The sequence below is a fragment of the Variovorax sp. GW821-FHT10B04 genome (assembly GCF_059415645.1).
Genome location: NZ_JBWKNQ010000016.1, coordinates 1 through 169,863 on the forward strand (window position 1 = coordinate 1; position 169,863 = coordinate 169,863).

The window sequence follows — 169,863 nt, forward strand, 5'->3', positions numbered from 1 at the left end:
GCGCTCCAAGTCGAATCCAGCCTGGGCTAGACGTTTCTCAAGATCTGCTTTCGCGTCTGCAGGTGTCATGATGGAAAAGCTTAGGAGATGCGTAGAAGGCGAAATTCTGAGCCGGCCTTGACCGTCCGATTCTGGCCGGTTGCCGTCATCGTAGCGCAGACCTCAGCTGCTCCAGACTACCTGCTGGCATACTGCGAGCTATCGCAGTGACCGGTCTTCACGGCCGCCCCGCTGGAGCCGCAATGCCCGAAGACCTAGTTACCACCCAAGCGATCTTGCTGCTGATAGACGGTGGCGACACGCTGCCTGGCACAGAGTTCGATTGGGCATTTGACCGAGGTTTCGCCATTTCGGTGCATCACCTCACCGGCGATGCTGTCGAGCGGACGCACCCGCAAGCAAAAGGCGTCCTGACAGATTCCGGTCGCCAAGTACTCTGGCCAACTCGCAGCCATTAGCGACCACCTCACGATCGTCAGTCGTCGAGTTGCGGGAGTTTTATCGGCCAATCGCCTGCGGCCAGGATCGAGCGTCGAGTGTCGGCACCCCACGCCGGCTCAATCACACGACGCGCCTCCTTGCTAAGCACGGCATGCTGGTCGAACAGGCTGTGGCACCCCATCACGCCCGGCCGGTCGCAGCAGAGTGGGAAGCACAGCCGATCGTCGGTCTTCGTCCCCTGCCCCTTCCCAGTGTTCGGATGCGCAGCCTGGCTGTAGCCGGCGATGCCACATAGCTTGCAAGGGCGAGCAGCCACCAAGCGGCGATAGGCCTCGGACACAACCGGTACCACCTTCGGGACTGCGGCAACCGTCGCGGACGACGCATAGGTGCCTCGTCTCAGCGGCTTCAGGGTCGTGGTCGCAGGTTCACCGGATCCAGTTGTCAACGAATTCTTGACAACTGGATCCGCAGGGAAGTCGCCCTCGTCCAGCACGGGCGCAGCGGCGCGCTGTTTGAAGCCTTTCCCACGCGACATCGGCGTGCGGCGCATCATCGAGCGGGCTCCGATGGCGCGGCCGCGCGACGCGTCTCCATGTGCGCCTTCAGCCACTGCCATGCGTCCGCCGGCGGGCCGAGCTCACCGGTGACGCGGCGCCGCGTGTTCATCGCACCAGCCTGCCGATAGGTGATCTCTACGGCGCCAGCCTTGATCGCCTCGGCGCGCTTGATCAGCGCGATGTCGTAGTGGCTGCCACTGGTGCGCGCGGGGCTCTGCCACCACTTCCGGGCCACGCCGATGCGCCTGGCCATCGCGTGCAGCTCCTCATCGGAGTCGGCCAGCATGTGGCACATCACCATCCGCCCGTACTTGGCGCGCATGTCATCCACGTAGACTGTCATTCGAAGGCCTCGGTTGCCCATCCGCCGCCGGCCTTCTTCGGGACCGCCTTGACCGCGATGAAGCGGAACGGATACATGTCCGCAGCCACCTTGATCTTGACCCGCGCGTCATCGGCCCAGAAGCCCTTGACCTCGTGGCATTCGATCTGGCCGGTGGAGCGCATGACGGCGAAGTCCGGCGTGTAGAAGGTGTTGTCGGCCAGGCGAAGCTTCAGCCCTTCGAAGCGATACCAGAGCACGTCGCCGGCAGCCTTGCGCAGCTCGAGTTCGTTGCCATACGCGGTTTCGGTCTTGTTCTTCGCGCCAACCTTCAGGCGACCGAGGGCGAGTATTTCCGGGTTCATCACATCAACCCCGTGAACATGCCCGCGCCGGCGAATACCTTCACCTGACCGCGACGTGCTCGGCTGACCAGGGTCTCCTGCATGTTCAGTCGCTTCGCGATAGCGCGGCCGGTCTCAGTGCTGGTCTGGATCTCGGTGATGAGCTCAGGCGTCAGCTTCGAGCGCGCCCGGCTTGACGCACGGTTTGCGAGGATGCGTTTCGTCTTGCCCTTGAACAGACCGGTGCGCGCTACCCACTTCCCATAGTCGACCTCCGACGTGCAGGTCATGTGCGCCGGGTTGCAGCAGGCCCGCTCTTCGCAGGTGCCGTACACGCGCCAGCCTTTGGGGATAGGCCTGCCCGTGCTTGAGTGCCAGACAGCGCGCGGCCCGGACTGAGTCGTCATGCCGCCACGCGTGTGGTCCGGCCCCCAGATGTTCGCGCGGCCATCAGCACGGAGCGATCCGCCCCAGAGCCAGTGCCCGTCGTCGGTGATGACGCAGCGGCCACGGATTTCCTCGAGGTCCTTCATGCGTGCACCCCGTTGCCGCGCAGGGTCGCCAGCTTCTCGCGGATGTTCTTGGGCGGAGGAGCGCAGAGCAGCCGATCGGCGGCGAGCTTCTGCAGCGTGGGGTCGGGACCACGCAACGGCTGCACGTCCGGCGGCGGCGCAGCACCGTTCGGCGCCCGGCCGCGCAGCTTCGCCCAATCCTCCCGCACCGCCTCCATGAACGCGTCGTCCCAGTCGACGTAGGTGTAGCCGTTCATGTTGACCTTGCGGCGGAAGGCCTCCATGTGGTCGGGCAGGCGGTCGAAGCCCTTCTTCACGGCCCAGGCGGTAACGCGCGGCGACACGTCGAAGCCTTCTGGCATCGGGACCTTCTTCCCCCGACTGACTGGCGCGGGCTTCGGGGCCGGTGGCGGCGGCTTCGGTGCAGGCGTCGGTGCCGCAGGCGGAGGTAGTGGTGCTGGCGGAGGTGCGGGTGGCGGAGCGACAGCGCCGCGGCTCTCCTCTCCCTTTGTCTCTGCCTCTGCCTCTCCCTCTGTCTCTGGTACAGCAACCTGCGAGCGAGTTGCAGGCACGCTGCTAGCAGGTTGCGCCGGCGCGAAGAATCCCGCTAGCAGAAGCGGCTCCAAACCCGAAGTGACATCGGCTTCGCTGACCCGCAGGCGGAACGCGAGTTCGGCCACGTCGCCATCGAACGACCCATCCTTGGACTCGCTCGCGAGAAGCCAGAGCATTGGTGCAAGCGCCTTGCTAGCAAGTGGCAAGCGCTGATAGGTGCGGTCGTCGAGCAAGCCCTTGTGAAGCTTGATCCACGGCGGCGCGCGGTCCTTGTAGTGCTGGAATGACGCCCAGTTGCGGGGGACGAGCATCATGATCAGGCGGCCATAGCTCCCGCGAACGTGGCAACCCACACGACGGCTTCGTCGCCGCCCTGCGTTGTGCGCATGCGGCCGCTGTCGCCAACCTCCTTCGACTGCACGAGCTCGACGCGGAGCGGGCGCTGGGTGTTGGCGCCCATCGGAATGCGGGCCTGGATCTCTTCGTCCGTGGCGCCGCGCTCGCCGCGAGCGCGCAGGAACGCCAGCACCTGGCCGCGCTTCGACGGCGTCTTCGGCGCGACCGACATCGCGGCCATGATGCTGGTCGGTGAGTGGCGCCGGGCCGGGAGCGGCTTTTTCATGCTGCCTCCTTCTGGGGTTCGTTCTGAGCTCGGATGAAGGCCTCTTCGAAGACCTCGGCGTGCGGGGTGCCGGCCGGGTACGGCTGGCTCTCTTCGAGGCTGACGCCAGCCTCCGCCATTGCGCGCGCGTGGCGCTCGATCGATGACTTGGAAACGATCGTCATAGCTACCGCCCTCCCCGCCGCGTGCGATCACGCTTCAGCGCATCGGCCTGGCCCTGCAGGCTGTTCGACAGCGTGATGGCGCCAGCACGAGGTTTCAGCATCTCCTCCGCCCGGCGGGCCGCGCTGTACGACACCGAACGCTTCGAGAGGCCCACGATGGTCGAGCGGTCGGTGCCATCCGCGACGCGCTGAGCACGCGTCCGGCTGCTGGTCGAGCGTGCGCGAGCGTGGCGCTCCAGCTCGGCGACGTAGTTGTGCGGCGTGCTGCCGAAGCCCAGCGTGAACGCGTTGTCCGGGCTCACGCGGATGCCGTTATCCCAAAGCTTGATGCCGGCCGCGGATGTCGTGATGACTTCTCTCATTGGTGCACCTTCTGGCCGTGCTGGATCAGCATGCTCATCGGGAGGTCCACTTCTTTCGTGGTCAGCGCGCCGGTCTCGTCGACATAGCGGGCGATCACGCGCGGACGTTCACTGCCCACCACGCGGCGGACTTCAGCGACGCGGAGGCTCGGCAAGCGCCAGTGCTCGCCAATGTGCGGACGCGTCGGGAGGCGCCACAGGGGAAGGGGCGCCGGCGCCGGCGTCGGGGAAAGGTTCAGCATGTTGTTTCCGGGTTGCAGGACAAGGGAGTGCGATCGGCTCTTCGGCCTATGCGCAGGAAAGGGTTTGGGGGGCGGGCTCGGGGTCCGCGTAGATCTGGTCGAGCGTCACGACGTGGCCAAGCGAGGCGGCGTACGTGATCAGGCGTTTGGCGCGCGGCACAGTGAGGCCCTGCGCGCCGCGTTCGACGTGCACGAGATTCGAGTGGGTGCAGCCGACTGCGGCGGCCAGCGCCTTCTGAGTCACACCCAGACGGTGGCGGATCTGCCGCACGGGATGGGCGGCGCTAGACATGTCGCCCTCCTTCCAGCGGGGGCACGACGGAACTGGCCTCGCGCTCCCGACGTACGATTGGCACTTCCGAATGACCATCGCCGGAAAGGGCGAACATGAGCGACGCCACATTGGAGCTGCTGCTTGCATCGAACATCCTGAATCTCGCAGCCAGCCTCCGGCAGGACTCGTGGAACAAGTTCGCGGCGGAACGCAGCCACGACTTGATCACCGACAGCGAGGCGATGCGCGAGTGGAGACAGGCGCACCCGGTCGCCCAGTTCGTCCCGGAAGCCTTGGCAGCGCTGGAGATGGTCGCGAAGCAGGTACGGGACATCAGAGGCGCCAATCCCTGATTTGCGCCGGTGCGGCGATTGGGTTTTGCCCCAGCGGTGCACGTGAAGAGCTCACGCATGCGATGACGATGGGAAGTGCGAGCACCTGCCGGCGAAGCGCCTCGACTTCACGCAAGCGCTGAAGGCCCCGGGTGCGCGGGCCGCGCTTGATGCCGCTCTTCATGCCGCACCTCCACCGGCCCCGGAACGCCCGCCGTTCGGGAACATTCCGACCACCTGCCGCATGCGCTCCCGCTCGACACTCTCTACATGGTCCAAGCCGTACAAGCTCACGTCGATGATCCGGCACACGTAGTCGCTCTCGGTCACGCCAAGCTCGTGGCAGCGCTGCTGCAGCTTCATCTTGGATTCGTCGGTGATGCGGGCCTTGACCTCGCTGTTCTTCTTTCCGCCCAGAAGGGAGCGGGCGAACATGGGGAGGTCGTCTTCGGGCGCCGGGGCGGCTTTGGTTTTGGACATGGAGCGTTTTGGGAGAGTGAGACTGGTCAGCCGGGTGCGGCGGCCGCGTGCTGCACAACGACCCGCATGGGCTCACGCGGAGCGCCAGGCGTACCAATGAGTTCGGGCCAGTTCCGGTGCCAATCGGCAGGTCGGAGATCCCACCGACGCACCAATCCGCCGGTAGCGGCCTCAATGGCAACGCAATCAGCTGCATCGATCGTCGAGCGGCGCTTCTTCCAGTTGCTCACGACCGACTGGCCGACGCCGATGGCTTCGGCCAGCTTCGTCACCCCTCCGCAATATTCGACGGCTCTATCAAGTGCATCCATCACCCAATTATCACCATAGTGATATCAAAGTCAACACCGCAGTGATTCACAGAAGTGATGGAATCAAACGAATGGAAACCGAGACGATTGCCGCCCGCTTGTTGCGCCTGCGAAAGGCTGCGGGGCTCACCCAAGCGCAGCTCGCCACGCAGGCCGGAGTGAGCCAAGGGACGATCGGCAATCTCGAGTCCGGCGTGCGCGGCTACGGCGAAAGCATCGTGGACATCGCTACGGCGCTCGGCGTAAGTCCTGACTACCTACGCATGGAAACTGACCAGTGGCTTCCACAGTCGGTCAGTCAGCGCCCGTCGGCAGAAATCGATCTGAATAACAACCCCGACTATCCAGCGATTCGCTACGTGAGCTTCAAACTTTCAGCTGGAGCGAGTGGCTTCGGCATTGACTATGTTGACGAGAGAAAGCGGCCCTTGGTATTCGGTCGCGAATGGTATGCAGACCATGGTTATCAGCCAACGAAGCTGTTCGCAATTCGGGTGGCCAACGGCAGCATGGAGCCGGGCTTGCATCACGGCGACACCGTAGTCGTGAACACCGGCGACACGAACTTGAAGGACGGCGAGGTTTTCGCGATGAATTTCGAAGGCGAACTCGTTGTGAAGCGGATGGTCAGGGACGGTGGGCAATGGTGGCTCTCATCCGACAATCCCGATCAGCGCCGCTACCCGCGCAAAATCTGCGACGAGCATGTTTTCTGCCTCGGACGCGTTGTCCACAAGCAGAGCGAGCGAATCTGAGGACCATTGGGACTGTAGGCCACCATCATGAGCGAAGCGACTCTGCAAGAGTGCCCCCTGTGCGCCGGCGCCGCAACCTTCAAGCTTGTTGATTACGGTGCAGCAAAGCATTTCACCTGCGGCAGCTGTACTGAATTTCGGATTTACTTGACGGCGGAGAGCATCCTCAAGAAGTCGTCAGGGCAATGGCAAAAAGCAGCGGCGGAAGGCGCGCCAATCAAACGCCGAAAAGTTACTCGTGATCTCAAGACCGACCGGTCCAATCCTCCACGCACCCACAACTACACAGCTGGTAGCGGAATTTGTGCCCCGCGCGGCCCCGTCGAGATAGCAACCAAACGAGTACCAGCGTCACTCGTGAAGGTGTTGATCCCTGAGCGCGCCGCGCGGCCGTCCAAAAGCATCACTGCATAGTCCTGCAGCACCTTCGCAACATCGGTGGCGAAGAGACTGCACTCAAGGTGCCGATTCTCCAGCTGAAGCACCAACATCTGAGCTTCGGGGCGGTCGGGGTCGCCTCTGAAGAAAAGCAGCCTTTGACCGTGCTCCACGAAGTACTCAGGACCGGCGTGAGCCTTGCAGCTCCCGCCCTCTATCTCACCGTTCATTCCGTCTCCATGTGATCTCTTCAGTCCACCCGAACTGAAGCTGCGCAAACACCGTCAACTTGGACGGGTGATTATTTAATCACTTTAGTGTTGACATCGCAAATCACTTAAGTGATTATTCGTCTCAGGCCGAGCACCCGTTCGGTACTTTCTGGAGAGACGATGAAGATCGAGAAGGATGTCCTCGCGGTGCTGAGCGCGGCACCCGTGAATGGCAACGCTGCCGTTGCGGTTGTCGTCCTGGGAGCCGCACTGTGATCGCCGCGGCTATTTGGGGCGCCCTCGCCCTTTCCCTCACCGGCGTGCTCGGGTGGTGTCTCGCGCGCATGGCAACGCTGGCGGAAGAGGGAGAAGAATCGTGAGCGCCGCGCAGCACACGCCCGGCGGCCAGTGCGACGAGTGCGAGGGCTTTTGCCTGCAGTCTGCCGAACGTGTAATTGACGCCAGCGCCGTGATGTCCCTTCACATCGGCCAGCAAGTCCGCCATCGCGACTACAAGGGAACGCGGGTGACCGGAGTGGTCTATGGTTTGCATCTCGATGACCAGGGCCAGCTGACCGCAGACGTGGTGCTCGACGCCCCGATCGTCATCCCGGCCCGCGGAGAGTTCAGCGAGACCCACATCCACCGCCAGCGCCTACCAGCCCATGAGCTGGCGCCGTTTGACGTTCGCGACGAGTTCATCTCAGAGATGTTGGCGGCACTGGTCGGCGTGGTGCGCGTTGCCGATCGAGCGACTGCGGAATTCGATGCCGCGCGTGCCGCCATTGCCAAGGCTACGGGGCGCACGTCGTGATCGTGCTCTCCCGCAAGGCCATGGTCTGGCTTGCCGCATTCGCCATCGCGCTTGGGCTCGGCTCGAGCTACCTGCTTGACGCCGGCGACGACGGCGCCGAAGCCACCGCTCAGCACGTCGACGACGCCGAGCGCGACGACGCCCGCTTCGCCCGGGCGCAGCGCCGCGTCGCGATCGAGCGCCAGCAGAAGCACGCCGCACTGTGAGCAAGCCCATGGACGCCGATTTCCTCGACATAGCAGCGCCAGCGCGGCCGGCAGTACCAATGCTGCAGCTCGGACAGCTGAGCACCACGCTCGCGCCGGTGCGCGTGAATGAAGCCGGCCTGGCCTCGCTCGGCATCCACCCGGCCGGCCGCGACAGCAGCGCCCGCCTCTACCGCGAATGCGATGTCCCGGACATCTGCGCCGCCCTCGCGCTGCACCTCATGCAGGTCCGCGCCCAACTCCTCACCCCCCGCTCACCAGAGGCCGAATCACGGCCCGCCGGCGGCTGAGTTTCCGAAGCCCTTTTGCTGTCACGCATCCCATCCCCTCAACCAACCAAGGACCCTATGAAAGCTTTCGCTCTTCAACTGCAGGAGCTCAACGACGGTACCAGCCACGCGGCGGCCACCGCTGCCTTCGCCGAGCTGCTGCGCTCCGTGCAGCACAGCGGCAAGGCCGGCGACCTGACCCTCAAGATCAAGGTGGCACCCGCCACCAAGAGCGGGTCAGGCTACGTCGACAAGGTGACCATCACCGTCGAGCAGAAGCTCAACCTGCCCAAGGCCGAGCAGCCCACCGACTTCTACTGGCTCACCGACGAAGGTGAGACCTCCCGCAACCACCCGCGCCAGCAAAGCCTCGAGCTGCGCGACGTGGCATCGCAACCCCCTGTTTCCTTCAAAACCGTCGCAGCATCATGACCGAAGCCATCAACGCTGAATCCGCCAAGTTCGTCGCAGCCCTCTCCACCGCCGGCCTCGAGCCGAAGGTGCTGGGCGACAGCACGCACATCCTCGTGCCGCCAAACTACACCCACAAGGACCTCACCGACCTAATCGAGAAGGCTCAGGCCGGCCCCAGCCGCAAGAAGGGCACGTTCCGCGTGTTCGACGTGGCGAGCCTGCTGGCGTATTGCGCCGACCAGGCCGCAGCCGATTACGCCTATGTCTATGCGGACCCCGACGCCCGGACCATCAGTGCCGTGTTCAACGACATGAAGCACCCTGCCGCATCTGGATGGCGGGACCACCGCGCGGTGTTCGCCGCGGTCTACACGCCCGAGTTCGAGAAGTGGCTGCGCAACGACAAGGAAGCGATGACGCAGACCGATTTCGCCGAGTTCATCGAAGACAACATCGGTGACCTGCAGGGCGAGGAAGCAACCAATCTGCTGACGGTCGCCACCACCATCGCAGCGACGACGGGCATCAACTTCAGCAGCGCGAAACGGCTGCAGGATGGCCAGACCCAGCTGGTCTACAACGAGACCATCAACGCGACGGCCGGCGCGAACGGTGAGCTGAAGATCCCCAAGGTCTTCAGCCTCGGCCTGCGCATCTTCAAGAACGGCGGGGGCTACATGCTGACGGCCCGGCTGAAGTATCGGATCCACAGCGGCAACGTGAAGTTCTGGTACGAGCTGGAGCGCCCTGAGCGCATCGTCGAAGACGCGTTCAAGGGCTACGTTTCCGAGGTCGCGGAGAAGAGCGGCTACACGGTCCTGCTGGGCCAAGCCTGACGCCACTGCACGCCGCCACGCGCGGCGTGCGTCTTCCACTCCATCCAGATCCGTCGATGCACAAACGCACTCGCGACATGACCACGATGGTCGAGGTCGCCGGCCTCACGCTGATCCGCACCTACCAGGCCAAGACACGGCTATGCGCCGATACGCGAGCGCCGAACGGCGTGGAAATGACGTTCTCTCTGTCGGTCGGGTCGCGATCTGATGTGCGCGGCGACCTGAATGAGCAGGCAAAGATGAAACGCTTCGCGCGCCTCAACCCCGCGGCGGCGCTGTCGCCCGAACAGATGGCACAGCGCGAAGCCGACCTCGTTGCCCTCCCCGCGCCTGCGGTCGTCCACAAGCCACGTCGGCGGTTCGCAGCTGTCACGACGCCAGTCCCCCGCGCCAGCACGTCGCCCGTGCCGCCCACCATCACGTCCCCGATCACCATGAGCAAAGCTCCAACCCCGCACGTCGTCGAAGACTTCACGCCCCGACAGTTCTATCTGCTCTGCGAGTGGCTCAAAGGCCAGAAACTGCCGCTGATCCCGTCGTTCGATGCGCTGGCCATGCTGGCATCGCAGCACTTCGGCATGCCGGCATCAGAAGCCACGATCAAGGAAGCGATCGCGCTGACAGAGCTCGTCGAGCCCGAGCACTGGGCACCGCCGACCGAGCCGCACCAGATCCTCGCGCAGGAGATGGTCACGTTCATGCGGTCGCTTGGCGCCGAGCCGTCGGCCGCGGTGATTTCGCTGTTGAAGCCAGTGGCGGTGCTCACATGACGAATGGACTACGGTCGCTCGTGCCACCGGTAACCGTCGACCATCGTGAGCCCGTAGTCGACGGCAACCTCAATCGCCAGCGCTTCGGTGCTGCAGCTTTTCAACCCGAGGCAGGCAGTGAGCCCTATCTCCGTTCGCACCAGCTCACCTCCGTCGGGGTGCAGGTCAATGCGATAACACGGCATGAAGCGGCCGTCGCTCGCGATAACCCCCAGGCCGTAGACCAAGAAATCGCCCGAGCGCGCGGGATTTTTGAAAGACGTATCGGTCATGATTGCCCAGTCCTCGAGGTCGCAGCGCATCTGAGTCTCGCGAAAGATGCGTGCGATGTCGGAGCGATGCATATCGCGATCCGTTTGTGCGCGGTCGGCCCAGGTTGGTCCGCCCTCGCTGTCACTTCCAGCCCTCGTCACACCGCCACGGTGCACATCGTTCACTCGGACACGAAGGTCAGGGATAGCTTCGATGCGCTCAAGCAAGCGCTGTTGCAGCTGCGCTGCAGTACAGGTCGGTTTTGCCATGGATCAGCGCGTATATCGGTGCCAGCTCAGAACACCACCGTAACTCTCAATGCGGGTCCATTTCGTCCCGCGCGTATTGCATATCCATGCCGTGTAACTGTTGCCGGCAGGACCAGGTATCGCTTCTCCTCCGGTAAGGGCAAAGCGCCAGTCTGCCGTCATGTGTTGATCGACCACTTGGCATCGCTCGCAGTCGTTCATGTAAATGTTTCCAATTGTTCGACAGAGATTATGAGAGGACCGCCAGTGCCCTCCATGTCAGACAAATGCTCCGGTTGGGAGAACCCCGTTGCTGGCGCGCGTGGCACGGGACAAGCGCACGAAGGAGTCGCACCGTGAACCCCGAGACCTCTGCGAACTCAGCGCTGGTTGATACCTTCAGCGGCGACAACGCGGCGCTGACCCGCTGCATAGAGGCGCTGCTGCTCCTCGACGCACAGAATGCCTTGGTGCCGCACGGCGTCGGAGGTCACGCACGCGCGCTCCTGTCGGCTGCTGCCGTTCGCCTGGCTGCACCCGCTCCGGCCCCCAGCCTCGACTTCACCATCAGCTCGGACCATCCCCGCATCCTGACGTACCACCAAGGGGGATGTCGCCCAGCGAATGTCAATGAGTGCGCCCTTTGGGATGCGCTGACCGATGCTTTCACCGCTGCGCCGCTCGCAAAGCCTCTCGAGGCGGTGCACGGCGACATCCTTCCGGCGATCGACACGCAGGTGCTGATCCATCTCGCGCGAGCTGATGCGTGGGAGGCTCACACTGTCACCGGCTACTACGTGTGGCCTGATCTCAAGGGCAATGCCTCCCTGCAGCGTGTGTTCGTTCAGGTGCGCGATGGCCTGGGGTACCCCAACGCCCGACTGCTCCGCGATGTGCGCCGCCTCGATGGCTCTGCATTCGTCGTGGACCGCGTCCCGAAGAACGCCGCTGCGAGCTGCAACAAGGCGCCCGAGGGCTGGCAGTGCACTCGCGAGGCCGAACATGACGGCCCCTGTGCTGCGCATCCGGTGGTGGACGACTCGCCGCTGGAGACCGGCGAAGGGGATGCACGATGAGCGCCCCAGCTACCTCTTGGCTGATCCTGATCGCCGGCGCCATCGGCTTCCTGGCTGTCGAGCGGCAGACTGCTCCAACGACCGACGCACGAAGCGCATGCCTCGAGTACGTCGAAGAAACCCTTGGCCGCAGCGTGCAGGCCCAACGCATGCCGACCTGGCCGGCCGCTGCCGACTCGGGCACCTGGCTCATCGAGGCCACCTACACCGATCGGGGCACCCGTGGGACGCTGTGGTGCCAGCTCCGTGAGACCTCCTCAGGCTTCAAGCGGCTCGCCATCCACAACCGCTCTATGGACGCGCATCGCGCCGCCGGGAAGGACGGCTTCTGATGGCGCGCTATTTCCGGACAAACCGTCCCCGGTTCCCCAAGCGCCCTCCCGCGCAAGACCTCATCTGTTCCGCCTGCGGCCAGGGGAAGAGCCTCCACGGCGAGATCAGCGGGCAGTGCCCGTACGGCAGCGCTCGCTCGGGCACCACCGGAGCCTCCTTCTATTGCCCGCCACTCGGCACGCCGCTGATGACGATTCAGCAGAAGACGCTCGCGCGCGCTTTGGTGGCCGTCGACATGCCGCCGGGCAACGCGACGAAGCGCTTCGCCATGTCGATGCAGCTGCGCGCCTTTCGCCTCAACCCACCACCGCTGACAGAGCGGCAGGCGGAATACCTCCGGACCGCCGTGATCCGGTACCGCCGGCAGATCCCTGCCGACGTGGTCGCGCTTGCCGAGTCGATGGCCCCAACTTCCACCATTCAGAAAGGCAGCGACGCATGATGGCCCTGTCTCCACCACTCGCACGGGCCTATCTCTCCGGCTGCCTGAACGGCGACGCCTGGCACCACGTTCCGGCAAACCCTCGCCACGCTAACTACATCGGCTTGCGGTGCGCGGACAAAGACTTCGCGGAATTCTTCGCCACAGCCATCACTGCAGCCTACGGCGTACCTGCGAAGGTCACCATCGATGAACGCGGCTATTTTCTTGTTCGCAAGACCAACGGGGCGGGGCGCTTCAACGGGCTACGTACCGCCGTCGTGAAAACAGAGGACGAGATGGGCATGTGGCTGCGCGGCTTGTTCGACAGCGAGGGTAACGTGGTCTGCGTCCCAAAGCCGCGTTGCGGCCCGAATTCCTGGGATCGGCGCGTCGCGATGTTCGTAACCGATCGCGCCATTCTTGAGCGCGCTAATGATATGTTGTCGGCGCTCGGAATCTCTGCGCGGATCACTGGTTGGGCGAACAGCAAGAGTCATATCGGCACAAAGCCGATGTTCGCGCTGGTTCTCAACTCATCGAAAGCAGGCTTTGAGCGCTTCGCTCAGCTTGTTGGCTCATCAATCGAACGCAAACAGCAAGCACTCCAAAAGCTTCCGACCACCTACCACCCTAACTTGCGCCTCGCACAGCAACAGGCTCAACTCAAAGGTGCCGCTGTTCGCGCGGCGCGCCGTCTCGCTGCAAAGAATGCGCAATCGGAGCCGATGTCTGCTCCCATCCCGTTCAGGGGTGCGCTAGGCTTCTTCGAAACCGGATTGGGAGAGCCCTCATGACCCTTGCAGTCGGAGTTGTCCTCGTCGCGCTGTCGCTGCTTGTCGATATGGCGCTGCGGCCGGCTCAGCCGCCGGTATGGTCGATGCTCATGGGGCTCGTCGGCTTGGTCGTGGTCCTCGTCGGTCTCGGCATCGTCGGATGGAGGCTGCTGTCGTCATGACGCTACAGCCCACCATCCCGGTCATGCCGCCGCGTCTCGCGGGCCATGCCAGCCCTCGTCCCTACTTCTTGCAGCAGGCCCGCGCGAACGGCCAAGTGAAGGCGTCGTTTGTCGCTCCCCGTCTCGGCCGAACCACTGGCGACGGTGCATCGACCACCGGAACGATGACGTGCCGCGGCGCCGTATCCACTCCGCCGAAGGTCGAGCTTTTCTGCCACCGGCCGCGCCGCGGAGGCTCTGGCTCTGGGGTTCGCCTCTTCCCGAGCGATCGGAAGGTTGCGTCGATCAATTCGTCGAGTGTGTGGTCGGCTGGCAGTTGTTCCATCTGTGCCCACGCCTGCCTCTGTGTGCAGCCGCACCGCCACTGCAGCCATTCGGCGAGCAACCGGAAGGCGAAGCCCTCTCTGCGTTGGTCCGCCAACCAACCCTCGAACCGTTGGTTACCCAGTTTGTTTGTCATCGTGCTCTGTGTGCTACGCACGCCTCTTGTCGAAGCGCCCGCGGAGGTTGCAGGGTCGCGAATGATTCGCAATTTCCGGATGATAACCAGACGGTTGAATGACATGCAACCGTCGGCAGTGGTGCGAATTGATGTGCTCGAACCACCGGCTCGTGCTCGCGCAGTAGGCATTGCAGACCAAGTGCCGATGCGGTACATTGCACTCGCCCTGGCATCGTCCGGGGTCGGATGTGGAAGTCCGGTTGAGCACTGCGACGAAAGCCGCAGCACCGCAAGGTATTGCGGCTTTTTTGTTCGCGCCCCAGTTTTGGCGGCTCGGATGGGGGGGCGCGAGCCCCGCCGGTTCACTCCAGTGCTCACCGGTCTTCCACACCCATTCGGGCTGCCGCCTTATGTGGAAGTTTGTGCGGCAGTTGTATTGACAGAGCAACTGGAGGCCATCATGGCTCAATCCGCACTCGTGGGCGCGTACGTGCCCACCCTGGCCGTCATCGACGGCATCCCCACGACCACAAGCATCGACGTGGCTCGAGCGTTCGGCAAGCCCCATGCAGACGTGCTGCGGACTGTCCGCAACCTGCTACCGCAGTTGAGCTCCGAACATGCCCGCAATTTTGCGGAGATGTTCGTCGAGACTGATATCGGTCAAGGTGGAGTGCGTAAAGACCCGGCCTACCGCCTGACCCGCGACGGCTTCACCCTCCTCGCCATGGGTTTCACCGGAAAGAAGGCGCTGCAGTTCAAGCTGGCCTACATCGATGCGTTCAACCGCATGGAGGCGCAACTTTCGACCGGCGCGGACCCGGAGCGCGTCAAGCGCGCCTATGCCCTCGCGTCGGAAGTTGCCAGCCAGGCAGCGCGCACCGTGTTTCAGGCCGTGATGGCCGGAGACGACGGGTGGAAGAACGAGCGATGGATGTTTGCGTTGAACTACGGCCGTGACAGCGTGGCGCCGTGGGCCGGCGTCATCGACCGCGATGCCATGGTGGCTTCGCTGAAACAGCTGGCAGCCCAGATCGTGGAGCCGAACGAAATGCTCCCGAGCAACACCGACCTCGCCAACCTGGCTGCAGCTTGCAACCAACGTCTAGCGCAGCGCATGGAATACGCAGCGAATCAACAGAACGGACGCCGGGAGGCATTTCCCAAATGAGCAATGCACTACTCGAGCGGAAGGTCGAGTTTCAGTCGGTCCCCGCCGTCGAACTCACGGACCAACAGCACCGGGCGCTGGAATTTCTTCGCAGCTACGTCGCCATGAACGACAACATGCCGACCGCAAAGACAGTCAGCGAGCATTTCGGCTGGACCAGCGCCAATGCGGGTTACGACGTTCTGGTGCGCCTCGCGAAGAAGGGGTACATCGAGCGCTTGGCCGGACAGGTGGGATGGCGATTCGTGCGAACGACGATCAGAGCAGCGCAGCAGGGAGGAACAGCATGCCAATGATGTCTGTGCAACAAGTCGCTGAGTACCTCGACTGCGAACCGAAGACTGTCGAAGAGGCTCTGCGCATCAAGCGGCTACCTGGGGTGAAGTACGGCCGCTCATGGCGCATTCCGGTGAGCGCGCTCGACGAAGCGCTGCACGCCGAGGCGATGGCAGCGCGGCGCAACGCGCCTGCAGCTGTCGCATCGATCGGTGCGGCAGGCACCAAACGCTCCAAGCGAAGCGTGCTGCCAACGCTACCATCCCTGTGCCGGTAGTAAAAGGTCCTTCCGCGGGGGAGCCTAGGCCGTCATTAAAGCGAGCGCCGGGCAGATCGACCGTAAAGACGCGCCCACTCCCAGCACGCCACACACGGACAAGGGCCTAAACCGGCCCCAAACAATTTGACCCGCAATCGACAACCCAGCTCATATCCCGAACACTCGGCTACTGTTGACTCAAACGTGATGAACACCTTCGCTGGCCACCCGGCGGCACGCAGCGGGCAAATCGGTCGCGCGGAAGGGCCGCCGTGGCAGGCTTTCAGCCGTTGCCTTCATTTGACTCTCAACATTGCGCCGATGGCAACACAAGGAACGTTACATTGTCTCTGTGTGCAAACGGGCGACCAACCAAAGCCGAGGTGCAATTTGAAAGACAAACTCGTCGTTTTTCCAGACACTAACTTATTTGAGCAGTGCAAGCCCCTAGAACAGCTTATTTGGAAAGATCTTGGCAATTACAAGAATATCGACATATTGGTCTGTCGACCTGTGCAACAAGAAATCGACCGGCACAAAAATAAAGGATCGGGTCGACAGTCTACACGCGCGCGCACTGCGAGTTCTACTTTTAAAAAAATCATAGAGAGCCCCAATAATTCTATTTCTCTTTGCGAAGACGGGACCCTAGTCACGCTTCGACTCGCTATAGAGTTAAAAGCAGACTTAAACCTTTGCGAGGAGTTAGATCTCAATCACCCCGACGATCAACTGGTAGGGATATCATTAAGTTTCGCAAAGTCGAATCCAAGCGTCGATGTAATCCTACTTACGCATGACACCGGCCCGATGTTCAGTGCAAAAAGACTTGGGCTTGCCTATAAAGACATTCCTGAATCGTGGCAGTTAAAGCCAGAAACCGATGAAATCGAAAAAGCTGCAGCAGCAGCAAAAAGGGAAATAGAGCGATACAAGAATCAAGAGCCAGTTTTTTCAATTCAAATAGATGAGTCGAAAGATCTTAAAATCTTTTCAAATCAAAATAACGTCTTTTCCCCTTTAACTGAAGATGAGCTTACGCTGCTTATCGGACGACTCACCGCTCTACACCCGAGGAGCGAAGACTTTGGACCACGAACTGCTCCTCCGAAAAAGAGTCTCGATACTCTGGGCTTGTATCAACGATATCGCCCAGCATCAGAGAATGAGATTTCGCTATATGTAGAAGCTTATGACGTTTGGATTCAAACCTGCCGCGCAAAGTTTCAACAACTAGCGGCAGCTCTCACATCGCAGCATCGGCCGACCATCCAAATAAGAATGAAAAATAGCGGCTCGCGGCCCGCGAACAATGTGCTACTGACCTTTAAGGCAAAAGGTTCATTTCTTTTAGGAATGCCCGCGCAGAAAACAGATGATAGTGTTGCTGACCTTCGCTTGTGTGCCCCACCAAGTCCGCCCAAAGGGAAGTGGCGCGATGCAATAACTGAGTTGGCTATAGCTGGAGGGTGGAGCAACAATGACCACTTCGCTCCAGGTCGCCTACTGAGCGCTCTCAATCAGCGAAGCATAACCGTAACAGATCCAGATGCGTTTTATTGGAAATCAGATCCAAAAACACCTACGGCAATAGTTACAATTGAGCGCGAACGCTGGCGGCACGAAATTGATGAAGTTAATCTCCCAATCGTCCTACATACGATGGAAGATATACGACTTTGCGAAGGCGCGATTGAGATTTCAGCGCACGCCTCGAATTTGACCAACCCGCTTTATCTAGTTGTACCGATCAAAATACCCTTAATTGTTTGTAGCACCTACCCATACGCGCTCGAGCTAATCGAAAACATAGAATGTCTTTAATATGAGCGAAAATTAGTCTCGCTTGCTCTTACTTACCCGCGCGTGAAATCTCGCATGACTTCTAAGGCGTCACCCCAAACCTTTATCTGTAAATGCGCTTCATGACGCGATGGATTCAATGAAATTCCGTTAACCCTCGATGGTCGACTGCCTGGAAAATCTCCTGCCGCCCAGCGTATGCGCAGCCGGTCAAATTCCATCTGCAGCAAAATACCCGAACTTAATATAAAAATGTGAGCACACAGCCTACTCTTTTATTTGCATCAACTTATAAAGAGTAGCGCCGATTTCTGGGTGTGAAAGCATTTCAGCAAGCGTACTCCGGAGCGCCTCTGCATCCAAGCAGTCAACGACCAAATCTTTATAGTCCAAACGACAAGGATATCCTTTTTCGCCCATTTCAGTAATTACAAGCAAGGTTGGCCTTGCCACATCAGCTGAATAGCTACTTTTTACGGCGATGCAGTCCCTATTCAGCTCAGACTCCGAGTACTTAAAAATAGCAAGGGCATGCACGAGGTCGCGAAACTTATAAACCCCAAGAAGCAAGACTCCGCCGGACGCTTCCTGAATCTCTTGAATAAAAGAAGAAAAAATCCCATTTATTTCTTCTTTTTGCTCTTGAGCAAAACGCGCCAATGAAATAGCATGATTGAAAGCGGATTTATAATCCATTCAGCGCTCCTATATCAATATTCACAAAAATTGGCAGATGATCGAATATTTCATTACCACCCGTCACTGCCAAAAGCAGATCATTCTGGCTAATGATCTCGATTGTTGCCTCATCTAGCATCAATGGTCCCATCTGCAGGAATCGAGGAGAGAACAACATCTGATCGAATACCCTCCACCGACTCTCGTTGTCTGAAAAGCGAAAATATGTCCCACAGTGGGCAAACTCTGCAGAACCGTTTTTGAGCGGTCTTCGCTCTCCGAGAAGACGCCAAAAGGGGTTATATAAGTGGGCTTTTGTCTTAAGAGCTAGGCCTCGATCTTGAGTCGCGAGAAGTTGGCCACTCAGCCCTTTCGAGAAAGGCTCGTCATTAAAATCTCCTATGCCAATCACATAGCCTTCCCCCCGCGCCAACCAGTCCGCAATTTTATCTTTCAATTGAAAGCCAAGCACATCGCGCAACGTCGAGTACTCAGGAACTCGCAGCCTACTGTTCCAATGGCAGATGACCAAATCCAGAGATACGCTAGAAGATGCCACGTCCAACTTAACATACTCACCCATCTTCAGATTGACTGAGCCGTGCTTAGCTATCAACGTCTGGTGATCACTAATAAAAAATCGCCCGCGCCTGTAAATCAATGCCGTATCGAATTTCAATTGGCCGACTGATTCTCGTCCTATATGAAAAGCAAAATCGGTCGAAGATAATTTTCGAACAATTTCATGCACATCATCTTCGGAAACTTCTCCAAGAGCAAGTATATCAAGAGATCGCTCACGATTTAGACGATCAATAACTTCCAAAGCAAAATTCTTTTCCTTGCCCGTTGCTCTAGGTTTCGCAAGCGGGGACAGGCTAGTGTTCCACCAGCATATTGAGATTATTTTCGTATCAAACATTTACCTCAATGCGCTCCGCTCAGGGTGTTGACCATTTATCAATTCATTGATTCTGAAAACCTATTTGCAAGATCCTCACCTCGCAAGGACAAGTAACGAAGCATCATAGCCATGCTGGACCATCCCATAATTTTGGCAATTTCGGTCTCGGTGAACGCCCAGTGGCCGTCTTTGGACCTCAGTGATACCCAACGACAGGTTGCCTCGTGGCGAAGGTCGTGCTCGTGGAAGTCGGGCACGTCGGCGTACTCGAACATCGTGGCGAAGCGCTTCGACAGGTAGCTCGAGGTCTTCTTCACCGTCGGCCACTTTTCCTGACCGAGCCACGGGAAAAGCTGCCCGCCCTTCACTTCTGCCACTCGTTCCCGCAGCCGGACGACCAGCGCCGGCCGTAGAGGCACAGTCCGGTGTTTGATCTTTCCGCGGGCGCCCTTGCTGCCTTCGATTCGCGCATAGCCCTTGTCGAGTTCGAGCTGGTCGACCCTGAGCATGAAGGCCTCCTGCAGCCGCAAACCGGTGTCGAGGATCACGTGGAAGAGCAGCTCGAATTCCGGCTCGCGTTTCAGACCCTTCCGCTTGCCTGGCATCTTCCCGCCGGCAAGAACAAACCGGACGCGCTCCTCCTCCGCGCCGAGCAGACGCCGATCGCGCTCCACATCGGTCTTGACCTGCTGGTCCTTGTTTAGGCGGGCGGCCTCCTCCACGCTGTATGCGCTGTACCCCGTCGGCAGACCGCGGAGCGGGTTCGCGGGCCTTGGCTGGCCATCAGGGGTTGATCGGCGCAGGTGCCAGTCCAGAACGCGCGCGAGCACGCCGATGCGCTTCCGGATCGTGCCAGGCGCCAGGTTGTGCTCGAGCTTCAGCCGCGCCACGTAACCCTCGACCCATGACACAGAAAGGGTAGCAAGCCGCAACCCTGCTACCTCTGTCACCACCACATCCAGCAGGTCGTCGTCGCTGCGGGTGATCGGTGCGGCCTTCGTGTACGCCCGGATGATCTCGATCAGCAGCGGGTTGTTGGTCTTGGCGTCGGCGGCGCTCTTCGAGGCCTGCGTCACCTCAAGCATCTCGCGCGGCACGATGCCGTTCTTCAGCAGTGTTGCGACCTGCTCTCCGTACCGCTCCGCCTCCTCGTACGAGTCGAAGGTGTGGAAGTACGGCTTGGGCAGCAGCTTGCTCTTGACCCTGAGTTGGAACGTGTTCCCGCGTTGCTGGATGGTCGGCATGATGCCGACCACTGTACCCCGAGGGGCCCGGGTAGCAGGGTAGCGCTGCTACCTTTTTAGGGTAGCAGCCGGCCGATTTGAGCCGATTTTCACTGTATGCATGATCAGGTTAGCTATGCTTTTCGTAGCAAGAAACCTATAACTGGTGGTGCCCGGAACGGGGGTCGAACCCGTATGCCATTTTATAGGCGGCGGATTTTAAGTCCGATGTGTCTACCAATTTCACCATCCGGGCTGAAAGCCGCGACAAGCGCGCAACAGGGACAAGCGACCGGCAAATGGGCGATCGCAAAGGCATCGCATCCGGGGGAAATGCGGCTGTGTTCAGCAATGAGAACGGAGGCGCCATAAGGATGCGAAGCGTTTGACCAAGCGCCATCTGCGTGAATGGAAGCTCATCTGGATTGCTGCAGCTCGTTAGCGGTTGAGGATACCACCGTGCGCAACGCGGTCAGGCTTCTTCGCGCTCCAAAGCGTGGCAGTTGGACAAGATTGAAGCGGACGACTTGTGCCGCAGTGGCTCGCCTGTATCGCCACGACATCCCGAACACAACGATACAAGACGACACAGAATGTATTTGACCAAGAAAAAATATCGATTTTTTGTGAAGGTGACATGTAGCACTATCGCCTGACACTCTCTCAAAATGGGAGAAATCTGGGAGTTCAGGTCAAGACCTTCCAACGCGCTTTTGTCGTAAGAATGAAAAAAACTATCGAATAAAGGCTCAAAAGAGGGTAGCAGCAGGCCAGACCGGTGTTCATCCATCGAATCTGTCGGCACTTTATTCCTCTCATTTTGAAACAAAATGTATTTTTGATTAGCGTTTCAAGGTAGTTGTGAAAAATGTCACGCTAGAGCCTGCTCCCACAGGTGCCATGCAACGACGCTGAGCCCCGTCTCACAGACCAAGTCACTATGTTTTCTCGCGCCTGCGGTTGTGGACTGGAACATTTAGTGCGCATCCCTCGCCGCCCGTGGATGCGTGTACTCCCTCGTCTGGCCTTCTACAGATGCAGTGTCTGCGGCAAAGAACAGCTGGCCTCCGAGAAGGAGGTCGACGCAGCCGTTCTTCCACACGTGCGCGAGAAGTTTCAACAAGCCTGGATTCATTCCGAGAAGGCGCCGATCAGCGACGAATGAGTCGCGCGGCACCCGATCATTCCCCGCACCGAACGATCGGAGACCGTGATGTCACTGCCGGAAAACGTCTGCTCGTGTGCTCAATGTGACATGGAACGAGTCCCGCGAACCGGATGGGTGCGCCTGGTGCCGCTCATGGGCATGTATGAGTGCGGAGAGTGCGGCATCCGTGAACTGGCACTGCGAGCCAGGATAAACCGCAATCGTCGGCATGCCGAGGATGCGCCATTGCACGAGTCGTCGGCAGCCGCTCCCTTGGGCAGGGCAGCGACGACTACCGCAAATGCGGTAATTGAAACAAGAATACAACTTAAGTAACATGACGTGTCCTTTCGAGGAGACATCATGAACACCAACGACATCACTCCCAAGGTCAAATTCACCGCGTTGCTGAGCGGTGCACTTGTCCTTCTGTTCCTGCTTCTAAGGTTCGTACCCACCGAAGAGGAACTGGCACTGACGTTGGGATTCTCTTTCCTGGGCCTGCTCTTCCTGACCTTTGCGGTGATCTGCTCGCTGCTTTTCGACTCTTTCGCCGAAGTCGACGGCTGATCGCATTCTTCTCCCGCGAGCAGTGGCGACTCGATTCTTGAGTCAGCGCCACAAGGAGAGACAACACCGATCGCGCCCTGCGGGCACGACCGATATTCGTGCCTGCAACTCGGGAAGATTCAAATCCGAGTGAATACCGGATGCAGAACGCTTGCTGGCCATGTTTATCTGGCAGCGATCACAAACGCAAACCCAACAGTTGGCTTCAGGGCACAGATAGCAGGGCAAGATTTGCCGTGCCTCGCCGAGATCCGATCCGACGATAGTCCCAGTCCATGGGGAGCAGCTCAGCCCGAGAAGCCGACCACCACTCTGCGGTAGTCAGTTCTTAAATTGAACGGGGGGAAAAGATAGATTGCTATCTTCTTGATAGCAGCACCGCGAGCGTATATGCGGTGTTTAGGTGGAGGCGCGACCCGGAGTCGAACCGGGCTAGACGGATTTGCAATCCGTTGCATAACCGCTTTGCTATCGCGCCACGCTTTTGACTGACTTCTTCGCCGGCGAAGGCCTGCGAAAAAAAGGGAAGCCACAGCTTCCCTTTTTCAAAACTGGAGCGGGAAAAGAGTCTCGAACTCTCGACCTCAACCTTGGCAAGGTTGCGCTCTACCAACTGAGCTATTCCCGCGTTTCGAGCCTCAAATTATAGAACAATTTTCGAGGGCTTCGCAAGCTTCGCGCATCAACGAATCAATGTTTGATCGATCCTTCGGATGACGGGGCTGCCCGCTGCTTCGACAGCTCGGCAACTGCGGCGGCGGAAGCGGCAACCTCTTCGTCCGACAGCGGCGTAGGCATCTTCTCGAGCGCGATCTCCAGAACCTTGTCGATCCACTTGACCGGCACGATCTCCAGGCCGTTCTTCACGTTCTCGGGGATGTCCTGAAGATCCTTGGCATTCTCTTCGGGAATCAGCACCGTCTTGATGCCGCCCCGCAATGCCGCGAGCAGCTTTTCCTTCAGGCCGCCGATCGCCGTGACTTCGCCACGGAGCGTGATCTCGCCCGTCATGGCCACATCCGCGCGCACCGGAATACCCGTCAGGGCCGAAACGAACGCCGTCGTCATCGCGGCGCCCGCGCTTGGACCGTCTTTCGGCGTGGCGCCGTCCGGCACGTGAATGTGAATGTCGCGCTTCTCGAAGGTCTCGTCCTTGATGCCGAGACGGCGTGCGCGGCTGCGCACCACCGTACGTGCGGCCTCGACCGATTCCTTCATCACATCGCCGAGCGAACCCGTGCGGCTGATCACGCCCTTGCCAGGCATCGTGACCGCCTCGATCGTCAGCAGGTCGCCGCCGACTTCGGTCCAGGCCAGACCAACCACCTGGCCGACCTGGTTCTGCTTCTCGGCCAAGCCGAAGGTGTACTTGCGCACACCCAGGAAGTCGTTGAGATTCGCGCCGTCCACCGTGACCTTGGGCGTCAGCTTCTTCAGCAACAAGCCCTTGACCACCTTGCGGCAGATCTTCGACAGCTCGCGCTCGAGCGAGCGCACGCCGGCTTCCCGGGTGTAGTAGCGCACGATGTCGCGCACGGCTTCTTCCGTGACGAGCAATTCGTCATCCTTCACGCCGTTGTTCTTCATCTGCTTGGGCAGCAGGTACTTCAGCGCGATGTTCGTCTTCTCGTCTTCGGTGTAGCCCGACAGGCGGATGACTTCCATCCGGTCCAGCAACGCTGGCGGGATGTTCATCGAGTTCGACGTAGCGACAAACATCACGTCGCTCAAGTCGAAATCGACCTCCACGTAGTGGTCACCGAAGGTGTGGTTCTGCTCAGGATCGAGCACCTCGAGCAATGCGCTCGACGGATCACCACGGAAATCGGTGCCCAGCTTGTCGATCTCGTCGAGCAGGAACAGCGGATTGCGCGTCCCGATCTTCGTCAAACCCTGCAGCACCTTGCCCGGCAGCGCGCCGATATAGGTGCGACGGTGGCCGCGGATCTCAGCTTCGTCGCGCATGCCACCCAGCGCCATGCGGGTGTACTTGCGGCCGGTCGCCTTGGCGATCGACTGCCCGAGCGAGGTCTTGCCAACACCCGGCGGGCCGACGAGACACAGGATCGGCGCCTTGACCTTGTCGACGCGCTGCTGCACCGCGAGATATTCCAGGATGCGGTCCTTGACCTTGTCGAGGCCGTAATGGTCTTCGTTGAGCACCGCCTCGGCGTTCGCAAGATCGTGCTTGATCTTGGTCTTCTTGCTCCAGGGCAAGCCGATGAGCACGTCGATGTAGTTGCGCACGACCGTCGCTTCTGCCGACATCGGCGACATCAGCTTGAGCTTCTTCAGTTCGCCTTCGGCCTTCTTCAGCGCGTCCTTCGGCATCTTGGCGAGCTTGATCTTCTTTTCGATCTCCTCGATGTCGGCACCGTCCTCACCCTCGCCCAGCTCCTTCTGGATCGCCTTGACCTGCTCGTTCAGATAGAAATCGCGCTGGTTCTTCTCCATCTGCCGCTTCACGCGGCCGCGGATCTTCTTGTCGACATTCAGGATGTCGACTTCGCGCTCGAGCTGCCCATAGAGGTTTTCCAGGCGCAACTTGACGTCGTCCAGGTCGAGCACGGCCTGCTTGTTGTCGAGTTTCAGCGGCAGGTGCGCTGCAATGGTGTCGGCCAGCCGGCCGGCGTCATCGATGCTTGAAATCGACGTCAGGATCTCGGGTGGGATCTTCTTGTTCAGCTTGACGTACTGGTCGAACTGCTGCATCACCGCGCGGCGCAGCGCCTCGATCTCGGTGCCCTTCGGCACGGTACCTTCTGCCACTTCGACCGGCGTCACATTCGCTGTGAAATGGCTCTCGCCATCTTCGATGCTGTTGACGCGTGCACGCTGCTGGCCTTCGACCAGAACCTTCACGGTGCCGTCAGGCAGCTTGAGCATCTGGAGGATGGTCGAGACGCAGCCGACCTCGAACATGTCCTCGACCGAGGGTTCGTCCTTGGCCGCCGCTTTCTGGGCGACCAACATGATGCGACGCTCCGCTTCCATGGCGAGCTCGAGCGCCTTGATGCTCTTCGGGCGACCCACGAACAACGGGATCACCATATGAGGAAACACCACCACGTCACGCAGCGGCAGCAGCGGCAGATCGATTGCGGTGGGAGGCAGGGGAATATGACCGGACATGGAAATCCTTTGTGTGATCACGGAAAGATGGTCGGCGTCGCGCAATTTTCAAGGTTGCGCGTTGCGCTTTCAGACGGACGCATAAGAAGCGCACCGCCAGAAAGGTCAAAAAGAATAGCGACAGCCCGTGGGGCCATTGGCGCCTTACGCCTTCTTGGCCGCCTCGCGATAGACCAGCAGCGGCGGCTTGTTCTCGTCGATGGTCGACTCTTCCACCACGACCTTGTCGACGTTTGCCGCATTCGGCAGCTCGAACATCGTGTCGATCAGCGATTGCTCCAGGATCGACCGCAAGCCGCGCGCACCCGTCTTGCGAGCCAGCGCCTTGCGCGCGATGGCCTTGAGCGCCGCCGGGCGGATTTCGAGATCGACGCCTTCCATCTGCAGCAGCTTGGTGAACTGCTTCACGACCGCGTTCTTCGGCTCGGTCAGGATGCGCACCAGCGCGTCTTCGCTGAGCTCGGCCAGCGAGGCGACCACCGGCATGCGGCCAACCAGTTCAGGGATCAGGCCGAACTTGATCAGGTCTTCGGGCTCCACGTCGCGGAACACCTCGGTGATGCTGCGCTGCTGCTTGCTCTTGACCGATGCGCCGAAACCGATGCCGGAGGCTTCGGTGCGGTTCTCGATGACCTTCTCGAGCCCCGCGAATGCGCCACCGCAGATGAACAGGATATTGGTCGTGTCGATCTGCAGGAAGTCCTGGTTCGGGTGCTTGCGGCCGCCCTGCGGCGGTACGCTGGCCATCGTGCCTTCGATCAGCTTCAGCAATGCCTGCTGCACGCCCTCGCCGGACACGTCGCGCGTGATCGACGGGTTGTCGGACTTGCGCGAGATCTTGTCGATCTCGTCGATGTAGACGATGCCGCGCTGAGCGCGCTCCACCTCGTAGTTGCAGCTCTGCAGCAGCTTCTGGATGATGTTCTCGACGTCTTCACCGACATAGCCGGCCTCGGTCAACGTCGTCGCATCGGCCATCACGAAAGGAACGTCCAGCATGCGCGCGAGCGTCTGGGCCAGCAGCGTCTTGCCCGAGCCGGTCGGGCCGATCAACAGGATGTTGCTCTTGCTGAGCTCGACATCGTCGCCCTTGGCCTTTTCCTTGTGGCGGAGGCGCTTGTAATGGTTGTAGACCGCGACCGACAGCATGCGCTTCGCCGGCTCCTGGCCGATCACGTAGTTGTCGAGGTTGGTCTTGATTTCAAGCGGCGTCGGCAGGTCGCTGCGGGCCTCGCGCACCTCGTCGCCCACGGGCAGTTCGTCACGGATGATTTCGTTGCAGAGGTCGATGCACTCGTCGCAGATGAACACCGACGGGCCGGCGATCAGCTTCTTGACCTCATGCTGGCTCTTCCCGCAGAACGAGCAGTAAAGCGTTTTTTCGCTGGAAGAGCCTTTTTTCTCGGCCATGGGCAGGTGCCTTGTAACTGGGATTCAACAATGATAGCGAAACAAAAACGGCGTTCTCCGTGTGGAAAACGCCGCTCTTTTTTGACACACCCGGCGCCGAGCGCCAGGAAGCCATCAACCGCGCTTAGAAATGACCTGATCGATCAGACCGTAGTCCTTGGCTTCATCGGCCGTCAGGAAGTAATCGCGCTCGGTGTCGCGCTGAACCTTTTCCAGCGGCTGCCCCGTGCGCTCGGCCAGGATGCGGTTCATCTGGTCCTTCGTGCGCAGGATGTCGCGCGCATGGATTTCGATATCCGTCGCCTGGCCACGTGCGCCACCGAGCACTTGATGGATCATGACCTTCGAGTTCGGCAGAGAGAAGCGCTTGCCCTTCTCACCGGCCGCCAGCAGGAATGCGCCCATGCTGGCGGCGAAGCCGATGCACAGCGTCGACACGGCCGGCTTGATGAACTGCATCGTGTCGTAGATCGCCATGCCGGCGCTCACGCTGCCGCCTGGGGAATTGATATAGAACGAGATGTCCTTGTCCGGGTTCTCGCTCTCGAGGAACAACAGCTGTGCCACCACCAGGTTGGCTGTTTGATCGTTGACCTCGCCCACCAGAAAAATCACGCGCTCCTTGAGCAGACGCGAATAGATGTCATACGACCGCTCGCCGCGGCCGGATTGCTCGATCACCATCGGCACCATGCCGAGACCCTGGATGTCCTGTGCGCTCATGAATAGCTCCGTTCAGTGCTTGACCTTCGCCGGGACGTCCCGACGAAGAATCAGATGGGGATGGTGCCAGTGGCTGCAAGCCCCACCGGCGCGACGGGCCATCAGTTCTGCTGAGCCATCAACTCGTCGAAGGTCACCGACTTGTCATTGACCTTGGCCTTCGCCAGCACGAAGTCGGTCACGTTGTTCTCGATGACGACGGCTTCGACTTCGGCCAGGCGGTTGTTGTCGCTGAAGTACCAACGAACCACGTCAGCCGGCTTTTCGTAGCTGGCGGCAAGTTCGTCCACGTGGGCCTTGATCTGTTCCGGCTTGGCTTGCAGGTCGTTGGCGCGGACCAGTTCGGCCACGACGAGACCCAGGCGCACGCGGCGCTCGGCTTGCGGACGGAACACTTCCTCGGGGATCGGTGCCTTGTCGGCGTCCTTGATGCCGCGCTGCTTGAGCTCGGCGCGCGCGCCTTCGACCATGCGGGCGACTTCGGATTGCACGCTGGCGTTCGGCAGATCGAGTTCGGCGTTGGCGATCAGGGCATCCATCACGGCGTTCTTGTTGCGCGCCAGCAGGCGGAACTTGACTTCGCGCTCGAGGTTGCGCTTGATGTCGGCACGCAGGCCTTCAACCGTGCCTTCGGCGATGCCGAGCGACTTGGCCAGTTGCTCGTTGACTTCAGGCAGATTGGACGACTCGATCTTCTTCACGGTGACCATGAAGTCGGCCTGCTTGCCGGCCACGTCCTTGCCGTGGTAGTCCTCGGGGAACGACAACGGGAAGGTGCGGCTGTCGCCGGACTTCAGGCCGCGCACGGCGTCTTCGAATTCCTTGAGCATCTGGCCTTCGCCGACGATGAACTGGAAGTCCTCGGCCTTGCCGCCCTGGAAGGTTTCGCCATCGATCTTGCCTTCGAAGTCGACCGTCACGCGGTCATCGTCGGCCACTTGCGATTCCAGCGAGCGTTGTGCAAAGGTGCGGCGTTGCTTGCGCAGGATGTCGAGCGTCTTCTCGATCGCGTCATCGCCGACTTCGGCGCTGAGCTTGTCGACTTCCGCGGCGGACAGGTCGTTGATCTTGACTTCGGGGAACACTTCGAAGACCGCGTCGAAAGCGAGCGTGCCTTCGGCAGACTCTTCCTTCTCGGTGATGCGGGGCTGGCCGGCCACACGCAGCTTGGCTTCATTGGCGGCTTGCGAGAAGGCTTCGCCGACCTTGTCGTTCATGACTTCGAACTGGACCGAGTAGCCATAGCGCTGGGCCACCACGTTCATCGGCACCTTGCCAGGACGGAAACCGTCCATCTTCACGGTACGCGCCAGTTTCTTGAGGCGCGACTCCACTTCGGACTGGATGGTGCCGACCGGAAGGGTCAGCGTGATCTTGCGTTCGAGCTTCTCGAGAGTTTCAACGTTCACGGTCATATCTGTCTTCCTAGAGGGATTCTGGTGCGCGGGGCCGGACTCGAACCGGCACGTTCTTGCGAACGTCAGGACCTAAACCTGGTGCGTCTACCAATTTCGCCACCCGCGCTTCAGGTGAATAAGATGCAAAAACGGGCGGCCCCTGAATGCAGACCACCCGCTTGAAATCGGCAACCGGGCATTTTAGCTCAGTCTAGGCCGCCTTCTCGTCGCGCCGAACCCTGAAAGCTGCGGCATACATCGCCGGCAGCGCCAGCAAGGTCAGCACCGTGGCCACGATCAGGCCACCCATGATGGCGACCGCCATCGGCCCCCAGAAGACGCTGCGCGACAGCGGAATCATCGCGAGCACCGCGGCAGCCGCCGTCAGCACGATCGGCCGCAGCCGGCGCACGGCCGACTCGACGATCGCGTCCCAGGCCGGCACGCCAGCCGCGCGGTCTGTCTCGATCTGGTCGATCAGGATCACGGAGTTGCGCTGGATCATCCCCATCAAGGCGATCACGCCGAGCAGCGCGACGAAGCCGAAGGGCCGGTCGAGGACCAGCAATGCCGCGGCGACGCCCGCAATCCCCAACGGACCGGTGATGAACACCAGCAGCGCACGGCTGAAGCTGTGCAGTTGCAGCATGAGCAGCGTGAACACCACGAACAGCATGATCGGCACGCCGGCCACGATCGAATCCGATCCCTTGCTGCTTTCCTCGACCGCACCGGCGACCTCGATCCGATAGGCGTTCTGGCCGTCGGCATGCCACTTGGCTTCGATCGCGCGCAGCTTGGGCTCCAGCTCCTGCGTCACCGTCGCACCTTGCAGGCCTTCGACGATGTCGCCCTGCACGGTGATCGTGTATTCGCGGTTCTGCCGCCACATCACGCCTGGCTCCCAGGTGAAGACCGGCTTGGCGATTTGCGACAGCGGGATCGAACGCCCGGAGCTGGTCTGCAGATAGGCGTTGCCGAGATCGGAGATCGCCGTCCGCTCATCGGGCGACTGGCGCAGCACGATGTCGATCAGCCGATCGTTCTCGCGGTACTGGCCGACCGTCGTGCCGCTGAACATCGTCTTCGATGCCTGCGCGATCGCCTGGCTGGTCACGCCCAGCGCACGCGCCTTGGCCTGGTCGACTTCCAGGCGGATCACCTTGACCGACTCGTTCCAGTTGTCGTTCACGCCGCGCATGTTGGCGTTGTCGCGCATCACCGCCTTGATCTCGTCGGCGCGCTGGCGCAGTTGCGCCGGGTCGGTGCCGATCACGCGGAACTGCACCGGATAGGCGACCGGCGGGCCGTTCGGCAGCAGCTTCACGCGGCCACGCATTTCCGGGAACTCCTGCGCGAGGATGGCCGGAAAGCGCATCCGCAGAAGCTCGCGCTGGTGCAGATCCTTGGCAAGCACGATCATCTGCGACACGTTGCTCTGCGGAAACACCTGATCGAGCGGCAGATAGAAGCGCGGCACGCCGGAACCGATCCAGCTCGTGACCGAATCGACGCCCGACTCCTTCATGAAGCGCTGCTCGACACGCTTGCTGATCTCTTCGTTGGCCGCAAAGGACGTGCCTTCAGGCAGCCAGAGCTCGACCAGGATCTCGGGCCGGCTCGAATCGGGGAAGAACTGCTGCTGCACCTTGCCCATGCCCACGATGCCGAGCGCGAAGATCGCGATGGTGGCGCCGATGGTCAACCAGCGGAAACGCACGCACCAGTTCACCACACGGCGAAAGCCGTTGTAGAACGCCGAGTCGAAAAGCTCGTGCGGCGGCGCATCAGGGTCGTGTGCCTTCACCTTCAACAGCAGCGTGCCGAGGTAGGGCACGAAGTAGACCGAAACGATCCAGCTCAGCAGCAGCGCGATGCCCGTCACCGCGAAGATCGCGAAGGTGTACTCGCCGGTCACCGACTTCGCGATGCCGATCGGCAGGAAGCCGGCGGCCGTGATCAGCGTGCCGGTCAGCATCGGCTTGGCCGTGACGTCGTAGGCATAGGTCGCGGCGCTGACCTTGTCGTAGCCCTCCTCCATCTTCCGCACCATCATCTCGACCGCGATGATCGCGTCGTCGACCAGCAGCCCCAGCGCGATGATCAGCGAGCCGAGCGACACCTTGTGCAGCCCGATGCCGAAGTAGTTCATCGCCAGGAAGGTCACGGCCAGCACCAGCGGGATCGTGATCGCGACCACCAGCCCCGGCCGGATGTCGATGTGCCATCCCAGCCGACCGCCCTTGTGCAGCCCGAGCGCGATGAAGCTCACCGCCAGCACGATCGCCACCGCCTCGATCAGCACGTGCACGAACTCGTTCACCGACGTGGCCACGGACACCGGCTGGTCCTGCACCTGCGCCAGCTTCACGCCCGCGGGCAATTGCTTGTCGATCTCGGCGGTCGCCGCCTTGAGCGCCTTGCCGAGCGCAATGATGTCGCCGCCCTTGGCCATCGAGATGCCCAGCGCAACCACCTCGTGGCCCTGGAAGTGCACCTTGACCGACGGCGGGTCGATGTAGCCCCGGTGGATGTCCGCGATGTCGCCCAGCCGCAACTGGTTGCCCGAACTGCCGCGGATCGGCATCTCGCGCAGTTGGTCGACGTTGGTGAACTGACCCGCGACGCGCACCTGCACGACGTCGAGAGGCGACTGGATCGTGCCCGCGCTTTCGATCGCGTTCTGCGCGCCGATCTGCTGCAGCACCGCGTTGAAGTCGAGGCCGAGCTGCGCCACCCGCTTCTGCGACACCTCGATGTAGACCTTCTCGTCCTGCACGCCGAACTGCTCGACCTTGGCCACGTCCTTCACGCGCAACAGGCGCTGGCGCACGTCGTCCGCAAAAGTCTTGAGCTCGGCCTGGCTGAAGCCTTCGCTCTCGAGCGCATAGATCACGCCATAGACGTCGCCGAACTCGTCGTTGAAGAACGGTCCCTGGACGCCGGTCGGCAGCGTGTTGCGCATGTCGCCGATCTTCTTGCGCACCGTGTACCAGACGTTCGGCACTTCGGAAGCCTTCGACGAGTCCTTGATCTCGAAGATGATCTGCGACTCGCCGGGCTTCGAGTAGCTGCGGATCCGGTAAGCGTACGGCGCCTCCTGCAGCGTGCGTTCGAGCTTGTCGGTGACCTGCTCGGCCACCTGCTGCGCGGTCGCGCCGGGCCAGTAGGTGCGCACCACCATGACGCGGAAGGTGAAGGGCGGATCCTCGTCCTGGCCCAATTGGAAGTAGGCCGCGAAGCCCAGCACCATCAGGACCAGCATCAGGTAGCGCGTGAGCGCCGCGTGGTCGAGCGCCCACTTGGACAGGTTGAAGCCGGCCTTGCCGGTCGCTTCTTTCGGGGTCGTCATCGGTGCGACCTCAGCGGCTGGCAGCGGAAGCCGCGGGGGCCGCCGGCGCGGCAGCGGCAGCAGGCGCGGCAGATGCGGCCGGCGCATTGCGGTCCTGGTAGATCGTGACCTTCTGGCCCGGCGACAACACGTGCACGCCCGCCGTCACCACCAGCATGCCGGGCGAAATTCCGCCGGCAATCACCGCATCGTTGCCGTCCGCCGTCGCGACCTGTACCGGCTGCGAACGGACGGTCATCGTTGCCTTGTCGAGCACCCAGACCGCACTGCCCTGTCCTTCCTGGCGCAACGCGCTGGTCGGCAGCTTGAGCACCGGCGCGCCGCCGCGCGAGAGCGCCTGTGGCCGCGCATAGACCGTGGAGCCGAGCGACGGCGCGGTGGCCGCGTCGATGGCGACCTTGACCGTGAAGGTGCGCGTCACCGCGTCCGCGCTGGCCGCGACCTCTCGCACCTTGCCCTCGAGTTCGGCGCCGCCAGACCAACCCCGCACCGTCACCGGCGAACCCACCGTGATCAGCGCAGCGCGGTCCTCCGGCACGGCGAACACGACGTCGCGCGAGCCGTCCTGCGCGATCCGCACGACCGGCGTACCCGCCGACACGAACTGGCCGGGTTCGGCCTCGATCGCCGTGATGACGCCGGGCGCATCCGCCATCAGCGTGGTGTAGCTCGTCTGGTTGCCCTGCGACGCCAATTGCGCCTGCGCCTGTTCGAACTGCGCCTGCGCAGCCTTGAAAGTACTTTCGCGTCGCTCCAGCTCGGCGCCGCTGATGAAGTTCTGGTCGCGCAGCTCGCGATAGCGCTTCAGATCGGCCGAGGCGAGGTCGCGGTTGGTCTGCGCCGAGGCCTGTTGCGCGCGGGCAGCGTCGGCAGCCAGTCGATAGTCCTGCGGATCGATCTGCGCCAGCACCTGGCCGGCCTGCACATGCTGACCGAGTTCGGCCTGGCGGCGCGTGATCTTGCCGGCCACGCGGAAGCCGACGCGCGACTCCACGCGAGCCCGCACTTCGGCCGAAAACTCGGGCTCGGTATTGAAACTGCCGTTGCCGACCGTCACCACCTTGACCGACCGCAGCGGCTCTTCAGGCGGCGCGGGGCGCGAACAGCCTGCGAGCGCAACGGCAGCGGCCACCAGCAGAAAAGCGCTGCGATGGGATGAAAAGCGGGGAGGCGGAAGAGACACGGTCATGAATCACCTTGAACGGAACAGACGGGCCACTAATGACCGGACGGTTAGTAATCTAGGGTAAACGCCAAAAACTGTCAACGCCGCGCAGCGCGCCGACGCACGAAGGTGGTCTGCGCCGACAGACGGCGCGTCCGCCCACGTGCGGGACAATCCGCGGCGTGCCAACCCCCTCTCCCTCCTCCTCGGTTCCCACGCCCATCGCAGCGCCGTCGCCGACGCACTACGAAAACTTCCCTGTCGCGTCCTGGCTCTGCCCCCCACGCCTCCGGCCGCCGATCGCGGCGATCTACCACTTCGCCCGCACGGCCGACGACCTGGCCGACGAAGGCGACGCCACGCCCGAAGCACGGCTCGCCGATCTGCACGCCTACCGCCGTGACCTGTCGGCCGTGCTCGGCGGTCAGCAGCCTTCGCTGCGCTGGGCCGCCGTGTTTCTGCCGCTGCGCGCCGCGATCGAGCTATTCCATTTACCGGGCGGCGAGCTGTCCGCACTGCTGGACGCCTTCACGGAAGACGTTGCGCGCGACGCGGCCTTCCAGTCAGGCGACGTCGATGCCGCGACCTGGCGCGATCGCGACGCCTTGCTGAGCTACTGCCGCCGATCGGCCAACCCGGTCGGCCGGCTGCTGCTGCACCTGTACGGCGTGACCGATGCGCAGTCGCTCGCCCAGAGCGACGCGATCTGCAGCGCGCTGCAACTGATCAACTTCTGGCAGGACCCGAGCGTCGACCTGCCACGCGGGCGCTTCTACTTTGCGCTGTCGGATTGCCTTCGACATGGCTTGTCGCGGCAGGACTTCGCCACTTTCCGTCCGCTGGCATCGCCTGCGCCCGCCGCCGCTGCGACGGCGCTGATCGCCGAATCGACCGCATGGGCACGCCAGTTGATGAACGAAGGTGCACCGCTCGTGCGCCGGCTCCCCGGCCGGGCCGGCTGGGAACTGCGGCTGGTCGTCCAGGGCGGACTGCGCATCCTCGACAAGATCGAGGCGCTCGGTTTCGACACCTTCTCGCAGCGGCCGACCATCGGCAAATCCGACGTCCCCGTGCTCGCCTGGCGGGCACTGCGGATGCGGAGACAATCGCCCGCATGAAGAAGAAGCGAAACAGACTCCCGCAATGAACCCTGAGCAATACGTGCAGGAGAAGGCCGCTGCCTCGGGCAGCAGTTTCTATTACGCCTTTCTGTTTCTCCCCAAGCCGCGCCGTGCCGCGATCACCGCCTTCTACGCGTTCTGCCGCGAGATCGACGATGTGGTCGACGAGGTGCGCGATCCCGGCGTCGCAGCCACCAAGCTCGCCTGGTGGCGCACCGAGGTCGCCCAGGCTTTCGCCGGGCAACCACGCCACCCGGTCATGCAGGCGCTGATGCCCTGCGCGGCCGAATTCGGGATCGAAGCCACTCAATTGCTGCAGGTGATCGATGGCTGCCAGATGGACCTCGACCAGACGCGCTACCTCGACTTCCATGCGCTGCAGCGCTACTGCCATCTGGTGGCCGGCGTGGTCGGCGAAGTCGCCGCGCGCATCTTCGGCCAGACCGAGCCGCAGACCACGGCCTATGCGCACAAGCTCGGCCTGGCGCTGCAGCTGACCAACATCATCCGTGACGTCGGCGAAGACGCGCTGCGCGGGCGCATCTACCTGCCGGTCAACGAACTCCAGCAGTTCGACGTCAAGGCCCACGAACTGCTGAACCGTGTGAGCTCCGACCGCTTCCTCGCGCTGATGAAGTTCCAGGCGGCACGCGCCCACGCGGCCTACGACGAGGCGCTGGCGCTGCTGCCCGACGCCGACCGGCGCAGCCAGAAGCCGGGCCTGATGATGGCCAGCATCTACCGCACGCTGCTGCGCGAGATCGAGCGCGACGGCTTCCAGGTGCTGAACCAGCGCGTGAGCCTGACGCCGGTGCGCAAGTTCTGGCTCGCCTGGCGCGTTCAGGCCCTGGGCCGGCTGTGACGTCGTCGAGCGCGATGCGCCGCCGCCCGTCACGGCCACCGGCCGCCGCATCCCCGGCCGAATGAAGCTCGCGATCGTCGGCGCCGGCTGGGCCGGGCTTGCATGCGCGATCGAGGCCACGCGTGCCGGCCACGCGGTCACCTTGTTCGACGCGGCGCGCACGGCCGGCGGTCGCGCACGGCGGATCGACGCAACAGGCGGCCTCGACGGCACGCCGCTCGACAACGGGCAGCACATCCTGATCGGCGCCTACACCGCTACCCTGGGACTGATGCGCGACATCGGCGTCGATCCTGCGCAGGTGCTGCACCGCATGCCACTCTCGCTGCGCTTCGCGGATGGCGGCGGGCTGCAGGTGCCCGCGCATTGGCCGGCGCCCCTGGATCTGCTCGCAGGCATCGTGGGTGCCCACGGCTGGTCGTGGCGCGACAAGATCCGCCTGATCCTGGCGGCGCTGCGCTGGCGAAGACAAGGCTTCAGCTGCGCGCCGGCGTTGAGTGTCGAAGCGCTGTGCCGCACGCTCACACCGCGCGTGCGGCACGAGTTGATCGAACCCCTGTGCGTTTCGGCGTTGAACACGCCGGCCGAGGCGGCCAGCGCGCAAGTCTTCCTGCGCGTGCTGCACGACGCTCTTTTCGCCGGACGCGGCAGCGCGGACCTCTTGCTGCCGCGGGTCGACCTGGGCGCGTTGCTGCCCGATCCGGCGCTGCGGTGGCTGGCCGATCACGGCGCCACGGTACGGCTCGGCCACCGGGTTCAGTCGCTCGCCGCCTCGGCGGGCGGCTGGCAGCTCGACGGCATCGAGGCCGATCGCGTCGTGCTGGCCGTCGCGCCCTGGGACGCTGCGCGGCTGGTCCGCGGCGCCGGTCTCCCGCAGGCCGAAGACTGGCTGCGGACGGCCGAAGCGCTGCGGCATGAAAGCATCGCGACGGTGTATGTCTCCGCTGGCGCTCGCCGGCTTGCGGCGCCGATGCTCGCGCTGCGCAGCGATGCCACGGCACCCGCGCAGTTCGTGCTCGACCGGGGTCAGCTCGGCGCCACACGCGGCCTGCTCGCCTTCGTGGTCAGCGCGAGCACGCTGCCGCGCGAAGCACTGGAAAACGGCGTGGTACGGCAGGCGCGCATGCAGCTGGGCCTCGAACACATCGAAGTGCTGCAGACCGTCGTCGAAAAGCGCGCGACCTTTGCCTGCACGCCCGGGCTGCAACGCCCCGCCATGCAGGTCGCCGAGGGCCTGATCGCCTGCGGCGACTATGTCGACGGGCCCTACCCCGCCACGCTCGAAGGCGCGGTGCGCAGCGGACTTGCCGCTGCACGCAGCGTCCCGCCGAGCCGCCACTGACACCCCGCACGACCATGACACTGAACTACCTGGATTTCGACTACAGCGAGAACGGCGAGGACGACACGGCCTTCGGCACCTTCGATGCGCTCGCATCCGTCGGGCCGGCGCAGGTCGATGCGGTCCATGCGGAGATCTCGGACGTGCTGGGCTGGGCGCACGCCACGTTCGGCGACGCCGGGCCGGTGGCCGACGGCTTCGCCTGGGATTGCGATCTGCAATCGCTGCGCGAATACAGCGTGGCCGACGTGCTGCGCTACGACACAGGCCGGCGGTCGCTCGTCGTCGAGCCGGGCGCCGCAGGTGTGCCGCGCCACACCATCGGCCTGTCCCTCAGCGGTTCGAACGACTTCTGCGAGGCCCTGCGCCAACGCTTCGGGATCGACTGAATCAGGCGGCGCCCAGCGCCCGGCACAGCGCCTGCAGGTCAGGCACGATCAGTTGCGGCGGTCGTCCGCCGTGGGACCATGGCGTGCGCTCGTCCTCCGGCATGCGAACGACCCAGGCCGCCTGCATGCCGACGCCCAGCGCGCCCACCACGTCGAGCGCCGGGTCGTCGCCCACATGCAGTACCTGCTCCGGCGCAACGCCGATCGATGCCGCGGCGGCGTGGAAGATCGGCGCATGCGGCTTGCCGCTGCCGAAGCTGTAGGCGCTGAAGGCGGTGCGGAAGAAGCGGTCGATGCCGGTGAGCTTCAGGTCGGCATTGCCATTGGAGATCGCGATCAGCGGGTAGCGCGCACTGAGCCATTCGAGTGCCGGCAACGCATCGTCGTACAGCACCACACGCTGCCGCTCCGCGAAGAACACGTCGAAAGCCGGGTCGGCCAGCGCCGGGTCTTCGCCCGTGCGCCTCAGCGCGGCGCGGATCGACTCGCGGCGCAGTGCGCTCAGGTCGTGCGCGAGGTCGGAGCGCTCGCGTTCGGTGGCCTCGCGGAGTTCGCGCAGCACGCCGGGCGTGACGAGCAGTTCGGACGTCTTCGGCGCCTCGCGCAGCAGCCAGTCGTGCAGCACGCGCTCGGCACGCGCGATGGTCGGCCAGATCGGCCACAGGGTGTCGTCGAGGTCCAGCGAAATCGCCGCAATGCGGCCGAGGTCGAGGGGTTCGCCGTGGGCGGCGGCCGGTGTCTCCAGGGTCATGCCCGAGAATATCGCATGCCTCTGCAAGACCTTCACGCAGGCGGGTCGCCTGCGGCTCCGGCCACCAGCACCTCCCCGACCGCCAACCCGCCCCGCACCGCCGTGCTCTGGTGCAACCTGGGCTCGCCCGATGCGCCGACCGCCGATGCCGTTCGCACCTACCTGGCCGATTTCCTGGGCGACCCGCGCGTGGTCGAGATCCCGCGCGCCATCTGGCTCCTGATCCTCCACGGCATCATCCTGCGCGTGAGGCCCGCCAAGTCCGCGGCCAAGTACGCCAGCATCTGGTTGAAGGAAGGGTCACCGCTCAAGGTCTGGAGCGCACGCCAGGCGCAGTTGTTGAGCGACCGGCTGCACGCGGCGGGACACACGGTCGCGGTGCGCGACGCGATGCGCTATGCCAACCCGTCGATCGCCGCACGGCTCGATGCGCTGCAGGCCGAAGGCATCGAACGCGTGCTGGTGCTGCAGGCCTACCCGCAGTATTCGGCAACCACCACGGCCAGCGTGATCGACGAGGTGGGCACCTGGACCCGGCGCCAGCGCCGGCTGCCCGAGCTGCGCTTCGTCAACCAGCACCACGACGACGCGGCGTACATCGAGGCGCTCGCGCAAAGCGCAGAGACGTACTGGCAGCAGCACGGCAAGCCCGACCAACTGGTGATGAGCTTCCACGGCATTCCCGAACGCAACATCCGGCTCGGTGATCCGTACCAGTCGCAGTGCCTGGCCACCGCACGGCTGCTGGCCACGCGGCTCGGGCTGTCGGAGGCACAGCACCGCGTGACCTTCCAGTCGCGCTTCGGCCGCGCCAAATGGCTGGAGCCCTACACCGAACCGACGCTGCGTGCCCTGGGGGCCGCAGGCACGGGCCGGGTCGACGTGATGTGCCCGGGCTTCCCTGCCGACTGCCTCGAGACGCTGGAAGAGATCGCGATGGAAGGCCGCGAGGCCTTCCTGCACGCGGGCGGCAAGGACTTCCGCTACATCCCCTGCCTGAACGACAGCCCTGCGTGGATCGATGCATTGGCCCAACTCGCCGAGCGCCATCTCGCCGGATGGAACACGCGGCTTCTGGCCTAGAACCGGCCGAGATAGTCCAGTTTGCCGACCGGCACACCGGCGTTGCGCAGCACGTCGTAGGCGGTCGTCACATGGAAGAAGAAGTTCGGCAGCGCGAACTGCAGCAGGTAGCGCTGCGCGTCAAGGGTGAGTTCGTGGCCGCCGACCTTCAGCTGGATGCTGCGGTCCTCATGGCCGTCGATCGCGCCACGGTCGACACCGTTCAGGAACTCCACCGTCCTGGCGATGCGTGCCTGCAGTTCCTCGAAGCTCGCTTCGGTATCGGCAAAGGATGGTGCGGTAACGCCCGCGATGCGCGCCACGCCGAACTTCGACGCATCGCTCGCGCGCTGCACCTGGCCCGCGAGCGTCAACATGTCGGGCGCCAGCCGCGCCTGGACCAGGGTCGACGGTTCGGCTTCCGATGCCTTCACATGGGCCAGGCCCTTGTCGAGCACATGCGAGAGCTGGGCCAGTCCGCGGGTGAACACGGACACGGAAACGTCGTACATCGAAATCGTCATGGAAAGCCTCCTGGTGATGGGGCGGCCATTCTCACGACTTGCGCGCAATCGTGCTGGCGCAGCGCCGATGCGCGCCACCGCTCAGGGCCGCTCAGGGCCAGGCGAGCGACATCACCAGCGCAGCAGCCGCGGCCCGAGGCAGGCACCCAGCGCCATCGTCACGGCGATGCCGCCCACGTACCAGACCGCGAGGAAGGGTGCGGCCAGCTCCATGCAATGCAGCGCGTACACCGACGCGCCCAGGCCGCCGGCGACGGCACCGGCCGCGGCACCGGCCCACGATGGCCGCGTCGGTGCCAGCCCCTTCAGTGCGCCGAACACCGCGACGAACATCGGCGCCGACAGCAGCACGATGTTGAAGATGCAGCCGCGCCAACTTTGCCCCCACAGCAGCGCCGGACGTGCCGTATCGGGTGCGCCTGCCCATGCGGACAGCGCAAGCAGCCAGACCACCAGCACCGGCACCAGCAGCCCGGCCCACGCGGCACCGGCGCGCACGCCGGGCCGCGCCAGCCGCTGCACCGCGAGGAAGCCCATCGCGGCGATGCACAGCGGAAACACCAGCTTGACCCAGAACATCGGCAATCCCGCGGCCACGGAAATGTCTCGCCGCAAGCCGTAGGCGACCAGCATCAGCACGAGCGACAACGGCAGCGCGGCCGTCGCGGCCCAACCGAGCCGGCGCGCAGCCGAAGCACGCGGCACCGGGCCGGCATCCGCCGACAACAGAGAGATCAGCTCCTCGGTCTTCATGCGGCGCCCCGCATCTTCAGCGCAAGTGCCTTCAGCCCGCGGTGGATGCCGACCTTCACGGCCGACTCCGACATGCCCGTGCGGCGCGCCGCCTCGGCCACCGACAGGCCTTCCAGCTTGACCTGCTCGATCGGCAGGCGGTGGCGGTCGGGCAATGTCTTGAGCAAGGTGCCGATGTCGCGGCGCGCATCGCTCGCTTCTTCGGCCGACTCGGCGAAGACCGCCAGTTCGTCATCCAGCGGCACATGCAGCGCCTCGCGTCCCTGCTTGGCGCGCAGCAGATCGATCATCTTGTAGCGCGCAATCGCATGCACCCAGGCCGTCAGCGGCTGGTCGCTTTGATAGGTATGGCGCTGGTTGTGCATGGCGAGCAGGCATTCCTGGACGAGGTCTTCCACTTCATCGGGCCAGCCGTAGAGACGGCGACCCAGAAAGGCCCGAAGGTGCACGCTGAGCTTCTGCAGGAACGTGCGGTACGCCACGGCGTCGCCGTCCAGGCCACGCAGCAGCAGGCTGCGCAGCGCCGTTTCGGCGTCGTTCGCGGGCGTCGGGCTTACCTTGTCTATTCGTGGCATGGCCCGCGAAGGTTACAGCCCGGCGAAAAACATCGGCGGCGCAAGGTGGCCGGGCTGACCGACGGCGCCGTTCGCGTCAGAGGCGGACCGTCCAGCCCACCAGCCGGACGACGACCGGGCGAACCGCCAGCACGCAGATGAACGCGATCGGCATCGCCAGCGCATAGGCATGCAAGACGCGCCCGATGAAGCCGGGGCCGAAGTCGCCGCTCGACGCGACGATCACCGCGCTCATCAGCAGCGCCATGATGCCGGCCATGTAGAACGCAAAGGCGATCGGTGCGAAGCGTGTCGGAAGGCGCCGGTCGCGGGTGCGGGACGTGTCGTTGACGGACGAAGGTGGCGACGGAGGCTGGGACAAGAGAAGGATCCGCAAAGAAAAAGCACAGAAGACAAACGTCGGAAGGCATGCAAGACGCATGCGCGACAGGTCGCCGCATGTGATGCAAGGAGCGCGCCAATGCGGTCAAAACGGTACGGCACAAGGCGTACATCGCGGCTTGCCAGCCCCGGCGACCATCGCTACATTGCTGTTTTTGAGGGCTCGCAATGTCTGTAGACACCGCATCGATTTCGCCGACTCCTTCGACTCCGTCCGCCCCCGTCATCCCATCGCTCCCGGGCATCACCGGCACGACCGCAACGCCGGCCGCCACCAGTTCCGGCGCAGCACCCTCTCCTCGCCACATCCGGCTGACCTCGCATGCCAGCGGCTTCGGTGCCCTGCCGATCCATTGGGGCGCGGCCACGGCACAGGAACGCGGGCCGGTGGTCGGCACCACGACCAGCCGCGCGCACCGCAACGTGATCGGCACCCACAGCGGCTCGTACAGCGTCTACCGTGCGCTGGCCGTCGCGGCCGGCGCACTCAAGCGCGAGCACAAGGCCGACCTCACCAACACCACGCCGACGGACGTCATCGGCCCCTATCCGCAATGGAGCGAACCCGGGCGCATCGTGTCGCTCGACCCCTGGGGCGCGATGATCGCGAGCGAGTTCGCCACCGAGCTGGCAGCCGGCTACGACATCCGCCCGACCATCGCCGTCACGCAGGCCCACGTGATCCTCCCCGAGGTGATCGACGCGCTGCAGCGCGGCCGCCTCAAGGCCGACGGCAGGTTCCTCACCGCCGGCGGCGCCGCGATGGTGACCAAGGCCGCGATCGAACCGGTCTGGTACCTGCCCGAGGTGGCTCGCCGCTTCGGCTGCAGCGAGAGCGACCTGCGGCGCGTGCTCTTCGAAGAAACCGGCGGCATGTACCCCGAGCTCGTCACGCGCTCCGACCTCGAGGTGTTCCTGCCGCCGATCGGCGGACAGACGCTCTACATCTTCGGCAACCCGCGCGACCTGGCCAATCCCGAGGTCGAGCTCACCGCCCGCATCCACGACGAATGCAACGGCTCCGATGTGTTCGGCTCCGACATCTGCACCTGCCGCCCCTACCTCACGCATGCGATCGAGGAATGCATCCAGGGCGCGCAGCGCGGCGGTGTCGGCCTGATCGCCTATTCGCGCAAGGAAGGCCGCGCACTCGGCGAGGTGACGAAATTCCTGGTCTACAACGCGCGCAAGCGGCAGGTCGGCGGCGACACGGCCGACCAGTACTTCGCGCGCACCGAATGCGTGGCCGGCGTGCAGGACATGCGCTTCCAGGAGCTCATGCCCGACGTGTTCCACTGGCTCGGCATCCGCAAGATCCACCGGCTCGTGTCGATGAGCAACCTGAAGTTCGACGCCATCACCGGCTCGGGCATCGAGATCGGCGAACGGGTGAACATCCCCGACGAGCTGATCCCGGCCGACGCCCGCGTCGAGATGGACGCGAAGATGGCGGCCGGCTACTTCACGCCCGGCCCGGTGCCGGACGCCGACGAACTCAAGAAGGCCAAGGGCCGAGGACTGAACGAATGAGCAAGGACAACTACGGCATCGACCCCGAGCGCCCCACCGCCAACACCGCGGTGCGCCACGCCGGCGCCGACGGCCATGTCGACCCCGCACTCGAACTCACCGGCGACCTGAACCAGCCGGCCGCCGCAGCCGCCTTCCTGCGCAACACGGCCGCGATCCGCGAGCGCGCCGCCGCGCTGCTGGCCCGTGCGCGGCGCGGCGAGTCGCGCTGGTTCACCATCGGCGGCGACAGCGCGTTCGACGACACGGCGCGCACCGTGGCCGAGATCACGCGGGAGCGCTACGCCTCGGGGCACATCCCCTTCCACAGCCGCTGGCGCCATTTCGAGGCCGGCCATGTCGACCGCCTGGCGCAGCTGGACGAACTGCTCGGCGACAAGGTGACGCACCGCGAACGCGCCCGCGTGCAGATCGACCTGGCGCTGGTGAGCGTGCTGCTCGATGCCGGCGCCGGCCCCGACTGGCGCTATGTCGAGCCGGCCACCGGCCAGACCTTCACCCGCTCCGAAGGCCTGGGCATTGCCAGCTTCCATGCCTTCACGGCCGGCCTGTTCTCGTCCGACCCGGACCATCCGCTGCGCGCCGATGCCGCAGGCCTGCGTGCCCTGGTCACCGATCGGCTGGCCGAAGCCTTCCAGGTCAGCGAGGTGAATCCGCTGGTCGGCCTGACCGGCCGCGCCACGCTGCTGCGCCGGCTCGGCGAGGCGCTGCACGAGCAGCCTGAGATCTTTGCACTCAACGGTGGCGAGCCGCGCCCGGGCAGCCTGTTCGACGCGCTGGTCGGCCCTTACGGACCGGCCATTCCGCCCACCGCCGAGATCACGGCGCACGACCTGTTGTCGCTGGTGCTGACCTCGCTGTCGCGCATCTGGCCCGCGGCCAACGCGATCGACAGCATCGCGGCCGACGGCAGCGACCGGCCCGGCGGCATCGGCAGCGGCGACCCGGCGTTCGCGCTCGGCGACTGCTGGCGCCACAGCGCCGTGCATGGCCCGGGCCTGACCAATGGCTGGATGCCCTTCCACAAGCTGTCGCAGTGGCTGACCTATTCGCTGCTCGAACCCTTCGAGTGGGCCGGTGTCAAGGTGCGCGGGCTCGATGCACTCACGGGCCTGCCCGAGTACCGCAACGGCGGCCTGTTCATCGACACCGGGATGATCGTGTTGCGCGACCGCAGCTGCGCCGAGCGCAAGTGGAAGGCCGGCGACGAGTTCATCGTCGAATGGCGTGCCCTCACGGTCGCGCTGCTCGACGAACTCGCGCCGCGCGTGCGCAAGACGCTCGGCAAGAGCGCCGACGAACTGCCGCTGGCCTGCATCCTCGAAGGCGGCACCTGGGCCGCGGGCCGGGCACTGGCACAACGCTTGCGTGACGGAAAGCCGCCGCTGCACATCGAAAGCGATGGCACTGTCTTCTAGACTCTCCCCTTTCGGACCACAACAAACAGCGCATCGCCGCCAAGCACTTCCAACATGAGCAACGTTCACGTCATCGACCATCCCCTCGTCCAGCACAAGCTCACGCTGATGCGCCGCAAGGACGCGTCCACCAACAGCTTCCGCCGCCTGCTCAACGAGCTCAGCTCCCTGATGGCCTATGAAGTGACGCGCGACATGCCGATGCAGGAGATCGAGGTCGAGACGCCGCTCGAGACCATGACATCCAAGGTCATCGACGGCAAGAAGCTGGTGCTGGTGTCGATCCTGCGCGCCGGCAACGGCATCCTCGAAGGCATGCTGTCGGTGGTGCCGGGCGCGCGCGTCGGCCACATCGGCCTGTACCGCGACCCGAAGACGCTGACCGCGGTCGAGTACTACTTCAAGATGCCCAGCGAGATGCAGGACCGCGACATCGTCGTGGTCGACCCGATGCTCGCCACCGGCAACTCCGCCATCGCGGCGGTCGAGCGGCTGAAGGAACTGAGCCCGAAGTCGATCAAGTTCGTCTGCCTGCTGGCCTGCCCGGAAGGCGTGAAGGCGCTGCAGACGGCGCATCCGGACGTGCCGATCTACACCGCGGCCATCGACCGCGAGCTGAACAGCCACGGCTACATCCTGCCGGGCCTGGGTGACGCGGGCGACCGGATCTTCGGGACGAAGTAGGGCTCGCCCCCAGGATCCGCGCACTTCGTGTCGCTCCTCCAACCCCCTACCGGGGGCAACACCGGTGGCCCGGCGAAGCCGGTTCCACGGTGTTTCTGGCAATTCGATGCGCTGGCACGGGCGTTGCTCGGGCGTAGTGATCAACAATTTTTAAACGCAGGAGAAGAACCATGACCGTACGCCGACAGTTGATCATTCGTTCCATCGCCGTGGCTGCCGCGCTGGCCGCGGGGGTGCCGGGGCTGGCGCTCGCGCAGGCCAAGCTCAAGGTGGCGGGGGTGTACACCTCGCCGTTCGAGCAGCAGTGGGTCGGCCGGTTGCACCAGGCGCTGAAGGCGGCCGAGGCGCGCGGGGACATCGAGTACAAGGCGACGGAAAACGTCAGCAATGCGGACTTCGAGCGCGTGATGCGCGAGTACGCGACGGGTGGCAACCAGCTGATCATCGGCGACGTGTTCGGCGTCGAAGCCGCGGCGCGCAAGGTGGCCAAGGACTTCCCGAAGACGGCCTTCCTGGTCGGCTCGTCGGGCAAGCCGGCGGCGCCCAACCTCAGCGTGTTCGACAACTTCATCCAGGAACCGGCCTACCTGTCGGGTATGGTCGCCGGCGGCATGACCAAGACGAACAAGATCGGCATGGTCGGCGGCTTCCCGATCCCCGAGGTCAACCGCCTGATGAACGCCTTCATGGCCGGCGCGAAGGAAGTGAACCCGAAGGTCGAGTTCAGCGTGAGCTTCATCAACAGCTGGTTCGATCCGCCGAAGGCCAAGGAAGCCGCCTTCGCGATGATCGACAAGGGCGCTGACGTGATGTATGCCGAGCGCTTCGGCGTGAGCGACGCGGCCAAGGAAAAGGGCAAGCTCGCGATCGGCAACGTGATCAACACGCAGGCGCAGTACCCGGACACCGTGGTCGCCTCCGCACTCTGGGACTTCGGCCCGACCGCCGATCGCGCGATCAAGCTCGTGAAGGAAGGCAAGTTCGCCGCCGAGGACTACGGCCAGTACTCGATGATGAAGCACAAGGGCTCGACGCTCGCGCCGCTCGGCACCTTCGAGAAGAAGGTGCCGGCCGAGGTGGTCGCCAAGGTGAAGGCCAAGGAAGCGGACATCGTGTCGGGCAAGTTCACCGTGAAGGTGGACGACGGCGCTCCCAAGCCAACGGCGAAGTGATGCGCAGCACCGGACGACTGGCCGGTGCCGCGTCGGCATGGGTGCTGGCCGCCGCGCTCGCCGGATGCGCAGGCATGCCCGATGCGCGTTCGGTGCGGCTCGACGGCACGCCGCGCATGGCGGTCGTCTCGGCGTTCGCGCCCGAGATCGTGCTGCTGAGCAAGCAGCTGCGCGATCCGAAGACCTACACGGTCAACGGCACCGACTTCACGACCGGCACGCTCGAAGGCAAGCCGGTCGTGCTGTTCATGTCGGGCATCAGCATGACCAACGCGACGATGAACACGCAGGTGGCGCTCGACCGCTTCCAGGTCAGCCACATCGTGTTCAGCGGTATCGCGGGCGGCGTGAACCCGGCCCTGCACATCGGCGACGTGACGGTGCCGGTGCAGTGGGGCCAGTACCTCGAAGTGCTGATGGCGCGCGAGACCGCACCGGGCAAGTTCACCTCGCCGCCGTGGATGAAGGACGTGACGATGCCGGCCTTCGGCATGATGCATCCGCGCCCGGTCGAAGTGCGCTCCGCGGCGCAGCCGGCCATCCAGCACAAGTTCTGGTTCGAGGTCGATCCGAAGATGCTGGCCGTGGCGCGCAGCATCGGCAACGTCGAACTGGCGAACTGCGCCGTTGCCGGCAATGGCCCGGCCCAGTGCCTCACGACCCGGCCCAAGCTGGTGGTCGGTGGCAACGGCGTGTCGGGCCAGGCCTTCATGGACAACAAGGCCTACCGCGAATACGTGTTCCAGAACTTCCAGGCCAACACGCTCGACATGGAAACGGCAGCGGTCGGCATGGTCGCGTACAGCAACGGCGTGCCCTACATCGCGTTCCGCTCGCTGAGCGACCTGGCCGGCGGCGGCGATGGCGAGAACGAGATGGGCACCTTCATGGGCGTTGCGGCCGACAACTCGGCCAAGGTGCTGCTGGCCTTTCTGGCGGCCTGGCAATGAGGGCTCCCTTGCTCCCTCCCCCGTCGGGGGAAGGAGAAACACCATGAGCGCTCAGGTGCTGCAGCTGGACGGCATCACCAAGCGCTTCGGCGCACTGGTCGCCAACGACGGCATCTCGCTGACGCTGCATGCCGGCGAAGTGCTCGCACTGCTCGGCGAGAACGGCGCCGGCAAATCCACGCTGATGTCGATCCTGTTCGGCCACTACACCGCCGACGAAGGCCGCATCGAGGTTTTCGGCAAGCCGCTGCCGCCGGGCAACCCGAAGGCCGCGCTGGCAGCCGGCGTCGGCATGGTGCACCAACACTTCACCCTGGCCGACAACCTCAGCGTGCTCGACAACGTGCTGATGGGCACCGAATCGCTCTGGCGTCCGTTCTCGCGCCGCCGCGCCGCGCGCGCTCGGCTGCTCGAGGTGTCGCAGCGCTTCGGCCTGCCGGTACGGCCCGAAGCGAAGATCGGCGACCTGTCGGTGGGCGAGCGCCAGCGCGTGGAGATCCTCAAGGCGCTGTACCGCGGCGCCCGCATCCTGATCCTCGACGAGCCGACCGCCGTGCTCACGCCGCAGGAAAGCGAAGCGCTGTTCGCCACGCTCGCTCAGATGGTGGCGCAGGGCCTGTCGGTCATCTTCATCAGCCACAAGCTGCCGGAAGTGCTGCGCGTGTCGCACCGCATCGCGGTGCTGCGCGGCGGCAAGCTGGTGGCCGAGGCGCCCGCCGCCGGCACCACGCAGGCGCAGCTCGCACTGTGGATGGTCGGCCATGCGGTCGAGACCACGCAGCGCCGGCCCGCCCGGCGCATCGGCGACGCGGTCTGCGTGCTCGACCACGTGAGCACCGCGGGCAGCGGCCACGACCGGCTCGACGACGTGTCGCTCACCTTGCGCGCGGGCGAGATCGTCGCCATCGCCGGCGTGTCGGGCAACGGCCAGGTCGCGCTGGCCGACCTGTTGAGCGGCACGCGCCGCACGGTCGCCGGCACGGTGCAGCTGATGGGCCGCGCGCTGCCGCCCTCGCCCGCGAAGCTGGTGCCGCGCGGCGTCGCGCGCATCCCCGAAGACCGGCATGCGGTCGGCGTGATCGGCGACCTGCCGGTGTGGGAGAACGCGGTGTCCGAGCGGCTGCGCAGCCGTGCGTTCTCGCGCTGGCTCTGGATCCGTCGCGGTGCGGCGCGCGCGCATGCGCAGCGCGTCGAGAAGGCCTACGACGTGCGCGGCGCCGGCCTGATGGCGCCGGCACGCGCCCTGTCGGGCGGCAACATGCAGAAGCTGATCCTCGGCCGAGCACTGCTCGCGCCCGGTGCGGCGGACGGCACGTCGAAGCCGCCGCGCCTCATCGTCGCGCACCAGCCGACCTGGGGCCTGGACATCGGCGCCGTCGCGTACGTGCAGCAGCAACTGATCGCGGCGCGCGACGCCGGTGCCGCGGTGCTGATGATTTCCGACGACCTCGACGAAGTGCTGGCGCTGGGCGACCGCGTCGCCGTGATGCACGGCGGCCACCTGGGCGAACCGCGCCCCGCCGACCACTGGACCCGCGAAGCCATCGGCTTGGCAATGGCTGGATCATGAGACTCGAACGCCGCTCCGAAACCTCGCACGCCGCGCTCGTGCTCGCACCCGTCGGCGCCGTGCTGTTCACGCTCGCGATCAGCGCGCTGCTGGTGCTGTGGGCCGGCGCACCGGTCAGCCGCACCTATGCGCTGCTGCTCGAGGGCGGCTTCGGCTCGGTGTTCGCGTGGAGCGAGACCCTCACCCGCGCGATCCCGCTGATCCTGACCGGGCTCGCGGCCACCGTGGCCTTCAAGGCACGGCTCTTCAACATCGGCGCCGAGGGCCAGCTGTATGCGGGCGCGCTCGCGGCGGTGGCGGTCGGCGGCATGCATGGCGGCACCGGCTTCGAGCTGCCGATCTGGCTGCTCTTCCCGCTGATGATGCTGGCCGCCGCGATCGCCGGCGCGCTGCTGCTGCTCGGGCCGGCGCTGATGAAGAACAAGCTCGGCGTCGACGAGGTCGTGACCACGCTGCTGATCAACTTCATCGTGCTGCTCGGCGTGTCGGCCATGCTCGACGGCCCCATGAAAGACCCGACGGCCATGGGCTGGCCGCAGAGCGTGGCGCTGCAGGGCGACCTGGAACTCGGCAAGCTGATCGCGCAGACGCGGGTGCACACCGGGCTGATCTGGGCGGTGGCGCTGGCCGCCATCGTCTGGGCGCTGTTCAAGTACACGGTGATCGGCTTCGACATCCGCGCCGTCGGCGCCAACGCGCGTGCCGCGGCTTTCGCGGGCGTGCCGGTGACGCGCACGGTGGTCACGGTGGCGCTCCTGTCGGGCGCGCTGGCCGGGCTGGCCGGCGCGATCGAGGTCGCGGGCCGCACCAGCTACGTGACGCTCGACATGTCGCCGGGCTACGGCTACACGGGCATCGTGATCGCGATGCTCGCGGGCCTGCATCCGCTGGGCGTGGTGGCGGCCGGCGTGTTCGTCGCCGGCGTGCTGGTCGGCGCCGACAGCATGAGCCGCGCGGTCGGCGTGCCGACGTACATCGCCGACGTGATCGTCGCCGCGTCGCTGATCGCGGTGCTGGTGGCCACGCTGCTGACGCAATACCGGGTGAAGCGATGAGCGACCTTCTCGACATCCTCGCCAACGCGTCGTTCTGGGTCGCCACGCTGCGCATCGCGACACCGCTGATCCTCGGCACGCTGGGCGTGCTGCTGTGCGAGCGCGCGGGCGTGCTCAACCTCGGCATCGAAGGGATCATGGTGGCCGGCGCTTTCACCGGCTGGCTCGCGGTGTACGCGGGCGCGCCACTGTGGGTCGGCGTCGGCGTGGCCGCGCTCACCGGCGCGGTGTTCGGCCTGCTGCACGCCTTCCTGACCGTCGGGCTCGCGCTGTCGCAGCACGTGTCCGGGCTCGGCATCACGCTGCTCGCCACGGCGCTCAGCTACTACGGCTACCGCGTGAGCTTTCCGAAGGTCAACACGCCGCCCACCGTCACGCCCTTCGCGCCGATGGACTGGCTTCACATTCCGGTGCTGGACGCGCAGACGCCGCTGACGCTGTTCGCGCTGCTGCTGGTGCCGCTCATCGGCTGGGTGCTGTACCGCACGCCGGTCGGGCTGGCGGTGCGCATGGTCGGCGAGAACCCGCAGGCGGCCGAAGGCCAGGGCGTGTCGGTCGCGGCCACCCGCACCGGCGCGATCGTCGCCGGCTCGGCGCTGATGGGCATTGCCGGCTCCTTCCTCACGCTGTCGGCCTTCAACGCCTTCTTCTTCAACATGATCAACGGCCGCGGCTGGATCTGCGTCGCGCTGGTGGTGTTCGCATCGTGGCGGCCCGGCAAGGCCTTGCTCGGTGCGCTGCTGTTCGCGTTCTTCGACGCCCTGCAGCTGCGGTTGCAGCAGTCGGGCGACGCCGTGCTGCCCTACCAGCTGTACCTGATGCTGCCGTACCTGTTGTCGATCCTGGCGCTGGTGCTGGTGGCCCGCAAGGCGAGCTATCCGCAGGCGCTGATGAAGCCGTACCGCAAGGGCGAGCGCTGAGCGGAGCGTGACGGCGCTCGACGCCGTATCCTCGGTGGCTCTGCGGCAGCCGCGCCGCGCCATCGTTCTCCATGCAGCAGTCCACAGATCCCTCGCGCGGTGTCCGCGCACTCACCCTCGCCTTCGTTCTCAGCCAGTTCTTCCGCACCTGCCTCGCGGTGATCGCGCCGGAGCTGCAGCACGACCTGGACCTGTCGCCGGCCGGCTTCGGCACGCTGTCGTCCTGCTTCTTCATGGCCTTCGCGGTGGCGCAGATCCCCGTCGGCATCGCCTTCGACCGCTACGGCGTCGGCGCGCCGACCCGGCTGCTGAGCGCGGTGGGTGTCGTGGCGTCGGTGCTCTTCGTCGTGGCGCCCGGCGGCGCGACCGCGATGGTGGCGCAGGCCGGCCTGGGGCTCGCCTGCGCGCCGGTCTTCATGGGGCTGATGCACTTCGCGTCGGAACAGCTGCCGGCGCAACGCTACGCCAGCGTCATCGGGCGCGCCAACGCGGTCTCGATGCTCGGCGCACTGTGTGCGACCGCGCCGCTCGGATGGGCCGCGCACCACATCGGCTGGCGGCCGGCACTCGGCGTGGCGGCGGTCTGCATGCTGCTGGCCTGCATCGCCGTGTGGCGCGACGTGCGCGACACCGGCCATGCCGACGCGCGCAGCGAGAGCCCGTCCGTGCTGCTGATGGGCAGCCTGCGCCTGCTCGCGCTACCGCCGCTGTGGACGCTGATACCGCTGTGCGTGGCGCTCGCGGCCGGCACCACCTTCCGCAACGCCTGGGGCGGGCCGTACCTGGCCGACGTGTTCGGGCTCGACGCCGGGGCACGCGGCCTGTCGCTCGCGCTGGTGAGCATGGGCGGCTTCGTCACTGCGCTGCTGCTGCCTCTGCTGGTGCGGCGCTTCTCGATCAAGGCCACGATCCTGGGCTGGTCGGTGCTCTCGATGGCCTGCGGCGCGCTGCTGTCGGCCTGGCCCGCGGCCGGCCTGCTGCCGGGCGTTCTGCTGCTCACGCTGCTCGCCACCATCGGCATGGTGCATCCGATGGTGATGGCGCACGGCCGCGGCCTGGTGCCGCAGGCGCTGCGCGGCCGTGGCCTGGGCGTGCTGAACACCTTCGTCTTCCTCGGGTCGGCCCTGACTTCGTGGACCTTCGGCCTGATCGCGGACGCGAGCCTGCGCAACGGCTGGGACACGGCACAGACCTATTCGGGGATCTTCCTGTGCGCGACGCTCGTGGTGCTGGTGGGGGTGCTCGTGTATGCGCTCAGCCCGAAGGCGGCGCCGCTCTGAGTCCGCGGATCAACCGGGCCTTCGCCCGGACATTCGGGCGACTACGTCACGGCTCATTACAATGCGAGTAATTCTCATTTGAGTCGCGACGGATCCGATGCCATGCACGGGCCGCGCATCGACTCCGATCCGCCCGGAAGCCCATCGCCGTGTCCGTCCACCTGCCTCTGCCCTCGCCCGCTCCGAACGTCGAAACGCTCTACGTCGAACACCATGGCTGGCTGCAGATGTGGCTGCGCAAGAAGCTGTCGAGCGCCGCGGACGCGGCCGACATCGCGCACGACACCTTCGTGCGGGTGCTCGCCTCGCGCACGCGTTCGCGCATCGCCGAGCCGCGGGCCTTTCTCACGACCATCGCCAAGGGCCTGGTGATCGACCAGTGGCGCCGCCAGGAACTGGAGCGCGCCTACAAGGAAGCCCTGGCGCTGCAGCCGGAGCAGCTCGCGCCCTCGCCGGAAGCGCAGTTGCTGATCATCGAGGCGCTCGCGCGCATCGACCGCCTGCTCGACGGCCTGAAGCCGCGGGTGCGCACCGCCTTCCTGCTGGCGCAGCTCGAGGACATGCCCTATGCCGACATCGCCGGTCGCATGGGCGTGACGACGCGCTCGGTCGAACGCTATGTGGCCGAGGCGCTCTACCACTGCCACCTCGCGCTGGCCGAGTCCTGAGATGCCGGCATCCTCCACCGCCGGCGACGACGCAGCCGTCCGCCAGGCCTTCGGCTGGATGACGCGGCTGCAGTCGGGCGCACCCGATGCGCGCACGCTGCGCGCCTTCGACCAGTGGCGCCGCGCACACCCGGCGCACGAGCGCGCCTGGCTGCGCGCCCAGCAGGTCGGCCAGGCGATGCGCGCGGACTTCCAGATGCTGCCGGCCACCCCCACGGGCACGGGTGCCGGCGCGGCCTTCGACGCGCTGCAGGCCGGCGCCCAGCGCCTGGGCCGCCGCCGCGCGATGGCCAAGCTGGCGATCGGTGCGGCGACCATCGCGCCCGTCGCCTGGCTGGTCGGCGAGCTCGCGCCGTGGCAACGCGTGCTGGCCGACCTGAGCACGGCCAAAGGCGAACGGCGCAGCCTCGTGCTGGACGACGGCACCGCACTGGCGCTCAACACCGACAGCGCGGTCCAGCTCCGGTTCGACGGCGTGCAGCGGCTGCTTGTGCTGACGCGTGGCGAGATCTCGCTCGTGTCCGGCGCGGACGATGCCTCGCCGCAAAGGCAGAAGCGGCCGCTGCGCGTGCAGACGCGCGACGGCCTGTTCGAGGCGATCGGCACCCGCTTCATCGTGCGGCTGCTGCCATCCGCCAGCCTGCTGTCGGTGGAAGAAGGCGCGGTGGCGATGCAGCCCGCGCAGGCTGCGTTCGGTGCCGAGCGGACCATCGCGCGGGCCGGCAGCAGCTACCTGCTCGACCCGCAGGACGCGACGCCGGCCGACAACCGCGGCCTCGACCCGACCGGCTGGACCGACGGCGCGCTGGTCACGCGCGACATGCGGCTCGGCGACTTCCTGGCCGAACTCGGCCGCTACCGCACCGGCCACGTGGGCTGCGACCCGCGCGCGGCCGACCTGCGGCTGTCGGGCGTCTACCGCCTCGACGACACGGAGCGCGTGCTGGCGGTCCTGCCCAGCGTGCTGCCCGTGCGCATCGACTACCGCACCCGCTTCTGGGTGCAGGTCTCGATGCGCTGAAAAACTTTTCTCGTTTTTCCGCGTTTTTCCTGTCGGGTTTCCCCGTCTCGTCCGGCATGGACGGGACACATCGCTTTTTTCCTTCCCATGCCACTGCACCACCTGCCCGTCCGTTTCCGGCCTTCCACGCTGGCGGCCTGCCTGCGCGGCGCGCTCTGCCTGCATGCCCTCGGCGCCACGCTGACGCTGCTGACATCGCCGGCGCATGCCCAGATCCAGGCCCAGGCCCAGCCCCGGGCCGCCACGCCGGAGGTTCGCGCCTACCGCATCGGTGCCGGCGCGCTGGACGACACGCTCAACCGCTTCGCGCGCCAGGCCGGCATCACGCTGTCGTTCACGCCGCAGCAGGTGGCCGGCCTGCGCAGCCGCGGGCTCGACGGCAGCTTCTCGGTCGAGGCCGGCCTCGCTGCGCTGCTGAGCGGCACCGGCCGCGTGGCACGCGCGCAGGCGCCGGGCCACTATGTGCTGCAGGCACCCGAGCCCGCGACGCGCGACGTGTTCGCACCGACGCAGACACCCGGCGCCGGCGGTGCCCAGGCCGAAGCGACGCTGCCGGTCACCACCGTCACCGCGGCGCACGACCGCCGCCAGGAGGTCTACGACACGCCCGGCTCGGTGGCGGTCATCACGCGCGAGGACATCGACCGGCTGCCGCCGCGCAACACCAGCGACGTGCTGGCCGACGTGCCGGGCGTCTACACCTCGCAGAGCCGCCAGAACCCGGGCGTGTCGGTCAACATGCGCGGCCTGCAGGACTTCGGCCGGGTCAACGTGATGATCGACGGCACGCGGCAGAACTACCAGCAGAGCGGCCACGGCTCCAATGGCGCGGTCTACATCGACCCCGAGCTGCTGAGCGGCGTCGACATCTCCAAGGGCCCGACGTCGACTTCGGGCGGCGCGGCCATGATCGCCGGCATGGTCAACTTCCGGACGCTGGAGACGGACGACCTGCTGAAGGAAGACCAGCGCTTCGGCGGCCGCGTCAATGCCACGCGCGGCAGCAACGCCTACGACTTCGCGGGCAGCGCCGCGCTGGGCCTGCGACCGAACGACGACCTCGACCTGGTGATGGCGCTCGGCCGCAAGAACGTCGGCGAATTCGAGAAGGGCCGGCGCGGCACGATCGCCGACGACATGGAGGTGCTCACGCACGGCACCAGCCGCCTGTCGTCGCAGGACCAGTCGTCGGCCCTGTTCAAGGCCAACTGGCGCTTCCTGCCGGACCACGAGCTGAAGCTGAGCTACATCGGCATGGACGCGCGCTTCGACGAGGGCAGCGCGACGGACGTGTCCGGCGGCGACGTGACGTCGCACAACCACATCCGCAACGACACGCTGGTCGCCAACCACCGCTGGCGGCCATCGGACATGCGCTGGGTCGACCTGCAATCGAGCCTCTACGCCACGCGCACCAGCAACAGCGTGATGCGCGAGGCCGGCACGCTCGACGCCAACGAATACCGGCTGCGCTACGAGACCCGCACCATCGGCGGCAGCGTGCAGAACACGGCGCGGCTCCCGGGCCAGACCTTCGACACGATCCTGAAGACCGGCACCGAGTTCTTCCAGGACCGGACCGACCCCGAGGCGCAGGCGCTGACGGCCGGCGCCGATGCCGGCACGACGGCGCTCTACACCGGCTCGACGCCCGCGGGCAAGCGCACGGTGATGAGCCTGTTCGGCGAGAGCACGTTCCTGTACCGGGACTGGCTGGAGCTGGCGGCCGGCCTGCGCTACGACTGGTACGGGCTGCAGGGCGACGGCCTGATGCGCGTGGGCTCGATCACCAACCCGGCGGGCGTGCGCCCGTCGACCACATCGATCTACACCGGCTATGCGGTCGACCGCCACGACGGTGCCTGGGCGCCGCGCGTCTCGGCCGCGGTCAAGCCGACCTCGTACCTGCAGCTGTTCACGAGCTACGGCCAGGGCCTGCGGCCACCGGCGCTGACCGAGTCGCTGCTGTGGGGTTCGCACACCGGCTCGCTGTTTCCGTACTACCCCAACCCCGCGCTGCGTGCCGAACGCTCGCGCAACCTCGAGCTCGGCGCCAACCTCAACTTCGACAACGTGCTGAGCGCGTCGGACAAGCTGCGCATGAAGGCCGCGCTGTTCCAGAACAAGGTCGACAACTACATCACGCTGGCCCGCGTGATGTCGCCGATCAGCACGACCGGCGGCGGCGTGGTCGGCCCTTATGCGTACATGAACATGGACGATCCATTCAAGTCCAGGGGCTTCGAGCTGCAGGCCGACTACGACGCCGGCGTGGTGTTCGGCGCGTTCAACTTCACGCGGATGATCATCGACACGGGCACCGGCGGCTACGACCCGTTTCCGCTCGGCAGCCTCACCGGCTTTCCGGCCACCACGCTCGGCCAGCCGGGCAACGCCAACATCTGGTACGTGCTGCCGCCACGCAGGAACCTGAGCCTGAGCGGCGGCGTACGCCTGTTCGACCGCAAGCTCACGCTGGGCCTGCGCATGCGCATGCAGTCACCGGCCACCAACACCAGCATCTGGTTGAGCGATCTGTACAACGGCAAGAGCTGGCGCGTCCACGACTTCTGGGCCAGCTACGACGTCAGCCCCAACGTCACCCTGCGCCTGGCCATCAACAACCTGCGCGACGTCAACTACAGCGAGATGAACGGCAACACCTACTGGGTCGCGCCGGGCCGCACCACGCTCGCCACCCTGTCGGTCAAGTTCTGAGCCGCCGGCCCATCCCTTTCGAGACCCGTTCCATGACCCAACTTCCATCGCGCACCACCGTGCCGTTCACGTCGTTCGCGCCGTTCAGCCTCTTCGCGCGCCTGCCCGCCCTCGCCCTGCTGGCCGTGCTGGTGTCGTCGCCGGCCGGTGCGCAGGCTGCGTCGTCCGGCGTCACGGTCAACCACCTGACGTCCTTCCACCAGTACTCGGAGGCCGTCAGCACGTCCACCAGCCCGGAAGGCTGGCAGGGTGCGCAGAACCCGACCGCGCCGCCGCTCTACGTCACCCATCCGACGCTGCAGCGCGGCTACCTGTACGGCGGCTTCTCGGGCAACAACGCCAACATCGCGCGTGGCATCGCCAGCCTGCGCAGCGGCGCGGGCCTCTACTGGCTGCCCACCGTTCCCGGCGTGTACGAAAGGCTCGGCGTGGAAGGCCTGACCGTGGACACCGACACCGAGCTGTATGGCCGCATCAACGGCACGCCGCTGCAGGGCACCGACGGCGGGCTCTACGGCGTGATGACCAGTGTCTACGGCGAGGCCACGGCCAACTACGGAGCCGACGGCAAGGTCCTGAGCGGCCGGCGCTATCTCTTCACGTCCACCGTGGGCGCGGGCGTGATCTTCCGCACCGACTCGGACGGAACGCACATGACCGCCGTGACCACGCCCGGCGATCTCTACAGCCCGAACGGCGCGTTGGCGAAGGACGCCGACGGCAACTTCTACGGCGCCGACAAGGGCCCGCAGGGCCAGGGCCGCATCTACAAGGTCACGCTGTCGGGCAAGCGGGGCACGGTCAGCACGGTGCATGAATTCACCGCCGGCCCCAACGGCATGCCGCAGGTGGCCAACGGCCTGATCCGGGGCAGCGACGGCTGGCTCTACGGCGTCACCGGCTACAACCGCGGCGTGCCCTTCAAGCCCGGCACGCCCAGCGACCCGGGCACGCCGGTCGGCACGCTCTACCGCATCCAGCCCGGCACGCCGTCGACCTTCGTCGTGCTGCACACCTTCACGCTGGCCGAGGGCGAGATCAACGTGCTGGACAACACCAGCCATGCCCACGGCCCCTCGCGCGGCATCTCCTGGGTGCAGGAAGGCGCGGACGGCTGGCTCTACGGCGCGACATCGGCCACCTGCCAGGGCGTGTACGACGCCAACGCCACCTGGAGCACCGCCGGCACCTACACCGCCGCCTCGCCGCAATGCGGCACGCACATGCGGGCGCGCACCTACGGCGGCAAGGCCTACCCGTACTACGACGGCCCCAAGCCGTATGGCGCGATCTACCGCATTCCCATGAACGGCAGCGGCACCTTCCAGCTGCTGCACACCTTCAGCGAAACCGATGGCAGCACGCCGCGCGGCCCGCTGGCGGTGGGCGCGGACGGCAGCATCTACGGCACCACGCTCACCGGCGGCGCCAACCGGCACTGGCCGCTGTCTTCCTCCACCTACAAGGACAGCCCGAACACCTGCGCCGACCTGGCCTTCGTGTCGTGGGTCACCGCCTGCAACGCGGCCGGCGCGGAGAACTACGACACGCTGCTGAACTACGGCCAGTCGGTCACCGACGGTGTGCTGTATCGCATCGTGCCCTCGCGCATTGCTGCGGACGGCAGCGGCGGTTTCGAGCTGCTGCACTCCTTCAAGTTCGACGTGGACGGCATGCATCCGCTGGGCGTGGCCACCGGTGCCGACGGCCGGCTGTACGGCGTGTCGGCCAACGGCGGCACGGCCTACAAGAACGCGAACGGCGTCGCGGTGTCGCAGGACGACCAGGGCGCGGTGTTCCAGGTCGACCTGGCCGGCGACACGCCATCGGCCGGCGTCACGCTGAACGTCGCCCCCGCGGAGATCAAGGTCGGCGAAACCGCCACGCTCACCTGGACCTCGTTCCAGACGGCCAACTGCCGCTCCGAATCGTCGGCGCAGGACTGGACCGGCCCGGTCGCCACCGAAGGCAGCGTGCAGCTGACCAAGGCCGGCGGCACCTACCGCTACAGCGTGATCTGCACCGACACCGTCAAGGGCGGCGAGGTGAGTTCCGCGCTGGTCACGCTGTACGTGGGCGCAGCAGCCACCACCCAGGACGGCAACCAGGTGCAGTACGGCAACGGCGGCGGCGGACCGCTCGCACCCGCCCTGCTGTTCCCGCTCGCCGCACTGGCCGGGCTCGGCGTGCTGCGCCGCCGGGCGGTCCGCTGAAGCCGCGGCCGACATCCCCTTCTTCATTTTTTCTCCAACCCCTGGACACACCATGACGCCCTTCCGCATGCCGATCCGAAACATTCCACTCGCCGTCCTGGCCGTTGCCGCGCTGGCCGCCGCATCCGGCGGTGCACTGCGCGCGCAGACCGCCGGCAGCAGCTTCGTGCCGACCGTGCTGCTGCGCTTCACCGGCGACACCGGCGCGGCCATCGGCGGCCTCGCCTATGCGCCGCCGCTGCTGTCGCGCGACGGACTGTCGCTGCGCGGGACCACGATGGCGGGCGGCCCGACCTATGGCGCACTCATCAGCTACACGCAGAGCGCCGTGTACCAGTTCACGCTCGCCGGCGGCAGTTACCGCTCATCGGTGCTCGGCATGGCGTACGGCCACCAGCTCACGAATTCCGTGCAGGACAGCAACGACATCCTGCGTGCCGGCGCCGGACAGGCTGGCAACGCCAGCTCCACAACCGGCCTGACCTTCGGCATCGCCACGGACGGCAGCACCATGCTCGACGCCCTGCCGGACAGCACGCTCGTCAGCGCCGCCAACTTCTCGCCCAAGGGCCAGATCGCGATCGACGCACAGGACAACGTCTACTTCGGCAGCGGCGCGCTCAGCGCCACCTGCCCGACCGGCAATCCGGCTTCGGTCAACAGCCTGTGGCGCCGCAACGCCGCGGGCACCGTGAGCCGGGTGGTGAACTTCTGTGACTTCCTCGTGCAGTCCGGCGTGGACACGCGCAACAACCCGCTGTACCTGCATGCCAAGGGCGGCTCGCCGGCAGCCCTGACCTGGAGCGAGGCCGACCAGGCGCTCTACGGGCTGACGCAGGTCGCATCGATCGCCGTCGACCCGTCGCTGCCGTCCACCGACAACAGCGGCCGGGCCGTCGGCACGCTGTTCAAAATCAGCAAGGCCGCGCTCGACGCCGGCGTGGACGCCACCCAGGCCGCGGCGGTCGAGGTGCTCCACACCTTTGCGCAGGCGCGCGACGGCGTGCCTGTCGTGCTGACCACCGCCGTCGCCGGCGACAGCCGCGCCAGCGGCCTGGTCGAAGACGGCGAATGGCTCTACGGCACCACCTACTACAACGGAAGCAGCGCGACCGCCGCGGGCGGCACGGTGTGGCGCGTGCACAAGACGCGCGCGGGCTCCTTCGAGGTCGTGCACTACTTCCATGGCGACACGAGCAAGGACGGCACGGCGGAAGCCGACGCGTCGAACCCCATGGGACCGCTGGTGCGTGCCGCGGACGGCAACATCTACGGCACCACCGCACGCGATGGCAGCACGATGAGCAGCACGACCGCCATCGGCGCGGGCGCGCTGTTCCGCATCGTCGTCGGCCAGGCGGCCGATCGTTCGGACGACCGCTTCGAGGTGCTGCACCGCTTCGACGCCACGACCGAAGGCATGCGCCCCGTGGGCCTGTCGCTCGGCGCCACGGCAGGCGGCGTGCAGAAGCTCTACGGCGCAACCCGCCAAGGCGGCGCGTCGGACGCGGTGCTGGGCACCGTTTCGTCGAGCACGACCGGCTACGGCGCGATGTTCTCCATCGACGTGCCGCTGCCCACCGTGAGCTTCACGGCTGTGCTGAGCGCATCCGCGAGCACCGCACGCGCAGGCGACACGCTGACCCTGAGCTGGGCCACCCAGAACGCCGCGAGCTGCACCGCGGGCGGCGACAACGGCAGCACCTGGAGCGGCGCGCAGCAGACCGCCGGCAGCCAGGTGCCGCTGTCGGGCGCGCTGAGCAAGCTGGGGACCAACACCTTCACGCTGCGCTGCGAAAGCGTCAACGGCGGACCTGCGGTGACCGAGACGGTGTCGGTCACCGTCGAGGCCGAAGCCACGGCGCCGACCACACCGACCACCCCCACCACACCGACGACGCCCGAAACGAGCACCGGCGGCGGCGGCGGCGGTGGCGGCGGCCCGCTGAGCCTGTGGCTGCTGGCACCGCTGGCCGCATTCGGCCTGATGCGCCGCACCGCGCGCCGCGATTGATTCACCTCCATCCACATCACGAGGACTTCCACGATGACCACTCCCTCCCTGTCGCAGCGCCTGCGCGACGAGACCGCCGCGCAGCACGAGCGCATGCACGCGCTCATGGCGCAGGGCGATCCGTTCGCCAGCCGCGAGCGCTACGCCAGCTTCGTCGCCGCGCAGTACGTGTTCCAGCGCGACGTCGAGCACTTCTTCGCCGACCCGCAGGTACAGGCCGCCGTGCCCGACCTCGCCGTGCGGGGCCGCGCCGCGGCATCGCTCACCGACCTGGCCGACCTCGATGCCATGGACAAGGTCGCGCCGGCCCAGGACGTCGCGACCCGCGCGGTCAAGATGCCCGAAGCGCTGGGCTGGCTCTACGTGTCCGAAGGCTCGACGCTGGGCGCGGCCTTCCTGTTCAAGGAAGCCGGCGAGAAGCTCGGGCTCGGCGCGACCTTCGGGGCACGCAATCTGGCGGCCTATCCGGAAGGCCGGGCCCGCGTGTGGAAGCGCTTCGTGGAAGCGCTGGACGCACCCGCGCTGGTGCCGGCGCAGGACCAGGTGATCGCCGGCGCGCAAGCCGCCTACGCGCGCTTCGGCCAGTTGCTGGAACAGCAGTTCGCCCTGCACACGGACGCGGCTGCGTGAGCCTGACGGCCGGCTTGCCGAGGCTGGCTGCGCTGCCGCCGACGACGCCGGCCCGCGCGCCGGCGCAGGCACGGACGCGGCGCATGTGGCCGTGGGCCGCGGCGGGCGCGCTGGCCGGCCTGCTGGCGACCCTGGTGCTGCACTGGCCGGCGCACTGGATCGCACCCGCGCTGGAGCGCGCCACCGGCGAACGCATCCAGCTGAGCGACGTGCGCGGCACGCTGTGGAACGGCTCGGCCGTGCTGAGCCTGACGGCCGGGCCGGGCAGCCGGGACATGCGCACGCTGCCCGGACGCACGCGCTGGCGCCTGCGACCGGACGTCGTTGCGGCCTCGGATGCATCGCCTGCATCGTCCTTTGTGCCCGGCCTGACGTTGCAGCTCGACCAGACCTGCTGCCTGCGCGAACCGCTGACGGTCCGGTTGGCCATCGCGCCGGACGGCGTCGGCGTTCGCGTCGGCATGCTCGACTGGCAAGGGCCGGCCGGTCTCGTGCAAGGCCTCGGCGCGCCCTGGAACACGCTGGGCTTCGAAGGCCGGTTGCGGCTGTCGACATCGGGCTTCGCGCTGCATCGAACCGGCGGACGACTGCAGATGGACGGCCGCCTGTCGCTGGCGATGGAATCGGTGTCGTCGCGCATCGCGCCGATCGATTCTCTGGGCAGCTACCGCTTCGACATCGACGGTCAGGACACCGCACGCGACGCACCGTTGCGCTTCACGCTGACGACGCTCCAGGGCCCGCTGCGCCTGACCGGGCAAGGCGTCTGGGTCGCGGGCCAACTGCGCTTCAATGCGGACGCGCAGGCCGAGAATGGGCATGAAGCCGCACTCGCCCACGTGCTGCGCCTGATCGGCAACCGCAACGGCGCGGTCACGATCAGGGCGCTGCGATGAACGAGGCCGCGCGGACGAACCACAATCGCAGCCTGATGACGCCTCCATCCGACGATCCGAACCCATCCGCCGCGCCGAACGCCACGGCAGCGACGACACCCTTGCCGCCCGCCCCGCTGCCCTGGCTGGCGCGCTGGCTGCTGCTGGCCTTCGCGGTGCTGTGCCTGGTGATGGGCGTGATCGGCGTGATCGTGCCGGGGATGCCGACCACGGTCTTCATCCTGCTGGCGGCCTGGGCAGCGGCGCGCAGCTCGCCGCGCCTGCATGGCTGGCTGATGAACCACAAGCTGTTCGGCCCGATGCTGCGCAACTGGCAGAACGGCCGCACCGTGAGCCGGCGCGCCAAGTGGAGCGCCACCATCGCGATGGCCTTCTGCGCCGTCGTCATCGCGCTGACGGCGCACCGCGCGTGGCTCGGCGCCCTGGGCATCGGCAGCATGGCCGCCGTGCTCGCCTGGCTGTGGCGGCGGCCCGAGCCCGATGCCTGAACGCACCGCTGCGTCCGCCGCACCCGCCGTGCACGACCGGGCTGTGCCATGGCGCTGCGCCGTGGTGGGCGTGCTGTTGATCCTCGCGCTGCAAGCGGGTGGCGACGCATGGCAGTCGGCACTGCGCTTCGAGCGCACACCGCTGCTGCATGGTGAGCAGCTGTGGCGCGCCGTCACCGGCCACCTGGTGCATCTGGGCTGGGCCCATGCGCTTCTGAATGCGTGCGGGCTGTTGCTGTGCTGCGCCCTGGCGCCCGCGCGCTTCACGCCGCGCCGGCTGGTGCTCGACGTGCTGTGGCTGGCCATGGCCATCTCGTTGCTGCTGCTCGCCTTGTCGCCTGAGGTGACGTACTACATGGGACTGTCGGGCGTCCTGTACGGGCTGTTCGTCTGCGGGCTGACGCCGTCGGCGCTGCGCGGCGACCGCATCTCGGGCGCCGCCCTGTTCACGGTGCTGGGCTGGATGGCGTGGCAATCGATCGCCGGCCCTTCCGCCACCGAAGAGCAGCAGATCGGCGGACGCATCGTGGCGGTCGCGCATGTCTATGGCGCGGCGGCGGCGGCACTGCTGCTGATGGCCGAAGTCGCCTGGGGTCGATGCTCGCGCGGGCGGCTCGCATGACATCGACCGCGTGCAAACGCCATGGAGCAGGTCACCGCGAGGACCGCTATGGATGGCAGCCCTCCGCCTCCCCACCCCACGCGCCGGCGACCTCGCGCAACCGCTGGTGCGCATCGCCGTCCCACGCGATCGGCTGCTGGTTCTTCGCCTGCAGATAGTGGTGGGTGAAGACCGCCAGGTAGGCGTCGAGCGTCTGCTCGGCGACGTGCTCGCCGGCCAGGCTCATGCACAGCGCGGCGACTTCGCTGGTGCACAAGTGATCGCTGCGGCCGGAGCGGCGCAGCTTGTACTGCGACATCCGGTCCGGCTGCAGGCTCAGCACCGGCAGCGCGTCCAGGTAAGGGCTTCTGCCGAACATCTTGCGTGCCTCGGACCACGTGCCGTCGAGCAGGATGAAGAGCGGGCGCTTCGCCGGCTCGCCATCCAGAGAAACGCACGGCTCGACGCTTTCCACCACCCGCTCGGGCGCCGCGTACTGCCCCGGAAACACCACGTAAGGTTGCCACTGCGGATCGCCCAGCAGCGCCAGCAGCGCGGGGTCGGTCTCGGTGCGCGCCCAGCCGAAGGCGAAGGTGTCGGGCACCACGTCGGCGATCAGCCAGCCGGTGTTGGTGGGCTTCAGCGTCTCGATGTCGGCCATCAGCAGGCACACGCCGGCGCGCGTCGCCATCGACGGTCGCAAGGCGCACATGCAGTGACTGGGAACGAGCCGGCAGCCTTCGCAACGCTCACGCTTGAAGCCGCCACGGGCCAGGAAAGGCTTTGAACTGCGGGCCAGGCGAGCGGCGCGCAGGAGAGAAACGGCGTGGGGCATGCGGGGATTCTCGGGCCTGATCCAGCACGGCCCGCGGGTGCCACGCTCACTCGCTGCCGATGCCCATCTCCAGGAAGCGCAGCGACGGTTCGAGCGACAGCGCCCGCCGCGCGGCCTGCGCATCGGCGTCGTCCAGCGGCACCAGCAACGTGATGTCGCCGGCCACGCTGGTCGCGATCGGCACACCGTCGCGGTACAGCACGCGCGCCCCGCCGACCCGCGGCACCTTCGTGCCCTGGATCAGCGTGCCCAGCAGGTTGGCCGGATCGCTGGCCGACAGCGCGATGAAGGCGCCATCGGGCGGCTCGCGACGCACCTGCCGCATCGCGGCCACGGCTTCGGGCAGCGCGAACTGCTCGCCCGACACGCCCGCGATGAAGCGCCCGCCCCGGATTTCGCCCCGCGCCTCCAGCCGGCGGCAGATGCGCACCAGTTCGCGCCACGGCGGCAGCCATGCGGCCTCGCGCTCGAGCAGGCGCCAGCAGATCACGCCATAGCGGCGCAGCAGCACCTGCACGACCTGTTCATTGGCCCACCCCCGATGCGGCTCACTGCCTGTAGCCGCCTCCCCCTCGAGGGGGCGACACCAGCGGCCCGGCGAAGCCGGTTCCGCGGTGTCTCTGGAATGGTCTTGCGCTGGCATTGCTTGACGCACCAGCGTCCAGCGCCCCGCATCCTCGATGCCGAACAGCGGCACGCGTCGGCGCCGGCGCGTGTCGGCCGACGCGCGCTTCGACGCCGGCACCAGCAGCGCGCGCAGGCCCGCGAAGCTGTCGCACCGCACGCGGCCACGCGCCACCAGCTCGGTCAGCGCCTCTTCGATCTCGACCGGCAGCAGCCGCGTGCCGGCGGCGATCTCGTCGAAGAAGCAGGCGCCGTGCTGCGCCAGGTGCGCCGCGACGCGCGACGCACGCGAACCGAGCGCATCGTCTTCCGTCGGCGGCGGGACCAGGCCGGTCCAGAGCGCGGCACTGCGACGCGGCAACAGCACCACCGGCGTGGCGCGCAGCGACTGGCCCGCGCCGTGGCTGCGGCCATCGCCGGGCGCGGGCCGCAGGCGCGTCCAGAACACGCGGCCGGCGGTGCACAGGTCGTCGAGCCACGCGCCCGCGTAGTCGGCCACGCGGGGGGGCAGCAGCTCGGCCTCCCAGAGCGGCGCGGGCGCCTCGTAGCCTTCGAGTTGCGACAGCACGCCCGACAGCGCCTCGGGCCCGCGCACGCGCGACGCCGCGCCGACGCGCTGCCAGCCGAACAGGAAGCGCACGAAGTCGCGCGGCTCGACCGGCTCGATCTCGCGCCGCAGGCGCTTGAGCGTGTAGCGATGGATGCGCGCCAGCAGATGCCGCTCGCACCACTCGACCGCCGTGGTGCCGGGCGTGAAGCGGCCCTGCAGCACGGTGCCCTCGGCCTGCAGCGCGAACAACGCGGCGTCGACATCGGCTGCATCCAGATGCAGCGGCTTCGCGAGCGCATCGACCGTGACCGGCCCGAGCCCGCCGAGCCGCGAACGCAACAGCTCGCGCACGGCCGACTCACGGTCGGCAGGGCGCTCGGCATCGGACGGGGCGTCGATCGCGGGCTGCATCGGCGCATCGGGATGCACCGCCTGCAACATCGGCAGACGCTCGGCCGCGACCCACAGGCCGGCGCCGGAACGTCCCGCACCGGAGACGCGCAGCCGCGTCGCACGGCCGGCCTTCGCCAGCGCCGTCAGCCGCTTCTTCCAGTCGACGCCCTGCGCCGCCTCGTCATCGCCGATCGCGCCGAGCGCCGTGAGCGCCTCGTGCATCTCGTCGGTGTTGCGCGGCTGCGGCCAGGCTTCTTCGCGCACGCCGGCGATCGCGTCGGCATCGAGCTGGCCCACGTCGTCGGCGCTTTCGGGGTCGGTGTAGCGCCGGTTCTGCACGGCCAGCGTGCGGCGCTCCTCCAGCGGCGCGTCGTCGAGAAAGGCGTAGGGCCGCGCGTTCAGCACCTCCATCGCGAGCGGCGACGGCGCGGGCAGGTCGCAGGCGACGACCTCGACCTCGCCGGCCTCCATGCGGCGCAGCAGCTGCAGCCAGCCGTCGGCGTCCATCGCCTCGTGCAGGCAGTCGTCCAGCGTCTGCGCGACCAGCGGATGGTCGGGCACCTCGCGCTCGCCGACCAGGTTCTCGGCACACGCGACCTGGTCCGGGAAGACCGCGGCCAGCAGGTCCTCGGACTTCATGCGCTGCAATTGCGGCGGCACCTTGCGCCCGCCGGTGAAGCGCGGCAGCGCGAGCGCGGTGGTGGCGTTCCAGCGCCAGCGCACGCCGAACAGCGGCGCGTCGAGCAGCGCCTGCACCAGCACGTGCAGCGCCGAGTTCGAATGCAGGTAGCGCGCGACCTCGGCCAGTTCGAAGCTGTGGCTGGTCGACAGCGACAGCACGATCGCGTCTTCGGTCGCCGCGGCCTGCAGCTCGAAGTTGAAGGTGCGGCAGAAACGCTTGCGCAGCGCCAGCCCCCAGGCGCGGTTGAGCCGGCTGCCGAAGGGCGAATGGATCACCAGTTGCATGCCGCCGGACGCATCGAAGAAGCGCTCCAGCACGATGCGCCGCTGCGTCGGCAGCGCGCCGAGCACCGCCACGCTGCGCGCCAGGTGCTCGACGATCTGACGCGCGGACTCGGCATCGAGCCCGACCGTGCCTGTGAGCCAGCCGATGGCCGCTTCGGCGCCGCCATCGGCCAGCGCTTGCTGAACGGCCTCGCGCAGGCGCGACACGCCGAAGGACAGCTCGTCGCTGCGGCCCGGCGCCTCGCCGAGCCAGAACGGGATGTTGGGCGGCGCGCCCTGCGCGTCTTCGACCCGCACCTTGCCGGACTCGATGCGCAGGATGCGGTAGCTGGTGTTGCCGAGCTGGAACACGTCGCCCGCCAGGCTCTCGACCGCGAAGTCCTCGTGCACCGTGCCGATCTTGTCGGCCTGCGGCTCCAGCACCACCGCGTAGTCGCCGGTCTCGGGGATCGTGCCGCCCGAGGTCAGCGCGGTCATGCGCGCACCCTTGCGCTCGCGCAGCAGGTGGTTGACGGCGTCGCGGTGCACGTAGCCGGCGCGCTGGCCCTGCCGCGTGCTGAAGCCGTCGGACACCATGCGCACGACCTCCATGAAGCGCTCGCGCGTGAGCTGCCCGTAGGGCCAGGCGCGGCGCACCAGCGCGAAGAGAGCGTCCTCGTCCCATTCCTGGCAGGCGGTCTCGGCCACGATCTGCTGTGCCAGCACGTCGAGCGGCGCCGGCAGGATGTGCAGCGCGTCGAGCTCGCCGCGCCGCACGCAGTCGAGCAGCGCCGCACACTCGACCAGTTCGTCGCGCGACTGCGGAAAGAGCCGCGCCTTCGGCACGCCGCCGACCGCGTGGCCGGCACGGCCGGCGCGCTGCAGGAAGCTCGCGATTGAGCGCGGCGATCCGAGCTGGCAGACCAGATCGACATCGCCGATGTCCAGCCCCAATTCGAGCGATGCGGTCGCGACCAGCACCTTGAGATCGCCGCGCTTCAGGCGCTGCTCGGCGTCGAGCCGCGTCTCTTTCGACAGGCTGCCGTGGTGCGCGGCCACCGCGTCCTTGCCGAGGATGTCGCCCAGGTGCCGCGCGGTGCGCTCGGCCATGCGGCGCGTGTTGACGAAGACCAGCGTCGTCGTGTGCAGCCACACCATCTCGGCCACGCGCGCGTAGACCTGCGTCCACTGGTCGTTCGACATCACCACGTCGAGCGGCGTCGGCGGCAGCTCCAGCGCCAGGTCGCGCTGCTTGGTGTAGCCGATGTCGACGATCGCGCAGTCCGCCACGCCATCGTGCGTCGCGCCCGCGCCGACCAGGAAGCGCGCGACTTCGTCGATCGGCTTCTGCGTGGCCGACAGGCCGATGCGCACCGGCCGCACGCCGCCCTCCTCGGCCAGGCACAGCGCCTGCAGCCGCTCCAGCGACAGCGCCAGGTGGCTTCCGCGCTTGCTGGTCGCCACCGCATGGATTTCGTCCACGATCACGCTGCGCACGGTCGCGAGCATCTTGCGGCCCGACGCCGAGCCGAGCAGCACGTAGAGCGATTCGGGCGTCGTCACCAGGATGTGCGGCGGGCGGCGCAGGCTCTGCTGGCGCTCCTTCTGCGGCGTGTCGCCGGTGCGGACGGCGGTGCGGATGTCGACGTCGGGCAGGCCGAGCGCCGACAGTTCGGCGCGGATCCCGGCCAGCGGCGCGTCGAGGTTCAGGCGGATGTCGTTGGACAGCGCCTTGAGCGGCGAGATGTAGAGGACCGCGGTTTCATCGGGCAGGCCGTTGGGTTCGAGGCCACGCACCACGAGATCGTCGAGCGCGGCGAGGAAGGCGGTCAGCGTCTTGCCGGAACCGGTCGGCGCGGCGACGAGGGTGTCGCGGCGCGCACGGATGGACGGCCACGCGGCGAGCTGGGCCGGGGTGGCTGAGGGGAAGGTTCGGGTGAACCAACGGGTGACGGCGGGGTGGAAGAATTCGTGGAACACGGGTTCATCAGATCAAGGCACACGATGGAATGTCAAGGCGGCATTCAGCCGGACTCCGACAACTTCAAAACAACCCGTGCCAAGCCGCCTTCCATGCAGGCTACTGAACCATAGGCCAACCCCGCAATCAGTGCCAGGCATGCAGCCATGCCTATACTTCCTTACTCGCCGTAAGGAGGAAAAATGACAGTTGCCACATTGACCAGCAAAGGGCAAATCACCATACCAGCGTCCGTACGCAAAGCCTTGGGCCTTCGCCCAGGCGCCAAGGTGGACTTCATTGTCCAGGAGGATGGCTTCAAGGTGGTCGCGCTCGACACCCATGTCTCCACGCTCAAGGGCCGCTTTGCCGGGCATGCGGCCAAGCCGGTCAGCCTCGAAGCGATGAATCAGGCCATTGCCGATGCGGCTTCGTCTGGGCATCGCAAGCCGTAGCACCGAGCGCGCTCATGATCGGTCTCGATACCAACGTGCTGGTGCGCTATCTGGCGCAGGACGACGCGAAGCAGTCCGCAATCGCCACGCGCGTCATTGAAACCCAGCTCAACGAACGCTCGCAAGGCTTCATCAGCCTGGTCGTATTGGTGGAACTTTGCTGGGTGCTGGAACGGCTCTACGGCGCGTCTACGAAAGAGATCGGCGCGCTGGTGAACGACTTGCTCAGCACGCCGAGCTTTCATCTGCAGCAACGCGGGGCGGTGCAGGAAGCGGTGCAGTTGCTGCTCACGCAAAAGCCCAAGGGAACGGGCTTTGCCGAATTGCTGATCGCGCAGACTGCGTTGAACGAAGGCTGCACATCGATCGTGAGCTTCGACCGAGGGGCCGTGCGGAGCGCCGGCATGACGCTGCTGAGCTGAGGCGCCGTTCTTCCGCGGCGTATGAGATGACGGCTGTGCCGAGTGCTCTAACCCTGAATAAGTTCTGACAGCAGACGCCAGTTGCTCTCCACGGTTTGCCGTATCAAGGCACGTCCAAGCAAGAAACGCTGCCTGACACTATTTTTTTCAACGCCGTGTCGTATTCAAAATCGAGTATTCGACCCCACGCCTCATTCGGAGAATCGCGTCCAAAGCGCCAGCTGCATTGAAGCAATGGAGTCCCATTGCATGCAAGGCTTCGATAACTGGAATTCTCTATAAAGAATGATCGATCAAGATAGGAGGAAACAAAGTCATTCACCTCCAAGACCTCGTTTTCGCAATTATTTTTGGATATCTTTCCATCGTATTTCAACAACGCACGAAAGATCTCCGCAGCGTCTCTGTTGGAAAATCGACCTTCGATTGAATTTTCACCCCATATGTAACCCGCGACCAGAGCGACAAGACAGGCCGAGAAAATGCCGGCCCAGTAAAAAATGGATCTCCGGTATTTCATTGAACTTCCCAAAACAGAATCATTTTCGACTTGCGAAGATATGAATTCCGCCATCAGTGAAATTCGCGAGTCCCTCAGCAATTTCAAACAGGTGCGGTGGACATCGCGGGCACCACACCACATCCTTCATGCGAGCAACGGCAACGCCATGCCATGTATTGGTCGGACTGCCGGACACCACAACGCCACCGTGGGAGGTCATGTCACCCAAAAGGATCTGAGATTTACCAAAAAGATTCAATCTAGCCATTACATTCCCCCTGATTTATTGAATAGCAACCAAATGGCTGCTCCGCATGCTACCGCGTCGGTAAATTTCGTTGAATCAGTACGGCGGCCATTGCCGAATTCACGTTTCGCTGCAATTGATGATTAATGATGAAAACCCAATTCCACAAATGAAAAATCCGCCCGCTGCACACGGCAACGGGCGGATGAACAGGTAGAGCGCTCGGTCAGCGCGCGCTCATCGGATCAGGTCGTTCAGGCGATATCGAACCGATCCAGCTCCATCACCTTCGTCCAGGCCGTCACGAAGTCGGCGACGAACTTGTCTGCGCCATCCGCACTGCCGTACACCTCCGCCACAGCCCGCAGCTGCGAGTTCGACCCGAAGACCAGATCCGCGCGCGTCGCCGTCCACTTCAGCTCGCCGGTCTTCCGGTCGCGCCCTTCGAACTGCTCGCCCGCGCCGGCGACCGACTTCCATTCCGTTCCCATGTCGAGCAGGTTCACGAAGAAGTCGTTGGTCAACGCGCCCGGCGTCTGCGTGAAGACGCCGTCCTGGCTGCCTCCGGCATTCGCGCCGAGCACGCGCAAGCCGCCGACCAGCACGGCCAGCTCGGGCGCGGTCAGCGTCAGCAGTTGCGCCTTGTCGACCAGCAGCACCTCGGCCGGCACGCTGAAGCGCGCCTTCGTGTAGTTGCGGAAGCCGTCCGCCGCCGGCTCCAGCGGCGCGAAGGACGGCACGTCGGTCTGCGCCTGCGACGCGTCCGTGCGGCCCGGCGTGAAGGGCACCTTCAGCTCACGACCGGCAGCGCGAGCCGCCTGTTCCACGCCGGCCCCGCCGGCCAGCACGATCAGGTCGGCCAGCGAGATCTTCTTGCCGCCGGCCTGCGTCGCGTTGAATTCGCCCTGGATGCCTTCGAGCACCTGCAGCACCTTGGCGAGCTGTTCCGGCTGGTTGACCGCCCAGTCCTTCTGCGGCGCCAGGCGGATGCGTGCGCCGTTCGCGCCGCCGCGCTTGTCGGAGCCGCGGAAGGTCGACGCCGAGGCCCAGGCCGTCGCCACGAGCTGCGACGGCGTGAGGCCCGAGGCCAGCACCTTGGCCGCCAGCGACGCGACGTCCTGCGCGTCGACCAGCGCATGGTCGACGGCGGGAATCGGGTCCTGCCAGATCAGTTCTTCCGCCGGCACCTCGGGACCGAGGTAGCGAACGCGCGGGCCCATGTCGCGGTGCGTGAGCTTGAACCAGGCGCGCGCGAACGCATCGGCGAACTGGTCGGGGTTCTCCATGAAGCGGCGCGAGATCTTTTCGTACGCCGGGTCGAAGCGCAGCGCCAGGTCGGTGGTCAGCATGGTGGGCAGCAGCTTCTTCGACGCGTCGAAGGCATGCGGGATGGTGGCGCCCGCCCCCTTGGCCACCCACTGGTGAGCGCCAGCCGGGCTCTTGGTCAGTTCCCACTCGTAGCCGAACAGGTTCCAGAAGAAGTTGGTGCTCCACTTGGTGGGCGTGCTGGTCCAGGTGACTTCGAGGCCGCTGGTGATGGTGTCGCCGCCCTTGCCGCTGCCGAAGCCGTTCTTCCAGCCGAGGCCCTGGTCCTCGATGCCGGCCGCTTCGGGTTCGTGCGCCACGTTGTCCGCAGGGCCCGCACCGTGCGTCTTGCCGAAGGTGTGACCGCCCGCGATCAGCGCGACGGTTTCTTCGTCGTCCATCGCCATGCGCGCGAAGGTGTCGCGGATGTCGCGTGCCGACGCGATCGGGTCGGGCTTGCCGTCCGGGCCTTCGGGGTTCACATAGATCAGGCCCATCTGCACGGCGGCCAGCGGGTTCTCGAGGTCGCGCGACTCGGGCACCTTGCTGTCGTCGTCCTTCACGAGCACGGCATGGTCCTTGTCGACGCCTGGCGAGCCCTGCGAATAGCGCACGTCGCCGCCGAGCCACTTGGTCTCGCGGCCCCAGTACACGTCCTGGTCCGGCTCCCACACGTCGGCACGGCCGCCGGCAAAGCCGAAGGTCTTGAAGCCCATGGTTTCGAGCGCGACGTTGCCGGTGAGGATCATCAGGTCGGCCCACGAAATCTTCTGTCCGTACTTCTGCTTGATCGGCCAGAGCAGCCGGCGCGCCTTGTCCAGGCTCACGTTGTCGGGCCAGCTGTTCAACGGCGCAAAGCGCTGCTGGCCGCGGCCCGCACCGCCACGGCCATCGCCGATGCGGTAGGTGCCTGCGCTGTGCCAGGCCATGCGGACGAAGAGCGGGCCGTAGTGGCCGAAGTCGGCCGGCCACCAGTCCTGCGAATCGGTCATGAGCGCGGCGAGGTCGGCCTTCACCGCAGCGAGATCGAGGCTCTTGAAGGCTTCGGCGTAGTCGAAGCCGGCGGCCATGGGGTCGGACTTGGACGAGTGCTGATGCAGCAGGTCGATGCGCAATTGCTTGGGCCACCAGTCGCTGTTCTTGGTGCCGGCGCCTGCGGCCTGGCTGAACGGGCACTTCGCTTCGGTCTTCTGTTTGTCCATGTGGGAGCTCCTACGTACTGCATTGAGAGGGAGCGGCAATTCTGTGGCAGACCGTGCGCCAAGGCGAATTGAAGCTTCTTATGCAGGCGATAGGAACACAGCCGTCATGCCGTCACGCAACTGAGGCAAGGATTGCGACGACTACCCGTTCGATCGCGGATGCGCCTTGCGCCCCTTGGCCTCCGCACTGCTCAGCTCCTTGGCGGTCAGCACATAGGCGGGGTTGTCGGTCAGCCGCTCCACGGCCAGGTCGATGAAGGCGCGCACCCGCGCAGGCTGCGCGGGCCGGCTGCCGTAGTACACGAAGGTGCTCGACTGGTCGGACAGGTGCTGCGTGAGCAAGGGCACCAGCCGGCCGGCACGGATGTGCCGCGCAGCGATCACGCCGCTGAGCAGCCCGATCACATGGCCGGCCATAACGGCGTCGGTCTCGATGGTCTCGTCGTTGAGGCACAGCGCCGGCACCACCGCATGCTCGACCCGGCTGTCGGCCACCGTGACATACCAGGGCAACACCTTGCCGGTGCCCGGATGGCGGAACACGCTGCAGCGGTGCGCAGTGAGCGCGCCAAGGCTGTCGGGCGCGCCGTGGCGGGCCAGGTACGCGGGCGCCGCACAGATGATGAGCTGCAGCGGAAACAGCCGGCGCGCGACGACGCCCTCGGCCGGCGACATGCCGACGCGGAAGCCGACATCGACCCGGTCTTCCACCCAGTTGCCGATGCGGTCGTCCAGTTGCACGTCGGGCTGCACCTCCGGGTAGAGGCGGCAGAACTCATCGAGCAGCGGCCACAGCACCGGCGCGAAGGTCGAGCGCGGCCCGACGATGCGCAGCGGCCCCGCGATCTCGTCCTTCGCCTGGCGCGCCATCGCCAGTGCGCGCTGCATGCCCACCAGCGCGGGCTGGGCCGCCTCCAGGAACTGCCGGCCTTCGTCGGTCAGCGAGATGCTGCGCGTGGTGCGATGGAACAGGCGCACGCCGAGGTGCTTCTCCAGTTGCGCCACAGCCTGGCTGGCGGCCTGCGGCGTCAGGCCCTGGGCGGCAGCGGCCTGTCGCAGGCTGCCGAGCTCGGCGGTCTTGGCGAAGGTGGCGATGGAACGAAGCTCGTTGATTGGCATGGACGGCCCTTTCTGCGCGGATTATCAACAGCAGCTTGTCAGTTCTTCAAGATTCCGGGGTCTATTCGTGGGGGTCATGCCGCCCTAAAGTCCGCTCCTTTGAGCCTGCACAAGGAGCGGATGCCATGAACACGCGCGATGAATTCACGATCTCCCGGCGTGGCCTGCTGAAGGCCGGGGCTGCGACGGCATCGGTGCCGGCAATGGCGGCCACGGCCACGGCAACTGCCGCGGTGCCCGAACCGAACCGCGACCCCGACGCGCTGTTGCCGGTCACCCTGACCGTCAACGGCAGGCAACAGCGCCTGATGCTCGACACCCGCACGACCCTGCTCGACGCGCTGCGCGAACACCTGCACCTGACCGGCACGAAGAAGGGCTGCGACCACGGCCAGTGCGGCGCCTGCACGGTGATGCTCGACGGCCGGCGGATCAACGCCTGCCTGACGCTGGCCGTCATGCACGAAGGCGCCCAGGTCACGACGATCGAAGGGCTCGGCGCGGTCGGCCGCCTGCACCCGATGCAGGCCGCCTTCGTCAAGCACGACGGCTACCAGTGCGGCTACTGCACGCCGGGGCAGATCTGCTCGGCCGTGGGCATGCTGCGCGAAATCGCCGAAGGCATACCCAGCCACGTCACTGCCGACCTCGGCGCCGCGCCACAGCTCGCCACCGTCGAGTTCCGCGAGCGCATGAGCGGCAACCTCTGCCGCTGCGGCGCCTACAGCAACATCGTCGAGGCGATCGCCGATGTCGCGGGGGTGCAGGCATGAAGCGCTTCACCTACGAGCGCGCCAGCTCCCCGGCGCAGGCCGTGGCGGCCGCCGCCCGCACGCCCGGCGCACGCTTCATTGCCGGCGGCACCAACCTGCTCGACCTGATGAAGCTCGAGATCGAGACACCCGCACACCTGATCGACGTCAACGGCCTCGGCTTCGACCGCATCGACGCCACCGCCGACGGTGGCCTGCGCATCGGCGCGCTGGTGCGCAACACCGATCTGGCGGCCGATGCGCACGTCCGCCGCGACCACCCGCTGCTCGCGCGCGCCCTGCTGGCCGGTGCATCCGGCCAACTGCGAAACAAGGCGACCACCGCGGGCAACCTGCTGCAACGCACCCGCTGCCCGTACTTCTACGACACCTACCAGGCCTGCAACAAGCGACAGCCGGGCAGCGGCTGTGCCGCGATCGGCGGCGTCAGCCGCCAGCATGCGGTCATCGGCAGCAGCGACGCCTGCATCGCGACGCACCCGAGCGACATGGCGGTCGCGATGCGCGCGCTCGACGCCCGCGTGGAAACGCTGCGGCCCGACGGGTCGCGGCGCACGATCCCGATCGCGGATTTCCACACCCTGCCCGGCGCAACGCCGCAGGTCGAGACGGCGCTGCAGCCGGGTGAACTGGTCACCGCCGTCACGCTGCCCGCACCGGTCGGCGGCAAGCAGGTCTACCGCAAGGTGCGCGACCGCGCGTCCTATGCGTTCGCGCTGATCTCGGTGGCCGCCATCGTCCAGCGCGACGGCTCCGGCCGCGTGGCGCTCGGCGGCGTCGCACCCAAGCCATGGCGCGTCGAGGCCGCCGAACAGGCGCTGCCACGTGGCGCCGAGGCCGTGGCAGCCGAACTGCTGGCCGGCGCCCGGCCGACCGAACACAACGCGTTCAAGGTCACGCTGGTCGAGCGCACGCTCGCGGCCGTGCTGGCCGACACCAGGAGCTGACCCATGAAGTTCGATCAACCCGCCACCACCAACCCGATCGATCAGCTCAAGGTGATCGGCCAGCCGGTCGACCGCATCGACGGACCGCTCAAGACCACGGGCACCGCACCCTATGCCTACGAGCGGCACGACGTGGCGCCGAACGCGGCCTACGGCTACATCGTCGGCGCCGCCATCGCCAAGGGCCGCATCACGTCCATCGACCCGCAGCTCGCACGGGCGGCACCCGGCGTGATCGCCGTCGTCACCGCGGAGAACGCGGGCAAGCTCGGCAAGGGGCAATGGAACACCGCCAGGCTGCTCGGCGGCCCGCTGGTCGACCACTACCACCAGGCGATCGCCCTGGTCGTCGCCGAGACCTTCGAGCAGGCGCGCGCGGCGGCCCAGTTGCTGCAGGTGCGCTATGCCCGCGAGCCCGGCGCCTTCAGCCTGGCGGCGACGAAGGCATCGACGACCCTGCGCAGCGCCGACCGCAACAGCACCGTCGGCGACTTCGCGGGCGCCTTCGCCGACGCGGAAGTCCAGCTCGACCAGACCTACACCACGCCGGACCATTCGCACGCGATGATGGAACCGCACGCCACCACCGCGGTCTGGCACGGCGACCGGCTCACGGTCTGGACGTCGAACCAGATGATCGACTGGACCACGACCGACCTCGCGGCCACGCTGGGCACGACCAAGGACAAGATCCACCTGATGTCGCCCTACGTCGGCGGCGGCTTCGGTGCCAAGCTGTTCCTGCGCGCCGACACCGTCCTCGCCGCGGTCGGCGCCCGCGTGGCGGGCCGCGCCGTGAAGGTGGCGATGCAGCGCCCGCTGGTCGCCAACAACACCACGCACCGGCCGGCGACCATCCAGCGCCTGCGCCTCGGCGCCACCCGGCAGGGGCGCATCACGGCGATCGGGCACGAGAGCTGGTCCGGCAACCTGGTCGGCGGCAAGCCTGAAAACGCCGTGCAGCAGACCCAGTTGCTCTATGCCGGTGCGAACCGGCTGACCGGCACCCGCCTGACGCTGCTCGACCTGCCCGAAGGCAACGCGATGCGTGCGCCGGGCGAAGCGCCGGGCCTGATGGCGCTGGAGATCGCGATCGACGAGATGGCGGAACGGCTCGCGATGGACCCGATCGAGTTCCGCGTGCTGAACGACACCCAGGTCGACCCAGCCAACCCGGCGCGGCGCTTCTCGGAGCGCCGGCTGATCGAATGCATGCGCACCGGCGCCGAGCGTTTCGGTTGGGCGCAGCGCAGCGTCAAACCGGCGATGCGCCATGAAGGCCGGTCCTGGATCGGTATCGGCATGGCGGCGGGCTTCCGCAACAACCAGGTCACGAAATCGGCCGCGCGCGTGCGGCTCGATGCCCGCGGCATGGTCACGGTGGAAACCGACATGACGGACATCGGCACCGGCAGCTACACCATCCTGGCGCAGACCGCGGCCGAGATGATGGGCGTGCCGATGGAGCGCGTGATCGTGCGTCTCGGCGACTCGACCTTCCCGGTGTCGGCCGGCTCGGGCGGGCAATGGGGCGCGAACTGCTCGACCGCGGGTCTCTACGCCGCCTGCATGAAGCTGCGTGCGGCCGTGCTGCAGCGCCTGGCGCTGCCGCTGGAAGGCGCTTCGTTCGCCGACGGCCTGGTGCATGCGGGCGGGCGCAGCCTGCCGCTCGCCCAGGCCGCCGGTGCGGACGGCCTGGTAGCCGAGGACGCGATCGAATTCGACGAGCTCGCCAAGCGCTATCAGCAATCCACCTTCAGCGCGCATTTCGTCGAGGTCGCGGTCGACGCGTTCACCGCCGAAGTCCGCGTGCGCCGGATGCTCGCGGTGTGTGCGGCAGGGCGCATCCTCAACCCCAAGTCGGCGCGCAGCCAGGTGATCGGCGCGATGACGATGGGCGTCGGCGCGGCGCTGATGGAGGAGCTCGCGGTCGACGAACGGCTCGGCTTCTTCGTCAACCACGACCTCGCCGGCTACGAGGTGCCGGTGCATGCGGACATCCCGCACCAGGACGTCGTGTTCCTCGACGAGGCCGACGCGATCTCGTCGCCCATGAAGGCCAAGGGCGTCGGCGAACTCGGCCTCTGCGGCGTCGGAGCCGCCGTGGCCAACGCCATCTACAACGCCACCGGCGTGCGGCTGCGCGACTACCCGATGACGCTGGACAAGCTGATCGATCGCATGCCGCCGCTCGCGGCTTGAGGCATCGAGAAATCATGACGAAGCCCAGCCGCCGCGCCATCGCAGGGACGGCTGGGCACACCCGCAACCCACACACAGGGAAACAGATCCAATGCAATACGTCACTTTGAACAATGGGCTCCAGATGCCGATCCTCGGCTTCGGCGTGTTCCAGATACCCGACCCGAAAGAGTGCCAGCGCAGCGTCGTCGACGCGATCGAATCGGGCTACCGCCTGATCGACACGGCGACCTCGTACATGAACGAGGCGGCCGTGGGCCGGGGCCTGCGCGAGAGCGGCGTGGCCCGCGAAGAACTGTTCGTCACGAGCAAGCTCTGGGTGCAGGACACCGGCTACGAACGCACCCGCGACGCGATCGACAAGTCGCTGCAGCGCCTGCAGCTGGACTACCTCAACCTCTACCTCATCCACCAGCCCTATGCCGACGTGCACGGCTCGTGGCGGGCCATGGAAGAAGCCTGCAAGGCCGGCAAATTGCGCGCGATCGGCTTGAGCAACTTCGAGCCCGATCGCCTGATGGACATCATGGCCTTCAACGAGATCAAGCCGGCGGTGAACCAGGTCGAGGTCAACCCTTTCCACCAGCAGATCGACAGCGCCAACTTCATGCGCGACAACGCCGTTCAGGCCGAGGCCTGGGCACCCTTCGCCGAAGGCCGCAACAACCTGTTCCAGAACGAAAAACTGATCGGCATCGGCGCGCGGTACGGCAAGTCGGTCGGGCAGGTCGTCTTGCGATGGCTCGTCCAGCGCGGCGTCGTGGCACTGGCCAAGTCGGTGCGCAAGGAGCGGATGCAGGAAAACCTGGACGTCTTCGATTTCACCTTGTCGGACACCGACATGGCGGAGATCGCAACGCTCGACAACGCGACCAGCAGCTTCTTCTCGCACCGCGATCCGGCCATCGTCAAGTGGATGAGCGAGCGAAAGCTCGACCTGTGACGGGTACGGAACGCGGGCTCGCAGGAACGACATGACAGCCGCCACGTCCTCTCCATCGATGGCCGCTCGTTCCGTCGCCCGGCCGGGCTCCGCGCCGCTGCTCGCCCTGGTGCTCGCGAGCTACCTGATGATCGTGCTCGACATCTCGATCGTGATCACCGGCCTGCCGAAGATCCAGGCCGGCCTGGGCTTCAGCGACGAGGGCCTGTCGTGGGTCCAGAACGCCTACACGCTGGCCTTCGGCGGGCTGCTGCTGCTCGGTGCGCGCGCGGGCGACCTGCTCGGCCGGCGGCGCATGTTCATGGCCGGGCTCGGGCTGTTCACGCTCGCGTCGCTGGCGATCGGGCTGGCACGGTCGCCGGCCTGGATGGTCTGCGCCCGGGCGGTCCAGGGCGTTGGCGCCGCAGTCCTCGCGCCGTCGACGCTGGCCTTGCTGTCGACCCACTTCCCCGAAGGGCCGGCGCGCACGCGCGCACTCGGCTACTACGGCGCCACCGCGGGCATCGGTGCCAGCGTCGGGCTGGTGCTCGGCGGTGTGCTGGCCGACCTGCTGTCGTGGCGCGTCGGCTTCTTCATCAACCTGCCGATCGGGCTCGTGCTGATGCTGGGCGCGCGGCGCTTCATCACCGAGTCCGAACGCCGCACGGGGCGGCTCGACCTGCCCGGCGCGGTCAGTTCGACGCTGGGCATGACGGCGCTGGTGTACGGCATCGTGCGCGCGTCGGCGACCGGCTGGTCCGACGCCTTCACGCTGGCCTCGCTGGTGGCGGCGGTCGTGCTGCTGGCCGCGTTCATGCGCCACGAGGCAGGCGCGGCGCAGCCGATCCTGCCGCTGCGGCTGTTCGCCGATCGCGGGCGCTCGGGTGCCTATCTGGCGCGGCTCTTCTTCCTGGGCGGAATGATCGGTTTCTGGTTCTTCACGACCCAGTTCCTGCAGGGCGTTCTCGGCTTCAGCCCGATGCAGGCCGGACTGGCCTTCCTGCCGGCCACGCTGGTCAACTTCGCCGCGGCGCTGGCCGTGCCGCGCCTGAGCCGCAAGCTCGGCGGCAACACGCAACTGCTGATCGTCGGCCTGACGGCGGCGATGCTGGGCATGGCGTGGCTCAGCCGCGCATCGGCGGATTCCGGCTACCTCGCGGGCGTCGCGCTGCCGATGATGCTGATCGGCCTGGGCCAGGGCTGCGCCCTGAGCCCGCTCACGATCGCCGGCGTGGCGGGCGTGCCGCCGGAAGACGCGGGCGCCGCGTCGGGGCTGGTCAATGTGGCGCACCAGATCGGCGGCTCGCTCGGCCTTGCATGGCTGGTGGTCGTGTCCGCCGCAGCCGGCGCCCATGCGTCCGCCGGCCCGACACCGCTGCACGCGCAGGCCTTGCTGGCGCATCGCGTATCGGCTTCCCTGACCGCCGGCACGGCCCTGCTCGGGCTCGCGTTGCTGTCGGTTCTCGTCCTCCTCCACAAAAAGAAAGCTTCTTCATGGTCATGAACGTCCGCGGCTATGCCGCCCACTCCACCGACACCCCGCTCGGCCTCCCATGAAACACATCGCATCCATGATCACCGCCGTGGCGCTGTCCACCTCCGCCGGCGCGCAGGAGCAACCCGGCGCGCGCGCCCTGCCGTCGTCGACCGAGGTGAACATCACGCACCGCGAGGAGCGCGCGTCCCTCGACGGCTCGGCCGACAACTTCACCGGCCGCGTGCACGTGGACATGCTGCTGGAAGCCCATGCGCCAGCGCGTGCGTCCGGCGGTTCGGTGCGCTTCCAGCCCGGTGCACGCACCGCCTGGCACACCCATCCGCTCGGCCAGACACTGGTCGTCACGTCGGGTGTCGGACGCGTGCAGTTCTGGGGCGGCGCCGTGCGCGACATGCGTCCGGGCGACGTCGTGTGGATTCCGCCCGGCGTGAAGCACTGGCATGGCGCCGCCCCGACGACCTCGATGACCCACATCGCGATCGCCGAGGTGCTCGATGGCAGTTCCGTGACGTGGCTGGAGAAGGTCAGCGACGCGCAGTACGGCACAGCCGCCACCGCGTCGGCGACAACGACGACGACGGCAGTGGCCGAGCCTTCGACGGCGCAGAAGCTCATGGGCGACATCGCGCCGGGGCTGGCGCAACTGACCGACGACGTGCTGTTCGGCGACGTCTGGCGGCGTCCGGGCCTGTCGCGGCGCGACCGCAGCCTGGCCACGGTGAGCGCGCTGATCGCGATGAACCGGCCCGATCAACTGCGCTCGCACCTCGCGCTGGCGAAGCAGAACGGCGTGACGCAGGAGGAACTGGTGGAAGCCATCACGCACCTCGCCTTCTACGCCGGCTGGCCCAGCGCCGTGACGGCGGCGACCGTGGCGAAGGAAGTGTTCGGCACGCCTTGAGCGGATCGCGCTGCAGGCGCCTACATCACCTTGACGGCCCGGCCGATGAACTGGATCGGGCCGGTCGGCCGGTCGATCGGCGAACCGTTGGCGGGCTCCAGCGTCAGCTCGAACAGCTGGTTGGCCTCGAGCGGCGGCAGCTTCTCGATCGGCACGCGCAGCGCCCGGCCCGGTTGCACCAGGCCCAGCGACACCGGGCCGCGCCACGCGTCGGCCTTGGTCCAGAACTGCAGCGACTTGTCGCTCGGCACGGCCACGGTGCCCAGCGGGATCAGGCTCAGCGGCTCCTGCCTGCCGCTGCCGGTCTGCACCACCCAGCCGGGCGCCTTGTCCTGCGGCGCGACCAGCACGACCATGTACTGCGGCGTGGCCGGCGCCTGGACGCGCACGACCAGCACGGCCGCCAGGATCGCAGCCGCGGCGAAGCCGGTGCCGGCCAGCCCGCGCCACAGGTTCAGGTTGTTCCACCAGGTCTGCACGCCGGTCGCAGCACGCTTCACGTTTGCGGTGGCGGCGTTGAACGGCGGCGCCACGCTCTGCTCGATGCGCGCCCACAGCGCGGGCGACGGCTCGACCGGCTCGGCCAGTGCGGTCAGCGGATGCAGCCGCGCGTCCCAGGCGTCGACGGCGTCGCGCAGCGCGGGCTCGTGCGGCATGCGCGACTCGACCTCGCGGCGCCGCGCCGCCGACAGCGTGCCCAGCACGTATTCGCCCGCGAGTGCATCGATGCCGTCGCGGCGGTCCCTGTCGTTCGGCGGGGTGGTTGGATTCGGGTTCATGTCATGCACTCGCGCAGGGCCCGCATGCCGCGCTGGATCCAGGCCTTGACGGTGCCGAGCGGCGTCTGCGTGCGCTCGGCGATCTCGCCGTGCGAGCAGCCGTCGACATAGGCCAGCACGATGCATTCGCGCCGTGCGGGTTCGAGCCGGTCGAGGCAGCCGTCGAGACGGCCGAGGTCGACGCGGGTTTCGGCGGCATCGCGTGTCGTCGCATGGTGTTGCACCGCCACTTCGTCCTCGAGCGCGGCGCCGGTTTCTTCATCGACCGGCACGTCGCGCGCGTTGTTGCGAACCCAGTTCAGCGCGGTGTTGCGCACCACGGTGTAGATCCAGCCGCGGCCGGCGCCGCGTGCGGCGTCGAAGGTCGTGGCCCGCTGCCAGATGGCAACGAAGGCGTCGTGCAGCACGTCTTCGGCGTACTGCCGCTGGCGCACGATGCGCAACGCCACGCCGAGCAGGTAACGGCTTTCGCGCGTGTAGATCTGCGCCAGCGCCTGCCGCTGGCCCTGGGCGCAGGCGGCGAGTGCGGCTTCGTAGTCGAATTCGTCTGGAGCGGCCAACGGGGGACCCGGGTGGAGCGGTGGGAGCCAGGATGTTAGTCGAGGCCTCCGCCATTTCGTCCAGGAAACCGCCAGCCCGCCGGGGCGCAGGGCGTTTGCTTTACGCGGCCTTCCAGAAGATGTAGTCGGCCTGGTACTTGACGGTCGTCTTCTGGCCCTTGGTCATCGGCGTGCAGGGCATGGCCGCGGGCGCGATGCCGCCGGTCAGTGCGACACGCTGGATGTAGGTCACGCCGGTCATGGCGCCGGTGCCCATCGCGGGATTGGCCTTGACCAATTGGTACGGCAGCGCGGTCGGGCTCGACGGCGCGACGGCGAGCTGCGTGGCGGTGAGCTTCGAACCGTCCATCGCTTCCCAGGTGGCCGGCGGGCCGTAGTACTTGCCGACCTGCTTGCCCATGCGATCGTTCAGCACCGCGTTCGGGCCGACGAAGACCCATTCGGTCTGGCCGGGTGCGTTGGCCTTGTCGCGGCATTCATAGGTGATGTCGCCCACGCCGACGGTTTCCCAGGCCACCTTGTTGCCGGCCGGCACCTGGATGGTGGGCGGCAGGCTGGCTTGCGAGAACGAGGTCATCGGCATGCTGCTGCCCGTCGTGCCGCAGGCGGCAAGGACGGCGGCCGAAGCGACGATCGCGGACACGCCCAGGGTGCGGGAAGAGACCAGTTGTTGCATGTGAAGCTCCTTCGAAGTGGTTGCTGTTGCGGTGAGCAGCGGCTTGCTGCTGGTGGTACTACCCGCGAGATCGCCATCTGGATGCAGCAGTCTGAAAAAAATTTCCCTGTACTGAAGCGCGGCCGGCCGATGCGCACGCTGAGGGCGTGGACCGGCGCCCTCAGCCTGGAAGAGCCACGACTTCGCACCATCCCCCCGCGCCGCGCTCAGTATTTCCAACCGTCATTTCGGGCCTTCGGGTGGCCTGCATAGACGGTTCGCGCTGTCACACGCATCGATGAAGCGATAGCCCTCAGATTCCGCCCCGCGCCGCCGTCCTGGCGACCGCTGCGGCCGCCCCGGCCTTCTCTTTCTTCGAGGGCCTGTCTCCACATGAATCGCAATCTGTACCGCGTGGTCTTCAACGTCGCGCGAGGTCTTCGCATGGCGGTGCAGGAGACGGCCCGCAGCGCATGCAAGGCGTGCGGCGGGGAGACTTCGGCACACGGCGCGGCGCGTTCGATTCTTGCTTTGGTTGCTTCGCTGACAGCCCTCGCTGCAGCAGCACAGATCGTTGCCGACCCCAATGCACCGGGCCGACAGCGCCCCACCGTCCTGGCAGCCCCCAACGGCGTACCCCTCATCAACATCCAGACGCCCTCCGCCGCGGGCGTCTCGCGCAACACGTACCGCCAGTTCGACGTCGGCGCCCAGGGGGCGATCCTCAACAACAGCCGCACGAACGTCCAGACCCAGCTCGGCGGCTACGTCACCGGCAACCCGTGGCTGGCCACCGGCCCGGCGCGCGTCATCCTCAACGAGGTCAACAGCAGCAGCCCCAGCTACCTGCGCGGCTTCGTCGAAGTCGCAGGTCCACGCTCCGAAGTCGTCATCGCCAACCCGTCGGGCATCTCGGTCGATGGCGGTGGGTTCATCAATGTGGGTCGGGCCACGCTGACGACCGGCACGCCGCAGTTCGGGTCATCCGGGAACCTGGAGAGCTATGTGGTGCGCGGCGGCGCTGTCGGCATCTCGGGTTCCGGACTGGATGCGAGCACCACAGACTCACTCGCGATCCTGTCGCGCGCGTTCGAACTGAGCGGCGCGCTGCATGCGAAGGACCTGAAGGTCGTTGCGGGCGCGAATCAGATTTCTGCGGATCTGTCCGCCATCACCGACATGACGGGCATCACCACCCTCCCCGGCAATGGCGGCAGTGACGGCGCGCCGGTCTACGCGATCGACATCGCGCAACTCGGCGGCATGTACAGCAACCACATTTTTCTGGTCGTGAACGAGCTGGGCGTCGGGGCGCGCAATGCAGGCGTGATCCAGACCTCATCGGGCCCGATGCTGCTCACGGGCGAGGTCGGCAAGCTGACGCTCTCGGCGGACGGCAGGCTGGAGAACTCGGGGTTGATCCAGCTGAACTCGGACGGCTCGATCAAGGCGAAGAGCCTTGCCAACAGCGGCACGGTGCGCAGCGCGGGCAACCTTCAGATCGCGACGCAAGGCGATCTGGCCAATCACATTGGGGATGCGAGCGGCACGCTGGAAGGCAAGCGCGTCGAACTGGCGAGTGCCGCGGGCGACATCGACAACCGGGGCGGGACGGTTCGCCAGACCAGTGCGGCGGGGCTGACCATCGGGGCGCCGAGGCTGAGCAACACGGGCGGTGGCGTGATCGGGGCGGAGCCTGTGCTTGCTTCGGCTGCATCAGGCGCAGGTGGAACAGGCGCAACGGGCGCTAGCGGTAACGCGGGCTCAGCCACAACGAGCGACACAGCAAGCGCAACGGACACCGCGACGAACGCTCCGGCCGGCACGACAGCTGGCGTCGGAACCTCCGCAACGACTGCCGCAGCACCAGGCTCACTCACCGCCGCAGGCAGCATCCTCAACGACGGCGGCAAGGTCTACACGGGCGGTCCGATCACGCTGCAGACGGCCGATGTGAACAACACAGGCGGCAGCCTGAGCGTGTCCGACATGGCGCTCACCGGCCCGACCTTCAGCAATGCCGGCGGCACGCTGAACGTGACCCACACGTTCTCCGCCAACGTCGGCACGCTGAACAACGCAGGCGGCACCCTGCACGCGAATCGGATCGACATCACCACCAGCGGCGATCTGAACAACCAGGGCGGCGTGCTGGCGAGCGACGGTACGGCGGACCTGGCCGTCGGCGGCGCCCTCGACAACAGCCATGGAACGGTCTCTGCCATCGGTGCGCTGCATGCCACCGTCGCCGGCGCGCTGGACAACACCTCGGGCAAGCTGCTCACCGGCGATGATCTCTCCGTTCGGGCCGACAGCCTTGCGAACAGCAGCAGCGCAACGATCCGCTCCGGGAACGACAGCACGATTGCAGTCAATGGTGCATTCGCCAATGACGGAAGCTTCACAGCGGGACGCCACATCACCGTCACCGCTGGCAGCTTCGACGGCAGTTCGACCGGCGTGCTCGGCGCTGGCATCCGCGCCGATGGCAGCCTCGGACCGGCGGGCAACCTTGACGTCACGACAACCGGTGCCCTGCGGATCGCGGGCCTGGCGCTGGCTGCTGGCGATGTCTCGTTTCGTGGCGCCAGCACGGACCTCACCGGCAGCGAGATCGGCGGCGCGAACATCGCGCTCTCGGCCACTACTGGCGATGTGACGACGAGCCAGGCCACGGTGATCACGCCAGGCACCCTGAAGGTGACGGCGAACACATCAGCCGACCAGTCGCTGGTCAACGATGCCGGCACGTTGAGCGCTGGCCGGTTGGACCTGCATGCATCCAACCTCAGCAACACGAACCAAGGCCAGATCCTGCAGGCCGGTACGGCCGCCAGCGACATCTCAGTCACCGGAGCATTGAACAACAACGGCGGCACCATCGCGAGCAATGGCGACACCACGGTCCACGCCGGCACGCTCTCCAACGATGCCGGTTCCATCACCGCAGTGGGCCACCTCGACGTGACCATCTCCGGCGCGGCGAGCAACGTGGGCGGCACCCTCGCGGCCAAGGGCAACACGAGCGTTGCCGCAGCCGCGCTCACCGGCGCGGGGGTCATCACATCCGGGCAGGACCTGTCGATCGCGCTCAGCCAGAGTGCCGTCAACGACGGCGAACTCAGCGCCAATGGCAACCTCAGCTACACCACCACCGGGACGCTGACCAATCGCGGCAAGCTGCTGGCCGGAGCTTCCGATACCGGAGGTACGGGCAATGCAGCAGGCGTGCTGACGGTCAATGCCTCGGCCATCGACAACACCGCCACCGGCGAGATGACGGGCGGCACGACCATCGTCAACGCGACCGGCAAGCTCACCAACCGCGGCCTGATCGACGGGCGCGATACCCGGATCAACGCGGCCACGGTAACCAACATCGGCACGGGGCGCATCTATGGCGACCATCTGTCGATCGCCGCGCAGACGGTGAACAACCTGGCCGAGACGCTTGCGAGCGATGGCTCCAGCGGCGGCGTGAGCCACGCAGCCACCATCGCCGCCCGTGAGCGCCTGGACATCGGCGCGGCCAGCCTCCTCAACCAGGACGGCGCGCTGATCTTCAGCCTCGGTGACCTGGCCATCGGCGGCAGCCTCGACGCGGAGCGCCATGCCACCGGACAGATCGGCGTGCTCACCAACAAGGCCGCCACCATCCAGGCCATGGGCAGCGTCGCCATCGACGCGGCCACGCTCGCCAACCTCAACGGCGGCGTGACCTGGGCGCCAGGTCCGGTCACCACCGAGCACGTGGTCCAGTACACCGTGCCCACCAGCGGCGAGGTCGTCGATGCGGCCAACGCCTTCTTCTCGGTGGGCAACGCGACCGACGGCTGGCACAGCTGGACAGCCGTCTCCGCCACCAGCCCCTACGTGCCAGGCGACAACGGCGACTACAAGCTGCTGCTGGCCTCGCCCCGGTACCCGGTGGCGCGCTTCGGGGCGTACTACCTCCACAGCCCGGCCAACAGCGTGGACACCAGCACTCTGGTCTGCGGCGGAGGCGATGCCGAGGTCTGCAACACCGTACCGATACCCGGCGCCTGGTACGGCATCGCCGACCCGATCTGGGCCACCTTCGGCGTGACGCCGCCCGCAGCCGAACTCGGTGCGTCGAACCCCGCGCGCAACAGCGGCGGCACCGGAAGCACAGGCTTCACGGCCATCACCGTCGGCCAGGTCGGCCGCACCGTCATCGTGGAACTGGAGACCGGCGGCGTCGAGATGCTCGTGCCCTTCGCCCATCCGGTCACCCAGGCCGAGTACGACGAGTGGCAGGCGTATTCGCAGGCCCACCAGAAGCTGGACCTCGCCACCTCGGCGTTCATCGGCACCATCCTGGGCAACACGGCGAACGCGCCGCGCCTGTACGCGATCTACGACGCGTTCGACTACACGGCCACCACGCCCACGGCGGTGATGACGGGCTCCGCGCCGGGGCGGATCGTCTCGGGCGCAGCCATGACCATCCATGTCGGCCAGGGCACCAACGACGCGAGCCAGATCGTCGCCGGTGGTGCGCTCACGGTGACCGGCGGCACGCTTGTCAACGCGGGCACGCAGGTCGACACGACCGTCAGCCAGTCCGGCAGCGTGGTCCACAGCTACACCAAGTCGCACACCTTCAGCAGCACCGAGCGGGTGTACGACACGGCGCCCTATGACCTGAGCGTGCCGGGGACCACGACGGTGGCGATGGGGGTGCAGAAGCAGTACCAGGCCGTTGGTGCTGGCACATCGATCGAGGGGCTCGCGAACGGCAGTGGCAGTGGCACTGGCGGTGGCAACGTGAACCCTGTCGTCGAAGTGCACGCGACTGGTGGTGTCGGCGGCGTGGCCACCGTGATCCGCACCAGCACCCCGAACGCCAGCGTCCCCACCGCCAGCCTGTTCCGCACCCTGCCTGCCAGCACCAGCCATTACCTGGTGGAGACCGATCCGCGCTTCACGAACCAGCGCAGCTGGCTCAGCAGCGACTACCTGCTGGCCAACCTCGGGCTGGACCCTGACGCGACGCTCAAACGCCTGGGCGACGGCTTCTACGAGCAACGACTGATCGACCAGCAGGTCGCACAACTCACCGGCTCGCGCTACCTCGAAGGCTTCGGCAGCGACGAGGCGCAGTACCTGTCGCTGATGAATGCGGGCGTCACCTTCGCGCAGGCGTACGGTCTGACGCCGGGCATCGCGCTCAGTGCGGCGCAGATGGCGCAACTCACGAGCGACATAGTCTGGCTGGTGCGCCAGCGCGTCACGCTGGCCGACGGCAGCACGCAGGAGGTGCTGGTGCCGCAGGTGTACGTGAGGGTGAGGACGGGCGACATCGATGGCAGCGGTGCGTTGCTCTCGGGCGGCAGCGTGAGCCTGAACCTCGATGGCGACCTGAACAACGACGCGGGCACCGTCGCTGGACGCAAGGTCGTCTCGATCACCGCGCAGAACGTCAACGACCTGGCCGGACGCATCACCGGGCAGGACGTGAGCGTGTTTGCGCGCAACGATCTGAATGTGATCGGCGGTGTCATCGATGCGCAGCGCAGCCTGAGCGCGGTGGCCGGGCATGACGTGAACATCGTGACGACCACGCGCAGTGGGCGCAGCGATTCGGGGACGCTGGCCGATCCGGATGGCACCAGTGGCGTGGGGCGTGTGCAGCGCAGTGCGACGGTGATCGACCGGGTGGCGGGGTTGTATGTGACTGGTGGAAGCGGTGGTGGCGATCCCGGCGGCACGCTCACGGTCGTGGCCGGCAATGACATCACGCTCGCGGGCGCCACCGTGTCCAGCAGCGGCAGCGCCACCCTGGCCGCCGGCGGCAACGTGAACCTCGCCAGCGCGACCACCGCAGCTCGGACGACATCCGCTGGACGAGTCGCAGTGCACGCGCCGATCTGCACACGCAGCAGAACGGCAGCACCGTCACGGGCGGTACCGACGTGACGATCCGCGCGCTCGGCGATGTCACGGGCACGGCGGCCACCGTGAATGCGGGCCGTGCACTCGACATCGACGCCAAGGGACAAGTCCTCCTGGACGCGGGCGAGAACCAGGACGCCAGCCAGACCGAGCACTCCCAGCGCAGCGGCATGGCGCGCTTCAGCCTGGACACGTCGCACAGCGACACCACGCTGGAGCGCACGACGCTTGGCGGACAGACGGTGCGCATCCACAGCGGCGGCGACATGACACTGTCGGCGGTGGATGTGAATGCGGACAGCCTGGAGATCAAAGCCGGCGGCAAGCTCATCCTGGGCACGCAGGCCACGAGCAGTGCTTCGAGCCTAGTGAAGAGCGACAGCGACGCGACCTTCGTCGGCTCGGCCAACGTCGGGCATGTGGACGAGACGGCGCAGTACACGCGTTTCAACGTGGGGAGCGCGTCTATCAAGGCCGCGGGCGGTGTCACGGTGCAGGTGGCGTCGGGTGCCGATCTGGCCGCCCTCGCGCAGCAGCCGGGGATGGCTTGGGTGAACCAGCTCCTGTTGGATCCGAAGATCGCCAACGCCACGACCTGGCAGCGGGTCAGCGAAGCCCACCAGCAATGGAGCGAGCATCAGAACGGCCTCGGACCTGTGAGCTCGGCCATCGTGATGCTGGCAGTCGGCGTCGCGACGGCCGGTGCGGGGACTGCGGCAGCGGGCACTGCGGGCACGGCAGCGACCTCGACCGCAGCCGTGACAGCGGGCACGGGTCTGGCCGGTGCGATGGGCCTGTCGGCGGCGGGAACCACCATGCTGGCCGGCGCACTGCAGGCGGGCATCGCCACCATTGCCGGGCAGGCGGCGATCTCGTTCCACGACAACGGCGGCGACCTGGGCAAGGTGTTCGATGAACTCGGCAGCAGCCAGAGCATTCGGAACATCGCGACCGCGATGGCCACTGCAGGTGCACTGGCCGGGATGGGCCTCAATCCGACCGGCCAGGCCACCGCGAACTCGGGGCAGCAGCAGTTCATCGACCAACTGACCCAGAACGTGAAGGCCGGCGCCGCAACGGCGCTGATCAAGACCGCCATCAACGGCGGCAGCCTGGCGGACAACCTGAGCGACAGCCTGAAGCTCGCGTTCCTGAATACGCTGGCCGCGCAGACGGCCGAAGCGATCGGCGACGCGGCGCTCGATGCGTTCCTCAACAAGGTGGCGCATGCCATCGCGGGCTGCGCGGTCGGGGCTGCGAATGCAGGCAATTCGGGCGGGTGCGCGGCCGGTGCCATCGGCGCCGTGATCGGGGAAATGACGGCGGAGTCGATCGGCCGGCGCGACGACACGGTGGCCGTGGCCTCGCTGATGGCGGGGGTTGCCGCAGCGCTGGCCGGTGGCGATGCGGCGCAAGTCAATCTGGCTGCGAGTGCGGGTGGGAATGCGGCAGCGAATAACTACCTGAGCCATGACGAGGCTGCCGCGCGCGAGCGTCTCAAGGACAAGCAGCGTCAAAACCTGCCGCTCACAGAGGCTGAGCAGACCACGCTCGACACCCTGGAGATCACGGACATCGCGCGCGATCTGGCCTTGCGCGACGCGTGCAAAGCGCCGGGTAACGCCTGCGACACGGCACGTCGTGGACTGAATGCAGCGCTGAACTCGTACGCGTCTGGCGCGGCTCCCATGACCGATGCACGGCTGAGCGCAGTCGGAAACGCGGCTGTTGTCGCCGAGCGTAATCAGGACATCGCGTTGGGCAATGATTCGAGCTTGGCGGCACAGAGCCTGCTCGATAGCTTCAAGGAGTTCGCGGTGCCGCAACTCACTGGCTATGTGTTGGGAGCGGCACTTGGGGCTTATGTCAATGAAGCGAGGGCGATATATGCGGCAATAAAGGCGGAGAGCACCATTGCTGCGCCCGTGACTTCGGAAGGCGCGGCTAATATAGCTAGCGGGGTGAAGTTAACAAAAACATTGTCCAGCGAAGAACAATTGAACACAGTCCTTGCCGGCAAGGGTATGCCGATTGCTGGAAATGGTTCGACGATACCATTGCGTGACTCCCCACGATTGGCCTCTGCATATGGCGGGAGCGCCTCCGATTGGAGCAAAGTTAGCAGTGGAAGCTATATCGCCGCAGACGGAACGATGACGGAAATTCATGCCTATCAGAATTCCATTATTGGAAAAATAGTAGAGCCCAAAACAATCGTGATAAGAGGTATCAAATGACCTATATCGAAAAAAAAAGAAAATCGGATTTTCAGGCGCGAATCGATTTGGTGAGATTAGCCAAAAAAATGATCAGCGGCGAACTTTCTTTTTTTGAGGGATCCTTGCTGGTCATGGATCTTCGGATTGAAATATCGGGAATCCCATTGCGCGATGAAGATTTTGATGCATTTTTTCTCATTTACTCCGAAACAGATCATCTTCCTCGTCTGGGGAGGCGCGAATTCCTATCAGGGACGGCTTTGGAAAAATTAAACGTAGAGTTGGTTGCAACTGAAAATTGGGCGCGATCTTTCGCGGAGCCTGCGTGCAATAACTTAATTACTAGATTCCAGATTGACGGCGAAAAATGATTAAACGCCAAACTATTAAAAGTCACATCGCTCGCATTGGCAACCGGAAGATACGATAAAGCGCTCCACTCCTAGCTTCTTCGCTGCGGACATGCTGATTCGCGTCTGAGCGCCGTCGGAAATCAGCTGTTGTCGCTAAGCAAATCACGACATGCGCCGGACAGTGATGCTGGCATTGCGGCGCGGACCGCCACGAGATCAGCGATCTGAAGCTCGATACGTTCATCAACAAGGTGGCGCATGCCATCGCGGGCTGCGCGGTCGGGGCTGCGAATGCGGGCAATTCGGGCGGGTGCGCGGCCGGTGCCATCGGTGCCGTGATCGGGGAGATGACGGCGGAGTCGATCGGCCGGCGCGACGACACGGTGGCCGTGGCCTCGCTGATGGCGGGGGTTGCCGCAGCGCTGGCCGGTGGGGATGCGGCGCAAGTCAATCTGGCTGCGAGTGCGGGTGGGAATGCGGCAGCGAATAACTACCTGAGCCACGATCAATGGTCGAAATTTGCCGACGACATTGCCGGCTGCAAGGCCAAACCTGCGGGTTGTTCGTCCAACGAAGAGCAGTCCATTCGTAACGCCTACCAAAGCCTGAGCAATCAGCAGAATATTGCGTTGGCTAACTGCAAGCCCACGAACAACTGCGCAGCCTTGGTGGCACAAGTCGCTCCCGGCACGCAGACCATGCTGGATCTGGTGGGCAGCGGGCAACTTCCGATAGGTGGAGCGCTGGGCAGCGACCTGGGCCAGTATGGCGGTGAGCGCCTGGCAAACGATCCAGTCTATCGGGCGCAAGTCACCCAATCGATCGCTGTGCTCAATGCCTGCAATGCCAACCCGGCTTCCTGTACCCAACAAGCTATCAAGGCTGCGGCATTGGTGGTGTTTCCGTTGATGGGCGCGGCGGGCGTGGCGATCACGGTGGAGGGGGCGGCAGTGGGCGGAACGATTGGCGCTGTCGCGAATGCAGGTGGACAGGTATACGCCAATCACGGGAACGTCAGCCAGGTCAATCCAATCGACGTGGGCATGGCAACCCTCACTGGCGTCGTGACCTACGGGGCCACGCTCTGGCCATCTTTATTTATCAATACGGGAGGTGCGGTGGTGACTTCGGCTTTCAATAACGCTAGCCCTTTGGCCGCGGCTGGAGGCATTGCAGGGGCAGCCGTTGGGACTGCGATTGGGTATCCAGTCGGGGCAGTCATTCAAAGCGGTGCAAATGGAATAATAAATCCTTGGTATCGACCTCTTTGGCAGGACATGGGGCTGACCATAACAAAGTGGATGACGCCAAGCCCAATACCTAGCGTCTTTGGCACTATTGGCAGCGGCGCTGCGCAAGAGGTTAGCAATGCAGCCGTTAACGGACAAAGTCCTGCTGCGAGCTCTATATTGCCGACGCGGGGTGGTCAGTGAAATTGCATGTTCGATATCAGTTAAGGATATTTGCAGTCATTTTTGGACTGTGTTTTATTGGGTGCGCAATAACCATAGGTTTATGTATTCTTCTTGCTGCACCACTCATTCGTTGGGCAATTCACGGAGTCCTTCATTTTCCTGTGAGCGCCTCAGAACTTTCTCTGCTCGCATGTTTCGTCCTTGGCACGACCGTAATCACGACCTTTGTAATTTGGATGGCTGGCAAGTGCAAAGGCCGCTGGTGACAAGTGTTAGTTGGCGTGCAGTGCTTGCACGTACGCAAGACTGGTGCCGTAGATGCATCACGTCAAATTTGGCCTTCAGGTTTGCAGGAGTCATGTGCGCAGCGGCATGGCGCGCTTCAGCCTGGACACGTCGCACAGCGACACCACGCTGGAGCGCACGACGCTCGGCGGGCAGACGGTGCGCATCCACAGCGGCGGCGACATGACGCTGTCGGCGGTGGACGTGAATGCCGATGCCTTGGATCTGTACGCCGGCGGCAAGCTCATCCTGGGCACGCAAAGCACGACCAGCACCTCCAGCCTGAGCAAGAGCGACAGCGACGCGACCTTCGTCGGCTCGGCCAACGTGGGGCATGTGGACGAGACGACGCAGTACACGCGCTTCAATGTCGGGAGCGCGTCGATCAAGGCCGATGGCGGCACGGTGGTGCAGGTGGCATCGGGTACCGATCTGGCAACCCTGGCGCAGCAGCCGGGAATGACATGGGTGAATCAGCTCCTGTCGGACCCGAAGCTCGCCAATGCCACAAGCTGGCAGCGGGTCAGCGAAGCCCATCAGCAGTGGAGCGAGCACCAGAACGGCCTCGGCCCGGTGAGCTCGGCCATCGTGATGCTGGCAATCGGTGTCGCGACGGCCGGTGCGGGGACTGCGGCAGCCGGCACTGCAGGCACGGCAGCGACCTCGACCGCCGCCGCGACAGCGGGGACGGGGCTGGCCGGTGCGATGGGCCTGTCGGCGGCGGGAACCACCATATTGGCCGGTGCGCTGCAGGCGGGCATCGCCACCATCGCCGGGCAGGCGGCGATCTCGTTCCATGACAACGGCGGCGACCTGGGCAAGGTGTTCGATGAGCTGGGCAGCAGCCAGAGCATTCGGAACATCGCGACCGCAATGGCGACGGCCGGCATGCTGCAGGGCCTGAGCGTCGCCGACCTGCTGCCGGCGAACCTGGCTTATGCGAATGCCAGTTCACCGCTCATCGACCAACTCCAGCGGCAATTGATCGATGGCGCCGGCAGTGCGCTCATACGCAGTGCCATCAACGGGACGAGCCTGGAGGAAGAACTCCGCTTCGGACTGACGACTGCCTTGGTGAACACGGTCGCTGCGCAGGGGGCTGACTGGATCGGCCAGAACGGCCCGCAAGGCAACCAGACGCTCAACGGCTTTGCAGCAGAACTGGCGCACGCGATGGTCGGCTGTGTTGCCGGCTCTGTGAAGGCTGGCAGCGGCGATGGCTGTGCAGCCGGCGCCGTGGGCGCAGTCGTCGGCCATCTGACCGCGCAATTCGTCAACCCGACGGGCGACGTGTCCAGAAGCACGGAGACGCTGGCTGTGGCGCAGTTGCTCGCGGGTGTCGCCACTGCGCTGGCGGGAGGCGATGCAAAAGACGTCTACACCGCCGCCAATGCGGGCGCCAACGCAGCGGAGAACAACTGGTTGAGCCAGAAGCGGCCTGCATTGATGACGCTGTCGGAGCAGGAACGCTATGACAACGCGGTGAAGGCGTGTGGCACGGGAGATCGGTCGGCCTGCACGGTTCGCAACGACCTCGCTGCGCTTTCGGCGGGTAGGGATACGGAACTGCGCACCGCCTGTGGGGGAAGCACAGCAGCGCCGAATTGCGTGGCCGCAATTGCGACGGCTCGGGCGAATGGGAATTCGGTGTATGTGGATGGCGCTGGGGGCATCACGATCAATGGGGTGCGGTTCGCTGCTGCGGGCGCTGTGAGCTCACCTTATTCGAATTCGACTGCGGGGCAATTGGCGCAAAGTACGGTTGAGGGACTTATTTTGGAAACGGGTAGTCAGGTCATCGGCTTGGGTGCGTCGTTTGTTCGATGGCAGACGGGAATTGCACCAGCTCAGACCTTGACATCAGCGCAAGTATTGGGTGGAGCAGTTGCGAGCGGCCTTGTTTCGGATGGTGTGTATTACGTTTCAAACATTAACAACGTGACGCCGGCAGGGCTTGCAACTGCATTCGCATCCGGATATGTCGGCGGCGGAATTACTAGGCGGCTATTGAATTACGGGGCAGGCGTTCCTCATACGATGATCCCTATCAGCATTGATACCGCCGCAACACAAATCGTCGGCGGAATAACCGGCTACGGCACATTCAACTGGATGAATCAGACAGGGATCACCAGGTCTGGGAATTCATGGTGGACAAGCCCCTTTCAGGCGCCCGACGACATCGGCACCAAATAATCATGCGAAACAGAAAAAGAGCGCCCGCATTGGCTCACTTGGCCGCCAGCTTTATGGGCATGGGCCTTGACCCAGAACTCGCCAAAGACTACTGGCTGGGAAAGGATGAGCCTTGGAACGCAACGCACGACGTAACCAACAGGTTTGCAAAATTGGCGTATATGTATTCAGCTTCTGCGGTGGTTCAAATAGGTGTCCCTATTTTTCTTCTAATCGCCATTTCGTCATTAATTCGCACTCCACGGGGCGCACCTTTGCAAATACCCAGCATGGCTTGGCGCATCAACGCTGTTCTTATGCTCTGCGGAATTGCGACTGGTCTTCTTATGGCCTTCTTCGCGTGGAGAAGGATCAAGAAACAACGAAGAGCGACGGAAAGCTGAGTTGAGCTCCGCCAGCTGGTCAGGCCTCAGCAAGCATCGAGCGGCCGCGCACTGTGCTCGACCACGTGGCCGGGCTCTACGTAGCGTAACGACGCTGCCTATGGACCGCTCACGATGGTGGCGAACAACGCCCCCCTTGCAGGTGCGACGGTGTTCAGAAGCGGCAGCGCCACCCCGGCCGGGCGGGCAGCGATCGCGTTCCATGACAACGGCGGCAACCTGGGCAAGGTGTTCGATGAGTTGGGCAGCAGCCAGAGCATTCGGAGCATCGCGACCGCGATGGCCACTGCAGGTGCGCTGGCCGGCATGGGCCTCAATTCGACCGGGCAGGCCACCGCGAACTCGGGACAGCAGCAGTTCATCGACCAACTCACGCAGAACGTGAAGGCCGGCGCGGCGACGGCGCTGATCAAGACCGCCATCAACGGGGGCAGCCTGGCGGACAACCTGACCGACAGCCTGAAGCTCGCGTTCCTGAACACGCTGGCCGCGCAGACCGCCGACGCGATCGGTGACGCAGCACTCGATGCGTTCATCAACAAGGTGGCGCATGCCATCGCAGGCTGCGCGGTCGGGGCTGCGAATGCGGGCAATTCGGGCGGGTGCGCGGCCGGTGCCATCGGTGCCGCGATCGGGGAGATGACGGCGGAGTCGATCGGCCGGCGCGATGACACGGTGGCCGTGGCCTCGCTGATGGCGGGGGTTGCCGCAGCGCTGGCCGGTGGCGATGCGGCGCAAGTCAATCTGGCTGCGGGTGCGGGTGGCAATGCGGCAGCGAATAACTACCTGAGCCATGACGAGGCTGCCGCGCGCGAGCGTCTCAAGGACAAGCAGCGCCAAGGCTTGACACTCACGGCGTCGGAGCAGACCACGCTCGACACCCTGGAGATCACGGACATCGCGCGCGATCTGGCCTTGCGCGACGCGTGCAAGGCGCCGGGTGACGCCTGCGACACGGCACGTCGTGGACTGAATGCAGCGCTGAACTCGTACGCGTCTGGCGCGGCTCCCATGACCGATGCACGGCTGAGTGCCATCGGAAACGCGGCTGTCGTGGCCGAGCGCAATCAGGACATTGCGTTGGGCAATGATCCGAGCTTGGCGGCACAGAGCCTGCTCGATAGCTTCAAGGAGTTCGCGGTGCCGCAACTCACTGGCTATGTGTTGGGAGCGGCACTTGGGGCTTATGTCAATGAAGCGAGGGCGATATATGCGGCAATAAAGGCGGAGAGCACCATTGCTGCGCCCGTTACTTCGGAAGGGGCGGCGAGTCCGGCGACGCTACCTAGTCTAAGAACACAACTGGATGTAGAGAACCTGGCCAATATTGCGAAGCTGGACCCAAGGCTCGCTGCCGCTATTAACGGAAGTGGGAAAAGCAATCCAAACTTCGCTATAGGTAGCGCAACCGAAACAGAAGCAGAACAATTGGGGAAAATCTGGGTGGGTGACGGAGCACGCCTCACAGCAAATCAAAATGCCTGCCCAGGATGTCTAATTAGCGCGGATGGCACAAGAATTTATCGCCCGCCGCAGGCAAAATCATTTCCTCAGGCGATCACGGGCGTGCAAGCAAATTTTGTCAAACAAACGACCACAGGAGTTCTGACCAGCAACGGTCATTTGAACATAAATAGATGAATGCAGTTCTTAAAGGATTATGGACGGACAGCCCGGATTTCACTTTGGAGAACTACCTTCCAGGCGACCCGGGCTATTTTGGATTGTGGGTCGAAATGAAGATAGGTCCAAGCGACTCGGATGCCGCAGACGGTTTTCGATTATTGGTCTGCTCAATGGAATGGCTCAAAAATAATCATGACTGGAAATCTGCTTTTTGGGGACGACATGTTCTATTTCTTTCGAGCTATGACGTTGCCAGAATGAAATCAGAAATTCACAAAATGATTGAAGCTTGCGAGGAGAGCAGTTGGAGCAAGGCCGCAAGAAAAATATCAAGATTTGCGGCTTGGGAATTTGAGGACTATCAAACGTAATCCATGGCCGTTGCCCGCATCCTGCAGCGTCTGAGTGTGGCTGCCCGACGCTGGCGATCGGGCCTATGCCAACGCCATCTCGCCGTTCGTCGAACAACTGCAGAGACAGCTGATGGACGGTGCGGGCAGTGCGCTCGTCCGCAATGCCATCAGCGGCACCAGCCTGGAGGATAAGCTCGCTTCGATAGGAGTCATCATCTTTAAAACAGGAATTAACTTAATGGGCAACGATGAAATTAATCTCATCGAAATCAACAACCCGGCTACACCGGTTTTTTTAATTGAGGAGCAGATCACCAATGGGAATGAATTTTACAATGCAATTCGCACTCGATTGCCGCTGGACCCGCCATTGATTGGCGTCACTTTAAACTGGGACGCATTAACCGACTCCTTATGGGGCGGTATTTTTAATTTAAAAGCCTCTGATGCATTGATAATCTGGAAGGGGTACATGACGACGGAGAAAAATGATCCGAGCAATTATTTAACTGCTTTAACGGTCCTCGAAACGATCGCTCACACACTAAGCAACCCCGAATATGGGGCAGGAAGAACGACGAGACTTTCGATCCTGATGAGTCGCTGATTGGCAAACGAGGCGCGAGGATGCAACTGGGGGGTAGGCGACCTCACCAACCGTGGCCCCAATGCCTCGGCCCCCATAACGCTGGCATTGAGACAGGGAATTTACAGTCGAGCCAAGGCTTAAGACTGCCTCGCGTTGCCGAATACCGCGCCTGACCGACACCAACAGTTATCAAGACTTCGAAGAAGCCATGCCCGCAAGACAACGATCAGGGTAATTTGGTGTCCGGCAAGAAAGGCTAAGCAGCAACAGTCAGCTTGGTCACTTCCCTTCGCTGGGAACTATTCATGCCCCACCCCGACCCCGCCATTAACGTCCGGTCCGTCGAAGGCCCTTTCCTGCATCTGACCTAAACCCCAAGGGCGCTATAGAAGGCGCGATGATCGCGACCGACGGCGTCCGGACGCAGTTCGTCACCGATCCGCAAGACCCGACAGGGATCGAACGCTTCGCCGGCCTCCGCCAAGGCCAGGCACTGACCATCGAGGATACGGAAGCGCCTCCCTCACCCAAGGGCGAGTCGGACCACACCGTGTACCGCTTCAAGCGGCTCTGCAACGTCCGACGGCCGCGAAACCGACCGCTGCGTGCCAACAACGGCATCCGCGGCACCACGGTGCGCTTCAATCACGCCTAGCACGGGGAGCCCAACGGCGTCGTACTGGACAACGGCGACTTCGCACCTACCCGCCCGGACGGCCTGAAACGGCTCCGTCTGCAGATCGGCGTGCGGTGCGTGCCGACGGCCCAGCGCGACCACTGGTGGACGGCGCCGGCCGGGGTGATCGATGCCGTGAGCGTCAACGGACAACCCGTCGGCCCGGCGCACTGAGACGGATCGCGCCATCGCAAGCGTCCGGCGATGGCGGGCGGTATCCTGGCCGGCCATGCATGACCCATCGCCTCTGATCCGACGCTTTCAGCCGGGCGACGAGCCCGCCCTCTTCCGCGTTTTCTTCAGCGCCATCCACCAGGTGGCATCGCGCGACTACACCCAGCAGCAGATCGATGCCTGGGCACCACCCGACATGGACACGACCCAGTGGACCGCACGCATGCGAGGCATCCAGCCTTTCGTCGCGCTGCTCGGCGACGAAATCGTGGGCTACGCGGACCTGCAGCCGAGCGGCTACATCGACCAGTTTTTCGTATCAGGCGCACATCCGCGCCAGGGCATCGGGCGGCTGCTGATGGCACGCATCCACGAAGAAGCAGCGCATCTCAGCATCGCGGTGCTGACGTCGGATGTGAGCCTCACGGCCGAACCCTTCTTCGCGCGCCACGGCTTCGAGGTGGTGCAACGCCAGCAGCCGGTGCGGCGCGGCGTGGCGCTGGCCAATGCGCGGATGCGCAAGGCGCTCGCGCCCCCGATCAGCCCTTCAGCGCCTGCACCAGCTTGATGACGCTGGAGAAATCCAGCGCGCCGTGCCCGGCCAGGCTGTGCGCGGCATACAGGTTGCGCGCCAGGCCACCGAGCGGCGTCGACGCGCGCACCGCGGCGGCGTTTTCCTGCGCGAGGCCCAGGTCCTTCAGCATCAGGTCGGTGCCGAAACCGCCCGCATAGTTCTTCGAGGCCGGCGAGGTTTCCATCACGCCCGGCAGAGGGTTGTACTTCTCGAGCGCCCAGTTGCCGCCGGAGCTGCGCCGCATGATCTCCGAGAGCACCTTCGGGTCCAGCCCATTCGCCACGCCCAGCGCGATCGCCTCGGACGTGCCGATCATCAGCACGCCGAGCAGCATGTTGTTGCAGATCTTGGCGGTCTGGCCTGCGCCCGCTTCACCGGCGTGGAAGATGTTCGTGCCCATCTTCTCGAGCACCGGCCGCGCGCGCTCCAGGTCGGCTGCGCTGCCGCCGACCATGAAGGTCAGCGTGCCCGCGATGGCGCCGCCGGTGCCGCCCGACACCGGCGCGTCGATCATCGCGACGCCGCGCCTGGCCGCTGCTTCCGCGACCTTGCGCGACGTGGCGGCGGCGATCGTGCTGCTGTCGATCACCAGCGTGCCGGGCGCGATGTTCTCGAGGATGCCGGGCTGTCCGTTGCTGCCCAGGTAGAGGCCCTCGACATGCGCGCTCGCCGGCAGCATGCTGACCACCACCTCGGCGTCGGCCAGGGTGGCGGCGGCGGACGCGGCGATCGGCAGGCCGTCGGCCGCGAACTTGTCGCAGGCGGCCTTCGACAGGTCGAAGGCGCTGAGCGTATGGCCGGCCTTCAACAGGTTCAGGGCCATCGGGCCGCCCATGTTGCCGAGGCCGATGAATGCGATCTTCATGTGTCTTGTCTCCGAGTGGTTATGGGATGAAGGTGCGGTGCCGCCGCGGCGTCAGACCAGCGACGCGAGCTCGCCCGGCATGTCGCTGCGCGCGCGCAAGTGGTCTTCGACGAACGCGGGCGTGATCTCTTCCAGCGTGGCCGGCAGCCACTTCGGGTTGCGGTCCTTGTCGACCAGCACCGCGCGGATGCCTTCCGCAAAGTCCTTGTGTGCGCAGAAGCCCAGCGACGCCCAGTATTCGAGACGGAACACCTCGGCCAGCGACATGCGCGGCACGCGCTGCCAGAGCGCCCACGACAACGCGACCGAACTCGGCGCGCCCTTGGCGAAGGTCTTCACGGCCGTCTGCAGCCACGGGTCTTCGCTCTGCAGCGAGCGCAGGCGCTGCGCGATGTCGAGCAGATCGTCGCCCGCCAGCAGGTCGTTGATCAGGTCGAAGTGCTCGCGCAACTTCGAGGCCGGCTTGACCGCGCCTTCGGCGGCGTGCGCCAGCAGCTTCGACAGCAGCGCGCGGTCGGCATCGGCCTCGCCCTTCCAGGGCGCGGTGCCGATCGCCTCGACGACCGCCGCCTTCGCCGCATGCGGCACCTGCACGTCGGCCAGGCCCGCGAAGATGGCGTCGCTGGCGTTGATCTGCGCGGCCGTGAACGCGAGGAACAGGCCGGTGCGGCCGGGCGCACGGCGCAGGAACCAGCTGCCGCCGACGTCGGGATACAGGCCGATGTTGACCTCGGGCATCGCGACGCGGCTGCCTTCGGTGACCACGCGATGCGAGCAGCCTGCCAGCAGGCCGACGCCGCCGCCCATCACGATGCCGTGGCCCCAGCACAGGAAGGGCTTCGGAAAGGTGTGGATCAGGTGGTCGAGCTCGTATTCCTCGCGGAAGAAATCTTCCGCATAGGTGTTGCGCTCGGCGCCGCAGTCGAGCAGCGTCTGGTAGAGCTGGCGCAGGTCGCCGCCGGCGCAGAAGGCCTTCTCGCCGGCCGCGTCCATCAGCACGCCGACGACGCCTGTGTCGGCGGCCCAAGCGCGCAGTTGCGGCGTCAGCAGCCGGACCATGTCGACCGACAGCGCATTGAGCGACGCCGGCGCGTTCAGCGTGGCGACGCCGAAGCGCTGGCCGTTGGCGGTGGGGATTTCCTTGAAGAGAACGACGGGTTCGGTCATCTGTGATTCTTTGAGAGTGAAAGACGAGGGCAGACCCGATTCTTACCGGATGTCAGCATCGCCTTCGAGCAGCTTGCGGGCGATGATGACCCGCATGATTTCGTTGGTGCCTTCGAGGATCTGGTGCACGCGCGTGTCGCGCACCAGCCGCTCCAGCGGGAACTCCGCGAGGTAGCCGTAGCCGCCGTGCAACTGGAGCGCGTCGTTGCACACGTTGAAGCCCGCATCGGTCGCGAAGCGCTTGGCCATCGCGCAGTAGGTGCTGGCGTCGGCATGGCCGGCATCGAGCTTGCTGGCGGCCATGCGCACCATCTGGCGCGCGGCGACCAGCTCGGTCGCCATGTCGGCCAGCTTGAACTGCAGCGCTTGGAAGCTCGCGAGCGGCTTGCCGAACTGCTGGCGGTCGTGCAGGTAGCCGCGCGCCGCATTCAGCGCGCCCTGCGCTGCGCCGACCGAGCAGGTCGCGATGTTGATGCGCCCGCCGTCCAGCCCCTTCATCGCGATGCGGAAGCCCTCGCCTTCGCCGCCCAGCAGATGGTCGGCCGGCACGCGCACGTTGTCGAAGGCGATGGTGCGGGTGGGCTGGCTGTTCCAGCCCATCTTGTGCTCCTTCTTGCCATAGCTGACGCCGGGCGCATCGGCCGGCACCGCGAAGGCCGAGATGCCGCCCGCGCCGCCACCGCCAGTGCGCGCCATCAGCACCAGCACGTCGGTCGAACCCGCGCCGCTGATGAAGGCCTTGCCGCCGTTGATGACGTACTCGCCGCCCTGCAGCTCGGCGCGCGTCTTGAGCGAGCCCGCATCGGACCCGGCGCCGGGTTCGGTCAGGCAGTACGACGCGAGCTTGCGTCCGCTCGTCAGCTCGTCGCCCCAGGTCTTGCAGACGGCCTCGGTGCCCCAGGTGCCGAGCATCCAGGTCGCCATGTTGTGGATCGTGATGAAGGCCGTGGTCGACGGATCGACCGCGGCCATCTCCTCGAACACCAGCGTGGCGTCGAGCCGCGGCAGCGCGAGGCCGCCGATGCGCTCGGGCGCATAGAGCCCGCAGAAGCCGAGCTCGCCGGCCTTGGCGATCGCGTCCTTCGGGAAGAAGGCCTCGGCGTCCCAGCGCGCGGCGTTCGGCGCGAATTCGCTGGCGGCGAACTCGCGCGCCGTATCGGCAAAGGCGCGCTGTTCTTCGGAAAGTTCGAAGTCCATGCAGCCGAACTTACTTCAGCGAAATGGTCGTGTTGACGCCCTGGCTCACCGTGCTGTCGTCGAACCAGCGCGCCGTGACGGTCTTGGTCTGCGTGTAGAACATGATGACCTGCTTGCCGTACGGGCCAAGGTCGCCGAGCTTCGACGCGCGCGAACCCGTGAACGAGAACATCGGCACCGGCACCGGGATCGGCACGTTGATGCCGATCTGGCCGACGTCGATCTCCTCCTGGAACTTGCGCGCCGCCGCGCCCGACTGCGTGAAGATCGCGGTGCCGTTGCCGTTCGGGTTGGCGTTGATGAGCTCGATCGCCTCGTCCATGGTGGCGGCATTGGCCAGGCACAGCACGGGGCCGAAGATCTCCTGGTCATAGATGGTCATGCCGGGCTTCACGTCGGCAAAGATCGTCGGGCCGACGAAGTTGCCGTTCTCGTAGCCGGGCACGGTGGGCTTGCGGCCGTCGAGCGCCAGCGTCGCGCCGTCGGCCACGCCGCGTTCGATCAGGCCATTGACGCGGTCGTGTGCAGCGCACGACACCAGCGGTCCGACGTCGACGCCCTTCTCGGTGCCCGCGCCGATCTTCAGCGTCTTCGCCTTGGCGACGAGTTCGGGCACCCACTTCTGCGCATCGCCCACCAGCACCGCGACCGACACCGCCATGCAGCGCTGGCCCGCAGCGCCGAAGCCGGCACCGGCCAGTGCATTGAGCGTCTGCTCCTTGTTGGCGTCGGGCATGACGATGGCGTGGTTCTTCGCGCCCATCATGCATTGCACGCGCTTGCCGGTCGGGATCGCGCGGTTGTAGACATGGGTGCCGACCTTGGTCGAGCCGACGAAGCTGATCGCCTTGATGTCCTTGTGGTCGCAGATCGCGTTGACGACCGATTCGCCGCCATGGATCACGTTGAGCACACCCGGCGGAATGCCGGCTTCGAGCGCGAGCTCGCACAGGCGCATGGTGACCATCGGGTCCTGCTCGGACGGCTTGAGCACGAAGGTGTTGCCGGTGGCGATGGCCATCGGGAACATCCACAGCGGAATCATCGCGGGGAAGTTGAACGGCGTGATGCCGGCGCACACGCCCAGCGGCTGCAGCAGCGTGTACGTGTCGACGCCGTTGGCCACGTTGTTGGCCAGCTCGCCGAGCTGCAGGTTGCCGATGCCCGAAGCGTGCTCGACCACCTCGAGGCCGCGGAACACGTCGCCCTCGGCGTCCGGCAGCGTCTTGCCCTGTTCGGCCGTGAGGATCGCGGCCAGCTCGGCCATGTTCTCGCGGATCAGTTGCTGGTACTTCAGGAAGATGCGCGAACGCGCGCCGATGGGCGTCTTCTTCCAGGTCTTGAACGCTTCCTTGGCGGACGCCACCGCGGCATCGACCTCGGCCTGCGTCGCGAAGGGCACGCGGGCCAGCACTTCCTGCGTGGCCGGATTGACGACGTCGCGCCATTCGGTGGTCGTCGATTCGACGAACTTGCCGCCGATCAGCAGCTTGACGGTGGCGACCTGGGTGGTCGGCTTGACTTTGGCGTCCATGGGTTTTGTCTCCTGTGTCTGGAAAGCGGTACAGCCGGTGATCCTAGCTTTGCACTTTTGCGATAGCAATAGACAAATGTGCGCGTATGGTTTGCGAAAATGCAAAGCTTGACCGAGCACACGCCACTGGAGATTGCCGATGGACTGGGACAACCTGCGCTTCTTCCTGGAGCTCGCGCGCGCCGGCACGCTGCAAGGCGCCGCGCGGCGGCTGGAAGTCGACCACACCACGGTCGCGCGCCGCATCCAGGCGCTCGAAAAACAGGTCGGCTCCGCGCTGTTCTCGCGCGAAGCCGGCGGACATCGGCTGACCGAGGCGGGACGCCGCCTGCAACCGCAGGTCGAGGCCATGGAGAGCGCCTTCCGCACGGTCGAACGCACCGCGCCCGCCGCGCAGGAAGGCCTTTCGGGCGTGGTGCGCATCGGCGTGACCGAAGGCTTCGGCACGGTGGTGCTCGCGCCGCAACTGGCGCGCTTCGCGCAGCAGCATCCCCGGCTCACGATCGACCTGCTGGCGATGCCGCGGCTCGTGCACCTGTCGCGGCGCGAGGCGGACATCGTGATCTCGCTGGCGCGGCCGGCGCGCGGGCCGGTGGTGGTGAGCAAGCTGGCCGACTACGTGCTGCGCCTGTACGCCTCGGTCGACTACCTGGACGCGCACCCACCGATCCGCACGCCGGACGACCTGCGCGGGCACAGCTTCATCAGCTACGTGGACGACCTGCTGTTCAGCAAGGAGCTGCAGTTCCTCGATGGCCTGTACAAGCCCGATGCCTTCGCGCTGCGCAGCACGAGCATCCTGGCGCAGCACCGCGCGGTGGCCGCGGGCGCGGGCATCGCGGTGCTGCCGGCCTTCATCGGCGAGGCCGATGCGCGGCTGCAGCGCGTGCTGCCCGCCCTGGCCAATTTCACCCGGACGTTCTGGATGTCGATGCCGGCCGAAACCAAGCACCTTGCACGCATGCAGACGGTCTGGAATTTCCTGAAGGAAACGGCCGAGGCGCGAAAGGCCTTGCTCGACGGCGCCACGGCCTGATCACCGCCCGATCACGGCGCGCCAGACGCCGGCCGGCGAATCAGCTGCTGCGCAAACGGCAGGCCGCACGGATGATCCGGCTCGTCGGGTTCGGCGACATGTCGCGGAACAGCATCGGCTTCGGGTCCTTCGCGTAGTCCGTCGTGAGATGCGGCGTGCCCTGCCAGAGCGGCGCCATGTAGAAGGTCGCCATCCGGTAGTCCGCGCGCCGGGCGCGGCAATCGAAGGCGACTTCGGATTCATACGACCTGTAGGGCACGCCTTCCCAGTTGGCGCGCAGCGTCGAACGGCTCACGCGCACGTTCATCGTCTTCAGCGGGCCGTCGACGCCCAGCGCGACCGGATCGACCTGCACGGTGTCCACCGAGGCATCCGCCGGATTGCCCGCGACCGTGAACCATGTGGTCTGCGCAGGGGCCTGCGCCTGCGCCAGCACACTGACCATTGCTGTTCCTACTGCGACCCAAAGCTTCACGCCCGATTCCCCCGTCTGTATGAAATTTTCATTACAGATTTTAGAAACCGTATCGGGCCCCGCACCACGACTTCCATGCCAATGGATGCGTAGGAAGCCGCCTCAGGGCCAGGACGGCGCGTGCCGGCCGGGCGGCTCCGACGGACGAGGCCAATGGGCGGGCGTGCGGCCGAGGATGGCGCTGTGCCGCACCGCGCACAGCGTGCCGAAGCCCGAAGCCGATGTCTCGACCCAGGGCGACGGGTCGGCCTTCGGCGCGTCGAAACCATGGGCCACGCGGCCGAGCGACCGCAGCCAGTGCCCCGTCTGCGCCAGCGACACCTGGACATGCCAGCTGCCGCCTTCGCGCTGTTGCCGGTGCAGCGCGGCGGCCGCACCGAAGGCGATCAGGTAGCCGGTCGCCTCGTCGAGGATCTGCATCGGCAGCGGGCGCGGCCTGGCCTCTCCGCCGGCCGCGGCGGCCTCGCCCTCCGCCTGGTTGAAACCCATCGCGGTCTGCACCAGCGAGTCGAAACCGCGGCGACCGGCCCACGGCCCTCGCGTGCCGTAGGCGGTGAGCGACACGCAGACGATGCCCGGACGCTGCTGCGCCAGCGCTTCCGGCCCGAAACCCAGCGCGGCCAGCCCGCCGGGACGGTAGCCCTGCACGAAGACATGCGCGTCACCCACGAGCGCGCGCAGCGTGGCCTTCCCCTCGGGCGAGCGAAGGTCGACGTGCGCCGACAGCTTGCCGCGGCTGGTGTCGGCGATCGCATCGATGTTCGGCAGATGGGGCGAATTGACGAGCAGCACGTCCGCACCGTAGGCGGCCAGCGCCTTGCCGCCGACCGGCCCGGCAAGGATGCGCGTCAGGTCGAGCACGCGCAGGCCACTCAACGGGCGCGCGTCGGCGGACAGCGGCGGCAGCGTCCGCGGTGGCGCGTCGCCGATGCGTTCGATCGTGAACAACGGCTGCGCGGCAATCGCCTGCCCTTGCGGCGTGGCGTCCCATTGCGAAAAGCTGCGCAGCGCCGTGACGACCAGCTTGCGCTCCGCCGCAGCGGATTCGAAATCGAGCGCGCGCCAACCAAGCAACGCCTGCTCGGCGTCGCTGCGCCGAGCGGTCGCCGGGTCGAGCCCGAGCAGCCGCAGCGCGCCTTCCCGGTGATGCCTGAAATTGGCGTGGATGCGCACGTAGCCGTCGGCGCAGCGGTAGAGGCCCGAGAACGCATCCCACAGGTCGGGCACCTCGCCATCCAGGCTGAACCATCCGGTGCATTCGACGGCCGCGTGCAGCATGTCGACGCTCACGGCCTGGCGCACGGTGCCGCGCTGGTGGCCCAGCTCGCAGGCGGCCAGCGCCGCCGCGGCAATGGTGCTCTGAGCCGCCGTGCCGACCGCGAAGGACGACGGCACGACGGGTTCGGCGCCATCGAGCCGCGCGAAGCCCAGGGCTGCTTCGGGCAAGCCCGCCTGCAGCCACAGGCTGCGCAGGACCTGCGTTGCATCGGGGAAGTTCACGGCGCTCATCGACCGGCCTTTCATTGAAACCTAGCTACTGCAGGTCGAAGCCCTGCTCGCGCACGGCCTGCGAATCCAGCCCGATCTGCACGTTGAAGCGGCCCGGCTCGGCCACTTGGCGGAGCTGCGCGTTGAAGAACTTCAGCTTGTCCTCGTCGATCGGGAAGCGCAGCACGCGCTCCTCGCCGGGCTGCAGCAGGACCTTGCGGAAATCCTTCAGTTCCTTGACCGGCCGGACCACCGAGGCGGCCACGTCCTGGATGTAGAGCTGCACCACGGTCTCGCCGGCGCGCTGGCCGACGTTCTTCACCGTCACGGCCGCCTCGACGCTGCCGCCGCGCGCCATCGTGCGGCTCGACAGCACCACGTCGGACAGTGCGAAGTCGGTGTAGCTCAGGCCATAGCCGAAGGGGTACAGCGGGCCGGTGACTTCCTCGAAATACTGCGAGGTGTAGTTGCCCGGCTTGCCTTCGGTGAAGGGCCGGCCGAGCCGCGCGTGGTTGTAGTAGGTCGGGATCTGGCCGACCGAGCGCGGGAACGAGATCGGCAGCTTGCCCGAGGGGTTGTAGTCGCCGAAGAGCACGTCGCCGATCGCGTTGCCGCCTTCGGTGCCGGTGTACCAGGTCTCGAGGATCGCGTCGGCCTCCTTCTGCTCGCGCTGCAGCGCGAGCGGCCGGCCGTTCATCAGCACCAGCACCAGCGGCTTGCCGGTGGCCTTCAGCGCGGTGATCAGGTCGCGCTGGCTCTGCGGCAGGTCGAGGCTGGTACGGCTCGACGATTCGTGCGACATGCCGCGCGCCTCGCCCACCGCGGCCACGATCACGTCGGCCCGCTCGGCGGCCTTCACGGCCTCCGCGATCATGTCGGCCGGCGTGCGCTTGTCCTGCGTGACCTCGGGCGCATCCCAGTTCAGGAAGTTCAGGTACTTGACGATGCCTTCGTCGTTGGTGATGTTGGCGCCGCGCGCGTAGATCACGCGGCCGGTCTTGCCGACCGCCGCGTCCAGGCCCGCGCGCAAGGTCACCGAACTCTTGTCGTAGCCGGCCGCCGACCAGCTGCCCAGCATGTCGATCGGCGCATCGGCCAGCGGGCCGACCAACGCGATGGTGGCCGACTTCGACAGCGGCAGCGTGCGGTTGCGGTTCTCCAGCAGCACCATCGACTTGCGTGCGACGTCGCGTGCCGCAGGGCGATCGAGGCGGCTCTGGGCGTTGAGGTCCGGCGGATCGTCCGCCGCCACGCCGATGCGCAGGTACGGGTCCTTGAACAGGCCCATGTCGTACTTGGCGCCGAGCACCTCGCGCACCGCGTTGTCGATGTCCTGCACGCCGACTTCGCCGGACTGCACCAGGCCGGGCAGTTCCTTCAGATAGACCGAGTCGGCCATGCTGAGGTCGATGCCGTTCTTGATGGCGAGCTTGGCGGCCTCGCGCTCGTCCCTGGCAACGCCATGGCGGATCAGCTCGACGATGGCGCCGTGGTCGCTCACGGCCACGCCCTTGAAGCCCCAGTCCCTGCGCAGCAGGTCCTGCATCAGCCAGGTGTTGGAGGTGGCGGGCACGCCGTTGATCGAGTTCAGCGCGACCATCACGCCGCCGGCGCCCGCGTCGAGCGCGGCCTTGTACGGCGGCAGGTAGTCCTGGTACATGCGCATCGGGCTCATGTCGACCGTGTTGTAGTCGCGGCCGCCTTCGACCGCGCCGTACAGCGCGAAGTGCTTCACGGCGGCCATGATGTGGTTGGCCGCCACCGGCACGGTGTTGCCCTGGAAGCCCTTGACGGCCGCCTTGGCGATTTCGGACACCAGGTACGGGTCTTCGCCGAAGCCTTCGGAGGTGCGGCCCCAGCGCGGGTCGCGCGAGATGTCGACCATCGGCGCGAAGGTCATGTCGACCGAGTCGGCCGCGGCCTCGCGGGCGGCGGTGCGCGCCATCACGTCGACCGTGGCCATGTCCCAGCTCGATGCGAGGCCGAGGCCGATCGGGAAGGTCGTGCGGTGGCCGTGGATCACGTCGTAGGCGAAGAACATCGGGATCTTCAGCCGGCCCTTCATGGCCGCGTCCTGCAGCCGGCGGTTGTCGGGCCGGTTCACCGAATTGAAGGTGCCGCCGACACGCCCCGCGGTGATCTCTTCGGCCAGTTGGGCGATCGGCATCTCGGGGCCGATGCTGATGAGCCGGAGCTGGCCGATCTTCTCGTCCAGCGTCATCTTGGCGAGCAGGTCGGCAACGAAAGCCGTCTTGTCGCTCGTCTTGCCGATGCTTGGGGTGGTGGGTGCAGCTGGCTGCGCCTGCACGAAGGCCAGCGGGCTGGCCAGGCCGGCCATGAGGACCAGCAGATACCGCTTTTTCATTCAGTGACTTTCATTCAAGTGGATCGCAGCGTGCGTCGATTCCCCTCGCGCACGCCCTCCGGGGATGGGCTGAATTGTGAGGCTCGGATGCTAAGCTAAGCCCATGTTTGCCCGCCGGTCCTCGTGCTTGCCTGCGACCGCCGTCTCGCCCTCCGCCGCCCCTGCATGCGAGCCTGCGGGCCATCCTCCCCATTGCGTTTCACGGAATCCATCCATGCCCCTCAGCACCGCCCACCGCAAACGAAAGACCCTCGCCCTGCTCGGCATGGCCTCCGCCGTGTCGCTGCTCTGGGCCGGCCAGGCCCAGGCGTTCTCGATCGACGACGTCACCACCCAGGCCCGCGCCCTGATGGAAAAGCCCTACGTCGCGCCGGTGAACAACCTGCCGCCGGTGTTCAGCGGCATGCAGTTCGCCGACTACCAGAAGATGCAGCCGCGCACCGACCGCTTCGAGTGGCGCGACCTGCAGACGCCGTTCCGGCTGAACTTCTATCACCAGGGCATGCAGTTCAATTCGGCGGTGCGCATCAACGAGATCACGGCCGACGGCGTGCAGGAGATCAAGTACGACACCGATCGCTTCGACTTCGGCAACCTGAACTTCGACAAGGGCGCGACCAGCACGCTCGGCTATGCGGGCTTCCGGCTGCTCTACCCCGTGAACCAGCCCGACAAGCTCGACGAGATCGTGAGCTTCCTGGGCGCCAGCTATTTCCGCGTGATCGGCAAGGGCCAGGTCTATGGGCTGTCGAGCCGCGGGCTGGCGATCGACACCGCACCGCCCGGCGGCGAGGAATTCCCGAACTTCCGCGAGTTCTGGATCCAGCAGCCCGGACCGAAGGACCAGCAGGTCGTGATCTACGCGCTGCTCGACTCGCCACGCGCCACCGGCGCCTACCAGTTCATCGTGACGCCTGGCGGCAAGGACGCGGTGGTCGACGTGCAGGCCAACATCTTCGTGCGCGGCGACATCAACACGCTCGGCGTCGCGCCGCTGACCAGCATGTTCCTGTACGGGCCGAACCAGCAGTCCGACCTGAAGCGCAACTTCCGCCCGGCCATCCACGACTCCAACGGCCTGTCGATCCACACCGGCACCGGCGAATGGCTGTGGCGCCCGCTGAACAACCCGCGCAACCTCGCGATCAGCTCTTTCGAGGTCGAGAACCCGAAGGGCTTCGGCCTGCTGCAGCGCGGCCGCGAGTTCTCGCGCTATGAAGACCTGAAGGACCGCTACGACCTGCGCCCGAGCGCATGGATCGAACCGCAGGGCAACTGGGGCAAGGGCCACGTCACGCTGATGGAGATCCCGACGCCCGACGAGACCAACGACAACATCGTCGCCTTCTGGACGCCCGAGGCGCCGACCCAGCGCGGCCAGATGCTGCAGTTCGCCTACCGCATGCACTGGACGACCGACGAGCCGGCGCTGCACGACGCCGACAACGCCTGGGTGAAGCAGACCTTCCACACCGACAGCGAGGAACTGCAGGCCAACCTGATCCGCAAGCTGGACGGCAACAGCGCCTTCCTGATCGACTTCGAAGGCCCGGCGCTGGCCAACCTGCCGACCGGCACCGCCGTCACGCCGCAGGTGAGCGTGGGCGACAACGCCGAACTGCTCGACGTCGGCATCCAGCGCAATCCGGCCATCAAGGGCTGGCGCGTGACGCTGCGGGTGAAGGTGAAGAACCCGGCGCTGCCGGTCGAGATGCGCGCCGCGCTGCTCCAGGACAACAAGCCGGTCAGTGAAACCTGGAGCTACCAGCTGCCGGCGAATCCGCAATTGCAGCCGCAGGGGCAGGCGATGCCGGGTGCGGGCGTCGCGACACCGGCCGATGCGCCGCAGGTCGCACCGGCGGCGCCGAAGACCACGCCTTGAGCGTGGCGCGCCGCGAGGCCTCGGCACCGCCGGGGCTCGCGGCGACGGCGATCAGCGGATCAGCGTGACGCCGGTCTTGGCCTGCAGCGTGTCGAAGCTCACGCCATCGGCGATCTCGACCACGCGCAGGCCTTCGGGCGTGACGTCCAGCACGGCCAGGTCGGTGATGATCCGGTCGACCACGCCGACGCCGGTCAGCGGCAGCGTGCACTTCGGCAGGATCTTCAGGTCTTCGGTGCCGTCCTTCTTCTTCGCGACGTGTTCCATCAGCACGATCACGCGCTTCACGCCGGCCACCAGGTCCATGGCGCCGCCCATGCCCTTGACCATCTTGCCGGGGATCATCCAGTTGGCGAGGTCGCCCGTTTCGCTGACCTGCATCGCGCCCAGGATCGACAGGTTGATCTTGCCGCCGCGGATCATGGCGAAGCTGTCATGGCTGCCGAAGATGGCTGAGCCGGGCAGCGTGGTGACGGTCTGCTTGCCGGCGTTGATCAGGTCGGCGTCGACCTCGTCCTCGGTCGGGAACGGGCCGATGCCGAGCATGCCGTTCTCGCTCTGCAGCCAGACTTCCTTGGTGCCGGTGTGGTTGGCCACCAGCGTCGGAATGCCGATGCCGAGGTTCACGTAGAAGCCGTCTTCGAGTTCCTGCGCCGCGCGTGCGGCCATCTGGTCTTGGGTCCAGGGCATGTCAGGCTCCCTCTTTCTTGTTGGCGGGGACGGTGGGGACTGGCACTTCGCTGCCGGCTGCAGCCTGTGCAATGGCGGCTTGCGCCTCGACCTTGGCGGCTGCGGCATCGACCGGCGCCGATGCGCTCACGGTGCGCTTCTCGATGCGCTTCTCGGGCGTCGCGTTGAGCACGATGCGGTGCACGTAGATGCCCGGCAGGTGGATGTCGTCAGGCGCGAGTTCGCCTACTTCGACGATCTTCTCGACCTCCACGATGCAGACCTTGCCGGCCATCGCCGCGGCCGGGTTGAAGTTGCGGGCCGTCAGGCGAAAGCGCAGGTTGCCGGACGTGTCGGCCACGTCGGCCTTGACCAGCGCCACGTCGGGCACCAGAGAGCGCTCCATCACGTAGGTCTCGCCATCGAAATCGCGCAGTTCCTTGCCCTCGGCCACCTGGGTGCCGACACCGGTCTTGGTGAAGAAGGCCGGAATGCCGGCGCCGCCGGCGCGCAGCTTTTCGGCCAGCGTGCCTTGCGGCGTGAATTCGAGCTCGAGTTCGCCGGCCAGGTACTGGCGCTCGAACTCCTTGTTCTCGCCGACGTAGCTGGCGATCATCTTCTTGATCTGCCGCGTCTCGAGCAGCTTGCCGAGACCGAAGCCGTCGACACCCGCGTTGTTCGACACGCAGGTCAGGTCCTTGACGCCGCTGTCCTTCAGCGCCTCGATCAGCGCCTCGGGAATGCCGCACAGGCCGAAGCCGCCGACAGCGAGCATCTGGCCATCGGCCACGACACCCTTGAGCGCCGCAGTGGCGTCGGGATAAATCTTGTTCACCATGGCTTGTGATCCTCGCTCGGTGATGGTTGATGGAAGAGAACAAAAACTGCAACGACGATACTACGTAGCCGTATACGTAGTATTTCGTAATGGCGACACCTGAGACGTCCGCATCACCGCCGCTTCGGACACCCGACGACCTCGACTACCGGCGCGCCTTCGAGCACGCGCCGGTCGGCATGGTGCTGTCGCGCAATCGGACCATGGTCGACTGCAACGCGCAACTGTGCGAGATGTTCGGCGCCACGCGGCAGGCGCTGGTCGGCCAGTCCTTTCGTGTGCTCTACCCAAGCGTCGCCGAATTCGAGCGGATCGGCAAGCGCATGGAGCCGATCCTGAACGCAAGCGGCCGCTACGCCGACAACCGCATGATGCGGCGGCTCGACGGCCCGCTGCGCGGCGAGACCTTCTGGTGCCACGTGACCGGCCATGCGCTGAACCGCGCGCAGCCGCACGAAGCCGGCATCTGGACTTTCGAGGACCTGGGCTCGCGCCGCGCAGGCAAGGCCCAGCTCACGCCGCGCGAGCGCGAGGTCGCCGCGCAGGTGATGCAGGGGCTGACGTCCAAGGAGATCGGCCGCGTGCTCGGCATCAGCCATCGCACGGTCGAACTGCACCGGGCGCGGCTGATGCGCAAGTACGGCGCCGCGACCACGGCCGAACTGGTGCAGAAGCTCATGGCGGGCTGAGGCGCGCCACGCCGCCGGGCGCGTGCGGCCTGCGCCTACACCCCGGACAGGAGCAGCTCGGCACCATCGCATGCCGATCACCACCGACGCTCACCGCGCCTCTGCATGCTCGACCGACGTTCCTTTCTCGCTGCCGGCGGCGCCTCGCTGGCACTCGCATCCCTTGGACTTTCCGCCGAAGCGCTCGCTGCCACCGGCCTCAAGCTGGGCACGCCCAGCCCCTTTTCCTTCGATCGCCTGACGGCACTCGCGAAATCGCTCGCGGCCAAGCCCTACGTCGCCGACAAGCCGCCCGCGCCCGAGGTGGTCGACCGCATCGACTACGAGGCGCACGGCAAGATCCGCTTCGACACCGAGAGCGCCCTGTTCCGCAACGGACCCGGCGCCTTCCCCGTCACCTTCTTCCATCTGGGCCGCTTCTTTCCGGCGCCGGTGCACATGCACGTGCTGGACGCGGCCGGCGAGTCGCAGGCGCGCGAGATCCTCTACGACCCGGCCTACTTCACGATGCCGCCCGACAGCCCGGCGCGGCAGTTGCCTCAGGGCGCGGGCTTTGCGGGCTTCCGCTTCCAGGAGAGCCGGCTCGGTGACCCGCAGAAGCTCGATTGGCAGAAGAACGACTGGGTCGCCTTTCTCGGCGCCTCGTACTTCCGCGCGATCGGCGGGCTCTACCAATACGGACTGTCGGCCCGCGGCATCGCGGTGAACGTGGCCGTGCCGGACGGACCGGAGGAATTCCCCGCCTTCACCCGCTTCTATTTCGAGCCGCCGGCCGATGGCGGCGACAGTGTCACGGTGCATGCCTTGCTCGAAGGGCCGAGCATCACCGGCGCCTACCGCTTCGTCATGCAGCGCACGCAGGCCGTGGTGATGGACATCGAGTGCCGGCTGTTCCTGCGGCGCGACGTGGCCCGGCTCGGCATTGCGCCGTTGACGTCGATGTTCTGGTACGGCGAGACCACCAAGCCGACCGGCATCGACTGGCGGCCGGAGGTGCACGACTCCGATGGTTTGGCGATGTGGACCGGCGGCGGCGAACGCATCTGGCGGCCATTGAACAACCCGGCCCAGCCGCGTGCGTCGGCCTTCGCCGATGCGAAGCCCCACGGCTTCGGCCTGTTGCAGCGCGACCGCAACTTCGACCACTACCAGGACGGCGTGTTCTACGACAGGCGCCCGAGCCTGTGGGTCGAGCCGGTCGGCGACTGGGGCGAAGGTTCGGTCCAGCTGATCGAGATCCAGACCGATGACGAGATCCACGACAACATCGTCGCCTTCTGGGTGCCGAAAGCGCCGGCCACGCAGGGCTCGGCCTACGCGCTGCGCTACCGCCTGCACTGGACCGACCGCGAGCCCTATGCGCCGGCACTGGCCGAATGCGTGGCGACCCGCGTCGGCCGTGGTGGACAGCCGGGCCAGCCCAGGCCAGCGGGCGTGCGCAAGTTCATGGTCGAGTTCCGTGGCGGCACGCTGGCCAACCTGCCCTTCGGAACCAGGCCCGAGCTCATGCTGACGGCATCGCGCGGCACCTTCTCGTACACCTTTTCGGAGCCGGTACCGAACGGCGTGCCCGGCCATTGGCGGGCGCAATTCGATTTCAGCGTCGACGGCACGGAACCGGTCGACCTGCGGCTCTACCTGAAGACCGGCGACCAGGCGTTGACGGAAACCTGGCTGTATCAATACCAGCCCGCTACCTGAGTTTCAAAGGCTTCGTCGACTTCCAGGTGCAGACCACTCCGCCGGGCCGCGTGAGCACGCCCGACGAAATGGCCAAGGCCGTGGTCTTCCTGGCCTCGGACGACAGCAGTGACAACGCCGCGGTGCCTCGTGGACGGCATCGAGTCGTTCGTCGATGGCGGCGTGGTGCAGATCCGATGTCCTGCGGCGCATTGTTGGCCACCAGGAAACACACTACTGGCGCCAGGTGTCTTGGTCGCCGGCGGCGGACCGACCACACTGCGAGGCCGTTCCGCTCTCCCAATTTCCGCCGATGAATCCGCCGTCTTCCTGCTCCACTTGCGATGAACTGATCGCGGCGCCCAGCCCGGTCGCTGCCAGCACGCCGCGCTCCGCCTGGCTGGCCGTCACCTCCATCGCCGTCGGCACCTTCGTGATGGTGACGACCGAGTTCCTGCCGGTCGGCCTTCTCACCGACATCGCGCAAGGACTGAACGTGTCCGCCGGCACGGCCGGGCTGATGGTAACCATGCCCGGCGTGCTGGCCGCCCTGGCGGCGCCCGCTCTCACGGTGGCGGCCGGCCGGCTCGACCGCCGGACCGTGGTGCTGTCGCTCACGGCGCTGCTGCTGGTGTCGAACCTGCTGGCCGCTTTCGCGCCCGGCTTCTCGACGATGCTGGTGGCGCGCATGCTGCTCGGGCTGTGCGTCGGCGGTTTCTGGAGCTTTGCGCCGGCGGTCGGCACGCAACTCGTGCCGGAGGCCGATCGGCCGCGGGCGATGTCGATGATCCTGGCCGGCATCTCGGTCGGCACGGTGCTCGGCGTGCCGGCCGGCGCCCTGCTCGGCAGCCTCGCCGGATGGCGTTCCGCATTCGCCGCGTCGGCGGCACTCACCGTCGTCGTGCTGCTGGTGCAACTCTGGCTGCTGCCTGCCGTTCCGGCGGCGCGCGCCATCCGGGTCACCGACCTGCTGATGCCGCTGACGCGGCGCGTCGCAGCCGTCGGCCTGGCGGCGGTGGTGCTGCTCGTGGCCGGCCACTTCGCCGCCTACACCTATCTCAAGCCGCTGCTGCAGGATGTGTTCGCGCTGTCGCCGACGATGGTCACGGCCCTGCTGCTCGTCTATGGCGCAGCCGGCTTCGCGGGCAACTTCATCGGTGGCCACCTGGTGGCACGCAGCGCGCTGTCGGCCTTGCTGGCGACCGCACTGCTGCTGGCCGCATCGCTGTTGCTGTCGACGATGGTGGGCACCGGCCTGATCGCCGGGATGGCGGTCGTGATCGCCTGGGGCATTGCCTTCGGCATGGTGCCGCCGTCCGCCACCGGCTGGATGCTCCAGGCCTTGCCCGACGCGCCCGAAGCCGGTCAGGCGATGCTGGTGATGGCGTTTCAGGTGGCGATCGCATCCGGCGCGCTGCTGGGCGGCCTGGCAGTGGACGGCAGCGGTATCGCGAGTGCGATGCTGCTCGGCAGCGCGCTGGTGCTGGGCGCGGCGACCGTGGCGATCGCCTTCGGGCGTGCGCGGCGCACGCCGGCGCTCAACGCCCCCTGACCGAGATCAGCTCGACCTCGAAGTTCAGCGTGGCGTTCGGCGGGATCACGCCGCCCGCGCCGCGCGAGCCATAGGCGATGGCCGGCGGGCAGGTCAGCTTGGCCTTGCCGCCCGGCTTCATCATCTGCACGCCTTCGGTCCAGCAGGGGATCACGCCGTTCAGCGGAAACTCGATCGGCTCGCCGCGCTTGTAGGAGCTGTCGAACTCCTTGCCGTCGAGCAGCGTGCCGCGGTAATGGACCTTGACGGTGTCGGACGCCGTCGGCGACGTGCCCGTGCCGTCCTTCAGCGACTGGTAGACCAGGCCGCTCGAGGTGGTGACTGGTGCTTTCTGGGCGAAGGCCGCCGGCACGATGCAGGCGGTGACGAGTGCGGCGCAGGCGATGGAACGAAGCGAATGAAACATGAAGCGGTTTCCTTGAAGGTGTGACAACCGGCCATTATTGCGAAGCCGAAAGACGCCCCGATGCCAGCCCCCGGGCGGACATGGCACCGCTCTTGCAGTGCCGCCAGCGTCTCTTGTCACGAAAGAAGCCGCCATGTCTTCCGGTCTGCAGAAAGTACTCGGCCCCTTCCAGCTCTGGGGCATCGCGGTCGGGCTGGTGATCTCGGGCGAATACTTCGGCTGGAGCTACGGCTGGAACACCGCCGGCACCCTGGGGTTCCTGGTCGCGACGGTGCTGGTGGCGACCATGTACACGACCTTCATCTTCAGCTTCACCGAGCTGTCGACCGCGATCCCGCATGCCGGCGGGCCCTTCGCGTATGCGCGGCGGGCCTTCGGGCCCACCGGCGGATTCATCGCGGGCTTCGCGACGCTGATCGAGTTCGTCTTCGCGCCGCCGGCCATCGCGCTCGCGATCGGCGCCTACCTCAACGTGCAGTTCCCCGGCGTCAACCCGAAATGGTTCGCGCTCGGCGCCTACGTGCTGTTCATCGCGCTCAACTGGATCGGCGTGGGCATCGCCGCCGCCTTCGAGCTGTTCGTGACGGTGCTGGCGATCTTCGAGCTGCTGGTGTTCATGGGCGTGGTGGCACCGGGCTGGTCGATGGCGAACTTCGTTGCGCACGGCTGGGCCGGCGGCGATGCCTTCGGCGGCGCGGCGCTGTCGGGCATCTTCGCGTCGATCCCGTTCGCGATCTGGTTCTTCCTCGCGATCGAGGGCGCGGCCATGGCCGCCGAGGAGGCGCGCGATCCGCATCGCACGATCCCGATCGCCTACACCACCGGCATCGTGACGCTGGTCGTGCTGGCCTTCGGCGTGATGATCTTCGCGGGCGGTGTGGGCGACTGGCGCCAGCTGGCCAACATCAATGACCCGCTGCCGCAGGCGATGAAGGCCGTGGTCGGCGGCAGCAGCGGCTGGCTGCACATGCTGGTGTGGATCGGCCTGTTCGGGCTGGTCGCGTCCTTCCACGGCATCACGATGGGCTATTCGCGCCAGATCTTCGCGCTCGCGCGCGCCGGCTACCTGCCCGGCTATTTCGCGGCGCTGAGCCCGCGCTTCAACACGCCGCATCGCGCACTGCTGGCCGGCGGCGTGGTGGGCGTGATCGCGATCTTCAGCGACGAGTGGGTGTCCTTTGGCGGGCAGACGCTCACCGCCAATATCGTGACGATGGCCGTGCTCGGCGCGATCGTGATGTACCTCGTGTCGATGGCCGCGCTGTTCCGCCTGCGCCGCACCGAGCCTTCATTGCCGCGCAGCTACCGCGCGCCGTTCTATCCGGTGTTCCCGGCCATCGCGCTGGTGCTCGGCGTGGTGTGCCTGGGTGCAATGGTCTGGTTCAACGGCCTGCTGACGCTGCTCTTCCTGCTGCTGATGGCGATGGCGTGGGCGTACTTTCTGGCCACCGGCAAACAGCGCGCGGCGGCGGCGCCCGATGCGATGCTGTCCGTGAAGGACTGAACCGCGCCGGGCGCTGCGCTCAACGCGCGGCCGTGCTCGTCTTCGGGATCGACTCGCGCACCTTCGCCACTTCCGAGGGCGTCACCGCCTCGGCCTGGTTGCCCCAGCTCGACCGCACGAAGCTCAGCAGGTCGGCCACGTTGGCGTCGGTCAGGCGCCAGCCGAAGTCGGGCATGGCGAGGGCCGACGGTGCCTTCTCGGTGTGCGGCATGGCGGAGCCGGCGAGCACGATGCGGATCAGCGAGGTCGGGTCCTTCGCATTCACCACGCTGTTGCCGGCGAGCGACGGAAAGACACCGTCGGCACCGGTACCGCTCGACCGATGGCAGGCGTTGCAGTTGTTGAGATAGACCGTGCCGCCCGCGCCTTCGACCGTGCCCGCGCGCAGCTTCAGCGTGCTGGGGTGCTGGTCGGCCGCGGCCACCACGGCCGCCTGCAAGGGCGCGGGCTTCGCAGGCGGCGTGCCGACCGACTGCAGGTAGGTCGCGATCGCCGCGAGGTCGGCCGGGCTCATGTACTGCGTGCTGTTCTCCACCACCTGGCTCATCGGGCCGAAAGCCGCCGTGTGCGCGGTGCGACCGGTCTGAAGGTAGCTGACCATGTCCTGCGTCGACCACTGGGCGGCGGTCGAGCGGTCCATGTGGCGCAGCGGCTGCGCGAGCCAGCCGTCGATCAGCGCGCCCGCGAGGTAGCTGTCGCCGCTGCGCTCGCTGGCGGCCTTGACGCCGCCCGTCAGGCTGCGGGGCGTGTGGCAGTCGCCGCAATGGCCGAGGCCCTGGACGAGATAGGCGCCCCGGTTCCATTCGGCACTGCGCGCGCTGTCGGGCTGGTACACGCCCTTGTCGAGATACAGCATGTTCCAGCCCATCATCAGGAAGCGCATGCTGAAAGGCCACGGCAACTCGGTCGGCGGCGGCTTGGCCGACGATGGCTGGACGCCCTGGCGGAAGTACGCGAACAGCGCGTGCATGTCCTCGTCGCCGATGCGTGCGAACGAGGTGTAGGGCATCGCCGGATACAGGTGCTTGCCGTCGCGCCGCACGCCCTCGCGCAGCGCACGGGCGAAGTCGGCTTCGGTGTAGTCGCCGATGCCAGCGCTCTTGTCGGGCGTGATGTTGGTCGACACGATGGTGCCGAACGGCGTCTTCATCGGCAGGCCGCCCGCGAACGGCACACCGCTCGGGCCGGTGTGGCAGCTGATGCAGTCGCCGGTGCGGGCCAGGTACAGGCCGCGTGCAACCAGCGGGTCGGTCGTGGCCGGCGTTGCAGCCGCAACGGCCTTGGCCTCGGCCGCCGGCGCGAGCGCCGCACCGGCGGTGGGCTGCGCGTCCTGCCCGAAGGCCCAGTTGGCGATCAGCGCGGCGATCACGATACCGAAGCCGGTCACGCGCAGGCGCGTCTTCATGGCGCCGTTCATGCGAGTGCTCCCGGGTTCTTCAGGTACTTCTCGCGGATCGCGTTGGCCGACCAGTAGGCCAGCGCGCCCACCACCGCGGTCGGGTTGTAGCCGAAGTTCTGCGGGAAGGCGCTGGCGCCCATCACGAACACGTTCGGCACGTCCCACACCTGCAGGTAGCGGTTGATCGCGCTCGTGTTCGGGTCGGTGCCCATGACGGCACCGCCGGTGTTGTGGGTCGACTGGTAGGGCCGCACGTCGTAGTGCTCGCCCTTCTTCTTGAAGCCCATCGCGATGTGCTTCGGGCCCATCGCCTTGGCGATCTGCTCGACCTTGGTGCCGATGAAGGCGGTCATCGCCATGTCGTTGTCCTTCCAGTCGAAGGTCATGCGCAACAGCGGCTGGCCGAACTGGTCCTTGTAGGTCGGGTCGAGGTCGAGGTAGTTGTCGCGGTAGGCCATCACCGAGCCTTGCGCGCCCACCGAGGTCTGGTAGACGTAGTTCTCCTTCGCCGCCTTCTTCCAGGCCGCGCCCCAGGTGGGCGTGCCGGCCGGCAGCGCCAGCTGCTGAATGGGCCGCCCGCCGGTGTTGATGCAGTTGATGCTGGAGCCGCCGATGAAGCCGAGCGGACCATGGTCGAAGTTGTCGCCGTCGAAGTCGTCCATCGCGTGGCCGCTCGCGCCGGCACCGACGAAGGGATTCATCGGCTGGTCCTTGTCGAAGTGCAGCGTCGCGCCGCCGTTGAGCTGGTAGGCATAGCTGCGGCCGACCACGCCCTCGCCGGTCGCCGGGTCGTATTTCTTGCCGATGTTCGACAACAGCAGCAGGCGCACGTTGTGCATCTGGTAGGCGCACAGCACGACCAGGTCGGCCGGTTGCTCGACCTCGTTGCCCTGCGCGTCGATGTAGGTCACGCCGGTGGCACGCTTGCCGTCGGCCGACATGTTGACGCGCTGCACGTGGGAGCGCGTGCGCAGCTCGAAGTTGGGCCGCTTCATCAGCGTCGGCAGCAGCGTGGTCTGCGGCGAAGCCTTCGCGTACATGTAGCAGCCGTAGCGCTCGCAGAAGCCGCAGAAGTTGCAGGGGCCGAGCTGCGCACCGTGCGGATTGGTGTAGGCCCGCGACGCATTGGCCGCGGCTTGCGGAAACGGATGGAAGCCGAGCTCGCGCGCCGCCTTCTCGAACAGCACCGCGCTGTTCGGCGATGCCAGCGGCGGCAGCGGATATTCGTTGGCGCGCCAGCCTTCGAAGGGGTTGCCGCCGGCCTGGATCTGGCCCTTGATGTTGCCGGCCTTGCCCGAGGTACCGCAGATCTTCTCGAACATGTCGAAGTGCGGTTCGAGCTCGTCGTAGGTCACGCCGAAGTCCTGCAGGTACATGCCCTCGGGGATGAACTTCTTGCCGTAGCGCGCTTCGTAGGTGCTGCGCAGCGTGAGGTCGGCCGGCAGCGCGCGCCAGTGATGGCCATTCCAGTGCACACCGGCGCCGCCGACGCCGTCGCCGAGCAGGAAGGAGCCGTGCTGCCGATACGGCACCGCGACTTCGCCCGGCGTATGGCGCACGGTGACCGTCTCTTTCGACAGGTTCTGGAACAGCTTGCCGCGGATGCCGTAGCTCAGTTCGTCGGTGATGCGCGGGTAGGCGAAGTCGGGCACAGTGTCGCGGTTCTCGCCGCGCTCCAGCGCAAGGACCTTGAGGCCCGCGGCGGTGAGTTCCATGCCCATGATCGCGCCGGTCCAGCCGAAGCCGACCAGCACCGCGTCGACGCTGGGTTTCTTGATGCTTGCCATGACGCGCCCCTCAGCCCTGCGGCCCGTTGATGCTGACGGGTGGCAGCGGATAGTGAACGCCGGGCTTGTTCACCCAGTCGAGGAAGTCGGCGCGCGCGCCGGGGAAGCCGATCATCTTCCAGGCCACCGCGTTCTTGTTGCCGCCGTGGATCGGGTCGCTGAAGTAGCCTTCCTTGGTGTTCTGCAGCAGGAAGGTGAAGAAGTCCTTGGCACCGACGTTCTCGAACGTGATGGTGCCGCCGTCGAGGCCCTTGAGCACCTCGTCCTGTTGTGCGGCGTCCAACTCGACGAAGCGTTTGCCGCCTCGCTGCGCCTTGCACCATTCGTCGGTTGCCGCGATGCCGGCACGGTAGACCTCGCGCGGCAGCATCTTGCCCTGGTAGCCGAACAGCGGCGAACTCGGTACGAACGGGCCTTGCATGTACCAGGTCGCGGCCTGACCGAACGCACCTTCCATTTGCCTGTCGATGAACTCGGGCACGCCGGCTTCGATGGCGCCGGGACCGGTGTCGTCCGACGGAATCAGCCGCGCGACCGCGGCCTGGATGAAGGCCCACTCGTCCGCGTGGAAGTAGACCGGCTTGTAAGGCGCACCGGGCGACGGCGTGGGTGGAGGGTCTGCCTGCGCGGCGACGTGGTGGCCAGCGACAAAGCCGGTGGTCGTCAGCGCAGTGGCGGCCGGGACGATGGCGATCGAACGGCGCAGGAAGCCGCGCCGGCCAGGGGAAGAGGCGTCATTCATCGGAGTCTGCGGGCAAGCCCGCTTTGTTGTTTGACCCGAGCATGTCACTCCGGTCCACGCGCCGAAGTCAGCGAACATCCCATCCGACCGGGCAAGTCGGCCAATGTCTTGCGTGAATCGGACAAGCCATCGGCCGGTGCATGATGTGCGCCGCTTCATCGACCCCAAAAAAAGGAGACAGCCCATGACCAAGGCGACGCAGGCCACCCCGACGACGCAGCCCGATGGCGGTATTGCAGCGCGCTATCCGCTGGCCGAACTGAAGGACCTGCCCGAAGACATCCGGACGGCCATCCTGGCGGTCCAGGAAAAATCGGGCTTCGTGCCCAACGTGTTCCTCGGCCTGGCACGCCGGCCGGCCGAATGGCGGGCCTTCTTCGCGTACCACGACGCGCTGATGGTGAAGGACAGCGGCTCGCTCACCAAGGGTGACCGCGAGATGATCGTGACGACCACCAGCGCAGCGAATCGATGCCTCTACTGCGTGGTCGCGCACGGCGCACTGCTGCGCATCTACGAGAAGAAGCCCCTGGTCGCGGACCAGGTGGCGGTGAACTACCGCAAGGCGGACATCACGCCGCGCCAGCGCGCGATGCTCGACTTCGCGATGAAGGTCTGCGAGCGGTCGCACGAGATCGACGACGCGGACTTCGCGCCGCTGCATGCGCACGGCTTCGACGACGAGGACATCTGGGACATCGCATCGATCACCGCCTTCTTCGGCATGTCGAATCGCATCGCGAGCTTCTCGAACATGCAGCCCAACCCCGAGTTCTACCTGCTGGGGCGCGTCCCGCGCGAAAAGCGCTAGCCGCTATCCGCCAGGCCTTCAGCCCTTGCAGTGCGCGAAGGCGTCGAGCGCGGGCTTATAGGTCGGCGTCTGGACGTCCATCACACCCAATATCGTGTGATAGAGGTTGTCGTGCGTGAGCGCCTTGTCGCGATCGCCCTGCAGGCAGGCCGTCGACAGCTTCTCCCGCGCGCTCAGGCCCGGGTCGAACCAGGCGACCATCGGCACGTGCTTCTGTACTTCGGGTGCCATGTTGTAGGGCAGGCCATGCAGGAAGAGACCGAACTCGCCGAGCGACTCGCCATGGTCGCTCATGTACAGCAGGCCGGTGTCGTAATGCGGGCTCTGCGTCTTCAGCCAGTCGATCGTCCGGCCGAGGAACTTGTCGGTCTGCGCGATCGAGTTGTCGTAGGCGTTGATCAGCTCGCCATGGCTGCAATCCGCCAGCACGTTGGTCTTGCATTCGGGCATGAAGCGCTTGGCGTCGCTGGCCGAACGCTTGTAGTACGCGGGGCCATGGCTGCCCATCTGGTGCATCACGAGCAGCACGCCCTTGCTGCGGCGCTCGGCCGGCAATGCGGCGATGCGCTGGTCGAGGTTCTTCAGCATGACGTCGTCCAGGCACTCGTCGCCATCGCAGAGTGCCGACTTCACGGCCGGATCGAGCCCGTCCGACGCGATGACGCTGGGAACGCGCAGGCAGACGCCCTTGCAGCCACCCTGGTTCTCGACCCAGAGAACCGCCAGGCCTGCGGCCTGCGCGACGTCGAGCAGGTTTTCATAGTCGTCCTTGCGGTCCTCGTAGCCTTCCTTGCCCAGGTGCGAGAACATGCAGGGAACCGACGCGAGCGTGTTGGTGCCGCACGAATGCACGTTGGTCCAGCTGAGCACCTTGCGCGCGGCCAGCTCGGGCGAGGTGTCGCGGCCATAGCCGTTGAGCGCGAAATGGTCGGACCGCGCCGTCTCGCCCACGACCATCACGAAGAGCGGCGGACGGGCCTGCGCGGCATAGCTTGCGCCCAGCGCCGCGCCGCCGGAGATCGGGATCAGCTTGCCGCTGCGCTTGAACAGCGGCTTGATGAACACCGCACCCGTCGAATAGACGATCGCCAGCGGATTCATCATGTAGCGCAGCGTGACGTTGTTGCGCATCAGCGGTGCAAGCTCCTTCGACATGGCGGCCGCGCCGCCGGCCACCACCGCCAGTGCCACGACCAGCAGCACGACGTTGCGCCACAGCTGGCTCCACAGCCGCATCGGCAGGATCCGCACGCGCAGCAGCCACCAGGTGGGCAACGCCATCACGAGCAGCACGTTGATGGCCATGCGCCAGCCGATCAGGTCACGCGTCTCGTGCATGTCGGTCTGCATGGCGTTCGCGGCCATCGTCGGGTCCATCACCACGTGGTAGGTCAGCATGAAGTGCTGCGAGACCGCCGCCGCGAGCAGCACCGCGAACCACAGCGGCTTCATCCATCGCGTCCACGCGGTGAGCGTCAGCAGCGCCAGCGTACCGAAGCCGACCAGCACCGCCATCGCGAACACCGAACGCATGTAGACGCTCGGCGCGCCACCCAGGCGGGCCAGGTTGTTCCACAGGGACCAGTTGGCGACCACCAGCAGGTAGAGGCTCAGCATGACGACGGCCATGCGGGCCGTGCGCGGACGCGCCATCCAGGCATCCAGTTCCCTCAACCAGTGAGGAGTGGAGAAACCGAAGCGTGAAGGTGGCGTTGAAAGAGAGGCGGCAGGGCGAGACGCAGGCTGGGCAATTTCTGGAGGCATCCCGGCACTGTGGAAGACGGGACTGAAACTTCCCTGAACCGGTCGCTCAGAAATCGTTCAGGTTGGTATCTCAGCGTCCGAACGAAGCGGCCACGGGCGCCACCGCGGCACGACGCTGGCGCACAGCCTGGCAGACGAGGTCGATGATCAACCCGGCGGACCAGCAGATCCACGCCGTCCAGAGCGTATGGCTCATGTAGTGGGCGCCTCGCCACTGCTGCCCGAGACCGAGCGCCAGGCCCAGAACACCGGCAACGATCAACCAGATGCGCGCCGCCCGCGGTGCGCGACGCCTGAAGACGAACCACCCGCCCAGATACGCGAATGCGGCGGAAGCATGGCCGGCCGGGAAGCAACGGCCCGGTCCGCCGTCGGCAACGCCCCAGGCCCAATGAGACACGTGACGCGCAACACCGCCGAACTCGGCCAGATCCCAGGGGCAGCTGGTGGTGCTGAAGCTTTTCACCACAGACACGGCCGTCACCGAGACCAGGACGGTCACCGCGAGCTGGACCCGCTCGCCGACGTCGAGCCGCCGCAGAACGCCGGCGGGCCACCGGATGGCGACGAACAGACCCGCCACCACGACCCAGCTGAGGAAGCGCGGCCCCTCGTGCATCAGCTGCACGAACACCTCGCGGTCGCGCCACGGAAAGCCCCGGGGCGTGCCCGCGAGTCGGGCGAAAGGCAGATCGAGACCCGAAACGTCCCAGAGCAGCACGAGACAGAGGGCAAGAAAAGTCAGCGCCAAGAGGCGAGATGTCGAAAGGCGGGTCATGCGCAATCAGGAACGGGCAACGCGAGCCGGCTGCCGGGTGAGCGGAAAGTACTCCCGCAGAGCGTAGTGACGCAGCCTTAACGCAGCCTGAAGGCTGCGACTAGACTCATTCTTTTTTCAAAGGACGGACACGTGCGGGTTTTGCTTGTCGAAGACGACGTGGCCCTGTCGGAGGCCGTCTGCAGCTACTTGCGCGCCAAGACCTTCGTGGTCGACGCGGTGCCGAGCCTCGCGCAGGCCGCGGCCGCGCTGCATTCGGCGCAGTACGCCGCCGTGCTGCTCGACCTGCACCTGGGCGACGGCGACGGACTTTCGCTGTTGCCGCAGATCCGGGCGATCAAGGAACGGCCGATCGTCATCGTGCTGACCGCGCGCGACCAGGTGACCGACCGCATCCGAGGGCTCGATGCCGGTGCTGACGACTACCTGATCAAACCCTACGACCCGGGTGAATTGCTGGCGCGGCTGCGCGCGGTCGAACGCCGACGCAGCGCGGACAGCACGCCGGTCATCGATCTCGGGCATCTGCAGATCGACCTCGCGCGCGAACTGGTGCGGCGCCAGGGCGTGCCGGTCACGCTCACCCAGAAGGAATGGGCGCTGCTGCGTGTGATGGCGACGCGGCCCGATCGCATCCACACGCGCGAGAACCTGCAGGACGCGCTCTACGGATTCGATGACGAGGCCGACAGCAACACGCTGGAAGTCTTCATCAGCCGGCTGCGCCGAAAGCTCGGCCGCGACCACATTCAGACACTGCGCGGGCTCGGCTACCGCCTGGTGCCGGCCACAACCGAGGACCACGAATGACACGCACACTGGCGGACCGCCTGACGCGCACGCTGGTCCGCTGGGTCGGCGGCGTCTGGCTGCTGTGCGTCCTGGCGGTGGTCTGGTATGTGGACGGCGAGATCAACTACAACTTCGACAACGAGCTGGTCGAGGTGTCGCACCGGATGTTCGACATCGCGCTCGACGAATTCGACCGGCGCGAGGTGACCGCGCCCGCACCGCTGATCGCGCCGACACCGACCTTCGCCGATGCGGCCGTCTTCTTCCAGGTGGTCGATACCGCCAACAAGGTCGTGATGCGTTCGGCCGAAACGCCCGGCGACACTTTCGACGTGCCGCTGGCGCCCGGCTTCGCCAACGACGCGGCATGGCGCATCTACACCGTCCGCCATCCGACACGCGGCTTCTTCCTGCAGGTCGCGGACCCGCTGTCGGAGCGGCAGAGCGCGCTCAACCGCACCTTGTTCGGTCTCATCATTCCGCTGGGTGCGGTGCTGCCGGCCCTGGCGCTGCTGTTGCGACGCATCGCGCGCAAGGAACTGGAAGTCCTGCAGGAACTGTCGTCCGAGATCGGCGAGCGCAATGGCGCCGACCTGCGGCCGATCGCCCTGCCCGGCCTGCCGCAGGAATTGCAGCTGGTCGGCGATCACGTCAACCGCCTGCTCGAGCGGCTGTCGCAGTCGCTCGACGTCGAACGTGCGCTGGCCGCCAACGCCGCGCATGAACTGCGCACGCCGCTGGCCGCCGCACGCCTGCGGCTGCAGACCGCGCTGGAACACGATCTGCGGCGCGAGGATGTCGAGGCCGCGCTGCACGCGCTGCGGACACTGAGCCATCGGACGGAAAAGCTGCTGCAGCTGTCGCGCGCGGAGTCCGGTGCGTCGCTGTCGCGCGAACCGGTCGACCTGGTGCAGCTCGCAGCCACGGTGGCGCAGGAGTTCTGGCAGGAGTCGCGCGCGCTCGACCGCCTCGACCTCAAGGTGCCCGAAAGCGAGCTGCCGCCGACCGCACCCGGTGACTTCGATGCACTGGCCATCGCGCTGCGCAACCTGATCGAGAACGCGCTGCACTACGCGGCCGGCAGCAGGGTCGAGCTCGAGGTGAGCGCGAACCGGCAGTTGATCGTGCGCGACTTCGGGCCGGGCGTGAACGATGTCGAACTGCGCACGCTGGAGTTGCGCCACGTGCGCCACAGCTCCGAGCGCGCGGGCTATGGTCTGGGGCTGTCGATCGTGTCGACCATCGTCGCCAAGCACCAGGCCCAGCTGTCGCTCTCCTCGCCGCCGGCAGGCGCCCGCACCGGCTTCGAAGCCCGCATCAGCCTGCCGCGAGTTCAGGACGTCGCTGCTGCCTGAGCCGAATGAGGCGCCTGGGGAGCCTCGGGCGACACCAGCCGGCGCAGCCAGTCGGGCAGTTCCATCGCCTTCTGCTTCGGGAAGTCGACCCAGATGGTCGTCGCGCCCCCGGCGGCGCAGATGATGTCCGGCGCATCGGCGCGTGCCATGGTGGCCCAGCTCTCGAATGTGGTGCGGCCCGGATCGCTCACGTACATCTTCAAGAGCACATCGCCTGGGTACTCGATCTGCCGGTAGAAGTTGCAGAACGCGTTGACGATCACCATGCCCTCCCCCTTCGGATCGGGCGTGAAGCCGATGGAGCGCATCCAGTCGATGCGTGCCGTCTCCATGTAGCGGAAATAGCTGCCGTTGTTGAGATGGCCCATCGCATCCATGTCGCCCCAGCGGATGGCGATGCGCATTTCATAGACCAGCGTCTTGTCTTCGGGAATGTCGATTCGCATGATCGTTCTTGTCGTTCGGAAAGATGGGCGCCGGCCGTGCGCGCAGTTGACAGGTGCCGATGGACGCGCCGCATAAAATGCCTCGTAAAACGCGGTGCCACGAGGTGCCGGGCCACTCCCATCATATCGACGAGAACCCCACATGACCCCTGACGAAATCCTTGCCCAGTTCGGTCCACGCGAAGCCATGGAGTACGACGTCGTCGTGGTCGGTGGCGGGCCCGCCGGGCTGTCGACCGCGATCCGGCTCAAGCAGCTCGCGGCAGCCAACGACAAGGAGATCTCGGTCGTCGTGCTCGAGAAGGGCTCCGAACCCGGCGCCCACATCCTGTCGGGCGCCATCATGGACCCGCGCGCACTCAACGAGCTGCTGCCCGACTGGAAGGAACTCGGTGCGCCGCTGAACCAGCCGGTGACCGACGACGCGATGGTCTTCCTCGGCGAAAAGGGCAGCCTGCGCACGCCCAACGCCTTCCTGCCGGCCTGCTTCCAGAACCACGGCAACTACATCATCAGCCTGGGCGCCTTCACCAAATGGCTCGCGCAGCAGGCCGAGAACCTCGGCGTCGAGATCTTCCCCGGCTTCCCGGCCGCCGAAGTTCTCTACAACGACGACGGCTCGGTGAAGGGCGTGGCCACCGGCAACATGGGCGTCGGCAAGGACGGCGAACCGACCGAGAACTTCCAGCTCGGCATGGAGCTGCTGGGCAAGTACACCGTGTTCGCCGAAGGTGCGCGCGGCCACCTGGGCCGCCAGCTGATCGCCAAGTACAAGCTGGCCGAAGGCAAGGACCCGCAGACCTACGGCCTCGGCGTCAAGGAAGTCTGGGAAATCGACCCCAAGCGGCACCAGCCCGGCTTCGTGCTGCACACCGCCGGCTGGCCGATGAAGAGCGACACCTATGGCGGCGCCTTCCTGTATCACATGGAGGACAACAAGGTCACGATGGGCTTCATCACCGGCCTCGACTACAGCAACCCCTACCTGAGCCCGTTCGAGGAAATGCAGCGCTGGAAGCTGCACCCGAACATCCGCTGGTACCTCGAAGGCGACGAATCGAAGGGCATCAAGCCCGCCAAGCGCATCGGCTACGGCGCGCGCGCCATCACCGCGGGCGGGCTGCTCTCGCTGCCCAAGACCGTGTTCCCGGGCGGAGCCCTGGTCGGCTGCGAGGCCGGCTACCTCAACGTGAGCCGCATCAAGGGCAGCCACGCCGCGATCAAGACCGGCATGCTGTGCGCCGAGGCCGCGTTCGATGCGGTCGTGGCCGGCCGCCAGCACGACGAACTCTCGGCCTATCCGGCCGCTTTCGAAAAGAGCTGGCTCTACACCGAACTCAACAAGGCGCGCAACTTCAAGGCCTGGTTCAAGAAGGGCCTGGGCATCGCGACCTTCATGAACGGCATCGAGCAGTGGCTGCTCAAGGGCAACATTCCCTGGACCCTGCACCGCCACAAGCCCGACCACGAATACCTGAAGCCGGCCGCGGCATGCAAGCCGATCGTCTATCCGAAGCCGGACGGCAAGCTCACCTTCGACCGCCTCTCCAGCGTGTTCATCAGCAACACGAACCACGAGGAACAGCAGCCCGCCCACCTGACGCTGAAGGACCCGACGGTTCCGGTGAACATCAATCTCGCGAAGTTCGCGGGCCCCGAGAGCCGCTACTGCCCTGCGGGCGTGTACGAGTTCGTGGGCACCGACGACGGCAAGCAACGCCTGCAGATCAACGCGCAGAACTGCGTGCACTGCAAGACCTGCGACATCAAGGACCCGACGCAGAACATCGTCTGGGTCACCCCCGAAGGCGGCGGCGGCCCGAACTACGTGGGCATGTGAGACGCTGCCTCACGCGATGAAAAGGGCGTCGGCATGGCGCCCTTTTTCATTTGCCGACGAGCTGCGTCAGCCGTTCGGCTTCGAAGCGCTCGTCGAAGGCCGCGTCGCCCGGCACGCAGTCGCCGGCGCGGCCGGCCTGCGACGACAGCGTCTCGATCGCCTGCCAGAGCAGCGCGATCTGGTGCTCCTGCCCCTTGGCGCTGTCGATCAGGCCGCGCATCGCCTGCGACAGCGGATCGTCTTCCAGCGTGATGCCATAGGCGGAGAACTTGCGCTCGGACGACGTGACGTCGGCGCTGGCACCGGTCTTCGACGGGATGATCCGTGCCGGAATGCCCACCGCCGTCGCGCCCGCAGGCACCGGCTTGATGACGACGGCATTGCTGCCGATCTTGGCGCCATCGCCGACCTCGAAACCGCCGAGCACCTTGGCGCCCGCGCTCACCACCACGTCGCGGCCGAGCGTCGGGTGGCGCTTGGCGCCCTTGTAGAGCGAGGTGCCGCCCAGCGTCACGCCCTGGTAGATGGTGCAGCCATCGCCGATCTCGGCCGTCTCGCCGACCACCACGCCCATCGCATGGTCGAAGAACACGCGCTCGCCGACCTTGGCGCCCGGATGGATCTCGATGCCCGTGACCCAGCGCGAGAACTGCGAGACGAAGCGCCCGCACCATTTGAGCCCGTGGGTCCAGCACCAGTGCGCCACCCGGTGCAGCACCACGGCATGGAAGCCGGGGTACAGCGTCATCACTTCCCAGCGCGAGCGTGCGGCCGGGTCGCGATCGAGGATGCACTGGATGTCGGAGCGCAGGCGCGAGAGCATGGATGTTGTCGTTATATGAGCAGCGGGCGCGAAGTCTAAAGGGTCGACTCTTGACCCGATGCGGCCGGGGGCTTCGGGTCGGCCATGGCCTTGGCGATGCCGCGCAGGATGTGGATTTCCTCCGGCGTCGGCTGCGCGCGGTTGAACAGCTGCTGCAGCCGTGGCATCAGTTTCTTCGGCGCCGCCGGGTCGAGAAAGCCGATCTGGACGAGCGAGCGTTCCCAGTGTTCGAGCATGCCGGCCACCGACTTCGCATCGGCCGCGACCACCGGCGCCGTCGCCTCCTGCGTGGTGAAACCGCCCAGCGCCTGCCGCCATTCGTAGGCGATCAACTGGATCGCCGCGCCGAGGTTGAGCGAGCCGAAATCCGGATTGGCGGGGATGCTGAGCGCGACATTGCAGCGGTAGACGTCCTCGTTGCGCATGCCGAAGCGCTCCGACCCGAACAGGAAGGCCACGTGCTGCGGCTCGCCCTGCGCCAGCGGCTCCAGGTGTTCGCGCGGCTGGCGCGTCGGCGGGCCGAAGTCGCGCGGGATCATCGCGGTGGCGCACAGGTGCGTGACGCCATCGAGCGCCTCGTCCAATGTCTCGACGATGCGGGCATTGGCCAGCACGTCGAGCGCACCGCTCGCGCGCTGGATGGTTTCCTCGCGCCGCAGCACGTTGGCCCAGCGCGGCGCGACGAGCACCAGGTCGCCGAAGCCCATGGTCTTCATGGCGCGGGCGGCGGCGCCCACGTTGCCTGCGTGGCTGGTCTGGATCAGGATGAAACGGGTGCGCATGGGAAGGGACGGAGGGAAGAGATGTCGCGGACGACGGCAAGCCGGTAAAATCGCCCGATTCTCGCCGCCCGCATCGCCGTGGCTGCTTTCCGGACGCTCCGGTCCCATCTGCTCTTCCACAATCCATGTCGTCGCCGAACCTCCATCCCATGCTCAACGTGGCCGTCAAGGCCGCCCGCGCCGCCGGCGCCATCATCAACCGCGCGGCACTCGACGTCGAAGCCGTCCGCATCTCGCAGAAGCAGGTGAACGACTTCGTGACGGAGGTGGACCACGCTGCCGAGAAGATCATCATCGAGACCCTTCTCACCGCGTACCCCGGCCACGGCATCCTCGCGGAGGAATCAGGCAGCGAACATGGCGCCAGGGACTCCGAATTCGTCTGGATCATCGATCCGCTCGACGGCACGACCAACTTCATCCACGGCTTCCCGTTCTACTGCGTGTCGATCGCGCTCTCGGTGCGCGGCAAGATCGAACAAGCCGTCGTCTACGACCCGAGCCGCAACGACCTGTTCACCGCCACCAAGGGTCGCGGCACCTTCCTGAACGACCGCCGACTGCGCGTGAGCAAGCGCACCCGGCTGACCGAATGCCTGGTGTCGACGGGCTTCCCGTTCCGCGCCGGCGACAACTTCAAGCAGTACCTGGCCATCATGGCCGACGTGATGCCGCGCCTGGCCGGCCTGCGCCGCCCCGGCGCCGCGGCGCTCGACCTGGCTTACGTGGCAGCTGGCTACACCGACGGCTTCTTCGAAACCGGACTGAGCCCCTGGGACGTGGCCGCGGGCTCGCTGCTGGTGACCGAGGCCGGCGGCCTGATCGGCAACTTCACGGGCGAGCCGGAGTTTCTCGACCAGCGCGAATGCCTGGCCGGACCGCCGCGCATCTACGGCCAGCTGGTGCCGCTGCTCGCCAAGTATTCGAAGTTCGCGGGCCTCGACGACAAGATGCGCGCCAGCGACCGCGCGCGCGCCGTCGCCGCCTCGAACCTGCCCGAAGCCGAAGCCTCGGCCGACATCTACGCACGCAGCACCGTGACCGGCATGGAAGCCGATGCCGACACCTCGGCAGATGAGGCGGCCGCACCCGCCGCGCCTGCGCCGCGCAAGCTCACGCGCATCCGCCGCGACGCGCCGCCGGCCGCACCGAACGGAAACGACACCCCCGCCGAGTGATGCCGGGCGAGCGCGCCGCCGACCGGCTGCGCGCGGCACTGCGTGTCGCGCTCAGCTTCTACATCGCCAACGGCCTGTCCGTGGCCGCCGGGCTGCTGCTGATCTCGGCCGGCGTGCACCTCGCACTCGGCGCGGTCGCAGGTGCCGCGGCCTCGGTCGGCGTGATCGTCGCATCGCCGCCCGACATGGCCGCGCCGCGTCGCGGCAAGTTCCTGCAGATGCTGCCCGCACCCTTGATCGGGTTGCCGCTGTTCTTTGCCGTCCAGATGCTGCATGCGGCGCCGATCCGCCTCGGCCTGCTGCTCGTGCCGGCCACCTTCTTCACCTTCATCCTCATGGCCTGGGGCAAGCGCGGCATTCCCATCGCCATTGCGGTGATGCTCGCGATGATCTTCTCGATGGCCACGCAGAAGCCCACCGGCCTGCACGAGGCGGTCGACCGCACGCTGCTGTTCGGCCTGGGCGCGGGGCTGTACGTGGTCTACGCCACGGTCGCCAACCTGCTGCTCAACGGACGCTACCGCGTGCAGGCCATGGCCGACCTGCTGCTGTCGCTCTCGGCGCTGATGCGCAGCGAGGCGCAACAGTTCACGCCGCGGGACGAGACCCAGGACATCCGCGACGTGCCGACGTCGATGCTCGGCCAGATGCTGCGCCAGCAGGCCGCGCTGGCCGACCAGTTGCAGTCCACACGCGACCTGGTGCTCGAATCGCCCCGCACCGTCAAGCGCCAGCGGCTCGCCGGCATGCTGACGATCGTGCTGGAGATCCGCGACCACCTGCTCGCCAGCGAACTCGATCTCGACGCGCTGCGGCTCGACGTCGCGCACGCGAGCGCCTTGAACGAGATGCGCGAAGTGCTCGAAGCACTGGCCGACGACGCGGCCGCGCTGGCCGATGCGCTGCTGCTGGGCAGGCAGCCGTCGCCCGCGACCGATCGTCGCCCGCGCCTCGCCGGCATCCGCATGGACGACGCCGGCGCACAGCACGTGCCGGCCGGGCCCACCGGCGCCATGCTCGCGCGCGGACTGGCCAGCCGCATCGGCCACATCAACGATGAGATGCTGCGGCTGTCGGCCATGGCGCGTGGCGAGACCGCACCCAATCTCGCGGTGGTCCGCGCCAACTGGCACATGTTCGTGAGCCCGACCGCATGGTCGATCCGCCCGCTGTTCACGCTGTGGCGCTGGGACGCACCACCGTTGCGGCATGCGATCCGCGCCGCATTGGCGATGGCCGTGGGCTACACCATCGCGGTGCTGATGCCATGGGGATCGCACGACTACTGGATCCTGCTGACCATCGTGGTGGTGCTGCGCGGCAGCCTGTCGCAGACGCTGGAACGGCGCAACGCCCGCGTCGCCGGCACGCTGCTGGGCTGCGTGTTCGCGGTCGCGCTGCTGTCGGCACACCTGTCGCCGCTCGCCTTGCTGCTGGCGATGACGCTGGCGCAGGGCGTGGCCCATGGCTTCGCCGTGAAGCGCTACCTGATCACCGCCGTTGCGGCCACGGTGCTCGGGCTGACGCAGGCCCACATGCTGAACACCGGCGTGAGCACGACCTTCGCGCTGTTCGAACGCACGGCCGACACGCTGATCGGCGCCGCCGTCGCCTGGGCCTTCTGCTACGTGCTGCCGTCATGGGAACGCGGCCAGGTGCCCGCGCTTGTCGCGCGCACGCTGAAGGCGCAGGCGCGCCATGCGCGGCTGGCGCTCGGCCTGGGCCAGTTGCGCTCGGTCGACATCAGCCCCGAGCTCGATTGGCGGCTCGCGCGCCGCGAGGCTTTCGACAGCCTGTCGGCACTGGTGCAGGCCACGCAGCGCGCGCTGTCGGAACCACGCGCGGTGCGCCCGCCGATCGAGCCGCTCGAGCACCTGCAGGCACACAGCTACCAGTTGCTCGCCCAACTGAGTGCCGTCAAGTCGATGCTCGTGCTGCGGCGCGACCGGCTCACGCCCGAAGAGATCGAAGGCCCGCTGGCACGCACGGCCGCACGCATCGAAGAAGCGATCGGCACGGCGCCCATCGCCGGCCCCGACATGCCCGCGAGCCCGCCCGCCACCACGCTGGGCGGACCGATTCCGCTGCCCGATCCGTTCGACAACGACATCAGCCCCTGGATGCTGCGGCGCCTCGACCTCGCCACGACGCTGGCAGCCCAGTTGCGCGAAGACGCCGCACGCATCCTACAAAGCATCGAGACCAACGTGCCCACAATGGGCCGATGACCAAGGAAGCCCTTTTCTCCCATCCGTGGTTCGGCCCGCTGCTGGCCGCACTGATCGTCATCCCCCTCGCCCTGCTGGTCCATCGCATCGGCGGCATCGTCCTCAGGCGCGTCACGCGCCGCACACCCGTGGTGCTGAGCGTGATCCAGGCGATCGATGCGCCGACCCGATTCCTGCTTCCGCTGATCGCCCTGCAGGTCGTCTGGCAAGGCGTACCGGACACCGTTCGCTTCATCGACAACGTTCGCCACCTGAACGGCCTGATATTGATCGTGGTGCTGACCTGGCTGGCGATCAAGGCCGTCAACGGACTGGCCGACGGCGTGCTGGCCAAGAACCCCTACGACGTCGACGACAACCTGCACGCGCGCCGCGTGCTCACCCAGACGCGCGTGCTGGCGCGCACCGCCAACTCCATGCTGCTGGTGGCCGGCGCGGCCATGCTGCTCATGACATTCCCCGGCGCGCGCCAGGTCGGCGCCAGCCTGCTGGCATCGGCCGGCGTGATCGGTATCGTGGCCGGCCTGGCGGCCAAGCCGGTGTTCAGCAACCTGATCGCCGGCCTGCAGATCGCGCTGGCGCAGCCGATCCGCATCGACGACGTGCTCGTGGTCGAAGGCGAATGGGGTCGCGTCGAAGAGATCACCGGCACCTTCGTCGTGCTGAAGATCTGGGACGACCGGCGGCTGATCCTGCCGCTGTCGTACTTCATCGAGAAGCCGTTCCAGAACTGGACGCGCAGCTCGTCGCAGTTGCTGGGCGCGGTGATGATCTATGCCGACTACGGCCTGCCGCTGGCGCCGGTGCGCGCCGAGGTCGAGCGTCTCGTCAAGGCGGCGCCGCAATGGGACGGCCGCTTCTTCAACCTGCAGGTGACGGATGCGACGGAACGCACCATGCAGTTGCGCGTGCTGTGCACCGCGGCCTCGTCTTCGCTGGCTTTCGACCTGCGCTGCGCCGTGCGAGAAGGCGTGATCGACTTCATGCAACGCGAGTACCCGCAGTTCCTGCCGAAGATGCGGATCGAGGACACGGCCGGACCGCAACGCGACCCGGCGCCGTCCGCCGCGGGGCCGGTGCCGTTCTCGGGCCAGCCGGTGCCGGCAGCGTCCGCTCAGGCGCCGCAATGACGCTGGCCTTGCAGCTGCCGGATGCCCGGCACGCGTCGTATCCGGCAAATGCGTCTGGCAGCGGCGTCCGCACGGTGGCTGGCTGGCTGCTGTGCGGGATCGTTCAGATGCTGCTGCCGGCACACGCCTCGGCGGCGCCGCTCGCGGAGGTCTTCGTCCGCGTCGACAAGCCCGAAGGCATCGATGCGCAATGGCGGACGCATCTGTGCGCCCTGCTGCCCCAGCCCTGCAAGCCCGACGCGCTGGCGCTCTACACACCGCGCGGCGCGGCAGCGGGCGACTACGTCGTCCTGGGCACCGAACCTCTTGCGATGGCGCGACTACGCCGCGCCGCCGGTGCCTGGCAGCTCGTCTCGACGCATGACTTCACGGGCTATCGGCATTCGATGGCCGATGCACCCAAGGACGCCGATGCCGACACCTTGTCGCCTGCGACCTTGAGCCTGGCGCCCGCGCTCTATCCGCTCGGACCGGGACGCTGGGCTGCAGCGATCCTCTGGACCACGACCGCTTCTTACTCCGGCGGCGGCGCCGGGTACAGCACCGCCGATTTCGTCGCGCTCGACCCGCACGCCGGCGCCGCACGCACCGTGCATGCCGGCATCCCGTTCTCGTGCTCGGTGACGATCCGCGCCTGTTTCAGCGAGAAGGAGTACGCGCAGTCGCCGCACTGCCACGACGAAACGGAGGGAAGCCTTCGCATCGGCTACCAGGAGAGCGCCCAGACCGCCGGCACTGCGGACGACTTCCGCTGGCGCTTCACCTGGGCCGAATCGAGCTGGCTCGCCCACCAACCCGAATCGAGCAAGCGGCGCACGACCCTGCGCTTCTCGGACGCTGGCTCGGACACGGTCAATTTCTGCGAAGGCCCTTGAAGAGCCCGACACACATCGCCTTGCGATGCATCCATCAAGCCGGTCTGGTTCCAGTACCGGCTTTTTTTCGTTTCATCACTTGCTTTAGATCTAATTTAGATATATCGTAATGTCACTCGATACAAACGAAAGACACCCCATGCGAAATTTCAAACACTTTCATCCCCACATGCGACAAGGCCAGGGCCCTGGCGGCGATATCGGCGGCGAACGCAGCCGCGGCGGGCGCGGCGGCAGTGGCCGCATCTTTGGCCACGGCGGCCTGCGCTTCGTGCTGCTGCAACTGATCGCCGACAAGCCGAGCCACGGCTACGAGCTCATTAAGGCGATCGAAGATCGGCTGGGCGGCGCCTACAGCCCGAGCCCCGGCACGGTCTACCCGACGCTGACGCTGCTGGAAGAACTGGGCTACCTCGCCGTCGAGGAAGCCGATGCCGGAGGCCGCAAGCGCTACCGCATCACCGACACGGGCCAGGTCTTCCTGGCCGAGAACCGGGCCACCGCCGACGCCATGCTGGCGCGGATGAACGGTGGCGTCGATGGCGCCGGCCTGCGAGCCGGGCGGCCGCCGCAGGTCATGCGCGCCATCGAGAACCTCAAGCTAGCCATGCGAATGAGGCTGTCGCGCGAAGCGCTGACGCCTGCGCAAGCCAATGCCTTCGCCGCGGTGCTCGACCACGCCGCACAACAACTGGAGCAGATCTGACCATGAACGACACCCTCACCCTCACCCTCCCCGACCGCACACCGCAACGCGTGCGCCACACGCTGCGCTTTCGCACCCTCACGGTCAAGGCCGTGCAGCGCGTGACGCCGCACCTGGTGCGCGTCACGCTCGGCGGCGACGACCTCGCAGGCTTCACCAGCCCGGGCTTCGACGATCACGTGAAGCTCTTTTTTCCCGATCCGGTCACCGGCGTGCTCCCACTGCCGACGGCCGGCCCCGAAGGCCCGATCTGGCCGGCTGGCGGTCGTCCCACGATGCGCGACTACACGCCGCGCCATCACGACGCCGCCGCCGGCACGCTGGACATCGACTTCGCGCTGCACCAGGCCGGCCCGGCGACACGCTGGGCCGAGCAGGCAGCGCCCGGCCAGCGCCTTGGCGTCGGCGGACCGCGCGGCTCCTTCATCGTGCCGACGGCGTTCGACTGGCATCTGTTGATCGGCGACGACACGGCGCTTCCGGCCATCTCGCGCCGGTTGGCCGAACTACCGGCCGGCGCCCGTGCCGTCGTGCTGGCCGAGGTCGACAGCCTGGCCGATCAGATCGCGCTGCCCAGCCAGGCCCATGTCGAGATCACCTGGGTACACCGCGAGAAGGCGACCGGCGCCACGCCACCTCTGCTCGCCGCACTGCACGCCGCCCGGCTGCCGACCGGCGCGTTCCACGCCTGGATCGGCTGCGAATCGGCCCACGCCAAGGCGCTGCGAGCCCACCTGATCGACGAATGCCGCGCCAACCCGAAGTGGATCCGCGCCTCGGGCTATTGGCGCGCAGGCAGCGCCGGGACGCACGATTCGCACGACGAGTGATCGATTCGCTGAAGGGCACCGCACCGCGCGGCGCTCTTCAGCGGGGTGAACACACGGTCAGGACCACCTTGCACGGCTGCGTCGGCAGATGCGCATCGCATTGCGCCGCGGCCTCCTTGCCGGCCGCCGCGGCCGTCGGTCCGAGGCCGGTGGCCCATTCGCCGTAGTTGCCGGTCGCATAGGCGCCGCACGCGCGGTCGAAATACGCCCGGACGGCACAGGTGGCTGCGCGCCCGGCCGCGCGATCGCACTGTGCGCGCGCCGCGATCTCCGCGAGCGCACGCGAGGGCTGATTGAACGAATAGCCGTAGGAGCCGTCCATCGATGCGATGGCGCCCCAGCTCGGCGGCTTCGTCGATGCTGCCGCAGGGGCTGCGCCCACCACGCCGGCGGCCTCCGCGGGCAGTGCACGGATCAGCAGCGGCAGAAGAAGCGGAAGCAGCGCCAGCAGGCGCCACCAGCGGCCGGCGCCGGAAGACGGGCCGATCGCGAACGGATCACGGAAGAACATGGGCTGCGCTGCGGTAGCGGGACGTTGCGTCATTCTGTGTTGATCGAGATCGGACGCCAGCGTTCCAATGGCCGCGGAGGATGCCCGTCAGGCGGCGGGCGTCTCGCCCAGCGCCCAGGCCACATGCTCGCGCACCAGCGCACTCGGGTCTTCGCGGCGCGACGCGAGCGCCGCCCGCGCATCGGTCTCGCCGGCCTGCAGCGCATTGCCCAGCGCCACCGCCACGTTGCGCAGCCAGCGTTCATGGCCGATGCGACGGATCGGGCTGCCTTCGGTGCGGCGCAGGAAATCCTCCTCGGTCCAGGCGAACAGGTCGGCCAGCGCCCGGCCGGCAAGCCCTTCGCGCGCGTCGAAGTCCGGCAGCGCGCTCTTCTTCGCGAACTTGTTCCAGGGGCAGATCAGCTGGCAGTCGTCGCAACCGTAGATGCGGTTGCCGATCAGTGGCCGCAGCGCGACGGGTATGGGCCCGGCATGCTCGATCGTCAGGTAGCTGATGCAGCGGCGCGCGTCGAGCCGCTGCGGCGCCACGATGGCCTGGGTCGGGCAGACGTCGATGCAGGCGCTGCAGCTGCCGCAATGCGGCGTGACCGGATCGCTCGGCGGCAGCGCCATGTCCACATAGATCTCGCCCAGGAAGAACATCGAGCCCGCCTCGCGATCGAGCACCAGCGTGTGCTTGCCGCGCCAGCCCTGGCCGCTGCGCGAGGCCAGTTCGGCTTCCAGCACCGGTGCCGAGTCGGTGAAGGCGCGATGCCCGAAAGGCCCGACCTCCTCCGCGATGCGCTGGGCCAGCTTCGAGAGACGACCGCGCAGCACCTTGTGATAGTCGCGGCCGCGGGCATAGATCGACACGATGCCTTCGCCGGGCCGCTGGAGCCGGTTGAATTCGACGGCCTGCCAGTCGGCCGGCGTGTCGCGCGGCAGGTAGTTCATGCGGGCCGTGATGACCGACACCGTGCCCGGCACCAGCTCGGCCGGCCTGGCCCGGCGGACGCCGTGCGCCTCCATGTAGTTCATCTCGCCATGGAACCCATGGGCCAGCCACTGCATCAGACCGGCCTCGGCGCTCGACAGATCGACGCCGGCGATCCCGATTTGGGAGAATCCGAGTTCCCGGGCCAAGGCCTGAATCCGAATGACGAGTTGATGGCTGCCGTTCACCCGCCGATTGTAGAAACGCAAAGCGCCACGCTGACCTGGCGTGACGAGACCGACACCGCCGCGTTCGCGCAGGCCCTGGCGGCGACGGCCGCCGTGCGCAACGCCTTCATCGCGCTGCACGGCGACCTGGGTGCCGGCAAGACCACCTTCGTGCGGCATCTGCTGCAGGCCCTGGGCATCCGGGGCCGCATCAAGAGCCCGACCTATGCAGTGGTGGAACCGCACGAAGCCCCGGACGGGCTCGCGATCCATCATTTCGACTTCTATCGCTTCAGCGATCCACGCGAGTGGGAAGACGCGGGCTTTCGCGACATCTTCGCGGGCCCGGGCCTCAAGCTGGCCGAATGGCCCGGCAATGCGGCCGGCCAGCTTCCGCCCGCCGACCTCGCCATCCACATCGAGACCATGACAGACGACACCCGCACCGTGACCCTCCACGCGAACACACCGCGCGGCAACGAACTGCTGGGGGCCGTCCGCGCATGAGCATGGATCGCCCACCCTCCCCAGCACTCCCGCGGCGCAGGCTGCTCCAAGCCGGCGGCCTGGTCCTGCTGCTCGGCGTGAACGAGATCGCCAGCGGCGCGACCATCATGGCCGTGCGAGTCTGGCCCGCAGCCGACTACACCCGCATCACCATCGAATCCGACGGCCGGCTGCAGACCCAGCAGCTCGTGGTCGGCAACCCGCCCCGGCTGGCGGTCGACATCGAGGGCATCGAACTCAACCCGGCCCTGCGCGAGCTGGTCGGAAAGATCAAGCCCGACGATCCGTACATCAACGGCCTTCGCGTCGGCCAGTTCGCGCCGAACGTGGTGCGCATCGTGTTCGACCTGAAGCAGGCGGCGCGTCCGCAGGTGTTCTCGCTCGCGCCGATCGCGGCCTACAAGCACCGGCTCGTGCTCGACCTGTATCCCGAGCAGGCGGTCGACCCGATGGAGGCGCTGATCGCCGAACGGCTGCGCGATGCGCCGCGCACCGATGGCAGCACGGTGCCGCTCGCGATCGCGCCGCCACCTTCTCCCGCGCCGGGCGTGCCCGGCCTGCCGCCGTCGGTGTCCGATCCGCTGGGCGATCTGATGGCCAAACAGGCGGCGCGACAGGGCCAGTCGACCCCGGTGGTTCCGCCCACCGGCCGGGCCATCGTGCCGCCGCCGGTGCTGGCACCGCCGCCGCCGCAGATGGCGGCCGTGCCGCCCCCACGCGCGCCGTCGCCCGCCAGTTCGAGCGGCGTCGCCACCGCCAGCCGGACCGACCGCATCATCATCGTGGCGCTGGACCCAGGCCATGGTGGCGAGGACCCCGGCGCGATCGGCCCGAACGGCACGCGCGAAAAGGACATCGTGCTGATGGTCGCCCACCGCCTGCGCGAACGCATCAATGCGAGCAGCGTCAACGGCAACCCGATGCGCGCCTTCCTGACGCGCGATGCAGACTTCTTCGTTCCGCTGGGCACACGCGTGCAGAAGGCGCGGCGGGTGCAGGCCGACCTGTTCGTGAGCATCCATGCCGACGCCTTCACGACACCCGCGGCGCGCGGCGCCAGCGTGTTCGCGCTCAGCCAGTCGGGCGCATCGAGCAGCGCGGCGCGCTGGATGGCCAACAAGGAGAACCAGGCCGACAAGGTCGGCGGCGTGAACGTCGGCGACCATGAAGCGCAGGTGCAGCGCGCGCTGCTCGACATGAGCACGACCGCGCAGATCAACGACAGCCTGCGGCTGGGCAGCGCGATGCTGGGCGAGATCCGCAACATCGGCGCGCGCCTGCACAAGGGCTCGGTCGAACAGGCCGGCTTCGCGGTGCTGAAGGCGCCGGACATCCCGAGCGTGCTGGTCGAGACGGCCTTCATCAGCAACCCCGAAGAAGAGACCAAGCTGCGCAGCACGGAGTACCAGGAAGACCTCGCGAATGCACTGATGCGCGGCATCCAGCGCTACTTCGCGCAGAACCCGCCGCTGGCACGCAGCCGCCAGCTGTAAACACCCTGCAGGCGCCACGAACCCCACGCCGGCGCGCCTGCACGGCCTGCAAGCGCCAGTCGCGCTCTCGTGCAGACGTGCGCGGCACGTTCCTACAGGCTGCGCGCGGTCGCTGGCCAGAATGACTTCATTCCAACCCGAAAGGTGCACATCATGAAGTTACGTCTCTGGATCTCTGCTGCTGCAGCAGCTTCCGTCATGACCCTGGTCGGCTGCGCCGGCACGGGCCCGAATCAACAACTCGGCGTGGCCGGCGGTGCCGTCGGCGGCGCGCTGATCGGCAATGCCATTGGCGGCAGCACCGCGGCAACCGTGGGTGGCGCTGCCATCGGCGGCCTGATCGGCAACGAGGTCGGCAAGAACTCCGACCGCCGCAACTACGACAACTACGACAACCGTCCGCGCTATTGATCAGACTATTGATCAGACGGGCATGCCGCAACAGCGGCAGCAAAGAAAAAGGCGTGTCGACGACACGCCTTTTTTCTTGTGCGGCATCCGGTCGGTGCGGCCAGACTCAGTTGACGCCGGAAGCCGCAGCGGCCTTCTCGGCGCGACCGGCGCGCCATGCGCCGAAGATCGCGATCAGGCCCGGTATCAGGATCAGGCCCCAGATGATCTTCTCGAGATGCTGCTTCACCAGCGGCAGGTTGCCGAAGAAATAACCGGCGGTCGCGATGCCCAGCACCCAGATCAGCGCGCCGACCACGTTGTACGCCGTGAAGCGCGTGCGGCTCATGTCCGCCACGCCGCCCACGAAGGGCGCGAAGGTGCGGATGAACGGCATGAAGCGCGCCAGGATGATCGTGACGCCGCCATAGCGCTCGTAGAACGCATGCGCCTGGTTGAAGGCCTTCTTGTTGAAGAAGCGCGAGTCCTCCCACTGGAAGACCTTCGGCCCGAGATAGCGGCCGATCGTGAAGTTGCACTGGTCGCCGAGGATGGCGGCGACGATCAGCACCGCGCAGGCAATCGGGTAGCTCATCAGCCCCGCGCCGCACAGGGCACCCACGATGAACAGCAGCGAATCGCCGGGCAGGAAAGGCATCACGACGACGCCTGTCTCCACGAAGATGATCAGGAAGAGCAGCCCGTAGACCCAAGGGCCGTAGGCGATGACGAAGGCTTCGAGATGCTTGTCGACATGCAGGATGAAGTCGATGAGAAAGCTGATGATTTCCATGCGGCGAATTATCCCTGCGGCAGATGACGAAGCCCCGTGATCACCTCAACCCGGCAGGTACTTCGCCAGCTCGCGCTCGATGCTTTTCGGGTCGCTGGCCAGGGCGCCGTTGACCCAGGCCGGCATGTCGCCGACATAGACCTCCTCGTCGCCGGCCTGGAGCCCGGCCAGCGTGGCACCGACGACCTCGGCGGGCGAGGATTTCGGCCCCTGGAAGTCGCGGCTCATGTCGGTGTCGATCGCGCCGGTCATCACCGCCAGCACCAGCGTGCCCTGCGCAACCAGCTCGGCACGCACGCCTTCGGTCATGCGCAGCGATGCCGCCTTGGATGCGCACAGCGAGCCCATGGCCGGCAGCGTGACCTTGGCCAGGATCGACAGCACGTTCACGATCGCCCCACCGGCCAGTTGCGGTGCGAAGGCGCGGCACATCGCGAGCGTGCCGAGGTAGTTGGTCGTGACCTCGGCGAGCGCGTCGTCGAGCCCCGGCGCGGCGATGAAGCCCTGGCCGCGGTTGACGCCCGCGTTGTTGATCAGCAGCGTCACGTCGGTGCAGGCGGCGACCGCCGCGGCAACCTGTGCAGGCTGCGTGATGTCGAGCGCCAGCACCACCACACGGCCCGGGTTCGCGGCGGCCAGGTCGTCCAGCGCCGCCGTGTCGCGCGCCGCGGCGTAGACCTTGGCTGCGCCGGCAGTCAGCAGCTGCTGCACGAATTCGCGCCCCAGGCCGCGGTTGGCGCCGGTGACGAGTGCGGTGACGTTGTTCAGGTCCATGGGAGTTCTCCGGAAGTGTTCGGTGTCGTTGGGAATCAGGTGGCGATGGCCGGCTCCGGCTTGCGCAGGAGCCAGTCGTCGTCGATTTCGGGCAGCGGAATGGCGTCGAGCAAGGCTTGCGTGTAGGGGTGCTGCGGCCGGGCGAACACGTCCTGCGTCGGACCCTGCTCGACCACGCGGCCGTCGCGCATCACGACCACGCGATCGCACAGCACCCGCACCACCGACAGGTCGTGCGTCACGAAGATCATGCCCATGCCGAGCCGCTCGCGCAATTCGCGCAGCAGCAGCAGGATGCGTGCCTGGGTCGACACGTCCAGCCCCGAGACGATCTCGTCGGCCACGATCAGGTCGGGTTCCAGTGCGATGGCACGCGCGATGCCCACGCGCTGGCGCTGGCCGCCGGACAGTTCGTGCGGATAGCGCAGCGCGAAATCGGCCGGCAGGCTCACCTGGTCGAGCAACGCACGCGCCCGCTCGGCCAGCGCGGCCCGGCTCGGCGACGCACCCAGGCGCCCATAGCTCAGCAGCGGCTGCACGACGATCTCGCCGACCCGGCGCCGCGGGTTCAGCGCCGACAGCGGGTCCTGGAAGATCATCTGCATGCGCGCGCGCAGCGGCAGCAGCTCCAGCTCGCTCATGTGGGTGATCTCGCGACCGGCGAACACGACGTCGCCCTGCTGCGGCTCGTACAGCCGCATCGCGGTTCGCGCCAGCGTCGTCTTGCCGGAGCCCGATTCGCCGACCAGCGCCACGCATTCGCCCGGCGCCACGCGCAGGTCGATGCCATGCAGGATCTCGCGCATCGGCGGCTTGCCGAACATCGGACGGCGCGACTGGTCGGGCAGCGACAGGCTCAGGCCGCGGATGTCGAGCAGTGCCTCAGCCATGGGCGGCCACCTTCTTCATGGACTTCGGGTCATGCGATGCCCACCAGCCATCGTCATAGGTGCGTGCCTCGGCCCACAGCGCGTCCGTCACGTCGGCCTCGATCGGCAGCAGCGCATCGGCCGGCCGGTCGTAGCGCGGCGTGGCGGCGAACAGCGCGCGCGTGTAGTCGGTACGCGGCGTCTCGATGATCTGGCGCACGTCGCCGTGCTCCACGATGCGGCCCGAATGGATCACGCTGACGCGGTCGGCCAGCTTGGCAACGATGCCCAGGTTGTGCGTGATGAAGAGCACGGCCGCGCCCTCGTCGCGCTGCAGGTCGCGCAGCAGGCGCAGCACCTCGCGCTGCACCGTCACGTCGAGCGCGGTCGTCGGTTCGTCCGCGATGATCAGCTTGGGCTTGCAGGCGAACGCCATCGCGATCAGCACGCGCTGGCGCATGCCGCCCGACAGCTCGTGCGGGTACTGGCGGATCACGGTGGCCGGCGCGCGGATCTGCACCGCTTCCAGCAGTTCGAGCGTGCGCGTGCGGGCCTGCTCGGCACCGTGGCCCAGATGCAGCCGCAGCACGTCGGCGATTTGCGCGCCGATGGTGTGGACCGGGTTCAGCGCGGTCAGCGGATCCTGCGGAATCAAGGCGATGTCGCGGCCCAGGTGCGCACGCCGATCGGCCGCACGCAGCGCCAGCCAGTCGACGCCCTGGAACGCGACGGAACCCGCGGCGATCTCGATGCCCGGCGCGGTGATGCCCAGCACGGTGCGCGCGACCATGCTCTTGCCGGCACCGGACTCGCCGACGAGCGCATGCACTTCGCCGGCATCGATGCGCAGGTCGATGCCACGCAGGATCAGCTTCGCGGGGCGCCGATGGCCGGCCCGCAAGGCCACGTGGAGATGGTCGATGGCGAGACAGGTGGCCATCGTCATTTCACCAGCAGCGGGTCGAGCGACTCGCGCAGTCCGTCGCCCAGCGCATTGCAGGCCAGCACGGTGACGGCGATGGCGGCGACCGGCAGTCCCAGCAGCCACGGCGTCTGGTTGACGTAGAGCCGCCCTTCCTGCACCAGGCCGCCCCAGGTCGGCATGTCGCTCGACACCGAGAGGCCGACGAAGGACAGGATCGCTTCGACCACCACCGCAATGCCCATCTCCAGCGTGAACAGCGTCAGCAGCAGCGGCAGCACGTTGGGCAGCACCTCGCGCCACAGCGTCGAGCTGCGCGACTGGCCGATGGTGCGCGCCGAGGTCACGTAGTCGAGCCGCGCCTGCGCCTGCGTCTCGGCGCGGACCACGCGGCAGAAGCGCGTCCAGTCGATGATCGCGATCGCCAGCACGACCGACGTGAGGCCGGTGCCGATCACCGCCACCAGCACGATCGACAGCAGCACGGCCGGGAAGGACATCCAGATGTCGACCAGCCGCGACACGCAGGTGTCGACGATGCCGCCATGGAAGCCGGCCCACAGGCCCAGCGCGGTACCGATGAGCGCCGCCAGCGTGGCGCCGGCCAGCGCGACGATCATCGCGGGCCGGGCGCCGTAGATGAGGCGCGACAGGATGTCGCGCCCGAGCGTGTCGGTGCCGAAGAGATGCGCGGCTTCGCCGTCGGCGCTCCAGGCGGGCGGCAGGCTGGCCGCCATCAGGTCCTGCTCGAGCGGATCGTGCGGCGCGATCCAGCGCGCGAACACGGCGCACGCCAGCACCAGGCCGAGCACCGCCAGGCCGAACCACACGCGTTTCTGAAGATGCGGAATCATGTGCGCAGTCTAGGATTCAGGCGGGCGTTCAGCAGGTCGACCGCGAGGTTGACGGCGATGAACAGCACGGCAAAGGTCAGGACGATGCCCTGGATCAGCGGCAGGTCGCGGTTGATCACGGCGTCGATGGCGGTCGAACCGAGGCCCGGCAGGCCGAACAGGCGCTCGATCAGCACGGTGCCACCGATCAGGAAGGTGAACTGCACGCCGGTCAGCGTAAGCGCCGGGCCGGTCGCGTTGCGCAACGCCTCGCGCCACAGCACCTGCCAGGGGCTGAAGCCCTTGACCTGCGCGATCAGGATGTAGTCCTGCGACAGCACCTCGAGCAGCGACGCCTTGAGCACGCGCGCGATCATCGCGGCCAGCGGCAAGGCGAGCGACAGCGCCGGCCACGCCAGGTGGTAGAGCGCCGAGGCGAACACGTCGAAGCGACCGCGCAGCAGGCTCTCGAACAGCACGAAGCCCGAGCTCGAATCGAAGCTCAGCTGCGAATCGAGCAGACCGAAGACGGGCACGATCGGCAGCAGCACGCCAAGGAACAGGATGCCCGCGAGCCCCCAGAGGAAGTCCGGAATCGCGGTGACGAAGCCGGCCACCAGGTCGATGCCGCGCTCGGCCGGACCACCGCGCCACGACACCGCCGCCAGCGCCGCGCCGCCGCCGAGCAGCACCGCGATCACCAGCGCCATCAGCGACAGCTCGATGGTCAGCGGCAGGTGTTCGCGCACGATGTCCAGCACGTCGCGCTTGAGCGTGATCGAGTTGCCGAAATGGCCACTCGCCGCCTGCCCGAGGTACAGCACGAACTGCTCCGGCAGACTGCGGTCGAAACCGTAGAGCGTGCGCAGGGCACGGATGTCTTCCGGCGTCGCGCCGGGCCCGATCATCATCGCGATCGGGTCGCCCGGCGTCACGCGCAGCAGCACGAACACCACGACCAGCACGCCGAACAAGGTGGGCACGGCCCACAGCAGTCGCCTCAACGCCATCGGTTCATTCCAGCCGTGCCGTTCAGGCTGCGCCCGCCGTCGGGACGGCCGCACCCATGGCCGCGGTGGCGGCCCGCCTCCCTTGCCACGCCGCTCAGGCCTTGCCAGCCTTGCCGACCGACTGCGCGAGCAGGTAGCCCGCGAGGTGCGGCTTCACGGCGACGGTCTTCTTGAACAGGATGGTCTGCACCTGCTGGTAGAGCGGCAGCACCAGCGCGTTGTCGGCGATGTACCTGTCGACCTTCTTCCAGCCGGCGATGCGCTTCGCCTCGTCCTTCTCGGCCCACAGCGGCCCGATCATGGCGTCGAGCTCCTTCGACTTCCAGCCCGAATGCGGGCTCGGGCCGAACATGGCGAAACCGGTCGAATCGTTGGGGTCGCCGATCGCGTTGCCCCAGTTGTAGAAGGCCATCGGCGCCAGCTTGTGGCCGAGGCGCAGCTCGAAGTGCTTGGCGATCTCGTAGACCTCGATCTCGGCCTCGATGCCGACCTTGCGCCACATGCCGACGATGGCCTGCACCGTCTCGTAGTCCTTCGGCAGGTAGCCGCGGGTGGTCTGGACCTTGAACTTGACCGGCTTCTCGACGCTGTAGCCCGACTTGGCCAGCAGCGACTTGGCGAGTTCGGGGTCGTACTTGACCTTGATGCTCGGGTCGTAGGCCGCGTACTGCGACACCTGCATCGTGTCGATGACGGCGCCATAGCCGCGCAGCAGCCGCTTGACGATGGCCTGCTTGTCGATCGCGTGCACGGCGGCCTTGCGGACGTTGTCGTCCAGCATCGGCGCCACGTCGGTGATGAACATCATGGCCGTATCGGTGATCGGCGAGCTCACGCCGCTCAGGCCCGGCAGCGCCTTCAGGCGATCGAATTCCTCGAACGGGACGCCGAGCGTGACGTCGGACTTGCCGCTCTCGATCTCGGCGACGCGTGCGCTCGGGTCGGTGACGAACTTGATCGTCACGTTCTTGAAGGCCGGCTTCGGGCCCCAGTACTTGTCGAAGGCCTTGAGCTTGACGTAGGAGCCCTGGACGAACTCCTCGATCAGGTACGGACCCGAGCCGATCGGCTGCTTCTCGAAGCCCGCCGCACCGACCTTTTCGTAGTGCTTCTGCGGGATCATGAAGCCGGTGAGGAAGGCCATCCACTTGAAGTAGTCGGCCACGTACGACTTGACGTCGCCGGTGATCTTGTTGCCCGACACCTGGAAATTGCCCACGCTCGACCAGATGATGCCGGCCACCGGGTTGCCCGACTTCGGGTCGCCGGCGCGCTGCAGGTTCCAGACCACGTCGGCCGGCGTGATGGGCGTGCCGTCGTGCCAGAACGCGTCCGGGCGCAGTTCGATCTCGACCTTGGTCTTGTCGGCGTTCCAGCCCCACTTGCTGATCAGGCCCGGCTTGAAGCTCAGGTCGGGCGCCTGTTCGATGTACTGGTCGAACACCGACTTCCAGATGCCCTGGATCGACGGATTGACCGCCGACGGGCCGGTGGTCGGGTCCCAGCTGGGCAGGCCGACGTTGTAGGCGATGGTCAGCGTGTCGCTCTGCTGCGCATGCGCCGAGGACATCAGCAGCGACGTGAGCGGCGCGGCGGCCAGCGCGGCACTGCTGCCGGCCTTCAGGAAATGGCGGCGGTCGAAATCGGACATGGAGACTCCTGGATTGAGTGAGGTTGGCCGGAAAAAGAAAAAGAAGGCGGAAGACGGACGTGCCGCCCTCAAAGGCTCGGCGCCTTGGGCGACCAGAGCACGGTGGCGGCACCGTTCTCGTAGGCCATGCCGCGGGGGTAGCTGATCAGTTCGAGCTGCAGGCCCCAGGGCGCGAGGAAATAGTTGATGACCTGCCCGGCGGCGGGCCCTTCGGTCACGGGCAGCGGGCCGGCGAGCACGGTGACGCCGTGCGCCTTCAGGTGCGCGACCGCCGCATCGATGTCGTCGACATAGAACGCCAGGTGATGCCCGCCGATGTCGCTGTTCTTCGGGATGGCGTGCTGCTGGTCGGGTGCGCTGTACTGGAAGAGCTCGATGTTCGACCCCATGCGGCAGCGCAGCAACGCGATCTGCTCGACCACCGCGCGCGGATGCACGTTCAGCGTATCGGCCATGAAGCTGCCGCTGTCGTCGCGAAACGGGCCGAAGGTGGTGGCGAGTTCGCAGCCGACGACATCGACGAAGAAACGGATCGCAGCCTGCAGGTCCGGCACCGTGACGCCGACGTGATCCTGCCCGCGAAGCCCCGGAATGCCGCGGGGCGCCGACGGCGTGCCGGTGCCCGACATGTCGGTAATGTCAGCCTGGGGCGCCTGCGCGCGCTGTGCTGGTCGTTTCATCTGTGTGCGTTCATCCCGTTGTTCGATAGGACAATGACAAGCATCTTTCGCGCCAGCGAGAGGGCCAAACTACTTTACGCCTAAACAATCAGAGCGTAAAGTTTCAATGGCAGCCGTGCAAACGGCATGGCTGCGCCCCACACCCACGGAAACACGGAGAAATCGGATGGCAGCTCACTACATCGACATCAAGGCCGCTGACGGCAGCGGCAGTTTCCGCGGTTACCTGGCGCTGCCGGCCGCGGGCACCGGCCCGGGGCTGGTGCTCGCGCAGGAGATCTTCGGCGTCAACAAGACGATGCGCGACGTGGCCGACTACTACGCCGAAGAAGGCTATGTGGTGCTGGTGCCCGACATCTTCTGGCGCCAGAAGCCCGACGTCGAACTGGGCTACACCGAAGCAGACTGGCAGGCCGCCTTCGGCTACTTCCAGGGTTTCGACGAAGCCAAGGGCATGGAAGACATCCAGACCGCCATCAGCACGCTGCGCGCGCGGCCCGAGGTCAACGGCAAGGTCGGCGTGCTCGGCTTCTGCCTCGGCGGCAAGCTGGCCTACCTGGCGGCCTGCCGCACCGACGCCGACGTGTCGGTCGGCTACTACGGCGTGGGCATCGACGCCGCGCTGGAAGAAGCCGACAAGATCAAGTCGCCACTGGTGCTGCACATCGCCGAGCTGGACAAGTTCTGCCCGCCCGAGGCGCGCGACAAGATCCTGCAGACGCTGAAGGGCCGCCCGAACATCACGACCTATGTCTACGGCGGGCAGGACCATGCCTTCGCCCGTGCGGGCGGCGAGCATTACCACCGCCCTTCGGCGCTGATGGCGCACGAGCGCACCATCGCCGCACTCAAGGGCGCGATCGGCCCGCACTACGACCTGTCGGCGCTGTGGGACAAGCACTGCGAGTACGAGTTCGGCACGCGCAACGTCGACGACACCATGTCGACCATGGTGGCCGAGCCCTACGTCAACCACATCCCGACCATGACCGGCGGCGTGGGCTACAAGAACCTGCACGCGTTCTATACGAACCACTTCGTCAACAGCAATCCGCCCGACACCGCGCTCACCCCGATCTCGCGCACCGTCGGCGCCACGCAGGTGGTCGACGAGATGCTGTTCAGCTTCACCCACACGACCGAGATCCCGTGGATGCTGCCCGGCGTGGCGCCCACGGGAAAACGAGTGGAAGTGCCGCTGCTTGCGGTGATCAATTTCCGCGGCGACAAGCTCTACCACGAGCACATCTACTGGGACCAGGCCAGCGTGCTGGTGCAGGTGGGCCTGCTCGACCCGAAGCTGCTGCCGGTGGCCGGCGTCGAAACCGCGCGCAAGCTGCTCGACGAGACACTGCCGTCGAACACGCTCCTGACGGGCTGATGCCGGCGTAGCAAGGCATCCGCTGCCACCGGACGAGGCCCGCCGACGCGGGCCTTTTCATGCGGCCGCATGGCGCGCCAGCAAGCGACGCGTCACCACCTGGTAGTCGCGCGGATCGATCGGCCCGAGCCATTGCTTGAAGCGCGTCAGCGTGCCCAGCTGCAGGCCCATGTCCTGCAGCAGCTCGTCGATGTGATGCACCGAGAAAGGGATGATGTTGGTGCCCTTCGAGTGCTTGCCTTCGGTGCGTTCCTCCATCCATGCCAGGCGCTGGTCGATCAGCGCGACCTGCTGCTCGCGCGCCGGCAGCGCCAGCCCGCCCTTCAGCAGATCGCCCAGCCACAGCGCACCGATCTCGCAGTTGAGCTGGCTGAAGAAGGACGAGTTGTAGCCGTTGAAAGCCAGCCGCGGCACGTCGACCGGAATCATCGAACGGTAGAGCCGGAAGTTGCCCTGGGCATCGGTCACGCGCGCCGTCAATGCGCCGTCGAGGAAGGGCACGCGCTGCTGCCAGCCGGTGCCGCACACGACGATGTCCGCGGGCACCGTGCTGCCGTCCGACAGCCGCGCCTGGCCCGGCAGCAATCGTTCGATGCGCGCCTGCTTGACCGCGAGCTGTCCGGCCGCCACCTTTTCGTAGAAGCCGTCGCTCACCAGGCTCACGGTGCTGCGCGCGATGGTCTCCAGCGGCGTGCCTGGATGCAGCCCGATCTCGCGCAGCTTGAGCTGTCGCGTCACGACCGACTGCACGCTGCCGAGCATCGAGTCGCGGATCGGCTTGCCTCGACCGTGCAGGAATTTCTCGAAGCCCTTCGGCTCGATGTACTTGAACAGGGCCTCGCCCATGCGCGTGAGCAGCAGGAACTTGTAGTTCAGCACGTTCATGAACTTCTTCGGGATCTTCCAGATCAGCGTGCGGGCCAGCACCGTGGTGCTCGCGCTGGTTGCCGCAATGGCGTTCGCCACGTCGCACGACGACTTGCCGTAACCCACCACCAGCACGTGCTTGCCTTGTGCATTGCGCGCGTCGTTGAACTGGCTGGTGTGGCAGATGCGGCCGCCGCTCGCGACGAAGGCATCGACGCCGTCGAAGGCCGGCACGGAGGGCTCGCTGAAGATGCCGTTGCAGACGATCAGGTAGTCGAAGCGGTACTGCCGCGGCTTGGGCTCGCCAGCGGTCCGGGTGCCGACGGTCCAGACGCCGGCGGCCTCGTCGAGCGTCGCGCTCAGCACTTCGGTGTTCAGCAGGATCTGCGGGCCGAGCTGGAAGTGATCGACATAGCCCTGCATGTACGCCTGCACCTGCTCGCCCGACGGCCATTCGGGGTAGCTCGACGGCATCGGGTAGTCCGACAGCGCGTAGGTGCTGCGCACGTTCTGCGTGGTGAGCCCGGGGTAGCGGCGCGAAGCGGCCCAGACGCCACCGACGTCGGGCTCCTTCTCGAACACCTGCACCTGGTAGCCCAGCGCCTTCAGTACCTTGGCGGTGCTCAGTCCGGCAAAGCCGGCACCGACGATTCCAACGGTTCGGATCATGTCGTACCCCTTCATGCCATGAGCTTGGGAATGGCCGGCTCGTGCGACTCCGGCCCCATGGCCGAGTAGCCGCCGTCGCAGGCGTAGTCGGCACCGGTCACGAAGCTGGCGAGGTCGGAGCACAGGAAGAGCACGACGTTCGCCACCTCGTCCGGGTCGCCGACGCGGCGCAGCATGTGGAAGGGCGCGGCCACGCGATCGGTCTTGGCGCGGTCGCCTTCGGTGAGCTGGTTCATGATGGCCGACCAGGTCCAGCCGGGCGACACGCTGTTGACGCGCACGCCTTCGGTGGCGAGGTCCATCGCCATGCAGCGCGTGAGCTGCACCATCGCGGCCTTGCTCACCGGGTAGAGCCAGCGGCCGGTCTGCGCCACGCCCGACGAGATGCTGGTGAAGTTCACGACCGCACCGCCGCCGGCCTTCTGGAAGTGCGGCCGCACGGCCTGCAGCATCGCCACTGCGCCGATCACGTTGACGTCGAGCGCCGCCTGCCAGTCGGCGCGCGGCGAATCGATGCCCTGGTCGAGATAGGAGCAAGCCAGGTTGACGAGGCAGTCGATGCCGCCGTGCCGCTCGGCCGCCTCGGCCACGCAAGCCGCGATCTGTGCGTCGTCGGTGATGTCGGTGGCCTTGAACAGCACGCCCTCGCCGAGGCTGTCGGCCAGCGCCTGGCCGCCCGCGGCATCGATGTCCGCCACCATCACCTTCACGCCGGCGCGGTGCAGCGCACGGACCACGCCCTGGCCGATCAGCGTCGCGCCGCCGGTGACGATGGCGCTTCGCCCCCGCATGCCTTCGAATCCATTGAACACGGTCTGCTCCTTCTGCTGGATGAATGAATCGGTGCAGGCCTGAATTGCCAGGCACCGGGGAAAAGAATAGAAGTCGCAACACCCCGACGCTGTCCGTGAAACGCAGCCGCTGTCCGCGCCGCGCATGTTTGCGTGGCCGGTCGCGCCAGGGCCCCGGCGGGCGTGCTCTTTGCTTGTCTTCCGGGCAGGTCTCCCGTGCTCTTTTCGTTTATCAGCAACAAGGTTGAACGCCATGGACATCGCTCTCAGCGCCCCGGCCCGTCTGCCTCTCGAACGCTTTCGCCTGTTCGACAGCCACGACCTGGACGAGGCGCGGGACTTCGTCGGCCGCGTGTTCTGCCCGCATGAGCTGTCGACCTCGCAGCCGCGCCGCCGGCTCGACGCGCGGCACCACAGCGCGCGGCTGAACGACGGCGCCAGCCTCAACTACGTGCAGTACGGGCCGGCAGTGGACATTCGGCCGGGCTATCTCAAGGACTTCTTCCTGCTGCAGATTCCGCTGCGTGGCGGTGCCGAGGTGCGCTGCGGCACGCAACAGATGCGCGCCGACGTGCGCACCGCGTCGCTGCCCTCGCCGACCGAGCCGCTTTCGATGCACTGGGCCGACGACAGCCCACACTTGATCCTCAAGCTCTCGCGCACCGTGATGCAGACCCAGCTGGAGCAGCTCGCGCAGCGCACCATCGGCCAGCCGCTGGTGTTCGACCTGGCGGTGCGGCTCGACACACCCGCGCTCGCGCCGCTGCTGAGCTTCATCCAGTGCCTGCGCGAGTCGATGGAACAGGGCGACGGCTTCTGCGGCAGCCTGCTGGCCGACCAGGCCGAGAGCTACCTGATGTCCAGCCTGCTGCTGTGCACGCCGCACAACCATGCAGCCGCGCTCCAGGACAACCCGCGCCGGGCGCTGCTGCCGCGTGCGGTGCGGCGTGCGCAGGAGTACATGGCGGCACGGCTCGATTCGGTCGTGACGCTGGCCGACCTCTGCAGCCACGTCGGCGTGAGCGCGCGTGCGCTGCAGGCGGCCTTCCGCGCGCACGGCGGGCAGAGTCCGATGGAGTTCCTGCGCAACGCGCGCCTCGACCGCATCCGCGCCGAACTGCGCGCAGCGTCGGAAGGCGACGCACTGCAGGTCGCCCAGGTGGCCGCGCGCTACGGCTTCCTGCATGCGGGCCGGTTCTCGACCGATTACCGGCGGCGCTTCGGCGAATCGCCTTCGCACACCCTGCGAGCGCGGTAGGGTGACAGGCCGAGCGCCTCGGCACGAGCGACATCCGCGCTCCTAAAATGGCTCGGTGAGCGCACTCCCCTCCTCCCCGTCCCTGGCGCCTGCTGCGCGCCGCCCGATCCGCGAACTCCCCGACGAACTGATCAGCCAGATCGCGGCCGGCGAAGTCGTCGAGCGGCCCGCGTCGGTGGTGCGCGAACTGCTCGACAACGCGCTCGACGCCGGCGCGCGGCAAGTCACCGTTCGGCTGTCGGCCGGCGGCGTGCGCCTGATCTCGGTGGAAGACGATGGCGCGGGCATTCCGCGCGACGAACTCACGGTGGCGCTCCGGCGCCACGCGACCAGCAAGATCGCGAGCCTGAACGAACTCGAAACCGTCGGCACCATGGGCTTCCGCGGCGAAGCGCTGGCCGCCGTCAACTCGATCGCCGAGCTGTCGCTGCAGTCGCGCGCCGGTGGCGCCGACGCCGCTTATGCGCTGGACGGCCGCACCGGCGAACTGCGGCAGATCGCGCGCGCGACCGGCACCACGGTCGAGGTGCGAGAGCTCTTCTTCGCGACGCCGGCACGCCGCAAGTTCCTGAAGACCGACGCCACCGAACTCGCGCACTGCGTCGAGGCGGTGCGCCGCCACGCGCTCGCGCGGCCCGACGTCGGCTTTGCCGTGTGGCACGACGGCCGGCTGGTCGAGCAATGGCGCGCCGCCGCCGACCGCGACCAGCGGCTGGCGGATGCGCTCAGCGACGATTTCGTGACACAGAGCGTCGCTGTCGAGCGCCTCGAAGGCCCGGTTCGGGTGGTCGGCCGCGCCGGCATCCCGGATGCGGCGCGCTCGCGGGCCGACCAGCAGTTCTTCTACGTGAATGGCCGCTTCGTGCGCGACAAGGTGCTCGCGCACGCGGTGCGCAGCGCTTACGAAGACGTGCTTCACGGCCAGCGCCAGCCGGTGTATGCGCTGTACCTGGACATCGATCCGGCACGGGTCGACGTCAACGTGCATCCGACCAAGATCGAAGTGCGCTTCCGCGATGGCCGCGAGGTCCACCAGGCCGTCCGCCACGCGGTGGAGGATGCGCTGGCCGCACCGCGCGCAGGCGATGCCGTGGCCGCGCCCGGCACGCCGTTCTTCAAGCCGATCGCGCCGCCGCCCGCCGCCATGCCGCGCTGGGCCCAGCCGTCGATGAATTTCGCGTCGGAGCGTGGACCGGGCGATCAGGCCGCGATGTGGCCGTCGGCCAGCGCCGTTCGGCCAGCTCCCGCCGAAAGCGCGTGGATTGCACCGGCGCCGGCCGACGCCAGCCGACCTGCCCCGGAAAGCGGTTCTGCATCACCCGCATCCGAGGCAGCGCAGGCGGATGCAACGGAAGCGAGCACGCCACAGGATGCGGCGATCTGGCCGCTCGGCCGCGCGCTCGCGCAACTGCAGGGCATCTACATCCTGGCCGAGAACGCCCAGGGGCTGATCGTCGTCGACATGCATGCCGCGCATGAGCGCATCGTCTACGAGCGGCTCAAGACGCAACTCGAAGGCGCCTCGATCACCAGCCAGCCCTTGCTGATTCCGGCCACGTTCGCCGCAACGCCGCAGGAAGTCGCGACGGCCGAGGCCTGCGTCGACGTGTTGCCGGCACTGGGTCTCGAAATCAGCCCCTTTTCGCCGCGCACCCTTGCGGTGCGCGCGGTGCCCGGCACGTTGGCCGATGGCGACCCGGTCGAACTCGCGCGCAGCGTGCTCGCGGAGCTGGCCCAGCACGACGCCAGCACCGTGGTGCAGCGCGCGCAGAACGAGCTGCTGTCGACCATGGCCTGCCATGGCGCCGTGCGCGCCAACCGCAAGCTCACGGTCGACGAGATGAATGCGCTGCTGCGCCAGATGGAGGCCACGGAGCGCTCCGACCAGTGCAACCACGGCCGGCCGACCTGGCGCCAGCTGTCGATCCGCGAGCTCGACGCGCTGTTCCTGCGGGGCCGCTAACCGGTTTCAGGCGCCCTCTGAATCAGGGTTTCCGATGGTCATCGGAAGAACAGGCACGCACGTTGCATGTACCTCACGATTGAACTTTCGCCTCAGGCGGCTGTCTGTCCTCCACATGAAACGCTGGTCCATCATCGCTTCTGTCGCCATGCTCGCGGCCCTGCTGGCGGGCGGTTGCTCCACCCTCGACGAGCGGCAACGCGAATGGATCTTCCAGCCCAGTGACGTGAGCTGGGGCAATTCCGCCGCCATGACCGAAGGAATGGAACACGTCTGGATCAATTTCCAGTCTTCCGTGAGCGGCCAGCCGGCGCGCCTGCATGGCCTCTGGCTGGGTGGCGCACCCGATTCGCCCGACACCCCTGTCATGCTCTTCCTGCATGGCGCCCGCTACAACGTGGCCGGTTCGGCGCCACGCATCCGGCGCATGCATGAACTTGGCTTTTCCGTGCTGGCGATCGATTACCGCGGTTTCGGCAAGAGCACCAAGGCGCTGCCGTCCGAAGACACGGCACGCGAAGATGCTCGCGCAGCCTGGAGCTGGCTCGCGGCCCACCATCCGAATCAACCTCGTTACATCTTCGGCCATTCGCTCGGCGGCGCGATCGGCATCGACCTCGCAGCGCACGTCAACGACGAGAGCGGCACGATCGTCGAAAGCACCTTCACCTCGATCGCCGACGTGGCCAACAGCTTCAAATGGGGCTGGCTGCCGTTCAACGCGCTGATCACGCAGCGCTTCGAGGCGATCCGCAAGGTCAAGGACATCGGCTCGCCGCTGCTGGTGGTGCATGGAACGGCCGACAGCCTGATCAACCCGACGCTCGGCCGCAAGCTGTACGACGCAGCCACCGTGCCGAAGATGTTCGTGCTGGTCGAAGGCGGCTCGCACCACAACACGAACTCGATCGGCGAGGCGCAGTACCGCGCGGCGCTCTCGCAGCTCTTCCGCATGCAGCCGACGCAGCCCACGAACGCGGCAGTCGCGGCACCGCAGCACGCCAGCTGACACGCCGGCGAATCCGCACGGCGGCGCTTGCCGCACACACATTTGTTAACCTCGGGCGCTTATGTCGCCCTCGTCCGCTCCGGCCGTTGTCTCCTCCGTGCCGCTGTCTTCGCGGATGTCGCCCGCCCTCGTGGTGGTCACGCTGGCGCTGCTGCTCGGCATCCAGCCCATCACCACCGATCTCTATCTCCCGGCGCTGCCTGCGCTGACAACCGGATTCGGCGCACGCGTGGCGGACGCGCAGCTCACGCTGTCCGCGCTGCTGCTCGCTTTCGGCTGCGCGCAACTGGTGCTCGGGCCGCTGTCGGACCGCTTCGGCCGTCGACCCGTATTGCTCTGGGGACTCTCGGCCTACGTCATCGCGGCCATCGGCGGTGCGACGGCGCCGTCGATGGGGCTGCTGATCGTCTGGCGCACGTTGCAGGGAGCCGCGATGGGCGCCGCAGTGATGGCCGCGCGCGCGGTCGTGCGCGACCTCTACCAGCCGGTGGAAGGTGCACGGGTCATGTCGCGGGCGCTCACCGGGCTGGGCGCCATCGCCTGCGTCTGTGCACCGCTGGGCGGGCTGGTGTCGGACCTGTTCAACTGGCGCATCGCGCTGCTGGTGCCCGCGCTCTTCGGCGCCGTCACGCTCGGGCTGATCGCGCTCCGTTTCGACGAGACACTGGCGAGCCGCAACCCGCAGGCGCTGCGCGCCGGCACGTTGTTGCGTACCTGGGCGCTGGTGCTGCGCAACCCGACCTTTCTCGCGTTCTGCGCGCTCACCACGGCGTCGTACAGCGTGCTGTTCACCTTCCTGGCGGCCTCGTCCTTCGTCTTCATCCAGGTGCTGGGCCTGAGCAAGACACAGTACGGCCTGGTGATGCTCTGGAATTCGATGGCCTATGTGGCCGGCACCATGCTCTGCCGGCGCTGGCTGCCGCGCTACGGCGTGCGGCGCAGCGTGGCACGCGCCGCCGTGCTCTCGTTGACCGGCGGCTCCGTGATGGGCGGCCTGGCGCTCGCCGGCGTGCAGTCCGTCGCGGCCATCCTCGTGCCGCTCACGCTGGTGATGCTGGCGCACGGCGTGCATCAACCGTGCGGCCAGAGCGGCGCGGTGGGCCCGTTTCCGAGAGCCGCTGGCGCCGCGTCGGCGCTCAATGGTTTCGTGATGATGCTGGCCGCCTTCGGTGTCGGTGGCTGGCTGGGTACGCACATCGACGGCACGGTGCTGCCCCTGACGATGGGCATGTGGTTCTGGTGCATCTGCATCGCGCTGATCGCCTGGACGCTGGTCTGGAAATATGGAGAACCGCGTGGCGGCTGAGCTCAGGTATGTGGCGCTGGCCGGGCCGACCGCCTCGGGCAAGACGGCCGCCGCGCTGGCATTGGCACGGCGCAGGCCGGTCGAGATCGTGAGCGTCGATTCGGCGCTCGTCTACCGCGGCATGGACATCGGCACCGCCAAGCCCACGGCGGCCGAACAGGCCGAGGTGCCGCACCACCTGATCGACATCCGCGACCCGCTCGACAACTACAGCGCCGCCGCCTTCGTGGCGGACGCGACCCGGCTGATCGGCGAGATCGCCGCGCGCGGGCGCCTGCCGCTGCTGGTCGGCGGCACGATGCTGTACTTCAAGGCGCTGTTCGATGGCATCGACGCGATGCCGCCCGCCGATCCGGCGGTGCGCGCCTTGATCGAAGCCGAAGCAGCCGCACAGGGCTGGCCGGCCATGCACGCACGGCTGGCCGAGGTCGATCCGGTGACCGCGGCCCGGCTCGCACCCAACGACAGCCAGCGCCTGCAACGCGCGCTGGAGGTCTGGCACACCAGCGGCCGGCCACTGTCGAGCTTCCATGCCGACGATGCGACACGCAGCGGACGCGGCCTGCTGCCCGCAGCCTTCGTATCGCTGGAGCCGACCGAGCGAAGCTGGCTGCATGCGCGCATCGCGCAGCGCTTCGACGACATGCTCGCCGCCGGACTGATCGCGGAAGTCGAGGCATTGCGTGCACGCGGCGACCTGGCGCCCGACCTCCCATCGATGCGCTGCGTCGGCTACCGCCAGACCTGGGAGGCACTCGACACCGGCGAGCCCTTGCCTTCGTTGCGTGAACGCGGCATCGCGGCCACGCGCCAGCTCGCCAAGCGGCAGATCACCTGGCTGCGCAGCATGCCGCAACGCCAGGTCGTCGCGGCGGAAGCGCCCGATGCCACGGCGCAGGTGGTGGAACGGCTGATGGCGGTCGCATGACGCTGGCGTTGCGCGATCTCGGCAAGCGATACGGCGACAGCACCGTGTTCTCGCAGGTCACGCTGGACGTCGCGGACGGCGAGTTCGTCGCGATCGTCGGTGAATCGGGGGTCGGCAAGTCGACGCTGCTCAACTGCATGGCCGGGCTCGACAGTTGGGACAGTGGCAGCGTGATGCATGACGGCGTCGACATCGGTGCACTGGACGCCGAGGCGCGTGCGCTGTGGCGTCGGCGGCAGGTCGGCTTCGTGTTTCAGGCCTTCCACGTGCTGCCGCATCTGGATGTGGCGCAGAACGTCGCGTTGCCGCTGATGTTGCTGGGGCAACGCGATCCTGCCCGCGTGGCGCAGATGCTGGAGGTGGTCGGCCTTTCGGGGCTCGGTGCCCGGCTGCCGCAGCAGCTGAGCGGCGGACAGTTGCAGCGCGTGGCGATCGCGCGTGCATTGGTGCATCGGCCGGCATTGCTGCTGGCCGACGAACCGACCGGCAATCTCGATCCCACGACTGCAGCGAAGGTGATGGACGTGCTGCTCGCGCAGACGCGCGAGCACGGGGCGTCGCTCGTGCTGGTCACGCACTCGGAAGCCGCAGCCGCGCGCGCGGACCGCGTGCTGCATCTCACGGTGACCGGCATTCGCCATGCGTGAGCTCGCGAACAGCGTGCTGCGAGAGATCGCCACGCTGCTCCGGCATGGCCTTCCGACCACCACGCTGCACTCGCCGCGCCAGCTCTGGAGCCGGTGGGCCATGGTGGTGCTGCTGATGATGGCGAGCGCGCTCACGGTGAATGTCGTGACCGAGCGGCTGGGCTTTGCAAGGCAGATGATCTACATGGGTGTGGCGTCGCACGGCGTGGGCTGGCGCGACTGGGTCATTGCGGGCCTGCTGTCGCCGGTGATCGAGGAGATCGTCTTCCGCAGCGGGCTGCGCCATGCGCTCATGGCGCTCCTCGTCGTGTGGGGGCTGGCACTGTGGTTGGCCTCACGCAGCGCATGGCCCTGGTCGCTTGCAGGCCTGTGGATCGTGCTGAGCGCCGTCACGCTGCTGTCGCTGCTGCAGCGCCGTCGTCGCAAGAAGCTGCTGCCTCGCGTCGGCCGCGTCCTGGTGCGGCATCGCGCACTGTGGGTGCACCTGTCCACCGTTGCATTCGCGGCCGTCCACCTGCTCAACTGGCGGGGCATGACCGGCTTGCCAGTCGGTGCCCTGGCGCTGGTACTGCCCCAACTCCTCGTGGGGTATGGGCTGGCTTATCTCTGCATCCGCATGGGCCTCAGGTGGTCGATGCTCGCGCATGCGGCATTCAACGGCCTGGCCTTGGGACTGGCCTCGCTGCTGAGCTGAAGCAGGTGCGGTCGCGCGCCGTGGTCACTCGCCGCGCAGCAGATCCGCGTAGCGCGCCAGGTCGACGTTGCCGCCGCTGACGATCACGCCGACACGTGCCCCGTGCAACCCGCCCGCAGTGGCCGCGGCACACGCGCCCGCGAAGGCCAGGCAGCCGGTCGGCTCGACCACCATCTTCATGCGTTCGGCGAAGAAGCGCATGCCATCGACCAGTTGCGCATCGGTCACCGTGACGATGTCGTCGACGTCGCGCTGGATGATGCCGAAGGTGTACTGACCCAGATGCTGCGTCTGCGCACCATCGGCGATGGTCTTGGGTGTCTCGATGTGCACGATGCGGCCCGCGCGCAGCGACTGCTGGCCGTCGTTGCCGGCCTCGGGTTCGACACCGAAGACCTTGCACTGCGGCGACAGCGCACGTGCAGCCAGCGCCGAGCCGCCGGTCAATCCACCGCCGCCGAGGCAGACGAACAACGCATCGAGTGCGCCGACCTCCTCGAAAAGCTCTTTCGCCGCGGTACCCTGCCCGGCAATCACATCCGGATGGTCGTACGGCGGTATCAGCGTCATGCCACGCTCCGTCGCGAGCCGTTGCGTGAGTGCCTCGCGGTCTTCGGTGAAGCGGTCGTACAGCACGACCTCGGCGCCGTAGCCTCGGGTCGCGGCCAGCTTGGCGGCGGGAGCGTCCTTCGGCATCACGATCACGGCGGGCATGCCCAGCAGGCGCGCGGACAGCGCCACGGCCTGCGCATGGTTGCCGGATGAAAACGCGATGGCGCCGGCGCTGCGCTGCGCCGCATCGAACTTCGACAGTGCATTGAACGCGCCGCGAAACTTGAAGGCGCCCATGCGCTGGAAGTTTTCGCATTTGAAGAAGAACTGCGCGCCCCAGCGCGTGTCGGCCGTGCTGGATCGCAGCACCGGCGTGCGGTGGGCCTGGCCCTGGAGCCGCGCGGCCGCGGCGATGACGTCGTCGTAGGTAGGAAGTGCCTGCATGCGCAAAGCTTAGCGCGAGGCACCGGCACAATCGAGACATGCGCGCCCTGCTCACCACTTTTTCCTGGCAGGAGCTGCGGCACCATCCCTGGCGCAATGCGGCCGCGGTCATCGCTGTGATGCTGGGCGTTGCGCTGGCCTTCTCGGTCCACCTGATCAACGCATCGGCACTCGACGAGTTTTCGAGCGCCGTGCGTGCCGTGAACGGGCAGCCGGATCTTGAATTGCGCGCAGCGCAAGGCGGCTTCGACGAAGCGCTGTTCGCGCGGGTCGCCCGGCACCCGCAGGCGGCGCTGGCGAGCCCGGTGGTGGAAACGCAAGCGGCAATCCTCGTCGACGGTAGCCGAGTCGCGTTGCGCGTGATCGGCGTGGACGCGCTGGTGCTGCCGACCATCGCGCCGGCGCTGATGCCGGTGCCCGAAAAGGGCGCCGCGCGCTTCGCGCTGTTCGCGCCGCGCCAACTCTTCGTCAACGCGGCAGCCCGATCGGCGATCGGCGCTTCGGCTCGGCAGGTCGAACTGCTGATCGGCACACGACGCCAGACGGTCGACATTGCAGGCAGCGTTGCCGCGAGCGGGACCGCGCTGGCCGTGATGGACATCGGCGCTGCGCAGGACCTGCTCGGGCTGCGCGGACAGCTCACGCGCATCGACCTGCGGCTGGCGCCGGGCACCGACCGCGCAGCCTTCGTGCGCTCATTGAAGACGTCCGCCGACTGGCCCGTGCACGTGCAGGTCGCCGAGCCTGGCGATGCGGCGGAACGGGTCAGCAACCTGTCGCGCGCCTACCGGGTGAACCTCACGGTGCTGGCATTGGTCGCGCTGTTCACCGGCGCCTTTCTGGTGTTCTCCGTGCTCGCGCTGAGCGTCGCCAAGCGTGCGCAGCAGTTCGCCTTGCTGGGCGTGCTGGGCCTGACGCCACGTGAGCGGCTGCGCCTCGTGCTGACCGAATCGCTGGTGCTCGGGTCGGTCGGCAGCCTGGCCGGCATCGCGCTCGGCACGGCGCTGGCAGCGATTGCGCTGCGGGTACTCGGCGGCGATCTCGGCGGCGGCTACTTCGCCGGCGTTGCGCCGCGCCTGCAATGGAACACACCCGCTGCACTGCTCTACGGTGCACTGGGCGTGGCAGCGGCGCTGGTCGGTGGCTGGTGGCCGGCACGCGCCGCGCAGGCACTGCCGGAAGCGCAGACGCTCAAAGGCCTGGGCGCGATGGCGCACACGCAAGGCGGCTACCGGCTGCCGATCGCCCTGCTGCTGGCGAGCGTCGCACTCGCCACGGCGCCGCCGGTGTTCGACATTCCCATCGCCGCCTATCTGTCCGTTGGCTGCCTGCTGGTCGGCGGCATCACGGCGTTGCCGTGGCTCATCGCGTTGCTTTACGACCGCATGGCGCCATGGTTCGCCATGCGCCTGCTGCCGCTGCTCGCCATCGAACGCGCACGCCGCATGCGGGGCACGGCCGCCGTGGCGGTCAGCGGCGTGGTGGCCAGCCTCAGTCTCGCGGTGGCACTGACGGTGATGGTGGCGAGCTTCCGCGACTCGGTCACGCACTGGCTCGACGTCGTACTGCCGGCCGACCTCTACCTGCGCGTGGCCGGCAGCGGAAGCGGTGACGACGACGCGGCCTTCACGCCGGCCTTCGTCCAGTCCGTCGCGCAGTTGACCGGCGTGGCACGCACCGGCACCCTGCGACTGCGCCTGCTGACGCTCGATCCGACGCGTCCGGCGGTCGCACTGATCGCGCGCAGCATGGACGGCGATCCGGGCCGCGCGCTGCCGCTGGTCGGCGTGCCCGTCCCGATCCCCGCAGGAAGCATCGGCATCTACGTGAGCGAAGCCATGGTCGATCTATACGGCGCGCGGCCGGGTCAAGCATTCCAGCCGCTGGCCGAAGCCTGGGCGCCCTCCAGCGCGTCGACGTCGCAGGCTGCCCCGGCGTTCTTCGTGGCCGGCGTTTGGCGCGACTACGTGCGCCAGTTCGGCGCCATCACGATGGACGTGCGCGATTTCGAAAAGCTCACGGGCGACCGCAGTGCGAGCGACGTGTCGGTCTGGCTGGCGGCCGGCGCGGATGAAGCGCAGGTGCAGCAAGCGTTGCGTGACCTGGCCGCGCGCACGCTCGGCAATGGCGCACCGATCGAGCTGTCGTCCGTTGCGCAGATTCGCGCCAACTCACTGCGCATCTTCGACCGCAGCTTCGCGGTGACTTACTGGCTGCAGGCCGTCGCCATCGCGATCGGGCTGTTCGGCATCGCCGCCAGCTTCAGCGCACAGGTGCTGGCCCGCCGCAAGGAATTCGGCCTGCTGGCCCATCTGGGCTTCACGCGCGCGCAGGTGCTGGCGGTGATCGCCGGAGAAGGCGCAGCCTGGACGGCGATTGGCGCCATCGCCGGACTGGGCCTGGGTCTCGCGGTGTCGGTGGTGCTGGTTCACGTGGTCAATCCGCAGAGCTTCCACTGGACGATGGACCTGTTGGTGCCCTGGCTGCGCCTCGCGGCACTGTGCGCTGCAGTGATCGCCGCCGGTACGCTGACGGCCTGGCTGGCCGGACGCTCGGCCGCCGGCCGCGACGCGGTGCTTGCCGTCAAGGAGGATTGGTGATGCAGGGCACGGGTCACGCGGGCGTCGTACCGCCTTCAGGCATGTCGCGACGCTTGCTGTTGATCGGCGCACTGGCCGGCTGGGGGATGTCGACGGCCCATGCCCTGCCGCTTCGCAGCCTGGTCTTCCCGCGTGATTTCGGCAGTCATCCCGATCTGCGCACGGAATGGTGGTACGTCACCGGCCACGCGGAGGCGGGCACCCGCAGCTTCGGCTTTCAGCTGACCTTCTTTCGCTCGCGTGTCGATGCGGCGCAATCGCTGGATTCCAATTTCGCGGCGCGTCAACTGATCTTCGCGCATGCGGCTGTGACCGATCTCGAAGGACGGCGGCTGTGGCACGACCAGCGCATCGCCCGAGCCGGTTTCGGTGTGGCGGAGGCAGGCCTCCAGGACACGGAATTGCGGTTGCGTGACTGGTCGCTGCAGCGCGATGGCGCCGGCAACTACACCGCACGGCTTCCCGCCGACGGCTTTCTGCTGGACCTTCGATTCCGGCCGACGCAGCCGCTGTTGCTGCAAGGCCAGGCCGGCCTGTCGCGCAAAGGGCCCGATGCGGAGCAGGCCAGCTATTACTACAGCGAGCCGCAACTGGCCGCACAGGGCGGCATCACCCTTCAGGGTCAACGCTTCGACGTTCGAGGCGCCGCATGGCTCGACCACGAATGGAGTGAAGCGCTGCTGCATCCTGAGGCCGTCGGCTGGGACTGGATCGGCATGAATCTGGACGACGGCAGCGCCTTGACGGCCTTCCGCCTGCGCCGAGCCGATGGCAGTGCACTCTGGTTCGGCGGGTCTCTGCGCAACGTGGACGGCCGACTGCGCACATTCGGTCCGAATGATCTGGATTTCAAAGCCGAAAGGCGCTGGACCAGCCCGCGCAGCAACACGACCTATCCGACCCGATGGCGCCTGCAGACGCCCGCAGGCGTCTTCACCGTGAACGCCCTTCTGGACGACCAGGAACTCGACAGCAGCAGCTCCACCGGTGCAATCTACTGGGAAGGCCTGAGCGAACTGCTGGATGCCGGTGGTCGACGGGTAGGCCGCGGCTATCTCGAGATGACGGGCTACGCGCAGCGGCTGCAGCTGTAGCGAACCGCAGCGCTGCTGCCGTCCGATGCACCGATGCGCTCAGGCGTCCATGTGGCGTGCAGCAAGCACGGTTGCGACCTTGCGCACCGGGCTCGACAGCACCAGCGAGGTCGTGACGGCGCCGTATTGCGCCAATGCGTCGACGACACGTTCCAGGTCCTGTGGCTCGGAGATCGCGCATCGCACGATGAAGCAGTCCTCGCCGGTCACTCGATCGGCCTCGAGCACCTCGGGCATTTGTTCGAAGAGCGCAATGTACTTGCTGATGCCGGCGTGCGTGGTCTCGATCCGGATGATGGCCGTCAGTCCGACGCCGATCGCTCGCAGATTCACGCGGGCGCCGTAGCCTTCGATCACGCCAGCCTCCTCGAGCTTGCGGACGCGCTCACTCATCGCCGGCTGGGACAGCCCGATGCGCTTGCCCAGCGCCGCGAGGCTCTGGCGCGCGTCGAGTTGCAGCGCTTCGAGTATCTGCCGGTCCTTCTTGTCCAATTTCACGATGGCTCCACGAAAGCAGGAAAGCGACCGATGACTCATCGGTTTGCCAGGCCGGATTCCGATGTGTACGCATGGGCCGGCGCAGCTCGATTCTCTATCGTCGATGCGCTGTACCCATGGTGGGTGCACCTCTTTTCAGGAAGCTTTCATGGAACTCATCGGCATGCTCGATTCACCTTACGTTCGGCGCGTGGCCATCACGTTGCAACTGCTCGACATACCCTTCGTGCATCGGCCTGTTTCGGTCTTCAGCACCTTCGATGCCTTCAGTCGCATCAATCCGGTGGTCAAGGCACCCACGCTCGTCTGCGCCGACGGTCAGGCGCTGATGGACTCGACGCTGATCATCGATCACCTGGAGTCCGTCGCTGGCCGCAGCCTGATGCCAGCCTGCCGCGATAACCGACTGCGCGCGCTTCGCATCATCGGACTGGCACTGGCGGCATGCGAGAAAACGGTGCAGATCGTTTACGAACATGGGCTTCGCCCGCCCGAAAAAATGCATGCACCCTGGCTGCAGCGCGTGCAGGCGCAGCTCGCAGCGGCATACCAGGCACTCGAAGAGCAAATGACGCGTTCGGCGCTGGCAACCGGGCTGTCGATCGATCAGGCCGGAATCACTGCCGCAGTCGCATGGCACTTCACCCAGAAATTGCGGCCGGGTGATATCGATCCGCAACGACATCCCAGGTTGGCTGCGCACTCTGCAGCGGCAGAGCAGTTGGAGGCATTCAGGGCCATGCCTCACGCCTGACGCTGATCTCAGCGTTGTGCCGCCTGCGGGTCCCTTGCCCGCTGTGACGCCTGCGTGGGTGTCGGACTCTGGAACGGCGGTGGTCAGCCGCCTGTTGTTGCGCCGCGCCGTTTGCTGTCTCTTGACTTGAGCTTCCCATGCAATCGGCTGATTGGGGCCGGAAGGCGAGTCGTGGCCGCCCAGTCTGTCTACGTGAGACCCAACGCTGAGGTTCTCTCACTTGACCGCCGGCGACTTCTCGCAGGTGAGCAGCCTCAAGCGGTGGCTGTTACATCTTGAGTTGAATCTCTTTTAATACTTTAGTCGTACAAATGGATTCTTCAATCTGACGACTTTAGTATGCATTTTAATGTTCAGCTGGCGGCGCTTTTCTCGCGTCGCTTCCCCGGCGCCGGTTCTATCCTTCGCGGTTCAGAACGCAACCGCTGCACGACCCAGACACCGTCCCCGAGCTTCGTCAAGGACGTGCCACTGGCATGCTCCGCCGCACGGAAAGATCTGGGACTGTTCGGTGGCGGGTTTGCGATTTCATCCAGCCAACGTCGAGCGCTGAAGCAAGACACCGTCTTGCGCGCCGCACTTACCGTTGCGGCAGCCGCGATCCTTGTCGCTTGCGGAGGAGGAGGTGGGGGTGGCAGCGACAGCAGCGTCGCCTCGGCGAGCGTCGCTCACAGCGCAGCCGCGTCCACACCGTCAGAGGTCGATGTGGCCTCCTCCTCGGAAGACGCGGAGGCAAGCGCCGCAGCACCCGCTACGACGCAGGCTGTTCCAGATGCAATGACACTGCGAACAACGGATACGGCCGCCCTGCGCACAGCCGTGCTGCGGACACTGCAGAACGAGCGTCAGCGCTGCGGGTTTAACGCGCTGACCTCGGATACAAGTCTGGACCAGGCAGCGTCCAGCCACAGCGCCTATTTGGCCAATGAAATCTCGAATGGCAGAACCGGCTCGCATTCCGAAACGCCTGGGACAACGGGCTTCACAGGTGAGACGCCTACTGCGCGCACCAAGGCAGCTGGATACGATCCGCGCGCGGTCAGTGAGGCATTTGCACACTCGACCGTGACGGCAAGCGACGCTGCGGTCGCCAATTCGCCGATGCCAACAGATCGGGCGGTTTCACACACCGAGTTTCTGCTGTCGACCGTGTATCACATGCTTGTTTTGTTGGCGCCGCGACCAGACCTGGGCGTGGGGTATTCGGAGCAACGAGGCAAGGATCTATTCACCCAAGTGACGGTGATGGAAATTGGTGTCAAGTCCAACGTTTCCAATTCCACGCAATCAGATCTCCTGACTTACCCATGCGAGGGCACGACAGCCGCGCGAGCCTCTTTCGTCCCGTCGAAGGAGACACCCAATCCCATGCCCAGCGTCGGCAGCGCTGCCATCGGCACGCCGTTGTATCTCCGTGCGCCTGAAGGCAGTGTTCTGGTGCTGACGAGTAGAAGCATCATTGGTCCTACGGGCAACAGCGTTGCAACCACGACTCTAGATTCGACCAATGACCCCGAGCAGCGATTGACTAAAGCGCAGATTTTTGTTCTCCCTCAAAGCACGTTGACCAAGGGTGCCAGTTACCAAGTCAGTTTTACTGGAACCATAGACGGTAAGGCGTTCAGCCGAATATTCAATTTCAAGCCGGCTTGATTGCTTTCCAAACAAGGGGATTTCACATAGTCAACTGCGATGCCAAGTTGAATGAAAGAGATCCCTTGTCGGCTTTTTTGCGTTGAATGTCGTGTATTTCGGCACCCCGTGCTGCGGATAGGTTTCTATTCGCGCATATCGGAGCTATGTGCTATTGGTTCTCTTGGAGCTGTCGATATCGGGCCTGGCGCGTGAGGAAGGAGAGGTGATCCTGGACAGTTCGAGGTAGTGGGACCGGGCGTGGCGCACGGGTGGGTCTGATTGCCTGCTTGGGGGATGTGATTGTTTTTGCTTTTCGCAATAACAAA

General features: G+C 66.5%; 161 protein-coding genes and 4 tRNA genes. 93 read left to right on the top strand and 72 right to left on the bottom strand.

Annotation, left to right across the window (positions count from 1 at the left end):
* Window positions 1–242 precede the first annotated feature (242 nt).
* A complete protein-coding gene (locus tag AC07PZ_RS28425) occupies window positions 243–458 on the top strand; it encodes a hypothetical protein (RefSeq protein WP_495298528.1) in 216 nt (71 codons plus the stop codon).
* A gap of 17 nt (window positions 459–475) precedes the next feature.
* Here AC07PZ_RS28425 and AC07PZ_RS28430 read toward each other — a convergent pair whose 3' ends face one another.
* From AC07PZ_RS28430 to AC07PZ_RS28475, 10 genes are all read right to left on the bottom strand, one after another.
* The gene (locus AC07PZ_RS28430; protein ID WP_495298529.1) at window positions 476–997 is read right to left on the bottom strand and encodes a hypothetical protein; all 522 of its coding nucleotides are present in this window, start codon (window positions 995–997) and stop codon (window positions 476–478) included.
* Window positions 994–1,344, bottom strand: coding sequence for a DUF4031 domain-containing protein (locus AC07PZ_RS28435; RefSeq protein ID WP_495298530.1), 351 nt, complete (start codon window positions 1,342–1,344; stop codon window positions 994–996). Before AC07PZ_RS28435 ends, AC07PZ_RS28430 begins: the two co-directional genes overlap by 4 nt.
* Entirely contained in the window at window positions 1,341–1,688 is a 348-nt protein-coding gene (locus tag AC07PZ_RS28440; RefSeq protein ID WP_495298531.1) for a DUF1064 domain-containing protein, read from the bottom strand. The genes AC07PZ_RS28435 and AC07PZ_RS28440 overlap by 4 nt, the downstream gene beginning before the upstream one ends.
* Window positions 1,688–2,200, bottom strand: a complete 513-nt coding sequence (locus AC07PZ_RS28445) for a hypothetical protein (protein WP_495298532.1) — start codon at window positions 2,198–2,200, stop codon at window positions 1,688–1,690. Before AC07PZ_RS28445 ends, AC07PZ_RS28440 begins: the two co-directional genes overlap by 1 nt.
* On the bottom strand, window positions 2,197–2,541 hold the full coding sequence (locus AC07PZ_RS28450) for a hypothetical protein (RefSeq protein ID WP_495298533.1): 345 nt from the start codon (window positions 2,539–2,541) through the stop codon (window positions 2,197–2,199). The genes AC07PZ_RS28445 and AC07PZ_RS28450 overlap by 4 nt, the downstream gene beginning before the upstream one ends.
* 509 nt (window positions 2,542–3,050) lie before the next feature.
* The gene (locus tag AC07PZ_RS28455; protein WP_495298534.1) at window positions 3,051–3,356 is read right to left on the bottom strand and encodes a hypothetical protein; all 306 of its coding nucleotides are present in this window, start codon (window positions 3,354–3,356) and stop codon (window positions 3,051–3,053) included.
* Complete coding sequence (locus AC07PZ_RS28460; RefSeq protein ID WP_495298535.1) at window positions 3,353–3,520, bottom strand: hypothetical protein; 168 nt, start codon at window positions 3,518–3,520, stop codon at window positions 3,353–3,355. The genes AC07PZ_RS28455 and AC07PZ_RS28460 overlap by 4 nt, the downstream gene beginning before the upstream one ends.
* Before the next feature lie 2 nt (window positions 3,521–3,522).
* Window positions 3,523–3,882: a hypothetical protein gene (locus AC07PZ_RS28465; RefSeq protein ID WP_495298536.1), complete on the bottom strand. Its 360-nt coding sequence runs from the start codon at window positions 3,880–3,882 to the stop codon at window positions 3,523–3,525.
* Window positions 3,879–4,124: a hypothetical protein gene (locus tag AC07PZ_RS28470; RefSeq protein ID WP_495298537.1), complete on the bottom strand. Its 246-nt coding sequence runs from the start codon at window positions 4,122–4,124 to the stop codon at window positions 3,879–3,881. The genes AC07PZ_RS28465 and AC07PZ_RS28470 overlap by 4 nt, the downstream gene beginning before the upstream one ends.
* 46 nt (window positions 4,125–4,170) lie before the next feature.
* A complete protein-coding gene (locus tag AC07PZ_RS28475; RefSeq protein ID WP_495298538.1) occupies window positions 4,171–4,416 on the bottom strand; it encodes a helix-turn-helix domain-containing protein in 246 nt (81 codons plus the stop codon).
* 95 nt (window positions 4,417–4,511) lie between these two features.
* Between AC07PZ_RS28475 and AC07PZ_RS28480 the strand changes: the two genes are divergently transcribed.
* Window positions 4,512–4,751 (top strand): hypothetical protein, encoded by a 240-nt coding sequence (locus AC07PZ_RS28480; protein ID WP_495298539.1) that lies wholly within the window; start codon window positions 4,512–4,514, stop codon window positions 4,749–4,751.
* Here AC07PZ_RS28480 and AC07PZ_RS28485 read toward each other — a convergent pair.
* The 3 genes from AC07PZ_RS28485 to AC07PZ_RS28495 are packed head-to-tail and all read right to left on the bottom strand — an operon-like array spanning window position 4,732 to window position 5,521.
* Window positions 4,732–4,914 carry a hypothetical protein gene (locus AC07PZ_RS28485; protein ID WP_495298540.1) on the bottom strand — a complete coding sequence of 61 codons (183 nt, stop codon included), beginning with the start codon at window positions 4,912–4,914 and terminating at the stop codon, window positions 4,732–4,734. The genes AC07PZ_RS28480 and AC07PZ_RS28485 overlap by 20 nt on opposite strands.
* A complete protein-coding gene (locus AC07PZ_RS28490) occupies window positions 4,911–5,210 on the bottom strand; it encodes a hypothetical protein (protein WP_495298541.1) in 300 nt (99 codons plus the stop codon). Before AC07PZ_RS28490 ends, AC07PZ_RS28485 begins: the two co-directional genes overlap by 4 nt.
* Before the next feature lie 26 nt (window positions 5,211–5,236).
* Window positions 5,237–5,521 (bottom strand): transcriptional regulator, encoded by a 285-nt coding sequence (locus tag AC07PZ_RS28495; RefSeq protein ID WP_495298542.1) that lies wholly within the window; start codon window positions 5,519–5,521, stop codon window positions 5,237–5,239.
* 71 nt (window positions 5,522–5,592) lie between these two features.
* On the opposite strand from AC07PZ_RS28495, the gene AC07PZ_RS28500 reads away from it, so the two are divergent.
* From AC07PZ_RS28500 to AC07PZ_RS28535, 8 genes are all read left to right on the top strand, one after another.
* Window positions 5,593–6,276, top strand: a complete 684-nt coding sequence (locus AC07PZ_RS28500; RefSeq protein WP_495298543.1) for an XRE family transcriptional regulator — start codon at window positions 5,593–5,595, stop codon at window positions 6,274–6,276.
* Between the two features lie 27 nt (window positions 6,277–6,303).
* On the top strand, window positions 6,304–6,690 hold the full coding sequence (locus tag AC07PZ_RS28505; protein ID WP_495298544.1) for a hypothetical protein: 387 nt from the start codon (window positions 6,304–6,306) through the stop codon (window positions 6,688–6,690).
* A 552-nt stretch (window positions 6,691–7,242) separates the two neighbouring features.
* Window positions 7,243–7,680 carry a hypothetical protein gene (locus AC07PZ_RS28510; RefSeq protein WP_495298545.1) on the top strand — a complete coding sequence of 146 codons (438 nt, stop codon included), beginning with the start codon at window positions 7,243–7,245 and terminating at the stop codon, window positions 7,678–7,680.
* Complete coding sequence (locus AC07PZ_RS28515; RefSeq protein WP_495298546.1) at window positions 7,677–7,886, top strand: hypothetical protein; 210 nt, start codon at window positions 7,677–7,679, stop codon at window positions 7,884–7,886. Before AC07PZ_RS28510 ends, AC07PZ_RS28515 begins: the two co-directional genes overlap by 4 nt.
* A gap of 8 nt (window positions 7,887–7,894) precedes the next feature.
* Window positions 7,895–8,176: a hypothetical protein gene (locus tag AC07PZ_RS28520; RefSeq protein ID WP_495298547.1), complete on the top strand. Its 282-nt coding sequence runs from the start codon at window positions 7,895–7,897 to the stop codon at window positions 8,174–8,176.
* A 57-nt stretch (window positions 8,177–8,233) separates the two neighbouring features.
* Complete coding sequence (locus AC07PZ_RS28525; protein WP_495298548.1) at window positions 8,234–8,587, top strand: YfdP family phage-associated protein; 354 nt, start codon at window positions 8,234–8,236, stop codon at window positions 8,585–8,587.
* Window positions 8,584–9,405 (top strand): DUF2303 family protein, encoded by an 822-nt coding sequence (locus tag AC07PZ_RS28530; protein ID WP_495298549.1) that lies wholly within the window; start codon window positions 8,584–8,586, stop codon window positions 9,403–9,405. The genes AC07PZ_RS28525 and AC07PZ_RS28530 overlap by 4 nt, the downstream gene beginning before the upstream one ends.
* Window positions 9,406–9,482: 77 nt before the next feature.
* The gene (locus AC07PZ_RS28535; protein ID WP_495298550.1) at window positions 9,483–10,178 is read left to right on the top strand and encodes a hypothetical protein; all 696 of its coding nucleotides are present in this window, start codon (window positions 9,483–9,485) and stop codon (window positions 10,176–10,178) included.
* Window positions 10,179–10,186: 8 nt separating this feature from the next.
* Here AC07PZ_RS28535 and AC07PZ_RS28540 read toward each other — a convergent pair whose 3' ends face one another.
* On the bottom strand, window positions 10,187–10,699 hold the full coding sequence (locus AC07PZ_RS28540) for a hypothetical protein (RefSeq protein WP_495298551.1): 513 nt from the start codon (window positions 10,697–10,699) through the stop codon (window positions 10,187–10,189).
* Window positions 10,700–11,034: 335 nt separating this feature from the next.
* On the opposite strand from AC07PZ_RS28540, the gene AC07PZ_RS28545 reads away from it, so the two are divergent.
* From AC07PZ_RS28545 to AC07PZ_RS28585, 9 genes are all read left to right on the top strand, one after another.
* Window positions 11,035–11,754: a hypothetical protein gene (locus tag AC07PZ_RS28545; RefSeq protein WP_495298552.1), complete on the top strand. Its 720-nt coding sequence runs from the start codon at window positions 11,035–11,037 to the stop codon at window positions 11,752–11,754.
* Complete coding sequence (locus AC07PZ_RS28550; protein WP_495298553.1) at window positions 11,751–12,086, top strand: hypothetical protein; 336 nt, start codon at window positions 11,751–11,753, stop codon at window positions 12,084–12,086. The genes AC07PZ_RS28545 and AC07PZ_RS28550 overlap by 4 nt, the downstream gene beginning before the upstream one ends.
* Window positions 12,086–12,529, top strand: coding sequence for a hypothetical protein (locus AC07PZ_RS28555; protein ID WP_495298554.1), 444 nt, complete (start codon window positions 12,086–12,088; stop codon window positions 12,527–12,529). The genes AC07PZ_RS28550 and AC07PZ_RS28555 overlap by 1 nt, the downstream gene beginning before the upstream one ends.
* Window positions 12,526–13,305 (top strand): LAGLIDADG family homing endonuclease, encoded by a 780-nt coding sequence (locus AC07PZ_RS28560; protein WP_495298555.1) that lies wholly within the window; start codon window positions 12,526–12,528, stop codon window positions 13,303–13,305. Before AC07PZ_RS28555 ends, AC07PZ_RS28560 begins: the two co-directional genes overlap by 4 nt.
* Window positions 13,302–13,466 carry a hypothetical protein gene (locus AC07PZ_RS28565; RefSeq protein WP_495298556.1) on the top strand — a complete coding sequence of 55 codons (165 nt, stop codon included), beginning with the start codon at window positions 13,302–13,304 and terminating at the stop codon, window positions 13,464–13,466. Before AC07PZ_RS28560 ends, AC07PZ_RS28565 begins: the two co-directional genes overlap by 4 nt.
* Window positions 13,467–14,368: 902 nt before the next feature.
* Window positions 14,369–15,079, top strand: a complete 711-nt coding sequence (locus AC07PZ_RS28570) for a Rha family transcriptional regulator (protein ID WP_495298557.1) — start codon at window positions 14,369–14,371, stop codon at window positions 15,077–15,079.
* A complete protein-coding gene (locus AC07PZ_RS28575) occupies window positions 15,076–15,375 on the top strand; it encodes a LexA family protein (RefSeq protein ID WP_495298558.1) in 300 nt (99 codons plus the stop codon). The genes AC07PZ_RS28570 and AC07PZ_RS28575 overlap by 4 nt, the downstream gene beginning before the upstream one ends.
* On the top strand, window positions 15,366–15,632 hold the full coding sequence (locus AC07PZ_RS28580) for a helix-turn-helix domain-containing protein (protein ID WP_495298559.1): 267 nt from the start codon (window positions 15,366–15,368) through the stop codon (window positions 15,630–15,632). Before AC07PZ_RS28575 ends, AC07PZ_RS28580 begins: the two co-directional genes overlap by 10 nt.
* A 189-nt stretch (window positions 15,633–15,821) precedes the next feature.
* Entirely contained in the window at window positions 15,822–17,438 is a 1,617-nt protein-coding gene (locus AC07PZ_RS28585; protein ID WP_495298560.1) for a PIN domain-containing protein, read from the top strand.
* 246 nt (window positions 17,439–17,684) lie between these two features.
* On the opposite strand, the gene AC07PZ_RS28590 is transcribed toward AC07PZ_RS28585, so the two are convergent.
* From AC07PZ_RS28590 to AC07PZ_RS28605, 4 genes are all read right to left on the bottom strand, one after another.
* Window positions 17,685–18,113, bottom strand: coding sequence for a hypothetical protein (locus AC07PZ_RS28590; RefSeq protein ID WP_495298561.1), 429 nt, complete (start codon window positions 18,111–18,113; stop codon window positions 17,685–17,687).
* On the bottom strand, window positions 18,103–19,017 hold the full coding sequence (locus tag AC07PZ_RS28595; RefSeq protein WP_495298562.1) for an endonuclease/exonuclease/phosphatase family protein: 915 nt from the start codon (window positions 19,015–19,017) through the stop codon (window positions 18,103–18,105). The genes AC07PZ_RS28590 and AC07PZ_RS28595 overlap by 11 nt, the downstream gene beginning before the upstream one ends.
* 38 nt (window positions 19,018–19,055) lie before the next feature.
* A complete protein-coding gene (locus AC07PZ_RS28600; RefSeq protein WP_495298563.1) occupies window positions 19,056–20,243 on the bottom strand; it encodes a site-specific integrase in 1,188 nt (395 codons plus the stop codon).
* A 146-nt stretch (window positions 20,244–20,389) separates the two neighbouring features.
* Window positions 20,390–20,478, bottom strand: a tRNA-Leu gene (locus AC07PZ_RS28605).
* A gap of 1,254 nt (window positions 20,479–21,732) precedes the next feature.
* Here AC07PZ_RS28605 and AC07PZ_RS28610 point away from each other — a divergent pair.
* Window positions 21,733–21,939 carry a hypothetical protein gene (locus tag AC07PZ_RS28610; RefSeq protein ID WP_495298564.1) on the top strand — a complete coding sequence of 69 codons (207 nt, stop codon included), beginning with the start codon at window positions 21,733–21,735 and terminating at the stop codon, window positions 21,937–21,939.
* 404 nt (window positions 21,940–22,343) lie between these two features.
* On the opposite strand, the gene AC07PZ_RS28615 is transcribed toward AC07PZ_RS28610, so the two are convergent.
* The 9 genes from AC07PZ_RS28615 to AC07PZ_RS28655 all read right to left on the bottom strand — a co-directional run bounded on the left by AC07PZ_RS28615 (window position 22,344) and on the right by AC07PZ_RS28655 (window position 33,142).
* Window positions 22,344–22,417, bottom strand: a tRNA-Cys gene (locus tag AC07PZ_RS28615).
* A gap of 74 nt (window positions 22,418–22,491) precedes the next feature.
* Window positions 22,492–22,567 (bottom strand) — tRNA-Gly (locus AC07PZ_RS28620).
* Between the two features lie 62 nt (window positions 22,568–22,629).
* Window positions 22,630–25,071, bottom strand: coding sequence for an endopeptidase La (gene lon / locus AC07PZ_RS28625; RefSeq protein WP_495298565.1), 2,442 nt, complete (start codon window positions 25,069–25,071; stop codon window positions 22,630–22,632).
* A gap of 144 nt (window positions 25,072–25,215) precedes the next feature.
* Window positions 25,216–26,481 (bottom strand): ATP-dependent Clp protease ATP-binding subunit ClpX, encoded by a 1,266-nt coding sequence (gene clpX, locus AC07PZ_RS28630; protein WP_495298566.1) that lies wholly within the window; start codon window positions 26,479–26,481, stop codon window positions 25,216–25,218.
* 114 nt (window positions 26,482–26,595) lie between these two features.
* Window positions 26,596–27,204, bottom strand: coding sequence for an ATP-dependent Clp endopeptidase proteolytic subunit ClpP (clpP, locus tag AC07PZ_RS28635; protein ID WP_495298567.1), 609 nt, complete (start codon window positions 27,202–27,204; stop codon window positions 26,596–26,598).
* A gap of 101 nt (window positions 27,205–27,305) precedes the next feature.
* Window positions 27,306–28,619 carry a trigger factor gene (tig, locus tag AC07PZ_RS28640; protein WP_495298568.1) on the bottom strand — a complete coding sequence of 438 codons (1,314 nt, stop codon included), beginning with the start codon at window positions 28,617–28,619 and terminating at the stop codon, window positions 27,306–27,308.
* Window positions 28,620–28,641: 22 nt separating this feature from the next.
* Window positions 28,642–28,728 (bottom strand) — tRNA-Leu (locus AC07PZ_RS28645).
* 84 nt (window positions 28,729–28,812) lie between these two features.
* Window positions 28,813–31,953: an efflux RND transporter permease subunit gene (locus AC07PZ_RS28650; protein ID WP_495298569.1), complete on the bottom strand. Its 3,141-nt coding sequence runs from the start codon at window positions 31,951–31,953 to the stop codon at window positions 28,813–28,815.
* Between the two features lie 10 nt (window positions 31,954–31,963).
* On the bottom strand, window positions 31,964–33,142 hold the full coding sequence (locus AC07PZ_RS28655) for an efflux RND transporter periplasmic adaptor subunit (RefSeq protein ID WP_495298570.1): 1,179 nt from the start codon (window positions 33,140–33,142) through the stop codon (window positions 31,964–31,966).
* 149 nt (window positions 33,143–33,291) lie between these two features.
* On the opposite strand from AC07PZ_RS28655, the gene hpnC reads away from it, so the two are divergent.
* The 4 genes from hpnC to AC07PZ_RS28675 all read left to right on the top strand — a co-directional run bounded on the left by hpnC (window position 33,292) and on the right by AC07PZ_RS28675 (window position 36,832).
* Window positions 33,292–34,236 carry a squalene synthase HpnC gene (gene hpnC / locus AC07PZ_RS28660; RefSeq protein ID WP_495298684.1) on the top strand — a complete coding sequence of 315 codons (945 nt, stop codon included), beginning with the start codon at window positions 33,292–33,294 and terminating at the stop codon, window positions 34,234–34,236.
* A 25-nt stretch (window positions 34,237–34,261) separates the two neighbouring features.
* Window positions 34,262–35,101 carry a presqualene diphosphate synthase HpnD gene (hpnD, locus tag AC07PZ_RS28665; protein WP_495298571.1) on the top strand — a complete coding sequence of 280 codons (840 nt, stop codon included), beginning with the start codon at window positions 34,262–34,264 and terminating at the stop codon, window positions 35,099–35,101.
* 61 nt (window positions 35,102–35,162) lie between these two features.
* A complete protein-coding gene (hpnE, locus tag AC07PZ_RS28670) occupies window positions 35,163–36,443 on the top strand; it encodes a hydroxysqualene dehydroxylase HpnE (protein WP_495298572.1) in 1,281 nt (426 codons plus the stop codon).
* A gap of 14 nt (window positions 36,444–36,457) precedes the next feature.
* The gene (locus AC07PZ_RS28675; protein ID WP_495298573.1) at window positions 36,458–36,832 is read left to right on the top strand and encodes a hypothetical protein; all 375 of its coding nucleotides are present in this window, start codon (window positions 36,458–36,460) and stop codon (window positions 36,830–36,832) included.
* 1 nt (window position 36,833) lies between these two features.
* On the opposite strand, the gene AC07PZ_RS28680 is transcribed toward AC07PZ_RS28675, so the two are convergent.
* On the bottom strand, window positions 36,834–37,583 hold the full coding sequence (locus AC07PZ_RS28680; protein ID WP_495298574.1) for an HAD family hydrolase: 750 nt from the start codon (window positions 37,581–37,583) through the stop codon (window positions 36,834–36,836).
* A gap of 15 nt (window positions 37,584–37,598) precedes the next feature.
* On the opposite strand from AC07PZ_RS28680, the gene hemH reads away from it, so the two are divergent.
* Window positions 37,599–38,666: a ferrochelatase gene (gene hemH / locus AC07PZ_RS28685; protein ID WP_495298575.1), complete on the top strand. Its 1,068-nt coding sequence runs from the start codon at window positions 37,599–37,601 to the stop codon at window positions 38,664–38,666.
* On the opposite strand, the gene AC07PZ_RS28690 is transcribed toward hemH, so the two are convergent.
* From AC07PZ_RS28690 to AC07PZ_RS28705, 4 genes are all read right to left on the bottom strand, one after another.
* Window positions 38,663–39,169, bottom strand: coding sequence for a DUF1993 domain-containing protein (locus tag AC07PZ_RS28690; RefSeq protein ID WP_495298576.1), 507 nt, complete (start codon window positions 39,167–39,169; stop codon window positions 38,663–38,665). The genes hemH and AC07PZ_RS28690 overlap by 4 nt on opposite strands.
* 111 nt (window positions 39,170–39,280) lie before the next feature.
* Entirely contained in the window at window positions 39,281–39,922 is a 642-nt protein-coding gene (locus AC07PZ_RS28695) for an NrsF family protein (protein WP_495298577.1), read from the bottom strand.
* Window positions 39,919–40,497 carry a sigma-70 family RNA polymerase sigma factor gene (locus tag AC07PZ_RS28700; RefSeq protein WP_495298578.1) on the bottom strand — a complete coding sequence of 193 codons (579 nt, stop codon included), beginning with the start codon at window positions 40,495–40,497 and terminating at the stop codon, window positions 39,919–39,921. The genes AC07PZ_RS28695 and AC07PZ_RS28700 overlap by 4 nt, the downstream gene beginning before the upstream one ends.
* A gap of 76 nt (window positions 40,498–40,573) precedes the next feature.
* On the bottom strand, window positions 40,574–40,858 hold the full coding sequence (locus AC07PZ_RS28705) for a DUF2798 domain-containing protein (protein ID WP_495298579.1): 285 nt from the start codon (window positions 40,856–40,858) through the stop codon (window positions 40,574–40,576).
* 188 nt (window positions 40,859–41,046) lie between these two features.
* Here AC07PZ_RS28705 and AC07PZ_RS28710 point away from each other — a divergent pair, with 188 nt between their 5' ends.
* The 18 genes from AC07PZ_RS28710 (at window position 41,047) to rrtA (ending at window position 62,727) form a co-directional block, all read left to right on the top strand.
* Window positions 41,047–42,408, top strand: coding sequence for a GTP cyclohydrolase II (locus AC07PZ_RS28710; protein ID WP_495298580.1), 1,362 nt, complete (start codon window positions 41,047–41,049; stop codon window positions 42,406–42,408).
* Window positions 42,405–43,826, top strand: a complete 1,422-nt coding sequence (locus AC07PZ_RS28715) for a URC4/urg3 family protein (protein WP_495298581.1) — start codon at window positions 42,405–42,407, stop codon at window positions 43,824–43,826. Before AC07PZ_RS28710 ends, AC07PZ_RS28715 begins: the two co-directional genes overlap by 4 nt.
* A 54-nt stretch (window positions 43,827–43,880) precedes the next feature.
* Window positions 43,881–44,510, top strand: a complete 630-nt coding sequence (gene upp / locus AC07PZ_RS28720) for a uracil phosphoribosyltransferase (protein WP_495298582.1) — start codon at window positions 43,881–43,883, stop codon at window positions 44,508–44,510.
* 170 nt (window positions 44,511–44,680) lie between these two features.
* Window positions 44,681–45,682: a BMP family protein gene (locus AC07PZ_RS28725; RefSeq protein ID WP_495298583.1), complete on the top strand. Its 1,002-nt coding sequence runs from the start codon at window positions 44,681–44,683 to the stop codon at window positions 45,680–45,682.
* Complete coding sequence (locus AC07PZ_RS28730; protein WP_495298584.1) at window positions 45,682–46,632, top strand: 5'-methylthioadenosine/S-adenosylhomocysteine nucleosidase; 951 nt, start codon at window positions 45,682–45,684, stop codon at window positions 46,630–46,632. Before AC07PZ_RS28725 ends, AC07PZ_RS28730 begins: the two co-directional genes overlap by 1 nt.
* Before the next feature lie 43 nt (window positions 46,633–46,675).
* Window positions 46,676–48,202, top strand: a complete 1,527-nt coding sequence (locus tag AC07PZ_RS28735) for an ABC transporter ATP-binding protein (protein ID WP_495298585.1) — start codon at window positions 46,676–46,678, stop codon at window positions 48,200–48,202.
* The gene (locus tag AC07PZ_RS28740; RefSeq protein WP_495298586.1) at window positions 48,199–49,257 is read left to right on the top strand and encodes an ABC transporter permease; all 1,059 of its coding nucleotides are present in this window, start codon (window positions 48,199–48,201) and stop codon (window positions 49,255–49,257) included. Before AC07PZ_RS28735 ends, AC07PZ_RS28740 begins: the two co-directional genes overlap by 4 nt.
* A complete protein-coding gene (locus AC07PZ_RS28745; protein ID WP_495298587.1) occupies window positions 49,254–50,177 on the top strand; it encodes an ABC transporter permease in 924 nt (307 codons plus the stop codon). The genes AC07PZ_RS28740 and AC07PZ_RS28745 overlap by 4 nt, the downstream gene beginning before the upstream one ends.
* Window positions 50,178–50,248: 71 nt before the next feature.
* A complete protein-coding gene (locus AC07PZ_RS28750) occupies window positions 50,249–51,457 on the top strand; it encodes an MFS transporter (protein ID WP_495298588.1) in 1,209 nt (402 codons plus the stop codon).
* Window positions 51,458–51,624: 167 nt separating this feature from the next.
* Complete coding sequence (locus tag AC07PZ_RS28755) at window positions 51,625–52,125, top strand: sigma-70 family RNA polymerase sigma factor (protein WP_495298685.1); 501 nt, start codon at window positions 51,625–51,627, stop codon at window positions 52,123–52,125.
* Window position 52,126: 1 nt separating this feature from the next.
* Window positions 52,127–53,146: a FecR domain-containing protein gene (locus AC07PZ_RS28760; RefSeq protein ID WP_495298589.1), complete on the top strand. Its 1,020-nt coding sequence runs from the start codon at window positions 52,127–52,129 to the stop codon at window positions 53,144–53,146.
* Window positions 53,147–53,233: 87 nt separating this feature from the next.
* A complete protein-coding gene (locus tag AC07PZ_RS28765; protein WP_495298590.1) occupies window positions 53,234–55,864 on the top strand; it encodes a TonB-dependent receptor in 2,631 nt (876 codons plus the stop codon).
* A 32-nt stretch (window positions 55,865–55,896) separates the two neighbouring features.
* Window positions 55,897–58,077 (top strand): choice-of-anchor tandem repeat GloVer-containing protein, encoded by a 2,181-nt coding sequence (locus tag AC07PZ_RS28770; protein ID WP_495298591.1) that lies wholly within the window; start codon window positions 55,897–55,899, stop codon window positions 58,075–58,077.
* 52 nt (window positions 58,078–58,129) lie between these two features.
* Window positions 58,130–60,091, top strand: coding sequence for a choice-of-anchor tandem repeat GloVer-containing protein (locus tag AC07PZ_RS28775; protein ID WP_495298592.1), 1,962 nt, complete (start codon window positions 58,130–58,132; stop codon window positions 60,089–60,091).
* A gap of 33 nt (window positions 60,092–60,124) precedes the next feature.
* The gene (locus AC07PZ_RS28780; protein WP_495298593.1) at window positions 60,125–60,721 is read left to right on the top strand and encodes a biliverdin-producing heme oxygenase; all 597 of its coding nucleotides are present in this window, start codon (window positions 60,125–60,127) and stop codon (window positions 60,719–60,721) included.
* A complete protein-coding gene (gene gspN, locus AC07PZ_RS28785; RefSeq protein ID WP_495298594.1) occupies window positions 60,718–61,617 on the top strand; it encodes a type II secretion system protein N in 900 nt (299 codons plus the stop codon). Before AC07PZ_RS28780 ends, gspN begins: the two co-directional genes overlap by 4 nt.
* A 35-nt stretch (window positions 61,618–61,652) precedes the next feature.
* A complete protein-coding gene (locus tag AC07PZ_RS28790; RefSeq protein WP_495298595.1) occupies window positions 61,653–62,105 on the top strand; it encodes a YbaN family protein in 453 nt (150 codons plus the stop codon).
* The gene (gene rrtA, locus AC07PZ_RS28795; protein ID WP_495298596.1) at window positions 62,098–62,727 is read left to right on the top strand and encodes a rhombosortase; all 630 of its coding nucleotides are present in this window, start codon (window positions 62,098–62,100) and stop codon (window positions 62,725–62,727) included. The genes AC07PZ_RS28790 and rrtA overlap by 8 nt, the downstream gene beginning before the upstream one ends.
* Window positions 62,728–62,773: 46 nt before the next feature.
* Here the strand turns inward: rrtA and AC07PZ_RS28800 are convergent, their stop codons facing one another.
* A complete protein-coding gene (locus tag AC07PZ_RS28800) occupies window positions 62,774–63,541 on the bottom strand; it encodes a tRNA-uridine aminocarboxypropyltransferase (RefSeq protein ID WP_495298597.1) in 768 nt (255 codons plus the stop codon).
* A 46-nt stretch (window positions 63,542–63,587) separates the two neighbouring features.
* The gene (locus AC07PZ_RS28805) at window positions 63,588–68,033 is read right to left on the bottom strand and encodes a DEAD/DEAH box helicase (RefSeq protein ID WP_495298598.1); all 4,446 of its coding nucleotides are present in this window, start codon (window positions 68,031–68,033) and stop codon (window positions 63,588–63,590) included.
* A gap of 183 nt (window positions 68,034–68,216) precedes the next feature.
* Here AC07PZ_RS28805 and AC07PZ_RS28810 point away from each other — a divergent pair, with 183 nt between their 5' ends.
* A complete protein-coding gene (locus AC07PZ_RS28810) occupies window positions 68,217–68,468 on the top strand; it encodes an AbrB/MazE/SpoVT family DNA-binding domain-containing protein (protein ID WP_495298599.1) in 252 nt (83 codons plus the stop codon).
* 14 nt (window positions 68,469–68,482) lie between these two features.
* Window positions 68,483–68,890: a type II toxin-antitoxin system VapC family toxin gene (locus tag AC07PZ_RS28815; protein ID WP_495298600.1), complete on the top strand. Its 408-nt coding sequence runs from the start codon at window positions 68,483–68,485 to the stop codon at window positions 68,888–68,890.
* A 539-nt stretch (window positions 68,891–69,429) separates the two neighbouring features.
* Here AC07PZ_RS28815 and AC07PZ_RS28820 read toward each other — a convergent pair.
* The 3 genes from AC07PZ_RS28820 to AC07PZ_RS28830 all read right to left on the bottom strand — a co-directional run bounded on the left by AC07PZ_RS28820 (window position 69,430) and on the right by AC07PZ_RS28830 (window position 73,265).
* Window positions 69,430–69,660: a PAAR domain-containing protein gene (locus AC07PZ_RS28820; protein WP_495298601.1), complete on the bottom strand. Its 231-nt coding sequence runs from the start codon at window positions 69,658–69,660 to the stop codon at window positions 69,430–69,432.
* Window positions 69,661–69,893: 233 nt separating this feature from the next.
* A complete protein-coding gene (katG, locus tag AC07PZ_RS28825) occupies window positions 69,894–72,146 on the bottom strand; it encodes a catalase/peroxidase HPI (RefSeq protein ID WP_495298602.1) in 2,253 nt (750 codons plus the stop codon).
* Window positions 72,147–72,287: 141 nt separating this feature from the next.
* Window positions 72,288–73,265, bottom strand: a complete 978-nt coding sequence (locus AC07PZ_RS28830; RefSeq protein WP_495298603.1) for a LysR family transcriptional regulator — start codon at window positions 73,263–73,265, stop codon at window positions 72,288–72,290.
* 125 nt (window positions 73,266–73,390) lie between these two features.
* Between AC07PZ_RS28830 and paoA the strand changes: the two genes are divergently transcribed.
* The 6 genes from paoA to AC07PZ_RS28860 all read left to right on the top strand — a co-directional run bounded on the left by paoA (window position 73,391) and on the right by AC07PZ_RS28860 (window position 80,508).
* Window positions 73,391–74,038 carry an aldehyde dehydrogenase iron-sulfur subunit PaoA gene (paoA, locus tag AC07PZ_RS28835; protein WP_495298604.1) on the top strand — a complete coding sequence of 216 codons (648 nt, stop codon included), beginning with the start codon at window positions 73,391–73,393 and terminating at the stop codon, window positions 74,036–74,038.
* Complete coding sequence (locus tag AC07PZ_RS28840) at window positions 74,035–74,985, top strand: FAD binding domain-containing protein (RefSeq protein WP_495298605.1); 951 nt, start codon at window positions 74,035–74,037, stop codon at window positions 74,983–74,985. Before paoA ends, AC07PZ_RS28840 begins: the two co-directional genes overlap by 4 nt.
* A gap of 3 nt (window positions 74,986–74,988) precedes the next feature.
* Entirely contained in the window at window positions 74,989–77,187 is a 2,199-nt protein-coding gene (gene paoC, locus AC07PZ_RS28845; protein ID WP_495298606.1) for an aldehyde oxidoreductase molybdenum-binding subunit PaoC, read from the top strand.
* 91 nt (window positions 77,188–77,278) lie between these two features.
* Window positions 77,279–78,130, top strand: coding sequence for an aldo/keto reductase (locus tag AC07PZ_RS28850; RefSeq protein WP_495298607.1), 852 nt, complete (start codon window positions 77,279–77,281; stop codon window positions 78,128–78,130).
* Window positions 78,131–78,188: 58 nt separating this feature from the next.
* Entirely contained in the window at window positions 78,189–79,613 is a 1,425-nt protein-coding gene (locus AC07PZ_RS28855) for an MFS transporter (protein ID WP_495298608.1), read from the top strand.
* Window positions 79,614–79,662: 49 nt separating this feature from the next.
* Window positions 79,663–80,508 carry a (R)-mandelonitrile lyase gene (locus AC07PZ_RS28860; protein ID WP_495298609.1) on the top strand — a complete coding sequence of 282 codons (846 nt, stop codon included), beginning with the start codon at window positions 79,663–79,665 and terminating at the stop codon, window positions 80,506–80,508.
* A 20-nt stretch (window positions 80,509–80,528) separates the two neighbouring features.
* On the opposite strand, the gene AC07PZ_RS28865 is transcribed toward AC07PZ_RS28860, so the two are convergent.
* The 3 genes from AC07PZ_RS28865 to AC07PZ_RS28875 all read right to left on the bottom strand — a co-directional run bounded on the left by AC07PZ_RS28865 (window position 80,529) and on the right by AC07PZ_RS28875 (window position 82,523).
* Window positions 80,529–81,287: an anti-sigma factor gene (locus AC07PZ_RS28865; RefSeq protein ID WP_495298610.1), complete on the bottom strand. Its 759-nt coding sequence runs from the start codon at window positions 81,285–81,287 to the stop codon at window positions 80,529–80,531.
* Window positions 81,284–81,847 (bottom strand): sigma-70 family RNA polymerase sigma factor, encoded by a 564-nt coding sequence (locus tag AC07PZ_RS28870; RefSeq protein ID WP_495298611.1) that lies wholly within the window; start codon window positions 81,845–81,847, stop codon window positions 81,284–81,286. The genes AC07PZ_RS28865 and AC07PZ_RS28870 overlap by 4 nt, the downstream gene beginning before the upstream one ends.
* Window positions 81,848–81,947: 100 nt before the next feature.
* The gene (locus AC07PZ_RS28875) at window positions 81,948–82,523 is read right to left on the bottom strand and encodes a DUF3455 domain-containing protein (RefSeq protein ID WP_495298612.1); all 576 of its coding nucleotides are present in this window, start codon (window positions 82,521–82,523) and stop codon (window positions 81,948–81,950) included.
* Window positions 82,524–82,895: 372 nt separating this feature from the next.
* Between AC07PZ_RS28875 and AC07PZ_RS28880 the strand changes: the two genes are divergently transcribed.
* From AC07PZ_RS28880 to AC07PZ_RS28930, 11 genes are all read left to right on the top strand, one after another.
* The gene (locus tag AC07PZ_RS28880) at window positions 82,896–88,442 is read left to right on the top strand and encodes a two-partner secretion domain-containing protein (RefSeq protein ID WP_495298613.1); all 5,547 of its coding nucleotides are present in this window, start codon (window positions 82,896–82,898) and stop codon (window positions 88,440–88,442) included.
* Window positions 88,394–90,655, top strand: a complete 2,262-nt coding sequence (locus AC07PZ_RS28885; RefSeq protein WP_495298686.1) for a DUF637 domain-containing protein — start codon at window positions 88,394–88,396, stop codon at window positions 90,653–90,655. The genes AC07PZ_RS28880 and AC07PZ_RS28885 overlap by 49 nt, the downstream gene beginning before the upstream one ends.
* A complete protein-coding gene (locus tag AC07PZ_RS28890) occupies window positions 90,652–91,008 on the top strand; it encodes a DUF2489 domain-containing protein (RefSeq protein ID WP_495298614.1) in 357 nt (118 codons plus the stop codon). The genes AC07PZ_RS28885 and AC07PZ_RS28890 overlap by 4 nt, the downstream gene beginning before the upstream one ends.
* A 233-nt stretch (window positions 91,009–91,241) precedes the next feature.
* Window positions 91,242–92,423, top strand: coding sequence for a VENN motif pre-toxin domain-containing protein (locus AC07PZ_RS28895; protein ID WP_495298615.1), 1,182 nt, complete (start codon window positions 91,242–91,244; stop codon window positions 92,421–92,423).
* A gap of 300 nt (window positions 92,424–92,723) precedes the next feature.
* Window positions 92,724–94,886 (top strand): DUF637 domain-containing protein, encoded by a 2,163-nt coding sequence (locus AC07PZ_RS28900; RefSeq protein ID WP_495298616.1) that lies wholly within the window; start codon window positions 92,724–92,726, stop codon window positions 94,884–94,886.
* 2 nt (window positions 94,887–94,888) lie between these two features.
* Entirely contained in the window at window positions 94,889–95,269 is a 381-nt protein-coding gene (locus AC07PZ_RS28905) for a hypothetical protein (protein ID WP_495298617.1), read from the top strand.
* 114 nt (window positions 95,270–95,383) lie between these two features.
* Entirely contained in the window at window positions 95,384–96,910 is a 1,527-nt protein-coding gene (locus tag AC07PZ_RS28910) for a DUF637 domain-containing protein (RefSeq protein ID WP_495298618.1), read from the top strand.
* Complete coding sequence (locus AC07PZ_RS28915) at window positions 96,907–97,266, top strand: immunity 8 family protein (protein ID WP_495298619.1); 360 nt, start codon at window positions 96,907–96,909, stop codon at window positions 97,264–97,266. Before AC07PZ_RS28910 ends, AC07PZ_RS28915 begins: the two co-directional genes overlap by 4 nt.
* Window positions 97,267–97,300: 34 nt before the next feature.
* A complete protein-coding gene (locus AC07PZ_RS28920) occupies window positions 97,301–97,855 on the top strand; it encodes a barstar family protein (protein ID WP_495298620.1) in 555 nt (184 codons plus the stop codon).
* 379 nt (window positions 97,856–98,234) lie between these two features.
* On the top strand, window positions 98,235–98,492 hold the full coding sequence (locus AC07PZ_RS28925) for a hypothetical protein (RefSeq protein ID WP_495298621.1): 258 nt from the start codon (window positions 98,235–98,237) through the stop codon (window positions 98,490–98,492).
* Window positions 98,493–98,742: 250 nt separating this feature from the next.
* Window positions 98,743–99,255, top strand: a complete 513-nt coding sequence (locus AC07PZ_RS28930; protein ID WP_495298622.1) for a GNAT family N-acetyltransferase — start codon at window positions 98,743–98,745, stop codon at window positions 99,253–99,255.
* On the opposite strand, the gene mmsB is transcribed toward AC07PZ_RS28930, so the two are convergent.
* From mmsB to AC07PZ_RS28950, 4 genes are read right to left on the bottom strand one after another with little or no spacing between them, the layout of a single operon-like run.
* Window positions 99,227–100,126 (bottom strand): 3-hydroxyisobutyrate dehydrogenase, encoded by a 900-nt coding sequence (mmsB, locus tag AC07PZ_RS28935; RefSeq protein WP_495298623.1) that lies wholly within the window; start codon window positions 100,124–100,126, stop codon window positions 99,227–99,229. The two genes, AC07PZ_RS28930 and mmsB, sit on opposite strands and share 29 nt — an antisense overlap.
* Window positions 100,127–100,177: 51 nt before the next feature.
* The gene (locus AC07PZ_RS28940; RefSeq protein WP_495298624.1) at window positions 100,178–101,293 is read right to left on the bottom strand and encodes an enoyl-CoA hydratase/isomerase family protein; all 1,116 of its coding nucleotides are present in this window, start codon (window positions 101,291–101,293) and stop codon (window positions 100,178–100,180) included.
* A gap of 42 nt (window positions 101,294–101,335) precedes the next feature.
* Complete coding sequence (locus tag AC07PZ_RS28945) at window positions 101,336–102,490, bottom strand: acyl-CoA dehydrogenase family protein (protein WP_495298625.1); 1,155 nt, start codon at window positions 102,488–102,490, stop codon at window positions 101,336–101,338.
* 10 nt (window positions 102,491–102,500) lie between these two features.
* Window positions 102,501–104,024 (bottom strand): CoA-acylating methylmalonate-semialdehyde dehydrogenase, encoded by a 1,524-nt coding sequence (locus AC07PZ_RS28950; protein ID WP_495298626.1) that lies wholly within the window; start codon window positions 104,022–104,024, stop codon window positions 102,501–102,503.
* Window positions 104,025–104,163: 139 nt separating this feature from the next.
* Between AC07PZ_RS28950 and AC07PZ_RS28955 the strand changes: the two genes are divergently transcribed.
* The gene (locus tag AC07PZ_RS28955) at window positions 104,164–105,060 is read left to right on the top strand and encodes a LysR family transcriptional regulator (RefSeq protein ID WP_495298627.1); all 897 of its coding nucleotides are present in this window, start codon (window positions 104,164–104,166) and stop codon (window positions 105,058–105,060) included.
* A 40-nt stretch (window positions 105,061–105,100) separates the two neighbouring features.
* On the opposite strand, the gene AC07PZ_RS28960 is transcribed toward AC07PZ_RS28955, so the two are convergent.
* From AC07PZ_RS28960 to bglX, 3 genes are all read right to left on the bottom strand, one after another.
* On the bottom strand, window positions 105,101–105,505 hold the full coding sequence (locus AC07PZ_RS28960; protein WP_495298628.1) for a surface-adhesin E family protein: 405 nt from the start codon (window positions 105,503–105,505) through the stop codon (window positions 105,101–105,103).
* A 132-nt stretch (window positions 105,506–105,637) separates the two neighbouring features.
* Window positions 105,638–107,044: a CoA transferase gene (locus AC07PZ_RS28965; protein WP_495298629.1), complete on the bottom strand. Its 1,407-nt coding sequence runs from the start codon at window positions 107,042–107,044 to the stop codon at window positions 105,638–105,640.
* Window positions 107,045–107,069: 25 nt separating this feature from the next.
* Window positions 107,070–109,388 carry a beta-glucosidase BglX gene (bglX, locus tag AC07PZ_RS28970; protein ID WP_495298630.1) on the bottom strand — a complete coding sequence of 773 codons (2,319 nt, stop codon included), beginning with the start codon at window positions 109,386–109,388 and terminating at the stop codon, window positions 107,070–107,072.
* A gap of 214 nt (window positions 109,389–109,602) precedes the next feature.
* Between bglX and AC07PZ_RS28975 the strand changes: the two genes are divergently transcribed.
* A complete protein-coding gene (locus AC07PZ_RS28975) occupies window positions 109,603–111,270 on the top strand; it encodes a glucan biosynthesis protein G (protein ID WP_495298631.1) in 1,668 nt (555 codons plus the stop codon).
* Window positions 111,271–111,321: 51 nt separating this feature from the next.
* On the opposite strand, the gene AC07PZ_RS28980 is transcribed toward AC07PZ_RS28975, so the two are convergent.
* On the bottom strand, window positions 111,322–111,960 hold the full coding sequence (locus AC07PZ_RS28980; RefSeq protein ID WP_495298632.1) for a 3-oxoacid CoA-transferase subunit B: 639 nt from the start codon (window positions 111,958–111,960) through the stop codon (window positions 111,322–111,324).
* Window position 111,961: 1 nt separating this feature from the next.
* On the bottom strand, window positions 111,962–112,777 hold the full coding sequence (locus AC07PZ_RS28985; protein WP_495298633.1) for a CoA transferase subunit A: 816 nt from the start codon (window positions 112,775–112,777) through the stop codon (window positions 111,962–111,964).
* Between the two features lie 89 nt (window positions 112,778–112,866).
* Between AC07PZ_RS28985 and AC07PZ_RS28990 the strand changes: the two genes are divergently transcribed.
* The 3 genes from AC07PZ_RS28990 to AC07PZ_RS29000 all read left to right on the top strand — a co-directional run bounded on the left by AC07PZ_RS28990 (window position 112,867) and on the right by AC07PZ_RS29000 (window position 116,698).
* The gene (locus AC07PZ_RS28990) at window positions 112,867–113,466 is read left to right on the top strand and encodes a LuxR C-terminal-related transcriptional regulator (protein ID WP_495298634.1); all 600 of its coding nucleotides are present in this window, start codon (window positions 112,867–112,869) and stop codon (window positions 113,464–113,466) included.
* A 105-nt stretch (window positions 113,467–113,571) separates the two neighbouring features.
* Window positions 113,572–115,167 (top strand): OpgD/OpgG family glucan biosynthesis protein, encoded by a 1,596-nt coding sequence (locus tag AC07PZ_RS28995; RefSeq protein ID WP_495298635.1) that lies wholly within the window; start codon window positions 113,572–113,574, stop codon window positions 115,165–115,167.
* A gap of 292 nt (window positions 115,168–115,459) precedes the next feature.
* Complete coding sequence (locus tag AC07PZ_RS29000) at window positions 115,460–116,698, top strand: MFS transporter (protein WP_495298636.1); 1,239 nt, start codon at window positions 115,460–115,462, stop codon at window positions 116,696–116,698.
* Here the strand turns inward: AC07PZ_RS29000 and AC07PZ_RS29005 are convergent.
* On the bottom strand, window positions 116,685–117,104 hold the full coding sequence (locus tag AC07PZ_RS29005) for an FKBP-type peptidyl-prolyl cis-trans isomerase (protein WP_495298637.1): 420 nt from the start codon (window positions 117,102–117,104) through the stop codon (window positions 116,685–116,687). The genes AC07PZ_RS29000 and AC07PZ_RS29005 overlap by 14 nt on opposite strands.
* Before the next feature lie 133 nt (window positions 117,105–117,237).
* On the opposite strand from AC07PZ_RS29005, the gene eat reads away from it, so the two are divergent.
* Window positions 117,238–118,608, top strand: coding sequence for an ethanolamine permease (gene eat / locus AC07PZ_RS29010; RefSeq protein ID WP_495298638.1), 1,371 nt, complete (start codon window positions 117,238–117,240; stop codon window positions 118,606–118,608).
* A 19-nt stretch (window positions 118,609–118,627) separates the two neighbouring features.
* Here the strand turns inward: eat and AC07PZ_RS29015 are convergent, their stop codons facing one another.
* From AC07PZ_RS29015 to AC07PZ_RS29025, 3 genes are read right to left on the bottom strand one after another with little or no spacing between them, the layout of a single operon-like run.
* Window positions 118,628–120,025, bottom strand: a complete 1,398-nt coding sequence (locus AC07PZ_RS29015) for a c-type cytochrome (protein ID WP_495298639.1) — start codon at window positions 120,023–120,025, stop codon at window positions 118,628–118,630.
* Window positions 120,022–121,794 (bottom strand): GMC family oxidoreductase, encoded by a 1,773-nt coding sequence (locus tag AC07PZ_RS29020; protein WP_495298640.1) that lies wholly within the window; start codon window positions 121,792–121,794, stop codon window positions 120,022–120,024. Before AC07PZ_RS29020 ends, AC07PZ_RS29015 begins: the two co-directional genes overlap by 4 nt.
* Before the next feature lie 10 nt (window positions 121,795–121,804).
* A complete protein-coding gene (locus AC07PZ_RS29025) occupies window positions 121,805–122,536 on the bottom strand; it encodes a gluconate 2-dehydrogenase subunit 3 family protein (protein ID WP_495298641.1) in 732 nt (243 codons plus the stop codon).
* A gap of 184 nt (window positions 122,537–122,720) precedes the next feature.
* On the opposite strand from AC07PZ_RS29025, the gene AC07PZ_RS29030 reads away from it, so the two are divergent.
* A complete protein-coding gene (locus tag AC07PZ_RS29030) occupies window positions 122,721–123,347 on the top strand; it encodes a peroxidase-related enzyme (protein ID WP_495298642.1) in 627 nt (208 codons plus the stop codon).
* 18 nt (window positions 123,348–123,365) lie between these two features.
* Here the strand turns inward: AC07PZ_RS29030 and AC07PZ_RS29035 are convergent, their stop codons facing one another.
* Window positions 123,366–125,000 (bottom strand): phosphoethanolamine transferase, encoded by a 1,635-nt coding sequence (locus AC07PZ_RS29035; RefSeq protein WP_495298643.1) that lies wholly within the window; start codon window positions 124,998–125,000, stop codon window positions 123,366–123,368.
* Between the two features lie 181 nt (window positions 125,001–125,181).
* Window positions 125,182–125,889 (bottom strand): phosphatase PAP2 family protein, encoded by a 708-nt coding sequence (locus AC07PZ_RS29040; RefSeq protein WP_495298644.1) that lies wholly within the window; start codon window positions 125,887–125,889, stop codon window positions 125,182–125,184.
* 132 nt (window positions 125,890–126,021) lie between these two features.
* On the opposite strand from AC07PZ_RS29040, the gene AC07PZ_RS29045 reads away from it, so the two are divergent.
* Both AC07PZ_RS29045 and AC07PZ_RS29050 read left to right on the top strand, forming a co-directional pair.
* Window positions 126,022–126,699, top strand: coding sequence for a response regulator (locus AC07PZ_RS29045; RefSeq protein WP_495298645.1), 678 nt, complete (start codon window positions 126,022–126,024; stop codon window positions 126,697–126,699).
* Entirely contained in the window at window positions 126,696–128,036 is a 1,341-nt protein-coding gene (locus tag AC07PZ_RS29050; RefSeq protein ID WP_495298646.1) for a sensor histidine kinase, read from the top strand. The genes AC07PZ_RS29045 and AC07PZ_RS29050 overlap by 4 nt, the downstream gene beginning before the upstream one ends.
* On the opposite strand, the gene AC07PZ_RS29055 is transcribed toward AC07PZ_RS29050, so the two are convergent.
* Window positions 128,015–128,482 (bottom strand): acyl-CoA thioesterase, encoded by a 468-nt coding sequence (locus tag AC07PZ_RS29055; protein WP_495298647.1) that lies wholly within the window; start codon window positions 128,480–128,482, stop codon window positions 128,015–128,017. The genes AC07PZ_RS29050 and AC07PZ_RS29055 overlap by 22 nt on opposite strands.
* A 142-nt stretch (window positions 128,483–128,624) precedes the next feature.
* On the opposite strand from AC07PZ_RS29055, the gene AC07PZ_RS29060 reads away from it, so the two are divergent.
* Window positions 128,625–130,322, top strand: coding sequence for an electron transfer flavoprotein-ubiquinone oxidoreductase (locus AC07PZ_RS29060; protein ID WP_495298648.1), 1,698 nt, complete (start codon window positions 128,625–128,627; stop codon window positions 130,320–130,322).
* Between the two features lie 46 nt (window positions 130,323–130,368).
* Here AC07PZ_RS29060 and cysE read toward each other — a convergent pair whose 3' ends face one another.
* Both cysE and AC07PZ_RS29070 read right to left on the bottom strand, forming a co-directional pair.
* Entirely contained in the window at window positions 130,369–131,145 is a 777-nt protein-coding gene (cysE, locus tag AC07PZ_RS29065; RefSeq protein ID WP_495298649.1) for a serine O-acetyltransferase, read from the bottom strand.
* 35 nt (window positions 131,146–131,180) lie between these two features.
* The gene (locus tag AC07PZ_RS29070) at window positions 131,181–131,927 is read right to left on the bottom strand and encodes an RNA methyltransferase (protein ID WP_495298650.1); all 747 of its coding nucleotides are present in this window, start codon (window positions 131,925–131,927) and stop codon (window positions 131,181–131,183) included.
* A gap of 125 nt (window positions 131,928–132,052) precedes the next feature.
* On the opposite strand from AC07PZ_RS29070, the gene AC07PZ_RS29075 reads away from it, so the two are divergent.
* The 6 genes from AC07PZ_RS29075 (at window position 132,053) to AC07PZ_RS29100 (ending at window position 138,874) form a co-directional block, all read left to right on the top strand.
* A complete protein-coding gene (locus AC07PZ_RS29075) occupies window positions 132,053–133,105 on the top strand; it encodes an inositol monophosphatase family protein (RefSeq protein WP_495298651.1) in 1,053 nt (350 codons plus the stop codon).
* A complete protein-coding gene (locus tag AC07PZ_RS29080) occupies window positions 133,105–135,333 on the top strand; it encodes an FUSC family protein (protein ID WP_495298652.1) in 2,229 nt (742 codons plus the stop codon). Before AC07PZ_RS29075 ends, AC07PZ_RS29080 begins: the two co-directional genes overlap by 1 nt.
* The gene (locus AC07PZ_RS29085; RefSeq protein WP_495298653.1) at window positions 135,330–136,463 is read left to right on the top strand and encodes a mechanosensitive ion channel family protein; all 1,134 of its coding nucleotides are present in this window, start codon (window positions 135,330–135,332) and stop codon (window positions 136,461–136,463) included. Before AC07PZ_RS29080 ends, AC07PZ_RS29085 begins: the two co-directional genes overlap by 4 nt.
* Entirely contained in the window at window positions 136,460–137,338 is an 879-nt protein-coding gene (locus AC07PZ_RS29090) for a hypothetical protein (RefSeq protein ID WP_495298654.1), read from the top strand. Before AC07PZ_RS29085 ends, AC07PZ_RS29090 begins: the two co-directional genes overlap by 4 nt.
* Before the next feature lie 139 nt (window positions 137,339–137,477).
* Window positions 137,478–138,044 carry a PadR family transcriptional regulator gene (locus tag AC07PZ_RS29095; protein ID WP_495298655.1) on the top strand — a complete coding sequence of 189 codons (567 nt, stop codon included), beginning with the start codon at window positions 137,478–137,480 and terminating at the stop codon, window positions 138,042–138,044.
* Window positions 138,045–138,046: 2 nt separating this feature from the next.
* Window positions 138,047–138,874 carry a siderophore-interacting protein gene (locus tag AC07PZ_RS29100; protein ID WP_495298656.1) on the top strand — a complete coding sequence of 276 codons (828 nt, stop codon included), beginning with the start codon at window positions 138,047–138,049 and terminating at the stop codon, window positions 138,872–138,874.
* A gap of 37 nt (window positions 138,875–138,911) precedes the next feature.
* On the opposite strand, the gene AC07PZ_RS29105 is transcribed toward AC07PZ_RS29100, so the two are convergent.
* Both AC07PZ_RS29105 and queG read right to left on the bottom strand, forming a co-directional pair.
* Entirely contained in the window at window positions 138,912–139,418 is a 507-nt protein-coding gene (locus AC07PZ_RS29105) for a DUF4189 domain-containing protein (protein ID WP_495298657.1), read from the bottom strand.
* A gap of 54 nt (window positions 139,419–139,472) precedes the next feature.
* Entirely contained in the window at window positions 139,473–140,516 is a 1,044-nt protein-coding gene (gene queG, locus AC07PZ_RS29110; RefSeq protein WP_495298687.1) for a tRNA epoxyqueuosine(34) reductase QueG, read from the bottom strand.
* A gap of 15 nt (window positions 140,517–140,531) precedes the next feature.
* Here queG and tsaE point away from each other — a divergent pair, with 15 nt between their 5' ends.
* The 3 genes from tsaE (at window position 140,532) to AC07PZ_RS29125 (ending at window position 142,936) form a co-directional block, all read left to right on the top strand.
* Entirely contained in the window at window positions 140,532–141,032 is a 501-nt protein-coding gene (gene tsaE / locus AC07PZ_RS29115; protein ID WP_495298658.1) for a tRNA (adenosine(37)-N6)-threonylcarbamoyltransferase complex ATPase subunit type 1 TsaE, read from the top strand.
* Window positions 141,029–142,525 carry an N-acetylmuramoyl-L-alanine amidase gene (locus tag AC07PZ_RS29120; protein ID WP_495298659.1) on the top strand — a complete coding sequence of 499 codons (1,497 nt, stop codon included), beginning with the start codon at window positions 141,029–141,031 and terminating at the stop codon, window positions 142,523–142,525. Before tsaE ends, AC07PZ_RS29120 begins: the two co-directional genes overlap by 4 nt.
* Before the next feature lie 153 nt (window positions 142,526–142,678).
* Window positions 142,679–142,936 (top strand): YMGG-like glycine zipper-containing protein, encoded by a 258-nt coding sequence (locus tag AC07PZ_RS29125; protein WP_495298660.1) that lies wholly within the window; start codon window positions 142,679–142,681, stop codon window positions 142,934–142,936.
* 106 nt (window positions 142,937–143,042) lie between these two features.
* Here the strand turns inward: AC07PZ_RS29125 and AC07PZ_RS29130 are convergent, their stop codons facing one another.
* The 8 genes from AC07PZ_RS29130 to AC07PZ_RS29165 all read right to left on the bottom strand — a co-directional run bounded on the left by AC07PZ_RS29130 (window position 143,043) and on the right by AC07PZ_RS29165 (window position 150,447).
* Entirely contained in the window at window positions 143,043–143,708 is a 666-nt protein-coding gene (locus AC07PZ_RS29130; RefSeq protein ID WP_495298661.1) for a DedA family protein, read from the bottom strand.
* 45 nt (window positions 143,709–143,753) lie between these two features.
* Window positions 143,754–144,482: an SDR family oxidoreductase gene (locus AC07PZ_RS29135; protein ID WP_495298662.1), complete on the bottom strand. Its 729-nt coding sequence runs from the start codon at window positions 144,480–144,482 to the stop codon at window positions 143,754–143,756.
* Window positions 144,483–144,517: 35 nt separating this feature from the next.
* On the bottom strand, window positions 144,518–145,372 hold the full coding sequence (locus AC07PZ_RS29140; RefSeq protein ID WP_495298663.1) for an ATP-binding cassette domain-containing protein: 855 nt from the start codon (window positions 145,370–145,372) through the stop codon (window positions 144,518–144,520).
* Window positions 145,365–146,291 carry an ATP-binding cassette domain-containing protein gene (locus tag AC07PZ_RS29145; protein ID WP_495298664.1) on the bottom strand — a complete coding sequence of 309 codons (927 nt, stop codon included), beginning with the start codon at window positions 146,289–146,291 and terminating at the stop codon, window positions 145,365–145,367. Before AC07PZ_RS29145 ends, AC07PZ_RS29140 begins: the two co-directional genes overlap by 8 nt.
* Window positions 146,292–146,293: 2 nt before the next feature.
* Entirely contained in the window at window positions 146,294–147,127 is an 834-nt protein-coding gene (locus AC07PZ_RS29150) for an ABC transporter permease (RefSeq protein WP_495298665.1), read from the bottom strand.
* Window positions 147,124–148,116 (bottom strand): ABC transporter permease, encoded by a 993-nt coding sequence (locus AC07PZ_RS29155; RefSeq protein WP_495298666.1) that lies wholly within the window; start codon window positions 148,114–148,116, stop codon window positions 147,124–147,126. Before AC07PZ_RS29155 ends, AC07PZ_RS29150 begins: the two co-directional genes overlap by 4 nt.
* 94 nt (window positions 148,117–148,210) lie before the next feature.
* Window positions 148,211–149,767: an ABC transporter substrate-binding protein gene (locus tag AC07PZ_RS29160; RefSeq protein ID WP_495298667.1), complete on the bottom strand. Its 1,557-nt coding sequence runs from the start codon at window positions 149,765–149,767 to the stop codon at window positions 148,211–148,213.
* 68 nt (window positions 149,768–149,835) lie between these two features.
* Complete coding sequence (locus AC07PZ_RS29165) at window positions 149,836–150,447, bottom strand: VOC family protein (protein ID WP_495298668.1); 612 nt, start codon at window positions 150,445–150,447, stop codon at window positions 149,836–149,838.
* A 166-nt stretch (window positions 150,448–150,613) separates the two neighbouring features.
* Between AC07PZ_RS29165 and AC07PZ_RS29170 the strand changes: the two genes are divergently transcribed.
* Complete coding sequence (locus tag AC07PZ_RS29170; RefSeq protein WP_495298669.1) at window positions 150,614–151,828, top strand: dienelactone hydrolase family protein; 1,215 nt, start codon at window positions 150,614–150,616, stop codon at window positions 151,826–151,828.
* Window positions 151,829–151,885: 57 nt separating this feature from the next.
* Here the strand turns inward: AC07PZ_RS29170 and AC07PZ_RS29175 are convergent, their stop codons facing one another.
* Window positions 151,886–153,364 carry a flavin-containing monooxygenase gene (locus tag AC07PZ_RS29175; protein ID WP_495298670.1) on the bottom strand — a complete coding sequence of 493 codons (1,479 nt, stop codon included), beginning with the start codon at window positions 153,362–153,364 and terminating at the stop codon, window positions 151,886–151,888.
* A gap of 11 nt (window positions 153,365–153,375) precedes the next feature.
* Window positions 153,376–154,155, bottom strand: coding sequence for an SDR family oxidoreductase (locus tag AC07PZ_RS29180; RefSeq protein ID WP_495298688.1), 780 nt, complete (start codon window positions 154,153–154,155; stop codon window positions 153,376–153,378).
* 253 nt (window positions 154,156–154,408) lie between these two features.
* Between AC07PZ_RS29180 and AC07PZ_RS29185 the strand changes: the two genes are divergently transcribed.
* The 7 genes from AC07PZ_RS29185 (at window position 154,409) to AC07PZ_RS29215 (ending at window position 161,960) form a co-directional block, all read left to right on the top strand.
* Window positions 154,409–155,413, top strand: a complete 1,005-nt coding sequence (locus AC07PZ_RS29185) for an AraC family transcriptional regulator (protein WP_495298671.1) — start codon at window positions 154,409–154,411, stop codon at window positions 155,411–155,413.
* A 55-nt stretch (window positions 155,414–155,468) separates the two neighbouring features.
* On the top strand, window positions 155,469–157,376 hold the full coding sequence (gene mutL / locus AC07PZ_RS29190) for a DNA mismatch repair endonuclease MutL (protein ID WP_495298672.1): 1,908 nt from the start codon (window positions 155,469–155,471) through the stop codon (window positions 157,374–157,376).
* Window positions 157,377–157,491: 115 nt separating this feature from the next.
* The gene (locus tag AC07PZ_RS29195; protein ID WP_495298673.1) at window positions 157,492–158,385 is read left to right on the top strand and encodes an alpha/beta hydrolase; all 894 of its coding nucleotides are present in this window, start codon (window positions 157,492–157,494) and stop codon (window positions 158,383–158,385) included.
* A 61-nt stretch (window positions 158,386–158,446) separates the two neighbouring features.
* Window positions 158,447–159,691 (top strand): multidrug effflux MFS transporter, encoded by a 1,245-nt coding sequence (locus AC07PZ_RS29200; RefSeq protein ID WP_495298674.1) that lies wholly within the window; start codon window positions 158,447–158,449, stop codon window positions 159,689–159,691.
* Window positions 159,681–160,619, top strand: a complete 939-nt coding sequence (gene miaA, locus AC07PZ_RS29205; RefSeq protein ID WP_495298675.1) for a tRNA (adenosine(37)-N6)-dimethylallyltransferase MiaA — start codon at window positions 159,681–159,683, stop codon at window positions 160,617–160,619. The genes AC07PZ_RS29200 and miaA overlap by 11 nt, the downstream gene beginning before the upstream one ends.
* Window positions 160,616–161,266 carry an ABC transporter ATP-binding protein gene (locus AC07PZ_RS29210; RefSeq protein WP_495298676.1) on the top strand — a complete coding sequence of 217 codons (651 nt, stop codon included), beginning with the start codon at window positions 160,616–160,618 and terminating at the stop codon, window positions 161,264–161,266. The genes miaA and AC07PZ_RS29210 overlap by 4 nt, the downstream gene beginning before the upstream one ends.
* Window positions 161,259–161,960: a CPBP family glutamic-type intramembrane protease gene (locus AC07PZ_RS29215; protein ID WP_495298677.1), complete on the top strand. Its 702-nt coding sequence runs from the start codon at window positions 161,259–161,261 to the stop codon at window positions 161,958–161,960. The genes AC07PZ_RS29210 and AC07PZ_RS29215 overlap by 8 nt, the downstream gene beginning before the upstream one ends.
* A 24-nt stretch (window positions 161,961–161,984) precedes the next feature.
* On the opposite strand, the gene AC07PZ_RS29220 is transcribed toward AC07PZ_RS29215, so the two are convergent.
* The gene (locus AC07PZ_RS29220) at window positions 161,985–162,956 is read right to left on the bottom strand and encodes a threo-3-hydroxy-L-aspartate ammonia-lyase (RefSeq protein WP_495298678.1); all 972 of its coding nucleotides are present in this window, start codon (window positions 162,954–162,956) and stop codon (window positions 161,985–161,987) included.
* Between the two features lie 38 nt (window positions 162,957–162,994).
* Between AC07PZ_RS29220 and AC07PZ_RS29225 the strand changes: the two genes are divergently transcribed.
* On the top strand, window positions 162,995–165,556 hold the full coding sequence (locus AC07PZ_RS29225; RefSeq protein ID WP_495298679.1) for an ABC transporter permease: 2,562 nt from the start codon (window positions 162,995–162,997) through the stop codon (window positions 165,554–165,556).
* 41 nt (window positions 165,557–165,597) lie between these two features.
* Entirely contained in the window at window positions 165,598–166,650 is a 1,053-nt protein-coding gene (locus AC07PZ_RS29230) for a lipocalin-like domain-containing protein (RefSeq protein ID WP_495298680.1), read from the top strand.
* Between the two features lie 39 nt (window positions 166,651–166,689).
* On the opposite strand, the gene AC07PZ_RS29235 is transcribed toward AC07PZ_RS29230, so the two are convergent.
* Window positions 166,690–167,148: an Lrp/AsnC family transcriptional regulator gene (locus AC07PZ_RS29235; RefSeq protein WP_495298681.1), complete on the bottom strand. Its 459-nt coding sequence runs from the start codon at window positions 167,146–167,148 to the stop codon at window positions 166,690–166,692.
* 148 nt (window positions 167,149–167,296) lie between these two features.
* On the opposite strand from AC07PZ_RS29235, the gene AC07PZ_RS29240 reads away from it, so the two are divergent.
* Window positions 167,297–167,902, top strand: coding sequence for a glutathione S-transferase (locus AC07PZ_RS29240; RefSeq protein ID WP_495298682.1), 606 nt, complete (start codon window positions 167,297–167,299; stop codon window positions 167,900–167,902).
* A gap of 339 nt (window positions 167,903–168,241) precedes the next feature.
* Window positions 168,242–169,555: a CAP domain-containing protein gene (locus AC07PZ_RS29245; protein ID WP_495298683.1), complete on the top strand. Its 1,314-nt coding sequence runs from the start codon at window positions 168,242–168,244 to the stop codon at window positions 169,553–169,555.
* Window positions 169,556–169,863: the final 308 nt, after the last annotated feature.

Bases quoted from the DNA above. Each gene is read 5' to 3' on its own strand.
- AC07PZ_RS28425 (WP_495298528.1), top strand. From the start codon at position 243: ATGCCCGAAGACCTAGTTACCACCCAAGCGATCTTGCTGCTGATAGAC.
- AC07PZ_RS28430 (WP_495298529.1), bottom strand. From the start codon at position 997: ATGATGCGCCGCACGCCGATGTCGCGTGGGAAAGGCTTCAAACAGCGC.
- AC07PZ_RS28435 (WP_495298530.1), bottom strand. From the start codon at position 1,344: ATGACAGTCTACGTGGATGACATGCGCGCCAAGTACGGGCGGATGGTG.
- AC07PZ_RS28440 (WP_495298531.1), bottom strand. From the start codon at position 1,688: ATGAACCCGGAAATACTCGCCCTCGGTCGCCTGAAGGTTGGCGCGAAG.
- AC07PZ_RS28445 (WP_495298532.1), bottom strand. From the start codon at position 2,200: ATGAAGGACCTCGAGGAAATCCGTGGCCGCTGCGTCATCACCGACGAC.
- AC07PZ_RS28450 (WP_495298533.1), bottom strand. From the start codon at position 2,541: ATGCCAGAAGGCTTCGACGTGTCGCCGCGCGTTACCGCCTGGGCCGTG.
- AC07PZ_RS28455 (WP_495298534.1), bottom strand. From the start codon at position 3,356: ATGAAAAAGCCGCTCCCGGCCCGGCGCCACTCACCGACCAGCATCATG.
- AC07PZ_RS28460 (WP_495298535.1), bottom strand. From the start codon at position 3,520: ATGACGATCGTTTCCAAGTCATCGATCGAGCGCCACGCGCGCGCAATG.
- AC07PZ_RS28465 (WP_495298536.1), bottom strand. From the start codon at position 3,882: ATGAGAGAAGTCATCACGACATCCGCGGCCGGCATCAAGCTTTGGGAT.
- AC07PZ_RS28470 (WP_495298537.1), bottom strand. From the start codon at position 4,124: ATGCTGAACCTTTCCCCGACGCCGGCGCCGGCGCCCCTTCCCCTGTGG.
- AC07PZ_RS28475 (WP_495298538.1), bottom strand. From the start codon at position 4,416: ATGTCTAGCGCCGCCCATCCCGTGCGGCAGATCCGCCACCGTCTGGGT.
- AC07PZ_RS28480 (WP_495298539.1), top strand. From the start codon at position 4,512: ATGAGCGACGCCACATTGGAGCTGCTGCTTGCATCGAACATCCTGAAT.
- AC07PZ_RS28485 (WP_495298540.1), bottom strand. From the start codon at position 4,914: ATGAAGAGCGGCATCAAGCGCGGCCCGCGCACCCGGGGCCTTCAGCGC.
- AC07PZ_RS28490 (WP_495298541.1), bottom strand. From the start codon at position 5,210: ATGTCCAAAACCAAAGCCGCCCCGGCGCCCGAAGACGACCTCCCCATG.
- AC07PZ_RS28495 (WP_495298542.1), bottom strand. From the start codon at position 5,521: ATGGATGCACTTGATAGAGCCGTCGAATATTGCGGAGGGGTGACGAAG.
- AC07PZ_RS28500 (WP_495298543.1), top strand. From the start codon at position 5,593: ATGGAAACCGAGACGATTGCCGCCCGCTTGTTGCGCCTGCGAAAGGCT.
- AC07PZ_RS28505 (WP_495298544.1), top strand. From the start codon at position 6,304: ATGAGCGAAGCGACTCTGCAAGAGTGCCCCCTGTGCGCCGGCGCCGCA.
- AC07PZ_RS28520 (WP_495298547.1), top strand. From the start codon at position 7,895: ATGGACGCCGATTTCCTCGACATAGCAGCGCCAGCGCGGCCGGCAGTA.
- AC07PZ_RS28525 (WP_495298548.1), top strand. From the start codon at position 8,234: ATGAAAGCTTTCGCTCTTCAACTGCAGGAGCTCAACGACGGTACCAGC.
- AC07PZ_RS28530 (WP_495298549.1), top strand. From the start codon at position 8,584: ATGACCGAAGCCATCAACGCTGAATCCGCCAAGTTCGTCGCAGCCCTC.
- AC07PZ_RS28535 (WP_495298550.1), top strand. From the start codon at position 9,483: ATGACCACGATGGTCGAGGTCGCCGGCCTCACGCTGATCCGCACCTAC.
- AC07PZ_RS28540 (WP_495298551.1), bottom strand. From the start codon at position 10,699: ATGGCAAAACCGACCTGTACTGCAGCGCAGCTGCAACAGCGCTTGCTT.
- AC07PZ_RS28550 (WP_495298553.1), top strand. From the start codon at position 11,751: ATGAGCGCCCCAGCTACCTCTTGGCTGATCCTGATCGCCGGCGCCATC.
- AC07PZ_RS28555 (WP_495298554.1), top strand. From the start codon at position 12,086: ATGGCGCGCTATTTCCGGACAAACCGTCCCCGGTTCCCCAAGCGCCCT.
- AC07PZ_RS28560 (WP_495298555.1), top strand. From the start codon at position 12,526: ATGATGGCCCTGTCTCCACCACTCGCACGGGCCTATCTCTCCGGCTGC.
- AC07PZ_RS28565 (WP_495298556.1), top strand. From the start codon at position 13,302: ATGACCCTTGCAGTCGGAGTTGTCCTCGTCGCGCTGTCGCTGCTTGTC.
- AC07PZ_RS28570 (WP_495298557.1), top strand. From the start codon at position 14,369: ATGGCTCAATCCGCACTCGTGGGCGCGTACGTGCCCACCCTGGCCGTC.
- AC07PZ_RS28575 (WP_495298558.1), top strand. From the start codon at position 15,076: ATGAGCAATGCACTACTCGAGCGGAAGGTCGAGTTTCAGTCGGTCCCC.
- AC07PZ_RS28580 (WP_495298559.1), top strand. From the start codon at position 15,366: ATGCCAATGATGTCTGTGCAACAAGTCGCTGAGTACCTCGACTGCGAA.
- AC07PZ_RS28585 (WP_495298560.1), top strand. From the start codon at position 15,822: ATGAACACCTTCGCTGGCCACCCGGCGGCACGCAGCGGGCAAATCGGT.
- AC07PZ_RS28590 (WP_495298561.1), bottom strand. From the start codon at position 18,113: ATGGATTATAAATCCGCTTTCAATCATGCTATTTCATTGGCGCGTTTT.
- AC07PZ_RS28595 (WP_495298562.1), bottom strand. From the start codon at position 19,017: ATGTTTGATACGAAAATAATCTCAATATGCTGGTGGAACACTAGCCTG.
- AC07PZ_RS28600 (WP_495298563.1), bottom strand. From the start codon at position 20,243: ATGCCGACCATCCAGCAACGCGGGAACACGTTCCAACTCAGGGTCAAG.
- AC07PZ_RS28610 (WP_495298564.1), top strand. From the start codon at position 21,733: ATGAACACCAACGACATCACTCCCAAGGTCAAATTCACCGCGTTGCTG.
- lon (WP_495298565.1), bottom strand. From the start codon at position 25,071: ATGTCCGGTCATATTCCCCTGCCTCCCACCGCAATCGATCTGCCGCTG.
- clpX (WP_495298566.1), bottom strand. From the start codon at position 26,481: ATGGCCGAGAAAAAAGGCTCTTCCAGCGAAAAAACGCTTTACTGCTCG.
- clpP (WP_495298567.1), bottom strand. From the start codon at position 27,204: ATGAGCGCACAGGACATCCAGGGTCTCGGCATGGTGCCGATGGTGATC.
- tig (WP_495298568.1), bottom strand. From the start codon at position 28,619: ATGACCGTGAACGTTGAAACTCTCGAGAAGCTCGAACGCAAGATCACG.
- AC07PZ_RS28650 (WP_495298569.1), bottom strand. From the start codon at position 31,953: ATGACGACCCCGAAAGAAGCGACCGGCAAGGCCGGCTTCAACCTGTCC.
- AC07PZ_RS28655 (WP_495298570.1), bottom strand. From the start codon at position 33,142: ATGACCGTGTCTCTTCCGCCTCCCCGCTTTTCATCCCATCGCAGCGCT.
- hpnD (WP_495298571.1), top strand. From the start codon at position 34,262: ATGAACCCTGAGCAATACGTGCAGGAGAAGGCCGCTGCCTCGGGCAGC.
- hpnE (WP_495298572.1), top strand. From the start codon at position 35,163: ATGAAGCTCGCGATCGTCGGCGCCGGCTGGGCCGGGCTTGCATGCGCG.
- AC07PZ_RS28675 (WP_495298573.1), top strand. From the start codon at position 36,458: ATGACACTGAACTACCTGGATTTCGACTACAGCGAGAACGGCGAGGAC.
- AC07PZ_RS28680 (WP_495298574.1), bottom strand. From the start codon at position 37,583: ATGACCCTGGAGACACCGGCCGCCGCCCACGGCGAACCCCTCGACCTC.
- hemH (WP_495298575.1), top strand. From the start codon at position 37,599: ATGCCTCTGCAAGACCTTCACGCAGGCGGGTCGCCTGCGGCTCCGGCC.
- AC07PZ_RS28690 (WP_495298576.1), bottom strand. From the start codon at position 39,169: ATGACGATTTCGATGTACGACGTTTCCGTGTCCGTGTTCACCCGCGGA.
- AC07PZ_RS28695 (WP_495298577.1), bottom strand. From the start codon at position 39,922: ATGAAGACCGAGGAGCTGATCTCTCTGTTGTCGGCGGATGCCGGCCCG.
- AC07PZ_RS28700 (WP_495298578.1), bottom strand. From the start codon at position 40,497: ATGCCACGAATAGACAAGGTAAGCCCGACGCCCGCGAACGACGCCGAA.
- AC07PZ_RS28710 (WP_495298580.1), top strand. From the start codon at position 41,047: ATGTCTGTAGACACCGCATCGATTTCGCCGACTCCTTCGACTCCGTCC.
- AC07PZ_RS28715 (WP_495298581.1), top strand. From the start codon at position 42,405: ATGAGCAAGGACAACTACGGCATCGACCCCGAGCGCCCCACCGCCAAC.
- upp (WP_495298582.1), top strand. From the start codon at position 43,881: ATGAGCAACGTTCACGTCATCGACCATCCCCTCGTCCAGCACAAGCTC.
- AC07PZ_RS28725 (WP_495298583.1), top strand. From the start codon at position 44,681: ATGACCGTACGCCGACAGTTGATCATTCGTTCCATCGCCGTGGCTGCC.
- AC07PZ_RS28730 (WP_495298584.1), top strand. From the start codon at position 45,682: ATGCGCAGCACCGGACGACTGGCCGGTGCCGCGTCGGCATGGGTGCTG.
- AC07PZ_RS28735 (WP_495298585.1), top strand. From the start codon at position 46,676: ATGAGCGCTCAGGTGCTGCAGCTGGACGGCATCACCAAGCGCTTCGGC.
- AC07PZ_RS28740 (WP_495298586.1), top strand. From the start codon at position 48,199: ATGAGACTCGAACGCCGCTCCGAAACCTCGCACGCCGCGCTCGTGCTC.
- AC07PZ_RS28745 (WP_495298587.1), top strand. From the start codon at position 49,254: ATGAGCGACCTTCTCGACATCCTCGCCAACGCGTCGTTCTGGGTCGCC.
- AC07PZ_RS28750 (WP_495298588.1), top strand. From the start codon at position 50,249: ATGCAGCAGTCCACAGATCCCTCGCGCGGTGTCCGCGCACTCACCCTC.
- AC07PZ_RS28760 (WP_495298589.1), top strand. From the start codon at position 52,127: ATGCCGGCATCCTCCACCGCCGGCGACGACGCAGCCGTCCGCCAGGCC.
- AC07PZ_RS28765 (WP_495298590.1), top strand. From the start codon at position 53,234: ATGCCACTGCACCACCTGCCCGTCCGTTTCCGGCCTTCCACGCTGGCG.
- AC07PZ_RS28770 (WP_495298591.1), top strand. From the start codon at position 55,897: ATGACCCAACTTCCATCGCGCACCACCGTGCCGTTCACGTCGTTCGCG.
- AC07PZ_RS28775 (WP_495298592.1), top strand. From the start codon at position 58,130: ATGACGCCCTTCCGCATGCCGATCCGAAACATTCCACTCGCCGTCCTG.
- AC07PZ_RS28780 (WP_495298593.1), top strand. From the start codon at position 60,125: ATGACCACTCCCTCCCTGTCGCAGCGCCTGCGCGACGAGACCGCCGCG.
- AC07PZ_RS28790 (WP_495298595.1), top strand. From the start codon at position 61,653: ATGACGCCTCCATCCGACGATCCGAACCCATCCGCCGCGCCGAACGCC.
- rrtA (WP_495298596.1), top strand. From the start codon at position 62,098: ATGCCTGAACGCACCGCTGCGTCCGCCGCACCCGCCGTGCACGACCGG.
- AC07PZ_RS28800 (WP_495298597.1), bottom strand. From the start codon at position 63,541: ATGCCCCACGCCGTTTCTCTCCTGCGCGCCGCTCGCCTGGCCCGCAGT.
- AC07PZ_RS28810 (WP_495298599.1), top strand. From the start codon at position 68,217: ATGACAGTTGCCACATTGACCAGCAAAGGGCAAATCACCATACCAGCG.
- AC07PZ_RS28815 (WP_495298600.1), top strand. From the start codon at position 68,483: ATGATCGGTCTCGATACCAACGTGCTGGTGCGCTATCTGGCGCAGGAC.
- AC07PZ_RS28820 (WP_495298601.1), bottom strand. From the start codon at position 69,660: ATGGCTAGATTGAATCTTTTTGGTAAATCTCAGATCCTTTTGGGTGAC.
- katG (WP_495298602.1), bottom strand. From the start codon at position 72,146: ATGGACAAACAGAAGACCGAAGCGAAGTGCCCGTTCAGCCAGGCCGCA.
- AC07PZ_RS28830 (WP_495298603.1), bottom strand. From the start codon at position 73,265: ATGCCAATCAACGAGCTTCGTTCCATCGCCACCTTCGCCAAGACCGCC.
- paoA (WP_495298604.1), top strand. From the start codon at position 73,391: ATGAACACGCGCGATGAATTCACGATCTCCCGGCGTGGCCTGCTGAAG.
- AC07PZ_RS28840 (WP_495298605.1), top strand. From the start codon at position 74,035: ATGAAGCGCTTCACCTACGAGCGCGCCAGCTCCCCGGCGCAGGCCGTG.
- paoC (WP_495298606.1), top strand. From the start codon at position 74,989: ATGAAGTTCGATCAACCCGCCACCACCAACCCGATCGATCAGCTCAAG.
- AC07PZ_RS28850 (WP_495298607.1), top strand. From the start codon at position 77,279: ATGCAATACGTCACTTTGAACAATGGGCTCCAGATGCCGATCCTCGGC.
- AC07PZ_RS28855 (WP_495298608.1), top strand. From the start codon at position 78,189: ATGGCCGCTCGTTCCGTCGCCCGGCCGGGCTCCGCGCCGCTGCTCGCC.
- AC07PZ_RS28860 (WP_495298609.1), top strand. From the start codon at position 79,663: ATGAAACACATCGCATCCATGATCACCGCCGTGGCGCTGTCCACCTCC.
- AC07PZ_RS28865 (WP_495298610.1), bottom strand. From the start codon at position 81,287: ATGAACCCGAATCCAACCACCCCGCCGAACGACAGGGACCGCCGCGAC.
- AC07PZ_RS28875 (WP_495298612.1), bottom strand. From the start codon at position 82,523: ATGCAACAACTGGTCTCTTCCCGCACCCTGGGCGTGTCCGCGATCGTC.
- AC07PZ_RS28880 (WP_495298613.1), top strand. From the start codon at position 82,896: ATGAATCGCAATCTGTACCGCGTGGTCTTCAACGTCGCGCGAGGTCTT.
- AC07PZ_RS28890 (WP_495298614.1), top strand. From the start codon at position 90,652: ATGACCTATATCGAAAAAAAAAGAAAATCGGATTTTCAGGCGCGAATC.
- AC07PZ_RS28900 (WP_495298616.1), top strand. From the start codon at position 92,724: ATGCATCACGTCAAATTTGGCCTTCAGGTTTGCAGGAGTCATGTGCGC.
- AC07PZ_RS28905 (WP_495298617.1), top strand. From the start codon at position 94,889: ATGCGAAACAGAAAAAGAGCGCCCGCATTGGCTCACTTGGCCGCCAGC.
- AC07PZ_RS28910 (WP_495298618.1), top strand. From the start codon at position 95,384: ATGGTGGCGAACAACGCCCCCCTTGCAGGTGCGACGGTGTTCAGAAGC.
- AC07PZ_RS28915 (WP_495298619.1), top strand. From the start codon at position 96,907: ATGAATGCAGTTCTTAAAGGATTATGGACGGACAGCCCGGATTTCACT.
- AC07PZ_RS28925 (WP_495298621.1), top strand. From the start codon at position 98,235: ATGATCGCGACCGACGGCGTCCGGACGCAGTTCGTCACCGATCCGCAA.
- AC07PZ_RS28930 (WP_495298622.1), top strand. From the start codon at position 98,743: ATGCATGACCCATCGCCTCTGATCCGACGCTTTCAGCCGGGCGACGAG.
- mmsB (WP_495298623.1), bottom strand. From the start codon at position 100,126: ATGAAGATCGCATTCATCGGCCTCGGCAACATGGGCGGCCCGATGGCC.
- AC07PZ_RS28940 (WP_495298624.1), bottom strand. From the start codon at position 101,293: ATGACCGAACCCGTCGTTCTCTTCAAGGAAATCCCCACCGCCAACGGC.
- AC07PZ_RS28945 (WP_495298625.1), bottom strand. From the start codon at position 102,490: ATGGACTTCGAACTTTCCGAAGAACAGCGCGCCTTTGCCGATACGGCG.
- AC07PZ_RS28950 (WP_495298626.1), bottom strand. From the start codon at position 104,024: ATGGACGCCAAAGTCAAGCCGACCACCCAGGTCGCCACCGTCAAGCTG.
- AC07PZ_RS28955 (WP_495298627.1), top strand. From the start codon at position 104,164: ATGGACTGGGACAACCTGCGCTTCTTCCTGGAGCTCGCGCGCGCCGGC.
- AC07PZ_RS28960 (WP_495298628.1), bottom strand. From the start codon at position 105,505: ATGGTCAGTGTGCTGGCGCAGGCGCAGGCCCCTGCGCAGACCACATGG.
- AC07PZ_RS28965 (WP_495298629.1), bottom strand. From the start codon at position 107,044: ATGAGCGCCGTGAACTTCCCCGATGCAACGCAGGTCCTGCGCAGCCTG.
- bglX (WP_495298630.1), bottom strand. From the start codon at position 109,388: ATGAAAAAGCGGTATCTGCTGGTCCTCATGGCCGGCCTGGCCAGCCCG.
- AC07PZ_RS28975 (WP_495298631.1), top strand. From the start codon at position 109,603: ATGCCCCTCAGCACCGCCCACCGCAAACGAAAGACCCTCGCCCTGCTC.
- AC07PZ_RS28980 (WP_495298632.1), bottom strand. From the start codon at position 111,960: ATGCCCTGGACCCAAGACCAGATGGCCGCACGCGCGGCGCAGGAACTC.
- AC07PZ_RS28985 (WP_495298633.1), bottom strand. From the start codon at position 112,777: ATGGTGAACAAGATTTATCCCGACGCCACTGCGGCGCTCAAGGGTGTC.
- AC07PZ_RS28990 (WP_495298634.1), top strand. From the start codon at position 112,867: ATGGCGACACCTGAGACGTCCGCATCACCGCCGCTTCGGACACCCGAC.
- AC07PZ_RS28995 (WP_495298635.1), top strand. From the start codon at position 113,572: ATGCTCGACCGACGTTCCTTTCTCGCTGCCGGCGGCGCCTCGCTGGCA.
- AC07PZ_RS29000 (WP_495298636.1), top strand. From the start codon at position 115,460: ATGAATCCGCCGTCTTCCTGCTCCACTTGCGATGAACTGATCGCGGCG.
- AC07PZ_RS29005 (WP_495298637.1), bottom strand. From the start codon at position 117,104: ATGTTTCATTCGCTTCGTTCCATCGCCTGCGCCGCACTCGTCACCGCC.
- eat (WP_495298638.1), top strand. From the start codon at position 117,238: ATGTCTTCCGGTCTGCAGAAAGTACTCGGCCCCTTCCAGCTCTGGGGC.
- AC07PZ_RS29015 (WP_495298639.1), bottom strand. From the start codon at position 120,025: ATGAACGGCGCCATGAAGACGCGCCTGCGCGTGACCGGCTTCGGTATC.
- AC07PZ_RS29020 (WP_495298640.1), bottom strand. From the start codon at position 121,794: ATGGCAAGCATCAAGAAACCCAGCGTCGACGCGGTGCTGGTCGGCTTC.
- AC07PZ_RS29025 (WP_495298641.1), bottom strand. From the start codon at position 122,536: ATGAATGACGCCTCTTCCCCTGGCCGGCGCGGCTTCCTGCGCCGTTCG.
- AC07PZ_RS29030 (WP_495298642.1), top strand. From the start codon at position 122,721: ATGACCAAGGCGACGCAGGCCACCCCGACGACGCAGCCCGATGGCGGT.
- AC07PZ_RS29035 (WP_495298643.1), bottom strand. From the start codon at position 125,000: ATGGCGCGTCCGCGCACGGCCCGCATGGCCGTCGTCATGCTGAGCCTC.
- AC07PZ_RS29040 (WP_495298644.1), bottom strand. From the start codon at position 125,889: ATGACCCGCCTTTCGACATCTCGCCTCTTGGCGCTGACTTTTCTTGCC.
- AC07PZ_RS29050 (WP_495298646.1), top strand. From the start codon at position 126,696: ATGACACGCACACTGGCGGACCGCCTGACGCGCACGCTGGTCCGCTGG.
- AC07PZ_RS29055 (WP_495298647.1), bottom strand. From the start codon at position 128,482: ATGCGAATCGACATTCCCGAAGACAAGACGCTGGTCTATGAAATGCGC.
- AC07PZ_RS29060 (WP_495298648.1), top strand. From the start codon at position 128,625: ATGACCCCTGACGAAATCCTTGCCCAGTTCGGTCCACGCGAAGCCATG.
- cysE (WP_495298649.1), bottom strand. From the start codon at position 131,145: ATGCTCTCGCGCCTGCGCTCCGACATCCAGTGCATCCTCGATCGCGAC.
- AC07PZ_RS29070 (WP_495298650.1), bottom strand. From the start codon at position 131,927: ATGCGCACCCGTTTCATCCTGATCCAGACCAGCCACGCAGGCAACGTG.
- AC07PZ_RS29075 (WP_495298651.1), top strand. From the start codon at position 132,053: ATGTCGTCGCCGAACCTCCATCCCATGCTCAACGTGGCCGTCAAGGCC.
- AC07PZ_RS29080 (WP_495298652.1), top strand. From the start codon at position 133,105: ATGCCGGGCGAGCGCGCCGCCGACCGGCTGCGCGCGGCACTGCGTGTC.
- AC07PZ_RS29085 (WP_495298653.1), top strand. From the start codon at position 135,330: ATGACCAAGGAAGCCCTTTTCTCCCATCCGTGGTTCGGCCCGCTGCTG.
- AC07PZ_RS29090 (WP_495298654.1), top strand. From the start codon at position 136,460: ATGACGCTGGCCTTGCAGCTGCCGGATGCCCGGCACGCGTCGTATCCG.
- AC07PZ_RS29095 (WP_495298655.1), top strand. From the start codon at position 137,478: ATGCGAAATTTCAAACACTTTCATCCCCACATGCGACAAGGCCAGGGC.
- AC07PZ_RS29100 (WP_495298656.1), top strand. From the start codon at position 138,047: ATGAACGACACCCTCACCCTCACCCTCCCCGACCGCACACCGCAACGC.
- AC07PZ_RS29105 (WP_495298657.1), bottom strand. From the start codon at position 139,418: ATGACGCAACGTCCCGCTACCGCAGCGCAGCCCATGTTCTTCCGTGAT.
- tsaE (WP_495298658.1), top strand. From the start codon at position 140,532: ATGGCTGCCGTTCACCCGCCGATTGTAGAAACGCAAAGCGCCACGCTG.
- AC07PZ_RS29120 (WP_495298659.1), top strand. From the start codon at position 141,029: ATGAGCATGGATCGCCCACCCTCCCCAGCACTCCCGCGGCGCAGGCTG.
- AC07PZ_RS29125 (WP_495298660.1), top strand. From the start codon at position 142,679: ATGAAGTTACGTCTCTGGATCTCTGCTGCTGCAGCAGCTTCCGTCATG.
- AC07PZ_RS29130 (WP_495298661.1), bottom strand. From the start codon at position 143,708: ATGGAAATCATCAGCTTTCTCATCGACTTCATCCTGCATGTCGACAAG.
- AC07PZ_RS29135 (WP_495298662.1), bottom strand. From the start codon at position 144,482: ATGGACCTGAACAACGTCACCGCACTCGTCACCGGCGCCAACCGCGGC.
- AC07PZ_RS29140 (WP_495298663.1), bottom strand. From the start codon at position 145,372: ATGGCTGAGGCACTGCTCGACATCCGCGGCCTGAGCCTGTCGCTGCCC.
- AC07PZ_RS29145 (WP_495298664.1), bottom strand. From the start codon at position 146,291: ATGGCCACCTGTCTCGCCATCGACCATCTCCACGTGGCCTTGCGGGCC.
- AC07PZ_RS29150 (WP_495298665.1), bottom strand. From the start codon at position 147,127: ATGATTCCGCATCTTCAGAAACGCGTGTGGTTCGGCCTGGCGGTGCTC.
- AC07PZ_RS29155 (WP_495298666.1), bottom strand. From the start codon at position 148,116: ATGGCGTTGAGGCGACTGCTGTGGGCCGTGCCCACCTTGTTCGGCGTG.
- AC07PZ_RS29160 (WP_495298667.1), bottom strand. From the start codon at position 149,767: ATGTCCGATTTCGACCGCCGCCATTTCCTGAAGGCCGGCAGCAGTGCC.
- AC07PZ_RS29165 (WP_495298668.1), bottom strand. From the start codon at position 150,447: ATGAAACGACCAGCACAGCGCGCGCAGGCGCCCCAGGCTGACATTACC.
- AC07PZ_RS29170 (WP_495298669.1), top strand. From the start codon at position 150,614: ATGGCAGCTCACTACATCGACATCAAGGCCGCTGACGGCAGCGGCAGT.
- AC07PZ_RS29175 (WP_495298670.1), bottom strand. From the start codon at position 153,364: ATGATCCGAACCGTTGGAATCGTCGGTGCCGGCTTTGCCGGACTGAGC.
- AC07PZ_RS29180 (WP_495298688.1), bottom strand. From the start codon at position 154,155: ATGCGGGGGCGAAGCGCCATCGTCACCGGCGGCGCGACGCTGATCGGC.
- AC07PZ_RS29185 (WP_495298671.1), top strand. From the start codon at position 154,409: ATGGACATCGCTCTCAGCGCCCCGGCCCGTCTGCCTCTCGAACGCTTT.
- AC07PZ_RS29195 (WP_495298673.1), top strand. From the start codon at position 157,492: ATGAAACGCTGGTCCATCATCGCTTCTGTCGCCATGCTCGCGGCCCTG.
- AC07PZ_RS29200 (WP_495298674.1), top strand. From the start codon at position 158,447: ATGTCGCCCTCGTCCGCTCCGGCCGTTGTCTCCTCCGTGCCGCTGTCT.
- AC07PZ_RS29210 (WP_495298676.1), top strand. From the start codon at position 160,616: ATGACGCTGGCGTTGCGCGATCTCGGCAAGCGATACGGCGACAGCACC.
- AC07PZ_RS29215 (WP_495298677.1), top strand. From the start codon at position 161,259: ATGCGTGAGCTCGCGAACAGCGTGCTGCGAGAGATCGCCACGCTGCTC.
- AC07PZ_RS29220 (WP_495298678.1), bottom strand. From the start codon at position 162,956: ATGCAGGCACTTCCTACCTACGACGACGTCATCGCCGCGGCCGCGCGG.
- AC07PZ_RS29225 (WP_495298679.1), top strand. From the start codon at position 162,995: ATGCGCGCCCTGCTCACCACTTTTTCCTGGCAGGAGCTGCGGCACCAT.
- AC07PZ_RS29230 (WP_495298680.1), top strand. From the start codon at position 165,598: ATGTCGCGACGCTTGCTGTTGATCGGCGCACTGGCCGGCTGGGGGATG.
- AC07PZ_RS29240 (WP_495298682.1), top strand. From the start codon at position 167,297: ATGGAACTCATCGGCATGCTCGATTCACCTTACGTTCGGCGCGTGGCC.
- AC07PZ_RS29245 (WP_495298683.1), top strand. From the start codon at position 168,242: ATGCATTTTAATGTTCAGCTGGCGGCGCTTTTCTCGCGTCGCTTCCCC.